Raw genomic sequence first — 230,686 nt, 5'->3', positions numbered from 1 at the left:
TTTAAAAACATCACTTTTTAAGACTGTAATAGGAAAATCAAATTCGCTAGCGGTTTTTTTAATAAATTGAACGCACCCCACGTCTGCATCTACACAAGTACTACTTAAGCATCCTCTCGAAGCAAATTCGTAGCTAATATTTCCTGTGCCTGCAAATAAATCTAAAAGCGTTAGACTTGAAAAATTAAAATAATTATTCAGTATATTAAACAAGGCTTCCTTGCTCATATCAGTTGTGGGTCGAACAGGCAATTTTGTTGGGGGATTAATCCGTCTCCCTTTGTATGTTCCCGAAATAATTCTCATGCGTGCAGTAATATAAAATGACGTCTTTTTTCAGTTTCTGAAAGGGGATGGTTTTGTGTCGAAACGTCATATAAAGTAACATGACGAACATAGGTATACACCCTATTGTAAATTGGGTCGCCTTCCGAAATACTTCCTAATAATTCTAGTGCAAAATGCTCAGGGTTCAACTGTAGTTGTTCTGCTGTGAATAGAATGTAATAAATAAAATCTTCAGGAGTTTTATATTCGAAAGAATTAAAAAAAACAAGGTTTTGGTTTTGAACTACAACAATTTCAAAATGATTTTCACACACATGAACAAACATTTTTCGATCATCTTTGTTCTTGGATTTTTCCAATAATTTTGACACTAAAATGGTATTGGCATGTTTGTAATCAAAACTGCCATAAATGTCAATAAAAAAATTGTTCATATTTACATAAGGGATGTACACATGATTCATCTGATGTATATCCAAAGCGTCAAAAGCAAAAAAATCGGTTTCAAATACCTTAGTGTTGTATTGCAAATAACTGCCCATAAAGGCTTCATCAAAAAGCGGTTCTGGAACAAATGTAGACAAATTGTTGTTGTGCAAAATAAGCACTTCGTCATATTTTCTTGTCAACTCGGGATTCGCCTGATATACTTCAGCAAATAAATCTTCAATATTTGAACTTCTATTAAAACTATCAAAATGAAAGTTTTTTAACAGTACAGCTGTCCCCGTTAAGGTATCAAAGACACAAAAAGACAAACCACCTAATGATACTTGAATCACCAGTTTTTGATAGTTTTTTTCTGTAATATTTGTTGACATAGCTCTCTTATGGAAGGCAAACTTACAAATTTTCATCCATAATAGGATTTCCTATCCAATTAAAATTTGCAGAACTCACTCGATGACCGAAAAAAACAATCCTTATAGTATTGAATAAAAAAAACTACTCGGACTATAAAAACTAATCTCTAATGTTTACTTTTGCACCACAATTTTAAAAAAGAAAACGATGCTCACAGTATCCAATTTATCAGTTCAATTTGGAAAAAGAATCCTATTTGATGAAGTTAATACCACTTTTACACAAGGAAATTGTTATGGTATCATCGGGGCAAATGGTGCCGGAAAGTCTACGTTTCTTAAAATTCTGGCTGGAGATATTGAGCCTACATCTGGAAGAGTTATTTTAGAACCAGGCAAAAGAATGTCTGTCTTAAATCAAAATCATAATATGTTTGACGAACATACGGTTTTGGAAACGGTGATGATGGGAAATAAAGTGCTTTACGCTGTAAAAACCGAAATGGATGCTTTATATGCTGATTATGATGACAAACACGCTGATCGCATAGGAGAATTGCAAGTCCAATTTGAAGAAATGAACGGCTGGAATGCAGATTCAGATGCTGCGGCTATGTTGTCTAATCTTGGTATTTCAGCCGATATGCATTATACTTTGATGAGTGAGATGGAAGGAAAACTTAAGGTAAGAGTCCTGCTGGCTCAAGCGCTTTTTGGTAATCCCGACGTTTTGGTGATGGATGAGCCAACCAACGACTTGGATTTTGAAACGATTTCATGGTTGGAAAATTTTCTAGCGAATTATGATAATACGGTTATTGTCGTATCGCACGATCGTCACTTTTTAGATGCTGTTTGTACGCATATTTCTGATATTGATTTTGGTAAGATTAATCATTATTCAGGAAATTATACTTTCTGGTACGAATCGAGTCAATTGGCTGCCAAACAACGAGCACAACAAAACAAAAAAGCAGAAGAGAAAAAAGCCGAATTGGAAGAGTTTATTAGAAGATTTAGTGCGAATGTGGCAAAATCTAAGCAGGCAACTTCTCGTAAAAAGATGATTGATAAATTGAATTTAGATGAAATCAAACCCTCAAGCAGAAGATATCCAGCTATAATTTTTGATACCGAACGAGAGGCAGGCGATCAAATTTTGCATGTTCAAAATCTTGCTGCGTCTATTGATGGGGAAATTTTGTTTAAGAATGTTGATTTGAATATGGCAAAAGGGGATAAGGTAGTTGTTTTTTCAAAAGATTCCCGAGCTACAACAGCTTTTTACGAAATTTTAAATAACAATTTAAAACCAGATGTAGGTACTTTTGATTGGGGTATTACAACCACACAATCGTACTTACCAAATGATAATCACGAGTTTTTTCAGGATGGTTCATTAAACTTGGTAGATTGGTTGCGTCAATGGGCTAAAACGGAGGAAGAACGTGATGAAGTTTACATTCGTGGATTTTTGGGTAAAATGATTTTTTCAGGGGAAGAAGCTCTAAAAAAATGTACCGTATTATCGGGGGGTGAAAAAGTACGTTGTATGATTTCACGCATGATGATGATTCGTGCGAATGTATTGATGTTGGACGAGCCCACGAATCACCTAGACTTGGAGTCGATTACAGCCTTTAATAATACATTGAAAAACTTCAAAGGGTCGGTGTTGTTTACCACACACGATCATGAGTTTGCTCAAACTGTTGCCAATCGTGTTTTAGAAATTACTCCTAATGGCGTTATTGATCGCTATATGACATTTGATGAATATCTTGAGGATGACAAAATTCAAGAGATGAGAAAGAAAATGTATGCTTAAAAAATAAAAGCAAAGCACGAAGTAAAAAATATTTCGTGCTTTTTTTGTATTAAAGGCTACTTTTTTTTATGCTTCCAACGTTTGTGAGTCCATAAATAATACTCGGGTGCTTCATAAATTTGTTCTTCTACTTTTTTCATAAAAGTTTCCGAAATTTCAAAATCTGGAACTGACGTTGCATTCTCAGATAAAACTTCAAATGAAGCACTATAATAGCCACGTTTTATTTTAGTTACTTTCAAAAAAATTACATTCATATTGTATCTTTTAGCGAGCATTTCTGCTCCGAAATGGATTGGGGTTTCAATACCCATAAAATGAAACCAATGTAAGTTATCCGATCGTCTTGGCGTTTGATCACTAGCAAAACCATAAACACCAAAAACACCCTCTTTAGCATTTTTTTCAATACACGATTTAGTTTCTTTAGTGGTGATTAAATAAGCATCAAATCGAGAGCGAATTTTTCGTACCAATTGATCAAAATAGGGGTTTGCAATTCTTTTGTAAATAGCAAATCCTTTGAAAGTAGTTTTTGTATTCATAGAAATTACCCATTCATAGCTAGCATAATGGGCACACATTAGCGCAATACTTTTACCTTTTTTTTCCAAATCTAAGTACGTATCAAGATTGGAGTACGTGAACCGTTTGTTAATTTCTTTTTCAGAAATGGTCATGGTTTTAATCATTTCCAAGAACATATCGCACAAATGGTGAAATGATTTTTTTTCAATTTCTAAGCGCTCTTGATCTGAAAGATGAGGTAATGCCATCGCTAAATTTTCTCTTACCGTTCTTTTTCTATAGCCAATAATGTAATATAAAATTACATAGATACCATCAGATAACCAATATAAAACGGGAAAGGGAAGAATCGAAATCAACCACAATATTGGGTAAATAATTAGGTATACGAGCAGTTGCATTTTTATAAAATTTTTGCAAATATACAGTTTATGTCAATTTTATTTGTGCAGATCAAGAAAACCTCACAAACAATTCTTACTTTTACAATAAAAAAATATGGATTCTAGTGGTATTCTTTTAATTTTAATTGTACTCAATGTATTAGTGAGTATTAAAGGGTTTAATGACTATTCCTTTTTTAGGAAATACCAATTTCACATGGGAAGTATTCAATCGGGAGAACAATATCGAATGCTAACCTCTGGGTTTTTACATGCTGATATGGCGCATTTAGCTTTTAATATGTTGGCGTTATATTCTTTTGCAGATGTGGTTTTGCAATTAATGGGAACTTTTTCCTTCGTGCTCATTTATTTTGCTAGCTTACTTTTCGGAAATATGCTCACTGTTTTTTTTCATAAAAACAATTATAATTATACAGCAGTAGGAGCCTCTGGCGCAGTAACAGGAATTATATTTTCTGCTATTTTGTTGTTTCCAAACATGCCAATCAATATTCTTTTTATTCCGATTGATATACCAGGATATATTTTTGGAGTAATATATTTATTGTATTCCATATATGGAATGAAAGCTAATACTGACAATATAGGGCATACAGCTCATATAGGAGGTGCTATTGGTGGGTATATTTTTACACTTTTGAAAGCACATTATGTGTTGACAGATAATCTTTTTGTTGTGGTAATTTTGGCGATTCCCATAATAATCATGTTTGTTATGGCTAAACAAGGAAAATTATAAATTTTAGGGTAATGAAGCACTTATTATTAACACTTATTTGTTGTTTTAGTTTTCTTGTATCGGCACAAGATTCGAAAGGAAATCCTCAAATCACAGTTTCAGGTGAAGGTACCATTTTAGTAAATCCAGATTATGCGGTGCTCAATTTTGCTATTAATACTGTAGGAAAAGAAGCCGTTGAGGTAAAAAATGCCAATGATGAAGCTTCCGATAAAGTACTAAAATGGATAAAAAAAATGGCGCTTCCCAATTCAGACTATAAAACGACTGCTTTGAGTTTGAATCGAAATTACGATTATGAAAAGAAAGCGTATTTTTATCAAGCGAATCAAAATTTTAGTATCACCATCAAGGATTTATCAAAATATGAAGCACTCATGATGGGATTGATAGCCAATGGAATTAATGAAATTTCTTCTATTGAATTTAAATCAAGTAAAAGAGAAGAATTACAATCAGAGGCACGAAAATTAGCCATCAAAAATGCAAAACATAAGGCAGAAGATTTTGCTTCAACCCTAAATCAAAAAGTAGGAAAGGCCATCATGATTTCAGATACCTCACAAGCGTATTATCCTCAAGTCATGGACAAAACAAGTACTCTGGCTTTTTCTGCAACAACACCCACAAAAGAAACGATGGCTTTAGGACAAATTGAAATAACGGCTTCCGTTTCTGTAAGTTTTGTTTTAGAATAATTATTTTTGATACTTCTTGTTTTTTAATAAATAGGAAGCCGATTGATAATAAGCAATGGTTTCACGGATTAAATCAGTTCGTTCTTTAGTGACGGGTTTTTCCTCATATAATATTTGAAAATTTGGTGAAATCCCCTTAGTATTGATACCGACTAAGTCGAATTGCTTTACTTTTTTAACAGGTGATATTATGGTAAGGACTTGGTCTTTAATTAAGCCTAAATCTTGATAGGTCGCTATAAAAGCTCTCGGCTGGTAGTCCGATTTGAATACATCTTGACCGTAAAACTTACTTTTGTATTGAAAATGAAGCATTCCCATTAAGGTTGGCATCAAATCTATTTGAGACATAAGTTTAGTACATTCTCCAGGAGTAATGAATCCTGGTGCATAAATCATTGCTGGGATTCTGTATTTGTCAAGGGGTAACTCAGTTTTTCCAGAGCTCGAAGCACAATGATCAGCAACCACTACAAAAACTGTATTTTTAAACCAAGGTTGTTGAGCGGCCATGGAGAAAAATTTTCTCAGCGCATAATCGGTATATTTTACGCCACCTTCTCTTGATTTTGAATGTGCATCAATGTCGATTTTTCCATCAGGATAGGTAAAGGGTCTATGGTTGCTCACGGTCATCCAATGATTGAAAAATGGTTTTCCTGTTTGATATTCTGCATTCATGGTTGCAATTGCTTTGTGCGCCATATCTTCATCGCAAACGCCCCAAATATTTGAAAATGTAATTTCATTGGGTTTAAAAGATTTTTTATCTACTAAATCGTAGCCATTTCCTCCAAAGAAATCTCCCATATTGTCAAAATACGCATCGCCTCCATATAGAAATTTGACTGCATATCCTCTTTTTTTGAAAAGGGCTCCAGTAGAAAATTTATTTTTATTGTCCACCCTTTTGATGATGCTTTCACCAGCGGTAGGAGGAAAGCACAACGTTACAGCTTCTAAGCCTCGAACAGTTCGATTTCCTACCGCATACAGATTCGTAAATTGGAGACTTTTTTGTGCAAGTTCGTCGATAAATGGGGTTATATTTTGTTGATTACCATATGCTTTAAGAAAATCGGCACTGTAACTTTCTATCGTTATGAGTACAACATTTTTATGAATTTCAGGTAAGGAATCATTAACGGTTCTCGTGGCATCTTTTGAAGAAAGCCCTACAAGTTGTTTCTTCACAATTGAATAAGCTTCGGTTTCGGGAATGGTTTTATAAAACTTGTAAAAATCCAACTCACTATTCATAAACGCAGTATAGAACTTGTATATTCCGTTAGCTTGTAGTTCGTTTGTGAAAACATTATTTGAATTTTGAAGTTTCGAAAGACTTGGGATTGCCCATAGAGATAGCAAGAAAAGAAAGGAATAGGCGATCAAATTTTTAATCTTTTCAGAAAAAGAGGGCAATTTATCCAAAAAAGATTTTGTTTTTTTTACTACGAAAAAGGTTACAAGAATAGCAAATATTCCCACGCTAGTGAATAAAGGAACTACAGGATAGGATTCCATGATATTCCCAATCACAGTATTGGTATAAACCAAATAGTCTACGGCTATAAAATTGTATCGAACACCAAACTCATTCCAAAAGAAAAACTCACTAATAGCATTTTGTATAATGACAAGTACAAAAATAAAAATGCAAAGGCTATATAATATTTTACGAATGTTTTTTCTGTACGCAGGAAGAAACAAGAGCAAACCAAATAAAAAAGTTTTTAAGCCTACAAAGGCTAATCCTATTTCGGGTAACGAACCTCCATATTCATGTAGAATGGATTTTCCAGAGATGATGTATAGTAGTATAGAAAGATGAAGGCCAAAAATAACATACCCCCAAGGCTTGTCATACTTTTTGTTGGATAAAAAAAGCAAATACAACCACAAGAAAACACTCGCTACGAAATACACAAATAAATCAGATACAGCACCTAGAAATATAATTTTGATACCATCAATGATAGAAAAATGAGATTGCGTAATAGGATGAAAAAAAAGAACTATTCGAATAATGAAATTCACAAGAAGGTAAAAAATACCTAGTTGGTATATTGGTGATTTCTTTTGAAAAAAATACATATCAATTTATTTAGGATACAAATTTATAAAAATCTCATGGCTTAAGGAAATTCTGACTTACATCATACAATAGTTAATATAATTTTTACGTTTCGCTACTTTTGAATCCATTTTTTAGTTACTTTTGAATGGCTATGAAATTTAAAATTTTTTAAGAATAATGAGAATATTGATCATTGAAGACGAACTAGGGATATTAAATTTCCTTACTCAAGGATTACAAGAGGAAGGATTTGTGGTAGATCATGCCACTGAAGGAGCAAAGGGGCTTGAAAAAGCAACTACAAAATCTTTTGATTTGATTTTGTTAGATTGGATGTTGCCACAAATTTCAGGTCTTGAGATTTGTACAAAAATTCGAGAAACTAACAAGACTATTCCAATTATTTTTTTAACGGCAAAAGATACGATTCAAGAAACTATTGAAGGACTCAAAGCAGGAGCTAATGATTATATCAAAAAGCCATTTAGTTTTGATGAATTGCTAGAACGTATTAAAGTACATTTTAGAGCGGAAAAATCAAGCGATATTTTGGAAGTCGGGACTATAAAAATTGATGTTCTAAAACACAAAGTATATGTTGAAGAAAAAGAGGTTGTACTTACGCAACGAGAATATGAATTGCTAGTTTATTTGATCAAAAACAAAGGAAGAGTTTGTTCAAGAACAGAAATCATTGAACGCGTTTGGAATATTTACTTTGAGTATGATACTGGCGTAATTGATGTTTTTATGAATTCGATTAGAAAAAAGCTAAATATCGACAAAAATAACGATTGGATTAAAACAGTCAGGGGTGTTGGGTTTATAGTTCAAGAATAAAAAATCTATGAATAAATTTTCTTTAAAAAACAGAATTGCCTTTTTGTATATCATTTCAGCAGCAATTTTGATTTTTGTTGTCTTTTTTTCAATTTACAGTATTGTGCTCATTACAATTAATAAGAAAATTAATGAAAATATTAATTTGGAAGTGAATGAATACATTGAGAATATTAAAATATCACCAAATAAAATCAATTTTATTAATCCTGAAGCTTGGATACAAAGAGAACATAACGAAGTATCAGTAGATCCTGTTTTTTTACAACTTACCGATAGTATAGGAACAATTATAAAAAAGTCTGAAAATCTAAAAGACCAAGAATTAGAATTTACCTATAAATTACAAAAACAAAAAGCTTCTGATACCAAAATATCTGGAAAATTGGTAAGGCAAATTCAAGTACCTCTTTTCAATGAAAAAAAGATTGTGGGGTATCTTATTGTGGCGGTTTCATTACAAGAAGCAATATCTATTCAAGAAAATTTAAAATATATCTTAAGTGTAATTTTTCCAATAGTATTGCTTGTGCTCTTTTTTATGGCACAATTTATCGCTGGTAGAAGTATAAAACCAATAAACACCATAATTGAGACATCCAATACGATTACTAATGATAACCTAAAAGCTAGAATTCCATTACCCAAAAATAAAGATGAATTATATGTCTTGTCTCATACGATAAATAGTCTGCTCAATAGGATTGAGGACACGCTTGAACGTGAAAAACAATTTACTTCTGATGCTTCTCACGAATTACGAACTCCTTTAGCAGTAATTAAAGGAACGCTTCAAGTTTTGATTAGAAAACCCAGAACTCTAGAAGAATATAATCAAAAAATTAATTTATGTATTGAAGAAGTTGATCATATTAATGATTTGGTCGATCAGTTATTGTTATTAGCGCGTTTTGAAAATCAAAAGCAGTCTATCAGCAAAGAAAATATTAACGTAAATGAGTGTTTAGCGGAAGCAATTTCTCGTTACAAGGTTAAAGAAAAAAATAAAAAAATAGAAGTTCAAGAAATTTTTGATGATGTATACTATGTGTCAACGGATGGTTATTTATTGTCGATTATTCTTCATAATATTATATCTAATGCATTCAAATATACTCCAGATCGAGGTATAATCAAGACAGTAATTGAACGTGTCGAAGATAAAATAATACTAAAAATTATTGATAACGGAATTGGAATTTCCCAAGATGAATTAGATAAAGTGTTTAATTCATTTTATAGAGCATCCAATGTTACAGAAGCAGAACACACCAAAGGAATTGGTCTTGGATTATCAATTGTAAGACGATTGTGCTCGATGCTTTCCATACAGGTTTCTATTGTTAGTGAACAAAATAAAGGATGTACAGTGCTTTTAACATTCAATAGTCATTAATGTTTTAAAGAAATCGTTTGATTGCTTTAGGTGTCTGTTTCTAATTTTTGTATTTTTGAACTCAAGTATTAAACAAATGAAAATAAATAATATTCTAACCATTTCTTTGGCTTTGGCACTAACATATTCTTGTGCTAAAAATCCATTTACAGGTAAAAATACTTTGGCTTTGGTGCCCAATACAGAAATTTTGCCATCAGCCTTTCAACAATACAGTCAGTTTTTGTCCGAAAACAAAGTCATACAAGGAACAGCAGAAGCTAAAAAAGTGGAGCTTGTTGGTAAGAAAATTAAAGAAGCCGCTGAAAAATGGCTTAATGCTCATGGACAATCTGGGTATTTATCAGACTACCAATGGGAGTATAAATTAGTAGAAAGTAAAGAAGTGAATGCTTGGTGTATGCCAGGAGGGAAAATAGTAGTGTATTCGGGTATTTTACCGATTACAAAAGATGAGGCTGGTTTAGCTACAGTATTGGGACATGAAGTGTCTCATGCTTTGGCTAATCATGGACAACAACGTATGAGTGCGGGTCTTCTTCAGCAATTGGGTGCAACCGGTGTTGCTGTAGCTGTGGGTTCTAAAAGTAAGATGACTCAAGATATTGCCTTGACAGCTTATGGAGTAACCACTCAATATGGAGGCATGTTGCCGTTCAGCAGAAGTCATGAGAGTGAAGCTGATAAAATAGGGCTAACACTCATGGCTATTGCAGGGTATAATCCATCGGAAGCAATTACCTTTTGGGAACGTATGTCGGCCAATTCGGGAGGAAAAGCACCTATGGAATTCTTAAGCACGCATCCTTCTGATGAAACCAGAATTGCTCAATTGAAAGCATTATTACCCGAAGCTAAAGCTGAAGCTGCAAAATTTGGCGTTTTCTTTAAGTAATTAAAAAAAAGACTATATTTGAATCCCGATGAGTATCGGGATTTTTTATTTTTAACTCTATTTTATGGCAAATTTACCTAAAGGACACCCTAAATTATTAAACGCATGGGCATTTTATGATTGGGCCAACTCGGTTTACAGTCTTGTGATTGCTTCGGCTGTTTTTCCTATTTACTATGACATGATTTTTAAAGAAAGTGGGCGCAATTATGTGATGTTATTGGGGTATCAATGTAAAGATACCGCAATGATTAGTTTCGTGACTGCTTTTGCTTTTTTAATTGTGGCATTGTGTTCTCCTATATTATCAGGAATTTCAGATTACCTAGGAAATAAAAAAGCTTTTATGCGTTTCTTTTGTTATTTGGGTGGGCTTTCTTGTGTAGGACTTTATTGGTTCGATATAGATAATTTGTTTTTGAGTTATACGTCATATTTTTTTGGGTTGATTGGATTTTGGTCTAGTCTGGTATTCTACAATTCCTATTTACCCGATATTGCCTTTCCAGAGCAACAAGATCGTGTTAGTGCAAGAGGGTTTTCTATGGGATATATTGGAAGTACTATTCTTTTGGTGATAAACTTATTGATGGTGATGTATCCACATTCGTTTGGCATTGATACTTCAAAAGAAGCTATGAAAATCTCGTTTGTTATGGTAGGGGTTTGGTGGATTGGATTCAGCCATATTACATATTATTATTTACCCAGAGGAAATAAAAATAATATACCTCTGACTAAAGATTTTGTATTTAAAGGATTTCACGAACTAACATTGGTTTGGAAGCAATTGCAATCAAACCTTCGCTTAAAAAGCTATTTGTACAGTTATTTTGTTTTTATCATGGCGGTCCAAACGGTGATGCTTGTAGCAACTTATTTTGGTGCTACTGAAATAGATTGGGGAAGTGATGATAAAACCATGGGCTTGATAATTAGTATTTTATTAATTCAATTAGTGGCCGTTGTAGGAGCAGTTCTCACGTCTCGAGCTTCAGAGAAATTTGGAAATATAAATACCCTGATTTTCCTCAACGGAGTATGGGCTATTCTTTGTGCTTTTGCTTTTTTTGTTCATACACCAATTCAATTTTATGCCACAGCCGGTTTCGTTGGATTAGTAATGGGAGGAATTCAATCGATTGCTCGTTCTACCTATTCTAAATTTTTACCAGAAACCGATGATACAGCCTCTTTTTTTAGTTTCTATGATGTCACAGAAAAAGTGGGTATTGTTATTGGAATGACTATTTACGGAACAATAGATTTAGTAACAGGCTCTATGCGTAATGCTATCGTTTTTTTAGGGGCATTTTTTGTATTAGGATTACTGTTATTACTCAGAGTTCCAAAAAATAACGAATAATAAATAAAAATAATTATATTTGAAAAAAATTAATGTCATGAAGAAAACTAAACTATTGTCTAAAATTATATTTGTATTTGCTCTATTAATTCTGGTATCTTGTGATAACGAACCGGTTGATGCAACCTTAGCAAGTCAGCTTAACAATCCAACAAATACTGGTGGTGGAAACAATAATGGAGGAGGAACTGGTGGAGCGGCAGTGTTTAAAGCAGACTTTGGTGGACAAACATGGGTAGCCACATCGGCGACAGCCAATATTTATAATGGTCAAATTGAGTTAGTTGGATTGAAAGGCGCAGAAGGTTTTGGTTTTTCGCTAACAGGAACTACTGCAGGAACATACAATGCATTAAATAATACTTTTGCTTATGCACCCAATGCAAATGACTCTTATCTAGGAATTAATCCAACAAGCCCAACGGTCTCAGCAGGATCATTAACCATAACCACAATTGATACCGTAAATCATACGATTTCAGGAACGTTTGCTTTTACAGGGTATTGGTCCGATTTTTCGGTAACTAATATTTCTCCTATTGTATTTACTAATGGTGTATTTACAAATATTCCATATACTTCTCAAAATACTGTAACGGATAGTTTTTATGCTCAAGTAGATGGAAATGAATTTGTTGAAGATCATATTGATGTATCGGACATAATTTCTACTGGTTTTCCAGATTCCTATAGTATAGCCGCTTCAAAAACCAATGGCGATACTATTGGTATAAGAATATCTCAAGCCTTGCCTGTTGGAACGTACCAATTTACAGGCCCTTTAGCATTAGATTTGTCAGCTTCCTATTTATTAGGAGGCGTGTTGTACAACAGTGAATCGGGCTCTTTAACGATTACCTCTAAAACTGCAACACACATGGAAGGTACTTTTTCGATTATTGTAAAAAACTATACGACAAACGATACCAAAACCATATCCAATGGGGCTTTTAGTGTAGATTTACCTTAGAAGTGTATGTTGAAATACGTTTGGAAAGTGATTTTTTTTGGGCATAGCAAATAGTTTCAAGACTTTATGTCCTGCAAGCACATTCATTATGTTGAGTAATATAAGCGATAGTAGCTTTACACACAAGTTCCAAAGTTGAAAGTTGGATATCACTAAGTTTTTTTACATAAATACACGCTTTTGCTAATTTGTATTTTCCTAATTCATCCAGAAGAAGTGTGTTTTCGTCAGATGGGGAATAAACATAAAGTGAAAAAGCTGCTTTTCTAGGAGAAAACGCAAGTATAGGAGCCGTTCCTTCATGACCACTAGCATATTTGTAGGAATAGCTCCCAAATCCAATGATAGAAGGACCCCACATTTTGGCAGGGAATCCCGTCCATTTTTCCATTAAGTGGATAAGTTCAAAACTATCTATTTTCTTTTGGTCATCCGCTACATATGAGTTGATGAAATCCATGACGCTATTTTCGGTCACTATGGTTTTGTTTTTGGCCATGATAGTTGGTTAATAGATTCTTGAAGTGTAAATATTATTTTTTATTCCTAATCATTCAATTAGAATTTGAAATTAACTTACTTCTTTCTACTAAACTTCAAGTTTTGTAGCATTTTTTAAATTGGCTTCCAGGTCGATATATAATTGAGGCACTGCTTATATTTTTTGTACTGACTTTTTCGGGACAATCACTTGCGGTTCCTTTTACGCTTTTTTGAAAAGTACCCAAGTGCCCAAATCTAACAATACTTCCTTGTTTTAACTCTTTGATAAGGCATTTAGTAAACTATAAATTACTGCTTGGCAATCGGTTTCAGTGAGCGTAGTACTATTTGAAATTTGCTCAGATAAGGTGTCCAAATCAATAATACGCGAATGTATCGCTCTAGGATAATATGTCATTGGCGCTATGGTTGGGTTGGATGTTTCTTTCCAACAACAGTAAAAAAAACAGGCATAAGGAGGATTTTTTGTGTTAATCAAGTCAAAGATATAAAATGTTCCTGACCATTACAAAAAATGACCGCAGTCAATTTAATAAACGACCGCGGTCGTTTTTATATTTAGACTTGACTACACAACTAATTTATCCTAAGAACGTCTTTAACTCATCATAACTGCTAATTTTTACACTCATTTTATCCTTTACCAAAACGGATTCTATTTGACTTGGAATAGGGAGTTTTAGTTTCAAAACGGGTTCTACAAAATCTAAAAACTTAATAGGATGAGCGGTTTCTAGAAAGACACCAACGCTTTCTGGATGATTTTGAAGTTCTCTTTTCAGTCCCAAATACCCTACGGCACCATGTGGTTCGGCAATATAGCCAGTAGTAGTATAGAGGGTTTTCATAGCAAGTTCAGTTTCCTCATCGGAAAAGGTATAGGAAGAAAAGTCTTTCTTGAATTCATTGATATCATTATGATACATTTCTTGTATACGCACAAAATTGCTCGGATTCCCCACGTCCATAGCATTAGAAATAGTCGCTACGGAGGGCTTTGCTATATAAGTGCCACTTTCCATAAACAACGGAACGGTATCATTCGCATTAGTAGCCGCAACAAAATGGACGATAGGCAAGCCTAAACGTTTGGCTAAAATACCAGCACAAATATTTCCAAAATTGCCACTCGGACAAGATATAATAAGGGGTTTATTGTGTTGCTTCAAGTGTTGGTAGGCAAAAAAGAAATAAAACATTTGAGGCAACCAACGCGCAATGTTTATCGAGTTAGCAGAAGTAAGATTTTTGTGTTTCAAACTTTCATCCAAAAAAGCACTTTTAACCATATCTTGACAATCGTCAAAAACTCCTGCGACTTCTAGTGCGGTGATGTTCTGTCCCAAGGTTGTCAATTGCCGTTCTTGAATGTCGCTGACTTTTCCAGAAGGGTAGAGGATAACCACTTCAACACCTGTAACGCCCAAAAAACCACTTGCTACAGCTCCACCCGTATCGCCAGAAGTGGCCACTAAAACAGTCACGTTTTTGTTGGAATGACGGTTAAAATACCCTAAGCATCGCGACATGAATCGGGCGCCCACGTCTTTAAATGCCATGGTGGGACCATGATACAACTCTAAGGAATATACGTTTTCTTCAACAGGAACGCAAGGAAAATCAAAGCATAAGGTTTCTGCAATGATGTGCTTTAATGCCGCTTCAGGAATTTCGTTTCCAACAAATTGTTGAATGACTTGAAACGCAATGTCTTCTTTTGATAAGGATTCGATGTCATCGAAAAAAGACTGCGGTAATGGGGTTATGGATTCAGGAAAGTACAATCCCTTGTCGGGAGCCAAACCTTGTATAACGGCTTCTTGAAAAGAAACGCTTTGTTTTTTATTATTTAGACTGTAGTAGTTCATTTTTATTTTTTTTGGAACACTGATTAAAAAAATTATTAAAATTATCGAGAGTTATTGAATTGGTGTGGTTAATTTATTTTCACGCCTTCCGGATTTATTTTTGAAAGATGCATATCAAATGGAATTCCTATAATTTGATAACTTTCACTCATAGCAAAAGCTACTTTTTCAGCCGTTTTATGTCCCTTGCACAAAGCAAATATAGAAGGCCCTGCGCCAGAAATCCCTGCGCCTAGTGCTCCATTTTGCATTGCGTCAAATTTAGTTTCGTCAAATCCAGGAATGAGCTTTTTTCGCAACGGTTCGACAATCACATCTTCTAGAGAACGTCCTATTAATTCGTAGTCTTGAGTGTAGAGTCCCGCGATCAATCCGCCTACATTTCCCCATTGGGTGATAGCATTCTTTAAAGGAATCATAGGGTTTAATACTGCACGCGCATCGGCTGTTTTCACTTCTATATGGGGATGAAGGACTACGGCAAATAGTTCGTTAGGACTATCAATACGAATTACATCAAGCGGATTGTACCCTCGTACTAAAGTAACACCCCCCAACAAGCAAGGCGCAACATTATCGGCATGTTCGCTCCCACTGGCGACTACTTCTCCTTTCATGGCAAAAGTAACCAATTCCTTACGAGTAAAAGGGCATCCCAACAATTCATTGATTCCAAATACCGCCCCAGCCGCACTGGCAGACGAGCTTCCAATACCACTACCTGTTTTGATGTTTTTATAGATTTCAATCTCAAAGCCATAATCGAAGGCTTCTCGAGATGATGCTTCTTGATAAAAAGCCAAGGCGGCAACTCCAGCCACATTTTTTTCGGTCTCCATTGGTAAATCGGCTCCTATAATTTTGGTAATTCGAATGCCTTTTTCAGAAGATTTACGAATAATCATTTCATCACCAATGGTTTCTAGGCAGAGTCCTAACACATCAAACCCACAAGATAAATTGGCAATAGTGGCAGGACAGAATAGTTTTATTTCGTTCATTTTTTTAGTTATGAGGTTATAAGGTTCTAAGATGCTGAGGTTTTTAGTTTAGTATTGCCTCAGAACCTTAGGCACTTCGAAGCTTAATGTCTTATTTTACACGTTTCCAATTCGAATCACATCCGCAAAAATTCCAGAGGCCGTTACTGCCGCACCTGCGCCCGCCCCTTTGATGATTAGGGGTTGGTCAACGTATCTATCGGTGTAAAATTCGACAATGTTATCTTTTCCTTCAAGATTATAAAACGGACTCTCCTTTGCGATGAATTGTAAGCCTACACTCGCTTTTCCATTATCAAATGAAGCGACAAATTTTAATCGGCTGTCTTTAGCTCTAGCTTCTGCTAAAAGAGCATTAAAATGATTGGCATGTTTGAGAAGTGACGCAAAGAAATCCTCATTATTTGTCGTATCCATACATTCTTTGGGTAAGAACGAACGGTTTTCAATATCTTCCATTTCCATAGTATAACCGCTTTCTCGGATGAGAATTAAAATTTTTCGAGCCACATCAACACCACTTAAATCAATTTTTGGGTCGGGTTCTGTAAATCCTTGTACGCCAGCTTCTTTTACCACATCATGAAAACTGTATGAGTCGCTAAAATTGTTAAAAATAAAATTCAAGCTCCCCGATAAAACGGCATTGATTCGGTTTACTTTATCCCCCGAAGCAATCAAATGTTTTAAGGTATCTATGATAGGTAATCCAGCTCCAACATTGGTTTCAAATAAGAAAGGAGCATTGTATTTTCTAGATAACGATTTTAAGTTTTTATAGTTTTCGTATTGTGACGAACAAGCAATTTTGTTACAAGTCACTACTGCAATACTTTGTTTGAGGAATTGGTCGTAAATCGCTGCAACATCATAATTAGCGGTGATATCTACAAAGATACTGTTGCGTAAATTAAGGTCTTTAGTTTTTGAAATAAAAGCATTTACATTTGCCGTTTCTCCTTGTTCTAAAAGGACTTTCCAATCTTTCAAGCTGATGCCTTCTTCGTCAAATACCATTTTTCTAGAATTAGACAAAGCAATCACCTGAACGTTTATTTTTAGATTTTCCTTTAAGAATTTCTTTTGTTGGTGAATTTGGTCAATGAATTTTTCGCCCACATTGCCCACACCCATAACAAATAGATTGAGTTGTTTGGTATTGTCTTCAAAAAAACGTTCGTGCAAGGTATTCAGTGCTTTTTTAACATCTTTTTCATTGATAACCACCGAAATATTTCTTTCGGAAGCACCTTGAGCAATAGCACGAATGTTTACGTTGTTTTTCCCCAAAGTACTAAACATCTTACCGCTCAAGCCCTGATGGTTTTTCATGTTTTCTCCAACTAGTGCCACAATACATAAATCCTTTTCAACGATGCAAGGATCAATCTTATTTTGAGCAATTTCTAATTCAAAAGTTTTGTCAATAGCTTCTTTGGCTTTGTCAGCATCAGCATTCAGAATTCCAATACAAATAGAATGTTCCGATGACGCTTGGGTAATAAAAATAACATTAATAGCGTGTTGTGATAGCACTTCAAAAAGGCGTTTAGAGGAGCCTGCCACACCTACCATTCCAGACCCTTCAAGTGTGAGTAATGCAATATTATCTATATGTGAAATTCCTTTAATTGGGTTAATGTTAGTTTCTGATTGATTGGAAATTAGCGTTCCAAAAGCTTCTGGTTCAAAAGTGTTTTTAATCCAGATAGGAATGTTTGCCTTGAGTACGGGTTGAATGGTAGGAGGATACAGCACTTTTGCACCAAAATGCGATAATTCCATCGCTTCTTGATAGGAAATAGTTTCTATAGGTTGGGCTTGTTTTACGATTCGAGGATTGGCTGTAAACATTCCATTTACATCGGTCCAAATTTCTAAGGAAGAAGCATTACACCCATTTGCAATGATGGCAGCGGTATAATCAGAGCCTCCACGACCTAGAGTAGTTGTATTTCCATTTTCAGACGAGGCAATGAAACCTGGCAAAACCACCACTTGTGATTTAATTCCTGAAAAATAATCGCCTATACGTTTGTTTGTTGTATTAAAATCCACAGAGGCTTTTCCGAAGTTTGCATTGGTTTTAATTAATTCACGACTGTCTTTAAAAGTACTATTGGGAAGGCTTTGTTGTAAAGCACTTGCAATAATTTGAGAGGACAATAATTCGCCAAAACCAGCTATGGCATCGGCTGTTCTAGGGGATAATTCGCCTAAAAGAAAGCAACCATCAAGTAACGTTTGCAATTGGTTGATTTGACTGTTTATTCGAATTAACAGTTGGTTCTGATGAGAGGGGTCAATCAATTCGGCAATAGCATCAAAATGTTTTTGCTTAATTTCTTCAAGATTGTTTTGGTAGCTTTCGTCTTTTGTTGCCGCTTTTTTAGAGGCATTAATTAGCATATCCGTGACACCACTGAGTGCAGAAACGACAACCGCGAGTGGGTGGTTTGTTGCTTTTTGGTTAATGATTGCGATAACTTTTTGAATGTTTTGTGCGTTGGCTACAGAAGTGCCGCCAAATTTTAATACGATCATGAGTCTTTTTTATGAGTTGTACATTTAAATTTTAAAAGTATGATGCTATGAGACATTTCCTTTCATTTTTGAAAGTCCTTAAAGAGGATTATATGTGAAAATTATACCCCGAATGGGGTAGTAGTGGTTGTTGAAGAGGTACCTACAAAACAAGTATGTCCTACAAGGGTAGCACGAGAATAAGAGACTATGTTTTGATGAATTTGCATAGATTCAAATGTAAGTTAAAGCATTCATATAAAAAAGGAATAAGTTTATTTTTATGAATATCATAATATTACAACGTTGTAGAAAATGATTAATTCTATTTAAACAAAATAAAAACTTTAATTTTATTGAATTAACAAAAAAACCAAGTTAAAATAATTGTATTTTTACCTGCGATTTTAGACCCTAACCTTCAAAATAATTAGAAAATGGATCATATTCATTATATTAGTTCAGAAATACTCACCTTAGAAGCATTACAAGAGATTCTTTCACAACACAAAACGATTACTCTGTCGGAAGAAGCCAAATTAAAAATTCAAAAATGTAGAGCTTATTTAGATCAAAAAATGAGTGCTAATGAAGCGCCTATTTATGGAATTAATACTGGATTTGGCTCTTTGTGTAATGTAAAAATAGATAAAGATCACTTGTCTAAGCTACAAGAAAATCTTGTGAAGTCGCACGCCTGTGGCACGGGTGATTTGGTTCCAGAAGCTGTGATAAAAATTATGCTTTTACTCAAAATACAGTCGTTGAGTTATGGGAATTCAGGAGTGCAATTGCTAACAGTGGAGCGTTTGGTAGATTTTTACAATCATGACATATTGCCTGTAATTTACACGCAAGGTTCTCTTGGAGCAAGTGGTGATTTAGCGCCTCTTGCGCATTTATCGTTACCCTTGTTAGGAGAGGGCGAAGTCTATTATGACGGCTTTCGTCAACCAGTTCGAAAAGTTTTGGAAAAAATGGGGTGGCAACCTATTGTATTGCAATCAAAAGAAGGTTTGGCGCTCTTAAACGGAACGCAATTTATGAGTGCTTATGGGTGTTATGTGTTGCTCAAAGCTATGAAATATTCGTATTTGGCTGATGTCATTGCAGCCATTTCTTTGGAAGGATTTGACGGACGAATCGAGCCTTTTAACGAATTGATACATTATGTACGTCCGCACAAAGGGCAAATCGAGACGGCTCAGCGTATGACCGAACTCTTGGAAGACAGTGAGATTATTGCGCAACCTAAACAACATGTGCAGGATCCGTATTCTTTTCGTTGTGTTCCGCAAGTCCACGGGGCGTCAAAAGATGCCATAGACTATGTGAAAAAAGTATTCAAAACCGAAATCAACTCGGTAACCGATAATCCAAATATTTTTGTGGGTGAGGATTTGATAGTGTCGGGTGGGAATTTCCACGGACAGCCCTTGGCATTAGCTCTAGATTTCTTAGCTATTGCTTTGTCAGAATTAGGAAATATTTCTGAACGTAGAACCTATCAATTGATTTCTGGATTGCGAAATTTACCGCCATTTTTGGTAAACAATCCCGGACTCAATTCAGGATTTATGATTCCTCAATATACTGCAGCAAGTATTGCCAGTCAAAACAAACAATTGGCAACGCCTGCCAGTGTTGATAGTATTGTGTCGTCCAACGGACAAGAAGATCATGTGTCTATGGGAGCCAATGCTGCTACCAAGTGTTTCAAAGTAATGGAAAATGTAGAACGCATTTTAGCCATTGAACTGATGAATGCTTCACAAGCCATTGAATTTAGAAGACCTCTACAATCAAGTGCGTTTATCGAAATGTTCTTAAAGTCCTATAGAGAAGAAGTGTCTATTGTAGAAGAAGATCGAATCTTACATTACGATATTGAAAAGTCTATAGCGTTTCTAAATTCTTTCGCGATTGATTTAGACGAATAAAAATCAAATAGTTACATCATGTTAGACTCCTTTTATACGTATTGCATATTAAGGAGTCTTTTTTTATGATACATTTTTTATATATTTGAATGTTGAGAATAACGCACATTTCAAGTGTATGATTAAAAAAAGGATATAATTGTAGAAGTGTTTTGTACTTCATAAGGAATTGGTATAAAATGGAAAGTGAAAAAAAATATAGATACATCGACCGAGAGAAAAGTTGGTTGGCCTTCAATGCACGTGTCCTTCAAGAAGCAGGCGATGAAACCGTACCTTTATTAGAACGGTTGCGTTTTTTAGGAATATTTTCTAATAATCTTGATGAGTTTTTCCGAGTGCGTTTTGCCGCCATTCGAAGGCTGAGTTTAACAGGAAAAAAAGGGGAAAAATTATTAGGGGGTATTACGGCCCAACAGCTCGTTAAAGATATTACAGCTATTGTTATCAAACAGCAATCAGAAAGTTTACGCATTCTAAGTGTTATCGAAAAACAGTTAGAAAAGGAAAATATTATTATTGTTAATGAAAATGAACTCTGTCAAGAGCATCAAAACTTTGTACACGACTTCTTTATTCAAAAGGTGAGTCCCGAATTGGTGACGATAATCCTTAATGATTTGGCAGAATTCCCTTTGCTTAAAGACACTTCAGGATATTTAGCCATTAAGTTGGTTATGAAAAACCAAGAGTCGCGATTGTTAAATGTATTACAAGGCAAAAAAGAGATACGGTATGCGTTGATTGAGATTCCAAAAAACATCAATAGGGTTGTGGTGCTGCCTTCTATTGGCGAAAAGCAATACATCATGCTACTAGACGATGTGATTCGCTATAATCTAAGCAGCATTTTTAATATTTTTGAGTACGAGAGTATCTCGGCACACATGATTAAAATTACTAGAGATGCCCAACTCGATATTGATAGTGATATGAGTAAGAGCATGCTCCAAAAAATCGCTACTTCTGTAAAAGAACGTCGTGTGGGAGAACCCGTTCGTTTTGTTTATGATAAAACGATGGAAAAAGATACTCTTTCGTTCTTTTTAAATCGCATGAAAATTGATTCTTCTGATAGTATTATTCCTGGTGGAAGATACCATAATCGAAGGGATTATATGAATTTCCCAAATCTTGGGCGTCATGATTTATTGTATACAAAAAAAGCGCCTCTTTTAGTAGAGGGTTTATCGCTTGAAGGAAGTATTTTGAGTAGTATTGCCCAAAAAGATTATTTGGTTTATGCACCCTATCAATCCTATTCCTATTTGATTAAGTTTTTGAGAGAAGCCGCTTTAGATCCAAAGGTAACAACCATACAAATAACGTTGTATCGATTGGCTAAAAATTCGCAAATCATCAGTTCACTTATCAACGCTGCCAAAAATGGAAAACGTGTAGTGGTACAAATTGAGCTTCAAGCCCGCTTTGACGAAGCCAGTAACATTTCCTATGCAGAACAAATGCAACAAGAGGGTATCGAATTGATTTTTGGAATAAAAGGACTTAAAGTGCACAGTAAAATCTGTGTCATCGAGCGATTGGAAGAAGGAAAAACAAAACGCTATGGCTTTATTTCAACAGGAAATTTTAATGAAGTTACGGCAAAAGTTTATACAGATGTGACGTTATTTACCAGTCATCAGCAAATTCTTAAAGATGTTTCCAAAATCTTTGAGTTTTTCGATATCAATTACCGTCTACAACGGTATAAGCATTTGATTGTGTCTCCCCATTACTCTCGTTCGCGGTTTTACAAACTCATCGATCGTGAAATCAACCATGCTTTAGCCGGAAAATCCGCTTACATTAATTTGAAAATGAATAGTCTTTCGGATTTTGAAATGATTGATAAATTGTATGAAGCCAGTAATGCAGGGGTAAAAATGAGACTTCAAATTAGAGGGATTTGTTCACTAATTCCGGGTGTAAAAGGCATGAGTGAAAACATTGAGGCGATTAGTATTGTAGACAATTATTTGGAGCATGCTCGCGTGTTTATTTTTTGTAATGATAATAACCCCGAAGTCTTTATATCTTCAGCCGATTTTATGACAAGAAATCTCGATGGTAGGGTAGAGGTAACCTGCCCAATTTATCAAGAAGATATCAAGAAACAACTCATAGATACTTTTGAAGTTGGGTGGAAAGGAAATGTAAAAGCACGTTTTCATTCGGAAAACCTCGATAACAAATACCGAATTCGAAAGGAAAATGAATCGGTATTTCGAGCACAATATGAAACGTATAATTATTTTAAAAATTTACACGATGAACAAGGAAATGTGTCCTAGTTTTATAGTAATATACTCATGATAAATATAAAAAAATACGCAGCGATTGATATTGGTTCGAATGCCATGCGATTGCTTATTACTAATATTGTAGAACAAGAAGGAAAAGAACCTCAGTTCAATAAGTCTTCCTTGATTAGGGTGCCTATTCGTTTAGGGCAAGATGCTTTTACCGTGGGAACTATAACCGAGGAAAATATTAATCGGATGGTCGATGCCATGTCGGCCTTCAAATTGTTGATGCAGGTTTATAAAATTGAACTCTATAAAGCTTGTGCAACATCGGCTATGCGTGAAGCCTACAATGGGAAAGAAGTGGTAGAAATTATCAGAAATCAAGCGGGAATTGATATTGAAATCATAGATGGAAAAGTAGAAGCGGCTATTATTGCGTCATCTGATTTACATAATTTAATTGCCACAGAAAAAACATATCTTTTTGTTGATGTAGGAGGAGGAAGTACCGAATTTTCATTGTATTCGGAAGGAAAGCTTGTTACGTCAAAATCGTTTAAAAACGGAACGGTTCGTTTGCTAAATAATATGGTCCATGATATTGTGTGGGAGGAAATTGAAAAGTGGATTAAAGCCAGTTGTGAACCGTTTGAACATGTTATTCTTATAGGTTCTGGTGGAAATATAAATAAATTATTCAAACTCTCAGGGAAGCAACAAGATAAACCGCTTTCTTATTTGTATTTGAATGCTCAATACCAATATTTGAGTGCTTTAACCTACGATCAGAGAATTGCCGAATTAGGGTTGAACACCGACCGTGCTGATGTAATTATTCCAGCCACAAAAATTTATTTAAATGCCATGAAATGGAGTGGTGCTCGTCAAATTTATGTTCCTAAAATAGGACTTTCCGATGGTATTGTAAAAGCGATGTATTATAACAAAATATAATCAAAATCATGAAAAAAACAGTCTTAATTCTTTTTCTTTTAATGCTGATTTCTTGTAAAAAACAAGAAAAAGAATCAATTTATTTTCAAACAAATTCGGTAGGAATACAAGTAGGAGGTGTCCAAAAAGTAGCCATTAAGACTCCAAAAGGAACATTTCAGGTTTGGACAAAACGTATAGGAAACAACCCAAAAGTTAAACTTCTTCTTCTTAATGGTGGACCAGGGATGTCTCACGAATACTTTGAGTGTATGGAGAATTTCTTGCCAAAAGAAGGCATTGAGTTTATTTATTATGATCAGTTGGGGACAGGTTTTTCAGATAACCCAAAAGATACTACATTGTGGGATTTACCAAGATATGTAGAAGAATTGGAACAAGTTCGAGTTGCATTGCATCTTGACAAAAATAATTTTTATGTGTTAGGTCATTCTTGGGGTGGAATTTTAGCTATGCAATATGCTTTGAAGTATCAAAATCATTTGAAAGGCATGATTGTTTCCAACATGATGGCTAGTTGTCCTAAATATGGGGACTATTCAAAAGTATTACAAAAGCAGTTAACCCCTACGGTTTTACAATCAATTCAAGATCTAGAGGCTAAAAAAGAGTATTCCAATCCAAAGTATATGGAGCTATTGATGGCGCATTATTACAACCAACATATTTTAAGATTACCCGTTAACGATTGGCCCGAACCCGTAACAAGATCTATGGGAAGATTAAATCAATCGCTTTATATAACCATGCAAGGTCCAAGTGAAATGGGACTTTCGGGAAAATTAACGAATTGGGATGTCTCCAAAGAATTAAAAAACATCACGATACCTACCTTAGTGATAGGTGCCCAATATGATACGATGGACCCAAAGTATATGGAGTGGATGTCAACACAATTTCCCAAAGGAATGTATTTATATTGTTCGAAAGGAAGTCACATGAGTATGTATGACGACCAACAAATGTATATGAATGGCTTACTAAAATTCTTGAAAAAAGGAAACGATTAAAAGAAAAACAATTCACAAGGATTTATAAATCCAAATCGAATGTTCTTCGTAATAAGTCCAAATGGGGATTAATTTCTTTCAATCGGTTGTATCGATCCTGAGGAGTATAGGCATTTTTGGTGCGTACTTTTTCATTTACAGTAACTTCAATTGTGATGTTGTGGTTGTGTAAATGGCCGCGTAAATAGCCTAACAATTCAGGTTTTGCGCGTTCAAAATCAATTTTAGAACCTTCATTTGGGAGTTCGTAATGAATGATTGTGCCCTCTAATTTAGGATCGCTAATACGCAATAACGATTCCATAATCATTTGTCCTTTATCATTCAATCGTTGCGCATATTTAAACCAAAATTCTAACATCTGTGTTTCTGTAAAGGCTTCTGTTGGAAGTTCTTCAGTAGGTTTTACAGTGCTTTTCTGAACTTCGAGTAATTCTTTTTTAGCTCGAATACTAGACAAAGATAAGGCTGATATTTTGGTTTCCAGACCAACTGTTGTGACCGAATGTGTTGATTGAGTCGGAGTAACCACAGGTGTTGGTATGGGGGTTTCTATTGAAGTTTCAATACTAGGAGGTGCTGAGGGAGTAGGTTCTTCTTTAGGAATTACTAATTCGGTAATCGAATAGGTATTATTCTTGAAATAAGTAGGCGGAATTATAAAGTTAGCTTTTTTTTTTCTCCATCAAAATTGATAGAGCACAATTGCATTAACGTCAATTCGACCAATAAGCGTTGATTTTGAGACGTCTTGTATTTTAAATCACAGTCATTTGCGATTTCGATAGCTTTCAAAAGCAAATCTGAAGGACATTTGTGTGCTTGGGCATGGTACAATTGTTGCGCTTGTTCGCCAACTTCCAACAATGATACAGTTGCTGGATTTTTACACACTAACAAATCTCTAAAATGACTCGCTAAGCCTGCAATGAAATGGTGTCCGTCAAATCCTTTAGCTAGAATGTCATTATACTGTAATAGGATTTGAGGAATATTATTTTCAAGAACGAGATCGGTTATTTTAATATAGGTTTCATAATCCAATACGTTCAGGTTTTCGGTTACCGCTTGACGAGTTAAGGTAGTCCCACAATAGGACACCACTCTGTCGAAGATTGACAATGCATCGCGCATGGCTCCATCGGCTTTTTGTGCAATGATATGCAGTGCATCATCTTCAAAAGCAACACCTTGACTTTTAGCAACTTCTGCCAAGTGTTCTTTTGCATCTTTCACTGTGATTCGTTTGAAATCAAAAATCTGACAACGTGACAAGATGGTCGGTAAGATTTTGTGTTTTTCAGTAGTAGCTAGGATGAAAATGGCATGCTTTGGCGGTTCTTCTAATGTTTTTAGAAAGGCATTAAAAGCCGAAGTTGAAAGCATGTGTACCTCGTCAATAATATAAACTTTATATTGACCCGTTTGAGGAGGGATCCGCACTTGGTCTATGAGGTTTCTAATATCATCTACCGAATTGTTTGAGGCTGCATCCAATTCAAATACATTGAATGCAAAATCTTCAGTAGGATCATCATAACCAGGTTGATTAATTTTTCGAGCTAAGATTCTTGCACAAGTTGTTTTTCCAACACCTCTTGGTCCAGTAAACAATAAGGCTGAGGCTAAATGATTGGTTTCTATAGCGTTTAATAACGTATTTGTAATAGCTTGTTGGCCAACAACATCTTTAAACGTTTGTGGGCGGTATTTACGAGCAGAGACTACAAATTGTTCCATAGATTGAATTTGGTTTACAAATGTAGGTAAAAGTTTAAAAGTTTAAAAATTTAGAACTTTAAAAGTTTGCGAAAGTATTTCCAATACGCATCAATTCATTATCTTTGACCCGCAGACCGCCTTATCGCTTTATGTAGAATAAAGAGGAAAGTCCGGACACCAAAGAGTAGCATAGCGGATAACATCCGTCGGCCCGTTTTGAAGCAATTCAAACCGAGCAAGGACAAGTGCAACAGAAAGGATGTACAGGTAATGCTGTAGTGAAATCAGGTAAACTCTATGCGGTGAAATTTCAAGTATATCGGCTCTTAAGGGTTACTCGCTCGTTGCCGAAGGGTAGAAAGATGGACCTCGAGAGTAATTTCGAGGCTAGATAAATGATAAGGTATTTTTGAAGGGTTTAGGCCTTTTAAGAAGAACAGAATCCGGCTTACAGGTCTGCTTTTTTATTTGAAATTAAGTATATTTGGCTTTTAAAATTAAACAACAAAAATAAACATCATGAAATTACTTGAAGGAAAAGTAGCAATAATTACAGGTGCGAGTAGAGGAATTGGAAGTGGCATTGCCAAAGTATTTGCGCAACATGGCGCCCAAGTGGCTTTTACATACAGCTCATCGGCCGAATCAGCCCTAGTTCTTGAAAACGAATTGAAAGCCATGGGGGTACAAGCAAAAGGATATCAATCGAATGCCGCTGTTTTTAATGAAGCACAAGAATTGGTTGATGCTGTAGTTGCCGACTTTGGAACAGTAGATATTCTTATCAACAACGCTGGAATCACAAAAGATAATTTATTGATGCGCATGAGTGAAGAAGATTTTGATAAGGTAATTGAGGTCAATTTAAAATCAGTCTTTAACATGACTAAAGCGGTTCAAAAAATCATGCTTAAAAACAGAAAAGGTTCTATCGTTAATATGAGTAGTGTAGTAGGGGTAAAGGGAAATGCAGGACAAGCAAACTATGCTGCTTCAAAAGCAGGAATGATAGGTTTTACAAAATCTATCGCACTTGAATTAGGTTCGAGAAACATTCGTTGCAATGCTATTGCGCCTGGGTTTATTGAAACAGAAATGACTGCAAAATTGAGTCCAGAAGTAGTTCAAGGTTGGAGGGATTCTATTCCGCTAAAAAGAGGAGGAACCCCTGAAGATGTAGCCAATACTTGTTTGTATTTTGCTTCCGACATGAGTGCGTATGTTTCTGGACAAGTACTTAACGTTTGTGGAGGGATGCTTACCTAATAAAACCGTGTTGACGAAACGATAGATATGAACCCATCGACCATTTTATTTTTAGTAATATCAGTACTTGTTGCTGGTGGAATATCCTATTTTCAATATTATTATAAAGCTAAGAGCCTGCTTAAAGTTACTAAGCTCTTGGCTTTTTTACGCTTTTTAATTGTCTTCGGAATTTTATTGCTGTTGATTAATCCGATGATTCGTTCGCATACGTATGAAGTTCAAAAGACACCCTTGGCGGTTTTGGTCGATAATTCGAGTTCTATTTTTCATCTTAATGCAAAAAAAACACAACAAGACATCTGTCAAAAATTGCTTTCCAATTCGGAGTTGAAGCGAAAGTTTGACGTTCAAGCATTTGCATTTGATGCCGATTGTAAGCCTTTGAATAAAACAGAAGACATTACGCTCAAAGGAACCCAAACGAATCTTGAAGCCGCTGCAAAAAATGTAAAAAGCATTTACAAAAATACTAAGTACGTTACTGCCTTACTTTCGGATGGGAATCAAACCACAGGAGCGGATTATGTTTTTGGTTTTGATCAAGAAAACAAAGTATATCCTATTGTTTTGGGAGATACAACGACCTATTTAGACTTAAAAATTAGTCGGATTAACGTCAATAAATACGCTTTTCACAAAAACAAATTTCCAGTAGAAGTATTTCTTCAATATGCAGGTACTAAAAACGTGCAGGCTCAATTTTCTATTGCAATAGGCAACGAAAAATTATATACAGAAAAAGTGTTGTTTACACCAGAAAAAAAATCGGTGGTTTTAAACGCTTTGCTTCCAGCTAATGGAACAGGAGTTCAAGTGTATACCGCTTCTATTGTTTCGCTAGAAAAAGAAAAAAACACCTACAACAACAGTAAAAAGTTTGCTGTAGAAATTATAGAACAAAAGACAGAAGTAGCGCTGATTGCAGCGATCAATCACCCCGATTTAGGTGCCTTAAAACGAAGTATTGAATCTAATGCACAACGTAAAGTAACAATACTTAAACCCAATTCTATTAGTGATTTACAGAAATACAATGTGCTGATATTCTACCAACCTAATGCGTCTTTTAAAAGCGTAATGGATAGTAATGCGAAATTAAAAATTAACTCTTGGATTATAACAGGAAATGATACCGATTTCAATTTTTTAAATCAGCAGCAACAGGCAGTCGATTTTAAAATGGCATCGCAAAAAGAAGATTATTTGGCGGTATACAATACTGATTTTAATCTTTTTGCTCTTGATGATTTTGGGTTTGAAGGATTTCCTCCCCTAGAGAATTTATTTGGCAACATCACAGTAAAAAATAATCTCATTCCATTGCTTTCATCCCGTATTCGCAATGTAGATACTGGAGCCCCTTTATTTGCTTTTGAGGAAAATTTAGGAAAACGCAATGCCTTTTTATTTGGTGAAAACCTATGGAAATGGCGTGCTAAAAGTTATGTAGATACTAAGTCGTATGAAAAGTTTGATACGTTTTTGTCAAAAGTAATTCAGTTTTTGGCTTCTAATGATGCTAGAAAGTCCCTTATTGTTAACCATGAACGCTTCTACAATTATGGAGATGCCTTGGAGATTACGGCTCAATATTTTAATAAAAACTATGAATTTGACGACAAAGCCAAGCTGACAATTTCTTTGACGAATAAAAAAACGAAACAAGTAAAAAATTATGACTTACTTAAATCAACCAATTGTTTTAAAGTAAATTTAGACGGACTCACTCCAGGTAGTTATAGTTTTGTGGTGAAAGAATTACAATCCAATACAAGCTATTCAGGCAATTTTGAAATTATCGATTTTGATATTGAAAAGCAATTTGTTAACCCCGATTTAACTAAGTTAAAACAGTTGGCGGTACAAACGAAAGGAGCTATTGTTCTTCCCAATCAAGTAGATGCTTTCATTAAACAATTAATCGATAATACAGAGTATAAAACTATTGAAAAAGAAGTTGTAAAAAATACCCCATTGTTGGATTGGTATTGGATATTGATTGGACTTGTAGTTTTGCTTGGTTTGGAATGGTTTGTTAGGAAGTACAACGGATTGTTGTAGTTTTTTCAATTCGTAAAGAAAATATTATATGTGTTATAACAGTAGATTAGATGTCTTTTAAAGTTTGTACTAAACTCTATTTTTAACTTTTATTACATACGTACAAATAGAATTAAGACCTACATTGAGATGCACATCATAGGTACCTTGATGGGAAAAAAGAAAGGTTATTTTTATTTGATTATTAAGTAAGTGTTCGATTTGAGGTTTAAGAAATTCACTACTACTTCCACAATTAATTTGAATAAAAAGACTACTCAAATCAATCTTTTTTTCATCATATAAAATAAATTGAATTGATTTATTTCGTTCAACTTCCAAATGCATCACTGAAGGTTCTGTATGAAAAATACCATAACGATAAGCAGAGTTATAAATCAAAGGCGCTTTTAAAAACTCGGGCAATGTAATCTTTTTATTTGTCAAAAGCCATGAAGTGTTGATAGGGTAGTGGTCTTTGGCAAACCATTCGGGAGCCGCTAGAAAATACCCATCATTATAATCAAAATCAAATTTAAAGGTGTTCAAATTATAAGCACCACTCGACCAAGTGGCATCACACAAATACCATTTATTATTGAGTTTTACCGCATTCCAAGAATGATTCGGAAACCGTAATTCAGAAGTTTCCATGCTTTCATTCCGACCATAACCATCCACAATTTCACAATCAATAGCTGCCAAATTGGCTAAGCTTTTCACTAGATAGGCATAACCCGTGCAAATTGTTTTTTTCTCTTTCAATAGTTTTTTAAACACTTGACCGCTAAAAGCAGTATTCCATCGGTGTTGTTCCAAACTATCTTTTTGATGTTTTCTTCTTTTAGATAAATTTTTAAGGCAACCGCTATAATCACTTTCAATGTTGGTGCTTACCCATGTATAGATGGCTCTAAATTTTTCTACATCGGTGGGCAGTGTATGAGTAAGTTGATAAGCCAACTCGGGCAGATTTGATAAATCATCACCCTTATGAGCATAGGCAACAGCATCGGCATTTTTAAAATTCACATTTTTAAAATCCGAAACTTGTGCCTCAATACGATAAGTGCTTATAAGGGTAATGACTAAAAAAATCCACTTATTCATTCGTAAACAATGATTTTATTCTTTGAAAGAAAGTTCGTTTAGAATGATACACTTTATTTGTTGCCACTTCTCCCATCATCACGATTTCTGAATTTTCTAACGTTACATGGCTAATCATTGTTAACGAATGATTTTCAGAAATCACTTTTATTTCTTTGTTTTTATACCCCATGTAGGATACCAATAATACATCACCAGCTTCCAATTTTTTCGGAAAGATAAATTTCCCATCTGCATCCGTTTGCGTACCGATGTTTTGGTTTTTCAAATAGATGTTAGCCTTAGCCAAAGGTCCCAACTTGTCTGAGACAGTACCAGTAACAGTAATTTTATCAGTAGTGGTAGCCGAAGCATTGTCTTTTTTAGACACAACACTTTCTTTTGTAATTGGGGTATTGGTTTTCTCTTGAGCATAGGAATGGGTCAAAGACAATAACGATACAAGAGAAAGTCCAAACAGACTGGATACCCAACTGGTTCTTCTGCTTTTTGAAGAAAGTTCAGAAGGAGAATAGCTTTTCAATTGTGATTCAAGAAATAAACCACAAGTTTTACTTTTTTCAGTGCTAAAGTAGTTTAGAATTTCATCGTCACTCATTGCTGTAAAATCTACAACATTTTTTTGGCAGGAATTACAGTAACCTCCATTTACTGTTTTTGTAAAGGTTTTAAAATCCTCAGCACAAGGTTTGTCGATTTGAATGTTAAATTTTTCCATCTTTTTTACTATTAAGGTTTCTTATATAGAGACCTCATTTTGTAAAAGGTTGGGAGGAGGGTTAAAAAAAACCGCTTTGCTTTCACAAAACGGATTTTAAGTTATTCAGAAACTACTTATTTCTTTTTAGATTCTTCTTTGGTGTCGCTTTTCGCGTCCATCATTTCCATCAACTTCATTCCTAATAAACCACTGATACCACCTTCAGAACCATTAGTTCCAGAAATTAATACATCTGGAATTACTTTGATGTTTCCTTTAGCAATCTCTTCTGTGATTTTATATTTCGTAAAGTTATCACCACCCATAGCTGACACTTGCAATTGATACGCTTCCGCAGTCGATTTACCAATCGCCATGATCTTTTCAGCTTCTGCCAAACCAGTTTTAGAGATTTTCTCTGCCTCAGCACTAGCATTTAATTTGGTAGCTTCGGCTTGTGCTCCAGCTCTTGCTTTGGTCGCTTCAGCTTCGGCTTGTGCTCTCATTTTGGTCGCTTCAGCTTCTGCATTTACATTCAATTTCAAACTGGTAGCATCTCCTTCCGCTTTTTTAACGGTAGCATCAGCTGTTCTTTGAGCAATTTCCACACTTTGAGAAGCACGTACGATTTCTTTTTGCATATCCGCAATCGCCGTTTCTTTCTCCATCCCTTGACGTTGCTCTTGCGCCATTTTTTGGGTTTGATACGTTTTTTGCTCTTCTTCTGCAATCTTTCTATCAGTCAATGTTTTCATTAATGAATCCGGTGGAACGATGTCACCAATCAAGGTATCAACTGCATTCACATTGTATTCGTCTAACACCACTTTGATATGGTTTTTAGCCGATTCTTGACGTTCTTTACGAGTACTCAAGAACGAAATTACATCGCTTTCTTGCGCCGAGTTTCTAAAATAGTTACCAATGGTTGGCTCTAATACTTGTGAAACCAAGTTGGTCATGCTTCCAAAACGCGCAATTACTTTAGGTGCCTCATTGGCTGGCACATGGATAATTTGTGAAACGTCTAGGTTGAATGGGAAACCATCTTTAGAACGTACCGTAATCGTTGATAAATTATGGTCCAAATTGTGTGATTCACTTCGAGCATCTGCCCAGTTCAATACTAGGTTGGTAGTTGGAACAGGCTCTAGCTTGGTTGTGTATTTATTCAAAGCATACTTACCAGGTCCTAGTGGCTCCATCCACACCCCACGTTGTCCTTTAGAAACAATGTTACCGTGTTTGAAATGTTCTCCAGTCAAATCTTGTCCGTCTTCACCAATGTATGAAATGACAACACCTACATACCCAATAGGCACATCCGTCATGGGAATTTGCTCAATTTGAACTGCCCATGAGTTGATGTAATACGAACCTGCCAACATCACTTGAGGTTGCAAACCACGATTACCTCCTTGACCTAAAAAGGCATCAAAGTCTTGGAAGTTATTGTGTCCGTCCACAAATTTACCAGCAATTTGACCAATCGGAATAGGTTCTCCATCTAAAGCTGTAGCAATACCCACCATGTTCTCAAATATCTTGATTTGATCGACAATGACAATTTCGAATAAGAACGTATTGATACGATACGAACCGGTGGTGATAAAAGCCGTCTGACGTCCTTTTTGCCCCCCATTATTCAAGAAAGCTGTAGCGTCTTGAAAGTTGTCACTATCTACTTTACGCGCTAAGATTCTACCTGTTGGAATTTCCTTTCCGTCTTTACTCAAGACCAACCCAATTTTACCTTCAGGAATGATGGTAAATGGTGTCATGTCTATCGAATATTGCCAAATCCATTTCATCCAATAAAGTCCTGGAGCTAATGTTTGTGCTTGAAAACCGGCTTCGCCTTTAGTAGCAATGATACGTCCGTCGGGTAGGGATTTATCAGCACCAAACAACACGAATTTTTTGGTTACCAACCCAATTTTATCCTCTGGAACAATTACCATTCCGAAGAAGACTCTTAAAACAAACTTGTAAAATAAGATGGATAAAACAAGCAAAAATACCCAGCAATACGCAAAAACTGATGTCATAATTATAGTTATTAAAATTGAATAGTGTTAATGATTTTTAAAAATAAGTTATAGAAAAATAGTGTAAGTTCACTTTACTAATGGGAATTCAAAATACTAGATGAATTATTTTTTGAAGTTACAACACATTTGGTGTCATTTTAGAATAGCATTACCTTTTAAAAATCTGTTATTATACGAAAGCCCCCTTCAAATGTTACAAATTTTTAATACAATTATTTTTACAAAAGAGAAAAGTGGTTGATTATAAATAAAATAAAAAATCCGTTCTGCTTTCACAAACGGATTTCTATTTTAATATAAGATTCTTGTTAGGCTTCTACCATGGTGTGGTAAACATTCATAACATCATCATCTTCTTCTATTTTCTCTAATAATTTCTCCACATCAGCTACTTGCTCTGGAGTAAGCTCTTTAGTGATTTGTGGAATTCTTTCAAATCCTGAAGATAAGATTTCAATATTTCGGTTTTCCAATTCTCTTTGAATCGCACCAAAACTTTCGAATGGAGCATACATCAAGATACCATCTTCATCAGCAAAGATTTCTTCTACCCCAAAATCAATCATCTCTAATTCTAACTCTTCCACATCTTGCCCTTCAGCTGGAATACGGAAATTACAGGTGTGGTCAAACATGAATTCTACCGAACCTTGTGTTCCCATAGTACCATTACACTTGTTAAAATAACTTCGGATGTTGGCAACCGTTCGGTTGTTGTTATCGGTAGCCGTTTCAATCAAAATGGCAATTCCGTGAGGGGCATATCCTTCAAATAACACTTCTTTATAGTTGGCAGTGTCTTTGTCAGAGGCTTTTTTGATCGCGCGTTCTACGTTATCTTTAGGCATATTTGCCGATTTAGCATTCTGAATAACCGCTCTTAAACGCGAATTGGTTTCTGGATTTGGACCGCCTTCTTTCACGGCCATTACAATATCTTTTCCAATACGAGTAAACGTTTTTGCCATTGCTGACCAACGTTTCATTTTACGTGCTTTTCTAAATTCAAACGCTCTTCCCATTTCTAAGAATATATTTTAGTTTAATTTTAATCGATGCAAAAGTACTTCTTTCGTTACAATATCAAAAGAAACTTACCCTTTTTTATAAAATGGCATTTTTACCACTTTAGCCGCAATTTTTTTATCTCTAATCACAATATAAATCTCGGAGTCTACAGCAGAGAAAGCGGTTTTTACATACCCCATACCAATAGCTTTACCTAAACTTGGCGCTTGCGTTCCAGAAGTTACAATACCAATATTGTTGCCCTCTGCATCCACAATTTCGTAGTCATGACGAGGAATACCTCGGTCAATCAATTCAAAGCCTACCAATTTTCTTGAAACCCCTGCTTCTTTTTGTGCTTTTAAGTTGGCCGAATTGGTAAACTCTTTGTCAAATTTAGTAATCCAACCCAAACCTGCTTCTAATGGAGAAGTAGTATCGTTGATGTCGTTTCCATACAAACAGAATCCCATTTCTAAACGTAACGTATCACGTGCCGCTAAACCAATAGGTTTGATTCCATAAGTCGCTCCAGCTTCGAATACTTTGTTCCAAATGGTCTCGGCATCTTCATTTTTGAAATAAATCTCAAAACCTCCAGAACCCGTATATCCTGTGGCAGAAACGGTAATATTTTGTAATCCAGCAAAATCCTCAATCTGGAATGAATAGTAGGGCATGTTAGCTAAATCAATAGACGTTAGTGATTGCATAGCTTCCGCTGCTTTTGGACCTTGAATGGCTAGTAACGAATACGTATCAGAAGCATTAATCATTTCTACACCCAAATCATTGTGAGACGAAATCCAATTCCAATCTTTTTCAATGTTCGAAGCATTTACTACCAACATATAGTGGTTGTCGGCAATTTTATAAACAATCAAATCATCCACAATACCGCCTTCATTATTAGGTAAGCAAGAATATTGCGCTTTACCATCCACTAATTTTGAAGCGTCATTAGAAGTTACTTTTTGAATTAAAGCCAACGCATTTTCACCTTTAAGGAAGAATTCACCCATGTGAGAGACATCAAAAACACCTACACCATTTCTAACGGTTTCATGTTCGATGTTTACACCTTCATACGAAACGGGCATGTTGTATCCTGCAAAAGGAACCATTTTGGCACCAAGTTTTTCATGGATGTGTGTTAATGCAGTATTTTTCATTTTTATAAAAATCTTTTTAAATTATTTTTTTGATGACACGCAATCGATGTGTGTGTCTATTTTGTTCTGTGTTAAAGATGCCTAAATGATCTAATCGGTCAATTCTAACTTTTCCACTAGCGTGAATAATGTAGTTGTTTTCTAGAATAATTCCCACATGAATGATAGTTCCTTCTTCATTATCAAAAAAAGCTAAATCTCCTGGCTCACTCTCTTCAATAAAACTTAATACTTCTCCTTGTGTAGCTTGTTGCGAAGCATCGCGCAATAATTTATAACCATTTAGTTTATAAACCATTTGTGTAAATCCAGAACAATCGATTCCAAAAGGTGTTTTTCCACCCCATAAATAAGGCGCATTTAGGTATAAATAAGCGGTTTCTACTAGCTTTGTTTTTGAGGTAATTCCACATGTTTTTAAGCCCTCAAAAATATATTTGTTTACATTGATGTCTTCGTGATGTAAAAAAGATAGAGAAGCACCAAGGGTGATGGGAATTAGTTCATTTTTTGTCCCAAAAATATACTCTACAAGGTCAGCATTCAAAAGAATGGTATCTTGATTTAATCGGTCATACTGTTCTTTAGAGATGATTTGATATTGTTTGGAATCCACCCAACCCTCATAATTATCGTAATGCAATCTAATTTTCGACCATTGTTTATCTTGTTCTAAAATCTCAAAATGCTCTCCAAACAAGACTTGTGACACTATTTCACTGCGGTCACTAGGTTCAAATCGAAGAGGAATGGAAGATAAATTACAAAGCGCAAACATGGTCTGTATTTAGATTCAAATTAAGCTTTTTCAATAACAATAGCAGAGGCTCCACCGCCACCATTACAAATTGCAGCAGCTCCTATTTTGGCATTATTTTGTTCTAAGACATTAATTAATGTTACGACTATTCGTGCACCAGAACAACCCAGAGGATGTCCTAGAGATACCGCTCCACCATTCACATTAACTTTGTCATTTGGCAATCCTAACAGTTTTACATTTGCTAAGCCTACCACCGAAAACGCTTCATTAAATTCGAAGAAGTCAACGTCATTGATAGAGAGTCCAGCTTTATCCAATGCTTTTGGTAACGCTTTGGCAGGGGCAGTGGTAAACCATTTAGGTTCTTGTGCAGCATCAGCATACGATTTGACATACGCTAAAGGTTTTAAACCAAGTGCTTGTGCTTTTTCTTCGCTCATAAGAATAAGAGCAGCTGCTCCATCGTTTATGGTAGATGCGTTAGCCGCCGTAACAGTACCTTCTTTAGTAAAGACAGGGTTTAATGATGGAATTTTATCTAGTTTTACGTTTGTAAATTCTTCATCTTTAGTAAATAAGATAGGATCTCCTTTGCGCTGTGGGATAGCAACAGGAACAACTTCGTTATCAAATTTGCCCGCTTCCCAAGCTTTTGCTGAACGCTCATAAGATTGAATAGCAAAGGCATCTTGTGCTTCACGAGAAATACCATGTTCAGAGGCACATAAATCTGCAGAAACTCCCATGGCATTGTTATCGTATGCATCAGTTAATCCGTCTTTTTGCATGCCGTCAAGCATTGAAGTCGGACCAAATTTTACGCCATTTCGCATTTGAACATAGTGAGGAATCAAACTCATGTTTTCCATCCCTCCTGCAATAACGATTTCAGCATCCCCTGTTTGTATGGCTTGAGAGGCTAACATAATAGCTTTCATTCCAGAGGCACAAACTTTATTTACTGTGGTACACACAACCTCGTTGGTAAGTCCAGCAAAAAGAGCGGCTTGTCTGGCTGGTGCTTGTCCTACACCTGCTTGAACAACATTACCCATATATACTTCGTCGACCAATTTTGGGTCTAAATTTATTTTACTTAGCGCTCCTTTAATAGCTGCAGCTCCCAGATGTGGAGCTGAAACACTTGATAAAGAACCCATAAAGCTTCCAATAGGAGTTCGAACTGCCGAAACGATTACTACTTTTTTATTCATAATATTATTTGTTGTTTGTTTGTTATGCAAAGCTACTCTTTTTTGCTGATAATCCGATTTTGTAATTGAAATAATATAAAGATAATTTTTTTCTTAATTTTTGAAGGTTTCTATTTAATTGATTATTAAGTTGTTCTTGAAAAAATGATTTTTTTTATAAAAAAACACAGGAAAATGTTGTAAATATTATAGAGTTACTATACATTTGCAACCGCTTAAAAGGAATATTTCTTTTGAGTAGAAAAAATAGGAGAGGTGCCGGAGTGGTAACGGAGCAGATTGCTAATCTGTCGACGGGTAACCGTCGCCAGGGTTCGAGTCCCTGTCTCTCCGCTTTTTTTTCGGGGTGTAGCGTAGCCCGGTTATCGCGCCTGCTTTGGGAGCAGGAGGTCGCAGGTTCGAATCCTGCCACCCCGACATATTCATTTAATGGTCTCATAGCTCAGCTGGATAGAGCAACTGCCTTCTAAGCAGTAGGTCGAAGGTTCGAATCCTTCTGAGATCACTTGTACCAATGACCCCTAAATTTAGTTTTAGGGGTTATTTTTTACAAAATATTTGATGTGAAAAACATTAAAAAATCGGTTACTTCTTTGGAAAACAAGTCTATAGAGTTCACTTCTACCAATAGCCCCTAAATTTAGTTTTAGGGGTTATTTTTTTCACTATCCTGAAAATGTAAAAATATTAAAATTCTATATATTTTTTTCAAAATAAGTATTGTAGATTTGCACATGAAGTCTCTTTTTTAGTATTTTACATATATGTTTCTAGCTTAATACTCTAGAGTTAAGGCTCCTAAAACTTCTTCTCTCAAGAAAGGGCCACCTGGATATTTTGCAGTATAGTCAAGATTTAACCAAATCTTTCCTCTTTCGTCTATATGATAATACAATACTTTTCCTTTACTTTCATTAGGGAAAAGTTCCTTTTTTATAAGAAAAGTAACCATTTCCATATCTGATTTACTACCAATCAACAGCTCCGGATAAATGTGTCCTTGTGTGTGAATTAATCTCGGAACCCCACCGATAGCTCTTATACTTGCTGCCATTAAGATGGAATGATCATCACAATCGCCTGACAAATATTGTATAGATTCGCTGGCGCTTGCAAAATATTCTTCTCCTTTTGGATCTCTTACATAATTCCAATGACTGTTGATTTCTTTGAATACAGCCAAACATTGAATCAGTGTTAGATAATTGCTATGGCCTTTTATATTTTTAAAATATTTGTTGACCGACATCAAAGCAAAGTTTCTCACCTTTGGATTTTCGTAGTCAATCGCATGGATTATTTTAGACTTGTTAGGAAAAGGTAATAATTTATCTATAATGATATCTTGCGGATATTGATTTTCAGACATATTATACAGCAGGGATTGATAGTCTTCAAACACACGTTCAAAACCATAACCTCCTTTTAAAGTGCCATATAAAAGAATTACTACATAAGCAAAAACACTAAGTAACGTGATGCGTCTCATGGCTTGCAGAATACACTGAAAAATAAGAAGAATAAGAATAAATATTAAAATTCTATCGGCTTTATAATACCAATTAAAAGCAATTATATTGTGATGTACAATAATAAAAACGGGAATTGTAAAGAGTACATTTAAGATAAATATAATGACGTAATCCCAAGGTTTTTTTACCGTGAGTTTATTTTTAAGTTTTAAATAATAAAGCGAAATTTTTTCAAACATTTCTTCTGAAATGTAACGGTTTAAAGCGAGTATATTAAATTTGAAACAGGTATTTTATGCTCTATGATTTTCATGTTAAACAATTGATTTTGAATTTTTTCAACTACATCATTAGTAAGACTATCTTGACCCCAATGTGTCAAAGAAAGCCATGCACGAATATCGTCTTGTTTTTGCTGAAAGGTATTAGATAAAATCTCTTCAATAAACGGAATTTCTTTAAAGTTTGATGTTACTGAATTGATAATCGACAAAACTATTTCTAACGAATTTTTTTCCTCTTGTATAAATTCCTCACGCACTGAAATGACAAAACTAGGCCAAGGCGTAGGACAATCGGAAATCCATCTAAAAACACCTTGATCTACAAGGGGTTTAGTCATGAATTTTTCCCACATAAAATAATCAGTTTTCCCTTGCTCTAAAGCTTCAACGGCACCTTCAACAGTATGTACCACTTCAAATTGTAACTGATCTGTATTCCACCCTTGTTGCAGAGCATTTACAATAGCCATAAGATGAGACCCCGAACCATAGCGAGAAATGGCAACTTTTTTATCTTGTAGGTCTTCAAGGGAGAAATAGTTGGATGATGCATGTACATGAATTCCCCAAAGTAGGGGACTATTTACATAACTTTGGACAATTCTACTTGGATTTCCATTGACAATATCTTTTATGATGCCTTCTGTCAAAATTACGGCAATATCGACAACTCCCTCGCGCAACATTTGACACATTTTTCCTGTGCCTTCAGGAACATCTGTCCAAGTAACAGCTAATCCTGCATCTTGAAATTTATGTTCCGCAAGTGCCATTTTCCAGGGATGATTAAAGTGTTCTGGTACTCCAGCGATTCGTATAGTTTTCATGAGTTCGTAAAGTAGTTAAAGCATTTGCTTTTGGGTTTCGTATTTTGTTTTTTCTAATTGCCACCATTTCCAAGTAACTCCATCTTTATCAGGATAATCTTCAACGAAGTCAAACCCCACCTTTTGTAATACGTGGTTAGAGGCTCCATTGAGAGTATGGGTATAGGCATTCATTTCTGTAATCCCCATTTTGTTAAAACCATAAGCTAACCATGCAATAGAGGCTTCGGTAGCATAACCTTTATTCCAAAATTTTTCATCTAAACGATACCCATAATCATAAAAATTGGTTTTTCCATTTTCTACATGATCCGTAATGTATTTGATTCCAGTCCAACCAATAAATTCTCCTGTTTCTTTTAAAATTGTAGCAAATCGTCCAATCTTGTTTTCATCATATTGTTTGTGGATGTATTCGATTATTTTTATGGTTTCTGTAAGTTCTTGTGTTGGATTTTGCCACAAATAGCGATGCACCCTAGGATTACAATCCATGGCAAACATGGCTTCAGCATCTGAAAATGAGAGCGGTCTTAGGAGTAAACGTTTGGTTTCTAGTATTAAATCCATTATAAATCAAGTTTTTTTTTCTTTAATTTATTTCCACACCAAGGACAATATTTTATTTTGAGATAAGAACTTCCGCCATCATGAATAATTAGACCAAACTTTTTCTTTTTTTTGAACTATAAATCACAGCATCAGGACAATCAAAAGGATTTTTATGGATATCACATTTGTAATTTATGTGATATTTCATTGTTTCACAACATGCTTCTTTTTCCATAAATTATAATGACTTTTTTACTACTTCAAAATTAAAATTTGTAATTCTTCAATCCTTAATCTATTCTGCCAATTTATCTAAAGCATACTCAATCAAAGCATCAACAGCTTTATAAGGGTCTTCACTGAATGTACCCGTAGCTCTATTGGCAATAATTGCATTTAAAGAAAGGCATTCATGGCCTAATAATTTACCCAACCCATAGATAGCGCCAGTTTCCATTTCCAGATTGGTCATTTTTATCCCATTATATTCAAAGGAGTCCATTTTACTATTTAGTTCAGGATCTTGGATACCCAATCTTAGCACCCTGCCTTGTGGTCCATAAAAACCGCCTGCTGTTCCTGTAAAACCTTTGAAAATTTGATCACTTTCTGTTCTTTTTTCTAAAATTTCACTTCCTTTAATCACATATGGACGCCCTTTTTTAATATCCCATTGGGTTTGAGTAATAAAAGCTTCTTCAATGTCGTTTTCAGATATGTCATCAATCAAATAGGAGCGAAGCATGTTGTCCAACCCAAGACCGTATTGACTCATCACAAAACTATCACATGGAATAGTGGCTTGCAAGGAACCCGAAGTACCAATACGCACGATGTTTAAAGAGGTTAAATTTTCTTTCACAGTACGTGTGGCTAAATCAATATTAACTAAAGCATCTAGTTCATTCATAACAATGTCAATGTTATCTGGACCAATTCCTGTAGACAACACAGTTATTCGTTTTCCTTTATAAATTCCCGTTTGCGTTTTAAATTCTCTTTTTTGTTGCGTAAATTCAATAGAAGAAAAATGCTTTGTTATTTTTTCTACCCTATTTTGATCCCCTACAAAGATGATGTCTTTAGCAATATGTTCCGGTTTTAGGTTTAAGTGATATACACTTCCATCCGGATTTAAAATTAATTCTGATGATGCAATCATGTTTTTTTATTATTTGTGTTAACGTCTCACGTCGTATTTTAACTTCGTATTTCTAAATTATCCTCCCACTCGTTTGGTTTTAAAACCTTTGTCTTGTAATACTTTCATTATTTTATCGCGATAATCCCCCTGTATAATGATTTCTCCGTCTTTAAAACTGCCACCGACGGCAAACGTACTTTTTATTTCTTTAGCTAATAATTTGAAATCTTCGTCGGTTCCTTCATAGCCAGAAATAATCGTAGTTGGTTTACCTTTTCGTTTTTCATATTTACAAATCATAGGTTCTTTTTGAACAAATAATTCATGTGTTTCAGCTACAATTTCTTCTGACTCATGTGAAGGTTCATGGTCGGGAAATAGTTTTTTTAATTGTTCTTGTAAATCCATTTGTATAATTTTTAAGGAAAAACAGATTTAAGAAATCAGAGAAATTTCAATAAATTTATAAATTTCTTAAATCGGAGTTTCAAATAAAAAACCAAAAAAGACATCAAGTAAAAACTCAATGCCTTTTTTATTGAATTTTATTTTTTTTACTTCTTAATCAATCCTAATTCCACCAAACGCTCATTCAGATATTCTCCAGCGGTGATGTCTTCGAATTGTTTAGGATGATGCTCATCAATGCAGTCTGGCAAACAATTCAGTTTCATATCGCTTACTGGATGCATGAAAAAAGGAATAGAATATCTTGAGGTATTCCATAATTCACGTGGCGGATTTACCACTTGGTGAATGGTAGACTTTAATTTGTTGTTGGTATGTCTTGATAACATATCGCCTACATTAATCATTAATTCATCAGATTGTGCCATTGCATCAATCCATTCACCATTATGATTTTGTACTTGTAATCCTTTTCCTTGAGCTCCCATTAATAAAGTAATAAGATTAATGTCACCATGGGCAGCAGCACGTACCGCTCCATCTTTAGGTTCATCAGTAATGGGTGGATAGTGAATTGGACGTAAAATGCTATTTCCATCTTTAATGTAAGGATCAAAATAGAATTCATCCAAACCAATATGTAATGCCAAGGCTCTCAATACATAAATTCCAGTTTTTTCAAGCATTTGATAGGCTTTTTTTCCAACTAAATTGAAATTTGGTAGTTCAGAAACTTCGACATTTTTTGGATACTCATCGGCATATTTTGAGCCCTCGCTCACATATTGTCCGAAATGCCAAAACTCTTTTAAATCTCCTGCAGAACGACCTTTTGCATGTTCTTTTCCGAAAGAAATATACCCTCGTTGTCCTCCAATTTCTGGAATTTCATACTTAGATTTTGTCTCCAAGGGCAATGCAAAGAAGTTTCGAACTTCCGCATATAGGTTTTCCACTAATTGGTCATCTAAAAAATGACCTTTTAACGCTACAAAGCCAATATCTTCGTAGGCTTTTCCGATTTCATTTACAAATTTTTGTTTACGTGCCGGATCATCCGACAGGAAATCACGTAAGTCAACACTAGGAATTTGTTGCATACTAAAAATTATTAATTAATTCAATTAGAAAATTCTAATCATAATGACAAAAGTAGGTAAAAAAATGACACGGATAAACGATAAAGACTTGATTTTTTTATACTTTTAAAGCTTTGTTAATTGCATCAAAGGATAGCAAATATTATTCTTTTTTGATTTACATTTGCAACTCTTATAACAAAACCCGTCATGCAAAAAAATATAGGTTCTATTTTTTATTCTACACGTTTAATGGCCGTCTTGTTCTTATTGTTTGCAACAGCTATGGGAATAGGTACTTTTATTGAGAGCTATTACAATACGGATACCGCTCGATTATGGATTTATAATTCGAAATGGTTTGAAGTAATTATGGTGTTTTTTGTGATTAATTTTGCAGGTAATATTAAAAGATACCAACTGTATCGTAAAGAAAAATGGGCCACTTTATTACTTCATCTTTCTTTTATATTCATTATTGTAGGGGCGGGAATTACACGATACATTAGCTATGAAGGAATGCTTCACATTAGAGAAGGGGAGTCTTCCAACGAAGTCGTTTCGGATAAAAACTTTCTTACAATATTTGTGGATGGTCAATACCATGGCGAATTGAAAAGAAGAGTTTTAGAACAACCCTTACTATTATCTGAAGCCACGTATTGGCCTTTTGCTTCGAATTCATTTTCTATAGAGGAACGCTTTGATAAAACTCCTTTTACTATAGAATACAAGGATTTTGCAATGGATGTAAAAGAACAAATCGAACCATCCAATTCGGGGCAATTTTATCTTAAATTAGTTGAAGCTGGCAGCGGATCAAGACAAGAACATTACCTTAAAGCTGGTGAAGTTCAAAACATTCACAATTTGTTATTTGCTTTAAACAAACCTACTCCAGGAGCCATCAACATCACAACTGATGGTACAACCACTACAGTTTCTGCGCCTTTTGAAGGCAATTTTATGCGTATGATTGATAAATTTCAAGGAAAACTTCTAAAAGACATCAATCAGCCGCTACAATTTCGTTCCTTGTATAATGTAGGTAATGCACAATTTGTGTTTCCCGAACAGCCTATGAAAGGAGTGAAAAAAATGGTGTCTAGTGGAAATTACAAAGCCAAAAAAGGGGATGATGCGCTTACAGTTTTAGTCTCGGCTGAAGGACACAGTAAAGAAGTCACTCTAATAGGATCTAAAGGTAAAATAGGGCAACCAGTCACTTTAAAATTAGGTAACCTAGAATTTACGTTGTCGTTTGGAAGTAAAGTATATTCCTTACCTTTTGCTATCCAGTTGAATGATTTTATTGCAGATAAGTATCCAGGAACAGATAAAAGTTACTCTTCTTACAAAAGTAAAGTTACTGTAAATGATGGGAAAGATCGTTTTAATGCGGATATTTTTATGAATCACATTCTTGATTACAAAGGGTATCGTTTCTTTCAATCGTCTTTTGACCCAGATGAAAGGGGAACCATCCTTTCTGTGAATCATGATTATTGGGGTACTTTGATTACATATATAGGGTATTTTTTATTGTTTTTTGCTATGTTAGCTATCCTTTTTGTAAAACATACACGTTTTGCTGATTTGAAACGAAAACTGGAAGATATCAAACAAAAAAAGACACAATTACTAACTATTTTATTTTTAATTACAGCTTTAAATAATTACGCACAAACACTTAATAGTCATAATTCTAAAATTAATTATTTAGATTCTATTTTAAAATACAAAGTACCTGAACAACAAGCTGAAAAATTTGGCCGTTTGGTGATTCAAGATGTAAATGGTAGAATGTATCCTATCAATACTTTTTCTTCTGAATTGTTGCGAAAAGTGAGTAAAAGTGATACCTACAACGGTATGAATTCTGATCAAGTTTTGCTTTCAATGACCCAGTTTCCAACCGCTTGGTTTGAACTTCCGTTAATATATTTGAAAAAAGGAAACGACAGTATTCGAAAAATTATAGGTGTCAAAGAAGAAGATAAATACATCACATTCAGGAGTTTCTTTGATAAAAAAGGAAATTATAAATTAGGCCCTTACCTCGACGAGGCTTATAAAACAACCAATCCCGATCAATTCCAAAAAGATTTTATCGAAGCTGATAAGAAAATCAATTTATTGAATTCGGCTCTAAGTGGTACGATTTTGAGAATTTTTCCAATTCCAAAAGATAAAAACAATAAGTGGGTCTCATTTTTAGAGATTGGTGAAAAAACAGGCACTGATTTGGATCAAATTAAAAATGCACTTCCTTTCTATTTAGATGCGTTGGCGAAAGCCTCTACCTCCAAAAATTATACTATGGCGAATACCATGATTTTAGGATTGGAAAATTTTCAGAAGAAGTATGGTCTAGCAGTCAGACCTACTGAAAAACAAATTACCTCTGAAATCATGTTGAATAAATACGATGTGTTTCGAAATTTATTTTGGCTTTATATGCTTGCGGGAAGTATCATGTTGATTCTAGCGATACTCGGTATCTTTTTTAATACAAAACCAATTCGAGTTGCTATTACCAGTTTTCATATTTTTATAGGATTTTTGTTTGCTTTACATACATTAGGACTCATCGCTAGATGGTATGTTTCTGGACATGCACCATGGAGTAATGCTTATGAAAGTATGATTTATGTAGCTTGGGCAACCATGTTTTTTACTTTGGCTTTTGACAGAAAATCTAAATTAACAATCGCTTCAGGAACCTTTGTGGCTTCTATGATTTTGATGGTAGCCCATTTAAGTTGGATGGATCCTGATATAGCTAATTTACAACCTGTTCTTAACTCATATTGGTTAATGATTCATGTGGCAGTAATTGTGGCCAGTTATGGTCCGTTTACTTTGGGAATGATATTAGGACTTGTTTCTTTAATTTTAATGCTTTTTGTGAGAGAAAAGAACAAGAATCTTATGAGTTTGCACATTAAAGAAATTACTTATATCAATGAAATGGCTTTGACTATTGGTTTGGTTATGCTCACTATAGGAAACTTTTTAGGTGGGCAATGGGCCAATGAAAGTTGGGGACGCTATTGGGGTTGGGATCCCAAAGAGACATGGGCATTGATTAGTATTATGGTCTATGCTTTTGTAATTCATGCGCGTTTTGTACCCTCCTTACGTGGATTGTTTGCGTTTAATTTTATGAGTGTTTTAGCCTATGCATCGATATTGATGACCTACTTTGGAGTTAATTTTCATTTGACAGGAATGCATTCTTATGCCACGGGCGAAAAACAAAATGTGACCATATACATGTATATTTTGGTGACATTCTTAACGTTTTCATCTATAGTATATTGGCATTATAAAAAACATTTTAAAAAATAAAGTGATGAAAAAACTATTATCTTACTTATCAGTGCTAACGATTTTGATTTTTAGTAACTGTCAAGGGCAGCAAAACGTTACAACTGCTGTGAAAACATCAAAAACGGAATCTATGAAACAAAACATTTACCAATTCAAAGTACAAGATTTATCGGGAAATTCATTTGATTTTGTCTCCCTGAAAGGCAAAAAAATACTCGTCGTAAACACAGCATCTAAATGTGGCTTAACACCCCAATACAAAGACTTAGAAGCACTTTATAAAAAATATAAAGATAAAAATTTCTGCATTGTAGGATTTCCTGCCAATAATTTTGCTGCTCAAGAACCAGGTACCAATGAAGAAATCAGTACTTTTTGTCAGAAGAATTACGGTGTTACTTTCCCAATGATGGCAAAGGTTTCAGTAAAAGGTAGTGATATGTGTGAAGTCTATAAATTTTTAACTGAAAAATCAAAAAACGGATTGCAAGACAGTGAAGTAGAGTGGAATTTTCAAAAATACCTTATCAATGAAAAAGGGGAATTAGAACACGTGATTGCTCCGAGAGTACTTCCTACAGATGCCTCAATTACAACTTGGATTGAGAAGTAATTCAAAAATTAACGAATGATAAAAATCCCTTTACAATCTTGTAGAGGGATTTTTTGTTTTAACATCCAAATAAATTGTATATATTTACACACCAAACAGCACACTTCATCATGAGTCAAAAATTATTACTCACCGCAAAAGAAGTTTCTATCATTCTTCATCGTTTGGCATGTCAATTGGTCGAAAACCATCTTGATTTTTCAGATACAATTTTAATAGGATTGCAACCCAGAGGTCGATTTTTAGCTCAGCGTATCAAACATATTTTAACACATACATATCACATTCCAAATGTTCAATTGGGATTTTTGGATAGTACTTTCTTTAGAGATGATTTTAGAAGAGGAGAAAAAACTTTAGAAGCCAATAAGACCCAAATTGACTTTTTAGTTGAAAATAAAAAAGTAGTTTTTATTGACGACGTTTTGTTTACTGGTAGAAGCATTAATGCGGCTCTAACGGCTATTCAATCGTTTGGGCGTCCTACAGAAATTGAATTGTTAACCCTCATTGATAGAAGATTCAGTCGTCATTTGCCCATTCAACCCGATTATTGCGGAAGACAAGTAGATGCCATTAATAATGAAAAAGTAATAGTACATTGGGCTGAAAATGGAATGGAGGATGGTGTTTATTTAATTTCAAATAACGACTCACAAAGCAAGGTATCATGAAAACACTAAGCGTTTCCCATTTATTAGGAATTAAATATCTATCCAAAGACGATATAGACTTAATTTTTGAGACAGCTGAACATTTTAAAGAAGTCATCAATCGTCCCATAAAAAAAGTTCCCTCGTTGCGGGATGTTACTATTGCCAACATATTTTTTGAGAACAGCACTCGAACAAGAATCTCATTTGAACTTGCGCAAAAAAGATTGTCCGCAGATGTAATTAGTTTTTCGGCAGCACAATCCTCCGTAAAAAAAGGGGAGACTTTGCTAGATACTGTAAATAATATACTAGCTATGAAAGTAGATATGGTTGTGATGCGACATTCTAGTCCAGGAGCGGCACATTTTTTAGCCAAAAATGTTAAGGCTTGCATTATTAATGCTGGTGATGGAGCACACGAACATCCTACACAAGCTTTGTTGGATAGTTTTACCATCCGGGAGAAATTGGGCGATGTCCATGGGAAAAAAATTGTTATAGTTGGTGATATTCTACATTCAAGAGTAGCCTTGTCTAATATTTATGCGCTTACCATGCAAGGCGCTATTGTAAAAGTGTGTGGACCCAAAACGTTGATACCAAAATATATTGAATCTTTAGGAGTTACGGTAGAGCCCAATTTGACAAAAGCCCTTAACTGGTGTGATGTAGCTAATGTTTTACGAGTACAAAACGAGAGAATGGAAGTGAATTATTTTCCGTCCACACGTGAATATGTGCAACAATTTGGATTGAACCAAACACTATTGGATTCCTTAGATAAAGAGATTGTTATTTTACATCCAGGACCAATAAATAGGGGAGTGGAGCTCACAACAGAAGTGGCAGACTCTCCTCATTCCTTAATTTTAGATCAAGTTGAAAATGGCGTAGCCATTCGAATGGCAATAATTTATCTATTGGCTTCAAAAATTAAATAAAATTGGTTACTTTTAGCAAAATAAATTTAAGATGAAAGTTGAAGAAAAAGGGCATACCATAACGATTAGGGATACACAAGGCAATCTTGATTCATTTATTGAAAAAGTTAAAAATGAGCATGGTACTTTCAAAAATCACAATTTGATATTGGATATATCGCACCATAAAGACCTAACGAATGATTCAATACGAAGGTTTGAAGAAGTGTCTAATAAACATGGTAAAGGAAAAAAATCCTTTGTAGTTGTTGCTGATGGCATTGACTTTAACGCAGTTCCCAACCGTTTAACTGTGGTTCCTTCTTTACAAGAAGCGCATGATATCATTGAAATGGAAGAAATTGAACGTGATTTAGGTTTTTAAGTATGAAAATAAATAACAAAACTATAATTTACAGCTATGCCTTGGGTTTATTTGTTTTAACTTATTTGTTTGTAAGTAAGTTGATTAGCGGATTTAAAAACAAGGACTATGATTATTTAAGATTAGCAATAAACTTAGGATTAATCATCTATATTATCATTAAAGTAATAAAATTGGGGCGCTTAGAAAATGATAAGAAAGAGTAGCTTTTAGGAGGAGCACTTTATATATTTATTAAGGATTAGTTTGAATCTCATTCATCTAAAATCATGTCAAGGTCAAAAATATTTAGTGAATCACCCATAATTCATTAGGGTTATGATGAAGTTAACCATTTTAGGGTGCTATGCAGCAACACCCAGAACCCTTTCAAATCCCACATCTCAATTGTTAGAAATCAAAAATCATACATTTCTTATTGATTGTGCAGAGGGAACTCAAGTCCAATTGCGAAAACAAAAAATTAAATTCACTAAAATTAATCATGTCTTTATTTCGCATTTACATGGGGATCATTTTTACGGATTGATTGGATTGATTTCTACGTTTATGTTATTCAATAGAGTCAACGATTTACATGTATACGGACCAAAAGGAATTAAAGAAATCATTTTGCTACAATTAAGGGCATCAGGTTCTTTTACAGGGTATTCGCTTTGTTTTCACGAATTAGAAACCACACAATCCCAAATCATTTTTGAAGACGAACATGTGGAAGTTCATACCATTCCATTAAAACATCGAGTGTATACAAATGGGTTTTTATTTGTTGAAAAAAACAACGAACGAAGACTGAATTTAGATGCCATTCAAAATCACAATATTGATAAAGTTTATTACAATAAAATTAAATATGGCGGTACTATAACCTTAGATAATGGTACTGTAATTCCTAATAGAGAACTTACGTTTGACCCACCTAAAGGATTGCGATACGCTTATTGCAGCGACACTATGTATGAGGAATCAATTATTCCATTAATACAAGAAGTCGATTGTTTGTATCATGAAAGTACTTTTTTGGAATCTGAAGCCCATTTGTTGGAACGAACTATGCATGCTACAGCCAAGCAAGCTGCTACTATTGCATCAAAAGCGCAAGTCAAGCAATTAGTTCTGGGACATTACTCGACTCGATATCCTTCTATTGAGTTGTTCAAACAAGAAGCTCAAACCGTATTTGAAGAGGTTATACTCGCTGATGATGGCAAGATAATCGAAATTAATTAAGCATATTTTCAAAAGTAAACGACTATGGAAGATTTAGGAAATTACAGAAAATCGTATGAAAAAAGTGCCTTGATGGAAACTCATATTCCTGAAGATCCAATCAACTTATTTCATAAGTGGTTTTATGAAACTGAAGAGTTTGGAGGTGTTGATGAAGTAAACGCGATGATGGTTTCGACTATTGGGCTTGATGGGTTCCCAAAATCAAGGGTTGTACTACTTAAAAAATTCAATGAAGAAGGCTTTATATTTTTTACAAACTATAACTCAGAAAAAGGAAAAGCTTTGACACAAAATCCAAAAGTATGTCTATCCTTCTTTTGGCCAATTATGGAGCGACAAGTTATTATTAAAGGAATTGCTGAAAAGACCTCAGACCTCATTTCTGATAATTATTTTGATTCAAGACCTTTAGGAAGTAAGCTTGGAGCTATTGTTTCGCCACAAAGCGAAGTGATTCCAAACAGAGATTTTTTAGAAGAAAATTTAAAAAAGTTAGAAACAGAATATCAACATAAAGAAATACAAAGACCTAAACATTGGGGAGGATATTTAGTCAGACCCATTGAGGTTGAGTTTTGGCAAGGACGCCCCAATCGTTTACATGATCGCATACGATATCAATTACAAGAAGATTTTTGCTGGAAAATCGAACGATTATCCTCTTAAAAAAAAGAGGTGATATCTTTTCGAAAGCGTTTAACTACAAATAAAATTTCTAATTGTAAAAAAATAATTTAAAAGAATAATTGTAATTAAAAGAGAATGAAACATTTAGTTTTTTAATAGGAAAATATTCAAGATTTTCTTTCAAAACTATTTGGAAAACAAAAAAAGGTTGCTATATTTGCACCGCAATACAGCAGTTTTGCTCGTTTATTGGAGAAATGGCAGAGTGGTCGATTGCGGCAGTCTTGAAAACTGTTGACTGTAACAGGTCCGGGGGTTCGAATCCCTCTTTCTCCGCTGAATTAAAACCCTAACGATTGATTATCAATTAGTTAGGGTTTTTTTATTTGCTAAATATCCCCACATAATCCCCACAATCATTATATTTTGAACATAAAAAAACCACCCTTTTACAGGTGGTTCTTGGAATAAGTATCTATTAATTTTATGAAGCCGTACCAGAGCCGATATAGATACTATTTGATAATTGTGTTTCTTCTGCGTTCATAAACGAAATAAACATCTGTAATTCATCTCCAGCATAACTATTAGGTATATTTACCGTTTGAGATAAATCTGCCCTTGTAGCTCCTTCTGTTAAGTAAACACTTTCTCCTTTTAAAGGATTGTAAGCAACTACCATAACTTTGTCTGTTGCCAAAGCATTTCCATCTGTTGAATTATCATCCCAACTAAACTGAACTTGTCCAGGTGTTGTTAAATCAAATACTGGGTTTAATGCTCCTGCAAGATTTCCTCTTGACAACAACGCTAAAGAATAATCAATTTCAAAATCAGGAGAAACTCCGATAATTGCATTATTCAGAATGAACGACATCGCACTATTAAACTGCGACTTCTTAACAGCATAATTTTTATAACCAATCTTAACGAAATTTAAGTTAGGTTGTAAAAACCTCAACACTAAAGCAAATTTTGTTCTTTGATTTACTTGCAATAGCGTTCTCGGATTGGCTACACTTTGAGGTTTAGCTCTAATGTAATCAATTCCTTTCCATCTTGAACCAACAACGTTGGCTACCTTACCCGATACTCCTCCAAGAATACCTCTACCAATTTTACCCATTTTTATATGATTTTAAGATTAAAAATTCAATTTTGTGGACTTGGTACGGCTTTGGTATTGATTTTAACTACAACAAATTTATTATTTAAGTATGATTTAGTTTTTAATTGAAACTATATTGTTAAATTTTGTTTCTAATTAGCACTTATTGTTTGTTATTGAATTTCATTTTTAAAATAATCGTTTGTTTATCAGAAAAAAAATCCAAGTATGCCTAAACTTTCCATTCAAAAACCAACATTCGGATAAGACTTCAATTTGAGCTGTTTTTTTTGAAAGAATGCTTATCGGAAATGTTCTTTTGAAGTCGGGTTTTGTGGCATTCTTTCAAAAAAAATTGCATCCATAGGGGTTTGGGGAAATGGAAGATTTCCCCAACTGAACTTACCGAGTGCGTTGGCAGTAGCGAAACAAGGGTATCGTTTTTTATTTGCTCATCGGGATTTTTCTGATTGCTTTTATTGTTGGCTTGATACTTCATAATTTGTTTTGGAAAAAAGGTTTTTTATTTAATTGATTTCGTTCTTGGAAGGATTTAGCATCAAGACAGCTTAAAAGCAATTTACTACTATCGTTCTGGCAAATAAAAAACGATACTCTTGTGGGCAATTTGATTTTTGAGGATGCCTAACTGTTCTTTTGAAATGAAGAGTTTCTATTTACTGGAAAACGTTGTTCAGATACGATATGGCATCTTCAAAAAACAATGAAAACTCTGTTCCTATTTCGGGTGGGTGCGTTGGCTGTGGCGGCTATTTTACATAATAAGCTTATAGTTTCTGTGTGGCTGGGGTTCAGCCATACTGAACTATAATGGCTTATTATGTAACATAGCTTGGGAGTGGTTTTGGCTTTCGAGCGTTGGGAAACAGCTCTTTACTTTTTTTATTAAACAAAAAAAACAATAATAAAATCTAATAAAAAAAGTAATGTGCTGTTATTGCGTTGGGAAAAGCCAAAACCACAGGAGCGTTGGCAGAGCGTTGGCTTGGGCGGGTGCAAAAAGGTCAGCGATAGCGTTCCTATTTTTTTATTATTGTCATTAACGAAATGAAGCAAACAAAGATGTGAGTTTAGGAATACTTGGACTAAACGAGGATTTTGTGCAGATGAATGAGGTAATGGCTATAATTTCGATTTATAGTTTTTCGATTTCAACAATCTTTATTGGAAAAGTCAACATATTCATTTCTCTAACACATTGAATTAATGAGTATTTTGCAATGTTTGACTGAACTTTATTAACATTATTTTTTATTTGTGGCACTTTTTTTAATTCTGATTTAAATGCCATAACGAATTGAATGTTTTTTCCACCTGTTTTAAATTTAGCTTTAAAACTATCTTTGTCGATAAGCTTATCTAAATTTACATCTTTACTGTTGTAAGCATCAATTATTGAAACAATAAAATCTTCACTACCAGAGTTTCTTTCATTCATAAATCTACTTGCTGATATTTGAATTTGGTTACTTAAATCCCTAATCTTTGCATCAAATCCATTTTTAACGTGAATAAAATATATTGTATTCTCATCTTCATACATAATATCACATAATTCAATATTCTGACCTATTGCCTTGTCTAAAACCCAATAGTTATTTTGCAAATGATATTTTCTGTTATAGGCATCTTCATCTTCAGTATCATCCCACTTTTCTGTTATTATTCCAGAATTTAAATAATTATTATCAATCATTCTTGAACATATTTCATTTATTGTATTTGTGAAATTATTCTCGACTTTAAACCATTTTGCATCAATTTGAAAGATTGGTCTATTTTCAACATTAATTTCACAAACAATATGATCTAAAAACATTGCGTGAGTTATATCGTCTTTTTTTCGCATTCCGTATAAATGCAAACCAGAAATTACTTTTTTAAATTCGATTAAATTTAAGTTTTCTAAACTTTCATAAACTAATTTCAATCCATCATAATATAAACTTTTCCTGTTTTGAAAATGATGACCTTTACGTGTTCCTTTAAATTTAAATATATAAAATTCAGCTTCATAAAACTCTTGTATTTTTGAAGGATGTACGAATTCAATATCTAATTTTTTAGGTGCTTGACCTCTTGCCGGAGAGTATAAATCCATCATATTTTCGTACAACTGCAATAAAAGTTCTTCTCTGTAAATACTTGAAATAACGCCTTTATCCTTAACCTCAACAAAAGATGTTAGAGATTTTTTAGTTTCCGATTTAGAAATTTCATTTATTTTTTTAAAAAGTAGATGTAAAGATTTAAAAGGTATTCTATGTTTTATGTTAAAATATGAACCAATTTCGATAGTAGTAATTCTATTTTCAAATTCAATAAAGTCAAAAACACTATCTTTTATTTCTTGCTTTAATACAATGTTTATTTTTGAGGGAATATTTGTAAAATTTAAAATATCAACCAGTTTTAAACCATCTTTAAAAATATCTTTCCTTTTCGTTAGTTTACCCGAAATTCCTCTTGTTTCAATTGAAATTACATCTTCATTCAAATCTGTGATAAATTCAAAAAAATCTAATCCAAATCTATGATTTTGAAAACGAATAATAACTCTACTACCGCCACCACCAACTATTGCATAAATATTATCTTCTATACTTGCAAACATTGCAAATGAAAGTTGCTGAACTTTAAATACTAAATTATTTGATAAACTTTCTGGTATAAATTTTTTCCAAAACGCATCCTTTTCCTCCTCATTATAGACATAAGTAAAATAATCTACCTCATCTATTAGTACTGGAACAATCTTCTTATTATAATTCTCAATATCCTTTACTTTTATTCGATGCTCATTGACGATATAATTAATGATTTGCTCATTGTTTTTTAGGTTATGCTTTTTAAATTCATAAAATGATTTATCTATTTGAAATATCTTGATTTCATATTCAGCATTTTCAGAGTTATTAATTACTTCCATAAAATCTCATTATTTATATCATTCGTTAAATATATAAAATATATAATCATTTACTGATTGAACAAAACAAATATGCTAATTATAGTATGTAGTTTATAAACTATTGATTATTTAGATTTGTGCATACTAAAATTAGCAAAATGAATAAATCAGATATTTTAGAAAAGTTTGGAGAGAAAATAAAAGAGTATAGAAAACAAAAAGGTTTTTCTCAAGAACAATTAGCAGAAAAAGCAAATCTACATAGAACTTATATTGGTATGATTGAACGTGCAGAAAAAAACATCACTTTACTAAATATAGAGAAAATTGCAAATGCTTTAGATGTAAAAATAACTGATTTAATTAATCAACAATAACCAAACGAATATTTTATGAGAAAAGAAATACTAATCACAAACTATTATCCTGAAAAGTTAAAAGAAGCCAGAGAATTGTCAGGATTATCAATAGAGGATGTTGAAAACGAAGGTTTAGTTGATGCAGAACAGTTAAGTTTATTTGAAACTGACAACCCAATAACACCTATTGATATTTTTCTTTTAGGACTTTTATTAAATCTTTATGAAGATAAAGCAATTGAAAATGGAAAGGACAAACTTGATATTAGTTTAACTTCTGACATTATGTATCCTCATCCAAATGGATTGCAATACCAAAAAGATATTGTAAATAGTAATAATTTTAAAGGATTCCCTTATACAACTAATGCTCAAGGAAATATTAATTGGATGACAACTATAAAAACACCTCAAGGAAAAGCACGAATGGAATTTTGGCAAGAAAAATTAATTTCATTTAATTTAGAAGCAACAAACGTTATGGAGGCAGGTTTTCGTCAAAAAGTGGCATTTCTAAATCATCCTACTAAACAGCACGTTTGCCTTTTCACGGGACAAACTTTATTTATAGATTACCGTTATCCTGCACCCAGCAGAATAGATTTAATAAATAAAAGCTACGATGAGGCCTTTAAATATTATGATTTAGATATTTTACAGTTAGCTTCGGTTCTATATGAAATAGATGAATGTAAGTTATTCTGTGAAGTTTTTAATATTTCAATTGATTTTAAAGAATTACCTGAATTGATTGATTATCTGCAAGAAGAGTATATTAATAAAGAAAAAAGAGGATATGTTTCACCAGGAGTTATGAGTAACTCTCCTGACCGTTTAGATGGATTTCATTCCTACAATTCTGATGTAAGAGATGTTTGTGATACAGGCAGAAGAAAGGAAAATCTTAGAAGATATACTCAAGATAGAAGAGTTTATGAAAAATGGTCTGATGGAGATTGGAAAATGGCAGATAGATTATATGCTGAGTTTGTTAAAAATGGAGTTAGCCCCGATCATATTGGTCCAATGTCATTAGGTTTTGCTCATAGACCTAAGTTTCATCCAATGACATCAAAGGAAAATAGCTCTAAAGGTAATAGAATGACATTGAATGATGTCAAAGTATTAATTGCTGACGAAGATAAAGGAGAAACCGTAGTTTCTTGGCATTCAAAATTCATTTGGGATAAATTAAAAAACAAGGTCAAAGTTGATGAAGATGCATTACTACTTAGTTCTTTAATGAGAAAAAATTTGCATCACGTATTAATACTTTTATCAATCATATATGAGAAAGGGCATCAAAAGTTCCTTGAAGGTTATTTAAATCCAGAGTATTCATTTTATGATTATAAATTTGAAGGATTTAACCCAATGACAGGTGAGTATAAAAATGTAATTAGAAAAGAGGTAACAGGGAAAAATCAACAAAACAATGTAGAAAGATATTTCCGGATTGCTTTTGATACTTTAGTAGAATATATGACTAAAGAAAATCGTAAGGGAAAAATATGGAATAGTGAGGAAATTGATAAGGAAATTGAATTGATTTTAGAGCCTTTAGCTTCAAAAAAATATGATGAAGCTAAAGACCAACTAAATAAAATATTAAGTTTATTGGCAGATTTAGCAGCAAGTAACTGGTAGCATCAATTTACAATTTTCATAAAATGTTTTAAAGTCAATTTCATTCATCATTAGTTTTTCATAATCGGAAGTTGCTTCATAATCAATATTCGTTTCAAAATCACCACTATCAGTTTTTAATTCAGGTAATCCAGCGATTGCCTGTTTTACTGTTATTGGGTTTGGTAAATTATCATCAGTACTCGAAAATAATATTTTAGGAGATTTTATTTCTTGTTTTACCAAAGAACCAACAATTATAACTCTTTTACGTTTTTGAGGCACTCCAAATTCTTCTGCATTTAATTTGAAAGGTTTGTTTACGTGGTAACCAATCTCTTCAAAAGATGCAATGATTTCTTTAATTGCTTCTCCATTTCTCATACTCAAAATACCTGTAACATTTTCCATTACAAATATTTCAGGTTTTATTTTATCTACTAATTCTACAAATTCTTTAAATAGTTGATTACGCTTATCTTCTGGATTTCTCCAACCAGCACTTGAAAAACCTTGACAAGGAGGACCACCAATTACAACGCCTACTTTATCATATCCATTTGTTGAAGCAATTATCTTTTCTTTTATTTCTGGTGATGTTACATCTCCCAAAATTAAATTATTACCATTATCAAAATGAGAATGATTTTGTTTATAGGTTTCAAAATAATTTTTCTCAATCTCATTAGCTGAAATTAGTTCAAAATCTTCCATAAGAAAACCCTCTGACATACCACCTGCTCCTGAAAACAAATCAACAAAGGTTTTATTTTGAAGAAATGGTTTAATTGTTTCTGCTATTGCTCTTGCTAATAATGGAGGAACTGCATTTCCAATCTGTTTATATTGAGCTGATTTACTGCTATGAAAAACATAACTATCTTTAAACGATTGTAATCTTGCACCTTCTCTTATTGATATTATTCGATCTTGTGACGGATGTAAATTGCAACCATTACCTAATCGATTAAAATAGGTTGTAATAGTATAACTTGGTTTATTGTTGTCCAATCTGCCATAGTATGTTGTTCTTCCTCCTGAACGTCTAATTTGCTCTAACCTTTGGGAAGGAATATGTACAGGAATACTTTGCCAATTGCCTCCCTCTGGAATATGTTTAGCCATTTCCCATTCTAAATCACTCAATCTTGGTGCAATATGATTATATAATTTCTTGCTCATATACTGGCTTTAATTTCTTTGTTATTTTAGTTCCTGTTAAATATTCAGTTTCGATTTTTGTAAGTCCGTAAAGTTGACAAATGTAATTGTCTATTTCTGATTGATTTGATACTAAATCTTCAATATCAAAATTATCTAAATCAACAATTGGTAATTCATCTAATTCATAATTATTAATATGGTTATTGCTACTTGTAATTTTAAAACGCCAATTTAATAAACTACTATTTAGAATATAGTTTAATTTTTGAAGGTCATTCTCATTTCTTGTTGAAACAATGTAATTACAAGAATTTCCAAGAATATCTGTTTTTTCACTTAAAACAAATTTTAATCTTTTATGACTATCAACATTAGAAATCTGCTGACATATTAACCTTTCTTTATTAAAGTCATTATTCTTGTACTCAATTGATTTTTTTGCTAAAAAGCTATCAATTTCAACATACTCACCATTTTTATCTACAACTCCATTTTCTGAAATCATATTTCCTCTAACTAAACGCCAACCAGTATTATCTTTTGTGATGCTTGATTTAAAAAGGGTTAAATCTAATTCTCCTCTACGGTTTCTTATAAATGGAATTTCATTAATCTTTTTATGTTTTGAAATTTTAGACAAAATTGACCAACCTACTTTGTCAATCAATGGAATTTCAAGATTTGTTGGAAAAATATTTCTTATGGTTTCAATATTAATATCAAATTTAGAATTGTCAATTTCAATATTAATATTGTTCGTTACTCCAGATTTTTGAATATAAAATATTACTGTTGATTGAGATACGTTTTCGAATAGTTTTGCTGCTTCTGGATAATAACGAATAAAATGCAATTTGTGGTTTGTTACTATGTGCTTACGAAGTTTAGCAGAGGTCAAATCTCCAAAAATAGATGACGGACAAATAATTCCTATTTGACCTTTAACTTTAGTAATTCTAATAATCATTTCTATTGAAAGTTGATAGTAATTCAACATTCCTTCAATTGAGTAACTATAAAAACCTGATGTCCTAAAAAATGTTATTTCATTTTGAATTCTATTCTGAAGATTTAAAAAATATCCATTTAGTTTCTTTTCATCCTCCTTTTTATTAGCCTTTAGCAAACAGTATGGTGGATTAGAGAAAACCACATCAAAACCTCCTTTAGATAATGCTTTTTCAAAATCAGTAGAAAGATTAAAGTTATTATTATCATCCTGTAACAAATTAACTTTAGGTACTAATGCGTTTCTATTTAGAATATTAATTTTTAACGCATTTATAATTCTTGGATTTAATTTTTTGAAATATGAGATTACCTTTATTCTTAAAACAGCCAATGCCATTTCATCAATATCAATAGCAAATAAATTATCACAAATTATTTTTTCGAATGTTAAGTAGTACTTTTTGTTAAGTGTTTCTAAAGCTTCAAAATAAAACCTACCCGTACCACTTGCAAAATCTAAACAAGTAATCTTTTGAGGTTTTACATTTTCATTAATTGCATTAGAGATACAATTATCTACTATTTCACTTGTAATTTGTTTAAGTGTATATACAGCTCCTGTTTCTCGTAAATGATGTTTAGATTTTTTTCGATTGAGTTTACCGTTATTAATTGAAAACTCTGAATTCAAAAAAGCAATGTGTAATTCTTCAACAATTTCAGGAACTAAATCAATATAACGATGAGTAAACTCATTAATTTCCTCAATTATATCAAAATCAAAAACATCATTAAGTGCAGTGTAATGATCTAAATGTTTTTCATTTATATAAATTGTAATTAGAGAATTTATAAGTCGCTTATGAATTTTATAAGCTACATTTATTTCATTAGTTAATAATAGATTTGCATTAACCAAATGTATTTCTGCTTGAGATGTTGCGTTTAATTCCTCACTTTTTGAGAAAAAATCATTTTGAATTTGCAACGTAATAAGTTGCTCTTCCTTTGTTAGCAAGTAATTTAAAACGTTCGCAATCATTTTTTCTTATTTGTTATAGTTCTTTGATATTGGATTTTAGCTTCTGCAACTTGCAATATTTTTGAAAATGAATTCTCGTCTTGAATTTCATAAAAAACTATATCACTATAAAACGAAATAAGTAATTCGTCTTTGTCAACATTAAAGATTTTTGAAACTTCTTCAATCATCTTGATATTCGGTTTCCTTTCATCTCTTTCAATTTTACTCAAAGTTGATTGGTCAACATCAAGTAAAGCCGCCAATTTTCTCAATGGCATATCAGCTCCTTCACGCAAGTTTCTGATTTTAACTCCAATACTTTCCAAATTTTGCATAGATAAAATATTTCTTGACAAATTATGTCCAAATATACAATTGTTTTTTAAATTCACAATTATATTTGAAATAAATATTCTTTGCTAAAAATTAATTTGCATTTAAGTGGAGAGAAAAAAGATAATTTAAAACAAAACTCCATACTGTGCAGTTTCCAAGTTTATAGTAGTTGGAATATGCACACATTTTAATAATTGAGCTTTCCGTTCTATTTGTTTTTTGATGATGGTATGCAAGTTTTCATTACCTAATTTTTTATAATACAGTTTCTTTTGATTGTTGAATTTGTTACGGTTGCCGTTTTTTAGAATATCTTCCCAGAAGTTCGTATTGAAAAATTTATCATCAATTGTTTTTGATTTATCAAATAGTAAAACATTATCCCATTCGATTAATAATGAATTTATTAGTGTATTATAATACTTTCTATCCGTTAGGTTTTGAAGTGTAAATACTCCTAAACTATTGATGAATTTTGCTTGTTTTGTCTTTACTTCAAAACGAAATGTATTATCACATTGGTTTGGAAATTGCATACTTTTATCGTATGCTTTTATCTGTTTGTATGCTTCGTTTCCTGCTATTTTGTAGTCAAAGTTTTTAGGTCTGTTAAATGGTCTTTTCTCGTGATAGATTAAATTTAGAATTAAATCCGATACTAAAATGTTTGGATTGATATTTACTGCATATTCTAAATTAATTAGATAACATTTATTCAAATCAAGATTAAAAATAGTTTTGATTTCAATAATTGTATCAATACAATCTGAAATGTAAAAATCATTAGCATTATGAGGTTCATCATTGAAATAACAGTGAATGCTTCCTTTTATTTCCAGTCTGTTTTGATACTTTGTAAAATATAAGTTCTTGTAACTCTTGGTTACTAATTCCTTAATTTCATCATCAAATCGCTTTTCAGATTTACCCTCATACACTAAAATATTGTTATTCCAAACTTCATTTATTAGTGCTTCATCAGTGATTTTAAACTTGATAAAGTCTATCATTACCTAAAAAATTACTTTTTAAATGGTCGATAGTTATCGTCAAGCATTTTATTTATATCCTCAATTTTATAGACAATTTTATTGTTTATCTGACTGTATGCAATCAATCCTTTTTCTCTCCAATTGGAAGCAGTACCTGGACTAATTTTGAACAGTCTTTGAAACTCATCATTGTCAATAATTACTTTATCGAATACTTTTTCTTGCTTTTTGGTCACCAATTTGGTTAGTTCTTCTAAGCGTTTTTCGATGTTGTTTAAGCTGTCTTGAAATGGATGGCTCATCGTTATGCTTTTTTAGGATTGATACTAATTAAAGCTTGTTCTATTTCGGAACGCTTATACCTGATGAGGTTTCCAAGCCGATAAGGATTGAGTATTTTCTTTTTATTCCAATCGGAAAGTGTAACCAAAGATACTTTTAGTATCTCGGCTGTTTCTTGTCGAGTAAGGTACTCTTGCGGTGTGATTGGTTGGAAATTTTGAGCTAACGTTTTAAGCTCTGTTCTAACATCTGTCAAGATGCTTTCTTTAAATTCTTCTGGAGAAACTCCGAACACTTGTGTCATTTTACTTTGTTCCATCTTGATATAAATTTTATCGTTTGTGATGGTACAAAGCTATTGTGAGGTTTGCTGTTTCTTATTGTTGGAGTAACTCCAAAAGGTACTCCAGAGGTTACTCCAAGTTGTTTAAAATACGTTCTATTTTATCAATATCTCTTTGATAACCAGCTCCCAATTCTGATTTCTTTAATTCGAGTTTTTCAATAGCTGTTTTTACATTCTTCTCATTTTTACCCAATAATTGGCTTATAAGTTTAGCCTTTTTAGTGTTTGGTTTGTTTTCAAAAGTATCGGCACTAAATACTCCTAACTTATCTAAAAGAATAATTGATTGATTAACTGTTAATTGGTTTGTGTTTTCTGTTTCAGTAGTATTATCTATTGAATTTGAAGTTGCATTTATTTTTTTACTTTCTAAAAAGTCAATCATTTTGTTCGCTTCAATCATTGCAGCATAACAGTAGAAATCTATTTGAATATCAAGTATAAAATTTAAATCGTTTGGTGTTTCAGAATAACCATTGTAATATCTATTAAGCCAATGTTTTAACTCTTCATTACTAAAATTTGGAAACTCATTAATTGAAACATTATACTTCTTTAGCCATTTATCAATATTGAATTTTTCCTTGTCAACAAAAGGTGTTTTCTTTATTTTATCAATTGCAAAGTTCAAATAATCGTCTCTTTTATCATTACCTAAAAGCAACAAATTTTCAATTATTTCAGTTTCAAGATATGGTACATAATGCACTATGCCCTCATATACTAAATCAAAGCAACATTCTTTTACCGCTCTTTCATCACTTATCTCTTTACAAAATATAATTAGATATTCATCTTTAAAAGGTTTCATCGGCAAAGGCTGTTTTGTTGAAATACTGGTTTCTTTGTTTTCTTTTTTTGAATTGAAATAAGCAATCAACTCATCTGCATAATGTTTGCAGAAATAATAATAAAAATCTGTTTGAACTTGCAAGGCTTTATCTTTTTCTGCGGTAAAATTGTCCATATCATTGTAATGCCTCGCAATAACAGCTTCAATATCGCTATTATTGTAATTTCTACTAAATATATCCTCAATGCTTATTTTATATTCATTAAGCCATTTTTGGATAAAAGATATGTCAGCATTTTTAATGTATTCTAATTTTTCAATTTCATTTATTTTGAAATCTAAATGATCGTTTCTATTAATCCCTTTCTCTTGAAGTTCCAACAGGGTTTCAGATTTAATTCTTTTAATACAATCTTCTAAATCAACCATTACACCAATTGCTGTACTCTTTTTTAATATTGTATAATCATCAATCAATTCACAAAATTTATCAAAATAGGTGTCTTTCTTATTCATTGTGTTTACTGATTGTGATTGTTCTACTTTTAATTTTGCCTTTTTAAGTTTACTAACAGGACTTAACTCTTTAATTTTTTCTAATTCAAATACAAAACGGTGTCCTATGTGAAATAATTTAAAAGGCAAAAAACTTAAAAGTTTAAATCTTTGAATATGAAATTCTAAAAAATAATCGCTTGTGTTAAATGGTAATAAATTTTTGGGGTTATCATCCGAATTTAACTTTTGAATTATACTTTTTATTTCAATATTAGTAGTCGTGCTTGAATAATCTCTTTTTGAAAAAAAGGTTTCTAAAGTTTGTGTGTCGGCATCATCATATAAAATTGCACAATATCTGGACTTGTCATTTTCGACATAAAAATCATTTTTAAGAATATTCAATTTAACTTTAGCTGCTTGAATATTAAAATTTAAATACTTTTCAATTTCTTCATTTTTCCTTTTTGAAACCTCTAAATAAATATCAGAAATAGACTTTTGAAAAAGAGATTTCGCATCATTGATAATTTCATTTTGCCTTACTTGAATGTATTCGTGAGTTTGCTCGTAATACTTTTTATCTTGATAATGAACTAACACAAAATGTTTTTCATAATCTACTTCTTCAGCATAAGGTTGTATGATGAAATCTAAATAATAGTTTTCACCCAATAGATTAATAAAGTTCGTTACATTCTGCATAAAGGATTTTGAAGGCTTAAATATATTAAACTTTATCTTACTTTACTATTTTCATCTTTTTCTCTTCAATTGCCTGTTCTTCGTTTTGCTTATTCCAATAGTCTTTTAATTTTTCGGCTTTTTCGGTATTGGTTATTTTAATGTATTTCAAAAATTGGGTTTCTGTTTGATGCCCTGTAACTCCCATAATAGTTAGATTATCTAACTTACCATACAAATTAGTGGCAAATGAACGACGGCAAATGTGTGATGATACTAATTCCCATTTTTCGAAAATTCCTTCTTCTTTTCGCTTAGTATCTTTGTTTATTTTAGAACCTTGAGTTAGTTCTGTGAATTTTGCTACTCTGCACAATTCTTTAACGTGTTCATTGAATTTTTGGTCTGAAATAGCTCTTGGAAAACCGTTTCTTTTTTCTAAAATTGCTTTTACTTGCTTGTGAAGTGGAATTGTTACGGTTTGACCTGTTTTCTGGGTTTCAATTTCAATATAGCCGTTTTTGATGTTGGCATCTTTCAATCTTAAAAAATCTGAAATTCTTAATCCTGTTCTCAAGCCAATAATGAATAAATCTCTTGTGTTTTCTAATCTCTCAACCCCTTTAAAATCGTGATTAAAAATTGTGTTGATTTCTTCATCTTTTAAATAGATGCTATCGGCAGTAACTTTAGGAACAAAAAAGTGAGGATGTTCAATGTGAGGATGTACCGGCAAACCTTTTAATTTGGCATCTCTGGCAATTGTTTTAACTGTTCCGATATAATTACCGATTGTACCTAAATTTATCTTCTGTTCTTGGGATAAAAAATTGATAAATCTATCATAGAAAGTCAAATCTAAATCGGTAAATTTCAGCTTCGTTTTAAAGCGTTCTTCGTACTCTTTTAGCTTGTTGAGTGTTGTATTGTATTTTGTGATAGTTCCTTTGGCTATCGCCTTGTTTTTACCTTTAATTATGCGAGTAGGAGCATTTTTAATAAACGTATCAATGAAAGGAATAAAAAATATTTGGTCAACGGCAGTTTCGTCAATTGGTCGATTAAAGAAATTTGCAATCTTTTTTCTTAACCAGTGCTTGTCGATAAACTCACCTTTACTATTATCGGAATTGAATTCATCAAATATAAATTTTTCAAGCTCTGCAAGTTTTTGATTAACTTCGTCTTTTGTAGTATCATCAGCAGTAAGCTTGACTTTTTGTTTTGCAGCACTCCATTTTTTAGGCTCTACCTTTAGATCTGTTGTTGCTGTTAAATCGCATTTTCTGCCATTTTTGAAACGCAAAAGTATATTTGTTACGTTTTTTTCTCCTTTAATTAGGTAGTTAATAGTTGCCATTGGTACGGAATTATTAGGTTTTTCAATAATTTAAAGATACAAAATTATCCCCACATAATCCCCACATTGACTATATTTATATATAATTTACTTAATTTTACTTAACTATCATATATTAAAAAAACCCTTATTTTATAAGGGTTAACGATTGTTTCAGTAAGATTTGATATGTATAGAAAAAGTAGGTGTTTGTTCCTCTTTCTCCGCGAAAGTGATGTTTCAAAAGAAACACAAAATTATAAAAACCCTTTAAACATCAGTGTTTGAAGGGTTTTTTAGTTTTTGACAATGTGTCAAAATACATATAAAAACGCATAATTTAGTTACCCTATAGGTTACCCTATTGGTTTTTTACCCAAAATAGGGTAACTAAATTAAAAACTTCTCCTGGAGATCTCCAATAACCAAAAGGGTTTACGAGTTTTTTTAATCAATTTGTACCGTTAATTTTTTAATCTAAAAACTATGGTAAAAACAATGATTTACATCAAAAAAGACAAAGTAAAAAACAGCGGAGAATGCCCTATTTACTTTAAAATTCTTTTTAAGCAGCAATCTATCACTATTAGTACCGGTAAATACATATCGGAAGAGCGCTGGGTGGAGACTGATAATTTAAGACGTAAGCTTAGAGTTGAAAAGGAAAAAGTACTTAAAGAGTACTTGGATTTGTATGTTTTGAAAATTGAAAAAATATACAATCAAATTGTAAAATATCAAGAAGATATAAATATTTCTGAGTTCAAGCTAATGATTTTAGGCAAGCATAAAGATGATGCCATGCCTACTCTATTAGATATTATTGATAAGCACAATCAGTATTTTGCAAAATTAGTTGATGTTAGTGAACGCTCAAAAGCTTCCTTACAAAAGTACAAGCGAGTAAGAGACTTAATTGAAACTTTCAATTCAAAAAAGTATGGATTCAAAGATATCCAGATTGAAAAAGTCAACAGCGGCTATATTTATAACTTGGAATCTTTTTTAAAGTTCGAGAGTGAATATAAAGGCAAATTAGGGATTAAAAATAATTCAACAGTAAAGTATTTCAAAAATCTTAAAACAATATGTAATTATGCCTTAAAAATGGAATTAATAGAAAAAAATCCATTCAACTTATACAGCGGTAAGATAAAAGAAGTAGAAACATGCTTTTTGACAGAAGAAGAATTGGAGCGAATTGAAAATAAAGATTTTAAAATTGACCGATTAGAAAGAGTAAAAGATATCTTTTTATTTAGTTGTTACACTGGATATGCTCCGGTTGATGCTTTAAAACTTACTCGAAAAAATATTATTCAAGATGCCAATAAAAACTTATGGATAAAAACCAATCGTCAAAAGACCGATTCAAGATCAAATGTACCTTTACTACCACAAGTAATTCGAATAATAAATAAATATCAATTTGAATCCGAGTCCCTATTGCCTAAAATTTCTAATCAAAAGATGAATGCTTATTTAAAAGAAATTGCTGAAATAGTTGGATTAGATAAAAACCTTACCTGGTATGTTTCAAGACATACTTTTGCAACAACTGTTACCTTAGGTAATGGAATTAAAATTGAAAACGTATCAGCGATGCTTGGACATAAGACCATAAGGCAAACCCAACATTATGCTAAAATTCTTGATTCGAGTGTTTCAGAGGATATGCAAAAATTAATGGAGAAATTTCGTGACAAGTAGAATAAATTAATAAATTTGACATAACCAAATGATGAACAACATGTTACTACCTTTAGAATATAAAGAAAAATTTATAAAATTTTCTAAAATTCATATAGAATTTCATGAAAAACATAAAAAATTTAGGATAAACTATTCATGGTTAGATGAGTTAAATCAAGATGTTTTTCACGACCAAATTGATGAATTTGTTGAAGGCCTTAAAACAATATTAATAAGTAACAATAATAATTTATTGATTGTTGACGAATTACTTGTTATAATACAAGATAGAATTACTTATTATACCATTAATAAAATCCAAGAGTTTTCTTCATTCTCAAATTTTGGAACATTAATTAGTAAAGTTAATTACGATATCGAATATGATGTGTTAGAACCTTACACTATTGACAAGGTATTAAATTATAATTTTAATGCAGAAGCCCAAGATGACATTTTGTTATATTGCTTTTTTACCCATAAAGACCGTACTAATAATTATAACAAACCTCTTGATTTTGAAAAAGTGAAATTATTTTTCTTCTTAAATCAATTTTACAAATCCTTAGTCTACTTTGAAGAAAAAATAAACATTATAAAAAATGCTATTCAGGTTTATGGAGTAACAGATTTAAGTCATTACTTTTCGGATAAAAAAGCCCCTGAGAATAAATGTAATATTAAGCTAGATAAAAATTCTTCTGCATTCTTATTTAAACTTTTAATAGAAGCAAAATTAATTTACATGGATGAGAATGAAGCAAAAAGTGAAAGTAATATAAAAAAGTTTGCAGAAACCCATTTTAACTATACGGATTCAAATAACCTATGTAAGCCGTTAACAGATTTCTCAAAAGAATATTCTAAATTAAAGGGTTCGAGTAAAAAAAACAATCAATTAAAAGTATTAAAAATTTTATCTAGTTATATAAGTAAAAAGATTGATTATTTAAACAAATAGTATTTCAAACATCTCCTGGAGTTCTCCTTAAATTAGTTCTTTATTTTATTTATTAGTTTGAAATTGCGCTGTAATATTAAACTAAATTTATTTATTATGAACTTAACTGAATTAAAGATACCTTCGGTTCGTAGTATACAAATGCTACTGGAGCCGATTTATGAAAGACTGACAAACATAGAAAACAGCCTAAAAAACCAACCTCTAAAAAGTACTCCTAAAAAATATTATAGGAATGCAGACTTGAAAAGTCTCTTCGGACTTTCAAGTAACACTATTATTAAATACCGGGAAACAGGCATATTACCATACACAAGATTAGGTGATGTGTATCTGTATGAAGTCAATTTGGTGGAACAGATACTAAAAAAAAATAATGTTTGTTTAAATTGCTAGTTATGAAAGAAATTACTAGAAGAACAGACCCACAAACAGGCGAACTGTTTTTTCCAAAAAGAGCCAACCAAAAGTTTGCAAGACCAGAGAACAGAATTAAATTCAATAACGATGCGGCAAATGAATTGCGAAAGGAACGGGAATGCATTAATAAGGCTATTCATACTGCACATATCAAACTCAGAAAATTAATGACAGGTTTAAATAAAGCTGAATTTTCATTTGATTACATGGATGGTGCTGAGATAGAATTTAATGCTTTCACGCATTTTGAATTATATGATAAAATCTTAAGGCCTGCAATTTATGAGTTTGTTTTAATTACTGACAAACAAAATAAAAAAATAACAATAATTAGATATGGTAGATTATAGATATATTACAGCTGTACCAAGCAATTTTAATTATGAAGAGGTTTTGGCTAAAAACCACTCTTATAAAACTGAAAATAAGAACTTGAAAATTATACTTTTTGTTATAGGCGTATGTGTTCTTGGAGCAACTATTTACTTTGTTAATGAGGAGTTGAATAAAAAGAAAGATTCTATTTAAAATTTTTTTTTTTATTTTATCTCAAAATTAGTTAAAACTATTGACTTTAGAGCATTTCGATTTTAGCTTCTAAAAATATTTACCGCAGATTCACAAATTATTTAGGTTCTAATTTTAAGGTTTTTAATTAGCAAATTTGCTGTTCAAGTTTTTTTAATGTTTTCACTTTGCAGACTTTCAGACCGCTACCAAATTTATGGACTTGAAGTATATAGTAGTTTAGTTCAAATGTTATTTTTTACAAGGTTGCAAAGAATTCTTTTTGAAATTACTTGAAACTAATTTTGTCCTGTAATTTTAAAAATCTTTATTATGAAAAACAAAAAAACACTTTACCATTTTGTCTTAGACCGAAGTGGTTCTATGTCGGATTGCATTGAAGCTACTGTTACTGGTTTCAATACTCAAGTGGCTACTATAAAAAAGTTACAGGAAGATTTTCCAGAGCAAGAATTTGAAGTTTCTCTAACCATTTTTGATAATATTATCGATCATGTTCAATCGCATGTTAGTATTAATGAATTCGAACTTTTGAATGCTACGAGATATTCTCCGAGAGGTGCTACAGCGTTGTTGGATGCCGTTGGGATGTCTATCAATCAAGTTCGAATAACGAATGAGACTAAAATACTTAATAATGAAATGAGTGTTGTTATGGTAATTTTAACTGATGGTATGGAAAATGCTAGTAGAGAATTTACGTACCATCAAATTGCACGTACTATTTCTGAACTTGAAGCTACTGAAAAATGGACGTTTACTTTTTTAGGTGCTGACATTGATGCTATACACACTAGTAAAATGCTCAATATAAGATCTGAAAATGTAGTTTCTTTTGATAAAGTTGATATGAATTATATGATGAACAATGTTAGTGAAGGGATGCGTCAATATTCTTGTATGAAGTCTATTGGAATTAATAAGAGTGATTTTTTTGATTTTATAGATAATAAAGATCAGAGAAAGAAATAGTTTGTATTGAAAGAGTATACTTTTAATAAAGAGGAAGGTCGATGGTATATTGACCTTCCTAATTGGAGTGGGACAAAAGCAGCGTTACAAATGGTAGCTGGGGCAGATATTTTGTTGGACCGTTTATCTAATAATGGCGTTTGTGTTACTGTATCACTTTCAACGGATACCACTTGTCCCAATGGTTTTGAAACCCTTAAAAGAATTGTACCAACACCGCCTAATGGTTGTATTTATCATTTAGGGTTTCCGCCTGTATGGTTGTGTGATGTGACCAAGTTTGTTTTTGAAGGGATATTTCCAAAAAGGATTCACTTTTGTGTGGTCTAGTATTATTATAGAAAGAATTATAAAAATTCTTTAAAAAAAACTATTATTTTTGATTTTTTATATTATTATAATTATGCTATGAATGTGCATCTAATTCGATCTGTAGAGCTTGACAAAGGAACTTTTAATAATGTATTGAACTTGTTACAACAATTTCCTGGACCTTTTAAGTTTTTGGCAAATCAAGAGGATTTGCTTGACTATAGTAAAGAAGAAACTATAAAAAAGTGGGAAGATAAAAAGGGATTTGAGACTCAAGTTCAATACAATGCAGTGTTTGAACCTCAACCAAAATTTTCATATATTGAGTTTCCTTTTTTTGAAAAAACCAAAACATGGGAACAATTATTTTCTGAATGTAGGCAGTATAGAAAAACACAAAAGGTTTCTGAAAATGATATTGTGGTTTTACTAACGGATATTGGGAATGATAAAAATTGGTTTGGTGGAGTAGCTCCATCCATGAAAGATTATTTTGTTCAAACGAGTAATTGGCAGCACTTTTTTGGTCATTCGATTGATGTTCGTTTCCCGATTGCTTATGAAGTGATTATTTGGATAATGCGGTTTTATATGTTTTCTGATCGTGAAGATATTATGAATGGTATTCATAAAAAACCGATTGGATGCATCATGGATTTTTGTCAAGATAAGTCACAAATTATTCTGAAAATGAGAACGGCAGATGTTTGTGAAAGTTGTATGGAAAAATTTATTGAACGTGATATTCCAACCTTACACTCGAGACAGTTCTTTGCTATTTTAGATGGTATTCGTAACAGTATGACATTTAGAGGTCGTGCGACTTTATTGCAACAACCCAGCCGAATGGAAATTAGAGGAGTAATGAAGAAGATTTTCTTTAAGGATTTGGGTGGCTTGGAGTTGCCTTTGAATCCAAAAGAGAAAGCGGTATATTTATTTTTTTTACGTCATGTTGAAGGAATTAGTATTTCGCATTTATCGGATTATAAGGAAGAATTATCTCAATTGTATCGCCAATTTAGTAATCAGTCGGATAGTAATGCTATTGCAAGAAGTGTTGAGGTGTTGGTCAATCCATTAGAGAATAACATCAACGAGGTGATTTCAAGAATTAATAGGAAAATAAGCGCTGCTGTTGGAGACTCGCTCTATGATTTTTATTGTATTACAGGGGCACGTGGGAATGATAAAAAAATAAAACTTGATAGAGAGTTGATTGTTTATTTGTGATTTATTTTATTACACTATTGGTATAGGGTGTGTATGCCTTTGATATACCATTGATATACCTTTGACTAAAAGTTAATAAGTATGCACTTGTTTTGCATCAAAACTATTTATTTTTGCTAAAATTAAAAGTATTTATGGTTTAGAACAAAATGCAGATTGTGTGGTTTTAAATTAAGTATTGAATAAAAAGATGAGTTGAAATATACAATTATATTATAAAGATTATTACAATTAACGTAATAAGATAAAGAATTTTAATTAAAAAAGCATCAAATAGTTATGAGGGTTATTACTTTGTTACGTGAATTAAATATTTCTCTAGAAAGATTACAAAGTTATGAAACCTCACTTGCTACAGACTTTAAATTTAAAGTAGTTAATCAATTTGTTCCAGATGATATTTATCAACAAATCATACTAATACATCAAAATCAACCAATTTCCCAACCTAAAAAGAGAGAGATTCTAGTTTTTACAAGCGATGATAATTATAGGTTTAATGCCAAAATTAAATGGTATTATAACAAACAAACTGATGGTGAATATGGTTTTATTGAAAAAAGTGGCCTTCCTGACATTTATTTTTCGGGTGAACATTTCTTATATAGCGATCCTAAAAATCTAAAACCAAATGATGAAGTTGTAGTTACAATCGCAAAACAAGATATTGATGATAGAAAAGATGCAATTAAAGCAATTTCTGTTAACTCATTATGGGAAGAAAAAGACATACAATTTTTATTATTTCATTTTTTTACTAACCTTGAGCAATGGAGCAATAATCTCTTAGAAATAATTTTAAAACAAATTTCGGAAGTTTCAGAACAAATAAATGAAGACATCCTCAAGGCAGTTGAAACATACGTTTTTGAAAAAATAGACTACACTAAGTTACAATCGAGTCACTATAAAAGTCTAGGAGAACTATTAAAAATATTTGGAATTGATGTTAATGCTGCTTTTTTAAAGTATTCTTTAAATTCTGATACCGTTTTTAAATATTGGAATAATTGTACTGAATTAATATTAGATTTTACCTTAATTAAAACTTCTTTATTAAATCATTTAAAGGATTCGTTTTTTAACATACATATCTATATTTCGAGAATAGAAACTAGCGCAAAAAAAGATTTTTTAGATGCTATTTTAATGCAAACTTGTTCTGGAGATGTAGAAATTGATTTTACTAAAATAGTTTCATTATTGTCTCTTTATGGTGATAATGGTATTTCTCCCAATTTAGATAAACTTCCTGAAACACTACAATTGAAATTATGGGAAAATCAGAAAATAGATAGTATGCCGTTTGATGCTGTTTTTAATAAATTATTGCATTTCAAAACTGAATATTATGAGAATGAATTGAATAGAAAAGAGCAACCCCATTTGTATAGAAAATATTTTGATAAAATAGGAAGTGCTGATTTAAAAAATTTATTAGGACGATTATATTTTGATAAAGATAGTATTAATGATAAAGAAACATTTGAAACTATTACGTTTTTTATAAAACATATTCCTACCTATGAATTTCTTGAGAATTTTATAGAAACAATTTATATAAAATCGGCTCCTTATTTTAAATTATTGTTATTTATTGAAGACTATACCGATACAATAGATTATCATGATTTAGTTATTTATACCGGTTTACTTTCGAACAAAAATCAAAAATTATTTTTTAAAAAAATCCTAAAACTAGTAGCTGAATGTAAGCTGGTATTAACCCTTGATGATTTGAATTTAATTACTACGATTGATTATCAAACTAGCGAGTATGCAAAAGAAATAGATGGAGTTGGTTTGGATTTTACTTTGAGTGTTATCTTAAAACTAATAAACGATTTAAAAAACAATATTATAACAAGACAATCAACTCTTTTTGATTTAATCGCAAATCAAATCAAGAATCCTAAAGATTTATTAGTTATTGATGGATTTTTTGAAAAGTGTTCTGGCAAAACAGTAATTGAAGAAAATAAATATGTGAGTAAATCGGAAGATGATAAAAAGATATATAATTTAGTAAAAAAAGAGCATTTTTTACCTCGATTTTCTACTTTTTGTGATGGTAGAAAAGCTTCGGTTGTTTGTAAAAAATCTGGATTTGAATTTTGGTGGTGTGAAAATAGTCAGTGTTATGCTGTTTGTAGAACACTCCACAATCCCTCTGATTGGAGAGACTATACTCTTGAAGATGTTTTAACTATTCTGGAAATTCCTTATAATGTTAATCAATATGAAATATTATTAAATGTAATAAATAGAGTAAATCGATTTTTAACCCATTTAACCTGTAGGTCGTGTAAAACAATATTAAAGCCAAAAGGAAAATCAAACTATTCTTTTTATGGTGTTACGCTATTTTCTTGCGCGAATCAAGAATGTGAGCACCATTCAAAAGACATCTATCTTTCTCATTGTTTAAATGGTCAATGCGAAGATATTATAGACAGTAGAGATAGTGTTAAATGTAAAACACATGATGTTAAAGAAGAATGTGGATGGTACATTTGTAAAAATTGCAATGCTTGTTGTAGTTCGGAAAAATTAGTTGCTCGAAAAAGCAATTTAGAAAGACTTGGACAAGAGTATAAATGTCACACTACAGGACATTTAGATAGAGGAATAATCTGTTGTAGTGGTTGTGGCAATGAAATGATTGATGCTGCAATTTCAAAAGATTTATATCAAAAACAGTTGAATTGGCTTATAGCAAACAAGAGCAATCATCAAAATATAATTAGAGCTGGTCAAAGACCAAAGGATCAAAAATGGTGGTTCATTTGGGGGCGAGGAACGATGGACTATCAAACATATAGAAATCAACTTCAAAGTTTTTTTAAAAGTGGTTTTAATATTCCTGATTTTAATAATAAAGAAAAAGACACGCAACTGATTGCTGAGCCTTTTGAAGAAAAGAAAGTAAGCAAAGAAAGGATTTTTGTTTGTCCTAATTGTGATCTTTACTTTGATTTAAATAATAAAGAAGATTTTGATTTTCAAAGAAAAAGAGCGGTTCAAAAATTTCATGTGAAAATTTTTCCGCAAACGGATAAATGAACGTAATTTATTTTATTTTTATTTAAATACAATGTCTATTTTTAACCCTAACTATTAAACACTTCAAAACTCAATGCAAACACAAGCCTATTTTAAAAATATTAGGTCACACATTACTAAAGAACTCCTAAGTGCAAATACTTCAATATATGCAGCTGTAGCTTGGTTTACAGATTCCAAATTATTTAAAATATTATGTGACAAAGCAAGTCAAGGGCTAGATGTTCAATTAATAGTTGTGGATGATTTTATTACAAGGGGGTGCAATATAAATTATAAAGAATTAGAAAAAGCTGGTGGAAAAGTGTATCTGATTAATGAAAATCAGGGTTCTTTAATGCACAATAAATTTTGTATTGTGGATGAAAAAAACACAATTACAGGTTCGTATAATTGGAGTATGAAAGCAGCATCAAATCACGAAAACATAACAATATCTAGTGATAATTTTGATTTAGCTTCATCTTTTATTGATGAGTTCAAAAGGATAAAAGTACTATACCATGGAAAAGACCCATTAATTAAATTTGATGCTGAAATAATTACAAAACGTCTTATCATTATTGATAATTTAATACAATTAGATGAATATGAACAAATAAAGATTCATCAAAGTAAAATTTTAGAATATGAAATTACAAAAGAAATTGAAACTATTTTATCATACTTAGAAAATTCAAATTATGCAGATGCATCTACCCAAATTAAGGATTATTTGAAAAGAATTAAATCTGTAACTGAATTTATTGATTTTGATGTAGAAAGAATAAAATGGGAAATTAAATATCTTGAAGTTGAAATTGTTGCCCTTGAAAATGAAAAGGTAAGCATTGAAAAATTGATTTCAGATTTTGTACATAGCTATAATATTAAATTCGGGGATTTATTAATCGAAATATTACGCTTAAAAAAATGGAGATTAGAACAGCTTGGGCATGATAAGAAAGCAGAAGAATATGCAAAAGCGGAGAAGAATTATAATGAGTATAAACAAGATTATGAGCGAGCTAAAGAAGAAGTTAAGTTTGAATTATCAGATGACGAAAAAAAGGAATTAAAGCAAAAATACAGAAAGGCTGCCATGCTATGCCATGAAGATATAATTACAAATAAATTTCCTGACAATCCTGAAATATGGGAAAAAGCAAAAAAAATAATGCAAGAATTAAATGAAGCTTATTCTCAAAATGATTTAAAAAGAGTTTCAGAAATACTTTCAAATCTTGAAAATGGCATTTTTGATAGTGAAGAAAATTCTAGTTATGGCTCTAAAGAAAAGTTGATGGAACGATTAGAATATTTAAAACAAAAAAGAAATGAATTACAAGTTCAATTAGAACAAATAAGTAATGATAAAACATATAGAGATATAATATCAATAAAAGATTTAGACAAATTTTATCAGGAAGAACAAGAGCGTTTAGAAAATGAATTAAATACTATAAAAAATGAGCAATACTAATTTACCATCTAATACAGGGAATAATTCCGTCAATCCTATAAAATCAGCAGGAAATATAATGTCTGCTAGGAATTCAGCATTATCTTCAAAATTATATAGTGCAAGAGTAACAAGAAAAAATCCATGTGCTATTGTGATACTAATTGATCAATCACTATCAATGCAAGAGGAATTCAAAAATGGAATAACTCGTGCACAAGCTGTTTCTGATATAGTTAATGATTTATTTGACAGTTTAATTATGAAATGTCAAAAAGAAGGTGGAATAAGAGATTATTTTCAAATAATGGTTGTGGGATATGGTGAAAAAGTTTCTATAATATGGGAAGGAAAATTAGAGAACAATGATTGGGTTAGTGTTACCGACTTAAAAGATAATATTTTAAAAATTGAAACAACTGAAAAACCAAAATTAACACATTGGGGGGAAACAATAATGGAAAAAGTTAATAAAAAGACATGGGTTAATCCGTGTAGTTCTGGTCTAACTCCTATGTATGAGGCATTAAAAATGTGTAAGGACAAATTAGAAGATTTTGTGTATGATAACCAAGAAAGCTTTCCGCCGATGATTTTCAATATTACTGATGGATATCCAACAGATGTAAAAGACTTATCATTAATTACTGAAATTTGTTCTGAAATTAAATCCATAAAAACTAATGATGGAAATGCTTTAATTTTTAATTGTTTAATAACAAATGGAGATGAAATGTTATTACCTAGTGTTAAATCGGAAAAATGTTTTGAAGAAAATGAATACCATGAAATTTTATTTCAAGCTTCAAGTAATTTACCATTTGAAATGAAAAATATAGCAAATCAAGTTTTTCAGAATGAAAGATTTATAAATGATGAAATAAAAGGAGTGATTATTAACTCTACAATAAATAGCTTAATAAATTTACTAAATATTGGTACAAATACAGCACTTTCAAATGCAGCAGAATAAAGACTATTTTTCAATCTATAATTTCATTGATAAAGTTTCTGAAGAGGAAAATGAGGATGCTGTTTTATATAAAGAAAGTAAAGAGGGTTTCAAACTAGCTGTTTCTGATGGTGCTGGTGGAGCCGGAATTTATTGTAAAACATGGGCTGATTTCTTAGTTAATTGTCAGCCAGAAATTCCTTTTGAAAATGAATCGATAATACAAGATTGGTTTTTGCAAAACAGTAAAAAATTTTATAAAACGAATATTGATTTAATTAATAATTCTGACCCTTTTATAATAGAAAAATTTATAAAGGATGGCTCTTATGCAACATTACTTTATGTTTGGTGGAACAGTAAGACAAAACTTTTATCTTACACAGGAATTGGAGATACAACTATGTTTATTTTTAGAAAGAAAAATAATGATTATATCCCAATACTGATTACCCCTATAGACAAACAAAAAACATTGGATGATTTCCCAAAACTTTTGAATTGGAATAAAAAATTAAATTATGATTTATCCCGTTCAGAAATTGAATTAAAGTCTGACGACATTCTAATTATATCCACGGATAGTATAGCAAGATGGATTATTTATCATTTAATCATTTTAGCACCAGATCATATGCTTGTTTTACTAAACGAAAACATAATAAAAAATAAAGACATTAATAAGACAGAAAATTTTAATCTCAATAATAAGTATAAAAGTATATCCGATTTAATTCAAAAAATTGAAGTAACAATGAATACTGATTTACTAAACATTAAGTGTATGTTAGAGAAACAAATTAATTTAGAATTATTAGAGAAAGATGATTTTACAATGTTTTTTAAACGATTTTAATGTATCCAACTAGCCCACAATATAGAAATTCAATAATAAACAAAATATATCCTCCATCTAATGGAGGGTATAAGTTTACTGCTATTTATGAAAATGATGAGCCGAAATACGAATCCGGTAATAATGCTATTGTGTTTAAAGTTACAGATGATAAAACTGAAAAAACAAAGGCGATAAAATTATTCTTAATTGATAATAAGGAACGTTTTTTTCAATATCTTGAAATAAGTAAATTTTTAAATAAATTTAATACTCAATTTTTTGTTAGTTTCAATTTTATAGAAAAGTTTATTTATGTTGAAGTAAATCAAAACCCAGAAGAAAACTATTTTCCAGGACTAATAATGGAATGGGCTGAAGGCAAAACTTTAGGATCTAAAATTCAAGAATTATGTAGTACAAAAAATAAAAGTTATTTAAAGAAAATAGCAGAATCATTTAAAGATCTTACTTTATTTTTATTAGATAATAATATTGGTCATGGAGATTTAAAACACGATAATATTATTGTAGATGAAGAAAACAATATGAAATTAATTGATTATGATGGAATATATGTTCCTGCTTTTAATAATCAAATTTCTAAAGAATTAGGAACCGATTCTTTTCAACACCCCTTAAGAAAAAGCACTGATTTTAATGCTAATATTGACCATTTTTCAATTCTAACAATTTATACTTCTTTAATTGCATTATCAATTGATCCTGATTTATTTGTGAAATTTAATGACCAACAAAATTTAATTTTCACAAAAGAAGACTTTTTTAATCCAGACGATTCAGAATTATTTAGAACACTATCAAAAATTAAAGAAATTAATAAATTAGTGTATTGCATTAAACAATCATTAAAAAGTGATTCAATCTATATTGATAATATTAAAGATATTTTAAATGGAGTTTTTCCAAAACCAAAAATAGTAATCAATCATAGCCCTGAAATTCTATTGGAAGGTAATGAAGTTACAATAAACTGGACAACAGAGAATACAGAATCTGTCAAAATTGATGGAAAAGATTATCCAACTTCTGGGAAAATAACTGAAAAATATTATTCTTCAAAAAAAATAATTTTTCAATTAGAAAACCCATTTGATAAAGCAAAAGTTGAATATGAATTAAAAGTACTTAACAAACCAAAAATAAATCATTTTAAAACAAACAATCAAAAAATAGAGTATAATAAGAGTACATTTTTAAATTGGAATGTAAGTAATGCTTCAAAAGTGTTTCTAATTTATGACGGTAAAAAAGAACAAGTTGAATCAATTATTAATTTTGAAATTAGCCCTTTAAAAGATACAAGTTATGAATTAAAAGTTATTGGTTTAGATAATATTGAAACCATTTCGGAAAAAATTAATATTCAAGTTTTTAAAAGAGTAGAAATAATTGAATTCAAATCAAATCTTGATTTTGTGGTAGAAAGTATTCCTATAAAATTATCTTGGAAAATAGAAAATGATTCAAAAGTTACACTATCATCTTCTTATGATGCGGATATTGATGTAACAGGCAAAAACAGTATTGAGTTAAAGCCAAAAAAAGATTGTTCATTTATATTACTTGCTAAAAATGACTTGTTTCAGGCAACTCAAAAAATTCAAATAAGTGTGCAAAATTTGCATAAAGTTCCGCCTTTAGATTTAGCAATGCCAAAAATGCCAACATTAAATATCTCAATACCCAATTTATCTCATGAAGTATTTGATGAACAAAAAAACATATTTAATAATTTTTTAGAAAAAAAGGAAAAATTTAGTATTTCTAAAACTTTAAAAACTTTGCTATCAAAATGATCCCTAAATCAAAATTCAAAACAATTTTATGGGAATTGGCTAGTTACAATCCCTTTTTTGTAAATTATTGTAAAACTTCTTATAATAATTTTTCAAGTATTGGATTATTGTTTTTCATACAAATTTTAATTGCATTTTTTTCAGGCTATGTATCAATGTCACTTTTTTTTGATAATATATTTATTAGCTTATTAGTAGGGATATTCTATAGTACATTATTTTATTTTTATATCAAAAAAACAACTTTTTTTATTTCTGTTAATCCTGAAAAAATAAGAATCCAAATTGTTTTTTTATTGTCAATTCTAGTTTCAGCAGTCTTTACTTTACCATTTCTAATTAAACTGTTTATTATACAAATTGAATATTCATTTTTAATAAAGAATGGATTATTAAATTTAACAATTTATAACAAAATATGGAAATTGCCATATGGTTTATTTCAGGCATGGTTAAATAAAGATAATGGTTCATTAATATTAATTATTAGTATTTCTTTCTATTTTTTTATGCTTTTTATTTTACAATATCCATTTACATTAATATTTAAAAATTTTAATTCGATTTACTACAAACTATCAAATTTATATGAAGAAGAATTCTCAAAATAATTTTAATCCTATTAAACCAAAATATTCCAAAATCCAATATTTCTTCTGGTTATTGTCTGGTTGCGAAATTAACATATTAAAAGATTGTCCTACCGACTACAATAGGCAGGCTGGTATTGGTTTTACCATTTTTATGACCACTGTACTTGCTTTTTTCTCAGGAAGTTATGCTGGGTGGTACTTTGGCGAAAGCTATGTAACAGCTATAATTTTTGGACTTTTATGGAGTGCATTAATATTTAGTATTGATCGAAGTATGGTGGTTACACTAAAAAAAGATCCAACTTTAAAAGAGCAGAAATTTTGGGCACCATTAATTTCAAGGGGGATCATGGCATTATTAATTGCTTTTATTATTTCAATACCCTTGGAGTTATTAATATTTCAAGAGAATATTGAACTTCATATGGATAAATATAAGTTAGATCAAACATATGAAGTTCAACAAGCATCTATGCGAAATGAAGCAGTTACTGATAAAGAAAGAATTTTAAAGAGAGATAGTATTAATGCTGTACAATTAAAAAACGAATTAGCTTTTGGGGAACCTCAAGGAGATCCTATTTATACTAAACTTAAAGATGATTTTAACAAAATAAACAATCAATATCAAACGTTACTTACAGCATTGAATAAAGCAACTAAAGAAGCTAATATAGCTTATAATAATGTTCCATTAAAATTCAATTCGAACAATAAAGATGATAATTCAAATGAATGGCAAAAATATCAAAACAAGTTAATTAAAAAAAATATTGAAAAAAGGAAATTAAATAGTTTCGATAAGGCAGCACTAAATAAAGCTAAAAGTGAAAAAGATAATTACTTGTCTAATTGGATAACTAAAAAAAATAATGACAAAAATAATTTAGATAATAGTGTTAGAATTCAATCTAATGACATAGCAAATAGTATTCGAAAATCAGATACCATTAAAAACGGATTCGAGAATAAAATTAAAGTTAAAAAAGGATTTGTTTTAAGATTTATGATATTGGAAGATTTAGCATCTTCAACTAAAAAAAATTATACCAAAGATGCTAAAGGGAAAACAATTGAAAAAACTATTCATAATGAAGAAGGTGCTACAATTGTATTTCTTTTATGGTTAATTAGAATTTTATTTTTCACAATTGAAATTTTACCTACAATTGCTAAGATATCAACACCACTTGGCGCATACGATTTTGCTATATATGAAAAAGAAAAAGAAATTGAAGAGGATTTAGAACGAAGAAAAGAAGATTATTTATTACATCAAAAAGCAATAAGAGAATTAGAAAATAGTGCACACCAAGAACAAATAATTGAAAAAAATAAGATTGAAAATGAATTACATTCTAATATGTTAAAAGAAATTGCATCTGCTCAAAATGATGTAGCTAAAAAGCAAATTGAAGAATTTAGAGACAAACATTTAAAATAGTTTTAATAATTAAAGATATTGAAATTTTGAATAATGAATTTATTTCTAGTTTCTTTTATAAAATATTAAAAGGGCTACAAATTGTAACATCCTTATATTTTAATTAATCAAATTTGTTTAATTAAGTGAAGATTATTGGTTTGTAATTTTCGATTGTATGAGAAAGGATTTTAACAATTTTATCTTTTAAATATTTTGGTTTCAATAATATAACACTATCCCCATAACTTAAAATCAAGCGTGCCAATTCGTAGTTTGGGATTACTTTGATTTTGACTTCTAGGGTTTCGTTATTAATCCATTTGTGTTTTTGGGTTTCGTGCAAGGGTTTGTTTTCCATGTATTTTCCTGTCAATTGATTGAAGTGTAATACAATTTCTTCTATTTTACCCTCTATAGGTTTACTAACTCCTATCATATCTGAAAAATAGTCGGTCCAGTTTATTGTAGTATTAGGGATGAATTTTGCATTACTTGTTTCAATGGATACGATGCGGTCAATGGCTACATTCCAATCGGGTTTCATGGTTTCTTCATGCAATCCAAAAATAAACCAACGGTTGTTGTATTGTTTTAGATAGTAGGGATGAAATATAAAAGTGTAGGGTTGTTCGGCTTTAAAATCTTGATAGGTAATTTGTAAAGGAATTTGCTTTTGGGCTGCGTTATACAAAAGGCTAAAATATTCCATTCCTTTTAAATCTTGATTGGTGTCAAAACCTATAAAGGGTTGTTGGTTAGTCTCGGATTTTAAATCGTATTTTAATTTGGCTATAATTTCCTGAATTCCTTCAAATTGTGGCATGCCTTCAAACTGAGAGAGTACTTGAATGGCTGATTGGAATTCGTTAAGTTCTATTTCGTTTAAAGGTGCATTATTGATGGAAAAGTTGAGGTCTTCGTATCGAAAGATTCTTTTTTTACTCTCAAATTCTTCAGCTAATTCAATGTTCCATCCCTCAGCACTTTTCATGAAAGCGATGTCATCTTGCATTTGACGAAGTTTTATACAATGTGATTCATCATCAAACAGTTCGATAAGTTTGTTGTTTATGGTTTCTAATAGAAGTTCTTTAGTGAACTTCTTGTAAGGATTTCTAAAACAGGAATCTAAAATTTTATAGCGAATAAGAGGGTTTTTTGTTACGGCCATTGTAGATTTTTTTATATTTACAAATGAAAAAACAAAGATAAAATAAATATGCAGTTAATGTGCATAGTGATACAATAGATTTGCAGAGTCAAACAACAAGTTCTTTGAAAACCGTAGTTACCATATTGAATTGTCTATCGAAAGATAGACTTGCTTGCTGGAAATAGTTTCTTATTATTTCATATCGGCTGGTGGTTTTGGAGCAATCTGAAACTGAATGTTAGTGGTGTCATTTTAGAGTTAAATTCTCTTGGCAAAACCCTTACTAATATGTTGTATTTATTTATATATGATTTAATTGTTTATTTATTGAATTATTGAATACATAGAGAAGAATATTCACTACGGTTTTTTAAAGTCCTATTTTTATAGAACATAATCATGATCATTACTTTCGAGTTTAGGAAACAAATTCAAACAGCATTTAAAACAATGCAGACAAAGTCTGATTTTTTATCGTTATTGAATTTAGCTAAACTAGAAATTTACGGTGAAAAGACCATTCCATTTTCTGAAAAACAATTCAACTATTATTTGACAAAAGATAGTAGCACTTTCAAATCTAAAATAGATTTTCAAATTGACCTATCGGGTGATTCAGTTGTTATCAATGAAAATGTGATTGTTGAAAAGAAAAATCAACAAAGAAAAAGTTGTTACACTAGCTTTGCTATTAAAAAGAAATCAGGAAAAGACCGAACGATTCATGCTCCAATAAAAGGATTAAAAGAATTTCAGAAAGCATTGTGTCTTGTTTTGCAATGCTTGTATGAGCCGCATAGTGCCGCTACGGGTTTTGTATTAGGAAAATCAATTGTTGATAATGCTAAGAAGCATGTTGGTCAAACCTATGTGTATAATATTGATTTGAAAGATTTTTTTCCTAGTATTGATAAATCTCGAGTATGGGGTAGGTTATTGGTAGCTCCATTTAATTTGGGAAATTCTAATGAAAGGCGAACCCTTGCTAATTTTATAGCAACGATTTGTTGTACGCCTATGGAAGTGGAGCGTTTTCAGGAAGGAAAATGGATTACTGTTACAACTTCAGTTTTGCCGCAAGGCGCTCCAACGTCTCCAGCTATTACCAATATTATTTGCGAAAAATTGGATAGACGATTAACTGGTGTAGCCAAACGATTTGGGCTAAACTATACCCGTTATGCTGATGATATTACGTTTAGTAGTAAACACAATACCTATGAGGTAAGTGACTCAAAAGTGGAAAAGATTTTTGTTGCTGGTAGTTCTTTTGATTGCGAAGTACGAAAAATTATTAGTGAGCAAAATTTTCATATTAAAGAAAGTAAAGTTCGTTTACAAAAAAGAGGATACCGCCAGGAAGTTACAGGTTTGGTAGTTAATGATAAAATTAACGTAACTCGACGTTATGTGAAACAGTTACGTCAATGGTTGTATTTTTGGGAGCGTTATGGATATGATAAAGCTTATGCTTTTTTTCTAAATTATTATTTATCTGATAAGGGGCACATAAAATTTGAGAAGCCTAATATGGCAATGGTTGTTGAGGGTAAATTATTATATTTGAAAATGGTAAAAGGAGCTAATGATGGGACTTATTTGAAATTGAAGGAACGATTTGATTTGTTAGTTGGTACTGCATCTAAAAATAATAATGAGAAAGCTACTATTGTAGATTTGATATTTGATGTTGGACTAGATGAAGCAATGACGCATTATAAAAAATAGTATGGCTAAGTATAGTAAAGAGAGTTTAGAAAAGTTGCTTCTCTTGATTGATGAAATATGCAGTCAGGAGGAGAATTTGTGGTTTAGGGAAAGATTAGAAAATAAATTTATTCAACATAATAACTTGAATAACCCAGATATTGTAGATAAGCTAAATGCTATTCAAAAATATTTAATGATTGATGGTGTAGAAGTAATTGATTATTCTGACATAAAGAATGAAAACGTAAGAAATCAACTGTTTAGAGATTGTATAGAGATGTCTAAGTACAGATTGGGTAAAATTAATAATACAATCAATTTTGATGAGTATTGCAGGTATGCTCATATGCAAGCTGAAGAATTATTGAATTTTTTTTATATTACTAAACATGTAGACCTTAGTAAAGTTGTTGAAATTTTGAAAATTAATGCTGATTACACACCATCCTCATTACCTAAAAATATCCATTCAATTCCATATAGTTATAAACTCAATGCTTTTATAAAACTCAATGGATTGGATTATAAATTAAAATATTATTTAGACTTTATAAGTAAATTAAGAAATGAAATAAGCCATAGAAATAGCTTACAAATAAATAATGAGGATTCTATATTAGCAACTGCCAGCTTAAAAAAATTTAATTTAGAAGGTTATCAAGAATTAAATGAATTTGAAAAACATGAGCAGAATATATATTTTAAAGCTAAATTTATACATGAAAGAAGAAAACAAGATTTCAAATCTATTATGATATATTTAGATTATTTGAAACAAGCAATTATAATATTAATAAAATAAAATTGTAATATGGAATTTGAGAAAAAAATACCCTTTAAAATATTTCCTAGTATTGGTTTTAAAAATAGTTCATTCCAATTACATGCATTTCAAAATAACATCACTTTAGAGTTGTTCAAAGAGAATGAAAAAATTAACACTTTTTATCCTAAAACTAATAACCCAATAATAATTACAGAACTGAAAGAACCAGGAGATTATATTGCTAAATGTTTTATTAATGGTGAAATTTTTAGTCAAACCTTAAAAGTTGAAGACTTATTAAGATGGGGTTCTAGTACGTTCAAAAAAGCTTTTGTTTTTGATAATATTGATTATTCCTTCTACTTAATGAAAGACAGAATGATTATCTATGACGAAATAAAAAAGACTTTCTATTTAGAAAATAAATTAAGCCCTTCTGAAATTTGTAAAATTGATAACAAACATCTTTTATTTATAACACATAAGGGAATAGGAGAAAGCAAAAGATCAAATTTTGCTGTATTTTCATTAGAGAATTTTAGTATTATTTCAGAACTCGTTGATAATTTTATAGAAATATACTATGACGTAAAGAGTAATTTTTTATTAGTGTTTGAGAAAAAAAGTAATTCTATTAAGTGCTTCGATTTTAATAAAAATTTAAAATTAATTCCAATATTGACTTATGAAAATATTCTTTCTTATGTGAAAAATGATTCGAAAAATTATCTACTTATTAAACAACTTGAAAATGTTGTTTTTGTTAATTGTAATACAAATAAATCATTTTTTTATCCTTTAAATGATAATACACTTATTGATAATAATGGAAATTTATTAGAAAAAAATGACTCAAATTTTTATTTATCCAATCCAATCCAAGGAAAGGACAAAAAGAAAGTAGATATTACTTTAAATTTAAATATTGAAGAAAATTTAAATTATCTTTTTCATATAGGAAATAGTTTTAAATCTAATGATGAAGATAATGATTTTGAAGAAAGAGTACAAAGAATAGTTAATAATCACAATGAATGCATTTCTAGCAATATAAGCTATCAAAAATTTTATTTAAATAATAGTGATGATAAAATTAGTATTGAGAATACTAAACACGAAATTATTTTTATGAGAAATAAAATTATGATTTTTGAAATTCATTCCATTAAAAAATTACTACATATAAAATATAATATTGTAAATGGCGATATTTCTAAAAAACCAGATTTCACAATTATAAATACATATAAATTAATAGATTTACTTAATCCCAATAATAATTTCATTAGAAATAACTATTGCACAGGAATAGAATTATTAAATGAAGATTTCTTGATAATAAGATACTTCGGTAAGTGTGAAATATTTTGTGATGGAGATTTACTAGAAATACCCAATAATGTTATTAAAACAAAAGTCGTAGATTTACCTATATTAAACAAATCGTATTTATTAATTAATAAAGACAAAGAATTTCAATTATTTAGTTCTAATGATTCTTCAAAATACTTAATACAAGGGAAATCAATATACAATACACCATATATTTCAAAACATAAAACTATATGGTATTCAAATTCAGAAAATGATAAAATAAACGGATTTTCATTATTAAATGAAAAAAACGTATCATTTAATGGTGATCATTTTAGCATATATAATTTTCATGAGTATTACTTCATAAACTCAATCAAGCAAATTTTCGATCCCTCTACAGGGACATTAAAAAATACATTAATTGGCAATTTAGTTTCATTTTCGAATAGTTTTGAAAAAATAATTTCACGAAGAAATGAGGATTTATATCTTACAATAATAAATCCATCAAATAATTTAGTAAGCACACAAGAAATTAAGATAGAAGAAGATCTATACAAAGAAAGTTATCTCTCCCCTGATGGTAAATTTATGATTTTTAGAAGAAAGGATAATTCATATGTAATTTATGATGTGCAGAAAGAAACAGAACAAGTCTTTATTTGTGACAATTTCATACGCTTTAATTCTAATAATCAAATAGAAGTGGCTAATAGTGAACCTAGAAATATTAAAATAATTGACCCAGAAACATTTGAAACAATAAGTTATGGTCAATCTGATTTATATGAATTTCAAAGTCCAGATGGGAAGTTATTTGTTGAATCAAGAACTCCTAAAAAACTATATATAAATTTGTTAGATAATTTAGAGATTGACCAAATTACTTTTTTAAAATTAGAAAAACTTATCAACGAGAATAACGAAAGTTTTTTTAATCAAAACAAAGATAAATTACTGCAAATTGGTGTTGAAAATAATTCCTCAATTTTTAAAAATAGGCATAAAATAATATCATATAGACAATTTATTAAAATTGGAATTGTTGGAACTGATGTGAAATTAGATATTGAAATTCCAAATAATACTTGGTTTTATAATTATGCTGCATTTAGTTTCGACAATAAATATCTTTCCATTGTTGGAAATACAACTTCTTCATCCTCTAATGGTATGATTCTAATAATAAAAATAAATTTTGACAATACCAAAAACTTAATAAGTGAAGAAGATAGATTTTTAAGTTATTTGCCAAAAAATGCAACATGGACCTGTGCATTTTCTAGGAAAGGAGTTTTCGCAACATATGATAGCAATCCAGATACATACATAATTAATTGTAATGATAATTTATTCAACAAAGCATCTCAATTACACTCAATGAAAGATTATGATTTAAGAAATCTGTTGATTAATTTTTATAAAATTGAAAACGTAGCACTTATTAGAGGTAAAAACTTTTTAACATTTAGTCCTTCCGGAAATTATATGGCCCTTTCAGAGCAAGGATATGATCCATTATCATTTGGAGGTTTTGGTCATCAAGAATCCGAAACAGTTCATATTTTAAATGTAAAAAATAATAAAATTATTGACTCTTTTTATTTTCATGGTGAAGTAGTTGATAGTAATAATAGGAAAAAGGTAAAATTTGTAAGTTTTTCGGAAGACGAAACAAAATTATTGTCACTTGGAAATGATGGAGTGATTTATTTTAGGAATTTAAAATTACATTTGTAATGGACCAAAAATTCATATTTGTTTATTTTTCATCCTATTATTCCATTTTTGTGACATCTAAACCTAATTTTTTTAATCTCAACTTTTAAAACGATTAGAAGAGCAAAATAAAATCAACCCATAAAAACTATAAAAATGAACATTTCCTCTAATAAAGTAATAGATTGTCTTCTTGGTGTAGCGGTAGGGGATGCCCTTGGTGTTCCGTATGAGTTTAAAAGCACCTCTGAGATGCTTGCGCATCGTGCTACTGGGATGACGGAATATGGCACTCATTATCAGCCTATAGGGACGTGGTCTGATGATAGTTCGTTAACTTTTTGTTTGGCTGCATCTCTTGCAAAAGAGTATGATTTGCTTGATATTGCTAGACATTTTATCCGATGGAAAAATGAGTCTTATTGGACGGCTACAGGATATGTTTTTGATATTGGTATCACGACCCAACATGCTATACAACAATTAGAAGAAATCATTTCATGTAATGACCTTGAATCCTTAAAAAACCTTAAAAATTACGCTAGTGAATATGATAATGGAAACGGTTCTCTGATGCGTATTCTTCCTTTGTTGTTTTATATAAAAGATAAAAGTTTGGAAGAGCAATTTGGATTCATTTGGGATGTTTCCTCATTAACCCACAAACACATTAGAGCCGCTATGAGTTGTTTTATTTATTTGAAATTAGCAGAGCATGTGCTTAATGGAGCTGCTAAGGAAGCGGCCTATGAACACATGAGAGCTGATGTGATTGAATTGTGGGAAAAAATTAATTTTGAGCAATCGGAACGACACCATTTTAGAAGAATCATCTCTAATCCTATTTTGGAGACGAAACGAGAAGATTTAAAATCTGGAGGGTATGTTATTGAGGCACTTGAAGCCAGTTTGTGGTGCTTTATGCATGAAAGTGATTATGCAAGTGTTGTTTTATCGGTCGTAAATTTAGGTCACGATACCGATACTACAGGCGCTATAGCAGGAGGATTAGCGGGTCTTTATTATGGGGCGAATAGTATCCCTGAGGATTGGGTTAAAGTCATTAAAAGATTGGATGCTATTGTTGCGTTAGGAACCCAATTGGGGGATAAATTGATTTCTTAAATAAATGAAATTACTGAATTCTAAAATAGTGATTTATTCGTAACCGGCCCCAATCTGTTGTTGATTATTAGTGTGTGAAATTTAGAAGATGTTACTTTTGATAAACTTTAAAACTATGATCTTTTTCTTTACAATACTATTTATTGTATATAGTATTTTCGTACTACGATTATTTTACAAAACTAAAAAGTTAGAGAAAAAGTTAAAAAAAGTATTGGTTCATTTGAATGAGGCAGAGCAATCTATTGATGCTTTTAAGAATACTATCAATGCATTTGAAGCATTAAAAGGGAAAATAACTCCTATATCAACTGATGCTTCCCAAAAAAATGATATGGAACAGCAAGACCTTATAGAGGAAAAGAGTTCTTTTTCGGAAAAAATACCCTCAAAGAATAGTTTTTTGTATGAGAATGAATGTTTAGGAACGATGGAGCACGGAGTTGTACCTGATATGGTCTCTTATGAACAAAAAAAAGAGGACGATTTTGACCCTACTTCACCATAGGAGCGTAGTCTTTTAATTCAATATAATTAATTTCTTTTTTTTAATACTAAAAACTAATTTTTACGTTATAGTTTTATACATTTAGCAAAAATCAACACCTTCACTATGAACACCTCAAAAACCCAATCCATCAGTATCCTTTCTAAGGAAATAGTCCAAGATATTGAAAATAAGAATCGGAATAAAAACTTAATCCCTACTGGGTTTCAGTATTTAGATGACGAATTTAGTGGATTGTCTCTAGGCGAATTAGTGGTGGTTGGAGGCAGACCAGCTATGGGTAAAAGTCAGTTTGTGATTAATTTAGTCGCTCATGTGAGTCAAACCGAACCCGTTTTGTTTTTTTCCTTTGATTTGACCTCGTATACTTTTTCTGCTCGTTTGTTGTCTAACAAAACAGGCATCCCTGTTCAAAATATTATAAATAAAGCATTGCATGATTCTGAAAAAGAGTCTATTAAAAAAGCAGCCCAAGAACTAGAACAAAGTAACTTGTATGTTTCTGAAAATGGATTGGCCAACATTGAAGAAACTCTCACTATTATAAGAGAACATGTCGCTGTGCATGATACTAAAATAGTGGTGATTGATTACCTGCAATTGTTGAGTATTGGAAAGTACAATAATGGGAGGGAGGCTGAAGTAAGTCATATTTGTAGGTTATTAAAAATGTGTGCTAAAGAATTGAATATTTGTCTTATTTTATTGAGTCAATTGAGTCGTGCGGTTGAAGTAAGAGGAAGCAGTAAAAGGCCTCAATTATCGGATTTGCGAGATAGTGGTTCTATTGAACAAATTGCGGATAAAGTTTGGTTGTTGTATCGTCCTGAATATTATATGATAGAGGAATTGGACGACGAAGAATTTACCCCTTCCGATTGTATCTTAATGGTTATTGTTGCTAAGAACAAAAATGGAAAAATGGGAACCAGTTATTTTAAAAGAGATGTCCCTTTTACTAGATTTCAATCTATTCAAAAGCCAGGTGAGGCGTTTACCTTTAATGTTAAGCGTTTGATTGAATTGGAAGACCCAAATAAAAAGGATGAAGATGATGCTACTGTACCTTTTTAAAAATATAAAGCCGTTGGAAAAAATTATGAAGTCAAACTAAAAATAAAATGACTTAGAGGTTGTGTTCCTGCAATCCTATTACTATTGGAATATGGTAATAAATATTAGTAATTGACCAAAGGTCAATTACTAAACCTTCAAAGATAATCCACCAACGGCTTTTTTTACATTATGAATAATCCACTTAAAACGATAGACAAAATCCATACTCGATTGGAAGAGTACAATGCCTATTATTATGGGTATCAAGGCGATGTTGTCTTTAAATTTAACCAGACTTTTTTTGTACAACAGTTGTTGTCTGTTGTGAAGCTATCTGATTTGAAGGTTTTATTAAAGTTAAATTTTAGTTGGTTAGGCCCTTTAATCAACGCACCTCATTATGATTCATTTTCTATTCCTAAAAAAAGTGGTGGGATGCGAAAGATAGAAGCTCCGGAAGTTTTGTTGAGAGCCACTCAGGCAAGGTTTAATTTTTATTTGCAACACTATTATCATTTGGTTCGTCCAGAGGGTGTTTTTGGTTTTGTAATTAATCCCAATAAAAAAGAATCCTTTTGCAATATTGTAGAAAATGCAAAACTACATGTGCACAAAAAGTATGTTTTAAATCTTGACCTTGAGGATTTTTTTTCCTCAATAAAGGCTTATCGAGTGAAAGCGCTTTTTCAATCGGAGTATTTTAGGTACACAGAAGAGGTTGCCAATGCATTGGCCTTATTAGTTACCTATAATGGAACACTTCCTACAGGAGCGCCTACTTCACCAGTCATTTCTAATTTTATTTGTTTGCAATTGGATGCTATGTTATTGGCCTATTGTAATGAGAATGCGCTTCACTATTCTCGCTATGCTGATGATTTGACCTTTTCATCGGATCGTGAAATTACAACATTGCATTTGGAGGAATTGAGTAAAATTATCCATTCCAACCATTTTACTATTAATTCTAAGAAGACTCGCTTGCGATTACATCACAGAAAACAAACGGTTACAGGACTTATCGTAAATGAGAAAGTTAATGTTGATAGAAAGACTATTAAAATGGTACGCGCGATGCTTTATGATGCCCTCCAAAATGGTGTTAGTAAAGCTGCAAAGAAACATTTTAGTATCACAAAAGAAACGAGTCAAATGAGTGATACCTATTTTTTAAATCGTTTGGAAGGGTATATTAATTTTATAGCACAAGTTCGAGGTAAAGAAGATGCTATGGTTCAAAAATTCAAAGAGGAGTTTAAAATGGTGCATCTCTTATCCTGATTTTTTTTAATGATATATGCACTAAATCAACATACTTGATAGGTTAATTTGTATAAAAATAACTTTATTATGAATATAAAAGCAAAACTAGCACACCTTCTTCCTTTGCAAACGGGTATTGGAAAAAATGGTCAGTGGAGAAAACAAGACATTGTAGTGGAAACCGAGGGACAGTATCCTAGAAAAATATGCATTAGTATCTGGGGTGATAAAATCAATGAAAATCAGTTGGTAGTAGGAAATCAATTGAGTATTGATTTTGAATTGGAAAGTCGTGAGTTTAATGGGAAATGGTATACCGATGTAAAAGCCTGGAAAATTGACCTTGTAGATAATATTCTTTTGAAGGCGTCTATGCAATCTGATTTATCAGGACAAGAAGAAGAAGATGTTGCGGATGACGGACTCCCTTTTTGATTATATTTGAATCAAAAATAGAATTGAATGGAAAAAAGCATCATGTATCGGCTGTATTTAGTCAGTATTCTGATTTTAATATTTGCCTTAGCAATTGTCTATAAACTCACTACTATTCAGTGGAAAGAAGGAGAACATTACAGAAAACTTGCTAAAATAAGAACCGTTAAAACATTTGTAGTTCCAGCTAACAGAGGAAATATTTATTCTTCTGATGGAAGTTTATTAGCAACTTCAGTTTCTATTTATGATGTCCGATTTGATGCATTGGCTCCAAATGAAAAAATATTTAATGAAAATATAGGGCCATTATCAGATTCCTTAGCTAAACTATTAGGGCATCCTTCTGGATACTATGAAACTAAATTAGTAAATGCTCGAAAAAATAAAAATAGATTTTTACTCCTTGCTAAGGACTTAAGTTTTACACAATATAAAAAACTAAAATCGTACCCTATTTTAAAATTAGGAATTTACAAAGGTGGGAGGATTGATAGTGTTAGAGAAATAAGAAAACATCCTATTGGTGAGATTGCACAACGAACGGTTGGTTATTTAGGATTCGATAAAAATGGTATGCCAAATATTGTGGGACTTGAAGGCGCGTATAACCATTATCTGTCTGGTAAAAATGGAAAAATTTTAAAACAAAAAATAGCGAAAGGACAATACAAACCGATACGAGATGATAACGAAATAGACCCAATTGATGGTTCTGATATTATATCAACTATAGACGTTTACATTCAGGATATAGCACACCACTCTTTATTGGAATCATTACAAAAAAATAAGGCCGAACATGGTTGTGTAATTGTAATGGAAACCCAAACAGGATATATAAAAGCCATTTCTAATCTTGGCAGAACTGAAAAAGACTCCGTTTATAAAGAACGACTTAATTATGCTATAAGGGAAAAAGGAGAGCCAGGTTCGACCTTTAAGCTAATAGACATGATTGCTTTATTGGAAGATCATAAAGTAGATACTACAAAAATTTACAACCGAAAGGGTGGAAGAATAACATTGTTTGGTAGAGATGTTGTGGATTCTCATAGTGAAGGCCCACAATTAATTACCTTAGCCAATGGGTTTGAAATCTCTTCCAATACCGTAATGGTTCAGGCGGTTTATGAAAATTACAAAAATAATCCTATGCAATTTGTTGACCGAATTAACAAAATGGGTCTTAATAAACCGTTAGGATTATCTATTAAAGGTGAAGCCAATCCCTTTATTCCGCAACCAGGCACTCCAAGATGGAACGGTATGTCTTTGCCCTGGATGGCTTTTGGTTATGGTATTGAAGTAACCCCGATGCAAACGTTGACTTTATATAATGCTATAGCTAATAATGGAGAGATGGTCAAGCCACAATTTGTTTCAGAAATTAAAGAATGGAATACTACTATAAAGAAATTTGATAAGCAAGTAATACATCCTAAAATTTGCTCGAAGGAAACTATAAAAAAGTTAAAAGCCATTATGCAAAATGTAGTGAAGCTGGGTACTGCCAAAAAAATATATTCTAAAGATTTTTCTATGGCTGGTAAAACTGGAACTGCTCAAGGGAATTATGGTATAAACAATGGCGATAATAAACATTACATTTCTTCATTTGTTGGTTTTTTTCCAGTAGACAAACCTAAGTACACTTGTATTGTTGTCATTCATAAACCCAATACAGCTAGCGGAAGTTTTTATGGAGCAGATGTTGCTGCCCCAGTTTTTAAAAGAATTGCCCAGAAAATATTTACAGATTCTCCTACGACTAATGAGATTCAAAATTTGAATCAAAAAGTAAATAAGCAAGAGTATAGTTATAATCGCTATTTTACTGTTGCACAAAGTGAGAAGTATGAAGTTCCGAATGTTAAAGGAATGCCTGCAATGGATGCAGTACCTTTACTTGAAAATTTAGGAATGAAAGTGAGGTTAAGAGGAAATGGAGTAGGTAAAGTTAAACATCAATCGATAGTCTCCGGTACTCCACTTAAAAAAGGAACTATAATTGAACTACAAATTAATTAATTTTCTTTATACACCTTCAAATCTGCTTGGTTTTCGTAATCTACTACAAAAACATTAATATCGGCTTGGTTTTCATATTCTACAGAATATACTTTTTGGGCTTGTGATTTTATTGTGCATAAAAATACTGCAACAATTGGTAAGATATATCTTTTCATGATGTTTATGGGATTAAGTCATTTTTACTATTTTCAAGCAATTCCTTTACAGTTTCAAATCTGTGGTTGGTATTGTAATAGAAAACCTGGTGTGGTACCTTGTTTTCATCGAGATACTCCAGCATAGTGTCAAAAGTTAATAATTCGTCAGCGTTGGCTAAATGCAATGTGTAGTTATTTCCTTTGTAATGTTTTAATTCTACTTTACATGCTTTTTCAAAATGGGCTAAATAGTTTAAATAAGTTTCTGTAAACTTCCAATTTTCCTTGGTTTTTAAATTAATTTGTTCTTGGTTTACTTCTCTTTTTAAAAAAATACTTGGAGACCAACTTGGGTTTATGGCATGTACTTTAATTTGGTCCGTTTGATTCATAGCTCGAACATAGTTAGCATAAAACCCACCTAGAGAAGTTCCCATTACAATGATGTTTCCATAATGTTCTTGAATGATGCTGCCTATTTGTTTTATGGCTTCGTTGGGATTGTAATTGAGTTGTGGAGCTATCAAAGTAATGTGGTCTGATACATTATTATCTAGTAGCCATTGATTAATTATAGCTTGTTTGTTTTCGGGTGCGCTATTGAAACCATGCAATAATAAGATTGTGGTTTTAAACTCATAATTAGGAATAATATATTCGTAAGGAATAGCAATAGTTTGGTCGTTGTATGTTGTAACAATCCCTCTAATAGGATGAATTAAATTAGTAGTGTCTGGAATTTGTTGGAGTCTAGTACCAACAGGAATGTCATAATTGGACCAAAGGTTTTGTTTGGCAGTAATTGGTTTTATGGTTTTGAATTGTTTTTGTATCAATTTCATTTTATTATACAAAAATAAGAAATTTATAATTAGAGTAATTCCTTGCAATATTTAACAAATATTTTTTTAGTATTTTTGATTTTTGGAAAAACTTTTATTTGTAAATGATACTAGGAGCAATAATACTTGGAGCACTGATTTACTTTATCTACATACCCTACAAGGCATGGAGACTAAGTAAAAATCCTGAATGGATTGAAAATCAAAAGAAAATCAAAAAATTGGAAGCTGAATATGAAGAATCTAAATTAGAAGCTGAAAGAAATTGGACTGAAGAAGATGAAGAGAATTCAAAAAAAACTGAAGAGCTTGCAAAAAAATCATGGTCTGAATATACTGAAATGCAAGTAGAAAAGGCTTTTAATAAAAATTTTAAATCAACTAGTAAATCTAAGTAGAGATAATTCTAATTAATTATAATATGGTACCTGTAAAAAATGTGATATTAAATTCAAAGGAACTAATTGCCGAAAATGTAGGAGAATTTTAATGAAACAATGAAAAGAAAAAGGAATTAAAATATGGATACTAAAATCCAAAAATTATACAAATTTTTAAAAGAAAACAGGCAATACAACAAACAAGTTCAAGAAGGATTTATAAAGTCGTGTATTGCTATAAAAGATTTATCTCCAGAACAAAAAGTATTGAATCTTTTATATGGAGTTGTTAATACACAATCACAACCAAAAATTGATAAGATAGGTCCATTTTTTAAAAAAATGTATCAAAAAGATTCTGATTTAACTTCATACAAAGGTTTTATAAAAACTTTAAAAAAAGAACCAAAATCTTCGGATTCATTATTTGAATTAATGAAATCTCAAAATGGTTGGGGTGCAAAAACATCCGCTTTATTTGTCAAATATATTTATTTAATTCATACAGATGACTCGCTTAGAGATTTTAAAATTTGGGATGATTTTAGTCTTAATGAATATGAGTTAAAACTTCCTGTCGATGCCGTAATTACACATATTTTTAAAAATAATCTTCTTAATCAAGGATGCAGATTAGATTTTGATGGTATAAATGAATTTATTGGTAAATATTATTCTAAAAATAATGATTTTATTATTTGGGATGAATTATGGTTTTGGGGATTTATTACTCAAAAGATTGAAAATAATAAAAGAGTTTCAAATGAGTTCAATGAAAATAAATTTTGGTGTCTGCAATATTTAGAAAAAGATATTGTAAAAATTAAACCACTAGCTGAAAAATTTTTACAAATATTGAAAAATTTAAACATTGAGCTAATAGATAGATTGTTGTAATATTTTTGACTAATAATCTGTATCGATTATTAAATACTTTTTACTACGTATTTTATATTTTAAAATTAACCTAAAACCACTGTTTTGAAACCAATAATAGATAATCCATTTCAGTAGTTATTTTGTACTCGTGAAGAATATATTTTTTGTTTTGGATATGATATATTTAATCAATTAAAAATTAATTTTTTTTGTAAAATAAAAATTATTTTCCAAACCCAACTGCTTTTTTAAGCACGGGTGTGTAATGGTTCTCTTTTTCAAAATTAAAAATATCCGCAACAGGAAGCGACTGATTCACGGTTTCTGTTATGCCTAATGTGTTTAATAGTTTGTTGGTTCTCTCAATAGAAAGCGGTTTAAATTCATAAATTTGAGACAGTCTGCCTTTTCGCAAAAGTGCTTTGTCAATGTTTTTGACATCCGTATTGAATGTAGCGATGATTTGTATGCCAAGGCTTTCCCCCAACAATCCATCAGTTAAATTTAAAAGCATTGATAGATTTGAATTTCTAACTTCTTCTCTTGATGTAATGAGTTCCTCGGCATCTTCTATCACAAAAACTGTGTTTTTGTTGTTCAATAGAAAAGGCGTCATGTTTAAATTATCTAATTCTCCAGCCATCTTTGGAGATATAAAGATTACTTTTTTCTTTAGTTGGTGTATTAGGAATTTGATGTAAGTGCTTTTGCCAGTACCAGGTTGCCCATGAAATAGGTAAAGACCGTTGGTGTCTTTTTTATTTAATTGTTTTACAATTTCTTTATGGATGAGATGGAAATCCTCATTGTAGTGAATATTAAAATCGATTTTCGGTTTTTTGATTTCAACAGGTTGTGTGTTTAATTCTCCATTTTGATTGTAGATTAAGCAAATATCGGTTGTTTTCTTGGTGCTGTATAAGAATTTTTTAGCTTCCTCAAAGAGTTCGTTTACTAATTCTTTTTGTTCTTCTGTGTGAAAAAAATAAACAGAAGAATACTCAATGCTTACAAGTAATCCGTTTTTTAAAAGATAGTTGTGATATGAATTATCTAATACCTTTTTAGTGTTATTGAAATCGTGGGAGTAATGTTGCTTTATGATTTCATTTTGATATTTTTTCTCGAACCATTTTTGAAAAGGCTCCATTTTTAAGTCGTCAATGGTAATAATATTTGGTATTCTTTTAGTGTAGGCAAAAAATATTCTGTAAGGACTTATGTAGTTATTGGAGCTATTAAATAACATTAAATCTTCTATAAGTAATGGAAAGTTCGATGCTTGAGTTTCGTTTGTTTCAGGTTTCATAAGTAATTCTAATTTGATGGTGTAAAATTAAAATCGTGCTTGGCAAAATTTGTCAAAGTTCTCTATCTTTGTTTTTTAAAACTAATCCGATGGAAGACTTCAGTAAAAAAAGGTTGTACAAAAAAATCATTGTGAAACTCCTTCGAGAAAAGAAACTCTCGGTGGAAGAACTCATGACTTCCTTAAACGATATTTTAAAAAACGACTATGGTTTTGAACCCATATCCAGACGCACTTTTGATAGAGCCAAAGAAAGTTTGTTAGAGAATGACTATCAAATCAACTCCCGAAAGTTCAACGGAAAGAATTACTTTGTTTTGGAAGGCTTTCCAGAGAATTTAACCCTTACCGAGGAGGAGAAACTAACCTTTCCGTTGTTACTTGGATTGTTGGATACCGAAAAGACCATGAGTTCTGTAACGTGGCTTAAAGACGCTTTGATGGATGAATTTGAATATAGTGAGAATGATTTAAAAGTCTATCCCTATTTTGTGAATGCACAACCTGCCTTGAACCAACAAGACCAATTGCTGCTGCTTTCAGGACAAATTATAGATTACATCAAAAAAAGGCAAGCCATACGATTTCTGTATGAAAAGAAAGGTGTGGTTGCAATGCGCCAAGTGGCTCCTTTGCAGATACGCTATTATGACAACCGTTATTATTTATTGGGCAGTGCTATTGATGACGAAACCTACGAGCCTACCAATTTGTTACAGACCTATACTATAGACAGGTTTGTGGAGAAAAAAGTATATCCTGCCATAAAAGAAACAGAAGAACTACAAGACGAAGACACACCTATTTTCTTTGATTATGATGCTTTGTATAAAGCCACTCGACTAGAAGAATTACTGAAGCACTGCCTTGGAATTTGGTATGATTGGAAAAACAACAAACTCAAAACTTACCGATTGAAATTTACCGATTGGGCGATGGGCATTATAGAAAACAAAAAAATCCATCCCTCCCAAGTGTTGAAAGAAAAAAACAGTGACTTCCTAATTGTAGAAATCACTGTTTGGGAAAACCATGAAATGGATTATTTTTTGGGAAGGTTTGGTGATAAATGTGAAAGGTTGAATTAGAATTATCAAGATTTTAAATTAATAAATTCTTTAATTGGTTTTTATAAACTATTTCAAGAATACAATTTATTAACTTTAAAAAATCTTATAATTCAATTATTTCAAAGCCCAAGTTCATTAAATATTCGTTTGCCATATGTGCTTGGAAATTATTAGGATTAGGGTCTAATTCTTCTCCATTAGCATATATATTACCCCAAGAAATTAAGAGTTTGCAGGGAAAAATTTCATTATCATACCTAAGTGCCCAATTTCTGGGATTACGACGATTAGGTACTCCCTCTCTTTTAATTTTAAGCATTGCTTGAAAAATGTGCTCTCTGTTAATATTATCTGGTATTGGCATATTGTTATTAAATATTTACTTAAAAATTATATTTGGAATCAGAAAAATGCAAAAACACTACAAAAATATATTTTTATTAATAGAAAATAATTTATTAACATAGAAACAATTCAATTTATAAGATGAATTGTATTATTTAAAACCATTTGATAAATCTCTCTTCTGTATTGTTTTGTATATGGTGCATTAAATATATTTGGAAATCTGGTTAAATATAGATTAATATTAGCCCCAACTGCAATCGGTGCTGTAAAATTTATTGCTGCTTTGTAGTTAATCCATTTTCTAAAGAATAAACTATTAATCATTTGTTGAGCAGCCATCGGGGCAGGGCTAGGTAAATTAATAATCCTTATTTTTTTCGCTCCAGATTTTAGCCACCAAACTATTCCATTATTTTGTTGAATTAATGCACTTTGAATCCCTAAAGTATTAATTGGAAAATACTGTCCATTTCCAGATATGTCACCACTTATTTGAAATTTAGTTAATCCGTTAAAACAATCTTCTAATATCCACCTAAAACCAGTTAAAGTAGATGTTGTATTGCTTAAAAAAGAATTTAAGTTTCCACTTGTAAATAATATTGTATTGACCTTAGATTCTGAATTAAAAACTTCTTTTAATTTACAATTAAGAACTATATTTCTATATTCATTGTCAAAAGCACTAATCATTTTTTTTCTTTGCACATAAGAAAAGACATCCGAAATAGATATTCTATTTGCATTTAAAGATGCTTGAAAATTTGGAATTGTTAATCCTACTCCATTTAGTCCGAATAAGTAATACCACAAGTCATTCATGTTACCATAGAAATAGTTAGTTGGATTATTATTTTGCAGATTAGGATTTGGTAAATTAACCAAAGGTAAATTATTAAAATAAGATGAAGGTGGAAACGTACCCAATAAAAGCGTTTCCCTCTGAAAATCGCAGTCAGCTTGATATAAATCAATATAGGGATGCTTTTCAATTGGTCCTGGTGAATTAGGTGCTTGAATGTTTAGTAAATATGAATCATAATGTTGATATACATTTGCCAAATTAAGTCCCCAAGTTCTAATAGATTGGTCATTTAATTGCGGAGTGTTTAAAATTCCATTAACAATTAAAAAATTGTATATGTTTCTATCTTGTTTTCTCATAAAAATGATTTAAAAATTATTTCTTAGGTAATCAAATAACTTTTTAGCTTCTATATGAGTGGTTAAATGTTTCCCTTTATAATTATATATCCAATCTATATCTAAATTTAATAAACCAAGCGCAATAAAATCTAATCTATCTAGGACTTTCCCTTTTTTTATCTCTATTCCGTTTTCAATCAAGAAAACACTTACGCTTTCATTTGTGTTACGTTTTAACTTATAAACAAGAAATTTACCAATTGAAAATTCAATACTATAATTTGTTGCTAAAGTATTTCCAATATTAATTATTTTAACAAAACTATCTTCATCAGGTTCATTAGTATTATTATTTGTTTCGTTAAAAATAGTTAGTTTGTAACATATAAATTTTTTATCATCAGAAACTAATCTGAATCCTCTTTCGTCTACCAAATAAATATAAACTTCTTGCTCTTTAGTTTGTTCATTGTAATTTGGAAAATTTTCTTTAGCCCATACTAAAGTTTCAGAAGTTTGTGCTTTGTCATTTTCAAAAGTTACAATAAAATGTTTTTTTGACATAATTATTTTTTTATTAAATCTCTTAAATATCCAGCTCTGTTTTGAAAAAACTTTTTGTATTCAATTCCATGAAATACATCACTTTTATCATTATTACAAAAGTAACAACATAAGACAGCATTGTCTCTAGAGTAATTTTCTTTAGGATGAATTCTATCCACTTCCAACCAAATTCCTCTGCTTCTTCCTTGCATGATTTTTCCGTTTAGGGGAAATCTATTTGAAGTCAGAAGGCCTTGAACCACAATTTGTTGAACAGTATGTTCTTCTATACCACAATAATAGCATTTTTTATCTTGATTCACAAACCAGTCATAAAAATCTTCAAAATCAATAAACCCATTTAAACCTTTACCTTTTCTTTCATTAAAGTTTGATTTTAATTTTTGTTTTGGTTTTTCAACATAACTGAATTCAAATTTTTCATTTTTCATAGTATAAGATTTAAGATTATTTGGCAAAATTACTTTTGTACTTTGCCACTTTTTGTCTTTGCCTGATTGCAAGTATAATTTATTTAGTGTTGTTATTTTTAATCTAATCAGTAATCTTTTTCTAAGATCTACAAATAGAATGTAGTATCTGATTTTGCTAATTTTTAATAAAATAAAAATAAAAAGTAAAAAATTATCATAAAAATAAAAATTAATTTTACATTTGCCTCTGAAAGAAAAATAGTATTCTGTGGTTATTTTTTCTACAAGCTCAATATAATAACTTTAAAAAAAATTTTATGGATAATATTAAATGTCCCAAATGTTCTTGGAAACCAACAGGAGAAGCCCTATGGGTTTGTGAATCAAAATGTAATCATGTATGGGATACATTTTCTACCTATGGGGTCTGTCCTAAGTGTTCCAAGCGCTGGAAAGAAACGGCTTGTCCTGCTTGTCATTCTTGGTCTTTGCATGAGGATTGGTATGATCTAGGACCTTTTTTAGAAAAGGAATTGAAGAAAGTAGAAAAAGAGTTTACTTTGAAAGGAAATCTAAATGACCATTAGAGCTAAAAATTTTGTAGCTCATTGTATTGCTGAGAATGATGAGTTAATGATTAATGTATTGTTGTACTATTTTTCAATTAGACCCGCAGAGGAATTGATGTGCGATACTATTGCTGCTACTCTAAAGTTTGATTTATATCTTAAGAGTACCAAAAAATATTTTGAAATTTTGCCACCAATTTCGCAATCTAATGCAGATATGGCTTATGCCTTAGTCTCTTTTATTGAAACCCTTTTTACTCCGGAACAAATAAATTCTACCACCAATAATGAAGCTATTATATTATTAAAAAACAAGTTATGAAAAATCAATTGGAAACCTTAAATGAAGTGATTAGTAAATTTACTGAAGCGGAAAAAAAACTAATGAATGAAAATCGTTTTCCTTATATCTTCTCAAAAGCATGGGTTTATTTAAAAATGGGGCCTGAAAAATACAGAAAACAAGATGCTTTTTCTCAGCCTCCACTGGATTTTGATGATGAGGATTTAGAAATTTTAGCCCATGGTTGTAGGCAAGTGCTTCAAGGCGTTGGTTTAACTAAAGAAAATCCTTTTTCGGAATTGGACGTATTGGGGTTTAGTGCCTTATTTAGATTGTTTCATTTTCAAAAATTTGATAGAAAAACTGAACATAATGTCGTATTTAAAAATAAAAAAGGAGCAATAGACATTATCACGTTTGAACATGCTGTAGATGGAGGTCAAGTAGTTTATTATAATTTTTGCGAATACCTAACTATCGATTAATTTTATACTATGAGAAAATATTTAACTTTTTTATTTTTTGTATTGTTTGGAAATTTTGTTTTTGCAGATTCACCTCTGACTTCAACAGATTTTGGAAATGCTTATTTGGATATTCCAATTGTCAAAGAAGCTTTCAAATCAGAGGGAAAAATCACCAACGAAATGATGGACTACATTGACGATGATGCCAATCCCTTAGATGTAAAATTAGCTATTATCAACGCTATTGGCTGGGACCATAAAGGATTGATAAATAGCAAAATTTTCTTTATGTATGTAATGAAGAAAAAAAACTACCAAACCGATTTTCATAATGATTACATAGCGTTTAAATGGTATGCCACTCGAGATGAATTAATTTGCTATAGTTATATGCTTAGTTTGGATAATTATTTTGATGTAGTAGATGCGTTTGAAATCGCGGGAGAAGCATTAAGAAAATCTCCCGATAGTTTTGCTGTGAATATGATTTACAATCTTATCAAATGTCAGGGATTAACTGCGTTTGGAGAGTATTGTTATGCAAGTAAATTGTTTTTAACCTTGAAAGATAATCCAAAATTGAAGATGGATATGCGAAAAGAATCTATGAGTTATGTGTTTGAATATATGACTTCTGTTGGGGAGAATTGTAAAAAAGAGTAAGTATGAAGAAATTATTTACATTATTAATTGTCCTCTCATTTTTGGGATGTAAAGACAAAAAACAATCAACTATAACTCCTAAATTAGAAAAAGATTTATGTGAGAGTTTGTATAATGATTCTAAAAAAATAGAGGGTTATACTCTTAAAACGTATGCTGATTCTACCATTCAAAATATCTCCAAAACCTCTTTATTAGAGTCTTTAAAAGAGTCTGAGGCGGATAATGGTTTTGTTCTTGTAATGGAAACTAGTACCGGAAAAATTAAGGCTATGATAGGTCTTGAAAAGGATAGTCAATCAAAATATGTCCTTTCAAAGAATATTGCCATAAACACACCAATTGAACCGGGAAGTTTAATGAAAACATTTGATGTTATGTCTTTATTGGAAGATAAAAAATCAGATACATCATCTGTATATGATGCCAAAGGTGGTAAAATATCTATGTATGGAAAGAGCATTATTGATAATCACTTAGGATTTAATGAATTGTCTTTAAGAAAAGCTTTTTTAAATTCTTCAAATACCATTTTCGCAAAAGCTATTGATAGTTCATATAAAAACACCCCCAATCAATACATTAACAACTTTAATAAGTTTGGTCTAAGTTCTTCTTTTTCACAAATCAGTTGTAATTCTGTTATTCCATCACCAAATACCAATTCTTGGTCTAAAATAACACTGCCCTTTATGGGTATTGGTTATGGAATAGAATTAACCCCCATTCAACTATTAACCTATTTTAATTCTATCGCAAACAATGGAGTTATGGTTGCACCTTTACTTGTTTCTAATATTCAAAATAATATCGGAGATTCAAAGGAATTTTCTAAACCAGTTAGCAGAAATACTGAATGTTCTAAGACAACAATTACTATTTTAAAAGATTTATTGAGACAATCTGTTTCAAAAGGTTCTTGTCAGTTTGTTAATTCCCAAAAAATAGCTATTTCAGGGTATTCAGCTACCACTCAAATCAACTATTCTTCTGAAAATCAAAAGAAAGAATATGCTTCATCATTTGTAGGATATTTTCCAAGTGAAAAACCCAAATTTACTATTTTAGCTTATATAAAAAATCCAAATTCTGAAAAAGGGTACTATGGTTCTATTTTAGCGGGTTCTGTTGTAAAAAATATTGCAGCGCAAATTTATTAATATATAGTTTAAGATGGCTTTTTAAAGCTATTCAATTTTTGAAAACAAAATAATGATGTACGATAAACTATAAATAAATTAGTTTATTAATAATGAATAATATAGATTCGTATAATTAATTAGAAAACAATAAAATGGCAACACCTGTATTTAAATTTCAGCATCCCGACTTACCTGGTGAGGATTTATATTTTATACACAATACCTTTTTTGAATTACCCGAAACCATTCCGATGGATTTAACCACATTCATTTGGTATCATCAACAAATAAATAGAACTTTAGAAGGTTTTTTTGCCGCTTGGGATAACTTGAATCAGTTTCAAACTTCTTTGGAGGGACATTCATTTGAGGAACATTTTAATGAAAATGAGAAACAACAACTTTATGACGATGCATTATTTGGTTTGTCATTAAATGAAGCCAAACATAATCAAAAAGAATCATTAAAACTTAAAGAATTTATAGATTCGGAAAAGTATAAAACGGATGACATTTTCGAATATGTCAATCCAAATATTAAATTGGATTATATAAGTGGAAATATTAAGCTATCTTTTTTTTATTCACGTCATTACTTTATGCAATATCTCTGGGATAACTTTAATGATAAACTTGACGAATCAGATTCTTATAAGCATGATAAATCAATTATATTAGCATTAAATAAGATTAATGGATTAGGACTTTCTTTTGCTTCTGAAAATTTAAAAAAAGATAGCGAAGTGCTTCTTCAGGGAATTAAAAATGATTTCAGAGCTTTTTATTTTGTTGATAATTCTTTAAAAGAAAATAAACCTTTTATTATAGAAGCACTAAAAAAAAACGTTTCTATCTTTCAAATTTTAGAAAATAGAATACAAAATGATGAAGATATTTGTTTAGAAAAAACTAAACAAGAATGTCTAATCTTTTTTGAAAAAGAAATAAGAGATTTATTATATAAAAATTATGAACTATTTGAGAATTCAAATGAAGTTCATGAGGAGGATTGCAGTCAGGAAACTATTAATTATTATAATATTCTTTCAAACGAAATAGATTGTGGATTAATGTATTTGGAGGAATATGCTAAAGATGGTCCTTTTTTTTGTACTTATGAATCTTTCTTTCCTTATGAGCTATTGAAAAATGATGAAGATTATATATTGAATTTATTTGAGATTTGGCCACATACCTTAGTTGATTATAATGTGTTTTATAGTGTAGCCTCTTCTCGATTATTAAAATCTAAAAACTTTATTATAGAGCTTTTAAAATTACAATCATCGATTGATAGTTTAAGAAAATCAGTAAAATGGAATTGGACAGATTTTCCAATTTCTTATTGGAGTGACGATGAATTTGTAAAAGCAGCTATAAAGGTTAATGGAAATGCACTTCAATATGCTAATGATAGCTATAAGAAAGATAAAGAATTAGTTATTCAAGCATTGAAGTCAAGCAAAAGCGCCATTCAATTTGTAGATGAATCTTTAAAAAATGATGAGGATGTTTTGGCTCTGCTTTCTATTAAACCTATCGAAATTAAAGACTCTGAAGAAGATGAAGACTTACCTTTTTAAAAAAATAAAAAAATGAACGAAAACTATTTTGAAAATATCACTACTATGGAAGAATTAATTCGAGCTGAGCGAAACGGTTTTAATGTAGAGTTTAAAACAAATCGACCTGAAATGCCTGGCGCAACTTTGATTCACGAGTCAGCTCGTAGATGTAATGTGATTTTGTTGGCTTATTTAATAAGTAAACGAAATATGGATGTTAATCAATTAGATGAAGACGATTGTACTCATTAGGATATGTTTTGAATGATGATTTGTGGTATGAAATAAAAAGTGGAGAAATCACTACGGTTAATGATGGCTGCAACGATGCTTCTCTAATTTTACAAACCATAGAACTCTTAAAATCTTATGGAGCAAAATGTATCTACAATGGAGAATCTTATGATGAAAAATGGACAGATTCATACATTTTAGAATTAAAAAAACAGTTATGAAAAAAATTGCAGTTTTTACTGGTTCAGGAATATCAGCAGAAAGTGGTATTCAAACCTTTAGGGATACAGTAAATGGGCTATGGTATAACTATAAAGTAGAAGAAGTAGCACATAAAAGCGCTTGGACTAAAAAGAATCAATCAAAAGTCCTTGAATTTTACAATGAAAGACGAAGACAATTAGCTAATGTAGAGCCCAACCAAGCGCATCTTGATTTAGCAAAACTTGAACAACATTTTGAAGTTACTATAATAACTCAAAATGTTGATGACTTGCATGAAAGAGCTGGGTCAAAAAATGTAATTCATCTGCATGGAGAACTAACAAAAGTAAGATCTACATATAACCCACAGTTTGTGTACGATTGGGGATACAAACCACTTCATATAGGTGATAAATGTATTAAGGGGTCACAATTGAGACCTGATGTAGTTTGGTTTGGAGAAGAATTGGATGAAGAATTAGTAGCATTGGCTACTGAAAAAATTTATGAAGCTGATTATATTATAATTGTTGGAACTTCTTTAGAGGTTTATCCGGCAAATAAAATTCCTTTTTATAATAATAATGATGATGTACCCATATATATAATTGATAAAGAGGAATTAAAAAATTTAGATGATTTTATAAAAGCTAAAAATCGAATTCATCTGCTAAAAAATACTGCTACAATTGGCGTATCGAGTTTAGTTCAAGAACTTTTAATTAAAAAATAAACATTTAGTTTAAAATTATCAAAATAATTATATCTTTGTAAAAAAAAAACTAAATAATGAAAACCATTCAAATCACCCTTCAAGAGCGTTGGGCAGCCTCTCGCGCTACTATTTTTAAGAATAAAAAAAAGTATAGTAGAAAAACAAAATACAAAAAAAGCCACTTAGCTTAACTTTTTGGTTATAACTAATTTTAAAAAGATATATTATGATTTTAAATTTATTTTTTATGTTTTCAAACGCAGCAACAAATAAATATTTGATAAAAGATTTGTTTGATGTGCGACAAGGTAAGCTTGCTTTATTGCAAGATAAAGTAGTACCTAATGATACCAATGATGCGCTTGATAATGAAAAAGTTCAAGAAACCAAAACAATAGATGTGTTAACGCTCAATAGTATTAATTGGGAATTGGCAACCATAAGAAAAGAGCTTTTATTTAAGATTACAGAACCCAAAACCATTCCCCAACCACTAACGGCTAATGATTTTATTATTAATAGGGTAGGGCAAACCAAAGGTTGTTCTTTATTAGAATCCAATTTTGATTTTGAAAATCATAAGGTAATTCCTTCCCATCATTTTTTAGTTTTAACGCCACGAACTATAATCCAGCCAAACCAACTGCCTTTTTTTCATGCCGTTGTTGATGTTTTTTTAACCGATTTAGTGAAAGCTCAAAAAAATGACCAAGATAAATCAGAATCTAATATAGAAAAGAAGCAAAAGAGTATTTATGTTACCGTTAAGGAAATTGAAAATATTGAAATTGAACTTCCAAGTGAGAACTTTGACTTATTGATATCGCAATACAATCAGTACTATACCATGTATGCCGCCTCGTATAAGAATTTTATGGCATCTAAAAACAACTTGGAAAATCATAAACTGGAATTGTCAAAATTTTTCAAGAAAGAATTTGATTGGAACAAATAAATGATTTTAATGTTTTAAAAGTAAAACATGTGTGGATTATATAACTTACTGGATGAAGCTATGTCTCAGGAACTAGGGGTGGACGTAAAAACTTATATAGAAGTAATTGATAAGAAATGTACAGAAGAAGAAGCAACATTTATCATTAATACTATCATGGACGAAGATGCAGCTACTATAGAAAATGCAAAAGCACTTTTTCATAGTAAGTTATAAAATATGTCCGCACATGAAATATGGAATAATAGGTTCGCGAAACTTTACAGATAAAGAGTTTTTTATTTATAAAGTAAATGAAGTAATTGCTCTAGAAGGGATGCCTACTGTAGTAATTTCAGGCGGTGCTATTGGAGCGGATGCATTTGCAGAAGAATTGGCAATAGAAAATAAAATTGAATTTCAAGTTTTTAAACCCCAACATAAAGACTTCCCGAAAAGTATAAGGAGACTTGCTGCTCCGCATGCTCGAAACACATTAATTGCAGAGCATTCCGATGTTATTATAGCCTTTTGGGATGGTCAATCTACAGGCACAAAAGACACTATTGATAAAGCTCTTGCATTGTTGAAAAAAGTGTATATCTTTGAAATTAATACAATTAACCTATAAAAAATGAATCTAAATATATACAGCTAGCTTTGCTTAACTAAATGGCAAAAAACTGTTCATATAAACAAGATAGGCATCATATAAATAAACACACAATCATGATAAAATCGATAAATGGGATTGAATGCACCTTCGTAAATTTTGATATTAACCATGCTAATTACATCATGGGAGGAAATTTAGAGAGTCCTTGTAAAATAATGGTTGGCAGCTACACTTTAAATTTTAAAAGTCTCTATTTATTTGTAGATAATGAGAGAATATATGGTGGAGAATTAAATGAAGAACACACCTTGAGCATTGGGAAAATTGAATTTCCAGTTACTGAGGTCTATTTTTATTATGATAGTGATGATGTTGATAGCATAACTCTAGCAGTAGATGTTGAAGTAACAATAGGAGACTTTACACTCATTCTTACAACCAAGCTTGGTTATGATGTAACTTTCCATCCCAATGGAGACATAATGAGTTGTTTCTTAAAAGAATCAACATGTCTCGAAATATATGGATATACTATTCATTGCCAATCAATTGGGTTTGGCGAAGGTGCAAAAGTTTCAGGTGTAGTTCCTTTTTATGATGCGGAACTAAATGTAAATGGTAATTCATACATTTTTGAAGGTGGACATGGTGACCCAACCAATTGTATTTACACTATAAGTTTTAACCAAAATGGACAAATAGATAAAGGTACATTAACTGACGGAAGATATATCAGTTTTTAGAGACATGTGTATGCCTAACAGCTTGTAAGCAACATTGACTTGCCGCAGCCGTAACACAAGGCAACATCGCCTAAAAGCTAAACGTTTTTAGGCAAGTTAAGCAGACACTCTGATCAATTTAAGCTGACCACCTAAAGTGATGGATAAAAAAGTTGAGGAAGATAACAACTCTAAAAACCAAGAGTAATCCGAAATGCTTTAAGGGTAGGAATTATAAGATATAAATAAGAAAATTATGGGAGGTTGGAAAGATTTCAAAGGGTTGTCAGAATTACCTGAAGTTAAAGAAATTATTGAAGCACTAATAGATAGAAAATATATTTTAGCTGGGTGTGATGATTCGGGTTTAAAAATGCAAAAATGGCTTACAGAGGTCTATTTAATTCCTGAGACAGATAGATTACGTGTAATAATTACCGATGATGGTGCCGGGGATTCAGAAACATATGAAACATTAAAAATAGCCGAAAAAATATTTTTAAAATATGGATATATAAATGGTGAAGATATTCTTGATGGAAAGGGTGGTTATATAGAATCGAATGATGAAATGTATGAATATTTTTGAATTAATTTATAACAAACTTAAAAGAAGAGTTTATTTTTAAAAATCATTCATCAATTAATAATTAACATATAATTGTTTTAAAAATCGATATGGAAATCTTTTTAAGTCATAACGATTATGATAATCATCAAAAAGAGCAATTAAAATCCTTCATAGAATCTTTAAATGATAATTCTATTGTAAAAGATAGAAATTTCTTTCAAAACAAATGAAAATAACAGATCGAATACTACAATATATTGATAAGTCATTGCTTGATGATTCTGATATACTAAAGTATGTTAAATAAAATAAAACTAAAATAGTTTGTAAGAATAAAAATAAGTTGTATCTTTGTCAAAGAAAATAAGTGAGGTTTTATACTTAAACACTATAAAAAATAAGTATTCGGGAATGTTTCGATATTCTTGTCTTAGTTGAAAATCTCTTGTTACGGCATGAGATACGTCGAAAGATGGTGACTTTGAGTTCACGGTATACAGCTTAACCGAGTTGTTCTAACCAATGATAGATATGCAGTTAGAATTAAAAATGGGGCGATGCTCCATTTTTATTACTTATTAAAAATATAAAAAAAAACTAAAATAATTTTGTATTATTAAAAATAAATGTATTTTTGTACCAGATTTATGTTTTTATGAAAACTTGTTACCTAGATTTTGATCGCACCATACTAGAATCAGTCTTTCCAAATACGGATATTCATTTTCTAAACGAAAACTGTATTGAGTTTGTAAAAAGGGTAAAAGAGTTAGGATATAAGCTAGTGCTTAATACTTATCGTGCCGATTTAAAGAATGGCTCGTTAGAACAGGCGCTTCATTCTGTCGAATCTTATATAGAGTTTGATGGAATTTTAGCAAATAAAATTCCTCCACAACCATTTGATTTGAATACTGATACCCTTTATATAGATGATGAGAGCAAAGGGATTCCTTTAAAATTATCAAATAAAGTTCTAGGTCTTAAAGTCGTTGACTTTTCAAGAATTATAGCCTTATTGGATCTTAAACATTCTGAAATTAATATAGGTGGTCAAATTTGGACTAACAAAAATTGGAACACGAGAATATTTAATAATTCAGAATCAATCCTCATTGCAAAATCAAGAGGGGATTGGTATGATGCAATAATAAAGCAACAACCTGCTATTTGTATATCTCCAGATTATCCCGATGAAGTATTGTACAACTGGTATGCTATTAACGACGAAAGAGGTATAGTTCCAGAAGGATATAGAATACCTAATTTTTCAGATGTGCATAAACTGATTGACTATTTAGGTGGACCAAAATATGCAGGAGTACAATTAAAAGCAACTGATTGGGAAGAATGTTCGTATATAGAAATTGACCAACTGGAAAGAATAAAAAAAATCGGCAATTTTACTGGTTTTAGTGCTGTGCCAATTGGGTTGAGAAGACGCGATGGCTGGTATCAAGGTAGGATGTTTGGCTCATTTTTTTGGGTTATTAATGACGATAGTCCTGCAAAACCTACTGTCTTTAAATTAATTGAAGGCATCGAGGCAGCAATTCTTGAAAATACCGAACAGTTTGAAAGCCATAGAGATTTTCCAATTACACAATATGCTTTTTCAATAAGACTAATTAAAAACACTTAACAATATGGAAAAAATACGACTAATTCACAAAGTTATCCTCAGATTTGATATATTACAATCACAATTTATTGAGCAATTTCCTAATAAAATATTTTATTATTATCCAAATAAAGAAGATTTGCCCAGATTTGCTTTAAAAAACAAATTCAATGAAAGAATTGTGATAGAAAAAGATTTAGGCTCAAATGTGTTATGGATGGACAAACTTTTTTTTGAAAAGATTAAGGGTTATTTTAATTCACTTGGTTTAGGGCTTTATTTTGAGGATAATGAGTCTTTTCTAAACTTTTTTCAAAACTACTTCTTACAATTTAATGAAAGTATTGGAAAAGAAGGATTTAATCCTTCTTCGTTTGGTGCTGGGATGCAACTAAAAATTGCGGATGAGAATACGCGTTTGTTTTGGGATAGTCTTATGGAGTAGTAATATTTATAAAATGAAAAATTTAGTAATCCATCCTCATGATGAATCCACCCATTTTTTACGACCAATTTATAACTCATTACCCAATACAACAATAGTAAGGGATTGTATTTCAAAAAAAGCGTTAATTGAAATGTTGAAGTCTCATGATAGTATATTTTTATTAGGCCATGGGTCATCAAACGGGTTGTTTAAGCCCAATACCTTATAATTTTTAGTAGATGCTACATTTTCAAAAGTTCTTAAGGATAAAGTTGGGTTTTATATTTTTTGCCATGCAGACCAATACGTAAAAAAAAATCATCTGAATAATTGTTTTTACAGCGGTATGTTTATCTCTGATATATGGGAACTACCTGAATACGATGAGGCTATTCCTCCAGAAGACTATGATGGTTACACACAAATGATTGAGGAATCCAATAATAAATTTGCTTTCCAATTGGGAAAATTGATAATCGAAAAAGAATTTAATCTTGAGTCTATTTATAAAGGAATAAAAGACCAATATGGTAACTATGCTAAAAAGAATAATATTGCAGCCTTTAACTGTGATAGGCTTTTTTACAATCCAAAAATATAAATTATGAGCTATAGAAAATTATACCACAATATCATTAACAGATTAACTTCAGTAGAAACAGATTTCATAGATGCTGTTTTTAGAGAAGAACTAAAAGCGATTCGAAAACGAGATATTGACGGTGCTGAAAATCGTCCTTATTTCTATGTAAATAGAAATTTTTTAAACTTACATACTCCTCAATTAGATTCTTTAAATTGGATTGAAGACGAGTTTGCGTTGCAAAGCCCATTAAACTGTTTAAACTATATCATAGATCATATTAGTCCTTTAAACCAAGATAAAAAAATAGCGTTAGGTTTTATAAGTAGTTGTTTTCATCCTAGTTGTTCTGAAGCTGCATTAATTTCAAGAAAGATCGATAAAATACTAAGGTCAAATCCTCAAATGTATGAAGCAAAGATTCTAGGATTAATGATTGAAACTAACTTTGGCGGGCAAACTACTAGAGGGTTAAAGTATTTTGAAAAGTACGATACTAATTTTATAAAAGAATTAAAAAGATTGTTTCGAGATTATTTCAATAGAGTACTTTCAACTGAAGAGCTTGTTATAATCAATAAAGCGCTTCTTCGAGCAATACAGTCTAAAATAAAAAGTGTACAGAGAATTAATTCAATTGAAGCCCAAGAATATATAGCTGCATTGGAAGACTTAAAACAAGAAATCAATCAAACATTAAATTAAACAACCGAAAATGGAAGAATTTTTAAATCAATTTGCAAATGCAATACAGCAATTAAACGCAGAAGTTTCAGGATATGAATCCACAACTGGAAATAATTATCTACCAGGAATTGGTCCATATACCGAAGATGGAATTGTAGACTTGACGATAGAACATATGGCTACTAATGCTAATTTGGAAGATTATCATACTAGACCAAATATGCAAAAGAAAAGAGAGTTAGGACTTGAAAATTATTTGGGTTTGAATGGAAATAAGGCCACCCCAGATTTAGTTTGTCAGAATAATATTATAGAATTTAAAATATGTCGTCCATTAAGAGATAATGGAGAAAGAGAAGATACCTGGTTTAAAAAGGTATTCGAACCCAACCCAGCTTCTTATTCAACCTTTTTAGATGTATATAAATTATGTCGTTTCAGAGATGAATATGATTTAGATAACAATTGGAATGGATGGGTTATAGTTATTGGTTTTGAAAGACAAAATGAAACGGAATATCAACTTGATGCTTTTTTTCCAAATCTATTTAAGTATATATCAGAAACTATGGTGAGTCAACCCTATCAAGAGTTTATTTCTCTAACTAGAGATTTAGGAAATCGTCACCCTTTCCATCAAATTTTAAAACTTTATGCCTTTCGATATTAACTGAACCTAAAAAAAACTAATAGCACCATGACAAAACACACACCTATTACAAACAATTTTGTAGAGTTTATACAATTCTACGGGACCTATTATAAAAAGAAAATTAATGAATTTGAAACTACCATTGAAGAAGTAATGGGCTTCGTTGAGTATAAAAAAGATCCATTATTTGAAGACGAAGAAGATGACTTTGATGATTATGAGTTTATACCTATTGAAGCTTCTATAAAAATACATCAAAAAAATAACTTGCTTAACGAAATGACTATTCGAGATAAATATGATGAATGTGAAACAGGTCTTTTAGCAAGGATGAAATTTGATTTAAGTAAATTACTACCGTTAGTGACTGATAAAGAATCTCGATTTAAAGTAAATCAATTATTTGACCAAGCGTTTTGGAAGGAGTCCAATTCTATAATGGAATTGTTTTCTTTGGATGAACTTTATTTGAGTTCTGAATCATCCTATACTCCAAAGTCGCTAAAATATTTAGATGTTTTTTACCATTTTCGATTTAGTGAAGAAAACAACACTTCTTATAATAGTTTTTATTTAGATTTTCCTGTTCAACCCGAAGAAAAAAAACTTACTATTTATGAATGGATAAATAAAAAAGGGTTGTTGTTATCTCCTATCTTATCTAAAATTATTGATACCGTAATTTCAGAGTCAAAATAAGATTAAGTTTTTTTATTCAATATTAGACTATGATTACCACATTTCAAATAATACTAAGTATTTCAATATTTTGGAACTATTGGTTACTCTATATGATTTCATTAGGACTCTTATATGTTATTGGATTAGTGATTGAAGATAATAAAAAAAATTACCAGAGTGTAAAGAATTATAGAACAAAGAAGAATCAAAAATTAAATGTGAACAAATCTAAATTTGTTAACCTAGTAATTGATTGGTGTAAACAAAATTTGGAGCATCCTAGGTACCATAAATATTATCCAATAGTAGAAGTGAAATATTATAAAACAAAAAAAGTATCAGGAGATTATTCCTCGTCCAAAAAGATTATAAGAATTTTTGTAAATAACCATCAAACTATTAGTGAATTGGTAGATACATGTATTCATGAGTACATCCACTATCTACAGATGCCATTTCAAAGTAATCAGGTCGAATATGATAAATTAAATAAAACTAATGCATATTATAACAATCCCTATGAAGTTGAAGCGAGGGAAAAAGCAGCTTTCCATACTCCTCAATGTATAAAAGAACTTAAACGATTGGGGTATATTTCGTGAGTAATATAAACGAAATTTCTTCCTTTTTTTCAATAATCTTATTGCAGGTATAACTAATTATCACTTTGCCACTTTTTGACAACACAACAACATAGTATTGCAATTGATTTACAATACTATGATTATAAAACCAATAATAGAAGAAAGAATAAATTTAGCAGACACAAGTCATCTTTGTGCTTCTATTATAGCTGAATACAAAAAAGCACAACAAATAGAAACTGACGATTTTGAATGGGTTCATTTGATATATGGGATACAAGGTAATAAGCCAGTACTATTTTATATCCGATTTATAAACGGTAGCACAGCGTTACCTAATTATGACCTTTCAAGTTATCAAGCACAAATCAATAAGAGTTCTTTCAATCAGTTATTGTATTTGTTAAGTTATTATGGTTTCTTTAAAGAGGATGAAGATAACTTGTCTCTTTTAAAAGTTCACAATACTTCAAATAAATTAGGATACTATTTCGAAAATACCTTCGGCAAACTATTGTACCATTATCAGTTGGAACAGTTGTATTGTTCGTCAACCCAATGCAATATTGAAGAAGCAGTTAATTTTAGAAAAGCCATCAACCTCAAAAGTCATAGGGCTCTTGAAAAAGCCAAAACGATTGTATTACCAACAGGTGAGAGTTTGTTTGAAGTTATCACCCAATACCGACATCGAGATTTTACCTTATACCCAAAAATAAAAGAAGCGATAGCATTGTATAATTATTTAAACCCATAACTATGATAACTATTGAAGAAGCTAGAACCGAACATGTTCAACCCATTGTAAAACTCTGGAAAGCGTTGATGGACATCCATAAAGAAATGGATGCGGAATTTTTTAAAGACACTGATTTTTGGGTTGAAGAATATGAAACCACTATTTCTGAAACCATTGAATTAGCTTTTTCAGATAGGAAGGTTTTTGTCGCGTTAGAAAACGAAGTTGTAGTTGGGTATGCAACAATTTATATAGAAAGATTTGCTATGGTATTGTATAATTCTGACCCCTTGTTTGTTATTGGCGATATGATGATTGAAGAACAGTTTAGAAAACAAGGTATTGGTGAATTATTTATAGCGGAAGCCAAAAAAATGGCAAAGGAATTTAGTGTAAAAAAGCTTATGCTTCATGTATTTGCTAAAAACCAAATTGCCTATCAGTATTTTAAACAACATGGGTTTGAGGATATGATGTGTCAGATGATGATGCAAGTAGAATAAAAATCTTATATTTACAGAATTAAATAAAAAATAATTTATGGAAATACCAAATATTAATTTCAACTATTGGTCAAACAGATGGCATGAAAATATAGGAAATTCTAGAGCGCTGAATGTTAATTATACAGATTTTACAGGCACTCTGAATGAATTAGTAGCAGAAATACTTAGAATAGTAAATCTAGAAATATTAACAGACGAAGACATCTTAAATGCAATAGATTTAATTAATCAATGGGGTGGGAGTGAATCTCGATGGTTTTATATTGCCAAAACAAGAACATTAAGAAATGGAAATATAGAAATTAGAATTCCGAGAGAATTAATTGAGCTTCCAGAAAATCTAGCTATTTATAGAGATGGTATTAATTTGGCTTCACAAAACAATTCAAATTCAGTAAATTATTTTTTACAAATATTTGGAATTGGACCTTCATATATTGGAAAGCATGCATATTTTTGGAGTAATTGCAATTTACCAATAGTTGATGCTAAAATTGCTGGTTGTTTTGGATATAGAGATGCCAAAATACTTCTTTATAACCATAATTATGATATCGTCTTGAATCACATGAATTTTATTAAAAATAATAATAATTTAATAGACGTTGTCACTGTAGAAAAAGCATTATTTGCTTTTCATAAAAATTATTTTGAAAATAGCAACAAAAAGTTTGTAAGTAATATTGAAGATTTTACAGATTGCAAGTATGCAATTCATATTGCAAAATTATTAGGAATACAAATACCTGAAAATGTTCTAAATAAATGTTTAAAAAGTTAAAATATAATAACTTATTCTTTAAACCCACCAACCCTATCCACCAAATAAACCTCTAGTTCTCTATTGTTTAGCATCCAGTTTTGAATGGATTCATTCATCAGTGTAGCACTTTTATCATCGTCTTCTTTAGTATTAACCCTATCAGGATTTTCAGTGGCTGGAATAAGTATATAAGCAATAGAATTTATGTGGTATGAGTTTAATCTATCCAAACTTCTAGTAATGCAATCTTTAATAGTATCAAATCCTAAATAGGCTTTTTGGTCTGTGGGATTGCTAAAAATGTATAAGTATTTTAGCTTTTCATATACGGCATCTTTAATTTCAAAAACAGTATCGTGTGTCAATAACCATGGTTTTTCGGGTAGTTCACTTAAACTATCCAAAGAGATTAGATTTTCTTTTTTGTTTGGTATTTCTAACCAAACATCATGTCTTGAGTTGAATCCTGTTCTCATAAATACGGCTATTGCCTCTGCATGTTGTGGCGCAAAATCCATCAGCATTCCTTTAATGTTTTGAATGGGCATAGTAAGTTGTTTTAAAATTTCAGCAAATATTATAAAATCACTTTGCCATTTATTGGCGAGCTGTAATTCTAAGTTTGCCACTTCTTATTCACACCAACTTAAATCCAACTTCTTATGCAAACTACCACCTTCAATCCGACTCAAAACATCACTTGCTTTGACCTTGAAAACACCACTTGGGAAAATTTATTTCATCACGCTCTTCACACTGGCCTTTGTTCAATGCAAATCGAATTATTGAAAGACCAATTTGAAAATTCTCAAATGAAAAAGAATGCACTTGAAGAAGTTTTCATAAAAAGAGTTTATGCTGATGGGGATTGCATTTTTTTGGGAACAACAATAAACCATCCTTCAGAAGTTGCTCCTTTTATCGATTTTCATTTAGACATGATTCAGCCTATAAACTATCCTCCAACATTTGAAAAAGACATCCTAGAAACCATTACCATTCAATCGAGTTTCAATTTCAATGAAGCTACTTTTAATGCTTTAGAAAAGGAAAACAAAAATTGCAACCCTAGATTGTTCTTTGACTTTCAACAAGATTTCATCAATCTTGACCTCTCACAGTTATCGATCTCTCTTTTTGACATGGAACACAAAATGAATATAGCCTTGTCTTTTTGTGATGAATTAAAACCTACCATTATTAATTCATTAGAACTGCATCAGCTTTACTTTAAAAACAGAGTCCCTGTAGCTTTTGGGTTTAAACAAAACAAATCTTCTAAGCTTTATATCGCTTGGTCTACAGTGTTTATACAATCTATATTAGACATTCCGCCCATTAATGCCAATTGTATTGACAAAGAAGCAACCTTGAATATCATTTTAGATAAAATTAACACCAATGGCATAGCGCATTTAACCGATGTTCAAAAGGAATTTTTGAATGCTTTATAGTTGTTTGCCTCAATCTCATATTATTTAACTTTTCTAATCTATTTATGAAAAAAATAATTTCATTCCTATTGCTGTGTACCACTTTCCTGTTTGCTCAGTCTAAGTCTATTTTTAACGAGCATTATTATGATCATTGGGAAACCCTTAATCCAAAACAATCACTTATGGAAATTATAATCTATAAAAATAAGCAAACCACACGAGTGGTTGAACTAGATTTTAATACAAAATGTGATGCTTTGAGTACCGCCATTTTGTTTCCTACTGTTTATATTCATAAAATGAAAAATGGAACAATGGCTGTAGAAACTATCAATACCACTACCATGGAACTTCAAGATAGCAACTATGTTTTAACAAAAGACGACCATTTACTTCGAGTACTAAAAAACGATACCCTAGTTTTTAAGAGGCGGTATTAGGAAATAAAGTATTTTGCCATTTTTTGGCTAACTCCAAATTGTACATTTGCCACATAATCTTTAAATCAATTAGTATGGTTTCTACTTATTCTTCTGCTGTTTCTTCGGTTATTTGTATTGATTTATTAAATCTTTCACCAATTGAATTTAAAAATTTATGCATTACTTCTAGTGTTGTTAATCGATTTGAGCCTTATCTAAGTGTTTTGTATAAAAAATTACATGATGATGTAAATGACGAAGAAAATTCACATTTAATCTATATTGATAATGATTTTTTAATTGGTTCTAAAAGACACCAGCAATCCCATGAAAAATTTCAATTAGGAGGATTTGAAAATTTACAAGAAAATTATACTCCAATTATTGATAATTCTCTCTTTGCTGTTATTGAAAAGGAGCTTTACAAAAATAAGTCACTCAAATTGGATGCTGATTTATTTGATTTGAATCATCAAGCTATATTAAATAAAGAAAACAAAAGGTTGTTTTCTTTTTCGCTTGTTAATGCTTTCTTGAAAGTCACAGGACCATTGGCAATATCACCAACTACTATTGCTAATCGTTATCATACTCCTATTTACTTTTTTGATACCCTAGAAAATAAAGATACTTTAGTTTTGCAAACCATCTATTATAAAGATTTATTACCCATCGTTTTTGTTTTTATTAATGATGATGGTCAAGAATTTTTAGGATGGAACGAACGCTATCTTGTTTTTTTAGATAGGGTGAAACCAATCAATGAACGCTTGATAGATGCCGAAGATATACTCAACTCTATTCTGGACAAAATCTATTTGAAAGGTTTAGAAACATTGAAACAGGAGGAACTTTCTTTTTTAGACCAATATTCTAAACTATAGTTTTAATTTTTAATTCCAAAATTATGTATCTCGTTATTTTAATCTTAGTGCTGTTAAACTTTTTTTCTACACTAGGTTGGTTGAGTTTATTAACTAATTTAGTCCATCACAAAATTAATTTTGAACGCTATTTTGTTTTTAAAAGTGTTATAATGGATTTTGTTTTTTTGTTAGTTCCCATGTATTATCCCTCAATAATGGGAGGTTGGATTTTATTTACATTATTTTATCTTGTTGTAGGGTTTTTAATTACCGCCCATGAAGGTAAAAAAGTAAAAAAGGATTTGAATATCAAATGATTTTAAAGTGTTTATGATTTTAGTACAACCTTTACCTTTCAATTGATTTAATTGTATTCTCATCGATTAACTTTTTTGCCACACGAACCAATACCGAAAAAGGCAACGCGAGTAAGAGCGCAAAAGCGATGATGTTTGCTACCGTAGCATAGTAATAGGGTTCGTTAAAAACAAAAATATATAATTCAATAAAAATGAGTAGGAGTAGTCCAACAATAAAACCAATCCCATAGTAAGTTAATGCTTTGAGTAGTACTTTTACATATATGTTTTGCGTTTTTGGCAACTTAGTGATGGTGTTTCCTATCCATAATAGCGTTCCAAAGGGCAAACCTGCAGTCAAGGGTGTCTTTATAAGGAGTTCTAAAGCTGGATAGGCATAAAAGGTATCAAACAGGAGCCCATAAATATGAATAAACCCCATTACAATGAGCGCACCTACGACACCCAATAGATAGTATTCTAGTATTGTTTTTAAATGGTTCATTTTTTTAATTGAATTATTACTCAAGCGGTAGGGTTAAGTCTATTTGTATCTTTCCTTTTAGTCGGTGCTTGATAGTGGAGCTAAATTCAAACGTCACATTAGAAACCAGAAAATCTCCTACTTTAGTAAAACTGATACTTTTATTATCCCCTTCAAAATACACCGCTACGCCCACCACAACATCATGAAATAGATGGTCGGTTATGGTGATTTCTTGATTAATTAAATCACTTGGTTTTAGGTCAATTCTTTGTAAATCTTCTTCAGGATATTCTGGTATGATAATGGTTCTTGATTCATAAAGTCTGTTGGAATTTAAGACATAAAGCGCCAATTCGTTGGAATCGTCTTGTTCTCTGTAAACCACAAAATAGGCTTCTTTTTCCTCTTGGTGTCGTTTGTAGGTTTTGAATCGTACAATTTGTCCTAGTTTAAAAGGTGCTATCATTTTTAATTCTCGTTTATAATTCTAATTAATGTTGGTGCATTATGTTGCAATGCTACTCTGAAAAAATTAAAGAATGTGCCTTCTGCCAATTTTTCAATGATATCAATTTGCTTTACGTTCTTTGGTAAGGCTGGAAAAATCAAAGAGAAATGATGTACCTGACCTTTACTTTTGAAGTAATATTTTGCAGGAGCTATTGGAATATTGATGGTGCTAACCATTTTATAACGCACTTCTGAACCTATAGGTCTAATAAAGCAACCCGCATCAATTTGAATCCAACCACCATTGATGTATTGCTTTGGTGCTATGTATACAAAGTCAATTCTGGTGAAGTCATCCTCTAAACTAATTTTTTCAATACCCAAATGTTCGTTTGGAGTGTATTGTGAAATAGGGTTTTCGAATACATACGATTCGGGTTTTGTTAACACTTCTTCGAGTGTTTCGTTTTTAAAATTTGTTTTCATTATTTTCTATTTTACTTTTATGAGACAAAATTAGTAGGGCACTCCGTACTATAAATAAGGAGTGAAAAAAAATAAAAAAAATGCCTCAAATTCATGAGGCACTGATTTTGAAAAGTTTAATCTTGAAGATGAAGTACTTCTTTTACTTCTTCATAATTATTCCAATTGGTGTTTGGGTGTGCCCTTTTGTTAGAGGGAGAAATGACAACATATCTTAAAGTAATTGCTCCTGGATTTGCAATTGCTGTTGCATTAGTACTCTGCATTAAAAAAGATATAGTTCCAACACCATAACTGAAAGAAAGGTTTTGATTTATATTTGTATCTGGTAAAGGAGACCATTGAGTTGCTCCATTCACCGTATACATTCTGAATACTGATACAATCCCTTTGTCTACAATATTCTGAGTTATAGAAGTAGCCCCAGTTAAGTTGGCAGTCCAAAAAACACCTCCACCTCCTGATGTCCAGTTACTTGATGTTGTTGTAAACGAATTTGTTCCAATTACATTAGCATTACCATTGGTTCCGTTAGTCCCATTAGCTCCAGCAGGTCCAGCAGGTCCCGTAGCCCCATCTTTGGAGCAACTCATCGTGATTAATGCAATAAGCATTACAATACTTGTTTTAAACAATGTTTTTTTCATAATATATAATCATTTAATTTTCCTACTCTTCTGGCTTTTCGGTTCGGCCTCGTTGATTATAGTGGTTTCTGAACTCCACTTTTTATTTTGAATTACTTAATTTAAATTCCCAGTCATCATAATAGATGTATGATTGTATTTGGTAATCATACTTAATAGGGGCATTCATTTCTTTTTTCATAAAAGAAATATAGTTGTACACACTTCTTTCGGTAATACCCAATTTGGAAGCCAATTGTTTAGGGCTTCCTGTCATCTCATTGATTATGAGGTGGTCTAATCTTATTATTATTCGTACATCCATTTTTGCAATTATATAACTTGAAACTGAAACTGAATTTCAGTAGTATAGGTTTACTTTGTTGTTAATTTTTGGTGCTCTTTTTCGGTTGATGTAATTCGTTAATTTTTAGAAAACATGAACGTATTGTTTTAAAATTATGAGGCAAAGATTTATAGTCAAACCGCAACTGTTGTACGGAGTGATTTTTTTATGTATTTTTATAAAAAATTTAACTATGGATGTCTCAAAATCAGCCTATAGCAGGTATCGGGTAATTGATAAAATGCTCAAAAACACTTTCAGACCTTATCCCACATTATTGGATATTCAAGAAGCTTGCGAACGAAGTCTAGACAAAACACCTTCACTAGATACTTTAGAAAAAGATATTAGAAACATGAAACAATCGGAGGTTTTTGAAGCTCCGATTGTCTATTGTAGAAAAAATCTAGGTTATTATTATTCCAATCCCAATTATTCCATCAATTCTATACCTTTGACGGATAATGACATTTCAAGTATCAAAGAAGCACTCGATTTGGTTAAAAATCTTGGGGGTGGTAATAGAATTAATGAGCGTTTTAGTGATGCCATTCAAAAGATTTTGGCGACCTACAAAGAAGAGTTTCCTGATAGTGATACCAAACGAAAAATAATTCAGACTGATTATGTTGAGGGAGCCAAAGGATATGAAAACTTTAATATACTATTTAATGCGTGCAAAAATCAAAATCCGATTTCATTTGTGCATTATTCTTATACTAAAAGAGAATTTAAATCTGTTATTGTGCATCCCATTCGTTTGAAAGAATTTGAAAATCGCTGGTATCTTATTGGGTATTCCGAGCATCACCATTCGATTAGAACCTTTGGATTGGATCGAATGTATGAAGTGGTCCGATTGAGAAAAAAATATATAGAATCTGATTCTGATGAGATAGAACGTTATTGCACTGCTATTTATGGTGTTTATCCCATAGAAAATCAAGCGCAACAAATCATCACCTTTTTAACTTCTATTTCTATAACAAACTATTTTGAAGCTTATCCTATTCATCCAAGTCAAACTGCTGAAAAAAATGAATCGGGTTCGTGCTATTTTACCATTAATGTAGTGCCTAGTATGGAACTTGTCCGTATGTTTCGATCCTATGGTAGTAATCTTAAAGTTGTTTATCCATTATGGTTAAAAGAACAAATTAAATCGCTCTAAAAATGATAAAAAACAGCAAAAAGTTAGTGTTTCATCTTAATGTGTTTGGTCATGGAGATTCTAATCCCGTATTATTACGCATTCATTTATTCCCAGAATTTACTAAAATAGATTTTGGATACATCACGACGAACATGTACATCAACGGAGGTTGGATTAAAATTGCAGCCGATACTTTCATCGAAAATGTAGCGACCAAAGAACGGTACACCCTGATTAAAGCCGAGGGCATTACTATTGCGCCTGCCAAGCATAATTTTAAATCGAAAAAAGATTGGCAATACTTTTCGCTTTATTTTCCTCCCGTCAAGCAAAAGGACATGACCTTAAATATTATTGAAAAAGTGAAAGGGAATAAACACGATTTTAACTACTACAATATTGAATTAAAAATCACTGATGGAATAGAGGTAATTTAAAATCAATTAAATCTCAAAACTATGATAACGAGTGATATTACTATCGGTTTTTAATTTTTTCAATACTTTACCATTATATTTAAAACTATCTTGGAGTAGCAGTGTATTGTTGTTTTTAAAAAAGTTAAATTCTAGTAGTTCTTTTTTAAAATCGTTTATTAGTATTTCGCAAGAAGCAATTTTACCAAATTCGTAAGTTTCAATGTAAATGCCTTTGGAAAGAGTCGTTTCTTGTTCTGAAAATTTTACATCATAGATAGGGAAGAGGGTACTGTTTTTTAAATTAGCCACCCATATTTTTTCTTTTTTTCCGTTGTACCAAATTTCAATTTGATTCGAAGAATTTTCAGTAATACCGGATATTATTTCACCTTTTAAATCCAAAAAAGAAGTCATCTTCTCTAATCGCAGTTTTGGATAAAAGAAAGGATTTAACAACGCTTCATGAAGCGGTTGATTTATTCTAGAGGCAATGCTCTCATAATACTCAAACTCAATAGGCGTAAGTGCAACTTTCTTTAAAGTCCATAACTGGCCGAAGATATTGAGTTTTAGTTGCTGCATTTAATGAGTCCCTCTTATTTCTTGTACTAATAATAATCTAATATTTAGCGATGTTTTATTTCTAGGGGCTAATTGTAATGCAAAATTAATATCTTTTATTCCTAAATCATATTTTCCTATGGCATAATAAATACTAGCCCTTTCTTGGTAAGCGGCTAAAAAGTTAGGTTGTAATTTTATAGCTTTGCTATAATCCTCAATAGCTTTGTTCGGTTTTATAAGATAAGCATAACAAATCCCTCGATGATAATAAGAGTCCGCATAGCTGGAATCTAAAGCAATAGCGGTATTAAAATAACCAATAGCTTGCTTATACTGTAAGTTCTTTTCTGCCTCAAAAGCTTTTTGGAGCAAATCATTGGGTGTTTGCTTGTGGCAACTGAGGAGAAGTAGGGAAAATAGTAGAATGGGTTTCATAGTATATAAAATCTTTCCCCAAATCCGTTAAGGATTTGGGGAAAGATTTTTTTTATAATAAAGCGTTTGTTATAAATAAAGCATGAGGAACAGTTCCAGCACCACTGTAGCCACAACATATGTAACGTGGCACCTTAATTGTATGAATGCCATCAGCTCTTAATGGTAATGGCACCCCCCCCAAACTAGTGCCTGCAGGTATTAAATGATAAAAATAATTGTGAGGAAGTTCAAGAATAATATGAGGAGGCATAAGTCTCAAACTATTTTCTCTAATAGTAAAAATTAATGGAGCAGTAACTAGAGGAATGATATTTATTTGATGTGCTAGATGATATGATATCTTCGTTGGAGCTATTAGTACGCTATTTGTCCCATTCATAAAATCTACACATGTTAAACCTTCCTCAATAATTTCCGTTACTCTATTTGTAACTGAGTATAAATTGGCGGCATCATTAAAAAATGAATTTGTAATACCTGTATTGATTAATACCTCTCTAAGAGGCAGCATAAATCCTAAATGATGAACATTAGTGTTATAATCTATTGCAAATGGGAAAATATCAACTAACAAAACACCTCTTAAAGCTAAATCTAGAAGTTTGTTTATTTTGTCTGTAGGATGATGAAGTGGTGCCCAAGGAATAACTGGACCTAAACCATTATATGTAGCATCATATGCTGCTTTTAAGTATCCTTGTCCTTGTATCATGGTTATATCATAAAAATAATTTACACCAAATGATGGACAAGCTTCACCAATTAAAATATACTTTATGCATGGTATATTAACTAATATAGATGTCCCATCAGCATTAAAAAAAGGATGTGGATAATACCAACCACCAACGGGAATAAATGGTCTTATATTACGTGTATTAATTCCTCTAAATATATCAAGGTAATCCTCGAGCATATTTTCGCGAATAACATAGTCAGCGTAAGGAGGAGCTACTGCTATTTCAGTTATTGTAGAAAAAGAGCCCGCTCCAAGAGGATTGAGAGTCCATAAAGCGTTGTAATCAGCAAGATTAAGCATAATTTAATTTTTTATTAGTTATTTATTATTTGTATTTTTCTATCAATTTTTCTTCATTTACCTCGCAAAACTCTCTAAATCTTCCTAAGAGAAAGGCTAATTCTGGAGAGCGTTCTCTAGCGGTTTTTCTGCTTTCTGAATAAGTAAATAATTTTATTTTTATTTCTAAAATTAATTCGTTTTTCTCTTTGTTAATTTCAGAGATGACCTGTGTGCTATGAATAGGAGCTGCTTGGACATATGTTGCAGCCCAACCCAAAAACTTTATCTCAACAGTTTCAACAGTTTCAAAACTTTTATGGCACCATACACCTATCGTATTTTGAAAATACTTTTTTAAGTTTAGACTTTTTACAAATTCTTCTGTAAAATATATCGTTTCATTTGAGTTAGTTAATTTAGAAACTTTTAATTTAACAAATTGGTCGAGTCTATAATTTCTTATTTCTTCTGTTTTTTTATTAAAGCCGATCAAGTAATATAAGTTTTCATATAGTCTAATCTCGAGAGGTATAACTTCTTGCTTTGAATATTGAATCAAAGTTTCATCTAATTTATGGACACTAATGTAGTTAAATTCTATGCATTCATTTCTGCTGATGTGACCTAAGATAGATATTGACAATGCTATTATATCATTTTCTTTTCTTAATGGTGGTTTTGGAATAACAATAGCTTTTACACTTTTTTGTTCTTCTTTACTAATGTAAAAAGTATCTTCTAAACCGAGTAATACTTTTTTTACTGCAGGTATATTTTTATATGGATTTAGAATACCAATTAAAAATGGTAACGTCATCCTTTCTCCTTCATCTAACATATTAAATTCAGGAATTTCAGAGTCTTCAGAAAAAATATAAATGTTTGATGCTCTTTGATATTTTACTTTGAATACATGAGAATTATTATCAAAACTGATATCTTTATTTATATATTCAAAATTACCTTCTCGAATTGATTGTATGTCTAGTTGAATAGTTCTTTTATCAAATGATTCTTTTTCAAAGCCCCTCTTTGAAAAAGTACTATTCACATGACTAATTAATTGATCTAAACTAGCACCTACAATTAATTTTTTACATATTAATTGTATTCTTAATTGTCTATAACTTGCTTCTTTTATCATAGTGCAAATATAATTATTTTGTGCGCAATGGATTACGTACAACTCTATTATTTTTGCATCGAAATCAAAACACAATTGCCATGCTAAACATACAATCTACAACTTTACCATTCAATCAATCAAAGTTAAAGATCGAAACAAAAGTATTGAATTATTATAATTATGAATACTTCGGATCTGCGTTTTTAACCGATGATGATTCTAGTGAAGACGAGTTTGATGGAACCCCTTCAGTTTTGACTGACATCATTAATGATATGTCATTAGACTATTTCAACCTCGCAGTAATCCATGAAGAAAGCAAGCTAATAAGCTTAGTATTTGAAGATGAGAAAAGTGTTTACAGAGTATGCTTTCCCTCAGGATATCCAAACCTCCCTCCATTAATTTTTGCGAGTAATGACGTGGGTGTTTGTTGTCCTGTTGAGGCTGTTTTAGAATGGAGAAGGGATGGGTCGTTAGCAACGAGAACTGTTCAATACATTAATGGTATAATTAAAATCTTAAATGAACAAATGTGTGCCTAGGATATAAGATACTTTTATAACATTATCCTAAACTTAATAATCAAATTAAAGTAAGTAGCCAACAAATATTTTTAAACAAAAAATTCAATACCAATGATCAACATTCAATCCAAGCTTCTCATCTACGAATCAGAATTAAATTTTCTCGCTCAATGCATTTTGGACTTCCCTGAAATGGAAACGGGTTGCGACCTTTTTGGATTCTGGACGCACACAGGGCATGCCATAGTTCAATATATAATAGGTCCTGGAGAACGATGCAAACGTACTGAAACTACTTTTCATCAAGATGAAGAGTATCTAAAGGTTATAGGCGATGAGCTGCGTACTAAACATGGTTTACAGCATTTGGGGAATTTTCATTCGCACCACACCTTTACATTGAAAAAGCCCTCTCAACAAGATTCTACTACCGTTGTAAAAGCTATGAATACTTATCAACTGGATCGTTTTTTATTGATGATTGGTAACGTAGTGAACGACGATAGTACTACTATTAATGCATATCAATACAACAGAGGAAAAGAACATCTTTACGATCATTCAGGATTTGTTGTGTTGCCGGGTGCGTCGCCTATTCGAACCGCTTTTGATGCTACTTGTACTTCGTATTTGTATCAGCCGAAAACAGAACATGCTCGTGTCGTTAATTTGTTAGAAACTACGCTTGAAGACCAAGTCTATTCCAAACCTAATTATCCTGAAAACTACTGGTTACGAATCAAAGAAAATCGTAAGGTTTTAAATGGCATTATGCACAAATTAAACCAAGAATTTGGTTACCTCATAGCAAAACAAGAAGATAAGACAGACATAGTTTATTTATTGTTTGGTTCTAAAGAATTAGGTCCGTTTAAAGTTACTTTTCCTGTTGGCTTTCCTACAAGTGCTCCTTTAGTATACAAATTTGATTTTAATGCTATTAGATTTTGGATACTATTGGAATCCAACGAATGGAAATCTGATGGCTCCTTGGTTTTAAATACCTTTAACTATGTCCTTGAAATGGTAACTAAAGTGGTTGAATCTAATGAAGAATGTCATGAATGAGTCACGCCTTATTTTTGAAACCGCCATCTTGAAGCGGTATTTTGCTAATCGATTTCTTTTTTCAGAAGTTGATGGTGAAGAGGTGTTGTTGGTAGGAGTCAAATCGCAATCTGGTAAAATTTATCAAATCAAGATCGAACTCTCAGAAATGTATCCCATTGAGATGCCCAATGCTTTTATCGTCTACCCAAAAGGGTTGAAAAATTTTAAAGGAAAGCGATTGCCTGAGTTCTCTCACCAAATGCACATTCTGGAAAACAATTCAAAAGGGGTACAGATATGTCATTTTCTTCCCGGAAATTGGAACCCTAATCAAAGCTTATATAAGGTAATTCTAAAGATTAAGGTTTGGATAGAAGCATACGAAGGGCATTTAAAAAACGGCAAACCAATTAATGATTATTTACAATGTTAGGATTCTTAATTTTAATTATATACTATCTCTTTATGAACAAAAATGCTATTATTCCTGCTAGCAATACTGAAGTATTGCAATACTTAGACCAACTTAACAAAGGCAATCGTAAGCCTGCAACTCAATTGGTCTTTGACCCTTCCACTGGAGAATTTGTCGTAGCAAAAACTAGTGATAATTTGCCCCCAGATGCTACTACAATCAATTCTATTGCTCAAGATGGCTTTGCAAATAAAACGAAGTGATGAAAAATAAAGTATTTTTATACGAAGAACAATTATTGGAAGTACTAGCTTCTAATGTGGAACAAACTACTGGAGTTGCTTATGAATGGAGAGGGGAAAAGGTTTATCATGTTTATACCAAGGCTCCACAAGTGGCACCAGCGGGTTATCCTGCAGTGGCTTATATTAGAGTATTCGAAGATAAAAAAGCTTTTGAGGAAAGTAGAGAAGCCTTTTACAATTACTTGTTTGACCATTTTCCAAAAGATGGCACACATTTGTTGCTGATTTGCTTGTATCAAGGAACTGAAAAATTAGAACATAAGGCGCATCTATTTGATATTGACACCGTAGTAGATTGTGATATTCATTTTATTCCTAAGAAGAGTGAGCTATATTCAAGAAGCAAAGGCTTGTTAGAAACAGAATACATGGAACAGTGCAAGGTGTTAATTATTGGTCTAGGAAGCTTCGGTAGTACCATTGCTGTTGAATTAGCAAAGTCTGGTGTTGGTGAGTTTATACTGATGGATATGGATTTTATGGAGTTGCACAACATAGCCAGACACCAATGCGGAGTCAATGATTTAGGTAGGTATAAGACAAAAGCCGTTAGGGATTTGATTCTTCAAAAAAATCCTTTTGCAAAAATTGAAACCCATGAAGTTTCTGTGGTTAAGAAGTATCAATTACTTCATACGCTTATGGCTAAATCGGATTTGGTTATCTGTGCTACCGATAATAACACCAGTCGTTTTGCTGTAAATCAAGCAGCCATCAAGTTACAAAAAAAAGTGATTTTTGGAAGAGCCATAACTAGGGCAGAGGGTGGCGATGTTTTTGTATTGAGACCCGATGCTAAAACGTGTTATGCTTGTTTGATTAACGATGATGGTACCAATAAATACAGCCAAGAAGAAGAAATATCAACCACTAAACAATTAGAAGGTTTGGTGCCAGCGTATGTTTCACCAGAAGATAAGGACGTCTTAGTGCAAGTTGGACTTTCTTCTGATATTATGCCTATCTGCAATATGATCGTAAAACTATTTTTGATTGAATTGAACCGTTATACTCCAACGGCTATGCCTTATTTAGCAAAAGAGTTCACCTATAACTATTATTTCTGGGCTAATAGAAGAAGTAGGTACTATACTAATTATAGACCATTTAATGACGCGCAAGGTCTTCCTACTATTTTGAAGTGGTACGGAACCGACATACCTGCAAACGAAAACTGTACTTGTTGCAATTAATAACTTAAGAAAAATGAAAAACAACCTATATCAAAACGAATTAATTAGCAGTTTGTGTGCTGTTTATGAATATAAAGGAAAATACTTATTTGAAGATTTTGAATTGCAACTTGAGCTAAAAGAGGACATAGACCGCATCCGATTCTTTTTTGATGTGGATAGTACTACAGCGACTGTTATGGCAGTATTGTTGTGTGAACAAATTGCAGGAAATAAGTTTAATGTCAATCAAACGATGAAGTATCTTGGTTACAAAACGATCAATTATTTAGAGGTAAGTGCCCAACTAAATGAGCTTAAAAAGAAAGGTTGGCTAGTTCCTAATAAGAGCCAGTATGAAGTAGAATCCATGGACGATTATTATTTCTCTAAAGAAATAATGAATGCGATTTTATTGAATGATAAAAAGTTGTTAGAAACTATTGTTCCTGATAACATTATTAAAGCCATGTTTAGTATTATGAAATTTTTTAAAAATGCGATGGCAGATGCTGATAATGAATACTTGGTAGAAATAGTCTTGGACTATGTGACGCATTTTAGATGTTTTACCGTTATTGATTCTGTTTTTAAAAATGAGTTAATTACCAATCCTGAAAAAGCAGTTTTATTCTTTATTATGGCATATACAACTGCTGGAGTTGATGAGTTTGACTTGAATTATGACTTGGACAAATTTTGTGCAGACCCTTCCTTTTCGTATGTTTTTAAAAACAGAGTGCGTTCAGAAAAAAGTATTCTCTTCAAAGAAGAATTTTTAGTTTTTAACGAACCTTTTTTAGCTGATTTTTCGAAAGTGAGTTTAGGTGATCGATTGAGAGATGAACTTGAAATTATGGACTCGGAGGTTAAACCATTTAAGCCTAAATTGTCACAAGTTATTTTGCCAGATGTTATTATTGAGAAGAAGTTATTCTTCAACGAAGAAAATCAAAAGCAAATTGATGAAGTGTTTCAACTGACATCCGATGCGTATGATGCCGTAATGGCTCGATTTGAAGAACATGGTTTGCAGACAGGATTGACGCTATTGTTTCATGGAGCAGCTGGAACAGGTAAAACCGAATTGGTAAAGCAATTGGCTAAACAAAACAATAGGGTAATTTTAATAGTAGATATGAGTCAATTACACAATATGTTCGTGGGTCAATCACAACGAAACATCAAACAATTATTCACTGAGTATAAAAATGCAATGAAATATTACGAACGAACGCCAATACTATTGTTTAATGAAGCAGATGCTATTATTAGCAAAAGAGGCGTTGTAGAAAAATCTGTTGACCAGATGTATAATTCTGTTTTAAACCAGTTGCTGCAAGAACTCGAAGATTTTAAAGGTATCTTTATTGCTACCACTAATATGTTGATTAATATTGATACGGCCTTTGACAGAAGAATGTTATATAAACTTCATTTTGAGAAACCTAATAAGGAAACAAGATTAGCTATCTTAAAACAGAGTTTTATCGATGATGTTGATGAAGGTCTTCTAGTTAAAGCTAGTACAGACTATTCCTTAACCGGTGGACAAATTGACAATATTAAGAAACGATGTTTAACAGAAAAATTGTTGTTTGGAACCGCAACATCTGAACCAAGTAAATTTATTTCGTATATTGAGCAAGAAATAAATTTCAGAAAAAACAAAAGTGATAAAATTGGATTTGCATAAAACCAAACATTATGAATACAAATAGGGACTTATTAGACTTACTAAAAACAGATTTGCAAAAGCGTTACCGAATAACAAACCTAGCAAAACAGTCGAATATATTTGCTTGTGTGGAGCAACTTAAATTTTTTAAAAAAGAGCTGAAATACGATACCATTGTGATTATGAATTCAAGTTCTGAAAATGAAAACTTTTTTCAACACTATTCAAATACTAATAAGCTATTGGATGATGAAAATACTATAGCGCATATTAAGGTTTTGTCTAAACAAACACAATCTTTAAGAGAATCAAAATTGTTTGATTCTCTTAAAGAAAATGAAATGGAACAGTTTTTAACTACTCATTCCTATTATTCCATTGAATTGAATGATCCTTTTATTATCAGATATGAAATTGAATACAGCGGAAAGATAAAAAACGTCTATGTAATACACTATAATGCCCCAATTGTCTTTTTATTGTTGCAAGGGATTTTAGGATAGTTAAAATCACTGAACGCATCTCAACAATTCCTTCCAAAGAATTACCATTCCTTCGGTGTCTCTTTCGCAATAGACTAAAAGATTTTTTTTGAGTTCTGGAGTAAATTCGATAGTACCTTCTATCAAAGATAAAAAAGTGCCGCTAGCTAGTTCACCATCTGAAATTTCTAAATCTTTATAACTGAATTCGGGAGCAATGGCAGGTAAAACAGACTTAATAGAAGCTGATGCTTTCATTTCGGGTTTATAATACCAGCCATTTTTGAATACCACTAATAAATCCACAAAACGATGTATCAAATCATTTAGAAACGCTGCCTCTTCTGGATATGCTAGAGCTAATTTTTTTAAAACATTAATTTCAAATGTTGCATTGTAAGCCACAATACTTCCTGTAGTTCCAATGTCTGATTTTAATTGTTCAATTAGTTTCTTTCTTGGATCTTTTGTTATGTCACTTGTTATAAAATAGGAGGGCTCGGCTAAAAATTCTTTGTGTAATAAAAGAGCATTTTCCTCTTCTAAAATATGTAAGGAATATTGAAAAGGGATTTGTTGAAATGGACTTGAATTGTCAACTATTGGGATGGCTGGAAAGATGGTTTCGAAATCAAAGAAATAGAGTGGGTAGGTGCACCCCTCAATAAATGATGTAATTGAAGTACGATCTATATAAGAGCTACCATTTTTCAATCCTTCCACTTGAAGGTGTTGACGATGGGATAATTCAACGTTATCAGGAATATTTATTAATTCAAGTATTCCTTTATTATGTAATTCCCAATTTTTTCTTCTGGCACTTCCCAATTCAAAAACAGAATTCTGAGGAATATGTTGCCAACAATGTGCTTTGTAGTCACAATTAAAAGGTGAGGCGCATTGTTTTCCAATAGCAACTATAGGCTCTGTTTCTTTTGATAGTGCTTTAAATCTAGAAAGATTGTTTTCAACCCTTTCTTGATTTTCAATTACTTGGTGGGTGATATCGACTAAAGTAAACAGTTGTTCTACTTCAATGGCACCATTTTTAACATAACCATTATTAATATGCATCAAAAAAAATCGATCGGGTCTAAATCCTGATTGGGTCATAACCCAGTATTGCAAAGAAGCATCAAGAATATGATAGTCTTTTACCGAAGTACTACTTTTAACTTCAATAGCCCATCGCTCATTATCTTGATGATGCAAAATATCGAGAGCTGCCAACACTTCATCATGAAAAAAAGCAGCTTCATAAATGGTAGCTACACCTTCATTAATCCATGCTCTTGTTTGTTCAATCGATTTTGAGAAGTCATAATAACTTTTAGGACTTGCATCTTTTCCATTTGGAAAAACTTTTTGAGCTAGTTCGCCTACTAGATTTCCGGATTCAAAAAGTGCTTTTTGTTGTTCCGTGAGTGTTGGTTTTAAATCGCCTCTGAACATGTCAAAGTATAATTTTTTCTCACATTGCATTCCTGAAACAAAACGAGATTTAGATATTTTATGTTTGTATGTTGGCATTAGTAGTTTTTTATATTTGATTAATTAAGTTTACAATATCCTGTTTTTTACCAATAGCATTGTTAATCTCACTGACAATATATTCAATTAAGTCGCGTATTGTCTTGTTTTTATATTCACTAATAGATTTAGTTAAATATATAAAATGGCCTTTATCATATTCGCAAAAAGTAGTCGTTTCGTTAATTTGTAATTCAGTTTTATTTCTACCGTTTCCAGAAAGTAATGTGATAGGGTTTGCAAAATTATCATAAAACCATAATTTTTTTTCTACCAACTGCTTACAAATTGCAATATTTTTTTTAGATAAATTATCACTTTTATCACAACATAAAAAATATTTTAGAGTATTACCTTGTATTTGTAATCCCATTTTAAATTCATTCGTTAGTGTAATAAACACATCAGAAATACCTGTTGAACGAGTGAAGTCGGATGAAACAATAATGTTTTCTTTAGTTAGTCTATTTTTTAATATCATTGAAATTCTTTCATGAACATTTTTTAATAGCATATCATGAAGTCTTATTTCTCTAATTTTATCAAATTCTTGCGAATAAAAGTTATAAGGTTTATTTTCGAAATCATCTCCTAAATAGAACTCAAAAATAGAAATAATATTGATTAAAAAATCATGATATTTACTAATAATCCAATACAATTCCTTATTGTTTTTATTATTAGAATTTAATCTTTGTTGTAATTCAACTAAAATATTAATTATGTGTTTTTTATAAGTTATTACCTCCCAATTAACATTAATAAAAATTTCGCTAGGAATCAATAACTTTTTATAAGGTATTTGGTGATGAACAATAGTTTTGTTTTTTATTTTGTTGTTTAAAATATATCCATCAATTTTTTTGTCATATTCCTCTAATTGTTCTGGTTTAGGTATGCTTTTCATTTTGTTTTCAATGAAAATATAATTTCTAACCCCAGCTATATCATATTCAATAATTAAATCTATATTTAGTTCTTCTCGTTTCACTACTATTTTTTCAATAGGACCGATTATTTTTTGATTAGTAATTGACTCAATAAAGATTTTAGCAATTAATAAATCATGATCAATTTTTTGTTCCATAAGCCAAGCCAGCATATTGCTATGAAACAATTCCTTGGAAGAAAGTGACATTTGGAACAAAAAATTGGTTTTTAAATTAGTTATAATTTGATTCATTTTAGATATTCATTAAATAAGTAAAAATAGTATTTATTATAAAATATTCAGATTACCTTATTTTGTTAATAATAAAAAACATGTATCATAGATTTAGTATTCTCATGATACATGTTTAAAAATTTAATTCTTTAAATATTTTTTATTTCAATATTTCATATTGCGTATTAGATAAGGCAACTTGTCCCATGCTTGATATAAAACCTTGTTCTAAAAGTACTTTTTTAACATCATCCACATGAGGATATCCATGTGAATCTGGATATGGAACCGTAATTTGGTGACCTGCAGGCGCACTACCTACCTTTACTTTTAATTTTACAATTTTTGCTTTCATTTTTTTATTTTAAACATTATCAACTAAATCTTCAAATTGACTCTTTGTCCATTCGCCTTCTTCGTTATCTTCTATTCCTTTAACCTCATTAACAATTTTGCCAGTAATGGTTCCTACGTCTTTAAAGACTTTATAAGTTGCTGTTACAGTATTGTTTTTACCTTCTGTAAAAGTTATTTTTCAATTGCCTCTAGAGTAGGTATACTCGTAATTGAATTTTATCATTAAATTATCTTTTAAAAATTTACATATCAAATATATCTCTGTCTAAAAGCTCTTCACTTATTTTGATATAATCGTGAACATAATCATTAAATGTTTCTAAATCATCATTTTCTTCAGTATTAAATTCTTCTTTATCCATTCTTAAAATATATTTAATAATGTTGTCAACAGCTTCCATACCAAAATTTCCATCTCCTTTAAAAATTTCAATTTCATGTGCAGAGTCGCAGAAAACAGACCATAAGCAATTTGCTACATCTTCACTTTCAGGAGTAGGTCTTTGCATTGTGTAAGATTGAAGTGATATCCACAGACAAGTTGTTGCAGTATTCTTTAGTAAAGAGTAATTTAAAGCAGTATCTTCATAGTTTTCAATATTGATTTTTAAAAGATCTAATATTATTTCTACAAAGTTTTTTTTATCTTCATTACCAAAAGACCATTTATAGTCAGCTGCAGAATCCCAATAGCTGTCACTATTTTCATCTTTTTCAGGGTAAAAATTTAAATTAAATTTTTCTTTAGGGTTAAAATTAAAGTCTTTTTCTAAAAGCTGAAATCCTGAATACCAATCGCATAAATCATCATTTCCACTTTCATAATAACATTCTTCAGCTTTGTAATAAATAAGGTAAGAAAGCCAATAAAAAGAAGGGTTATTGTTTATAAAATCTGTAGCATTTTTAACAAATGAATCTCTTAATTTTTCATCTTGAAGTTGAAATAATCTTTCTACCTCTTCTTCAATTGTATCTTCAAAATCCCATCTTGATGATTGATTGATGTTAAAAACAAAATCGTTTGATTCTGTATTGTTTTTTTCTGTAAACCATCTACCTCTCATAGTGCCTGGTTCCAAACCATTTTTCCATTTGGCATCAAAACCATCTTCTGAAAAAGTGAAATGAATTAAACCTACTCTGTTCATTGAAACGCTATGAAAAGTAGCTTCTAATTCATTATCATGAAGTTTGCCAGTAATGGTTCCTTCGTCATTAAAGACTTTATAAGTTGCTGTTACAGTATTGTTTTTACCTTCTGTGAAAGTTATTTTTCCATTGCCTCTTGAGTAGGTATACTCGTAATTGAATTTTATCATTGATTAACATTTTTAAAAAGCTAATTAAATGATAAAAAATACATTAAAGTGGTTCAACTTAGTTCAACTTTTGGTAGGTCTATGAAACAACAATCCATTAGATTCAAAATAATGAAGTGTTTTTTTGAGTGGTTTTTCAAAAACACTATTGGGAATAGTTTCGAATTCTTTTTTAAAAATTGTTTTTAATTCAACGTGGTATTTTGAGATGATAGTAGTATAGCAAAAAACTTCACCAATAGTTTGAAAAACAATTTTTCTTGAAATTTCATCCAAATCAATATAGATAGTTCTACAATACTCTAAGAGTTCCTCAATATAATTTTTTATTTCCATTCTTGATTTGTTTATCAGGATGAGGTACCATAATTTGTATGCACGATATCTAATATTTGGAAATATAAAAATGTCATCTAAATCATCTGAAAGTACTGGTTTTTGAATGAATATTTTCTTGCCAATTTCTAAAGCTTCTTTATTATTGTTGGAAAGCACGTAATGCCTAAATAAAACAGATTGTGAAAAAACATAATCTTGTAGGTTTTCTTTCGAATTGTCAAAAGTATTATTACAATATAATTTAAAAGCCCAATCATAATTTTTGATTCTAAAACCGGGATCGAAAGCATCTTCTAAAACAAATTGTTTTACAAATTTGTTTTTGCTAAAATTAGAAAAAAATAACTCAGGTTTTTTAGTGAGTAATAAACTATCATAAACCTCTAAGGCTACTTTTGCTTTAAAAGAATAATCCATTTCTTCAATACTTTCAAAATAAGAAGTTAATGGCTTTGTAGCTTCATATTGTATGCAATGAAATAATAAGTTGTTAGTTATTTCTATTTTCTCTGGAGAAGGACGGTTAGGACTTTTCTTTTCAACTGTATCCACAAAGTTAGCCCAACAAGAATATTCTAAATACTGCGACAATACATCTAATGTATTTTGATAGGGTATAATCCCTTTATAATTGACAAATAATCGATATAAGGTAGAAACCGAAATACTACCATAATTTTTTTTCTGCAGCAGCGTGCTTAACTTTAAACAATCTGTTTTTCCTACAATAGGAAAGCCTAATTTTATGCTTATCTGACTTTTTAATTCAGATAGAGTAAAAGCGTTTAAAGTGTTTCTAGATTTGGTCATAAATAGATATAGTGCTTCAAATTTAATAAAATAGGTTTAATTACAATTGATATTGAATTACTTTTTACTTTTAGGCAATAAGTTAAGGTTCTTTTGTTTTAAAATTTAATTATCAGTATGGTGTTTTTATTTCATCCTGATAACTTTTTAAATTCATCAGTATAACTTTTATAAAAGATGTACGACACTTGAATAAATGATATACGACAATTACTTAAAAGATGTACGGTATTTGTATAAAAGTCGTACATCTTTTATTATATTTGTCCTTATCAAACGATTTTATGAACCTTAACAAGCCATTTTTATGTCAGTACGATTTAAAATGATCCCCAAGCAGAACAATTTAGTATCGCCACCTGAGGTAAAATATTACCCTTGTGCAGTAAGTAAAGGAGAGGTGCAATTGGATGATTTGGCCAGAATTATTGCAGGTCGATCTTCTATGAGTAGAGCCGATTGTTACGGTGTGATTATGGCTTTAAGCGATGTAATAGGAGAGGCGTTATCGAATGGGAATATAGTAAAAATTGATAGTTTGGGAACTTTCCAACTTATTTTGCAAGGAACTGCTGCCGATACTGAAGAAGCTTTGGGAAAATCGAATATTAAAGGAGCAAAAATTAGTTACAAACCTTCTAAAGATTTGAAAAGCAAAATCAATAGAATAACTTATAAAAGAATGCGATAAGCTTTGAAAAACGTATTACAAAAAAAACAGAATAAACTTGGAACTAATTTGTTTTATTCCAAAAATGAATCTTGGTGGCTTATTGGTTTTTCCATGCTATTGGCAAGCGGAATCATGATAGAACCCCAATTAATTTGTGCCTCTTTATTAAAAGGTCAACTTTCCGATATGTGGTTGTATTGGAGTGCCGCTATTGGGGCGGCTTTTAGTGTATCTTTTTTTGCTCATTTATGGAGAAAAGTTCCTGTAAAAACCGAAAATGAATTTTTATTTTTTAGATACTCAGGAAGAGGAGCCAAGATACTTCATAATTTTAGGAGTTTGTATTTAGGCTTGTTGGTCGTTCCATTTATTATCAGTTTTAGCCTGTTGGCTTTCAGTAAAATTTTCTGTTTTATTGTTGGAATAGAAATCAATTTGGCAATAGGACTATTGACATTTCTTATCATACTTCTAACATTCTTTAATAGTTTGAGGCAGCGTTTAAAATTAGATTTTGTTTTATTTATAGTTTTTATAGTCTTGTTTCTAATCATTATGATTAGTTTATTTCTTAACACTGGTGGATTATCCCATTTAGCAACTACAGTACAATCTTCTAAATCCAATTTCAATATCATTCCGTCTATAGGTTCTAAAACTTTTAATGCTTTTATTGTTTTTGTGTTGGTACAATGGTGGTCGGCTTCGATATTAGATTATCCCGATATGAATGGACAAAAATTGATGGCAGCCAATACCAGTAAAGACTTGCTGAAAAGCGTTTTTATTCCCTCTTTATCAATAGTACTTTTTAGGGTATTCTTGTTTACCTTACCTTTTATGGCTGTTTGTTATGGTTATGCTAGTGGTTCGGCAGATAGCGAATTGGCTTTTACTTCCTTATTTGTAAAAGTATTGCCTTCTTGGATGTTAGTTTTGGTCGTTGTAGTCTTTCTGATTCCTTTTCTATCGATGGTTCAAAACACACAAAATTGGGGTGGCTCCTTATTAGTTGAAAACTTTTATAAACACGCTATTAATCCAAATCTGAGTGCTGCTAAAGCAAAGAAGTTCGGAATAATAGCCATGATTTATATTATTATAATATCTGGAGGTATAGCCATCTATGCCGATTCGTTAGTAGGAATCACGAAGTATTTGTTTGCTATAACAGCAGGAGTAGGGCCAGTGTTTATGTTACGATGGTATTGGTGGCGCATCAATGCTTGGTCGCAGTTATCGGCTATGCTAGCGGCTTTAATTTATCCACCAGTTTTAGATTGGTTTTATGATAACAATAAAACATTGCATCAATTACTTATTAGTTTAGAACACAATTTTAACATCGATTATTATCCTATTAAACTTATCATTTTAACTATTGCGGTTTGCATTACATGGTTGTCGGTTACTTTTTTTACAGCTCCTACAGAAGCTAAAATTTTACAAACCTTTGCCACAACCATCAAACCGGGTGGTTTTTGGAAGCCATTTAGCAATAGCGGAAAAACTTTTTCTAAACTAAGACTTTTGGCTTGGTTACTTCAAACGGGTAATGGTTTTCTATTGTATTTTATCTTTTGGAATTTCTTAATCGGAAGCTATGTTCTATTTATTGTATTGCTACTGTTGTTTGTTTTGGGTTTCTTTGTTTCTTATAAGCTTATTCAGAAAGCGAATGCTAATTATGATTTGGAGTCGGAAAAATAGAAATAAAAATAAAGCTTACAGAGACATAAATGATTTAATTTTAATAATCGATTTAAAGAGTACGCGCATTATTTTTCCAAATTAATTTTATGCCAACACTTTTATATCTAGCAAAGAAATCATTAAATAATTCATGATTAGAATCGAAATATTCAGAGGGCATATCTTGTTTAATAAGTAATTTATCTTCTTCTTTAGTTATCGTTGCATATTTTACGTTTTCTGTTAAAATAGTTTCAATTTCTTTAATTGAAGGATTTGTTGGCAACTCGAGTAATTTTTTTGTTATTCTATTTAAAGGCATAATATGTTCTTTATCAACAATTAACCTGTTTTTACCTTTCATGTTTAACAAGTCTTCTTCAGTATATTTTTCTAATAATTTTAAAACCCCTTCGCTAACATATTCTTTGAAAATTATCTTGCCCCAGGCTGCTCTATTTCCTTTTGTAATATATCCATATTTGTAACAGAACCATTGGTCAACAAAATGTCGAAGATGATTGATTGAATTAACATTATTTTTTCTTCTGTGTATAAGCTCTAACCTAATATGTTCTAATTCTATCTTATAACTTTCCATTTTTATTTTTTTTTGATTGTACAGTTTTTATGATATAACTCTTTTAAAATTAATGTCAAACCAAGTTATGTATAACAATAACTCAGTTTGACATTAATATTTAAATTCTAAAAAAGTATGTAATTTTTTAAATTATTGATTCATTTTGTAAAAAAAAGTACTTATATCGAAATAATTATTATTACTACTTTAAACAAGTATTGTTTAATAGTAACTTACATATGAAACTTTTTTATTAGTCACCCTTAATGTAAGTTTTTTAGATCTGTCAAGTTTTGAATAACAATCCCATCCATATCCATTTTGAAAATTTGTACGTCTTGTTATTTGCCAGACATTCATTGTCATAACTAATAAATCTTCAGGCATTCCAACCACCATCTGACCCTCTAAAGCAAGATCAACATATTTTTTACCATATTTAGAATATAAAATCTCTTTATTTTTATTATCGATTGATTTTTGTTTATTATTAGTCTGAAGATAGTCGTAATATTCTTTTAAAGTTTGTGAACAATACTTAGCATTAAAGTCTATTATATTAGTAACATCTTTTTGATAGTGATAATCTTGACGATCATAATCAACATTCATTAACAATAATGGATCAACAAAAACGAATTTAAAATCCAACGCATCTAGCCTTGTATCAAATTCTTTAGTTATTGATTTAGGTATAAAATTGTAATCATCATATGAATAACCATAATTACCCATTTTTTGTGGCATATATTTAAATATAATTTTCGTTTCATTTGTTTCTATACTTAATTTTGCACCGTGATTTATATTGTAATCCCTATCCTGAATATATTGATTAAATTCAAATCCAATAACACTACCTATTTCATTTTCTTTTTTAATTTTTAGGATGTAAGGTTTTTTCTCAATGTTTCCTAAATAAGATAAATCTTTAAATTTATTAGTAAAATAAGTCGTATTGAATTTAGTAAAATTACTTAAATCTTGCTTCATTAATTTTACTTCATTATTAATTCTAATATCTTGATCCTCTTGATCCCAATAGCGAAATGCAGAATTTTGTAGATTTTTAATTCCTGTTATCGAATCAATAATAATAGGATTTGATAGTAATTTATAAATATTTATGGATGATTTATATTTGAATTCAATTGGCTTATGCTTTTCAGTGGAATAAAAATCCTCAATGTTTAATTTGTTTTCTTTAGTATTTGATATTGCAGTAGTAACGAATTTTGCTTTTTGCTCGCTTCCTACAATATTAATATCATAAACAACATCATATAAATATATTTCGTTATCAGGAAATATATTAGAAAAATAACCCTTTAAATATTTTTTAGCATCCGTTTTAATATCTTCTAAATTGAGACTTTCATTGCCATTTATAACAAAGTCATAGTTTTTTTGCTTATTAGTAGCATTAAGGTCTGATTCGGTAAAAATTCCATACTCAATAAATGTTTCTCTTTTGGGCCTCCCGTCTGAATCTCTGAAATCACGAGTAATATTTAATTTACAAATGTAAAATACTTCATTGGACTTTTCGGTCACATATTTTGCAACAATTAAATCTGAAAACCTATATTCTTGGTAATAAAATTTATTATCGATTGATGTTTCTGAGTTTATAAATACTAAAAAAGGGGCATCTGTAAAATCAAACTGTAAATCAGTATAAACTGTTTCACTTTTGATAACTTGTTTAATCTCTTTGCCCGGTTTTGTTTTGGTATCAACCATTAAATATTTTGGGAAAGTAACTTTTAATTTCTCAATTTCAGAAACATTGAATTTTCTATATTCTTTAAATATAAGTTTTTCTTTTTCCGCAATAAATTCCTGATTTACAATTAAATAATTTTCTTTTTTTACAAAATAATCAGCAATAGCCTGATTTTCTTTTGATAAATTAGATTGCGAAAATATATTTTGATGTGATAATATAAATACTCCAATCAAAAAGATTTTAAATAATTTCATAATATTCATTTTTATTTAGTTTTAAAATAGGATTTTAATACTTTGTTTTTTTATTACTACTACTAATCTCTTTTAAACAAGATTTTTTTATCTTTAAAATCTATTTGTAATTCTTTTTTATCTTCTGATAATTCAGCTTTATACTTTTTGCCGTTTAATGTCAGCTCATTATTGTTGTATGTAAATGTTCCATCTTCATTAAATTTTTCAGCTTCAGCGATTGCTATATCTTTTAATGAATCATTTTCTTTCCAATTTTTAGCATATCTTTTCTTAAATAATGTAGAATTAAAATTAGTGTTTGCTTCTAACTCAAAAGTGCTATCACCTCCATCTAATTCCAATTTATAATCACTACTTTTCCAACTTCCTAGTATAAGATCGGAAGGTTTAGCTTCTTTATATGAGATAATTTTGTTGTCTACAATTAATGTCAAAAGATCATTTGTTAATTCTTTAATTTCTATTTTGATAGTTGTATTTCCTCTCTGAGCATTAATAAAATTATCTTCAATTTTATAAGTAATACTTTTGTTTTTTGTCAAGTTATCCATAATACCATTTTTAAAAAATAGAATTTCAGGACTATATTCATTTTGTTCAATCCAATATTTGTTTTCAATCTTAGATGCATTTGAACAAGAAAATAATGTAACTAATACGATAAAATAAGTATAAATTTTTTTCATTTTTTTTTAAGTTTAAGTTGTTGATTAAAATATTTAGCTCGACAATATTATTCAAAATAAACCTTAAAAAATGCTCATATCGTGTTCACTTAAATACATTTGTATTTTCAATCTAAAAGATATTTATAATTTTGAGTTTCATTTATTTTTATGGATATTTTTCAAGAACATTTAAGGATCGATATAGAAAAAAAAGTAGGTTTTAAAATAAACACTACAACTGATGTGAAAGCACTTCTTGCTATATTACAAGAGCACACTAGTGACCCTATTAGCTTGAGTACTCTAAGACGTTTTTGGAATTTATTACCAATGCGGAAATCCAACAATTCGACTTTGGATGTTTTGGCTAAGTTTTTAGAGTATGCTTCCTACCAAGATTATGTAAAGAAAAAAAACGAATATGAAAAATGGTTACTTGATGCTAAGGTTCAAAAGCTAAAATTAAAAGAAACACTTGATAAGGAAGATTTTGAATTTTTAAGTGCTGTTATAGAAAAATCAGAGTCTAACACTATTTTTATTTCACTATTTGAATATGCTTTTTATAATGAAAAATTGGACTATTGTACTGCATTATTCGATGAAAATAATATTAGTTGTTTTAAAAATAAGCTTCCAATAAATCATTTTCAAACGAATATTGCCTATATCCTTTTTATATTTTTATATGGAATTTCCAAAGAAAGTTTTGTAAACAACATAGGGAAATTGGTAGCTAACAAAAACTTCAGAGAAAACGTAATCTATATTTATATAGATATAATGGGATTGAATAAAAGGTACGGTATCATTCTTGAAAAAATAGAACAAGAATCCTTAAGCTATGAAGAACAATTGTTTTTGAAACTTTTAAGTGGATTGAAACAGTATCTTAATAAGAGTAAAGATTTACCTGTAATAAACAACCTTACAAGAAACGAATTGCAATTGTTGCCTGAGGTACTTGTTGGAAGATTTTATGGTTACCAAATGCTATGTGCAGCACAAAATCAAAACAAAGAGAAAGAAGAAATAGTTTGGAACGATTTTTTATTTTTTATTAAAAAAGAGATGCATATTCGTCAATATTTTCATGAATTTGTTCATGCACTATTACTCTTAAAGAAAATACAAAAATTAAACTACTTACTAGAAAATTATTTTGAAGAAATTATAGATAAATTGCACATGCATTCCTATTTGGACTTGTTTATATACAATCTCATTGACGTTATGGTTAGTTTTAAAAATAAGGATTTAAAACGAGCCCATCATATCTTTAAAAATTTAGATACTACGATTTCTAAATATGGAGCAGCTTACAATGATTATTATCTTATTTTTTATACAATTACTGGGTATCACTTAGCCACAAATTATAAGGAAAAGCAATTGTTTAAGGAAGAATATCAAAAACACGTTGGTTTAGCTCAATTTAAAGTCTTTGATGAAGTTTATTTAGAAACTTATTTTGGATAATTTTATTCAAAAATCGAATACTAATTATGATTTGGTAAAGATTAATCTATTAGTTTCAATACCCAATGAACATTCTTTTTTTCACAAAAACTTTTTAAATTATCATTAATAATATTCTTATTTTCCCCAGAAGCAAATAGTGATGCAACTGCAAATTCAATGGCTGTTTTTTCATTACTTTCGTTTTGAAAAAGGATGTTATGAATACGAAATGGCTTATAAATGGTTTTGCTGTTGAGGTACATTGATTTGCTAATCCAATACAATTGTAATACATACAAAGCGATGCTATGCAGTTTTTTAGTTTGATTTTTGATAAGATCATCTACCACCTCATTAAACTCATGACAGTTAAATAACTCTTCTTTAAAACCAAAAAGAACCAATGCCTTTAATGACCTTGAAAGTAACCAAGCTTTTTCATTAAGGCTCAAACCAATTGATAATGCAATTAATTCGTTTGCATGATGCTTCCATGTATTTTGAAGCACTTTATTAAAACCATCTATAAGAATTAAACACTCTATCCATCTGGAAAGTTCGTGAAAATGACACTTGCTTTTATCTAATTGAGGTATCAAATCCAAAAAAGAACTACTATAACTTGAAAGCTGGTTTTCTTTATGAGCAGTTTGACTTATGACAAAAGAATAGACATACAATCTTCTGTAATCGTTAGTTATATTGGGTAAATAGTACTGCAATAAAGCCTCAGAAAAGTACTTATTTTCATTGTCTTCGTCTACATAACATTCGTAGAAAAAAAGATGTCCAATAATACTACTATTGGCTAATAACTGCAATAATTCTTGTTGCTTTTTACTTTTACGAACATAAGCCCCTATTAGTTCGGCTGCGGTAAACAGAATGGCTTCGTTTTTATTTTCTTTTGCTTTCTCTAATACAAGTTGCAATGCCTTAAAATCTTCATTGGCTAATGCTAATTGTAATACGGCCAACGAAAATCCATCAGAAGACTCTGTAAGAAAATAGTTTGGGTCAAAAGGAATATTGGTTTGATTGTTACAGTAATCTTCCCAATCAGTATAATTCAAATAACGTACAATAATATTCAGAGTATCCTTATAAGGCGTTCTAAATGGTTTTACTACGCCATACATCCTTGCTATGGTATGTGGTGAAATGTATAGCTTTTCTAATGCCAATACCTCCGAACATTTTTGAGCATTTGCAATGTTTTTTATCTTAAAACCCAACTGGGTTTCTAATTGATTACATAGTGCAAATAAATACGGATTCGGTTGGTTCATGTTTCAGTTTATGGGAGCACAAATATAAAGGTATTCCTTTTTGATTGTGAAGTTGCAATAAGTTGCAATTTATTTTGGTTTGGGAATGATGTAGATTTGAACTTTATCAAAAAAAATAATTTTATGAGCAATAATCAAACATACAAGGTAAAAGTGTTTTTTAAACGACCAGGAAATTTTGGTGATTTATTAGAAACCCACATGATGAGTCTTTCACGTTATGATGTTAATGACATTCGCGTATGGTTAGCTAATTATTATAAAGTAGGTCACTATGATATTAAGGTTTACAAACATGAAATAGTAAAATAACATTAAAAAGAGGTTTAAATGAATCTAGTAATTATAAAAAACGGAAGAGCTGAACTAGTTAGAGAAAATGGATCATTTGTAAATAATATTACTACAAATGCATTATCTGGACAGCTTAATACAAAAGGAGATTTAATTGTTATCACTAAAGTAGATGGCAGAGTTGATTTACATAGAGCGAATGGTAGTTTAATCAGAAACATAGCAACTAACGCAAGAGATGCTAGGTTTAATGGAAATGACATAGCTGTTACTAGAAATGACGGTAAAACTGATATTAGAAGAGAAAACGGTAGTTTAATAAGAACAATTTAAATTATGAAATTACAGATACGCACTAAAGATAACCTTGAAGATTTATTACGCCATAGAAATTCTCCTTCATGGGTAATTTCAGAATCAAGAGTAAATCAAATTGAAGAAGTTGAAATTTACCAATTTGATGGTAAAAAAGTTATTAAAGGAACTTTTGATATGGACAATTCTTTAAGAACAGAATCGGGTAGATTAATTGTAGCATTTAAAAATGCTCATATTGAAGATTGTGACCATAAATGGATAGGACAAAACCCTATTAAATATGATAATACTAAGTATATTAATACAGAAAATAAGATGGATATTTTATTAGGGAAAATAGGATTTTATGCAGGAAAGGTAAACGAGGATGATAATATTGAAGAATGTTGCAGTGCTGGAGACCAACCTGATTTTATAATTTTAGGTGGTTTTCAAAATAAAGATGGTAAAAAAGAATTCGTTGGAAGAGTGATAACAAATTGGTGTGACAAATATCCAACCGATACTTTAGTTTATGGAGATAAAATAGTTATAGACCAAGGAGGTATTGCCGAAGATGAAGATGGTAATGATTTATGGATAAGTACTTCAAATGAATTTCCTAACTTATTAGATGAAATTAATTCGCTCTATGAATTTTTAGAAATAGATTCAGACGACGAACATTATAATTTATGCACTGAAATTCCTGATGAAATTAGATTGTTTAATCTGTATGAAGGATATTACATGGATATTCAAGATGTTGAAAAAGGAAATGGTGAAAAATTAGGAATTGAGTTTTATTTGTAACTATTATGAAAAGTTTTAAAAATAATATTCAATCAAATTTTAATGAATGGAAAGAACAAGGAAAATGTTCTCAGGCAATAGCGCTAAATAAAAAAATTGGTAGTGAATACTTTTGTGAATCTAACCCTCATTTTTTCACAGGAGATTTGAATGCTGATTTAGTTTTGGTTCATTTAAATCCAAAAAGAAATAAAAACAATACCACTAAAAAGTTTGATGTTGAGAAACCAAAATTCAATTCATTTGAAGAATATTTTGACTATTTCAGATACTTTGGGAGACATAATTATGGTAAAAATTCAGAGAGAAACCATAAATCACCATTTGATAAAAAACAAATACGCTTTTTAAAACCACTAAATATTTTACCATTTACTGGAACGGATACATACAAAGATCTAGAGATTGTCATAGACAATAAACTTCAAATAGAACTAATTCCATTTGGATCTGAGAATTTTAATTTCAATGAAGTTGGTGTTAAAAATATTGAACCATTTTTAGATACTATTTTATCTCTTATAGCAGCAAAAGAAAGAAAATATGTCATTTTTTGTGGTAGAGTTTTTGACAATATTCTTAATGAATATATTTCAAAAAAGAGAGTACATGAATTTAAACTTCAAAAAACAGATGGTACTTTTACAAAAGGAGATTATCATTTTATAGAAGTTGAATTAAAATATAATGACAAAATAATAAAAGCTATTATTGCACCTCAATATGCTATGCAAGGAATGCCTATTGAACAGTATGGTATTAAATTAAATGAATTGCTGAATGGTAAAAAAATAAATAAGAATTAAGATATTTTATTAAATATAAAACTAACAATGAAATTAACAATATTATTAAGTTTTATAGGAAACCTTGAAGCAATTGGAGTTGCTATAATAGCTTTAATAGGCTTTATAATAGGTTGGAAATTTTCCAATTTTTTTATCCCACCAAGAGATTATTGGACCAAAAGTGGCTTGGCTATGTTTAGTGCAAAGTTAGGTATTGCTGTAACAGGCGCTTGTGTTGCTGTATGGGGTGTTGCGGCGTTAATAACTGCTATTTTTAGTTAAAGGTTGTTTTCCATATCTTAGCCAAAATAAAAAATATGCTTTTCCAAAAACAAAACATTGCTCTTTTAGTATTTCTTTTTCTAACGCTACTTTCCAACGCACAAGTATCAGTTTGCAGTTGGAATTTAATGAACTTTGGTAAATCAAAGTCTGATAATGCGCTTGAATTCATAGCCAATACTTTAAATTCGTATGATATAGTAGCCATACAAGAAGTTGTAGCTGGACCAGGAGGTGCCCAAAAGGTTGCAGATTTGGTAAATATCTTGAATCGTAAAGGCTTCCATTGGGATTATGAAGTCAGTGCAATTACTACAAGCGATAATCCTTCCAGTAGAGAGCGCTATGCTTTTCTTTGGAAATCTTCACAAGTGAAGAAAATAGGGAAGGGGTGGTTGGAACAAACTTTTCAAAAAGAAATAGACCGTGAACCTTTTATGAGTACTTTTGAATATAAAGGGAAGCAATTTACCATAGCTTCTTTTCATGCGGTTCCTAAAAAGAAACACCCTGAGAGCGAAATAAAATACTTTAAACAAATTCCGTGTCATTACCCAAAATTACATTTGTTATTTACAGGGGATTTTAATTGTCCACAATCACATTCTGTTTTTACTCCTTTGAAAAATTTAGGCTATTCTAATACTTTGACTAATCAAAAAACAAGTTTAAGACAAAAGTGTATTAATGATGATTGTTTGGCATCAGAGTATGATAATATGTTTTATGATAACAGAAGTATGAAACTCATAAAATCAGAAGTTGTTTTATTTTATAAATCATTTTCCACATTAAAGCAAGCTCATAAAATTTCGGATCATATTCCTAATTGGAGTTCTTTTGATGTTAAATAAAGACTTAATTTATTTGCCGTTACTTTATTTTAATATAAGTTTAAATGAGACTTACTTTAACAATTGGTTAATACTTTTATTTAAAGTAAAATTTATATCAACTTAACTTTTGTTTAGCTCTTTTTCTAAATTTTTATAAATAGTATCTGTAATAGGAGAAAAATTAAAATCATAATTTGTATTTGATATACTTTTAAAAAGATCTTTAGCTTTTTCTAATTGATTAGTTTTAAGTAGACTATCTGTTTGTAATATTTTAAAATGATTCCAATTCTGTTCACCCCACTGGGTAAATAGCAAGTTATAAGTAGGAATATATTTTTGGGCTAAATGAGTAATAATTTCATATTCTTTGCATTGATGTAGGTACAAGCATATAATTAGCAATGAAGTTATCCTATCACTAATATCAGTATATTCTAAATCGAACTTAATAGATTTTATATCATTAATTAGTTGTTCTATTAACACTGGTTGATATTTTTTAGCATAAAGTAAAGAAACACCTTTTTTACGCATTAAAAGGATATTCGCATCAATTTCAGAGAAATTTATTTTTTGAATGTCTTTATAATGACTGTCAAAGGATTTCCAATCATTAATATTAGCGTAATAGCTAGCTAAAATTAAATGATAGAAGGCATGAGTACTGAGATTGTCTTTTTTTAGTTTATAGTATTGATTCAATAATGTCCTATAAAATTCAAATTGCGGAGTTACTACCCATTCTACAAAAAAATCGTTTTCAAATGCATAAGTTTTATCTAAATTATAATAGTATTTACAAGCAATTTTTTGAATCCATTCGTTTTTTATACATAGTGTTGTTAAAAGTTGTAAAATAAAATAAACAGAATATCTATTGTTTTCTATATCTACAAATAGCGTTTCGAATTCAAAAAAGTTTTGAAAGAAAGTTTCGTCTTTTTGTAATGCCTTAATCAAAATAATTTGGATGAAAAGATCATAAACTTCTTTATTAACCTTAAGGCTTTCAATTTTTTTTATAATCAAACTAGTCTCTAAATCACTTTCTAAACTTTTTAAAAGCAAGTATTTAAATTCATCAATTGCAACTTGATTGTAGTATTCAATAAATTTACCCCAATCGGAATGTCCGCAAAATTCAGCACAATAATTTAGCGAATTGATAGAAAGTGTGGTGTCGTTTTTAACAACATTGAATAATCGTCTTAAAGTATCAGAACTTACTTTGTTATTCATTTTGTTACTTAACCAATCACAGTCGATAGTATTTATAATACTATATCCATGTTTTTTTATTAGTTCCTTTTTTAAAAATTGTAGATGTTCTGGTTTTGGTTTAATTGATATTCTCGCCATATACTTAAAAATGCTAAAATACGAAAAACTATAGTGAAATTCTATTTGCTATTATTTGCAAACTCTCAAATTTGACAAGTGGATTTTAATTGTTTATTTTTGATAAAAAAGTTTAAATAAAACTCTGAATCATGAATGCTTTTGAAGAAAAAGAGGTTATAAAATCTAAGTTTAAAGATGCCTCTGATGAAGAGTTGTTAACCAATATTAGAATTTCAAAATTATTTTATATTCTTTTTTCGAGGAATTTTTACAGAATATTGGTGTTTTCTTTTTCAATGTTGATTAATTTATATTTCTATCATAAAATAGGTAATGAAATACGATTGATAAATAATTCTGTAATAGCGTTGGTGATATCAATTTTTATTACTAACTATTTAAACTCAGATAAAGAAGCTGAGACAGAAAAACAGACTATTAAAATTTTAAGAAAAATGAGAGAAGAACTTAAAGAGAAAAGAAAGTATGAGTAAATTAATTATAGATTATAATCAGAAAAAAGAACCCGATTTTATTGGAGATATTCACGGTTACTATGATGAGTTAATTCAATTGTTTGAAAAAATGGGATATGCTAATGAAAATGGTATTTATAAGCATCCAGATCGTTTTCCTGTTTTTATTGGAGATTATATTGACCGTGGTCCAAAGATTTTTGAAACCATAGCGTTAGTAAAAAGAATGCAAGAAACAGGAAATGCAATTGCTTTAATGGGAAATCATGAATTGAATTATTTAGAATTGCATTACAAGAATGTTGATGGAAACACATTTAGATCTCAATCAAAAAGAAATCAAGTCGCAGCAACGGATGAAGCTTTTGCAGGAAAAGATAAAGAAGTGTATTTGGATTGGATGTCAAAATTACCAATTGCTATTGAATCGGGACATTTCAGAGCGGTACATGCGCAATGGGAGGAAGAGGCTATTAAAATTTTAAAAGAATCAAAAATTGAAAAATTAGATGAAAATGGTTTGAGAACTGCTCACGATGATTCTAAGTTATATAAATCAATTGAAGTCTTATTGAAAGGAAAAGAATTAAAATTACCTGAAACCTTGCACTATAATGATCATGGTTCAGAACCAAGAACTGAAGCCAGAATAAAATGGTGGCAACCCCGAAAAAGAACTCTTTTCGGTGAAGATTTTGCCTCACTTCCAGTGCACATGATTGATAAAGACATTTCCGATTTTGGTCACGATTATGTTTTTTATTATGATAATACTCAGAAACCAGTATTTTTTGGGCATTATTGGATGGATGCGAAAAAAGTAAAATTAATGAGTTCCAATGCGTGTTGTGTAGATTATAGCATTGCAAAAGAAGGAATTTTAGTAGCTTATAGACATTCCCAAAGAGAAGCATTGTCTAATGATTATTTTATTACCCATCAATAAATTTCTTTTTATTTAATTAACATTTATAAATGACACTAGCAAGTATAGGATTATGGGTTACGGTAATTTATTTGATAAATTTTGTAAGCTTAAATTTTTTGAAGCAAATGAATGCTAGTGAGGAGCATAGAGATGCCTATTCTCCATTTGTTTTAAAAGTAGCTAAGTTCCCATCTTGTGGGTTTACAATAGTATTGTTCTTGGTACTATTTGGATTCTTATTACAGTTAATAGAATTTATTCTTAATAAGAACTTATGATGCTAAAAAATCACCTAGGAGAAACTTTTGAGTTGAAGGTTATAAAATACCACTTCAATCTCAATGAAATAAAAATCAAACAATTTAATAGTGATTGGTTAGATGTTAAAATAGAAATTAGAAAAGATATAGGCACCATTTCAAAGTCAATTGAGTGTTTTTTAACTGAAGATTTAGATCGAATCATGGATTGGATCAATGGATTTGAAAACAACACAAGTAAAAAGAGACTTTACTTTCTTGATACTAATTTAGTTTTCATGAGAATTAAAAGAAGTTTTATTACGTTTGTTAAAGTGGTTTACTTTATAAATGATAAAGATTTTATATCTTGGGATTTTGAAATTAATAAAGAGAATGTATTTGAATTTAAAAACAAAATACAACAGTACATAAAACTATTTCCATGCCGCTGTGGAATGCTGCATAATTATAGTAAAGGTAATTACTAATTTAAAAATAATTAAATGACAATTCAATTTCAGCATCCTAGTAATGGTTTTATTAATTTTAATCCGTCTGATGTTAATCATTATTCAAATCTTAATTTACCAGGTGTTTATATTTACGGTTTAAGACTAGAATTTATTATTAATAGAAAACTGGAGAGGAAGTTTGTTCCTATGGCAGTTGGGGAAACAGACAACTTAAAAAGAAGATTGTTTTTTGAACATTATTCTTTATTAAGTACAAACGGAAACTCTTCTAAAGAAATTTTCAATTGGGCTTCTATTCGGTCTCTAAATGACTTAATGGAAGTTTATACCGATATGTCAAATTATAAACAGTCCAAAACAGCACATAACTCAACTTTGAAAAATTTAATATGGTATAATGATTCAGTTTTTTTTGATAATAAATTAAATTTAAGTCTATATAAAAGTAAATACATTTCAGGGACAGGTGTTCTTAAAAGTATTGGACAAAATGGAGATTTAGATTCTATTTTTTTAAATAATATTAGACTTTACGAAGCTTTAAAAATGAAAACAGATATCATTCTAACTAAAGAAATTTTTGTTAATAATTTTTATTTTATCTATGCTACTGATGGTAATATTATTAAAAGAGATAATTTTTCATTTAATGTAAGTAGTAATCGTCTTAGTGTTGAGAAAACATCTAAACAATTACTTACAAATATTAATATATTTACAACAGCTGATTCAAGAAGAGGGAGTATTATTCCTTTATCTCTCGATTTATCATGCATTCAAAACGATTTAATTAACTTGACCGGGAAACCATTTATTAATCCTTTAATATTATAAATTATGAATAATCAATTAGAAAAATTAGTTAAAACTTTAAAAACATTAGGAACTATTGATAATGTCGATTTTTCTTATCAATCTGAAAAATACCATGATCATTATTATTTGAATATAAAAATGGTCAGAAAACATTCAAATAATGAAGCTATGATGATTTTTGAAGAAGATATAGCAAATATGAGATTAAAAATAATAATTGACAATCACAAGTTATATGAAGCGTATAAACTTCTAGATGAGGAAAATAAAATACCTAAACAATTTAACATAATAAATCCATGTGTTGAAGAGGGTTATATGAATAGTTTAGTCGAATTATATTATTTAGAAATCATTAATAATCTAAAAGTCTTTAATGGCGTAAGTGATAATTATGATGCCATTGCGAAACTTGCAGGAAAGTGTTATGGATATCATTTTGGAAAAATAGTAGGTATTTAACAACCACTTTAAAACAATCTAAATGTCAGAAAAAAGAAATTACATAGAACAATTAAACGAAAGTCCCGAATTATTAAAAACACTTCATAAGGAATATTTGAAAGATAAAAATATCATCAAGGCAGCATTAGTCCGAACTATGCCATATTACATTTCTGATGATGTCTTTTTCTCTATGTTTGACAGTTTAGAGCTGTTTGAATTAATTGATGATTCTTTAAAGAGTGATGTTGAATTTGTAAAAGAATTGATGGATAGTTGTTCGGGGTATCTATTTCAATACTTACCTGATGTTTTGAGAAACAATAAAGAAGTGTATCAATTTGCTGTAAAACGAACAGGTTTTGAATATGTATTCAGACGATTACTAAAAGAAGCTATTGGAGAAGATAATGTAGATATAGATCGATTAAAGAATCTGGAGGAGACAATCCGAGATTTTTTATCTACCATTAGTATTACAGAGTATGCTGGTTCAGAAATTTTAAAGGATAAGGAGTCCATATTGATAGCTTTAGAAAGAGACCCATTGACCTTCCAGTTTTTGAATGATGAGATGAAATCGGATCATGATATTATTCAAAATGCTTTGTCTTTTGGTTCCCTAAACATGAGACATATTAACAAAAAAGAAATTAAGAAATCAAAATTTGAACTTCTCAAAGAGCAATACTTTGAAATTCTCAAAAAAGACCCTTATCAATTAGAACATGCACCCAAAGAATTATTATCGGACAAGGATACTATTAGAACAGCGGTAGTCAAAAAATGGTATGAGTATTTTCAAGAATGGGGAGAGCATTCAGAACTATTTGATGTGTTGAGTGTATTTCAATATGCAGATGAATCAATCAGAAATGATAGGGAATTTGTTAAAGAATTACTAGACAGCTGTGGAGGATATTTGTTTGAATTTTTGCCTGAGAGTTTAAGAAATGATGAAGAAATTTATCTAATGGCATTGCATCGAAGTGGATGGGACTATGTTAATGAACGGTTGTATAAAGAAACCCAATCGTGCAGCGAAGATGATTATGAAGATTGTTATTATGAATACCAAAGTGACAGAAAGTTTGATTTTAAAATTCATTTCACCAACTCAAAAGGAATAACAAGACATGCAGGACAAAATATTCTAGAGAATAAAAAATTAATGTTATCGGCATTAAAATATGAGCCTGATGAGTTTCATTATATGCACGAAACGCTTAAAGATGATAAAGAGCTAGCATTAGCAGCAGTATATGAAAATACCTTAAATTATTCAGATGTTAGTGAACGTTTACGAGATGATCTTGATGTAGCCCTAGCGGCAATTCAAGGAAATGGGTATTGGTTTGATTATTTAAGAGGAGAGGAATCTATTTGGGGTCAAATTGATAGTTATGTTTTCGAATACATGAGTGGAAGAATTAGAAATAATAGGGAAGTCTACATTAAAATAATTGAAGACTGTTATGAAGGTGAACAAGTAATTGAATTTTTGCCAGAACAACTCAAAAATGACAAAGAAATTATAATGATGGCTTTACGAAAAGACTACAAATTAATTGAATATGTTAGCGAAAAATTACAAAACGATAAAGATATCATTGCATTAGAAAATTAGAGTTTTCACAAAAAAAATATTCATTTTAATAAATTAAAAATATTTGACTCATATCAATTTAAATCATCAAACCTATTCCAAAAAAGATTGTTGTTGGTTTCTAAAAGTAGATACCGAATGGGGAGGTTTGTCTAATATGAAAGGGATTATCTATCCGTTATTGGTGAATAAAAGAAAAATTTTAACTTCAGAAGCCTTATATCAAGCTTGTCGTTTTCCTGATTTCTCAGAAATACAAGAAGATATAATAAAACAAACGAGTCCCATGGCGGCTAAAATGAAGTCAAAGCCTCATAGACTAAAATGTACGAGAGCCGATTTTGAAGAAGAAAAAATAGCCATTATGTATTGGTGCTTGAGGGTTAAGTTGGCTTGTAATCCTAATGGTTTTGGTCATCTATTAAAGAAGACAGGTAACAAACCCATTGTTGAGGTGAGTCATAAAGATTTATTCTGGGGCACAAAAGAAGATAAAAATAATCCTAATATTGTAGTAGGAGCCAATGTATTAGGACAATTGTTAATGGAATTAAGAAGCTTTTATCTGGACAATCAAGAATCAAAAGCCTATTTAACAGTTGCACCTTTAGGTATTCCTAATTTTAAATTATTTGGAGAACCAATCCAAGCAGTTGTTCATCCAATTTTGTTAAGTCAATAAATCATTTTTTACTTATTAAATTCAATCGAAGCACTATGAAACATAACTAACTTAAATTTTTATTAACTTTAATTATTATGTATTATGAAAATTATTAAAAGCTTTTTGATTGTTTGTATTTTTATAAATGGATTATTTGGTATTAGTCAAACAAAACCAATTCAAATTTATTCCTCTGAAGAGGTTTCAATAGATTTTTTAAAAGATAAATTTCGCTTTCATTTTAATCCTAAGAGTTCCAGTAAAATTGAATTGGTCTTTAGAAGTACTGTGAAAGAAGAATTAGGAAGAATTCCATTGCCATATACAGAGGAACAATTTGATGTATATGCAGAAAAATATTTTAAACCCTATTATTCAAAATGGTTCATATATGATCATGTTTTTCTTTTTGATGAAATGAATGGTGTATTTTATACTTATGAAGGAAATTTAGCGTTAGAAAAATTAAAAAATAATGCAATCCAATATTCACATAATATTACAATTGAAAAAGGAGCGAAAAGGCCAGATAAAAAAATATCTTTTCTAGAAGAGAACTCATTTGTTTTCATTTATGTTGATAACGAATTATTGGATGTATTATTACTTAACACAAAAAAAGATCAATTAGTTAGTTATAAAAAGATGACTGATATAATGGAATTAAAGCATTGGTATTTACAACCATTTATCCCCAAAGTTTATTACTCTATTGCATATGAAAATGGGGGATTTGTTGTGTCAGAAGCGGATTCAATTACAAGAGACCCTGATAAAATTTATTTTGATACTCCTGATACTAATAATTCTGAAGATAAATATTGTATTGAAATACAAGGTGGAAAATATTATTTAGGGGAGGAAACCAGGGAGTCTTTTTCTTTAAATAAAGAGGCTATATTAAACAAATATGAATCCAAAATTAGTAATACAAGGCAAACTAAAGATTCCTCTCAATTGTATTATGAGTATTCTGAGTCATATTGGACAAACTTTGTTAAATTTTATTATTACTTGAATTATACGATTGGTTCTTTACCTGGAAATAATTCTTCTCATTTTTCATATTTTTATGGTAATTCTGGAGCATTGAAAGACGGTGTTTATAATGTAGAAGTACATAATAAAATAAATTCTTGCCAGTCTTTTAGCATTGTTTTAAAAAACAATACACTTTCAAGGTTTGATTTACAAAGTGATTTTAGCAATCAAAAGTATTAATATAAAGCCATTAAAGTCAAAGATAAATATGGACAATCTCTCTATTTTTTAGATGGAAATACAGTACAGGTTAAAGACAAATATGGAACTGCTTTATACTATTTTGATGGACAAACCATTAGACAAAAAGACAAGTATGGACAAGCACTCTATTTTGTAGATGGTCAATATCTGAAAATAAAAGATAGGTATGGGGTGTCTATTTATTATTTTGAGGGTATTCCCGAGAAATGGGCTATTGTTTGTTTGATTTTATAATACAAAATATAATACTAATAATTTTTTGAGTTTTATAATATCAGTTTATAATCACACTTTTATGAAAAGTAAAAAAAATGAACATTCATTTTTTGGAGATTTGAAACTTAAACCAGTAAAAGTTGAACCTTTTATTTGGCATCTATCTCCAAAGCGAAATAGAGAAGGTATTTTAAACAGAGGACTTTTAATTGATGAAGATAAAAAGTTAATTTATGCAAATAATTTTAACTGTGATTTACATAGTATGTGGCCTATTCCAATTGAATCTATGAACATTTCTTTTGGTCTAGGTTTTAAAAGTGATGAATCAATAAAATCCTCACTTATTGCTGCTGTAGCACCTTATTTTGATTTTTGGAGAATCGATACAAAAAAATTAGCTACTGAATGGTTTGTTGATCCCTTTTTAAGAAAGGAAATTAGAGTCTATTCACATTGTAAAAATAATCCTAAATCATATGTATGTACATTTTCACCTATTTCAAATAGATATTTACAATTATTTGAATATGATCCAAATTTAAAAGAAGAAGTGTTAATTATTGAAAAAGAGGGGGTTATAAACACTTTAGGTATGAAATTACCATTGAAAAAAGTACTTATAAATGAGCATTATTAAGCAAGCCAGAAAATTAAATATAAATATTGACTTTAAGATTCTAGTTAAAAAAGAAAGTAGATCGGTTAAAAATTATAGTATCAAAGAAATTTTTTAATATAAACTCTTTAAAATTTAATACCAACAAGCTTTGACTTTTTTTTAAATGAATATTTTTTAATAATAAATAAAATTAAGGATTATGACAGACAATGAAAAAAATATCCATAATAAATGGATTCAAGAAACCGAAAATTGCACGATTCCAGAATATGAATTTTACATCTATTTACAAAGATTTTTATATTTGATACATACAAAAATCTTTATTTTTATAACAACTTTTGGAATACAATTTTTTTTGAGTATTATGTATTATGTTTATTTTAATCATAATCCAAAGATTTTTATTTTTAGTTTTTGTATTCAAATGCTTGTATACAAAATATTAATTAGTGACGAGGAATTGATTGACAATAAAAATAATCTGAAAAATGATATTACAAGATTAATTAATTTAAAAAACAAATTGAAAAATAATGAATAATAATAACCCAAAAAAAATATATTACTTTGAAATTATTCAAAACTCAATTCAAAAAGAGTTAGAAAAAGAATATATGTTACTTTATCCTGAGTTTATGGCACATAATTCTGTTTTTTTAGAGTCGGATTCATTAACAGATAAGTTTTATTTAATTAATAGTTTGTCATTTATAAACACTTTTATCAAAAAACTTGAAGAATTAAGTATCGTTTTTAACTTTAATGATAAAACGGATAAATTTATAAATAATGATGATATTTTAAGTTCTTATGAAACTCAAAGAATAATGAAAATATTTTTAAATAATTCTTAACCTTCTAATTTATTTTATGTTAAATAGTCAATTAGTAACTAGATAGCTTCAAAAACATATGTCCAATTACCCAAACATTGTTCGCTTAACAACAATAAAATATTTCTTATCTAGAACCTATAAAACTAAAAAAGAAATTTTAGATTTTTTAGAGGAAAAAGGGGAGTATGTTTCCGCGAGAACTTTAGAAAGAGACTTAAAACAGTTAAAGGAAAATTTAGGTTTTGAATTAATTTATAAAAAGAATAAAGGATATTTTATAGATATTTCTAAGAGTTCCGATATTGAATTATTAGAACGATTTGATGAAGTAGTCAAACTTCTAAATTTAACAAGTGAAAATTCCGAAGCAGTGAAGTATATCTTAAATACTTCACCAGTCATGACTGGTATAGAACAATTGCCTATTTTATTTGAAGCCTTCAAAGAAAAGAGAATACTCTCCTTTAAGTACCATAAGTTTAATGAAACTATTGAATCGGATAAAATAAGAACCGTAATACCTCTTTGGATTAAAGAGCATAATGGGCGTTGGTATTTAATGGCCCTACCTATTGATGGAAATGAAATTAGGGTTTTTGGTATTGATAGAATATATAATATCAATAAATTAGAGTTTTATAACGAATTGTTAATCACCGAAAACATTCAAAAACAAATTGATAACTACAAATTCATGATTGGTATTAACAAACCAATTTTTAAAGATTTAACACTTCATAAAATCGAATTAGCCATTTCTGATAAATATTTAGATTATTGTAAAACAAAACCACTACATCATACACAAAAAATAACAGATAAAAGAATTGATAATTATACTATAGTAGAGTACATTTTGATACCCAATATTGATTTGTTTAAGTTGATTATTTCTGAGTTGGGAGATATTAAATTGATAGGTTCTGAAAAAGTAAAAAAGTACATGAAAAAGGAATATAACCAACTAATGAAACAGATTTTAAAGTAATGATTTTTAAATTTTAACTTCGTCATTATTTGACAACTTACACTATTACTTTTGCGCAAAATTACTTTAAGATGATTCCTCCACAATTAAATAATGCCTTCACTGTTTTTAAAGAAGACATTGCCCCAATATATCGTAAACATGAAGAAACTTTTGACTTAGAAAGCCATCATGGCAGATTTCATATCCTAAGATGTTTGCTTTTAGCAGATAGTTTATATTGTTATTATGAATCTAATGCAATTACCCTTTATATTGAAAAATCCTATTATGCTATCATGTACCATGATGCCATGCGTGGAGATAATGGAATTGATGAGTGGGAACTAGATAGTGCTTATTGTTGTTATAAATATTTGATAAATAAAGGATTTGAGCATCATTTTTCATCAACGGTGTCTAACATTATTTTGAAAGCAGATGAGACTAATCTTGAAGAACAGATTTTATATGATGTGGATGTATTAGATTACAATCGTTTTTTCTACATACCAGAAGAAAGACATTTGTTTAAAGATTATAAATTAAAATTTGCTGGACCTAATGATATAACGGGTTGTAACGACTTAGAGGCAAGAAATAAAATGATTCAATTAGCACAAGACCTTGTGGAGTTTAGTGAAACATTAGCCATTGAAACAGAAACGGAACAATTGATAAAAACGCTTTCAGAATATTATTTAAAAATAAAACCTTGGTAGGTTAAAAAAAGATTAAAATATGAGTATTAAAATTTTGCATACCGCCGATTGGCATTTAGGAAAGAAACTAGATCATTTCTCACGTACAGAAGAGCAAAGATTAGTTCTAAGTGAAATTTGTGAAATTGCAGATAATCAAGAGGCTGATGTAATTGTAATAGCAGGAGATTTATTTGATACATTTAATCCTCCTGTGGAGGCTGTCGATTTATTTTATAAAACTTTAAAAAAACTAGCAAAAAATGGACAACGTCCTGTTATAGCAATTGCTGGTAACCATGATAGTCCAGATAGAATTGATGCTCCATATCCATTAGCAAGAGAATGTGGAATTATTTTTATTGGAAATCTTGATGTAAAAGTTCCTACAATGAATATTGAGAATGGCTTTGAAATAACAAAATCGGATGTTGGTTTTTTTGAAATTAAATTACCAAAATACGATTATCCAATACGAATAATTGCTACTCCTTATGCAAATGAAATTCGTTTAAAAACATATTTAGGAAATGAGGATAAAGAGTTGCAATTGAATCAATTGTTAATGGATTCTTGGAAAAAACTTGCAGATACTTATTGTGACACTAAAGGGGTTAATGTTTTAACAACTCACTTATATATGTTGCAGCGTGAGGGTGAAATTTTAGAAGAACCGGAGGGCGAAAAACCATTAAAAATTGGTAATGCTGACATTGTTTATACCGATTGTATTCCTGAACAAATTCAATATACCGCTTTAGGTCATTTGCATCGTTTTCAAAATGTGGGCGGTCATAATAGTCCTGTCATTTATTCTAGTAGTCCTTTGTCTTATAGCTTTTCAGAAACAGGACAGGATAAAAAGGTTATACTTATTGAAGCCGAACCCAATAAACCAGTTTTATATAAAGAGTTACAATTGTTATCAGGGCGCCAATTACATCGCAAAAGATTTGAGTCTATTGATGAATCCGTTGAGTGGTTATTGGCCAATCCGTATAGCTTAGTGGAATTAACTTTGGTAAGTGATACTTTTATTTCTAATCAAGATTTAAAAAGAATTCATGAAAGTCATGATGGTATCATCTATATTATTCCAGTGATTTCAAAATCTGCTACAGACGATGAAAACACAGCTGTAAGAGTAAATCTTGAACAAGACATTCAAGGCCTTTTCAAAGATTTCTTTATATCAAAATACAAGCAAGAACCCAATGATGATATTTTAGATTTATTTAAAGAAGTACAAGGACTTACCAATAAAAATTTATAAACGAACCATTTATGTTACCATTAAAATTAAGTATCGAAGGATTGTACTCCTATCAGAAGAAACAGATTATTGATTTTACAGCATTAACAGAAGCGGGTTTATTTGGCATTTTTGGTGCAGTAGGTTCAGGGAAATCTTCTGTTTTAGAAGCTATTGGTTTTGTTTTGTATGGTGAAACAGAACGATTAAATAAAACAGATAAGCGCTCCTATAATATGTTGAATTTAAAATCCAATCAAGCTTCTATTGATTTTGAATTCTTGAATTATGAAGACAGAAAATTCAAATTTGTGGCAAATTGGAATCGCAAAAAAAAATTTGATGAAACCACTCCTTTATCTCGTGCGGCTTATGAAATGATTGGTCAGGATTGGATTCCGTTAGATTCAACAGATGCAACACCAATTATTGGACTTTCTTATGATAATTTTAGAAGAACGATTATTATTCCTCAAGGGAAGTTTAAAGAGTTTTTGGAATTAAAAGGAAAAGATCGTTCAGATATGATGAAAGAAATATTTCATCTTCATAAATACGATTTAAGTGCAAAAGTAGGAATACTTCAATCAGCAACGAAATCCAGTTTGGATCAGTTAAAAGGTCAGCTTTCGGGTTATGAAACTATATCTAATGAAACCATACAATTAAAAGTAGAGGAATACCAAAAAGCCTCTGAAATATTAGAAAAAAATAAAGAAATTCATAAAGAAGTAGAAGCAGAATTTACAGTTTTAACTACTTTAAAGTCCAATTTTGAAGAATTTGAAAAAAGAAAAGCATTTTTGTCAGAATTGACTTTGAAGAAGTCTGAAATGGATACTTTGCAAGCAGAAGTAACGCAATTTGAAACAGTAGAAAAAGCGTTTAGAACTAATCTTACTAATTTAAGCCAATCCAATATTGCGCTTGTAAACGCTAAAGCTGATTATGCTTCAACAGAAAATCATTTTAAAACGATTCAAGAAACTATTGGGACTAACGAAAAATTATTACTTGAATTGCAACCTCAATTTAATAATTTGGAATTGTCAAAACAAATGGTTTTGGATTTAGAATCAATAGCTAAAGTTTTAAAATTGAAATCAGAAAGTAAGGATTTTGAAGATAATATTAAAACAGAAAATGATTTAATAGAAGCCTTTTCTATAAAGGAGAAGGCTGAGAAAAATAAATTAACAGCCATTCAAAAAGAGATTGCTGATTTGAAGTTAAAAAAAACAGACACTTCAATATTGTTAGCCGTAGGAGATTGGTTTACACAACATTTTTTTCTTCAAAAAAGTCTAACGGATAGTATTGAGAATATTAAAAATGAAATTGAAAAGATAACTAATTTTAAGACATCTTTCGAAACGTTAGGACTCTCTCCTGAGAATTGGCAAGAGGATTTAAAATCACAAAACAATGTTTTAGAAGCTAAAAAGACAGACCTTGGGACAGCTAAAAATAAATTATTAGTAGCTCAAGAACTTGCTAAATTTTCGCATAGTTTACATCAGGGCGAAAGTTGTCCTTTGTGTGGCGCTTTGGAACATCCAAATCCTATGCAGGTTACAGATGTTTCCCATGAAATTTCAGAAATTGAGACCTCATTTATTGAGTTAGCAAAACAAGAACTTTTTCTTAAAGGAATTTGGGATAAGGCTCAAAAAATGCAAATCGAATGGTCGCATTCTAAAAGCCAATTGGAATTGTTTAAAAAAACCAAAATCGATATTGAACAAAAACAGGAAAATCATCTGGAACAATTTGTATGGACTGCTTTCAGTCCAACAGATTTTGCCTCTTTTGAAGTGCAAAAAAACACACAAGAACAGCTAGAAGTTAATATTAATAGCCTTGAAGCTAATGAAAAAACTTTAAGAGCTTCTTTAGATAAAATAATTGAGGAGATAAAAGGTCATACTATAAATCAGAATAAAATAAAATCCGATTTATCGGCACTATTTGGAGCGATTAAAAATGAATTATCTCAAGTAAAGGTGCTAATTTTTAATGATTATGAGAACAAAGAAGTAGCAGTTATTGAATCTGAAAAAAATGCGTTAGTGGCAAATAATACTCTAGTTGCATCAGAATATAAATTAATTTCAGATACAATAGAGGAAGACAAGAAAAAGGCAGCAGTATTTAAAGGTCGTTTAGATTCTCAAAAAGAATTAATTGAAGTTATCACTAAACAGTTAAAACAAACAAATGATTTAATAAATGGTTTATTAGAAACACATCAATTTGATTCCATAGAGAGTGTTGAGCTTATTTTAAAAAAGAATATTGATGTCAGAACTGAAATGGATAAGATAAATCAATATATAATTCAGCTAGGAGCCGCAAAAACATTAGTTGAAGAATTAGAAAAAATATTATCGGGTCAAGTTTTCGACAAACATAGTTATGAAATCAAAGAACAAGCTACAAAAGAGGCTAATGAAGCTCTAAATGTTCAAATAGGGATAGTTGCTACTTTAGAAAGCGAATTGACAAAAATGAAAAAAGAATTGGATAAGAAAGCCGATTTAATCACTCAATATGTAGCATTAGAATCCCGTGCAACGAATCTTTCAACATTGTCAAATATGTTTAGCGGTGCAGGGTTTGTGAATTATGTGTCTGGTATTTATTTGCAAAACTTAGCCGATGTAGCCAATGTGCGTTTTCATCGTATGACTAAAAATCAATTAAGTTTACAAATCAATACTTCAAATGAGTTTGAAGTTATTGATTATTTAAACAATGGTGCCTCTAGAAGTGTGAAAACACTTTCTGGTGGTCAAGGATTTCAGGCATCTTTATGTTTGGCATTAGCCCTTGCTGAAAGTGTACAATCCCTAAATAAGACCAATAAAAATTTCTTTTTTATTGATGAAGGATTTGGAACTCAAGATCCAGAAAGTGTAGCTGTAGTATTCGAAACGCTACAATCTTTATTTAAAGAAAATAGGATTGTAGGTATTATTTCTCATGTTACAGAACTACAGGAGCGAATACCACGTTCTATTAATGTCATCAAAGACGAGGATAAAGGAAGTGAGATTTATGAAAATTGGAACTAACCATAAATACATTCATTGATATGAAAAACCTATTTATAATCCCTCAAAAAACTCAAAGCATCGTTGCAACTATAGAAAAAGAACAAATAATAAACCTAGGTTCAATTGATATACCTTATGGTTCCAAGACTGTTTATTGTCAAAAGCATGGAATATTTGTGTCTATCAATTTTAAAGAAAAAGCGTTAAAAATGTATAGAGAAAATGGAGAATACATAGGGTTTAACAATCAATTTAATTTTAGTTCCATTGCCATAAAAGACGATGTGGTATATCTTGGTGGAGCCTATAAAAAGAAAAAAAATGGTTTAGGAGAACTTTGTTCTTTATTAGACTTAAGTCAAGTTGACTTTAAATTCAAACAAATCAATTTACCTATCGTTGCCGTAAAAAACAAAGCAATAGATGACATAGTTATTGTAGGTAACAAGTTGATTCTGTTAGACAATATAGTATTTCCTAAATATATTTTTGAATTTGACATTTCCAATCCTAGAGTTCCAATTCATACTAATACTATTAATCTTCCTGATAATGGTACTTACGAGCATATTGTAAAAGGAGATGGAAATGAAAAATGGTTAGGAATCAAATCGTCTACAGTTGGAGATTTTGGTCAAGCACAACATTTGAATGTTTTAGGTGAAAAAAAAGTTCAGTTTGATTATGTTCTTAATCGGGATCAAAATTATAATGAAGAAATAGAAGGTCCTTTTGTAAATAAAGAGGATAGCTCAGAGGAAGATTTTCTTAAAGAGCAAATAACGGAATACAATTCAAAAACCCCAGAAGAAAAACAAGAATTGTTAAAAGGAGAAAATGGAGCAATGTATGAATACATTCAAGAAATGGAGGATTGGAAAAATAAAATTACTTTTTCAAACCCTATTGTTGACTTTTCCATCATAAATGATAATGCATTTATTTTAAACAGAAATGCACTTTATTGTTATGATTTAACAACATATCCAAGTAAGAATATAATAAAACTTCAAACGAAATTAAAAGATATGGTTAAACTTATAAAAACAAGCGACAACAGAATTGTTGTAATGAGCGCTGATGGTTATGAGTTAATAAAGTAAAATGCAAAAAATATATTAGCGATAAATTACAATAATTTGAGAGTTGGCAATACAAAATAAAAATTAAACATATGAAAAAAGTAAATAATACTATAATATTCTCCCCATCTGATTTAGCCAATCACATTAGTTGCAAACATTTAACTAATTTGAATAAAAAAGCTGCTTTAGGAGAATTAAAAAAACCAATTTACAGCAATAGGGTATTAGACATGTTGCGCGAAAGAGGTTTAAATTTTGAGCAAGAATTTCTAAGTCAATTAAGAGCACAAGGTAAATCGATTGTAGAAATTAATCAAGAGAATAGTAATGCAGAACAAGACACCATTTCCGCTATGGAAAATGGAATTGATGTTATATATCAAGCACGGCTTGTAGAAAATGGAATATGGGGTGGTTGGGCCGATTTTATTTTAAAAGTAGATACACCAAGCAAGTTAGGAAATTGGTCATACGAAGTTTTAGATACAAAACTAGCTACTGAAACTCGCGCTGGTACAATTTTACAAATTGCACTCTATTCAGAAAAAATAGGATCTATTCAAGGTCAAATGCCCGAAAAAATGTGGGTACAAAATCCTGAGGGCAAAATAGAATATAGAGTTGATGATTATATTTCATTTGTAAGATTAGCAAAAAAACGTTTATTAGAAGCAATTAAAAATGAAATTACAACCTATCCAGAACCAATAACACATTGTGATATTTGTAATTGGTGGGAAGAATGTAATAAAAAAAGAAGACAAGATGATCATCTTGGTTTTGTTGCAGGTATGGGTACTGCTCAAATTAAAGAAATTAAAAACCAACAAATACATACGTTAAAAGAATTTGCAAATTGGGATATTCCAAATGACTTTGTTCCAATGAAAGGAGCTGTTGATACCTATCAAAAACTAAAAGAACAAGCTAGAGTACAATATAAAGGGAGGGAGGAATCCAGAAACATCTATGAAACATTAAATATAGAACCTAATAAAGGGTTTAATAAACTTCCTGAACCGACAAAACAAGATATTTATTTGGATTTAGAAGGAGATCCAATGATAGAACCAGGCGGTTTAGAATATCTATTTGGATGGTACTGTGAGGGTAAATATTATCCCATTTGGGCAAAAAATGAAGAGGAAGAAAAGTCTGCCTTTGAAAAATTTGTATCGTTTACAATTAATAAATTGGTTGAAGAACCTAATTTACATATTTATCATTATGCTCCCTATGAAACAACCGCTTTTAAACGATTGATGAGTAAATACGCAACCTGTGAGACAGAAATAGATTCCTTTTTAAGAGCGGGTAAATTTATTGATTTGTATGGTATAGTAAGACAATCTGTTAGAGCAAGTGTAGAGAAATATTCAATTAAAGATTTAGAGAAATTTTTTGGATATACCAGAGAAATGGAATTAAGAACTTTATCTAAACTTAAAGCTGAATATGAATTTTTATTAGAAACACAAAATCTTCACGATGCAACAAAAGATATGATAGAAGGAATTCAATTATACAATCAAGATGATTGTGTAAGTACCTACCATTTACATGTATGGTTGGAAGAATTAAGAGCTAGTTTAATTGCGAATGGCACAGAAATTACCAGGCCTGAGATAGTTGATGGAGAAGCAAGTGAAGGCATTAATGCACATATGGAAAGAATTAAACCTATTTTCGATGCATTAATGGATGGTGTATCTGAAAATAGTTCGGAGAGAATTACGAGTATTGATAAAGCAAAATTTATTTTGGCACACATGCTCAATTGGTACCGTCGTGAGAAAAAATCATTTTGGTGGGAATATTTCAGGTTATTATCCATGCCTGCTGATGAACTAATAGAAGAAAGAGCTGCTCTTAGTTATTTGCAATTTACAGGCCAATCCGAAAAAGTGAAAAGTAGTTTGGTTGAAACATATACTTTCCCAAATCAAGAATCCGATATTAAAAAGAATGCTAAAATAAAGAATCAAGATGGAGAAAGTGCAGGGATAGTGGATAGTATTGATTTAATACGTCGGGAAGTTAAAATTAAAAAAGGAATAGCCAAAGCAGGACAGCATCCTATAGCTATTTTTCCTTTTGAAGATTTTCCAACAACTGATAAAGAAAATGCTATCATAGAAATGGCTGAGTGGATTGTAGAAAATGGTTTTGAATCGGATTTACCTAATTATAGAGCTGCTAGAGATTTGCTATTAAGGAATATACCTAGAACAAACGGTGTGGTAAATAACTCAGGTAACACATTGGAGCTTGCGACGGATTGGTCTTTAAAATTAGATAACTCAATATTATCTATACAAGGACCTCCTGGAACAGGCAAAAGTTATACAGCAAGTAATATGATTATAAAGCTAATCCAAGAAAATAAAAAAATAGGAGTAACAGCTTTATCACATAAAGTAATTACAGGTTTGTTAGAAAAAATTCAATCTGAGGCAGACAAAATTGGACTTAGAATAAATATGATTCAAAAAGTTTCTTCGGGTGTTGAAGAAGATAATCCTTGGCAAACTTTTTCAGATAATACTAAAATGCTTTCTCAACTAGATACAGCTAATGTAGTCGCGGGAACTAGTTTTATGTGGAGTACTGCAAATTACAATGATACTGTAGATTATTTATTTGTGGATGAAGCAGGTCAATTGGCTTTAATTGATACCCTTGCTATTTCAAAATCAACTAAAAACATTATTTTACTAGGAGACCCACAACAATTACAACAGCCGCAACAAGGTGTGCATCCTGAGGGAACAGAAGTTTCTGCTTTAGAGCATATAATTAATGGTCGTCAAACAATAGCTCCAGAGCAAGGTGTTTTTTTAGAAGAAACATGGAGGATGCATCCTACTATTTGTGACTTTGATTCCGAAATATTTTATGAAAATAAATTACATGCACGAGATCAACTTCGCAATCAGTCAATTATAGGAAATACCAAATTTGCAGGTTCTGGCTTATTTCATGTAAGTGTAAATGTAAATCATAAAGGTAATACAAACTCATCGCAGGAAGAAGTTGATACAATAATTAAAATTGTAAATGAACTTACTAAAGGAGATATAAAATGGAATAACAGTGAAAATAGACAAACAGTACTAACAAAAAAAGATATTAAAGTTATATCACCATATAATGCACAGGTGCAGAGAATAGTAGAACAAGTTGAAGGCATATCAGTCGGTACTGTAGATAAGTTTCAGGGGCAAGAAGCTCCAGTAATTATCTATTCAGTAGCTACTTCTTCACCAGAAGACGCTCCAAGAGGAATGGACTTTCTATATTCTCCTAATAGATTTAATGTTGCAGTATCAAGGGCTAAAGCTATTTTTATTATGGTGGCTAATGATTCAATTTTTGAACCAGATTGTAAATCACCAAAACAAATAAAATTAGCAAATCCATTTTGCAGATTTAAGGAACTTGCTCAATGTATTTTTTAACTTTAAAACATATGACAAACCAATTGTTAACCAGTTTTTTAGAAATCTATACTTTAAGCAATAATATAGGTAAATGGTCAAAGGATAATTTCACCAATAATCCACCGCGTTTGTATCGATTACAAGCAATAGAGGCTTTGATGAAGGCATTACAAATAAACTGTTCCTATCAAGAATTTCAGTATGGAGAATTTCTATTGGGACAGAACCAATTAGTGCAATCCGAATTGATAACCAAAATAAAAAAGAGCTACCCCATACTTTTTCAAACAATCAATACTGAAGAAAAAAAACAAATTGATGGTCAATTTATGTTTGAAATATTGTTCAGTTATAGAATGCAATTGCAAAAACTAACAAGTGTAAAGGATAGCGTATTGGAATATTCAGAGAACAATAGATATCCAATACTAATCATTGATACCATTAATAACAAACTTCAATCCGATATCAAAGCCATAGACAATATACTAGAATACCTAATCAATCCTAATCAAATCAATATTACAAAGCAAGAATTGATAGAAAAATACAACTACCCAGTGGGAGACCTTGATGAAATAGATTCTGACTGGATATAATAAATAATAAAACTATGGAAAAGCAATTACTAGACACCTTTTTAGATTTATACACCTATGATACCAAAATACAAGAATGGTCCTTTGAAAAATATGAAAACAATCCTTCTCGATATTACCGTTTGCAAATGATAACGGCTTTAATGAAAGCTTTAGATATCAATTGTAGTTATTATGATTTTAAAGAGGGTCGTTTTATTTCAAAAGTTCAGTATAACAAATGGAAAGATTTTAAAGAAACAATTATGGACCAACTCGATGCCAAAGCATATGCGCGTTCCCTTAAAGAGAAACTACATCCATTTGATATACAAAGCATTTTTAGAACGTTTATGGAATACCGCTTATTTTCCGAAAAAGTATTAGGTATTTTTGATGGTATCTACCTTGCAAAAGACGAGTTTAGAGCCTTTGCAAGCATACTAAACAAGTCCAATAGTCATTTAAAAGAAGAGTTAAAAAACATAGAGCAGGTATTGCATTTTTGCATCAATCCAAATGGGCTTAACTATATGCAAGAAGAATTAATCAAACAATTTGGTTATCCTGAAGTAGATTTAGGAGCGATTGATATAGACAATTTTTAAATAAAAAAAATATAAAATGGAAAAAAATAAATTAAAAACCAAAACACCAAATGAACTATTCGACTGGGTATTAACTCATAAAACGATGAATAAAAGAGTTAGAGCTATCTGGAAAAGATTTGTTTTGAATTATTTAAAAAACGAAAATTATAACGTAAACCAAATTTTTGATATTATAAACAATAATAATTTAGGAGAAACTTTAACAAGTAAAATTTTGTTTGATTTGGAAGTGTTTTTTCAAGATTAAGAAGACTTTTAAATTAAATGACCCAATCCTTTTTTAACTTTCTTTTTTTGGTTAAATGAAACCAATTATTTTTTTAATGGGTTTTGATTTGTTTTAGTGTAATTGTAAAATATTAACAAATATTTTTCGTTATCTAGAAATAAAATATTTAAATTATGAAAAAAACGATTGTATTATTTTTTTTACTGTTAAATTTTATTGGATTTTCACAATCAAATTTTTTAAGGGTTCAAACAATCAAGGTGATTAATAATCAGCAGGAGCCAATGGCTAATATACCGGTTACAATAATTGAAACCTTATCAAAACAAAGAGTCTCTAAAAACACCAATACAAAAGGTGAAGTAGTTTTTAACATAACAACTGGGAATGAATGGGCAGTAAATATTCTTGAAATGAAAAATTGTTGCTATATTTATGGTATAGATAAAGGTTATTCAACAGGTAAAAATCTAATAACATATGATATTGAACATTATAAAAGAACACATAGAGCCAAAATAGATAGAAAACAATTTAATTTGATTCAAATAGATCAGACAAAACTAATTGATCCACAACATGAGTCAACAACTGCTATTGTAAAGCTAAAAGTAGTTAAAGATGATGATAATCCACTTAAAAATTTTTATGTTAACCTAACAAGCTATAAACTACAAAAAATATTTTTAGGTAAAACAAACGAACAAGGAATAGCAAACTTTGTAGTTCCAATAAACACTGAATTTGAAGTTGATATTGATGGGATAGAAAGTTTTGATTATGTAGACACAAAAAAATCAGGAATATATGAATTGCAATTTACATACCAGCCAACAGATTTAAAAGAAATTGTAATTAATGATACAATTAGTCAAATACTTCCTAAAGAATTAAAAGGGACTTCTTCTCGAGTTGCTGTAAAAATTAAAGTAAATAAGTTAAGTGGAAACGATATTAGCAAGGAATTGATTTATCTTCAAATGCTGGGAACCAATAAGATTTATAAGGGGAAAATGGATAAAGATGGTCGAGTTTCTTTTTTATTACCAAACAAAAATAAATATTTAATTAATTTTAAATACCAAAAGGAAGTTGATGTTTTGAATTTTTCTCATCTAAGAGGAATTTCAAATTCAGAATCAACCATTATTTACAATCCAGATCCTAAATTAGAATTTCCCGAGCGATTTGTTCCTACCCCTGACCAACTTTTTTTAAAAGATTTTAGAGAGTTCATATCCAAACAATATCCCGAACCGACTGACCCTATAGAATTAAAATTAAAATGGGCAAACGACTCCATAAATGCACTTTCAAAAGAAGCTGTATTAGAATTACGGTTTAAAATTCGTACAGCGAACATAGATTTAAAAGGAGATCCAATAAATATTTCATTAGTGGTTGATAAAAGCGGCTCAATGGAAGGAGATGATAGAATAGGAGCTCTTAAAAAATCATTATTACAATTTATTAGTAAATTAAGATCCAAAGATATAGTATCATTAATAGCGTATGATCACGAAGCAACCCTTTTAGTGCCTTCACAGCCGGTAGGTGATGGTAAATACTTAAAAGATATGATTGAAGACATTGAAGCAGGGGGTGGTACCAATATTTATAATGGAATGGTTATGGGTTATAATCAAATTTTAAAAAAACAAATACCAAAAGGAACGAATCGATTGGTATTGTTGACAGATGGTTATGGTGCCGACGACCCACTTGTAACTATAAAAAAATCGAAAGAGTACAATGATAAAGGTATAGAATTATCTGCTATAGGAGTAGGGCAATTTTATAACCAAGCGTTACTATCCCAACTAGCAACAACAGGTGGAGGATTATTAAATTTTATAGGCTCTTCCAAAAATATTGCATCTGTTTTTCAAAAAGAATTAACCAGCTTATTAAGCCCTTGCGTTAGCGATGTAAAGATTGAAGTAGAATACAATGATAAAATTATTTTTAAACAATTGTATGGGTATCCTTTTAAGAAAGTAAATAACAATACGATTCAATTAGAATTAAATGCAATTTATCCTGGTTTACAAGGTATCGGTTTATTGAAGTTTGATTTAAATAACCCGGATAAAACAATAGAAAAAGCTCCTCTTATAATAAAAATGACGTATTTTGATCCTAATCAATCAAAATACATTGAGAAAAAAGAAAAAGCATTTTTAAAATGGTTGCCTAAAGAAGGGAAAATAGAGCTCATCCTGGAAGCAGAGCAAAAAAAAGCATATGCCATTGCAGTTTTAAATCAAGGATTAAAAGTAATGTCTGAAAATTTTGTAGCGAATAATTATTCTGGAGCAATTGAACATATTGAAAAAGTGCAAAATAATATTAAAGAAATTTATCCAAATGCTTCCGACCTTGATGTGAAAAAACTTATGGATGAAATGAGCCAATATGCTATTTATTTAAAAAGAAAAATAAATAATACATTACAAAATTAAATTTGATAATTTTGTAAAACTATTTAAGATAATATATTTGTAAAAACTACAATAAAATGAATTTTTGCAACCACTGCGGAGCAGACCTCAGACAACACGTACGCACACGATTTTGTCATAATTGTGGCAATCATCTTGAGGGATTAGAAAATTTTACTCATCACCAAGAATCCAAAGATAATTCTTCTGAAGTGCTTCGTGCTTTGAAAGGTGGAATATTAAATTTATTGATAGAAAGAATAGATCAAATAAAGAATACTCTACGATCAGCTTTTAAAACCAGATATTCAGACTCTTGGGCTAAAGAAGAGGATGAATTGAAAAAAGTAGTAAATTTACTTATTTCAGAGCTTAAGAATGGTAATAATTCAGATGTTCTATATGCCATAGGAGCATTCAAGACTTTTTTAAAAGTTGATGCTTATGGTAATTTTGAAAAGATTTCGGACACAAATTTAAACTCTTTTTTAAATTCATCCAACGGTAGAGCTTATGGTCATTGTTATACTGAATTAATAAGGTTATTTAACACGTTAGAAAATAAGTTAAGCGATTCATCAAGTAATCAAATTGAAAGTTATAACTATGAAAATGAGTCAAATAATAATAATGACCAGTCTAATTTTGAAATTTTAAGAAATCAATCTTTTAATAATGGCTATAACTCTTATGGAATCATCTATACTAACTTAAATGCACTAGCCAAGAGGCTAAATTGCGGAGAAGAAGAAGTGGAATCGACTATTTTAAACTACATCTCACAGGTAGAGGAATACGGACATCAATATATTCTGCTTGATGCTGGCAATAATTCCTACAGCAATATAGACGCTGATGATGGCTGGAAAAGCTATGTAGAATTGCTGAAAGATTTTCAAAATGATAATTCTCAAGCGGAATATCTTTTTATTGTAGGAGGACATGATGTGGTTCCCATGGCGATTATTGATAATGAGCCAAGATGCTACCAAGATGACCTTGAAATTGATACAGATATGCCATATTCTTATCTTAAAACTGATAATTTTGAGTTATTATTATGGAATGGAAATATCTTCAAAGAAAGTTTACTGCTTAATGTAGGAAGAATTCCTTTTGCAACAGATAGCGATATTTATGATTTAAAAAATTATTTAGATAGATCAAGTAATAGTTTTTTAACAAATGTTCAGATCAATAATTGTTTTGGGATGACGGCATTAAGTTGGAAAAGTGCTTCTGAAAAAATAATACAAAATGCAAATGCTCAAAAAATACTTCATACCTCACCGCAAATTGATATAAACTCAGTGGATAATGTATACGATGAATCGGCTGAGCTCTATTATTACAATCTTCATGGTAGTAATGCTCCTAATGCTTCTCAATTTTATGGGGATAATGGTGGGGCTGTAGCACCAAAACATATAGCAAAAGCAGTTAATCCCAATTTTTTTATTACTGAAGCTTGCTATGGTGCTAAATTTATAGACTATAATAAACAATCTTCAATGTTAAATAGTGCATTAAATAATAATACACTTGCCTTTGTAGGTTCTAGCAGAGTGGCTTTTGGTTCTTGTTCATCAAACATTAGTAGTGCAGACATTGTAGCAAAATCATTTATAGATGCTCTTTTTGATAACATAAATTGCGGCATGGCTTTGTCTAAAGCTAGGATAGATGTATTTGATGCTTGTCCAGACGAACAATATAATTATGGAGTAACTTCAGCTGTAGAGTTTAATTTATTTGGAGATCCTATTCTAAAGGCATCAGATTCTAGTAAATCAATGTTTAGAAAAAGTAGTAATAATACATTAAAAAATAATAGTATAAAATCAAAATCATATACTAAATCAAAACCTGAAATTAAAGAAATTGATTTTAAAAATTTAGAAAAAGGAATTCTAAATGATGTAAGAAATTTAGTTAATAATGAGGTTTTAAAGATTAGAAAAACTGTTGATTCATATTTATATCAAAATTTTAATGTAGACAAACGGGGTCTTCAAAGGGTGTTCCTGATAAAATCAAAATTTGGTGAGGAAACTTTTAATTATATGTATCAAAATCAAAATGGAAATATACAAACCACATATTCTGTTTTTACAGATAAACGCGGTAAAATAAAATCAATACTAACATCAAAATAAATAATATGAATTGTCCAAGTTGTAAAAGTATATATAGTGCTACAGATGTTTTTTGTGGTGAGTGTGGATTTAATTTACAATCGTCTGTTAAAAAAAATATTTCAACACTCTCATGTACAAAATGTAATAATCCAATTAAAGAAAGTGATCTTTTTTGTGGAGAATGTGGAACTTCTAACCAAGTTATAAGCAATAATATAAATAATCAAAAAAATAAAGAAAATGTAGAAAATTCTTCGATGTCTGTAATAAAAGACCGAATTTTTTGGAACATTCAAGACGGGGAAATAGCGCATCGATTTGATGAAAAAGATTTAATACAATACGAATCGGCTAAGGGAATCATTATTAATGAAGGAAGCACTGCTTATATAAAAGCTAATGGAGAAGTTGTTGGAGAGTTGAGTGGCGGTACTTATGATTTTGTTGAGCCAGAGCAGTTACAACAAATCCTAGAAACTCGTGAAGGAGGAATAGCTGGTGGTTTAAGAAATGGATTTCGTTTTATTTCTAATTTAGTAATGGGTACTCGAGTTAAAGATAAAATAGATAGTAATAATGCTTCAAATGCAAATCAGCAAACTACGTTGTCGAGTGTAATTGAAAACATGAAAAAAAATCAAGTTTTTGCAGTTACACTAAAATTAGATAAAAGTTTTCAAATTCCTTTTGGTAGAAATGAAGATTCCGATGGAAATAAAATGGAGTCTTTAATTATCAAAACCAAATTGTTAGATATGGAATTTGTGGTTGATGCCTATTTTAAAATTGATGATTTTAAAAAATTTGCACAGCACTACTTAGGTGGAAATACAAGTGTTACTAAAAAAATGATACATAATGAGCTGTTTTCCTTAATAAAAGCAGCTATTCAAGATGTAATGCAAGATGTTGAAGTAACTGAAAATAGACTTTCTGCAGAATTAATTCAAAAGATATCAAATAAAATAAATGCAACAGCGGAGGATCTTTTTTACGGATTAAAACTAGAAAAAATTATATCAATATCTTCTAGTAATGAAGATTTAGAGCGATTTAGAGCTCTAAGTAGAGAATTGTATTTGTCTGAAAGAGAATTAGAAAATCTAATTCATTTGAATGAATTTAATAATCGTTTGTCATTGCAACAAAATGCACAACGCCTTCTCGAAGCAAGAAACGATTTTGAATTTCACAAGGAGCTCCAAGCGATAAATAATAATAGATCTCTACATGATGAGAGAACGGAGTTAGATTTTGATAAAGAAAGTCAATCTATATTTCAAGAACGTTTGTTATCTGAAGATGATCTAGAAAAATTTTATATGGTGCTTTCTAGAGAAAAACGCATTAGAGAAGCAACAAATGAAAATGAAATTCAAACGGCATTAATTGAGATTGAAAAAACAGGTTTACTTAGAGATGAAGATTTAGAAAACCTAAAGCGCTCAATTCGAGAGCGAAATGAAGATCATGATATAGTGCGTTTTCATGCTATTGATATTATTCAATTGAATCAGACATTAGAGATTGACCGTAAAAATCTAGAATGGGAATATGAAATTGGTGACAAGCGCATAGAACTAGAGTTAGATCGTAAAAGAAAGGCATTACAAGCTGAAATAGGATTTACTGAATTAGAAATTGAACAATGGAAAAAAGAAGATGATTATAAAGATTCTCGTTTTTATACAGACCTTCAAAAATCCAAAGCTGGTTTACTACAAGATATAGAAATAGATAAAACCAGAGCTAAAAATCAACTAGAGATAGAACGTGAGAGATTAGCAATAGAACAAGAAGATGAAAGACTAAGGTTTGAAAGAGCTCAGCAAGTTTTTAAAAGGGATCAAGAGCATGTTTTAAAAACAAAAGAGCAAGAATTATTACATATACAAGAACTAGAAGAAAAGCGCCTTAAAGAAGTCGCTATTAAATATCAAGGAGCTAAAGATTTGACTGCAGAACAATTAATGGCAATTGCAGCAAACGAAAAGCTTGATCCAATAGCAGCACAAAAATTTGCTGAATCCTTTTCCGCTAAGCACAATAATGAACTGCAAAAGGAACACATGGAGCAGTTCAACAAACTTAATGAGCAAAGAATTGAGGATATCAGACAGAGTAATGCTCAAAAGGATGCAATGGCGGAAAATGACAAAGATAGATTGGAAAGGATGTTTGGGAAATTAGCCGATACAACATCATCAATGACAGGTCATTTAGTTGGAAGTAAAGACCAACAAAAAGAAGAGTATAAGGAGCGACTAGTAAGACAAGAGGATAGAATGGACAATACTCAAGACAAAGCACTAGACTACACCACTCGAAATAATAGTTATGGAGTAGTAAATCAATCTGCTAACACAAATATCCCACCACCTCCAAATGATTATTTTGTAAATATACCAGGACAACAAGCAATTCCAAGACAAATTGATGTTTTAAAAAACATGATACGCAGTGGAGAAATTGTGGCAGCTACCTCTATATTTTCACCTTTGTCTAACAGTTGGATTCCGGCAAGTACAATTCCTGAGTTAACTATATTATTTTCAGATCAAACCGCTCAAACCTCTAAGTTAGCTAGCTGTAAAAATTGTGGTAGTGATTTAATAGAAAATACTAAGTTTTGTAAAAATTGCGGAAGTGAATCTTAATATAAAGGAAATGGAAAAGTACAAAGGAGTCATAATAATAAAAGGTACGTTCGGCGGTAGTAAATCTGATGGTTATAAAGCCTATTTAGTTACAGACGATTTTAAAAATTATCAACTCTATAGAAAAGATACATTAGATATAAATGATGAATATTTCTATACTTTTAATAAGAAAAGTGTAGAAGTAATTGGAGAAATCCAAAGGGATAAATGGATATTAGTAGATTCTGTAATTGAGATTAAAGATGAAATTCTAGAAAATGATAACCCTAGTTTTAAACCTATTAAGTTTGCAAACCCAGAAGAAGGTTTTCCTCAATTAATTAATTCAGAAGGTTCTATATTGGAGTTAGTAGAGAGCAAAGACCCCGAAAATGATTTAACTAAAGAAAGACTTTATTTAAAAGCTTTTATTGAGCCAGGAAAATCTATATATGCGAAAGTTAACGAAACAACACTCTTACTTTTTTTTCAAGGCAGATTATCTGTGAAAGAACTTTTTTTATTAAGAAATGATGAAATTTATATTATAGAAGAAAGCCTAAATAACAAAAAGAAACAAACGCCTTTTTATTTTAGTGAAAATTTTTTACAGGATACTATAAATAAAATTCAATGCGGTAATGAACATTATTACTCTTTACCCAAAGATATGCGGATAGAATACCCCTTTGAAGAAGTAATGAAAAAATTAGAATTATATTGGAGTAATGCTCATTCGGCTTTAAACGGATTATAAAGAGTTAATTAATGAAAAACTGCTTAAAGTGCAATCAATCTGAAGAGGATGACGCATCAAAATTTTGCAAAAAATGTGGAACTTCACTACCCGAGCCTAAATTAAATTTTCATAAAACTGGAGAATTTAACGCAACTATTGGGGATAAAAATATAATTTCTGGAAATGTAATCGGTAAAAATGAAGAAATAAAAGTTTCTGGAAATGCTACTATCAATAAAATAGAAGATGACACAAAAAAAACTGTCATTTGTTCTATTTCAGGTAGACGATTGCTAATGATAAATAGCATTGTTTGCCCATGTTGTAATAAAGACGTTGCCCAAGAATATTATAGTCCGAAATCGAACAGGTGTTTAAATTGTGATAATTTAGCTTTAGCTTCCTATAGAAAACAAGTGCAAATAGTTTTATCGGATGGAATATTAGATTCAAATGAAAGAATTACTCTAGATAGCTTGGCTATGTCTTTACATATTGATGAAGATAAAAAAAATGAAATAGAGGTAGAGGAAAAGCAAAATAGTAAACAAATCACAAGTGGTGAATTTTTGAGTGGATTCCATAAAATTGAATTTAATCGTGCTTTAAAGTATGTTTTTGAGGAAGATAATATAGAACAAGGTTTTAAATTGTTAAACAATGTATTTTTAAAAAACTCTTTCAATGATGAAGTTGCTAATTTATATTATTTACTAGAGGCAATTTTATTGCCTGAAACTGCTATAGCAAATTACCATTCGAGAAATATAGATAGATTTTGGCAGCATTATTGGGCTTTTTTACCGCATTTAAAGAAAGTGGAAGTAAGTGAAGCATATGAAATTATTGAAAATAATAAAAATCTTTTTGCTGATAAAAATAATGATGTTTTAATAAGTGAAGTAACCTTTTATCTTATTTGTTATTTTTCTCAGGGAGAAAACAGCTATTTAGAGGAAGCAAAATCGATATATGCTGAATTTAGTAAAAATGTAAAAGGACCTTTGCTCCCATTAGTAAAGGTAGTCGATTTATTAATTCTTCATTCGGGAAGTGATTATTTTGATTTAATTCAAAATACTGATAAAGAAGAAATGTTTATTTTAGGACACATTTTCGGATTGCATAAAGTGCCCAAAAATATTGAAATAAAAGAGAATGTTCTTGAGGAGGAATTGCAAATCGAATATCATAAAAAATTTGAGAATCACGCAGTAAATAATATAATAGAAAATAAAGAATTTAAGTTAAAAACCGATATTAGTCCTTCTAAAGTTGAAATAGATATTTTATTAACTACAATTAATGGAATTTTAAAAAGTTACCGTGGTGATAAAAAAAAGTGGGCTATGCAATTTAAAGGGCATGAATTGTTTTTTATAGCTTCAGGAGTTATCAATGGAAAAATAAAAAACAATGAAATAAGAGGTAAAATTTCAAAATATTTGTTAAAAAAAAATAGTGTAATTTAAATAACCAACGAATTACTTAATGAAAATGTAAAAACTAAAAAATATTGCATGAAATCGATTAATGCTTATATTAGTAATTCTTTGGTTCTGGAAATTCAATTTTAGTAATAGTGTTATCTTTTAGAAAAGAGCAACCACAAGCTTTAATTGAGAAGCTAATAAAAAAGGAATCTAAAGAAATAAAAAAAGCAACAAAATTTCTATCTGAATTTTATTTAAAAAAACAAAAATATGAATTATAAAATTTCAAATCAAACCTTGTTCATTTGCGATACTTATGGCAATACAGGAAGAAGAATTGCAGACAATGTGAGTTTTGGTACCTATGATGATGCTCAAAAGATATTTTTAGTTACATCTATAAATGGAAAAGTCGAAACAAGAGATATCAATGGGAACCAAATTAGAACGATAACCGAAAATGCAATTGAAGCTAGATTTTCAGGTACCGATTTAATTATTAGAAAAACTGATGGTAGAACAGAAGTTAGGGATAGAATGGGGAATTTAAAGCGTTATCTATAGTATTCATCTAATTATGAAAAACTGCATTCAATGTAATCTTCTAATAGAAGATAATAAAAAATTCTGTGGAGATTGCGGAACAAAACAACCAGAAATTAGATCCAACAATAATAACGATGGTAAATATAATGCAACTATTGGGGATAAAAATATAATTTCTGGAAATATTATTGGTAAAAATGAAGAAATAAAAGTTGCTGGAAATGCTACTTTTAATAAAATTGAAGATGATACCAAAAAAATTATTATTTGTACGTTTAGCGGAAAACATTTACTTAGGGGAAGAGACTTAATAGTAAATTGTCCTAATTGCAAATCAGATGTTTCTCAGGAGTATTTTAATACAATAGCAAGTAGATGTTTTAATTGTGATAAACAAGCATACACTAAATTTAGCAAACAATTAGATGTTATTTTACAAGACGGTATTATTGATGCCTCAGAAAGAATTCAATTAGATTCCTTTGCTAATAGTTTGTTGATTGATGACTTAAATAAACAAAAGTTAGAGTTTGACGCCAGAGAAAGAAATATAAATTTTAATACAAATGGTTTAAAATCGAATGAATTAATTGGCTATTATAAAATTAAGTTCAAGAAAGCGGTAGTTTTACTTTTTGAAAATAGAGATTTGGTTAGTGCAATTAATATTCTTTCATCAATTCATCAAGAAAATATTCTACATGACGAAACCGCATCATTATTTTTTTTACTAAAAGCAATCCAAACACCATCAGGTTATGTAAATGACTATGAAAATAAAAATGAAAGAAATATAGATTTGTATTGGGAGCATTTTTGGGTATTTATCTCCTATTTTAAATTAGATAGACATGATCAAGGCTTCAAAATAATTAATCAAAACAAAGCACGTTTTTTAGAAAATAAGAATGATATTTTATTAAGCGAGGTCATTTCTTATTTGTTTCTTTTTATATCTAATAACGAAATGGAATACCTGATAGAAGCAAAATCTGCTTATTCAAAATTAGAAGAAAATATTAAACAGCCTTTATATGTAGTTCATCAACTTATAAAAAAAATGTTAAATTATAATACTTTAGAGTGGGATAATTTATTTAAAGATTTTAACGAATATGAAAAATTTTACTTAGAGTTTGTATTTGGATATAGAACAGTTACTGGAAAATTTATACAATTTGAAAACGCAATCCCATCAAGCACAAATAAAAAAATAGACTCAATAGAATTTCTACAAGCAGATATTGTTGATAAAAAAAACACTCAATCAAGTGAAATAATACCCGACACTGAATTGGGTATAAAATCAAAAGATTATAAAAGTATTGAGGTAGAATGGGCAGTTAATAACCTCAATACAAACTGTTTTAGTACTAATAATACTAAAGATACTAATTTATTGGATATATCTAATGATTTAGGAAATAGTTTAAAGAATTTATTTAAATCTATTATTGATAGTAAGCGTAATTTTAATATTGACAGTGTTCAAAAAAATTTAAGAAGAATTGAACAAGTAAGAAATAAAATAAGGAATATAAAGGATACTGATGATATTATATTTAATCAAAAAATTCAAATATTTAAGCAAAACCCAATAATATTAACAGATTTTAGCCATATAATTGATTTTTCATCAAAAGATCAATTTAATATGAATTTAGTTGATTATTTCAATGAAATTTTTAATTCAGCATTTAGCGGCTCTATCAATCTCAATATGGAACCATTTGATTTGGCCAAACTACAAAAAGATGCAAACAATAGAAAAAAATTTAAAAGACATTTAATTTTATTTTTAAAAGATGCAAATGGTCTTTTTCAGTATATGGTCAGTAAAAAAATTAAATCAGAATCAAAAATAAAATACCCAAAGCAAAATAATCAGAAACAGATTTCTAAATTAAAAGTATTTTCCAACCCAGAAAAAAAAGTACAATCGAAAATTTTAGAATTTTCGGAAACTACTCAAAAACAAAATAATGATATAAATTTTGTTCTAAGTGAAATAAAGAAAAATTATCATAGTCTAAAATTTTGGGATTTAATAAAAACATCTAAAAAATATGTTGCTTTATTTCCAAATCACCACCTTTTTCATTTCTACGTAGGGATGAGCTACTACTATTTAAAAATGTACAAAGAGGCTTTGTTTCACCTAAAAATTTCTGAAGAATTAAGTTCTATAGATCAAGAGACACTTGGAATAGTAAAAAACCAAATTAAATATTTGCCGGGTCATATAGATAGACAAAAATATGAATTAGATATATATTATCATACCATTGGAAAACAAATTTGGTCCACTAACTTATTTACAAAATATTTCAAAAATGGAGATTTAATAAAATATGCTGAAACAGATAATGAATGGCATGAAGCTGCAATAAACCAAATCCCTGCTTGGTGTTATGTAGATAAGGAATATTGGTGCTACGGAGATAAAATATATGAAACAAATAGAGATCATATGGTTTTATATAATTATTTTGCTATAATTGATAATAGAGGTTTGGCACCAGATGGTTGGCGTATAGCCAATGCAAAAGATTGGGATACATTAATAAACTCTCAACAATCTCTGTTTAATAAAAAAGTAGCTTCAAAATTAAAATCTAGAAGTAGTTGGATAAATCCTAAAGAGAGTATGCATGGCACTGATAAAAGTTATTTTGATGCTTATCCAGCAGGTTATAGAACTCCTCACGGTCAATTTAAATCTTTTGGTAAAGAAGCTCAATTTTGGCTAAATAGCAGTGATTTACATTCTAACAAAATTATGATTTGGGGTGATTCAATAGGTATTTCAGATAATGCAGATAACCCCGTGAGTTACCCGTTTGTAAAATTTGAAAAAGGTTGTGGATTAAGCATAAGATTGATTAAAATCTAATTTTATTGAATTTAACAACAAAGATTAAAACAATTTAGTATAAAAACTTGAAATCTGAATTTGAACTAAACCTTTTAAAAATATTAGTAGCCTGCACTCCTAATGAACTGTTATTGCACTATGGCGCCATAGGGTATTTTTTGTTAGAATACAAAACAGTTACCAAAGAAGAAATTCTTAAAGTACTTAATGCTTATGTGCCTAATGAAAGAAAATATTTTAATAACATTAGAGAAACTATAAGTCTAATGCCAATTGATGAACAAGAACTGCTCTATAAATCGGCTGAAAGTTTAATAGCAATCAGTAGTAGGCATTATGAAACGCCAGGAGAACGAAACTTAGTAAAATTTAAACTTGCTAAAATTTTTAATAAAGAAATATAAAATAGTATGATAAATTCCATTATCCCTTACGAAAGATCCTATTGGGTTTTGCCCAATAAATTACTTGCAGGTGAGATTCCAAGTTCCAAAACGGAAAGCAGAAAAATTGAAAAAATCAATAATTTATTAGATTACAATATTGATGTTATCATTAATTTAATGGAAGAAGTTGAAAAAAACTTTAGCAATGAAATTTTAGAAGATTATTCAATAACATTATACAAAGAGGCTGCCAAAAAGAATAAAAAAATAGAAGTATTTAGGTATGCCATAAAAGATTTGAATGTTCCTACAGAAAACTTCATGACTGAAATCCTTAATAAAATCGATGAACAAATCGCTCTAGGAAAAAGAGTGTATGTGCATTGTTGGGGTGGAGTAGGGAGAACAGGAACGGTTATAGGATGTTATTTACTACGTCATGAATTTGCTGAATCTCAGAATGTGATTGATACTATAAATTATCTCAAGAGAACCACAAATATTGCTCACAGAAGTTCTCCAGAAACTGAAGAACAAAGGCAATTTGTTTTAAATTGGTCAAGTAATAAATAGAGTTTCAAAATCAAGTTACATGGAAAACAAAAAAAATCTTCTCTATCTTGCCTCAGGAGGATATAAGCCAGAATATGAAAACTTACCTTTTGACCATCTTTATTTTGTAGATGGGAATGCTAATTTTAAAAAATCATATCCTGAAAATCATCCAAAAATTACATTTTTAGGAATGGATGCTTTATTTGCTGTAGATTATTTAAAATCAAAACAAGTTAAAATTGATTGTTTAGTCATAATCAATGAAGGCTTGTACGAAGGAGGAGGCTCCTATCCCTTATTTTCTGATTTTCTTATAGGGTATTTAAGTCCAATTTTAAAAGAGGAATACCTATTAATTTGTGATTTAAGGTATTATGATTCAAATTTAAATGCGGTTACAAAAATGGATTGGGGGCATAAAATCCTAAAAAAAATCACATCTAAAGATTATGAGTACATCAACCCAAAACTCTTTACTTCTCACCGAGAATTTTCGCCAGATAAAGCATTTGGTAATGTTTTTCTAATGAAAAAAGATCATAAAGTCACTACAATAAAATCTTTAAATCCATCTATTAAAATTGAAATAGTGCATTGAAGTATATAGGAAGAGGAAGATAACTTAGATTTTATAGGTTTAAATTTAAAATCAAACCACCAGTTGGTTGGTAGAACAAACGGTAGGCAAAATGTAGTTGATTTTTTTGAGAGTAAACCAAAGGTTCATAATATCAAGGAAAAGCATTTTTCAGAAATTATGGATACCTGTATTAAGTGTAATGTCAAACGAATAGGTTTGGTCGCTTGGAATAATGGAAATTACGAAAAAATAGTAAACTTAATTAATACTTTGCCATCAAACAATATAGAATCGATACGATTTTATCATTTAAACAAAAGAGATTTTAAACATATTTATGCATCTCAAGATAGTAATAACATGGAGAAATAACCTATTTTTTCCTCAATTTTGTATTAATAAAATAAAGTTGAAATCTGGTAAATAAAGAAATTATCCAAGCATATAAAGACTTATATATTCTTAATCTAATTCGTGAGCAAAAGTATTGACGGGATAATTTATAGTTAGGTTTTATTCCCAAAAATTAGGCAAATTTTTATTCGTTAAAATAATTTTATTTCCTTCAAATCGAATCAACAATCCCATTGACTTCATTGTTGCGATGTCTTTATAAAATAATTTTCTTTTGGTAACAATACCTCTAGTTGTAAGAAAGAAGAAAAGTTGTTTTATCGTGAGGCCATTGGGATTATTAATCAGATGATGGGCTAAAGCAATAATTCTAATATTAGTTTTCATAGAGCCTTGTATTTTATAAAATAAATTTTAGTGAATATAATGATGTACTATTAAATTTAAAAATTAAATTTGAAAAAGTTTATAAATTCAATTTATGTTGAAATGTGTTCTATATATTACATTTTTTTTTAATTTAATACCTTGTGTTGGAAATAGGGGTACAATATATCATAGATGCCTTTTTCAAAAAGACATTACATTTAAACCAAATCAAAATAAAAACACACCTACTTCAAAAAATAAACCACTTCTTTTTTTATGGCGAGAAGACCGATATAATAAAGAATATAAAACTACGTTTTCAGAAATTTGTATTAATAAATCTTATTGTAAAAGAATTACAGAACCTGAAAGAGCAATTATTGGGTATATAGCAACATTTATTGGTAGTGAGTGTGATTGGGATGGTGAATGTAATTCAGATAGAAGTAATTTAAAGTGTAAACTATTATCGGCTTTAAAATTAGGTTATCAGTGTTCAGATACTCATTTAGGTTTTCTTAAAAAATGGTTCAAAGAGGATTACAAGGCTTTAAAAAGACTAGAAGATTGTTCAACGACACCCTACACAGCAACTATTCAAAACACGTTTGAGAAAATGGAACTAACGCATAAAAATAACAATTTCTATGTCACTGTATACGCCTCTGGTATAAATTCAAGAGAGAATAGATCTTGGTACTGGAAAGAAATCAATCATTTTATTTTAATAAATAAAAATCAAGTAAAATTGTTGAGTAATAAAACAATCTATTTAAAAAAAAAGTAAGCTTTAAAAGCAGTCTTTTGAGTTAATATAAAATATAATTAAAAAATAAATAAAATAATTTAATGGAAGATATATCTAAATTAAATTTTGTTTGTGGAGTTAATAAAAATTGTCCAGCAAACTATGAAAAAACAGGAATAGTGTTTGATTATTTCGATACATTTGCTATTCCCGATAAGAAAAATGAAACTTGTTGTCGTTATTGTAATTCAGTCTTGTTTGAGGAAAAAACGTATCAAAATATAATTCAAGTAAAGAAGAGAAAACATCAGCAAAAAGTAGCATTATTAATAATTTCTATTTTAGGGATAGTTACTTTTTTTGTTTTATATTTTCTTAAAATTGTTTAGCTCAAAAGTTACTTGAATCTTATAATCTAAAACAGATGGAAATTAAAATTATAGACAATTCAGGTGTGAGAATGAATTTTGAATTTGAGTATAGAAATACCACACCAAAATTAGATTTTAACCTAATCATAGCTGAAATAAAAAAATCATTTAAAACCCAATTCCAAAAAGTAGTTGCATTATTTCCTTCAGAGGAAGTTTTTTTTCATGTAAACCTAGAACTCACATCAAGCCATGGTGATCATGTTTTAGGTTTATTTGATGCTGAGCATAGTAGTCCTAATAATTTTTATTTCAGAATTTACGAGGAAACCATAAAACAATTAATTGAAAAAAAATCCATGCAAGTGATGATTTTTATGAATATGAAGATACAATTCTACATGAAATAATTCATGCATCTGATTATCAATCTATCAGTAAAACAGATGTTGTGGAAGACTCAAACAGAAAAATTAAAAAAAACTATACTACTGATTCTGTTTTTAAATTAAATAAGCAATCAAACAATACCCCTTTTAATTGGACTGTTGTTCATGTAATTGAACGATTTAGAAATGAAGGCATAGCCGTATTAGGAGAAAAGTTACTAGGAAATAACCCCGATAATTTGTTGAATTCAGATTTAGAAGAAATCACTAATCAATTTAAAAAAGTAGTAGAATTCTGTATTATAACTTCTGAATCTATAGATTTAATACAATCATTTTCTAAAAAAAACGAATTATATGAAATTCTAGACAAAGGAACCAGTGAAGCCTATGTGTACGGACATATTATTTTGTTGCTAGTAGTAGCATTACAAAATGAGGACCAAAAAGAAAATATCCTAGACACAATTGCTTATTTACTAGGTAATGTGGATAAAAAACCTTCTCATGAAAACAGTATATCAATTCTAAAAATGGCTATCAGTACAGATGTATCAGACTACATAAATGGACTATTAATAGAACCCTTTCATCACTGTAAATCAAGTCTTATTGATAAAAAAATAATTCTTAATTTTTGCGCACACATACAAGGTGAGGCTAACAATCAGGCTATACATATTCTAAACGAAAATTCATACTCTAACGCTTATGATAAGTTTATAGAACTGATGAAAATAACAGTAGGCTATAAAATGACTATTGATGAATTAATAGAATTTTCGAATAATTTTAAAGTGGATAATACTTCAGACGAAATTAAAAAATGTATCAAAAATCAGATGGATTATTTAGTGCCATTAGCAGTAAATCAAAAAAATGATATAGCAATATGGGCACTAACGTATCTATTTGATGAAGAAGAACTGATTTTTGATGCGATTCCTTTCTTTGGCTACCAAGACGATTGGCTCGTATTGAATGCTGCTATTAGATTATTAAAAACACTTAACCAAAATTCTTATGAGCTTCTACAAAATTAACTATGGCAATGATGATGAAAATTATCAAATGTTTTTATACAATAACGCGGCAATAAACCTTGATTTTTTTTGCAACCAAGTAAATAATATATTGCAAGACAATATTAAATCGCTACTAGATAGTAATAGTTTAAATTCGATAGCAACTTTCGAATGGGTAGAATCGTGTAAAGAAAAACTATACAATATTGGATATGAGTCACTAAACCAGGAATGTTTTATTATTGATTATGAAGTTGATGAAGAAGACAATATCCAACTCATAAAAGAATCATTAAAAAAGACTTCAGGTATAGAAAACAATAAGAATAAAACACTATGTAAAGTAGGTATTTATTCTGAATTCAATCCTAAAGTTTCTGTTTATTCTTATTTTTATGTGGATAGTAATAAAATAAAAGATTTTGTAAAGATTCTCAATGATTTTTTAAAGCAACACTCAGAATTAAAAACCAACAAAATAGAAACTTACATTGAAAGTTTAGATTACTTAATGAAACAAAATGATTTTGAGTTAATTAATACAAATAACTATACTATTTATTGTGACCACAAGGAGAAGTTATCAAATAGTTGGACGTCTATTTTAGGAAAAGAATTAATGGAGAGAATTAATAATTATAACTTCCCACAGCGAAATATAGAAAACAATTTAAATCTCGATTTAGAACTTCCTTTTTAAAATACATCATTTAGATAATGCAAAAATCAAAATTAATAGAGCTTGAACATAATATAAAATATTGTAAAATATTTTATAAAAATTGTATTGACGCTCAAAAAGGATATTATAATGAAATACGTGGATTTCTGGAAGAATTTAAAAAAAGTATAGAAGAGCTTACAGAAAAAGAAGTATTATTTATAAACAAGAATCTTTTTGATGATGATTTAAAATTTTATAACATCCAAAAGGAACAGAAAGAATTTTTGCTACCAATAATTTACACCTATGATAACCATCTTCAAAACGAAAATTTAGTATGCCTTTCCAAATATGGAGAAGACCAACAGTATGATTTAATAGATGCTAATGGTCAAATATTATTCAGTGGTGCTAGAGATATTTCATCATTTGATAACAATATTATATTCATCCAAGACCATGATTTAAGCCAAAAGCTATACCATTATATGGCATCTTCTTCAAAGCTTGTTCTCATAACAGAATTAGAAAAAAATAAAATATACGGTGAATTTAAATTTTCAGAAAATAGATTGTTTGTAGAAAAAGGATATTACAACGAAAAGCTAGAGCCTGCATCGCCTTTTTGTTTTGATAATGGTAAAGAGTTTAGCGAAGGTTTAGCAGCAGTAGTGTTAAACGGAAAATGGGGTTACATCAATAGTAAAGGTGAAATCGCAATTGATTTTCAATTTGGTTATGCTTCTTCATTCAAAAAGGGTCAAGCAGAAGTCTTAATTCTCAATTCAAATTATAAAAATGCCAAAGGTGTTTGGATAGAAAAAGAGTGTAAAGAGAGTGAATTAATGTGTTCCAACTTTATTAATAAAAAATTCACACCTCTCGCTATCCTAAGAAAAAAATACCTTTCAACATCCGAATTTAAAGAGCAATATCATGATTTTAGATTAGAGACACACAAAGAAAATGCCCTATCAAATTATGGAACCTATGCTACAATTAACACCAATGGACAGATAATCAATCAAGAAGCATTCAATCATACAACAGAGTCAAATACAACAGAGTCAAATACAACAGAGTCAAATACAACAGAGTCAAATACAACAGAGTCAAATACAACAGAGTCAAATACAACAGAGTCAAATACAACAGAGTCAAATACAACAGAGTCAAATACAACAGAGTCAAATACAACAGAAAATCATGATGTAAACTATTGGTTGAAAAAAATTACTTTAAATGGAGACAATGTTACTTTCATACCTGATGAATTATATTGCAACAAACAATTTATAAAACAGGCAATCCAATTAAATCCTGAGTCATTTTACTATTTAAGTCAATTTTATTCAGATGACGATGAAGTTGGTAGCTTTGCTTTTAAAACAGACCCAAAGAGCTCTTATTCGTATCTTTCAGAAAGATTAAAAGCCAGTTATAAAAACCAATTTGAAATGCATCAATCAGATGAAATAGATTTTGACAACATGAATAGTCCATTAAGTCAACAAGAAGGTGACCCAGATTTACCATTTTAACTATAAAAAAACAGATTATGAAAAAACAATTAGAACTTTTAGATGAAGTAATAGATAATTTTACTGAAGAAGAGAAACAAATAATGGAGGACAATCGATTTCCATATATTTTTTCTAAGGCTTGGATGTATCTAAAAAAAGGCCCTGAGATTTACAGAAAACACGATGCATTTCAACAACCTCCGTCAGATTTTGATGATGAAGAATTGCAAATTTTGACAGACGGCTGCAATCAAATCCTAAGAGGGGTTGGTATGACAGAGAACAATCCATTTACAAACTTAGATGTATTCGGATTTTATAATTTATTTAGGCTTTTTCATTTTGACTACATTGATAGAAAAACAAACCACTATTTTACACTTAATGGTAAACAAGGGATTTTAGATTGTATTACTTTCCAACATTATGTCGATGATAGTCAAGTTGTCTATTATAATTTTTGCGAGTATTCTGAAAAAAAAGAAATAAAAATACACAAAATCTAATTTGTAGTCCTAATAATAATAAAGATTGAAAATGGTAAATACCATTGAAAAACATAGAATGTTACGTTTAGATTTACTCGAACAGGTAACAATAAATAACGACTCTAGTAAAGGGTATTATTTTTATTCCTATCCTCAGGATTGGCCTAATGGATTTATGTTTGCAGATTTTAAAACACAATTTATTTTGCTTAAAGACGATAATCAAAAAATAATTTATTTGTATGACGATTTCTACCAAAGAGTAAAATTAATGTATAGTTGTTTAGAACTAAATACAGAGGATTGTTATATAATGAATGATTTAGAGTCTTTTTTTAAAACAAATAAATCAATTAAATTGATCTCAACCGACTCACCATTCAATCCGTATCTTTTTGCTCAGCAGTATCAATTTCAAGTGATTGAAAAACCTTTTGAGATAAGTGTAATTGAAGCTAGTATTCTCAATATGTATAGGGTTGAAAAAGGAAAAAATAATGACAATTAGCAATCACTAATTGATTAATTTAGCTTGTTTTTTATAAAATATAAATTGGATTAAGACAAATGCAAAAACCTAAAATAGTTTTCCTTACCGGGGCCGGAATATCAGCCGAAAGTGGTCTGCAAACCTTCAGAGATTCTCATGACGGTCTGTGGGCAAATTACAAAATTGAAGACGTTTGCACCCCAGAGGCTTGGAAAAAGAATCCAGCCTTGGTGTTAGATTTCTACAACCAAAGACGCAAACAATGCCATGAAGCCAAACCCAATCTGGCACACGAACTCATAGCCAAATTAGAAGAGTTTTACGAGGTAGTGGTCATTACTCAAAATGTAGACAACCTCCACGAACGTGCAGGCTCAACCAAAGTAATTCATTTGCACGGCGAACTAATGAAATCGCGCTCAACAGCCAATCCTAAATTACTTTACGATAGGGAAGGAGACGTACTCCTGGGCGACCTTTGCGAAGAAAATGCGCAACTCCGACCGCACATTGTGTTCTTCGGTGAAGGCTTAGACGAAACCATTCATAATGCTGCTCTTAAGGAAGTAGTAAGTTGCTCCGTATTTGTAGTGGTTGGAACTTCTCTAATGGTTAGCCCTGCCAATGCCTTACCACACTATGTGCCTTTCGCTAGCCAAATGGTAGTCATCGACCCATTAGCCCACGAAATGGATATTGATGAAGAACGTTCCATCTACTACCTATCCGCAAAAGCAACAGATGGGATGAAACAATTGTACGAAACATTAAGTAAACTATAAATCACAATAATGGAAATCAGACAAAAATATATAGATTTCATCCTTGAAAATATAATACAGTCACAAATAAAAATACAACTCCCTATACCCGGAAAGGATGGAAGAAATTATTGCGTACAAGAAGGAACAATTTTATACATGGATATAAATATTCAAGTTGTCGCAAGATATACTCGAGCTGTTAAACTCAAACTCAATTTTGATACCTACGAAAAAGAACAAATCTTTTTCATTCCAATTGCTGAATCTCCTGAACTCATCGAGAGAAAACTCCACTACACGTTAAAAAAAATAGTAATGGAAACTTTCGAAAATGACGGAAGACGCCAAGAAATTAAGCAGTGGTACGACGATGCCAAAAAAAACAAATATTCTTAACTTGTTAGTTGTAATTTTCAAAAAAGTCAGTTTTTTGATGATTATTATTTTGCAATGAATATAATTTTCTATCTAAAATCAATCATACTGACAAAAAACATGAGTATTATTTTTTTCTCCAAAGGATTTAAATCCTTTTTTTCACTCTTAAATATTTAGTTTTTGTAGTGTAAATAAATTGTATGCGGTGATAAAATTAATTAATTACCGCATTTTTGCGGTGATAAAGTAAAAAGTAGGCTTGCTAATACCATTCAAACGCTAACTTTTGAAACTTAAACGGGAGCTATAACATATTAAGCAAAACACAATCCAAAATTTGTTTATTTAAAAAATAAATAGTTATTTTAAATTTATAATTAAATTTTATGAATAAAATAGAACAGATTAAAGAATTAAAATCTCTTTTTGACTCTGGAGTTTTAGATAGTATTCAATACACTAAACTACTTAATGAAATTATTGACCAAACTGAAAATAAAACTAGTTTTGAAACTAATTCTAGCATAGAAGATAGAAATTATCAAAGTCAATCAGTAGAAAAAATTGAAGATTATAAGTCTGTAAAAATTGGAAACCAAGAATGGATGACTGAAAATCTAAATAGTAAGACATTTAGAAATGGAGATGTTATTCAGGAAGCATCTGACTCTCTCGATTGGATTGAGGCTATTAAGTCAAAAACACCAGCTTGGTGCTATTATGAAGATGACCCAATACATGCTGAAAAAAAAGGATTACTATATAATTTTTATGCAGTTCATGACCCAAGAGGACTTGCGCCTTCAGGATGGCAGGTTCCAACTGTTGAAGACTTTAACTATTTATTACAAAATACCGACTATAGATCTTTAAAAAGCCGAGAAGATTGGTATTTTAATGAAGAAGTTCTTATTGAAGGAGATAGCAATGAAGAAGTTGATATTATTAAAAAAATCGGTCTTTTACATTATCATTATAAAATTAATATAAATCCTGGAGAAAATGGCACTAATAAAAGTGGTTTTAATTTAAAACCTAGTGGATATTTTGATATCAGAGAAAATAATGGCTCTTTTCATGATGTTGATATTGCTAGTGTGTTGTGGATTTATAATAATAAAAATAAATTTATTTGTGCTCATAATTTGTATCCTTTTAGAGCTCCCTATATTGATGACAAGTTTATGTTAATTAAAAATTATTCATGGAAAGAATTTTCTCTTAACAATGAATCCGGTTTTGCTGTGAGATGTATAAAAAAAGATGAAAATTTAAATTTATTAGATTACTCAAATATTCAAATTAATAGAGATATTTTATTCAATCAAGCTTCAGAAATTATTATTGATGCAAAGTATGCATCAGCTTCACTATTACAGAGAAAATTGAAAATTGGTTATGACCGAGCAAAAATATTGATGAATCAACTAGAGTCAGCTGGTATTGTTGAACCTGAGAGTGAATCTAAATCTCGCAAAGTATTGATTGATAATGTATCTAAACTATTTGAAGTTGACAATGGTAGCTTAGCTTCAACAAGTGTAAATAATTCTAATAAAGGTAGTTATATATCAGAAAATGCAATAGAAGTTAAACTTACAGACAATGGGTTGAAAATTACGAATTGGTTAAAAAGCGAAGGACAGCAAATAACTTTTTTAGATAGTCTGTTTAATTATGAAATTAGTCAAATGTATACAGAAGAGAGTAGTGAATTATGCATGTGTGATATTTTATCAATTTCAGAAATGGATGATTTTACGATGTTTAAAGGAACGTTGACCAATATCTATGTAAAAGAGGGTGAAGATTACATACCTAATAGTATAATTTGTGTGATTGAACCAGATGTAACTGCTCTTGAAGAATACAAACTTTTAAAAAAGTAATATTAAAAAGATGCTAAAAAAGAAAGGAGTTAAAATCCTTTCTTTTTTAGCATTAAAACAAACAATCATTAATTTGGTGTTGTTGACATTTGTTTAGCCCAAGACTGAATTTGCCCTGCATATTGTGCCTCGATAGCTTTAGTTGCAGCAGAATTAGTAGAGGCTTCAACACTAACATTTATAGGATGACCTCCCGATTTTAATCTAATTTTTCCGTAATATTTAGCCATTTTATTTCTATTTATATAATTACTATTAATCAAAATTAGTTTATGTAGAGACCCAACATGTTTTTTATTTAAATTGGTTTATGTCTTTTCACAACTTGATATAACAAATTTAATAATTTTTTTGTTATTATTTAAAAAATGGAATGGTACAAATCTATACTTATTAATGTTATTAAAGAAACGGAAACCTGCACTATATTCTATCTTTTCTAAATGGTACTCCTTGCCAAAATATGTTAGCTCACTATGGTATTGAGTAAGTTAATTTTTTTATAATTTTAATTTTTCATCTATCAATTCCCTAATTTCACTCGAAGTAACCCCATACAAGCCAAGTATATCGCTTACATACTGAATATTTTTGTTCAATTCCCTTTTTGCTGCATACACCTCAAATTCTAGATTATTAAATCGTAATTCTTCAATAGTAAATCCTTTACGTTCTAATTGTAGTAAATGATAATGAGTATAGTTTACAGGCAATTGTATACTTCTTAATATGCGATCATTTTCAAAAAAAAGTGGTTTTCACAGCAATGGCTGTGGTACCTATTCTTAATTCGTTATCAAAAATAGTACACTCTATTTCAGGGTTATTTGAGGTTTCAATTAAATCTTTAAAATAATAAAAACGTAGTGTTGCCTTTGCAGAACTAAAAGTGAAGCATTCAATGGTTTCTTTTATACCGGGCAAAACAATCGTCAATAAATTATCCGTTATTGTCAATTCAGCGACTATATTTTTAGTTTGTTTAGATTTTCTTCCAATAACTTTTGCAATAAGGTTTAATTCTTTTAATAGCTTGGATTTGTTTATGGTGAAACTAGAATGATTCATAGGTTAAATTTTAAAATCTAAAAATATAAATTATATTAAACATAATCTATACTTTTAGATTTTAAGTATTTAAATAATTGATATTCATTATTTTAAAATATTTTTTTGTTTGTTGATAAAATACTTAAAAATATGTTTCTATTTAATTGGAGAACTTCATCCATTTTTATAATTTGCATCATCAAATATAAATAATGAGTAATTTAAAATTTTCCGGACACGATACGTTTCATTGTAGACAACAGTGGTTATTGAAAGGTGTTGAGTTTATTGATAGTCAAAGATATAGTGGATTTCAAAATCTTGAAGAAGCTATTTTAAATCTTGGAGTTGGTAAAAATATGGTTCAGTCAATTCAGTATTGGCTTAGAGCTTTTGGCTTAATTAATGAAGAAAGAAAACTTACCGATATAGCAAAAATAATATTTTCAGCTAATGGAGGTTTTGATAGATATTTAGAGGATGAGGGTACTTTGTGGTTATTGCAGTATTTGGTTTGTACTGTAGACATTGCAAGTATTTATAAACTAATTTTTTCTGACTTTACTAATGAAAGAATAAGTAATGAATTTGACGAAAGACAGATAATTAATTTCATTAAAGTAAAAATAGCTGAATCTTCTTCTAGAGAGACTAGTGAAAATACCTTAAGTTCCGATTTTAAAGTTTTTATTCAAAGTTATTTTTCAGGAGTTAGGACTCTAAAATCTATAGAGGATGACTTTAATTCCCCTTTAATTGAATTAAATCTTATTTCTTCAATTAGTAGAGAAAATGGAGTAATCACTTATAAATTAAATAAGGAAAATCGTTCTGACTTTCCATTAGAAATTTTCGGCTACTGTTTATTTGATTTATATGAGAATAATTCTGCTATCCAGTTTAAAGATATTAGAAAAACTCTTGGATCATATTTTGTAATTTCAAATGAAGGTTTAGAAATAATTATAGAGAATTTATGCCGTGAATATTCAGAATTTATATTTAATGACGATGCTGGTATTAGACAAATACAAATAAAAGCAGATAGCGAAGAATTTAAAATAAACCTTTTACAAAAATATTACCGCCGTGGATTATAATATATCAACTAACATTATTCGTGATGCATCTAAGGATTTAAATTATATTGTCACGCCAAATGCTACAAAAATATTTGAACGAATTTTTGGAAGTGAAAAAAGTTCTACAAAATCATTTACAATAATTGGTAATTATGGTACAGGTAAGTCCTCTTTTCTTTGGGCTTTAGAAAAAAATTTACTTAAAAAGAAAATTTATTTTAGTTCTGTTACAAACGACAAGTGTAAATCCTATCAATTTCTTAAAATACTTGGTGATTCAACGAGTTTAACTTTTGCTTTTCAAAAATCTCTTGGGCTAGATACAGATTCAAGTTCAAGAGATATTATTGATGAGCTAGAAGAAAGAAGGCAAGCTGCGGAAAAAAAGAAAAATGGATTTGTTATTTTAATAGATGAATTTGGAAAGTTTCTTGAATATATCAATAAAAATAAAGGAAGTAACGACTTATATTTATTACAACTAGTTTCAGAATGGGTAAATGATGCAGAAAAGCAGACTTATTTTGTTATTACATTGCATCAAAACTTTATTTCGTATTCTTCATCTCTTGAAATAATTGAAAAACAGGAATGGGAAAAAATTAAAGGAAGATTTGTAGAATTATTATTTAATGAACCTGTTGAGCAGTTATTGTTTTTTGCGAGTAAGCAATTAGAAAATATTGATATTCCTAAATCAAAAATAATCGAATTTGAAAAATTAAACAATGAGATTATCCAATCTAATTTAGTTAATTATAGTCGATCAAATGCCTCTTCGTTGTTTAACAAACTTTATCCATTAGACTGGCTATCAGCTAATATATTGGTTCAATCATTACAGCGATATGGCCAAAATGAAAGGTCTTTATTTACATTTCTAAATGATTTTTCAAAATCCTATGATAATTCGGAAGATTTAAGTTTTTTTAATGTTAATGCTGTTTACGATTATTTAATTCAAACTCTATCGAGTGATATTCAAAATTATAATAATCCACACCGACCTCAATGGTTATCATCAATGAGAGCTCTTGAAAGAGCCGAATTAAATTTTTCTGAAGATTATTATTTAGCTTCAGAAATAATAAAAACAGTTTGTCTGGTTAATATTTTTTGTAAAACCGGTGGTAAATTCGATAAAGAATTTGCAGTAAATTACCTAAATCTTACTACAAAATTTGATATTATTTTATTAAACAAAGCAATTGAAAAATTAGAAAAATCTGGCATTATAAGATTTTATAAACACAGTAATAAATTAAACTTTTTAGAAGGAACCGATATAGATATTGAGCAGGAGTTGACTAATGTTTCTAAAGAAATTGAGGTTAATTTCTCAATTGCAGATGAATTGATAAAATTGATATCCTTTCCAGTTGAAAATGCAAAGAAACATTCTTACGAAACAGGTACTCCGAGATACTTTGAATATAAAATATTAAATGAAATTAATGATATTAAACGAGCTGAAGGATCTGTTGATGGTTATATTAACTTGATTTTTAATTCAAAAATTAAGATTAAAGATATTGAATTAATTTCCGAAAATAATAAAAGTGACTTATATGTTGTTTATAAAAATTCGGATGAGATCTATAATGAGATTTTTACCGTTAACAAGTATAAAATTTTACTAAAAAAGTTTAGTTCAGACATAAATGCATGTAAACTATTAAATGAAGAATTGCAACATCATACAAATAGATTAAACAGGTTAGTCTTGCAAAATTTATATACAAATTCAAATTCAAATTTATGGTATCGTTCAGGTAAGAAAGTAAATGTGAAATCTAAAAAAGACTTAAATGGCATTTTGTCTGATATTTGTGATAAAGAATTCTATAAAGCTCCAAAAATTAAAAATGAATTGTTCAATAGAGAATTTTTGAGTCCTCAAATTAATTTGGCACGAAGATTACTGATGAGAAAAGTTTTAGAGTTTATGGATAAGCCAAATTTAGGATTTGAAGATTCTAAATTTCCCCCAGAGAAATCTATTTATTTAAGTCTTATAAAAAATACTGGGATACATAATAATTCAAACGAATTTTATACTTATAATATACCAACTGCTACTTCATTCAAATACCTTTGGGATGAATGTAACAAATTCATCATTGAGGCAAGTAATTCTAGAAGAAATTTAGGTGAATTATACGACATTTTAAAGTCTAAACCATTTAAATTAAAAAGTGGTTTTATTGAGTTTTGGATACCTCTTTTTTTAATTATAAAAAAAGAAGATTATGCATTATTTCATGAAGTGAGTGGTTTTGTTCCCTATCTATCAGATGATATATTAGACTTAATTCATAAAGCACCTCGAAATTATTCTATTAAATCATTTAATGATAAAAATATTAATATCAGTTTAATTGAAAAATATAAAAAAATAACTAATACTGAATTTGAAGGAAGAAATAGTTTGCTATTAGCTATTTTTGGAAACTATTTAAAATTTTACAGAGCATTGAATGCTTATGCTGTCAATACAAATAACCTATCTCTTAATACTATAAGACTTAGAGATGCAATTAAAAACGCAAAAGATCCTGAAGATGCTTTATTGGTACAATTTCCAAATGCTTTAGGTTTTCATATGCTTACTTTTAACGATGATAGTAGTATAGTAGATAATTTTTTTATCGAAATTGATAATTCAATTGACGAGTTAAAAGGTTGTTTTAATGAATTAATTTATAGAATTGAAAAAATAATTTTGCAATCATTTGATTGTGATAAAAATGATTTTATTGAATATAAAACCCATATTGTTGAAAGTTTAAAAAATGTCAAGCCTGATTTATTGAGTTCTAATCAAAATGTATTCTTCAGAAGAATAACTTCATTGTTAGAGGATAGAAATTCATGGATAAAATCTATTGCAGATGCAGTATTAGGCAGATCTATTGAAAGCATTCAAGATGAAGAAGAATTTCAATTAATTAAGAATATTAAAGAATCTATTAAAGGATTGAAATTAGCTTCTATTATTCATGATGAAAACAATAAAAAATCTCAAAAATTAGTATTATTTGATTTTATAGATGAAACGGGTAATTATAAACAAAAAAACATTCTCGTAAATTCAAAAATTAGTAAAGCCTATTTGAAGAGTAAACAAGAAATAAGTAATAATATTGCCAATTTAGATGATGATTTAAGAAAACAAATTCTATATGAATTGCTTGCATCTGAATTTAAAAAATAAAAATTATGAGCGAAATTAAACATGTTTTAGGAATTTCGGGTGGTAAAGATAGTGCTGCTTTAGCAATATATATGAGTCAAAAGCATCCAGATATTAATGTAGAGTATTATACTTGCGACACTGGAAAAGAATTAACGGAAACCTATGACCTAATCAATAAATTGAACTCAGTATTAGGTAAAAATATTCGTTTATATAAATCAATAGATGAGGTAAATTCTCCAGAAGGAAATCCGTTTGATCACTTCTTAGCCATGTACGGAGGATATTTACCTTCTGCTACCTCAAGATGGTGTACGGGTAAAATGAAGTTGGAACCCTTTGAAAAAGAGATTGGTGATAATCCCACCATTTCCTATGTTGGAATTAGAGGTGATGAAAATAGAGAAGGTTATATTTCTAAAAAAGAAAATATTCAATCCATTTTTCCATTTAGAAAAAATATTTGGAGTGAAGATGTAATTAAAAAATTCTTATCCAATACCAATATTGATTTTGTGAAATCAGAATATGAAAAACATACCAATTCGGGTAATATTGAATTGATTTTACAATATGTGAATCAACCAATTTCTACCACTTATACGCAAAAGCAGAAATTAAATGCATTACTTGATACTAATGTTAAATTATTTAATAAAGTAGTTTTTCAATGGCTTAAAACAACTGATTATCCTGTTGGTAAACTGGATAGTTTCTCATTAATTGATAATGATGAAGTATTAGGTATAGATGCTATTTTTAAAATATTAGATGATTCTGGAGTTGGTATTCCAGCCTATTACAAACCAATAGAATATGAAGTTGAAATTGATGGAGAAGTAAAACACGGAACTTACTCAAGAAGCCGCTCGGGATGTTTCTTTTGTTTTTACCAACAGAAAATAGAGTGGGTGTGGCTATTAGAGCAGCATCCCGACTTATATGAAGCTGCAATGGTTTATGAAAAAGAAGGTTATAGCTGGATGGAAGAATCATTGGAAGTACTAAAAAAACCAGAAAGAGTTTCTGCAATAAAAAAAGAACATTATATTCGCATGAACAGAAACAAGTTAAAAGCAAAAACAGCTACCTCTTGGCAAGATGAAATATTAGAATCGGAAGGGGAAGGTTGTGCAAGTTGTTTTATATAATTTTTAGTCCATGAATAATAATCTTAGCGAAATATTTGATTTAATAAAAAAAAATGAAATAATTCTTCCCAGTTTCCAACGTGAATTTGTTTGGGATGTATTAGCTCAAAAAAGCTTAATTGCAAGTGTAATCTCAAATATACCATGTACAAGTTCATTACTTGTAAATTATAAAGATCCAGGTAGTATAAATTTTTTATGTAAAGAAATTGGAAATAATTTAAAACAACCATATATAACTCCAAGTTCAAAAAATTATAGTTATTTATTAGATGGTCAACAAAGATATAGTACACTTTTTTATGCATTTAATAATATTTATGAAAATTTAAACTTAGCTCAAAGAGAAATAAAGCTAGATTCTATATTTGAGCAGCTTAAATACAGGTGGTTTTTAGATTTAAAATTAATTAATAATGATCTTTTTGGATATAATTCTTTAAAGTTTGATAAATTAGTTGCGGATAAATATTTACCCGAAGAAATTATTAAAATTATTTCTTCAAAGAAATTAAACAAAACTGGAAAGGAGTTTTATTCAATTAATAAAAATAGGTCTGATTTAATTTCTGGTTGCATTGAACATTCATACGTACCTTTATTTTGGATAATTGATTTCAATTATGATGTTTTAAAAATTTTGAAATCAATTCAAAAAAATAATTTAAATGCTTTATATGACAATAAAGAATTTGAAAAATTAAAAATAGTAATTTGTGATTTTACTTTCAATGAATCGGAATTTTCAAAGCATATTTTAATTATTAATGATAAAAAGTCAACCGATAAACAAAAGAAATCTTCAAACGATATAATATTAGAACAAATAGAAAAAATTTCTAATGAATGGTCAGAAAAATTCTCAGATTTTATTAAAGATCGAATAAAAAACTACAATTTAAATCCAATTTATTTAGAAGATATTGAAAAAGCAATTGTTACTTATTCACATATTAACACTGGAGGCACTTCATTAACTACTTTAGATTTAATTTGCGCAACTTCAAAAAGCACTGATCTTAGAAAAAAAATTAGTGAAAATTTATTTAATAAATTTAATTTTATTAATAAAGAATTTATAATTTCTGAGGTTGAATTAAATGAAAGATTTGATGTGTTTACTAATAACAATGGTATTCAAAATAATTTTGCTGATTTTTTTATTCAAGTATTAAATATTATTTATTTTAAAAATGATAAAAATCCAAGAACAGGTAAAGAATATGCAATAAATGAATTGCCAACAAATTTTTCTAAACAAAAGTACTCTCTTGAAAAACTTAATGATGATTTCATTAAAAATAATTTGAATTATGCAATTGAAATTGTTAGAAAAATATGTTATTTTTTGAATATTCATTGTGGACAAAGAAAATTTAAGAACATAACTAATAAACTACTATTATTACCTATAGCAATAGCGTTTATTTATATTGATAATCATGATGAAAAGTTTATAAAAAAATTAATTTCTTTTTATTGGATAAAATTATTCTCTGGTAGTTATGATAGTCATCAAAATGAACAATCATATAAAGATTGTATTGATATTATAAATTGGTTATTAGATCAAGATCCAAAAGTTAAAGAAAGTTTAATACACCAACTTGATAATGAAGTTTTAAGCAAAGTAGAATTTAGTGATTATTTGTCGACTTGTACAAACAAGCCTAATAAATCACTTGAAAATAATCTTATGAGCTATCTATTATCAATTAATAATGAAATTCATGATTTTGTTAGCTCGCAGTCAATTATAGATTTAAATGAAACAATTCATCATCACCATTTGATACCTCTTGCAACTGCATCAAAGATTGGTTACGGCACAAAAGAAATAAGAAATAAAAAGCATGTATTAAATGTATTAATGAATATTACTCCAATTTCAGAAAAAGCAAATATTGAGATTGGAAGATTTACTTTGAAAGAGTATGGTGATAGATTAAGTGTTTCTAATATTGATGATCATCATATTACACAAGATTGGGTAAACTTCAAATATGACGATAAAGATTCACATTCATTAAATAAATTAAATGAATTATTTAAAAAACGTCATGACGATATTGCAAAAAATATAAGATTTATTCTTAAAAATTATTTGAAATAGACACTATCATAAAAGTGTGTAAATTAAAAATAAAGGGGTTTGACTTTTTACTAAAGTTGAACCCTTTTTTCAAACATAGTTAAGTAAAGATTGATGATTAAAATCCAGTTTTTTAGGATTAGTGAGATATAACTTATTCAATATGATAAAAATAACTTCTAACATTTTTCTTAAACAAAATTCTTCCTTCTAAACGTAAGTGCATCAATTTACAATCACTTATTTTTAAGATTGCTTTTGCTTCATTTGATGTGTACCATTTATTTGTTTCCATTATAAAAAATTACTTGTGAATGATTTGGTGTATCCCATGAATATTTCTCATCAAATTCGCAAATCCATGTATAAAGATTATTAACTATTTGATCTTGTTTTAAATCCCAACTTCTAGGTGTGGGAACCGTAGTTGTATTTATCTTTATCCAATCTATTACTCTACCATAACTTAATGATTTTGTTAATTGAGATTTTATGTGTTCTTTTAAAGCAATAATAAAAGGATGTGCGTTGAATTTCTCCTTCAATTCTATTTTAAATAAAGAATAATCTTGAAATACGTCAATACCAAATAATGCTACATCATGTGCTGCAAAACCCTGTTCTTTAGTATCAAAATCTTCACTATGAATAACTACTTCATATAAATCATCTGGGGATTTGCTCATGGGTAATTGAGAAAGTAAAAAGTAATCAATTTCTTTTTTTACTGTAGGAATTTCTGGAAAAGTAATTATTGGTAAAATAGTGTTTATTACAATCTCATTAATTTGATTATATAAATCGGAAGAAACATATTCGCTAGATGAAATAACTTGATTAAAATAGATAATATCAGTAATATCTATAGATTCTTTAATGCCATTTAATTCATAGTTGTAATTGTTTTTCTCTCCCAAACCCTTTCCAGTAATATTTGCTGAGCCAAAAAGAACAGTATCTTGATTGTTCCAAATAGCTTTCATGTGCAATCTAGTGTTTCTATACAATGCGATACCATTGTCTAAGCAATAGTGATACAATTCAATATCAGATACTCCTTTACACAAATCTTCTATTTCCCAACGAACAATAATTTGTTTGATGTTATTTTTGATATTAATTTGCTTCAATTCCTCAAGTTTAATATAAGCCGAAAAAAGAGTAATGGTTTCATTATTGCTAATGAAATCAATTGCTCCTTTTTCTAAATTATATCCGCTTTTGTGTAGCATGTTTTTTACATTAAGTTATATTATCTTCTTCAAATAATACATTTTCATCTTCTATGTCATCATCTAAATTTTGACCAACAGTACTCTGCTGATTGAGAAGATTTTTTAAATCTTTAGAAGTTAATTCAAAAAGTTCTTTAATATCTTCTTTTTTTCTGTCAAAATAATTATTTTCACCTGCTCTACTTAATGATGAAATTAATAACTCTACGCTAACCAGAATATCGTTATCATTTTTTTCTTTTAAAGGTTCTATTATTTTTGAATAAAATAGATGTTTTGTATTAATTAGTGTAATATTTATGCCTTGATATTTATCTGTTTGAAATAAATCTCTTTCATCTAATTCACAGTATATAATTAAATTTTGAAGTCCTATTTCACTATATTTTCTTACAGCACTTTCGATCATGCTTTTTTCAATAAAAGGAAGATATTTTTTTAATTTTGTTGTAAGTATTTCAACATCTTGTTCTGATAATAAAGCCCCTTTTCCTAATGCCTCAAGGAGAACTTTATAAGTTGTTGGGGTTCCTCCTGGAAGTATTCCTCCACCTCCTGATGTTGTACCTTTAATTAAATCTTCTTTTGCTTTCCATTCTCTTGCTTGTTGACTTAAAATTTTATTAGCCTTTTGAATTGCATCGTTAAGAGCATTTGTAATTCGAGCAATCAATTCTTGTCTTTTATTATTTTCATTAGCAGTTTCAGATTCATCGATCGGATGCTCTGTATCTGGAGTATATTTTAAACTTTGTTTGGAATTTGAAAGACCTAATAATTTATCTAGTACATTATCATTTGTTTTTGATGTATCATAGTTTAGTTCAATACTCCAAAACCTTTGATTTTCTTGTGTAACATTGAATAATGAATAATTTCCACAAGTTATTTCTCTATCGTTTCTAACCCAAGAAATATTCCCAGAAGGATAATTACTATTACCTCGTACTTTTGCTCCTAATTCTTTACCAAAAAGAGTTTTTCCACCTTCTCTTGTTCCAGGCTTTTGTACATCTTTATATGCAACCGCAAGTTTTAAATTTATTGTATATGTCTTTCCATTCCATTTTATAGAAATAGTTTGCTGTGCTTCTTCTGGGCAATAAAAAAGTGGATGAACTTTTTCAATATCTGATGTAATGTATTTGGAAAAATAATGGTCTAACGAAAACTCAGGATTTTCACTATTTTTAACTTTTGCTAAAATATTAATTTTTGAAGCAATTTGTGATTTCCCTTTTGTTAAATAAAGGGGATCATTTTCAATAAAAATGTGATCTATATCTGGTTTTTTATTTCCATCAGAATAATTTAAAAAATTAATTGTATGACCATTATTAATTTTGTATCTATGAATCCTACCTATTAATCTTTCACAACGATCCATTAAAGTTTGAGGTCTTACTGTATCAATTTTATCTAGATTAGTCCAGTGAATTATTGTTTTAGGTTTTTCAATTTTAGATTTCTCTAAAATATTGTTAATTTCTCTAATATCAGCCTTATATATTGGATTTAGATCTAATGTATTTGATGCAATCATTTGTTTTATATCAACACTGTTTTGCATCCAAGTGCCATTAATATTTGAACTAACAGAAAATTTAGTACATTGAGATAAAGAAGAATTTGGAAGTCCCATTCCAAAAAAACCTGTATTTTTTATGCCTGGAGGATTATTTGATTCAGAAAATATCACACAATTTTGAAGAATACTTTCATTCATTCCATTACCATTATCTACAAAATAAATATCTCTTATAGATCCGTCTTTAGTTATTGTTATAACATCAATATTTTTTGCCTCTGCATCTATTGAATTGTCAATAATTTCAGCAAGTGCATATACTGTGTTTTTATAGTCAGAACTTCTTAATTTTTCTAGAATACGTGGTCCAATTATACTTTTCATTTATTTATTATTTAAAATTTATTTTAATTTACTTATGAGTGTTGTTAAATCCAAATTTTAAGTGTGCATGTTATTAATAAGATTGTATAAATCATTTGGATTATTAATTATAACTTTGTTATTAATAACACTTATAATTTTGTTTTTTTTATTTCCACCATTTAATTCACCACGAAGTGCTCTACCTAAAACTTGCATTGCAGTAGTGACTTGACCAAATTTCCGTAATATAAATAACTCATCAACTTTAGGTAAATCTATTCCTGTTGCCAAAATATCATAATTAATTAAAACATTAATTTTTTTATCTTGAAATTCTTTAAAATAAATCTGTCTCTCTTGTGATAATGTTTCACCAATTATACAATTACATTTAACTTTTTCATGTTTTAACAATATATCTAATGCTATTGCATGATTCTTTGACATTGCAAATATTATTATTTGTTTCTTTTCCTCTAAACTTTGTTTGATTCTATTAATTATTTTAGTATTAAATTCAGAGGAAGTTGGTTTTATTTCATCAGAAGGAATAGATAGATATTCTACATCAATAGAAGCCAAATAATTTTTTTCTTGAAGATATTCTAAAGGATTTTTTATAATTATGTCATCTTCATCTTTAAATTCTATTATTCTATTATCAAAATAATTTTTTAAACTAAACATTTCATTGTCATCAGGTCTTAATGGTGTTGCTGTCAATCCTATTGTAATTAATTCTTTAGAATTATTTTTTATAGAAGATAGAATCTCGTCATATTTTGTTGCTAAAGAATAATGAGCTTCATCAATTAACAGTAAATTAGTATTTAGTTTAAGACCGTTAAATAGATTTGATGTTTTTTCTTTTTCACTTCTTAGCTTATCAAAAGCACAAAATATAATATTAATTTTTTTTTCAAAATTAATTGTTGGATTAAATTTATTAAAACATCTATGTATTGTCAATTCTCTGTCTCCTCTTAATAACCAAAGCGATTTAAAAGTTTGTAAAGCTTGCTCTGCCAGTTCTGGACTATCAACAACCCAAATTATATTTGCTTTTTTCTTCTCTCTTATGAAATCTATCATATATTCTACAGCAGTTCTAGTTTTTCCTGAACCTGTTGGCATAACAACTAATGAAGAAAATTTACCAGAACTATTATTTATTTTTTCAATTAGTTCAAGTTTAACAAAATTCTGATATGAATGAGGAAATCCTAGACTTGTTAGACTTTGATTATATTCTAATTTTATTGTTTCTGTCGTTTCTCTTAAATCTTTTTTTCCAATCATTAAAAAATAATCAGGTAGATTATAGTTTTTCAAAAAGATACTTAAATTTCTTTTTGAGTCCAATTTACATAAAATATCGTCCCAAATAGTTTTAGAATCAGTATTTAATCCAAGTGATATTGCAAGCGAAATTAAATCTTCCCGCTCACTTCCATTGATAATTGTCTCAAAAACACCATATTTTTTATTAAATAAATCTGATCCGTATTTGCTAAGTAAAGATGTTGCTAATTGATCTGCACTAATTCTTCCAAAATAACTGTTAATTATACGTTCAATTTCTTCACCTAATAGTTTTTTTCTTGTTTGATCATTAAGTTTTTCAAACATAATAGACAAACTAGCAATTATTTCATCGTGGTTATAAATCATAATCATTTGTATAAAATTCTTCTAAATTTTCAAAAAATAAATCTACTTCAAAGTTTCTATTTAAATTTCTTTGTTTCGAAATATTTAAAAGAAATTCTTTAAATAAATTTTCAAAATTTAAATTATTAATATTTTTAAATGTTAGTTTTTTTTCTTTAAAGTTGATTTGGATGTTTTTTTTTATGTTACAATCAGATATTATTATCCATTCATTTTTAATAACTAACTCTTTTGAGTTTTGTTTTTTGTTTATTAGTAGATTAATTCTGTCAATATTTATCTGAAGATTTTTTTTAATTTCAATTAATTCATCATATACATTTTCTATAACTATTGAAGATTTATTAATTTCTGAAACTTTAGTTTCATAAATGTCTTCACTAATTTCTTCATTATTTGATGAACTAACTGATATTGTTTCCTCATCAGTAATTAAATCATTATTACCTCCACTTAAATCTTTAGTTCCTATATTTTCAAAAAAAGTATCAGTATTATTTGTTTTATCTTCTTTCGTTATTGATTGTAAATACTCTTTATAAAAAAATAATTCATTAGAAACATCATCAATGAAATCATTAAGAATTCTTTTATCAGTTACTTTAAAATAAATAGATTCTCTTTGAACGGCAAATCCAATATGGTTTGTTATTAAATTGAATACATCAAAGTCAGCAATATTAATGTTTTTGCTTAAAATGTAATTATTTAAATTATTGCGTGTTATGTCGAATTCCGAATTTTTAAAATACTCTAAAACTATTAATAAATTCTCTAAAAAAACAATATAAATCGAACAAAGTTTTTTTAAATAATTATTATCATTGTTAGTAGATATTGAAGATATGTATACTATAGCTATAGATTTATCTAATATTTTCGATATGACAGAGCTTTCTATCAAATTAAAATTATTAGATTGTTTTTTTAACGTTTCTATTTCATGAATGAGGACTTCATTGTATGAATTGAATGGTGGGTTATTAATCTCTTCATTTTCATATGTTTTATCTCCCTCTAAAGTTGAATTTTCACTGTTGTCATTTTCTTGACTAAAGTCAATATTTTTATTTGAATTTACTGAAAATGTTTTTTCAGATCTATTATAAAATACTTTCCCATTTTTACATACTTTATCAAACATTAAAGTTAATAGGGTACTATGCGGTAATATTTTTCCATAATCATTACTTAGAAAGTGTTCAATATCTTTAATTGTTAAAGGAATTGATAGTTTTTTTAATATATAAATGATTTTATCTTCATAATTGATGTCTTTTTCTATCTTATTTCTATACGAATTTATGTCATTTTTAGTATGTCTTATACTATATCTTTTATATATAGTTTTTATAATTTCATCATTTGAAATATTAGAAAGTATCATATCATTTATATCACTTTTATGCCCCATTTTTAAATTGATATTCTGAATGTTTGATTATTTAAATTATTTATCGATTCAATTACATGTGAAATTCTAACTAATCCTGAATTACATGCACTTCCCGTAGACGCTACGAATTGTTTTAAATTGTCTATTAGGTAATCTTCTGCATCATAATTATTTAGAGTTATACACAATATATGTGGTGCTGTTTTAACCTCTTTAAAATTAATAATCCCAATATTATTTTGTTCATAATATTTTTCAATTTCATTTCTTTTTTCGAGTAATTTCAAAATATTAGAATCCCATTCTTCATAAATTATCTCACATGCTTTCCCAAGACCCACAATTAAAGGGGTGTTGTAGGTTCCCGCCCTTAATCCATATTCTTGGCCACCGCCGTGTAAAAGGGGGGTTAGCGCAATATGTTTTTTTTTGTATAATACACCAATTCCTTTTGGACCATTTAATTTGTGTCCACTAAAACAAAGCATATCAATATTATCAGCAACTACATCAACTTTTACTTTACCAACTGCTTGTGTTGCATCACAAAAAAAGCAAATATTTTGTTCTTGAGCAATTTTTCCAATATCAGCTATAGGTTGTATTATCCCAATTTCATTATTAACATACATAATTGCAATTAATATAGTAGTTTCTTTAATCGCAGCTTTTAAACTATCTAATGAAATTAAACCATTTTCATTTACATCTAAATAGGTGACCTCAAACCCCTTAGTTTCTAAATATTCGCAGGTAGCTAGAACTGCTTTATGTTCTGTTTTAACTGTGATAATATGATTTCCTTTTTCGTAATTTGATTCAACAAAACCTTTTATTGCAAAATTTATAGATTCTGTTGCACCTGAGGTGAAAATAATTTCTTTTTCATCTGCATTAATTAATTTAGCAACTTGGCTTCTTGCAATATCAATAGCCTTTTTTGCATTTAACCCATAAACATGATTGCTTGATGCATTCCCAAATATTTCTGAAAAATAGGGGAGCATATTATCCAACACCCTTTTGTCTACGGGTGTTGTAGATGCTGCATCTAAATATATAGGTAATTTGTTCAAAATTATATTATATCAAGTGGTTTGTCAATAAGGTTAGCATCAAATTCATACTTTAAAATTTTCATGAAATCATCTAGAGTATTTTTAAATAATTGGTCAACGGTTTCATTATGTTCTTCAGAATCTGAAAGTAATAAGTTGCAATCTAAATTTTTATAATTATTTAAATTTAATGTTTTTTTAATTTTATAAGGATCAAGTTCAAAAAGCGAAAAAGGTATGTTAAATAATTGCAAATCAAAGCTATAATCTTTAATGTCATTGATTTTTATAATAAATTTATAAGCAGAATACCAATCCCATGTACCTGCTTTTCGGCTAAATTCCCATGCATCTTCAATATCTTCTTTTATCGGTGGTAATCCTAGGGCAAAACTACCTTCAATTCCAAGTTCACCAAAATACATTGAAACAAATACATTAACTCGATTTTTATCATCTTTTATATTTTTCCAATCGTTTGTGATTTCTGGGCAAAAAAGGGTACAATCTACATTTATGTAGAAATCAATATATTTTATTGGAACTTCTATAATATTAAATTTTGTCATAGTTTTTTTTAAATATAAATAACATTTGTTTAGCTCTACTAGCCTGGGTATAAAAACTATTTTTGTTTTCAATATTTTGAGCATCCAAAATGAAAACAATATCTGCCTCTAAACCTTTAAATACATTTATTGTGGTTTGAGCTATACAATTAGTATCTCTGCCATATTCTCTGTCATAGGTGCTAATTAATTTTTTACCCCCAAGATTATGAACCCCTTTTAAACTAGAAATTCCTTCCAAATTATTAGTCAAGATAATAATTTGATTTGGCCGAATACCACTTTCAATTAATAATTTAACTTGTCTGTCAAGTTCATTGACTTGCGATTCGTTAGAGTCAAAAGCAATTGTTTTAATAGGTTGTCCATCAGGTGTTCCCTCCATGGGTACCATTTTAACATCTGGAAGTGTTTCCTTTAGTTTCTCAATAATTAATTTAGTATTTCTGCAATTCTCTTCTAAATGGCATTTAGTAATATTTCTATGATGAGGAACACCTTTAAAAGTTTCAAAGATATCTTGATTTTCATCCATAAAGAACAAAAAACGACCTTCTTTTTTTAAAATTTTGTTTAACAATTCTAACCAATTTTCTCTAAAATCCTGTCCTTCATCAATAATAACAGCATCATAAAAAGGTTCATTAATTACTTCTTTTGCTTTGTTAGGGATATAAGTATTAAAAAATTCGGAATCTGCTTTTTCTTTTTTGTATGTTGGGTTTTGTTCAGCAATACGGAGCGCCCAAAAATGAAAATTAGTAAATTCAATTTCAAATTCTCTCGGCAAGTTTAAATTTCTGTACCTATGTCTTAATTCAGTTGCTAAAGTCTTATTAAAACAAACATACATGACTTTCATTCCTCGCTCTCCAAATTCAATTGCTTTGTTGTAAGCAATAAAAGTTTTACCAGAACCAGCCGGTCCTTGTACGCAAATGTTAGGGTTTATATCGATGTATTTAAATATTTTTCCTTGATTTTCAGTCAATTTTTTAAACGTGTTTTCATTTTCTTCAAATTCCTTGTGAAGTGGTTTAAAAAAACCAACACTACGAAGTAAAATATCTTTAAGTTTCAAAAAGTCTGTTACTGGGGCTCCTTCGTTTGGATTTTTTTCAATAATTTCATTAAATAGAAAGGGTAGGGCATCGGAACAATATGAAACTGAGTTAGAATCTAACAGTCTATCTCTTGAAACAGCCGTTGGTAACCATTCATCAGGTCTAACTTGTATATCAGGAAACCACAATACCCAATGAAAAGGGATATTTAAAGATAAAAATCGAAAACGACTCACTAAATTATTCATAGCTGAAGAAGCTTGCTTATTTGGAGCCTTATTCATTTCTTTCCCATTTTGAGACCATTTTTGAGTAGCACCATTAAAGGTGATATTACCTCCCTTAACTTCAATAACTAAAATGGCATTTAATCTATTATTTCTATGATCTACTACTATGAAATCAATTTCATATTCATTTTTTTCTCTGGGATTAATTGAAGTAAACTCCTGACTATAGAATGTCGTAAAATCTGAATCAGGCAACTTAGACAAAGCATTGAATACTTTTTCTTCCGCAGGTTCTTCAGGTTTATTGAATTTAGTAGGATAAATCATATTGTAGTTAATAGTAAAAAATCGTAAATTTAATTAAATTTTTAAATTGTTATATAAAATTTATACACCAAATTTAGGTTTGAAACAAAATTCTAAAATAACATAGACAAATCCTGTCGATACAAAAAAAAAGCTGGCAATTGCCAGCTGTCTCTTCAAACATCTTAAAAACTTAGAAGTAGCAATCAATGGCATCAAAAAAGATATGGGCTCCAAAAGCTACCAAAACCTTGTCTTTTGCCAAACCTCTTCTTCCTTTTTTTTGACTTCATTATTTACTATTTTTCTTCTAAGAATTAAAATTCCAAATATCAGGAAAAATTAGCCATATAATCCATATTAAAATCAATTTATTTAGTTTGAATTGTAATGTGATCTATTATTTTTTCTTGTTTTCTAATGCTTTAATATGTTTATCAAAATCAGAGTTTATTTTTTGTGTTTTGTTGAACAGGTCGTATTCTTTAGCTGCTTTATTGATTGCATGTTGATGCGATACTTTTCCGAGACCTTCTAGTATTTTGTATTCATTGAAGCTTAAAAACTTGTTTACACTTTCGGCTAAGCCTTCCATGGTAAAGGTGTTTTGGCGTTCAATAAGGTTTTCAATGTAATCAAAGTAACCAGAAACAGTACGTTCTAATTGTTTAATTTCTTTTTCTTCCAGATAGTTTTTTGCAATTTCAATATCTGATTTCAATAGTCTACCATCAGGAGCATTTTTGAAAGTGGTTAAACCCATTTGAGGTTTTGAACTATCGGCTTTTAAATAGATGATTTCAGCTGCAGTTTTACCTGTAATGGCAAAATGGAATTTGTTTTGCACCAAGGCATAGAAATTTTTGGTGATTTCGGCTTTTGGGTCGTAATCAATACTACACTCGGCAAAAATATCGGTGATTTGTTGGTAGATTCGTCTTTCGCTTGCACGAATAGAGCGTACTCTTTCGAGTAATTCTTTAAAATAATCTTTTCCGAACGCTGTAGTGCCTTGTTTTAATCGGTCGTCATCCATTACAAAGCCTTTTACAATGAATTCTTTTAATACGTTAGTAGCCCAAATTCTAAATTGCGTAGCTTTAGTAGAATTAACACGGTAACCTACTGAAATGATAGCATCTAAATTGTAGTATTCTAAATTTCGAGCTACTTCACGTTCGCCTTCTATTTGAACTGTTCGGAAATTCCGAACAGTTGCCTGTTTTTCTAATTCGCCACTTCCATAAATATTGCTAAGATGTTCACTAATAGTTGATTTAGCTACACCAAAAACGTATGCCATTTTTTGTTGAGTAAGCCAAATCGTTTCGTCTTGTAGGTAGGCTTCAATTTTTACATTACCGTTTGGAGCTGTATATAAAAGGAAGGTATTGTGGTTTGGTACTAAATCACTCATAGTGTTTCAATTTTAATGTAATTTCTTTTTCAACTACGTGCAATATTTCAGCTGGATTCTCAATTCTTTTATTATTTCATAGACTTGGTCAGCAAGCCAAATGGTGAATAATTCATTTTTTACTTTTTTATATAATTTTCTAAATTAAGATTTAGTAATTATTGTTGTTTTCTGCAATTGATTCAATGGTGAATCCGTTTCATAAAGCACTTTACCAGAAGGCACCACTAAAGAAGCCGATTCTAAATGCGTGTCTTGGTCATCAAAGAAAATATGGGCTCCAAAAGCTTCCAAAACCTTGTCTTTTGCCAAACCTCCTAAAAAATATACTTCATCAACATAAACACCCCATTTTCTAAGGGTTTTAATAACTCTTTTGTGAGAAGGAGCACTACGTGCTGTAACTATAGCCAATCGCAAAGGGGAGTACTCTATGGGGGTCGGTAAATGTTCTTGTATTTTAGAAAGTTTCATTAACAACTTAGCAAAAGGGCCTTCGTTCAAGGCATCATTTTCATGTGCTTTTTCATAGTCTTGAAAAGCATCCAATCCTTCAGTTTTATAGCGATATTCCGATTCCTCAGAAAATAAAACCGCATCAGCATCAAATGCTATTTTTACTCGAGTATCTTTTGAATTAAAATCAGTAGGAGGAGCATACAAATAAGCCGCAGCACATTTTTTAGAGTCAATCACACGTTGCACTTCGGCACTGTCTTTAGATAAAAACAAATCGATGTCATACGCCTCAATATAAGGAGATAACGGTTCACCTCCTGTAAAGGCCACTCGGGTAATATCCAGTTGGTGTTGTTCTATAGAGTTTAAAACCCTAAAACCTGTTTCAGCACTATTACGCGACATCACCACCACTTCAACAATTTTCTTGTTAGCAATTGTATTCAATTCCAACAAACTTTTAACCAAATAAAAAGCAGTGCCGGGCGCCAACAATTCTTCTTCTTTCTCTAATTGATAAGCCCTAAAAGCAGCAATACCCTGACTTTGAAAAAGATCATTTTCAACTTCAAGGTCAAACAACGCTCTGGTAGAAACGCCAATAACTAATAGTTCAGAAAGGTCAACGGCCATAAAATAGAGTTGGTCTCAAATATAGTAAATTGATACTATTAAAAAAAGAATCAATTAAAAATCAAAATTAAGCTATAACATAGACAAATCCTGTCGATACAAAAAAAAACAGCTGGCAAAAACCAGCTGTCTCTTCAATTCCATAAAAAAAAACTAAGAAGCAGCAATCAAATTCAAAACATTAAACTGCTTGTTTTTCAACGGATAGTCAACCCCATTAATCTCTTGATAAAATTCAATCAAAAGAAAGAAACACAACAACCCACCACTAGAAGGGATAGAAGGCAAGGTCAACGTAAACGTAGCAGGAGCATACAATTCTACGTGCATCAACTCTTGAGGGCTTTCCACAAATTCATAAGTCTGCCCAGAAAAGTCAATACTAGAAGCACCAAGTCGAAAGCCAATTTTAGAAACGCCTGCAGGCAAAAGCATCTGCTTTCCGTTAATAAAATCACTCAGAGTCAACTTCCCATCGGTCGTGTTCAGTGCAAAACTCTTCTTCAAAACACTACTTAAAGTAGAGTGCTTGTTAAAATCAAACCCCACCAAATACTGGAGCGCCAAGGGGTCACTCAGCCCATTTTTCACCGTACGCTCACCACGAACATTCACCGTATCCCTATTCTTGATACGACCCATAATCTGGTTCAGGCGACTGCTCGTTCTGCTATCCTTAGCGTTGTCAACCAGAGTCGATACCGAATGGCGTAACAATTGCGCCATCTTAGCCGAATGCGAAAACTCCGCACCATTTTCTCTTGTTCGCACAAAAGCAGGATCATTCATGATACGCTTTTTGCTAATACCACCTTTCGCACGTATGCGAATACCTTCACTCGTCTTGTAAAAGGTCATACCCTTCAGGGTACCTTCAATGTCAAAAATACCATCAAATTTTGCCATAATAATTAGTTTTAAAAATGAAACACTCCTTTTCGGTTCTTCCTAGAACCCGCTGTCTAGTCTCGCAGACTTTTTCAATTAAAGTATACATAGTAACTTTTTTTAATGATTAGTAAATGATTTTTAAAATAATAGTCCGATGCATCTTGTTCAATTATTTGCATCAAAAGTAGATGCAACCTATTGATTACCAAAAATACAGGTGCGATAGCCGCAACATAATGCAGTATTCAACAGCACAATACAGTAGAATGCAGTAAGAAGAGAGAAGAAAACCCTACACTTCGAGAACTTTTTAAATGACAACGTTCAAGCAACTAAAAATCCAAAAATCGAATCATCCAACCCTCCAATCTACACTATGTAACCTATCCCAAGCGAAGCGCCTCAAAATAAAACCTAAAAATCTATGATTCTATGTGGTTAAAAAATAAGACAAAACCTTTAGCTACTTTTAGTATGATACTATTCAAACATTTCTACCCATCTAATAATCTAATAATCTAATCATCAACCCTCCAATCTACACTATGTAACCTATCCCAAGCGAAGCGCCTCAAACAAAACCTAAAAAAAATCTATGATTCTATGTGGTTTAAAAAAAGAGAAATGAGGTTGCAGTGAATAAGTTAATAATCAAGTAAAACACGAGTTAGAAAATAAGAAGTTTGATAACCATATCACCAAATCCCCAAGAGATAATTACCAACCATTTGTTAATAACTAAAATTGAAATTCCTACTGATATGCAGTAATTTAGCAACAAATAAATTAGTAACACATGAATACTAAAAACAACATACAACAAAACACTCTAGATCGTATAGATGCAACTACTCTTACGGAAAGAATAAAAGAATTAAGTGAAATTTTTGCAAATTCATTTGAATTAGAAGCGATGAATACCCTGCAAAAACAATTAGCAGAAGCAGGCAAACCAATGCTATCGTTTCAAGAAGAACTTCAAAAAGGAAACTTGCACAAGCAAATCAAAAGAATGGCGCGTGCCTTGAAGAAATGTACCCAAAACACGCCAACTACCTCAGCAAAATTTACAGATACAATTAATATAAGATTAGATGACTTCTTATTTGTAGTGCAAGAAGTAGAGGAGTACCCTATTGAAAAAATTTCAGTTTCATTAGAACAAATCCTTCAAACTCAAAATATAGAAGCCCATTCAGTAAAATCATTCTTGAAAAAATTCAAAAAAGCATTGATAAAACTTATGATTCATCACTACATGTATCATGAAGAAACAGCCTTCGAATTACTACTCGAACACGAATTAAAAACGTTGAAAGTAGATTATCTTATAGAAAATAAAGCCTTACAAATTTTAGAACCCCACAAATACAATCAGTACATAAATTCCCTAAACAGAGGCTTTAATGCACTTTATCACGATATGAAAGCCTACACAGACTTTTCAAATCCATTTTTTGAAGCTGCAGATAAATTATTCCAAAACATAATGGCAAAACTAAACCAAGCAGCAGGAATAGATAATCCAGAAATAGAAGCACCAAAAACCACTATTACAGAAACGGAATCCAAAAACTATCCAACACACATTTTCAGAACACATAGAGATTTCCAACTCTTTGATGTACTCATGCAACACAACCCCAAAGCAGACGAAATAGGATACATATTCCGAACCATGAGTGAAATAGAAAATCCATCAGCTATAGTAGTAAAAGAAACAGCCTTCAGAAATTGGTTCAACCAAGAATCAGGCTACAAAATGGAACTCAACAATCCCATAAAAACCCTGCCCAGAATAAAAGACCTTTCAGGTAAGCAGATAAAATACAAATTACAAAAGCAACTATTAAGGGCAAGTTAAACTTTAAAACAAAAGTTTAAATAAAGCGGTTATTACAATAACTTTTCGAGTGTTTTTATTTCGTCTCGATGACTACCGGGACGAAATAAAAAATATATCAAGAACTTTTTTCATTTAGAAATCACATAAAAAAAACGACTTTCAATATCCAATCGTCAGTTCGAGTGTTTTTTGTGTAGCGCAACGAAGCAAAAAATGTATCGAGAACTTTTTTCATTTGGAAATCACATAAAAAAACGACTTTAAATAACCAAACGACATTTAGAGTGTTTTTTGTGAAATACAATTGAAACAAAAAATGTATCGAGAAACCTTAATTGAATTTATATATAGCAATAAAATAACCTCCCCAGGCTAAAAAAGATTATCGATTTAAAAAAGCAAGCGTTCTATCATCAATACCTCCATTAAAATAACAATCCAATACTTGTTTAAAAACACCATCTAAACATTCATCTACAAGCGAGAATAAAGTCATACAAGATTTAAGTTTTAAATGATCGGGACTGCCAAAAATGGTGTAGGCATCTTTTTCATTTAGCAACAAAAGTGCATTGGTAATAGCAACTAGCCTTGGGCCCAAAAGCGGATGTGCAAGATATGCTTTGGCCTCCTCCAAATCTTGAATCCCATAAAAAAAAGAAGTGTCACTCAAGCCCAATCCCCTCAGTTGAGGAAAAACATACCACATCCAATGACTTTCTTTCTTACCAAGTTTAATCTCAGCAAGAGCTATTTCATAATTATGTTCTTGTGCCGTTAAAAACCGATTTAAATCATTTTCCATAACTACAATTTCAACAAATTTACTTTTTTGTAGTATAAATTAATTACCCCACCACCAATAAATTCCTAATTCTTAATTCTTAATTCGTAATTCACAATTATATCAAAGGCATATCAAAGCTATATCAAAGGCTTACAAAAGGTAGAGCAACAAGTATCTTTAAAAAGTATTAAAATCAACAACCTTCAATTCAAATAAATCCCAGAAGCACTACCAAGAAGTATTGTAAACACTACTTATGAATAGAGCAAAAGCTACAATCCAATCTACTAAAAAGCACTCCTGATTCAATAATTTTACACCATCATTAAAACAACGCACAACATGAGACAAGCAATCAATGTAAACGACATTATGGTATTCTTTGATAAAAAAGAACGTCAATCCTATAAAATGATGGCTGCCATTAAAAGGCACTATAACAAACAGTCATACCAACCCATTACCATCAAAGAATTTGCCGAATATTACAACATCCAACAAGATACCATTTTAGTAGTTATGCAAGCAAATGACCAGCTTAAAACCCAACAAAAAGAAGCCCAAAACCTAAAATTAGAACAAGCAAAAGAATCCAAGACTAAGACAGAGGAGACTAAAAAGCAACAACAATTAGAAAAACTAGAAGCAAGAGAGAAGGAGAAACCTCGTTTCACCTCCAAAAACTACTAAAATAAATTCTTAAAGCGCTTAACCAAAAAGTTTTTTTTCAAACAACAAATACCTGTCTATTGTATGGCTTAATATTTAGAATAACTACTCAAAAAACGTAAAAAACCCTCAGCATCCTCAACGGGATTGCCTTCAAATTCCTCAAGCAATTCGGTGCAAAACTCAGAGTTGGCTTCAAACAAATCCGTTACTTTACCAAAAAATACAATTTTATAATCCGTCAATACAGCATTCAAATCAGCAGTAAAATCCTTTGGCAATGCCTCATAAATCCCTGCATTAAAGTAATCCAAATACACCTTTTTAAGCGACTCAAATACAGGAACCGGAATAGAAGCAGGGTCTTGGTTAACATAATCCAATACAACTAAAGCAGGTAACAATCGTTTCCATGCTTCTTCAGTACTGATAAAATAAAAACCACCACAACCCATAGTGTCTTCCATAAACAATGCAAGACCATCTCTAGTTGGATTTATTTCTGAAGCATCTATTAAAACAGATTCATAATCCTCAAATCCAGAGAAACAAAAATCAAAAGCCTCTTGATCCAATACACCAGAATCCAACGCTTTTCCATACCCCATATCAATACCTATAAAAACACTACTCGATACAGGACCACATGCATATCCAGCATCACATAGTTCAAACAAAACAGAATTAGAATAATCCTTTAATTTGACATGAACTAAAATATCAAAGGCTTTTCCTTCATTCGAATAATCATATTTAAATTCATAACCATCATACAAACCTTCTTTAATTTCCTTCAAAGCTTCATTGTACAGTACTTCAATTTCAGGTTGAGCTGCAACTAATACACCTCCTTCAAGATCAATATAATGAAATAGAGTAGCAGGAGAGGAATGATAATCCTCTTCAAATAATAATTGTTCACCAGTAACAGGACAATAAAAAGGAAAAGCAGGAATGGATAACTTTAGTTGTTGCATAAGTATCAGTTTGAATTACATAGTTTTCAATAATAATGCAAATATAAATGGGAAGATTGCCAAATCATGTCTAGTTAAAGATATTTTTTGTATTGTAGTAAATTTAGCATGAGTTGGTTTCCATTACTACAAAGTCTATTTGCAATTATAACTAAAATTAAGGCTCACATCATCGAATGATTCGTTTTAGGCTTAATTCAAAATCAACCCTCACGCCATCAGGCATTTTGTTAACATTATAATCATAAAGCCAATATGAAAGCTCGTTTAAATAATGTCTGATAACATTTCTTTTTAGATAGTCGGGAGAATTCAAATAATCTAAATTACAAGAGGGTGTAGAATCGCTATAATAACAGTTCATATAAGTATCAAGACAGATTTGACTGACATAATTTTGTAATTCTTTAATGGTTTTACCTTTCGGATTTATTCCCAAAGACATTATTTCTTTTACCATGATTTCATAAGGTGAATAAACACTAATTTTCATTCCTTCTGAAGTAATGTAATGCAGTTTAGTGATGTCAGTTACTTTTCGTTGGTATTTTTTCTTAGGAGGAACTTCCATATTATTTTACATTATTCAGCCAATAGAATTAACTCAGCTAGACCATTAATCTCTCCATATACAATAGCATTTTGTTCGTATTTTTTACCTAAATAAATAGCCGCTTCTTTTGTAATCCCACCCACAAAAAAACTAATCTCTGGAGGCCAATCTCCAAGGGTATCTTTTCCTTCACCAGCAAATACCGTATAATTCGTTAGGTCTTGTTCTAAAAGCGAATTCAATCTTTGGTTATCTTCTAAAGACAATGCATTTGAAAAAGGATTCCAAGCAGTAATAAAACACCAACTGTTGAAATGATGTTCTTTTAAAAATGAGTGTAAGGCTTCATTATCTTTAGTAAGATAAATGTCAATTTTAGGGTTCAAAATGCTGTAGCAAGTCGATTGGTAACCTAATAATAATTCTTTTGAGATCATATTTTTACAGATTTTATAATAAAACTAGTAGCCAATTATTTTCTTATGGAGTTAAATAAGATAATTGAAATAGGCAAGTTTTAAATTAAACAATTTTTTTAAGCAGTTCTAAATATTCTTGTACAATTAGTTTAGTAGTATCAAATTCACTAGATTTTTTATTTGTGGGTTCCTCGAGATATAATTTTCTATTGACTTCTAACATTATAGAATACACCTTGTTGTTTTTCCGAAAGTGCTCCATAGGAACAATAGTGCCACTATAAGGCCAATCAATTCCTAAAGAATAACCTCTTTCTTTAAAATAGGTAATTGAAGCCTCTACTAATTCTTTTGGAGTATGAAAAGCATCAATACCAATATTAAAATCAGGTCTATCCATGGTTTGGTCTAAACCTCTAATTAAAGGGATTGATGGAAACGAATGGCAATCTATTATTAGACAAGTTTCATGCTTTATGAGTTCGTTGTTTACTAGATTAGTAAAATGAGTATGATGTTTCCAATAATAGTGTTTTATAATATTTTCTCGCAAAGTTGGCGTAACAGTTCTAAGTAAATCGCCATCATCAAAACGCTCATACAAAACGCCCATTCCAAATTTAGCCATAACTTCCTCCGCATCATTTTCAAAACGTTCTACATCACAGAATAGTCTTGAAAAAGGTGCCACAATCATAGCGTCGGTATCAGAATAAAACAGTTCGTCAGTATACCAATCGGTCAGTTTAACTAATTCCTCCTGAATCTTATCTTTAGTGCCAACATAACCATCTAATAAAGGAATATTTATTGAAGAGTGGGGGATATGTAAAATCAGTTTTCTCATTTAATATCTGTTTAGAGTTGAATTCTTGGGTCAATTGAGTCAGATACTTCCAACATAAGGGTTTCATCAGTAAAAAGAACCACAACTCTATTTTGTTCCAAATCTATCATTAGTAATTTTAGTAACGCTACAAAGGCTATTTTAAGATTTTCTTCTGTTTGAGGAAATTTAGGATATTGAATGATTTGTAGATCTATTGAAGGTTCTTCTTGTCCCAAAAATAAGATTTCAGAATGGAGTAACTTTACGCTCAATCCAATACCATATTGCTTATAGATTTCTTGTTGCGCTTTAAGTAAAGCGGCTTTAAATTCAGCATTAGTAATACTGATTTTAGAATAACCACGAATTAATCCTATAGTTGCAGTTCCTGTGAATGTGTTATTTTTTATAATGTTCATTTTTTAAATGAATGATTTTATAGTGTACCTATTTGATAGACTATTGCTGTATAATTGTCATTAGAAAAGACTTTACAATTTTGATGAAGCATTTCAATGAAGTAGGAGGCAGGCTTTACTTCAGAAAACAAAGCTTCTAAGTCAGCATCAATCCACGATTCCATAATACCATCTGAACAAATCATAATATAGTCATTATCATTAACATCGGTTAGTAAATCTTGTTCTATTGCACTAGGTTGTGAACTTCCTTTTACACTTCGTGTTAATCTATTGCGCTCAGGGTGAAAGAGCCCTTCCAAAGCGGTAATGCTACCTTTCTTTACGGCATCACTAACCCAAGTATGGTCGGTCGTTTTATATATAATTTTACCCTTTCTAAATTGATAAACTCTGCTGTCACCAACCCATCCAATTTCTATGGAAGAAGTAGTGATTTTCGTCAAGGCAAGAGTACTAGCCATTAGAGAAGTATTTTGATTTTTTCTTTTATAATCCTCTAAAGCTTGTTCAGCCTCTTTTAAAGCATCAGAAAGAACTAAATTCTCAGTATAAGTAAAAGAATTTGTTATAGAGGCAACAAGCAATTGGGAAGCTAATAATCCATTCCCATTTCCTCCAACACCATCGCACACGACATAAAATTTACCCGACTGACATTTCAGGGTATCTTCATTAATTTCACTTTTACCTTTATCAGTAATAAAGGCTTCCGATTTAATTACAATCATGCTTTTTGGTTTTAAAAAATTAAAAATGGGAACTGGACTACTAATCGCGTTATTTGAATATTGTTTAACCTTAATTCTTTGTTCTACATAGGCATTTGTTTTAGTTAATAATTATAAATAGTGTTTTACATTCATTCCAATTACTTTATAATCCTGTGTGATTAAGTTGCCACCGCTCGGAATACTCGTACTAAATTCTATAGTATCTCCTTCAAAATAATATGAAATATCAGGTCCTTCAACCAAACACATTTTTATAGTTCTGTTTCTGTCAGTTTCAATTTTATTTTTCATCCATTGGCAGTGTTCAATAATTTTTTCGTGCAAAGAGCATAATTTATCATGATTATAAGTAGATAAATCTATCTCAGAAATACCATTAACATGAGTACCAGGATAATTTACAAAATCACCATCCTTATTAAAATGTATGGGTATTTGCATATATAATGCACAACCCACTTTTAAAATTACATAAGGGAATTTGCCATAGCCATTAATAAAATGGTTGTGTTCCCACCAATTTGATTGTTCTATATTTTTCATCGTTCTATACTAATTTGTTTTGAGTTAACTATTTTTTACTTTTCCACATATGCAAACTCTAGCTATTTTGCAAGCCTCAATTTTATCTTGAAAAGTGGTTCTCATAATTTTTATCTTCTTTTGAATGAATGATTCCGATTATTAGTTTAATTTTCTAGATATCTCCAATCATTTTCAAACAATTCAATCTTATCTGTTAAACGAATTAAAATATTGTCTTCAATTTTTATTGGAGATTTACTAAAATGTGTTTTAAATGCAACATTCAATGCTATAAGTCTTTGCGCTTGTGCGCGAGAGCCAATAATTCCAATTTCTACTGCTCTGTTGTAATCTTTAATCAATTCTTCTTTGGAATATTTTTTAAAATCACTTATTAAATCCAATATAATAGATTTATCATTCGGCTTATGTATAAAGAGATATTCCATGACTACGACTCTAAAACTAAAGATGATACTTCTTCCAATCTAAAAGAAATTGGATAATGAAGTAATAAAATTTTCTTATACTGCGTACTAATAGCAAATGGTTTATCCAAACTATTCAGGTTAAATGCAGCTCCTTTGAATAGAATAATTCCATCTTTAACATCAAAATACAACAAAACATAGGGGTATACGTTTGTGAGTTCCAAAATTGTGTTCAATTGTTGGTGTTCAATTTCAAGAAATAGAGAAGTGTCCCCTTCTTGAAGTTCTTTCACTTTTAATAAAGTGTCCTTCGTTTTTTTGACCACACCCACTATTTGAAGAGAAGTGTGGTCATTAAAAAAAACGTGCAATACATTTTTCATACAAATAATGATTAAGTTAAACTATCGTTACTTGTATTTCGAAAATATGGTGTGTCTGGGTAAACAGGCGTTTATTTTGACCGGACAGGCCCGTATTGTTTTACCACCGTGGTGTCTACACTCGGTTGGTACCCATAATGGGTTCGAAATACTTTGCAGAGATATAAATAAAATTTGAATTTGCAAAATATTTGACACTTTTTTTTAATTCGAATAGTATAAAAGGCTATATTTGACTTCATATTATATTTGCAAAAATGCCTATCAATACTAATATACCAAGTACTTTCCGTGTTAAAACAAAGAAAATATTATCACTGATTATATTATGTGTTTTGATGTTTAGTACATCATCCTTAATACAAAGTACTAGCAAAGACCATATTATTTACATTCAACCCTTAGGGAGTGTAGATTCAGAAAGTTTAATGTATTTAAAAAAATCAGTAGAAGATTTTTATGGTTATGAATGTAGTATCAAAACAAAACTCGAATTGACAAATGACATACTTTCAAAAAGCAAGACGAGATACGACGCTAATAAAATACTGTCAAAATACAATTCGAATATTAATTTACTTTTAATTACAGAAAAAGATATTGCATACAAAAAGAGTAATCAATTTCCTGAATGGGGTATTTTTGGTTTAGGCTTAAGACCAGGGAAAACCTGCGTGGTCTCAACTTTTAGATTGAAAAGAAAAGTGACAAAGCAACAAATGTTAATTCGTTTAAAAAAAGTAGCACTACACGAAATTGGACATAATCTAGGACTTTCACATTGTAAAAACAATAAAGAGTGTATGATGAATGATGCCGATGGAACCATAAAACAAGTGGACAGAGAAAAAATTTGGTTTTGCGAAAAATGTTGGGGACAAATAAAAAAGTTAAACTAAGACTGTAATTATTCATTTTTTTTTTAATTGATATGTTAATATAATCAGAAGTTATAGAAATCGACATGAAACTAAACAGATTGTTTTAGAAAATGCCTTGATTTTAATAATGTAGTAATATCATTGGAAATACATTTTCTAAACTAGAAATTAATAAATATTAACACAAACAACAAGTAATATAATATTATAACGAATTCACAAAGAATATTTTTAATTTATTGAATTTAATGTAGTTAGCTAAATATGATATAAAGAAAAACTGTAATAAAATCTCATTTTCAAAACAACTTAAATCCATTTCTATCCAAATTAAAGCATATTAATACGGATAGAATACGCATAAATTTGTCACTTTAAAAACAAAAAAAAGTTTATAACTTGTCTTTTTTTTAGCTTAAAAACAAAAACCTAAACACACAAAAAATTATCATTTAAAATATTTTATATTTTTTATAATAATTTTATATATTTTTACTATAAACTACTAAAAAAAACTACTTATGGGGAAATTTGGATTTTCATTTTCATTAAACAGATTTTTAGGTATCACTCAAGCAAAACAAAGATTTGCTAGAACAACCGGTATACCAACCACAAAAGGTGGAATTGAAAGAAAAATTGGTAGAAGCATTTTGAATTTGTTTTTTAAGAAGTAAGATGTTTATTCTTATCAAAAATTGTTAATATATAAATTCATTTTTTTTATTAAAAATGTAAAAAAATAATGATTATTTAGGATAATTTTTATATGTTTGTTTGATGCAAACTTGACCTAAAAAAAGTAGTTACCCTATAGGTTACCCTGTAGTGATTCACAAATTGGGAAGTACTGAAAACACTGATTAAAATAAAAGGGTTACGGAACCTCTTTCTCCGCTGAAAGCACCTCGTAGAGGTGCTTTTTATATTTATGTACTTTCCTGTTTTTTATACAACCCTATATTTTACGGCACCTAAGCATTAATTTGAATAAAGTAGTTCAAAAATGAGTAATCTCTTTTATACTTTAAATCTCATTCGACATGTACCCTCTTTGGTACCCTACATATTTGACAATTATATTAGAGTACCAAAAGTTGGCATATGCCAACTCTGGCTTGAGCTTGGGAACTTTCAAAAGTAATTTTGCATAAAAGACTATAACATGAAAAAAATCAAAGTAAATTATTAGCTAATGGGTGATAAAAAATCAAAATGACAAAATGGATTTCAAAATCATTGTTAAAATGAATTTTGTAGATACAAAACAACTATATTTTTCTTTTTTGTTATATAGACTCATGTTAAATAAAAAACGATTCCTTTTTCGAAGACAAAGTTTTAAATAAAACTATTTGAAATGAGTTTTTGGGAAAAATATTTACTTATTTCTAAGGATTTTATTAGTAATTTATTTTTTTTATGTAATTTTATACAAACTTTTATATCGATGATATCGAGATATAGAACAAGTAGAAAAGAAAAAAGAATGACTCGCATAGCGATACTTGTATTAGTAGTCTTTTTTATATTGGTTTTTTGGATTTTATATTTGTTATTATTTGATGAAAATATGCAAACGAATATGTATTAGTCTAGATTCAAATAGTTTTTATTTGATTCGTTTTCATTTTTACTACTTTTTCATCTAAAAAAAGTGTATGAGAACTTTATTGTCTAGTCTTATTGTGATTTTTTTGCCATTTTCTTTTCTTTCCTGTACGAAAAAAGATGTAAAAAAACCTGAGGCAGGCGTTGTAATTACTTTTGATGACGCCTATGTTGACGAGTGGTTTCATGCGGATCAAGTATTAAAAAAATACTACTGGAAAGCGACGTTTAATGTATGTCGAATAGATTCCATTGGTGTTCCTGAGCAAGGTTTTTTGCATCAAATGGAAGCAGAGGGACATGAAATTGCTGGACATGGCTACCATCATTATAATGCAGTTAAATTTGTGTCTCAAAATGGGATTCAAGAGTATCTTAAAAAAGAGATACATCCTATGTTAGTTTCTATGAAACGTCGAGGATTTCATGTAACGTCTTTTGCATATCCTTATGGAGAACGCAGTCCTCTCCTGGATTCGAAATTAAAAAAGCAATTTAAAATAATTAGAGGACGTGCTTTTTGTGGGGACCAACCCGAAAAAGAAGGCTATTATTTTCATGGTTCAAAATATGTGTATGCTTTTGATATTGATAATAGCCATTTGCATTTTAGTTATCATTATCTTTTGGAATTACTCGATTATGCTAAAAAAAATAATAAAATCTTATTGTTGTGCAGTCATCGTCCAGTAGAAGAAGTTACTGCAAATTATCAAACTAAGATTGAGACTCTCGAATTTGTATGTAATTATGTTCGATTGAATCACATGAAATACTATCGTTTAAAAGATCTTTCAGATTGGGTAAAAAAAGAATAGAATATGTCAAGAGTAAGGAAGTATATATTTATTGGTGCCTTAGTATGGAGTTTTCAATTCTTTGCACAAGTTACTGTTTGCAGTTGGAATTTAATGAATTTTGGTAAGTCAAAATCGGAAAATACACTTGAATTTATATCCAATACATTAAATCCGTATGATATTGTAACGATACAAGAAGTTGTTACTGGACCTGGAGGCGCTCAAAAAGTTGCCGAGTTGGTTGCCATTTTAAATAGGAAAGGTTTTCAATGGGATTATGAAGTCAGTCCAATAACCACAAGTGATAATTCTTCAAGTAGAGAACGTTATGCTTTCATTTGGAAAGCTTCTCAGGTTAAGAAAATAGGCAAGGGATGGTTGGACCAAACTTTTGAAAAAGAATTAGACCGTGAACCTTTTATGAGTACTTTTGAATATAAAGGAAAGCCATTTACAATAGCCTCTTTTCATGCAGTTCCCAAAAAGAAACATCCAGAAAGTGAAATTAAGACACTATCCCAAAAAGTGTGTAAGTTGAAAAGTCAAGGCTTCGTTTTTATAATCGGAGTCTTTTGTCAAAAATAAGGATAAATTGGTTTAAAAC

The 230,686-nt window shown here is 30.3% G+C and carries 233 protein-coding genes, 4 tRNA genes, 1 other RNA gene, 2 pseudogenes and 1 riboswitch (1 of these 241 cut by a window edge); of the genes and pseudogenes, 153 read left to right on the top strand and 87 right to left on the bottom strand.

Going from position 1 to position 230,686, the window contains the following annotated elements; all coding sequences use genetic code 11:
* Both rsmD and CLV55_RS05340 read right to left on the bottom strand, forming a co-directional pair.
* Positions 1-306, bottom strand: partial view of a 16S rRNA (guanine(966)-N(2))-methyltransferase RsmD gene (gene rsmD / locus CLV55_RS05345; protein ID WP_112112718.1) — the 5' portion only. It extends 234 nt beyond the left edge of the window; the window shows 306 of its 540 coding nt (coding positions 1-306); the start codon lies at positions 304-306; the stop codon falls past the left edge of the window.
* Positions 303-1,109, bottom strand: a complete 807-nt coding sequence (locus CLV55_RS05340; RefSeq protein ID WP_112112717.1) for a DUF3822 family protein — start codon at positions 1,107-1,109, stop codon at positions 303-305. Before CLV55_RS05340 ends, rsmD begins: the two co-directional genes overlap by 4 nt.
* Positions 1,110-1,299: 190 nt before the next feature.
* Here CLV55_RS05340 and CLV55_RS05335 point away from each other — a divergent pair, with 190 nt between their 5' ends.
* Positions 1,300-2,919, top strand: coding sequence for an ABC-F family ATP-binding cassette domain-containing protein (locus CLV55_RS05335; RefSeq protein WP_112112716.1), 1,620 nt, complete (start codon positions 1,300-1,302; stop codon positions 2,917-2,919).
* Between the two features lie 56 nt (positions 2,920-2,975).
* On the opposite strand, the gene CLV55_RS05330 is transcribed toward CLV55_RS05335, so the two are convergent.
* Entirely contained in the window at positions 2,976-3,848 is an 873-nt protein-coding gene (locus CLV55_RS05330) for a lysophospholipid acyltransferase family protein (RefSeq protein ID WP_112112715.1), read from the bottom strand.
* Between the two features lie 97 nt (positions 3,849-3,945).
* Between CLV55_RS05330 and CLV55_RS05325 the strand changes: the two genes are divergently transcribed.
* Together CLV55_RS05325 and CLV55_RS05320 are read left to right on the top strand one after the other, a co-directional pair.
* Entirely contained in the window at positions 3,946-4,593 is a 648-nt protein-coding gene (locus CLV55_RS05325; protein ID WP_112112714.1) for a rhomboid family intramembrane serine protease, read from the top strand.
* A gap of 11 nt (positions 4,594-4,604) precedes the next feature.
* Positions 4,605-5,291, top strand: a complete 687-nt coding sequence (locus CLV55_RS05320; protein ID WP_112112713.1) for an SIMPL domain-containing protein — start codon at positions 4,605-4,607, stop codon at positions 5,289-5,291.
* Here CLV55_RS05320 and CLV55_RS05315 read toward each other — a convergent pair whose 3' ends face one another.
* Positions 5,292-7,385, bottom strand: a complete 2,094-nt coding sequence (locus CLV55_RS05315) for an LTA synthase family protein (protein WP_112112712.1) — start codon at positions 7,383-7,385, stop codon at positions 5,292-5,294. It abuts the gene before it with no gap.
* A 160-nt stretch (positions 7,386-7,545) separates the two neighbouring features.
* Here CLV55_RS05315 and CLV55_RS05310 point away from each other — a divergent pair, with 160 nt between their 5' ends.
* From CLV55_RS05310 to CLV55_RS05290, 5 genes are all read left to right on the top strand, one after another.
* Positions 7,546-8,208: a response regulator transcription factor gene (locus CLV55_RS05310; protein WP_112112711.1), complete on the top strand. Its 663-nt coding sequence runs from the start codon at positions 7,546-7,548 to the stop codon at positions 8,206-8,208.
* Between the two features lie 7 nt (positions 8,209-8,215).
* Complete coding sequence (locus CLV55_RS05305) at positions 8,216-9,604, top strand: sensor histidine kinase (protein ID WP_112112710.1); 1,389 nt, start codon at positions 8,216-8,218, stop codon at positions 9,602-9,604.
* Positions 9,605-9,680: 76 nt separating this feature from the next.
* Entirely contained in the window at positions 9,681-10,499 is an 819-nt protein-coding gene (locus CLV55_RS05300) for a M48 family metallopeptidase (RefSeq protein WP_112112709.1), read from the top strand.
* A gap of 64 nt (positions 10,500-10,563) precedes the next feature.
* Positions 10,564-11,865: an MFS transporter gene (locus CLV55_RS05295; protein ID WP_112112708.1), complete on the top strand. Its 1,302-nt coding sequence runs from the start codon at positions 10,564-10,566 to the stop codon at positions 11,863-11,865.
* A 37-nt stretch (positions 11,866-11,902) separates the two neighbouring features.
* Entirely contained in the window at positions 11,903-12,835 is a 933-nt protein-coding gene (locus CLV55_RS05290; protein ID WP_112112707.1) for a DUF6252 family protein, read from the top strand.
* Between the two features lie 64 nt (positions 12,836-12,899).
* Here CLV55_RS05290 and CLV55_RS05285 read toward each other — a convergent pair whose 3' ends face one another.
* The 5 genes and pseudogenes from CLV55_RS05285 to thrA all read right to left on the bottom strand — a co-directional run bounded on the left by CLV55_RS05285 (position 12,900) and on the right by thrA (position 18,752).
* Entirely contained in the window at positions 12,900-13,334 is a 435-nt protein-coding gene (locus tag CLV55_RS05285; RefSeq protein ID WP_112112706.1) for a DUF1801 domain-containing protein, read from the bottom strand.
* A 97-nt stretch (positions 13,335-13,431) separates the two neighbouring features.
* Positions 13,432-13,736: pseudogene (locus CLV55_RS13090) on the bottom strand (HU family DNA-binding protein).
* A 184-nt stretch (positions 13,737-13,920) separates the two neighbouring features.
* The gene (gene thrC, locus CLV55_RS05280) at positions 13,921-15,207 is read right to left on the bottom strand and encodes a threonine synthase (protein WP_112112705.1); all 1,287 of its coding nucleotides are present in this window, start codon (positions 15,205-15,207) and stop codon (positions 13,921-13,923) included.
* A gap of 68 nt (positions 15,208-15,275) precedes the next feature.
* Positions 15,276-16,208, bottom strand: a complete 933-nt coding sequence (locus CLV55_RS05275; protein WP_112112704.1) for a homoserine kinase — start codon at positions 16,206-16,208, stop codon at positions 15,276-15,278.
* 96 nt (positions 16,209-16,304) lie between these two features.
* The gene (gene thrA / locus CLV55_RS05270; protein WP_112112703.1) at positions 16,305-18,752 is read right to left on the bottom strand and encodes a bifunctional aspartate kinase/homoserine dehydrogenase I; all 2,448 of its coding nucleotides are present in this window, start codon (positions 18,750-18,752) and stop codon (positions 16,305-16,307) included.
* A gap of 416 nt (positions 18,753-19,168) precedes the next feature.
* Between thrA and hutH the strand changes: the two genes are divergently transcribed.
* From hutH to CLV55_RS05250, 4 genes are all read left to right on the top strand, one after another.
* Positions 19,169-20,671 (top strand): histidine ammonia-lyase, encoded by a 1,503-nt coding sequence (hutH, locus tag CLV55_RS05265; protein ID WP_112112702.1) that lies wholly within the window; start codon positions 19,169-19,171, stop codon positions 20,669-20,671.
* A gap of 179 nt (positions 20,672-20,850) precedes the next feature.
* The gene (gene ppk1, locus CLV55_RS05260; protein ID WP_112112701.1) at positions 20,851-22,965 is read left to right on the top strand and encodes a polyphosphate kinase 1; all 2,115 of its coding nucleotides are present in this window, start codon (positions 20,851-20,853) and stop codon (positions 22,963-22,965) included.
* Between the two features lie 18 nt (positions 22,966-22,983).
* Positions 22,984-23,874: a Ppx/GppA phosphatase family protein gene (locus CLV55_RS05255; protein ID WP_112112700.1), complete on the top strand. Its 891-nt coding sequence runs from the start codon at positions 22,984-22,986 to the stop codon at positions 23,872-23,874.
* 8 nt (positions 23,875-23,882) lie between these two features.
* Positions 23,883-24,884 carry a proline iminopeptidase-family hydrolase gene (locus tag CLV55_RS05250; RefSeq protein ID WP_112112699.1) on the top strand — a complete coding sequence of 334 codons (1,002 nt, stop codon included), beginning with the start codon at positions 23,883-23,885 and terminating at the stop codon, positions 24,882-24,884.
* A 22-nt stretch (positions 24,885-24,906) separates the two neighbouring features.
* Here the strand turns inward: CLV55_RS05250 and CLV55_RS05245 are convergent, their stop codons facing one another.
* On the bottom strand, positions 24,907-25,416 hold the full coding sequence (locus tag CLV55_RS05245) for a DNA polymerase III subunit gamma/tau (RefSeq protein WP_245902680.1): 510 nt from the start codon (positions 25,414-25,416) through the stop codon (positions 24,907-24,909).
* Between the two features lie 125 nt (positions 25,417-25,541).
* Positions 25,542-26,624 carry a DNA polymerase III subunit gamma/tau gene (dnaX, locus tag CLV55_RS05240; protein ID WP_112112698.1) on the bottom strand — a complete coding sequence of 361 codons (1,083 nt, stop codon included), beginning with the start codon at positions 26,622-26,624 and terminating at the stop codon, positions 25,542-25,544.
* 108 nt (positions 26,625-26,732) lie between these two features.
* Between dnaX and rnpB the strand changes: the two genes are divergently transcribed.
* The 3 genes from rnpB to CLV55_RS05225 all read left to right on the top strand — a co-directional run bounded on the left by rnpB (position 26,733) and on the right by CLV55_RS05225 (position 29,936).
* Positions 26,733-27,073, top strand: an RNA gene (gene rnpB / locus CLV55_RS05235) — RNase P RNA component class A.
* Between the two features lie 52 nt (positions 27,074-27,125).
* Positions 27,126-27,872 (top strand): 3-oxoacyl-[acyl-carrier-protein] reductase, encoded by a 747-nt coding sequence (gene fabG, locus CLV55_RS05230; RefSeq protein WP_112112697.1) that lies wholly within the window; start codon positions 27,126-27,128, stop codon positions 27,870-27,872.
* 27 nt (positions 27,873-27,899) lie between these two features.
* Positions 27,900-29,936 (top strand): hypothetical protein, encoded by a 2,037-nt coding sequence (locus CLV55_RS05225; RefSeq protein ID WP_112112696.1) that lies wholly within the window; start codon positions 27,900-27,902, stop codon positions 29,934-29,936.
* A 69-nt stretch (positions 29,937-30,005) separates the two neighbouring features.
* Here the strand turns inward: CLV55_RS05225 and CLV55_RS05220 are convergent, their stop codons facing one another.
* From CLV55_RS05220 to CLV55_RS05190, 7 genes are all read right to left on the bottom strand, one after another.
* Positions 30,006-31,025 (bottom strand): transglutaminase domain-containing protein, encoded by a 1,020-nt coding sequence (locus CLV55_RS05220; RefSeq protein WP_112112695.1) that lies wholly within the window; start codon positions 31,023-31,025, stop codon positions 30,006-30,008.
* Positions 31,018-31,743, bottom strand: a complete 726-nt coding sequence (locus tag CLV55_RS05215; RefSeq protein ID WP_112112694.1) for a carboxypeptidase-like regulatory domain-containing protein — start codon at positions 31,741-31,743, stop codon at positions 31,018-31,020. The genes CLV55_RS05220 and CLV55_RS05215 overlap by 8 nt, the downstream gene beginning before the upstream one ends.
* Before the next feature lie 116 nt (positions 31,744-31,859).
* Positions 31,860-33,773 (bottom strand): SPFH domain-containing protein, encoded by a 1,914-nt coding sequence (locus CLV55_RS05210; RefSeq protein WP_112112693.1) that lies wholly within the window; start codon positions 33,771-33,773, stop codon positions 31,860-31,862.
* Positions 33,774-34,084: 311 nt separating this feature from the next.
* The gene (locus CLV55_RS05205; protein ID WP_112112692.1) at positions 34,085-34,798 is read right to left on the bottom strand and encodes a YebC/PmpR family DNA-binding transcriptional regulator; all 714 of its coding nucleotides are present in this window, start codon (positions 34,796-34,798) and stop codon (positions 34,085-34,087) included.
* A 72-nt stretch (positions 34,799-34,870) separates the two neighbouring features.
* Entirely contained in the window at positions 34,871-35,956 is a 1,086-nt protein-coding gene (gene gcvT / locus CLV55_RS05200; RefSeq protein WP_112112691.1) for a glycine cleavage system aminomethyltransferase GcvT, read from the bottom strand.
* Between the two features lie 16 nt (positions 35,957-35,972).
* The gene (locus tag CLV55_RS05195) at positions 35,973-36,734 is read right to left on the bottom strand and encodes a C40 family peptidase (RefSeq protein ID WP_112112690.1); all 762 of its coding nucleotides are present in this window, start codon (positions 36,732-36,734) and stop codon (positions 35,973-35,975) included.
* Between the two features lie 20 nt (positions 36,735-36,754).
* Positions 36,755-37,933: an acetyl-CoA C-acyltransferase gene (locus CLV55_RS05190; protein WP_112112689.1), complete on the bottom strand. Its 1,179-nt coding sequence runs from the start codon at positions 37,931-37,933 to the stop codon at positions 36,755-36,757.
* Positions 37,934-38,182: 249 nt separating this feature from the next.
* Between CLV55_RS05190 and CLV55_RS05185 the strand changes: the two genes are divergently transcribed.
* From CLV55_RS05185 to CLV55_RS05175, 3 genes are all read left to right on the top strand, one after another.
* A tRNA-Ser gene (locus tag CLV55_RS05185) sits at positions 38,183-38,266 on the top strand.
* A 9-nt stretch (positions 38,267-38,275) separates the two neighbouring features.
* Positions 38,276-38,350: transfer RNA gene (locus tag CLV55_RS05180), tRNA-Pro, on the top strand.
* A 14-nt stretch (positions 38,351-38,364) separates the two neighbouring features.
* A tRNA-Arg gene (locus CLV55_RS05175) sits at positions 38,365-38,438 on the top strand.
* Positions 38,439-38,708: 270 nt separating this feature from the next.
* On the opposite strand, the gene CLV55_RS05170 is transcribed toward CLV55_RS05175, so the two are convergent.
* The 7 genes and pseudogenes from CLV55_RS05170 to CLV55_RS05140 all read right to left on the bottom strand — a co-directional run bounded on the left by CLV55_RS05170 (position 38,709) and on the right by CLV55_RS05140 (position 43,720).
* The gene (locus tag CLV55_RS05170) at positions 38,709-39,644 is read right to left on the bottom strand and encodes a transglutaminase (protein WP_112112688.1); all 936 of its coding nucleotides are present in this window, start codon (positions 39,642-39,644) and stop codon (positions 38,709-38,711) included.
* Between the two features lie 20 nt (positions 39,645-39,664).
* Positions 39,665-40,516, bottom strand: coding sequence for a substrate-binding domain-containing protein (locus tag CLV55_RS05165; protein WP_112112687.1), 852 nt, complete (start codon positions 40,514-40,516; stop codon positions 39,665-39,667).
* A 15-nt stretch (positions 40,517-40,531) separates the two neighbouring features.
* Positions 40,532-41,086, bottom strand: a complete 555-nt coding sequence (locus CLV55_RS05160; RefSeq protein WP_112112686.1) for a GNAT family N-acetyltransferase — start codon at positions 41,084-41,086, stop codon at positions 40,532-40,534.
* Positions 41,086-41,303: pseudogene (locus tag CLV55_RS13085) on the bottom strand (DUF6980 family protein). The gene CLV55_RS05160 and the pseudogene CLV55_RS13085 overlap by 1 nt, the downstream one beginning before the upstream one ends.
* A gap of 60 nt (positions 41,304-41,363) precedes the next feature.
* Positions 41,364-42,230 carry a nucleoside phosphorylase gene (locus CLV55_RS05150; protein ID WP_112112685.1) on the bottom strand — a complete coding sequence of 289 codons (867 nt, stop codon included), beginning with the start codon at positions 42,228-42,230 and terminating at the stop codon, positions 41,364-41,366.
* A 57-nt stretch (positions 42,231-42,287) separates the two neighbouring features.
* On the bottom strand, positions 42,288-42,620 hold the full coding sequence (locus CLV55_RS05145) for a translation initiation factor (RefSeq protein WP_112112684.1): 333 nt from the start codon (positions 42,618-42,620) through the stop codon (positions 42,288-42,290).
* Between the two features lie 146 nt (positions 42,621-42,766).
* The gene (locus CLV55_RS05140; protein ID WP_112112683.1) at positions 42,767-43,720 is read right to left on the bottom strand and encodes an isopenicillin N synthase family dioxygenase; all 954 of its coding nucleotides are present in this window, start codon (positions 43,718-43,720) and stop codon (positions 42,767-42,769) included.
* Between the two features lie 189 nt (positions 43,721-43,909).
* On the opposite strand from CLV55_RS05140, the gene ccsA reads away from it, so the two are divergent.
* The 8 genes from ccsA (at position 43,910) to CLV55_RS05095 (ending at position 51,802) form a co-directional block, all read left to right on the top strand.
* A complete protein-coding gene (gene ccsA / locus CLV55_RS05135) occupies positions 43,910-47,050 on the top strand; it encodes a cytochrome c biogenesis protein CcsA (protein ID WP_170122241.1) in 3,141 nt (1,046 codons plus the stop codon).
* 4 nt (positions 47,051-47,054) lie between these two features.
* The gene (locus CLV55_RS05130; RefSeq protein WP_112112682.1) at positions 47,055-47,645 is read left to right on the top strand and encodes a glutathione peroxidase; all 591 of its coding nucleotides are present in this window, start codon (positions 47,055-47,057) and stop codon (positions 47,643-47,645) included.
* 110 nt (positions 47,646-47,755) lie between these two features.
* Positions 47,756-48,319, top strand: a complete 564-nt coding sequence (gene pyrR / locus CLV55_RS05125) for a bifunctional pyr operon transcriptional regulator/uracil phosphoribosyltransferase PyrR (RefSeq protein ID WP_112112681.1) — start codon at positions 47,756-47,758, stop codon at positions 48,317-48,319.
* A complete protein-coding gene (locus CLV55_RS05120; protein ID WP_112112680.1) occupies positions 48,316-49,242 on the top strand; it encodes an aspartate carbamoyltransferase catalytic subunit in 927 nt (308 codons plus the stop codon). Before pyrR ends, CLV55_RS05120 begins: the two co-directional genes overlap by 4 nt.
* 31 nt (positions 49,243-49,273) lie before the next feature.
* Positions 49,274-49,606 carry a ribonuclease Z gene (locus tag CLV55_RS05115; RefSeq protein ID WP_112112679.1) on the top strand — a complete coding sequence of 111 codons (333 nt, stop codon included), beginning with the start codon at positions 49,274-49,276 and terminating at the stop codon, positions 49,604-49,606.
* 321 nt (positions 49,607-49,927) lie between these two features.
* Positions 49,928-50,836, top strand: coding sequence for a ribonuclease Z (locus CLV55_RS05105; protein WP_112112737.1), 909 nt, complete (start codon positions 49,928-49,930; stop codon positions 50,834-50,836).
* Between the two features lie 24 nt (positions 50,837-50,860).
* Entirely contained in the window at positions 50,861-51,505 is a 645-nt protein-coding gene (pdxH, locus tag CLV55_RS05100) for a pyridoxamine 5'-phosphate oxidase (protein WP_112112677.1), read from the top strand.
* 212 nt (positions 51,506-51,717) lie between these two features.
* A tRNA-Ser gene (locus tag CLV55_RS05095) sits at positions 51,718-51,802 on the top strand.
* 148 nt (positions 51,803-51,950) lie between these two features.
* Here the strand turns inward: CLV55_RS05095 and CLV55_RS05090 are convergent.
* A complete protein-coding gene (locus tag CLV55_RS05090; RefSeq protein WP_112112676.1) occupies positions 51,951-52,592 on the bottom strand; it encodes a DUF6266 family protein in 642 nt (213 codons plus the stop codon).
* 1,138 nt (positions 52,593-53,730) lie between these two features.
* Positions 53,731-55,524 carry a DUF6119 family protein gene (locus tag CLV55_RS05080; protein ID WP_112112674.1) on the bottom strand — a complete coding sequence of 598 codons (1,794 nt, stop codon included), beginning with the start codon at positions 55,522-55,524 and terminating at the stop codon, positions 53,731-53,733.
* 140 nt (positions 55,525-55,664) lie between these two features.
* On the opposite strand from CLV55_RS05080, the gene CLV55_RS05075 reads away from it, so the two are divergent.
* Positions 55,665-55,883 (top strand): helix-turn-helix domain-containing protein, encoded by a 219-nt coding sequence (locus CLV55_RS05075; protein ID WP_112112673.1) that lies wholly within the window; start codon positions 55,665-55,667, stop codon positions 55,881-55,883.
* 15 nt (positions 55,884-55,898) lie between these two features.
* Positions 55,899-57,512 (top strand): hypothetical protein, encoded by a 1,614-nt coding sequence (locus tag CLV55_RS05070; RefSeq protein WP_112112672.1) that lies wholly within the window; start codon positions 55,899-55,901, stop codon positions 57,510-57,512.
* On the opposite strand, the gene dcm is transcribed toward CLV55_RS05070, so the two are convergent.
* From dcm to CLV55_RS05030, 8 genes are all read right to left on the bottom strand, one after another.
* Positions 57,492-58,673 (bottom strand): DNA (cytosine-5-)-methyltransferase, encoded by a 1,182-nt coding sequence (dcm, locus tag CLV55_RS05065; RefSeq protein ID WP_112112671.1) that lies wholly within the window; start codon positions 58,671-58,673, stop codon positions 57,492-57,494. The genes CLV55_RS05070 and dcm overlap by 21 nt on opposite strands.
* A complete protein-coding gene (locus tag CLV55_RS05060; protein ID WP_112112670.1) occupies positions 58,654-60,648 on the bottom strand; it encodes an Eco57I restriction-modification methylase domain-containing protein in 1,995 nt (664 codons plus the stop codon). The genes dcm and CLV55_RS05060 overlap by 20 nt, the downstream gene beginning before the upstream one ends.
* Positions 60,645-60,965 carry a helix-turn-helix domain-containing protein gene (locus tag CLV55_RS05055; RefSeq protein ID WP_112112669.1) on the bottom strand — a complete coding sequence of 107 codons (321 nt, stop codon included), beginning with the start codon at positions 60,963-60,965 and terminating at the stop codon, positions 60,645-60,647. Before CLV55_RS05055 ends, CLV55_RS05060 begins: the two co-directional genes overlap by 4 nt.
* A 126-nt stretch (positions 60,966-61,091) precedes the next feature.
* Positions 61,092-61,976 (bottom strand): hypothetical protein, encoded by an 885-nt coding sequence (locus tag CLV55_RS05050; protein WP_112112668.1) that lies wholly within the window; start codon positions 61,974-61,976, stop codon positions 61,092-61,094.
* A gap of 11 nt (positions 61,977-61,987) precedes the next feature.
* Positions 61,988-62,260 carry a helix-turn-helix domain-containing protein gene (locus CLV55_RS05045; protein ID WP_112112667.1) on the bottom strand — a complete coding sequence of 91 codons (273 nt, stop codon included), beginning with the start codon at positions 62,258-62,260 and terminating at the stop codon, positions 61,988-61,990.
* A gap of 2 nt (positions 62,261-62,262) precedes the next feature.
* Positions 62,263-62,559 carry a helix-turn-helix domain-containing protein gene (locus tag CLV55_RS05040; RefSeq protein ID WP_112112666.1) on the bottom strand — a complete coding sequence of 99 codons (297 nt, stop codon included), beginning with the start codon at positions 62,557-62,559 and terminating at the stop codon, positions 62,263-62,265.
* 94 nt (positions 62,560-62,653) lie between these two features.
* A complete protein-coding gene (locus CLV55_RS05035) occupies positions 62,654-64,582 on the bottom strand; it encodes a hypothetical protein (RefSeq protein WP_112112665.1) in 1,929 nt (642 codons plus the stop codon).
* Positions 64,583-64,619: 37 nt separating this feature from the next.
* The gene (locus tag CLV55_RS05030; protein ID WP_112112664.1) at positions 64,620-65,921 is read right to left on the bottom strand and encodes a site-specific integrase; all 1,302 of its coding nucleotides are present in this window, start codon (positions 65,919-65,921) and stop codon (positions 64,620-64,622) included.
* Between the two features lie 477 nt (positions 65,922-66,398).
* Between CLV55_RS05030 and CLV55_RS05025 the strand changes: the two genes are divergently transcribed.
* The 14 genes from CLV55_RS05025 (at position 66,399) to CLV55_RS04955 (ending at position 82,166) form a co-directional block, all read left to right on the top strand.
* Positions 66,399-67,610 (top strand): site-specific integrase, encoded by a 1,212-nt coding sequence (locus CLV55_RS05025; RefSeq protein WP_245902679.1) that lies wholly within the window; start codon positions 66,399-66,401, stop codon positions 67,608-67,610.
* A 40-nt stretch (positions 67,611-67,650) separates the two neighbouring features.
* Entirely contained in the window at positions 67,651-68,553 is a 903-nt protein-coding gene (locus CLV55_RS05020; RefSeq protein WP_146739540.1) for a hypothetical protein, read from the top strand.
* A 398-nt stretch (positions 68,554-68,951) separates the two neighbouring features.
* Positions 68,952-69,323 carry a hypothetical protein gene (locus CLV55_RS05010; protein ID WP_112112660.1) on the top strand — a complete coding sequence of 124 codons (372 nt, stop codon included), beginning with the start codon at positions 68,952-68,954 and terminating at the stop codon, positions 69,321-69,323.
* The gene (locus CLV55_RS12935; protein WP_112112659.1) at positions 69,310-69,501 is read left to right on the top strand and encodes a hypothetical protein; all 192 of its coding nucleotides are present in this window, start codon (positions 69,310-69,312) and stop codon (positions 69,499-69,501) included. Before CLV55_RS05010 ends, CLV55_RS12935 begins: the two co-directional genes overlap by 14 nt.
* A gap of 312 nt (positions 69,502-69,813) precedes the next feature.
* Positions 69,814-70,473, top strand: coding sequence for a VWA domain-containing protein (locus CLV55_RS05000; protein ID WP_112112658.1), 660 nt, complete (start codon positions 69,814-69,816; stop codon positions 70,471-70,473).
* A 6-nt stretch (positions 70,474-70,479) separates the two neighbouring features.
* Positions 70,480-70,803 (top strand): DUF6717 family protein, encoded by a 324-nt coding sequence (locus CLV55_RS04995; RefSeq protein ID WP_112112657.1) that lies wholly within the window; start codon positions 70,480-70,482, stop codon positions 70,801-70,803.
* 78 nt (positions 70,804-70,881) lie between these two features.
* Entirely contained in the window at positions 70,882-72,018 is a 1,137-nt protein-coding gene (locus tag CLV55_RS04990; protein WP_112112656.1) for a hypothetical protein, read from the top strand.
* 279 nt (positions 72,019-72,297) lie between these two features.
* The gene (locus tag CLV55_RS04985) at positions 72,298-75,081 is read left to right on the top strand and encodes a hypothetical protein (protein ID WP_112112655.1); all 2,784 of its coding nucleotides are present in this window, start codon (positions 72,298-72,300) and stop codon (positions 75,079-75,081) included.
* Between the two features lie 73 nt (positions 75,082-75,154).
* A complete protein-coding gene (locus tag CLV55_RS04980; protein ID WP_112112654.1) occupies positions 75,155-76,543 on the top strand; it encodes a phospholipase D-like domain-containing protein in 1,389 nt (462 codons plus the stop codon).
* Positions 76,530-77,495 (top strand): vWA domain-containing protein, encoded by a 966-nt coding sequence (locus tag CLV55_RS04975; protein ID WP_112112653.1) that lies wholly within the window; start codon positions 76,530-76,532, stop codon positions 77,493-77,495. Before CLV55_RS04980 ends, CLV55_RS04975 begins: the two co-directional genes overlap by 14 nt.
* Positions 77,482-78,330: a hypothetical protein gene (locus CLV55_RS04970; protein ID WP_112112652.1), complete on the top strand. Its 849-nt coding sequence runs from the start codon at positions 77,482-77,484 to the stop codon at positions 78,328-78,330. Before CLV55_RS04975 ends, CLV55_RS04970 begins: the two co-directional genes overlap by 14 nt.
* The gene (locus tag CLV55_RS04965) at positions 78,330-80,129 is read left to right on the top strand and encodes a protein kinase domain-containing protein (protein WP_112112651.1); all 1,800 of its coding nucleotides are present in this window, start codon (positions 78,330-78,332) and stop codon (positions 80,127-80,129) included. Before CLV55_RS04970 ends, CLV55_RS04965 begins: the two co-directional genes overlap by 1 nt.
* Positions 80,126-80,740, top strand: a complete 615-nt coding sequence (locus tag CLV55_RS04960; RefSeq protein ID WP_112112650.1) for a hypothetical protein — start codon at positions 80,126-80,128, stop codon at positions 80,738-80,740. Before CLV55_RS04965 ends, CLV55_RS04960 begins: the two co-directional genes overlap by 4 nt.
* Complete coding sequence (locus CLV55_RS04955; RefSeq protein ID WP_112112649.1) at positions 80,718-82,166, top strand: DUF4407 domain-containing protein; 1,449 nt, start codon at positions 80,718-80,720, stop codon at positions 82,164-82,166. Before CLV55_RS04960 ends, CLV55_RS04955 begins: the two co-directional genes overlap by 23 nt.
* Before the next feature lie 121 nt (positions 82,167-82,287).
* Here the strand turns inward: CLV55_RS04955 and CLV55_RS04950 are convergent, their stop codons facing one another.
* The gene (locus tag CLV55_RS04950; protein ID WP_112112648.1) at positions 82,288-83,319 is read right to left on the bottom strand and encodes a helix-turn-helix transcriptional regulator; all 1,032 of its coding nucleotides are present in this window, start codon (positions 83,317-83,319) and stop codon (positions 82,288-82,290) included.
* 432 nt (positions 83,320-83,751) lie between these two features.
* Between CLV55_RS04950 and CLV55_RS04945 the strand changes: the two genes are divergently transcribed.
* The 9 genes from CLV55_RS04945 to CLV55_RS04905 all read left to right on the top strand — a co-directional run bounded on the left by CLV55_RS04945 (position 83,752) and on the right by CLV55_RS04905 (position 95,231).
* Positions 83,752-85,029, top strand: coding sequence for a reverse transcriptase family protein (locus CLV55_RS04945; RefSeq protein ID WP_158527021.1), 1,278 nt, complete (start codon positions 83,752-83,754; stop codon positions 85,027-85,029).
* A gap of 1 nt (position 85,030) precedes the next feature.
* Positions 85,031-85,813, top strand: a complete 783-nt coding sequence (locus CLV55_RS04940; protein ID WP_112112646.1) for a hypothetical protein — start codon at positions 85,031-85,033, stop codon at positions 85,811-85,813.
* 9 nt (positions 85,814-85,822) lie between these two features.
* Positions 85,823-88,834, top strand: a complete 3,012-nt coding sequence (locus CLV55_RS04935) for a hypothetical protein (protein ID WP_112112645.1) — start codon at positions 85,823-85,825, stop codon at positions 88,832-88,834.
* A gap of 135 nt (positions 88,835-88,969) precedes the next feature.
* Complete coding sequence (locus tag CLV55_RS04930) at positions 88,970-89,938, top strand: ADP-ribosylglycohydrolase family protein (RefSeq protein WP_211306484.1); 969 nt, start codon at positions 88,970-88,972, stop codon at positions 89,936-89,938.
* Between the two features lie 115 nt (positions 89,939-90,053).
* Positions 90,054-90,446 carry a hypothetical protein gene (locus CLV55_RS04925; protein WP_112112644.1) on the top strand — a complete coding sequence of 131 codons (393 nt, stop codon included), beginning with the start codon at positions 90,054-90,056 and terminating at the stop codon, positions 90,444-90,446.
* A 105-nt stretch (positions 90,447-90,551) separates the two neighbouring features.
* Positions 90,552-91,520: a DnaB-like helicase C-terminal domain-containing protein gene (locus tag CLV55_RS04920; RefSeq protein ID WP_112112643.1), complete on the top strand. Its 969-nt coding sequence runs from the start codon at positions 90,552-90,554 to the stop codon at positions 91,518-91,520.
* 171 nt (positions 91,521-91,691) lie between these two features.
* Positions 91,692-92,783 carry a reverse transcriptase family protein gene (locus CLV55_RS04915; RefSeq protein WP_112112642.1) on the top strand — a complete coding sequence of 364 codons (1,092 nt, stop codon included), beginning with the start codon at positions 91,692-91,694 and terminating at the stop codon, positions 92,781-92,783.
* Between the two features lie 69 nt (positions 92,784-92,852).
* Positions 92,853-93,200, top strand: coding sequence for a DUF3127 domain-containing protein (locus tag CLV55_RS04910; protein ID WP_112112641.1), 348 nt, complete (start codon positions 92,853-92,855; stop codon positions 93,198-93,200).
* 27 nt (positions 93,201-93,227) lie between these two features.
* Positions 93,228-95,231, top strand: a complete 2,004-nt coding sequence (locus tag CLV55_RS04905; RefSeq protein ID WP_112112640.1) for a penicillin-binding protein — start codon at positions 93,228-93,230, stop codon at positions 95,229-95,231.
* Here CLV55_RS04905 and CLV55_RS12825 read toward each other — a convergent pair.
* Positions 95,228-95,389, bottom strand: coding sequence for a hypothetical protein (locus CLV55_RS12825; protein ID WP_158527020.1), 162 nt, complete (start codon positions 95,387-95,389; stop codon positions 95,228-95,230). The two genes, CLV55_RS04905 and CLV55_RS12825, sit on opposite strands and share 4 nt — an antisense overlap.
* A 5-nt stretch (positions 95,390-95,394) precedes the next feature.
* Positions 95,395-96,213 carry a YqiA/YcfP family alpha/beta fold hydrolase gene (locus tag CLV55_RS04900; protein ID WP_112112639.1) on the bottom strand — a complete coding sequence of 273 codons (819 nt, stop codon included), beginning with the start codon at positions 96,211-96,213 and terminating at the stop codon, positions 95,395-95,397.
* 104 nt (positions 96,214-96,317) lie between these two features.
* Between CLV55_RS04900 and CLV55_RS04895 the strand changes: the two genes are divergently transcribed.
* Together CLV55_RS04895 and CLV55_RS04890 are read left to right on the top strand one after the other, a co-directional pair.
* Positions 96,318-96,611 (top strand): hypothetical protein, encoded by a 294-nt coding sequence (locus CLV55_RS04895; RefSeq protein WP_112112638.1) that lies wholly within the window; start codon positions 96,318-96,320, stop codon positions 96,609-96,611.
* A 123-nt stretch (positions 96,612-96,734) separates the two neighbouring features.
* Positions 96,735-97,490, top strand: coding sequence for a hypothetical protein (locus tag CLV55_RS04890; protein WP_112112637.1), 756 nt, complete (start codon positions 96,735-96,737; stop codon positions 97,488-97,490).
* A gap of 205 nt (positions 97,491-97,695) precedes the next feature.
* Here CLV55_RS04890 and CLV55_RS04885 read toward each other — a convergent pair whose 3' ends face one another.
* On the bottom strand, positions 97,696-98,781 hold the full coding sequence (locus CLV55_RS04885) for an AAA family ATPase (protein WP_112112636.1): 1,086 nt from the start codon (positions 98,779-98,781) through the stop codon (positions 97,696-97,698).
* Positions 98,782-98,870: 89 nt separating this feature from the next.
* Between CLV55_RS04885 and CLV55_RS04880 the strand changes: the two genes are divergently transcribed.
* Positions 98,871-99,869, top strand: a complete 999-nt coding sequence (locus tag CLV55_RS04880) for a helix-turn-helix transcriptional regulator (protein WP_112112635.1) — start codon at positions 98,871-98,873, stop codon at positions 99,867-99,869.
* 85 nt (positions 99,870-99,954) lie between these two features.
* Here the strand turns inward: CLV55_RS04880 and CLV55_RS04875 are convergent, their stop codons facing one another.
* From CLV55_RS04875 to CLV55_RS04860, 4 genes are all read right to left on the bottom strand, one after another.
* A complete protein-coding gene (locus tag CLV55_RS04875; RefSeq protein ID WP_112112634.1) occupies positions 99,955-100,215 on the bottom strand; it encodes a hypothetical protein in 261 nt (86 codons plus the stop codon).
* 110 nt (positions 100,216-100,325) lie between these two features.
* Positions 100,326-101,363: a uracil-DNA glycosylase family protein gene (locus tag CLV55_RS04870; protein WP_112112633.1), complete on the bottom strand. Its 1,038-nt coding sequence runs from the start codon at positions 101,361-101,363 to the stop codon at positions 100,326-100,328.
* A gap of 9 nt (positions 101,364-101,372) precedes the next feature.
* Positions 101,373-101,909 carry a hypothetical protein gene (locus CLV55_RS04865; protein WP_112112632.1) on the bottom strand — a complete coding sequence of 179 codons (537 nt, stop codon included), beginning with the start codon at positions 101,907-101,909 and terminating at the stop codon, positions 101,373-101,375.
* A gap of 2 nt (positions 101,910-101,911) precedes the next feature.
* Positions 101,912-102,343, bottom strand: coding sequence for a hypothetical protein (locus CLV55_RS04860; RefSeq protein ID WP_112112631.1), 432 nt, complete (start codon positions 102,341-102,343; stop codon positions 101,912-101,914).
* Positions 102,344-102,642: 299 nt separating this feature from the next.
* On the opposite strand from CLV55_RS04860, the gene CLV55_RS04855 reads away from it, so the two are divergent.
* From CLV55_RS04855 to CLV55_RS04740, 25 genes are all read left to right on the top strand, one after another.
* Positions 102,643-102,912, top strand: a complete 270-nt coding sequence (locus CLV55_RS04855; protein WP_112112630.1) for a hypothetical protein — start codon at positions 102,643-102,645, stop codon at positions 102,910-102,912.
* On the top strand, positions 102,902-103,216 hold the full coding sequence (locus CLV55_RS04850) for a hypothetical protein (RefSeq protein WP_112112629.1): 315 nt from the start codon (positions 102,902-102,904) through the stop codon (positions 103,214-103,216). The genes CLV55_RS04855 and CLV55_RS04850 overlap by 11 nt, the downstream gene beginning before the upstream one ends.
* Entirely contained in the window at positions 103,213-103,662 is a 450-nt protein-coding gene (locus tag CLV55_RS04845) for a hypothetical protein (RefSeq protein ID WP_112112628.1), read from the top strand. Before CLV55_RS04850 ends, CLV55_RS04845 begins: the two co-directional genes overlap by 4 nt.
* Before the next feature lie 9 nt (positions 103,663-103,671).
* Positions 103,672-104,307: a hypothetical protein gene (locus CLV55_RS04840; RefSeq protein WP_112112627.1), complete on the top strand. Its 636-nt coding sequence runs from the start codon at positions 103,672-103,674 to the stop codon at positions 104,305-104,307.
* 2 nt (positions 104,308-104,309) lie between these two features.
* Positions 104,310-105,467 (top strand): penicillin-binding transpeptidase domain-containing protein, encoded by a 1,158-nt coding sequence (locus CLV55_RS04835; RefSeq protein ID WP_112112626.1) that lies wholly within the window; start codon positions 104,310-104,312, stop codon positions 105,465-105,467.
* 134 nt (positions 105,468-105,601) lie between these two features.
* Complete coding sequence (locus tag CLV55_RS04830) at positions 105,602-107,032, top strand: DUF4116 domain-containing protein (RefSeq protein WP_112112625.1); 1,431 nt, start codon at positions 105,602-105,604, stop codon at positions 107,030-107,032.
* Between the two features lie 12 nt (positions 107,033-107,044).
* The gene (locus CLV55_RS04825) at positions 107,045-107,266 is read left to right on the top strand and encodes a hypothetical protein (RefSeq protein WP_112112624.1); all 222 of its coding nucleotides are present in this window, start codon (positions 107,045-107,047) and stop codon (positions 107,264-107,266) included.
* The gene (locus tag CLV55_RS04820; RefSeq protein ID WP_146739539.1) at positions 107,254-107,469 is read left to right on the top strand and encodes a hypothetical protein; all 216 of its coding nucleotides are present in this window, start codon (positions 107,254-107,256) and stop codon (positions 107,467-107,469) included. The genes CLV55_RS04825 and CLV55_RS04820 overlap by 13 nt, the downstream gene beginning before the upstream one ends.
* On the top strand, positions 107,466-108,185 hold the full coding sequence (locus CLV55_RS04815; RefSeq protein WP_112112622.1) for an SIR2 family NAD-dependent protein deacylase: 720 nt from the start codon (positions 107,466-107,468) through the stop codon (positions 108,183-108,185). Before CLV55_RS04820 ends, CLV55_RS04815 begins: the two co-directional genes overlap by 4 nt.
* 229 nt (positions 108,186-108,414) lie before the next feature.
* Positions 108,415-109,122 carry a hypothetical protein gene (locus CLV55_RS04810; protein WP_146739538.1) on the top strand — a complete coding sequence of 236 codons (708 nt, stop codon included), beginning with the start codon at positions 108,415-108,417 and terminating at the stop codon, positions 109,120-109,122.
* 60 nt (positions 109,123-109,182) lie between these two features.
* Positions 109,183-109,338 (top strand): hypothetical protein, encoded by a 156-nt coding sequence (locus CLV55_RS12820; RefSeq protein ID WP_158527019.1) that lies wholly within the window; start codon positions 109,183-109,185, stop codon positions 109,336-109,338.
* Positions 109,339-109,351: 13 nt separating this feature from the next.
* A complete protein-coding gene (locus tag CLV55_RS04800; RefSeq protein WP_158527018.1) occupies positions 109,352-109,732 on the top strand; it encodes a DUF2493 domain-containing protein in 381 nt (126 codons plus the stop codon).
* Positions 109,733-109,830: 98 nt separating this feature from the next.
* Positions 109,831-110,460: a hypothetical protein gene (locus CLV55_RS04795; RefSeq protein WP_146739537.1), complete on the top strand. Its 630-nt coding sequence runs from the start codon at positions 109,831-109,833 to the stop codon at positions 110,458-110,460.
* 235 nt (positions 110,461-110,695) lie between these two features.
* On the top strand, positions 110,696-111,028 hold the full coding sequence (locus tag CLV55_RS04790; RefSeq protein ID WP_112112617.1) for a hypothetical protein: 333 nt from the start codon (positions 110,696-110,698) through the stop codon (positions 111,026-111,028).
* A 637-nt stretch (positions 111,029-111,665) separates the two neighbouring features.
* Positions 111,666-112,652, top strand: coding sequence for a fibrobacter succinogenes major paralogous domain-containing protein (locus tag CLV55_RS04785; RefSeq protein ID WP_112112616.1), 987 nt, complete (start codon positions 111,666-111,668; stop codon positions 112,650-112,652).
* 4 nt (positions 112,653-112,656) lie between these two features.
* Positions 112,657-113,076, top strand: coding sequence for a hypothetical protein (locus tag CLV55_RS04780; protein WP_112112615.1), 420 nt, complete (start codon positions 112,657-112,659; stop codon positions 113,074-113,076).
* A gap of 13 nt (positions 113,077-113,089) precedes the next feature.
* On the top strand, positions 113,090-113,287 hold the full coding sequence (locus CLV55_RS12790) for a hypothetical protein (RefSeq protein WP_146739536.1): 198 nt from the start codon (positions 113,090-113,092) through the stop codon (positions 113,285-113,287).
* 117 nt (positions 113,288-113,404) lie between these two features.
* On the top strand, positions 113,405-113,659 hold the full coding sequence (locus tag CLV55_RS04775; protein WP_112112614.1) for a hypothetical protein: 255 nt from the start codon (positions 113,405-113,407) through the stop codon (positions 113,657-113,659).
* A gap of 3 nt (positions 113,660-113,662) precedes the next feature.
* The gene (locus CLV55_RS04770; protein ID WP_112112613.1) at positions 113,663-114,346 is read left to right on the top strand and encodes a hypothetical protein; all 684 of its coding nucleotides are present in this window, start codon (positions 113,663-113,665) and stop codon (positions 114,344-114,346) included.
* A gap of 10 nt (positions 114,347-114,356) precedes the next feature.
* Positions 114,357-114,998 (top strand): hypothetical protein, encoded by a 642-nt coding sequence (locus tag CLV55_RS04765; RefSeq protein ID WP_112112612.1) that lies wholly within the window; start codon positions 114,357-114,359, stop codon positions 114,996-114,998.
* A 27-nt stretch (positions 114,999-115,025) separates the two neighbouring features.
* Positions 115,026-115,679 (top strand): hypothetical protein, encoded by a 654-nt coding sequence (locus CLV55_RS04760; RefSeq protein ID WP_112112611.1) that lies wholly within the window; start codon positions 115,026-115,028, stop codon positions 115,677-115,679.
* 29 nt (positions 115,680-115,708) lie between these two features.
* Complete coding sequence (locus CLV55_RS04755; RefSeq protein WP_112112610.1) at positions 115,709-116,263, top strand: hypothetical protein; 555 nt, start codon at positions 115,709-115,711, stop codon at positions 116,261-116,263.
* Positions 116,264-116,381: 118 nt separating this feature from the next.
* Entirely contained in the window at positions 116,382-117,002 is a 621-nt protein-coding gene (locus tag CLV55_RS04750) for a hypothetical protein (RefSeq protein ID WP_112112609.1), read from the top strand.
* A gap of 2 nt (positions 117,003-117,004) precedes the next feature.
* Entirely contained in the window at positions 117,005-117,487 is a 483-nt protein-coding gene (locus tag CLV55_RS04745) for a GNAT family N-acetyltransferase (protein WP_112112608.1), read from the top strand.
* A 37-nt stretch (positions 117,488-117,524) separates the two neighbouring features.
* Positions 117,525-118,271: a hypothetical protein gene (locus tag CLV55_RS04740; RefSeq protein ID WP_112112607.1), complete on the top strand. Its 747-nt coding sequence runs from the start codon at positions 117,525-117,527 to the stop codon at positions 118,269-118,271.
* An 11-nt stretch (positions 118,272-118,282) separates the two neighbouring features.
* Here CLV55_RS04740 and CLV55_RS04735 read toward each other — a convergent pair whose 3' ends face one another.
* Complete coding sequence (locus tag CLV55_RS04735; protein ID WP_146739535.1) at positions 118,283-118,801, bottom strand: hypothetical protein; 519 nt, start codon at positions 118,799-118,801, stop codon at positions 118,283-118,285.
* 114 nt (positions 118,802-118,915) lie between these two features.
* Between CLV55_RS04735 and CLV55_RS04730 the strand changes: the two genes are divergently transcribed.
* The 4 genes from CLV55_RS04730 (at position 118,916) to CLV55_RS12930 (ending at position 121,294) form a co-directional block, all read left to right on the top strand.
* Positions 118,916-119,707 (top strand): hypothetical protein, encoded by a 792-nt coding sequence (locus CLV55_RS04730; protein WP_112112605.1) that lies wholly within the window; start codon positions 118,916-118,918, stop codon positions 119,705-119,707.
* Between the two features lie 164 nt (positions 119,708-119,871).
* On the top strand, positions 119,872-120,129 hold the full coding sequence (locus tag CLV55_RS04725) for a hypothetical protein (RefSeq protein ID WP_146739534.1): 258 nt from the start codon (positions 119,872-119,874) through the stop codon (positions 120,127-120,129).
* 74 nt (positions 120,130-120,203) lie between these two features.
* Complete coding sequence (locus CLV55_RS04720; protein WP_112112603.1) at positions 120,204-120,995, top strand: hypothetical protein; 792 nt, start codon at positions 120,204-120,206, stop codon at positions 120,993-120,995.
* Between the two features lie 152 nt (positions 120,996-121,147).
* Positions 121,148-121,294: a hypothetical protein gene (locus tag CLV55_RS12930; RefSeq protein ID WP_211306483.1), complete on the top strand. Its 147-nt coding sequence runs from the start codon at positions 121,148-121,150 to the stop codon at positions 121,292-121,294.
* A 31-nt stretch (positions 121,295-121,325) separates the two neighbouring features.
* Here the strand turns inward: CLV55_RS12930 and CLV55_RS04710 are convergent, their stop codons facing one another.
* The 5 genes from CLV55_RS04710 to CLV55_RS04690 all read right to left on the bottom strand — a co-directional run bounded on the left by CLV55_RS04710 (position 121,326) and on the right by CLV55_RS04690 (position 123,650).
* Positions 121,326-121,781 (bottom strand): hypothetical protein, encoded by a 456-nt coding sequence (locus tag CLV55_RS04710; RefSeq protein ID WP_112112601.1) that lies wholly within the window; start codon positions 121,779-121,781, stop codon positions 121,326-121,328.
* Between the two features lie 16 nt (positions 121,782-121,797).
* Positions 121,798-122,229 (bottom strand): hypothetical protein, encoded by a 432-nt coding sequence (locus tag CLV55_RS04705; RefSeq protein ID WP_112112600.1) that lies wholly within the window; start codon positions 122,227-122,229, stop codon positions 121,798-121,800.
* A gap of 2 nt (positions 122,230-122,231) precedes the next feature.
* Positions 122,232-122,699, bottom strand: a complete 468-nt coding sequence (locus CLV55_RS04700; protein WP_112112599.1) for a hypothetical protein — start codon at positions 122,697-122,699, stop codon at positions 122,232-122,234.
* A gap of 116 nt (positions 122,700-122,815) precedes the next feature.
* Positions 122,816-123,346 (bottom strand): hypothetical protein, encoded by a 531-nt coding sequence (locus tag CLV55_RS04695; RefSeq protein WP_112112598.1) that lies wholly within the window; start codon positions 123,344-123,346, stop codon positions 122,816-122,818.
* Positions 123,347-123,428: 82 nt separating this feature from the next.
* Complete coding sequence (locus CLV55_RS04690; RefSeq protein WP_112112597.1) at positions 123,429-123,650, bottom strand: helix-turn-helix domain-containing protein; 222 nt, start codon at positions 123,648-123,650, stop codon at positions 123,429-123,431.
* A 214-nt stretch (positions 123,651-123,864) separates the two neighbouring features.
* Between CLV55_RS04690 and CLV55_RS04685 the strand changes: the two genes are divergently transcribed.
* Together CLV55_RS04685 and CLV55_RS04680 are read left to right on the top strand one after the other, a co-directional pair.
* On the top strand, positions 123,865-124,842 hold the full coding sequence (locus tag CLV55_RS04685; protein ID WP_158527017.1) for a helix-turn-helix transcriptional regulator: 978 nt from the start codon (positions 123,865-123,867) through the stop codon (positions 124,840-124,842).
* A gap of 2 nt (positions 124,843-124,844) precedes the next feature.
* A complete protein-coding gene (locus CLV55_RS04680; RefSeq protein ID WP_112112595.1) occupies positions 124,845-125,261 on the top strand; it encodes a hypothetical protein in 417 nt (138 codons plus the stop codon).
* 6 nt (positions 125,262-125,267) lie between these two features.
* Here the strand turns inward: CLV55_RS04680 and CLV55_RS04675 are convergent, their stop codons facing one another.
* Genes CLV55_RS04675 through CLV55_RS04660 form a run of 4 tightly spaced genes read right to left on the bottom strand, consistent with a single transcriptional unit; the run spans position 125,268 to position 128,410 of the window.
* Positions 125,268-125,825: a hypothetical protein gene (locus CLV55_RS04675; RefSeq protein ID WP_112112594.1), complete on the bottom strand. Its 558-nt coding sequence runs from the start codon at positions 125,823-125,825 to the stop codon at positions 125,268-125,270.
* Positions 125,826-126,242, bottom strand: a complete 417-nt coding sequence (locus CLV55_RS04670; protein WP_112112593.1) for a tetratricopeptide repeat protein — start codon at positions 126,240-126,242, stop codon at positions 125,826-125,828. It lies immediately after the preceding gene.
* 52 nt (positions 126,243-126,294) lie between these two features.
* The gene (locus tag CLV55_RS04665; RefSeq protein WP_112112592.1) at positions 126,295-127,284 is read right to left on the bottom strand and encodes a hypothetical protein; all 990 of its coding nucleotides are present in this window, start codon (positions 127,282-127,284) and stop codon (positions 126,295-126,297) included.
* A gap of 25 nt (positions 127,285-127,309) precedes the next feature.
* On the bottom strand, positions 127,310-128,410 hold the full coding sequence (locus CLV55_RS04660; protein WP_112112591.1) for a WYL domain-containing protein: 1,101 nt from the start codon (positions 128,408-128,410) through the stop codon (positions 127,310-127,312).
* A gap of 80 nt (positions 128,411-128,490) precedes the next feature.
* Between CLV55_RS04660 and CLV55_RS04655 the strand changes: the two genes are divergently transcribed.
* From CLV55_RS04655 to CLV55_RS04625, 7 genes are all read left to right on the top strand, one after another.
* On the top strand, positions 128,491-128,937 hold the full coding sequence (locus CLV55_RS04655) for a hypothetical protein (RefSeq protein ID WP_112112590.1): 447 nt from the start codon (positions 128,491-128,493) through the stop codon (positions 128,935-128,937).
* Positions 128,938-129,030: 93 nt separating this feature from the next.
* Positions 129,031-129,987 (top strand): hypothetical protein, encoded by a 957-nt coding sequence (locus CLV55_RS04650; protein WP_112112589.1) that lies wholly within the window; start codon positions 129,031-129,033, stop codon positions 129,985-129,987.
* A complete protein-coding gene (locus CLV55_RS04645) occupies positions 129,980-130,402 on the top strand; it encodes a hypothetical protein (RefSeq protein WP_112112588.1) in 423 nt (140 codons plus the stop codon). Before CLV55_RS04650 ends, CLV55_RS04645 begins: the two co-directional genes overlap by 8 nt.
* Before the next feature lie 32 nt (positions 130,403-130,434).
* Positions 130,435-130,647: a hypothetical protein gene (locus CLV55_RS04640; RefSeq protein ID WP_112112587.1), complete on the top strand. Its 213-nt coding sequence runs from the start codon at positions 130,435-130,437 to the stop codon at positions 130,645-130,647.
* Positions 130,647-131,882, top strand: coding sequence for a HesA/MoeB/ThiF family protein (locus CLV55_RS04635; protein ID WP_112112586.1), 1,236 nt, complete (start codon positions 130,647-130,649; stop codon positions 131,880-131,882). The genes CLV55_RS04640 and CLV55_RS04635 overlap by 1 nt, the downstream gene beginning before the upstream one ends.
* A 13-nt stretch (positions 131,883-131,895) precedes the next feature.
* Entirely contained in the window at positions 131,896-133,557 is a 1,662-nt protein-coding gene (locus CLV55_RS04630; RefSeq protein ID WP_112112585.1) for an ATP-binding protein, read from the top strand.
* Positions 133,558-133,568: 11 nt separating this feature from the next.
* Positions 133,569-134,042, top strand: coding sequence for a hypothetical protein (locus CLV55_RS04625; RefSeq protein ID WP_112112584.1), 474 nt, complete (start codon positions 133,569-133,571; stop codon positions 134,040-134,042).
* A 6-nt stretch (positions 134,043-134,048) separates the two neighbouring features.
* Here CLV55_RS04625 and CLV55_RS04620 read toward each other — a convergent pair whose 3' ends face one another.
* The 5 genes from CLV55_RS04620 to CLV55_RS04600 all read right to left on the bottom strand — a co-directional run bounded on the left by CLV55_RS04620 (position 134,049) and on the right by CLV55_RS04600 (position 139,544).
* Positions 134,049-135,551: a DUF2779 domain-containing protein gene (locus CLV55_RS04620; RefSeq protein WP_112112583.1), complete on the bottom strand. Its 1,503-nt coding sequence runs from the start codon at positions 135,549-135,551 to the stop codon at positions 134,049-134,051.
* Between the two features lie 10 nt (positions 135,552-135,561).
* Positions 135,562-136,734, bottom strand: coding sequence for a PD-(D/E)XK nuclease family protein (locus CLV55_RS04615; protein WP_112112582.1), 1,173 nt, complete (start codon positions 136,732-136,734; stop codon positions 135,562-135,564).
* A gap of 142 nt (positions 136,735-136,876) precedes the next feature.
* Positions 136,877-137,071, bottom strand: a complete 195-nt coding sequence (locus CLV55_RS04610) for a hypothetical protein (RefSeq protein ID WP_112112581.1) — start codon at positions 137,069-137,071, stop codon at positions 136,877-136,879.
* A 244-nt stretch (positions 137,072-137,315) separates the two neighbouring features.
* The gene (locus CLV55_RS04605) at positions 137,316-138,395 is read right to left on the bottom strand and encodes a hypothetical protein (protein ID WP_112112580.1); all 1,080 of its coding nucleotides are present in this window, start codon (positions 138,393-138,395) and stop codon (positions 137,316-137,318) included.
* 63 nt (positions 138,396-138,458) lie between these two features.
* A complete protein-coding gene (locus tag CLV55_RS04600; protein ID WP_112112579.1) occupies positions 138,459-139,544 on the bottom strand; it encodes a hypothetical protein in 1,086 nt (361 codons plus the stop codon).
* A 307-nt stretch (positions 139,545-139,851) separates the two neighbouring features.
* On the opposite strand from CLV55_RS04600, the gene CLV55_RS04595 reads away from it, so the two are divergent.
* Positions 139,852-140,235 carry an HU family DNA-binding protein gene (locus tag CLV55_RS04595; protein ID WP_112112578.1) on the top strand — a complete coding sequence of 128 codons (384 nt, stop codon included), beginning with the start codon at positions 139,852-139,854 and terminating at the stop codon, positions 140,233-140,235.
* A gap of 3 nt (positions 140,236-140,238) precedes the next feature.
* Positions 140,239-141,927: a sodium:solute symporter family transporter gene (locus CLV55_RS04590; RefSeq protein ID WP_112112577.1), complete on the top strand. Its 1,689-nt coding sequence runs from the start codon at positions 140,239-140,241 to the stop codon at positions 141,925-141,927.
* A 52-nt stretch (positions 141,928-141,979) separates the two neighbouring features.
* Here the strand turns inward: CLV55_RS04590 and CLV55_RS04585 are convergent, their stop codons facing one another.
* The 3 genes from CLV55_RS04585 to CLV55_RS04575 form a co-directional block, all read right to left on the bottom strand.
* Entirely contained in the window at positions 141,980-142,510 is a 531-nt protein-coding gene (locus CLV55_RS04585) for a hypothetical protein (RefSeq protein WP_112112576.1), read from the bottom strand.
* 204 nt (positions 142,511-142,714) lie between these two features.
* Entirely contained in the window at positions 142,715-144,475 is a 1,761-nt protein-coding gene (locus CLV55_RS04580; RefSeq protein WP_112112575.1) for a hypothetical protein, read from the bottom strand.
* 62 nt (positions 144,476-144,537) lie between these two features.
* A complete protein-coding gene (locus tag CLV55_RS04575; protein WP_112112574.1) occupies positions 144,538-145,164 on the bottom strand; it encodes a hypothetical protein in 627 nt (208 codons plus the stop codon).
* Between the two features lie 150 nt (positions 145,165-145,314).
* Between CLV55_RS04575 and CLV55_RS04570 the strand changes: the two genes are divergently transcribed.
* Positions 145,315-146,625 (top strand): hypothetical protein, encoded by a 1,311-nt coding sequence (locus CLV55_RS04570; protein WP_112112573.1) that lies wholly within the window; start codon positions 145,315-145,317, stop codon positions 146,623-146,625.
* Between the two features lie 41 nt (positions 146,626-146,666).
* On the opposite strand, the gene CLV55_RS04565 is transcribed toward CLV55_RS04570, so the two are convergent.
* Complete coding sequence (locus CLV55_RS04565) at positions 146,667-147,896, bottom strand: hypothetical protein (protein WP_112112572.1); 1,230 nt, start codon at positions 147,894-147,896, stop codon at positions 146,667-146,669.
* A 123-nt stretch (positions 147,897-148,019) separates the two neighbouring features.
* Between CLV55_RS04565 and CLV55_RS04560 the strand changes: the two genes are divergently transcribed.
* The 6 genes from CLV55_RS04560 to CLV55_RS04535 are packed head-to-tail and all read left to right on the top strand — an operon-like array spanning position 148,020 to position 151,224.
* Positions 148,020-148,208, top strand: a complete 189-nt coding sequence (locus CLV55_RS04560; RefSeq protein WP_112112571.1) for a hypothetical protein — start codon at positions 148,020-148,022, stop codon at positions 148,206-148,208.
* Positions 148,209-148,226: 18 nt separating this feature from the next.
* Positions 148,227-148,523: a hypothetical protein gene (locus CLV55_RS04555; protein WP_112112570.1), complete on the top strand. Its 297-nt coding sequence runs from the start codon at positions 148,227-148,229 to the stop codon at positions 148,521-148,523.
* A gap of 3 nt (positions 148,524-148,526) precedes the next feature.
* Complete coding sequence (locus tag CLV55_RS04550; protein WP_112112569.1) at positions 148,527-149,300, top strand: hypothetical protein; 774 nt, start codon at positions 148,527-148,529, stop codon at positions 149,298-149,300.
* Positions 149,301-149,305: 5 nt separating this feature from the next.
* The gene (locus CLV55_RS04545; RefSeq protein WP_112112568.1) at positions 149,306-150,106 is read left to right on the top strand and encodes a hypothetical protein; all 801 of its coding nucleotides are present in this window, start codon (positions 149,306-149,308) and stop codon (positions 150,104-150,106) included.
* Between the two features lie 27 nt (positions 150,107-150,133).
* Positions 150,134-150,370 (top strand): hypothetical protein, encoded by a 237-nt coding sequence (locus CLV55_RS04540; RefSeq protein WP_112112567.1) that lies wholly within the window; start codon positions 150,134-150,136, stop codon positions 150,368-150,370.
* 35 nt (positions 150,371-150,405) lie between these two features.
* Positions 150,406-151,224 carry an endonuclease/exonuclease/phosphatase family protein gene (locus CLV55_RS04535; protein WP_112112566.1) on the top strand — a complete coding sequence of 273 codons (819 nt, stop codon included), beginning with the start codon at positions 150,406-150,408 and terminating at the stop codon, positions 151,222-151,224.
* Between the two features lie 102 nt (positions 151,225-151,326).
* On the opposite strand, the gene CLV55_RS04530 is transcribed toward CLV55_RS04535, so the two are convergent.
* Positions 151,327-152,448, bottom strand: coding sequence for a hypothetical protein (locus CLV55_RS04530; RefSeq protein ID WP_158527016.1), 1,122 nt, complete (start codon positions 152,446-152,448; stop codon positions 151,327-151,329).
* A gap of 251 nt (positions 152,449-152,699) precedes the next feature.
* Between CLV55_RS04530 and CLV55_RS04525 the strand changes: the two genes are divergently transcribed.
* The 31 genes from CLV55_RS04525 to CLV55_RS04370 all read left to right on the top strand — a co-directional run bounded on the left by CLV55_RS04525 (position 152,700) and on the right by CLV55_RS04370 (position 187,744).
* On the top strand, positions 152,700-153,044 hold the full coding sequence (locus tag CLV55_RS04525) for a hypothetical protein (RefSeq protein WP_112112564.1): 345 nt from the start codon (positions 152,700-152,702) through the stop codon (positions 153,042-153,044).
* Entirely contained in the window at positions 153,037-153,972 is a 936-nt protein-coding gene (locus CLV55_RS04520) for a metallophosphoesterase (protein ID WP_112112563.1), read from the top strand. Before CLV55_RS04525 ends, CLV55_RS04520 begins: the two co-directional genes overlap by 8 nt.
* A gap of 29 nt (positions 153,973-154,001) precedes the next feature.
* On the top strand, positions 154,002-154,232 hold the full coding sequence (locus tag CLV55_RS04515) for a hypothetical protein (protein WP_112112562.1): 231 nt from the start codon (positions 154,002-154,004) through the stop codon (positions 154,230-154,232).
* The gene (locus CLV55_RS04510; protein ID WP_112112561.1) at positions 154,229-154,684 is read left to right on the top strand and encodes a WapI family immunity protein; all 456 of its coding nucleotides are present in this window, start codon (positions 154,229-154,231) and stop codon (positions 154,682-154,684) included. The genes CLV55_RS04515 and CLV55_RS04510 overlap by 4 nt, the downstream gene beginning before the upstream one ends.
* A 15-nt stretch (positions 154,685-154,699) precedes the next feature.
* A complete protein-coding gene (locus CLV55_RS04505; RefSeq protein ID WP_146739533.1) occupies positions 154,700-155,503 on the top strand; it encodes a hypothetical protein in 804 nt (267 codons plus the stop codon).
* A gap of 3 nt (positions 155,504-155,506) precedes the next feature.
* Positions 155,507-155,947 (top strand): hypothetical protein, encoded by a 441-nt coding sequence (locus tag CLV55_RS04500; RefSeq protein ID WP_112112559.1) that lies wholly within the window; start codon positions 155,507-155,509, stop codon positions 155,945-155,947.
* Positions 155,948-155,969: 22 nt separating this feature from the next.
* The gene (locus tag CLV55_RS04495; RefSeq protein ID WP_112112558.1) at positions 155,970-157,556 is read left to right on the top strand and encodes a DUF4116 domain-containing protein; all 1,587 of its coding nucleotides are present in this window, start codon (positions 155,970-155,972) and stop codon (positions 157,554-157,556) included.
* Positions 157,557-157,599: 43 nt separating this feature from the next.
* A complete protein-coding gene (locus CLV55_RS04490; protein WP_211306482.1) occupies positions 157,600-158,217 on the top strand; it encodes an NADAR family protein in 618 nt (205 codons plus the stop codon).
* Between the two features lie 84 nt (positions 158,218-158,301).
* Complete coding sequence (locus tag CLV55_RS04485; RefSeq protein ID WP_112112557.1) at positions 158,302-159,420, top strand: hypothetical protein; 1,119 nt, start codon at positions 158,302-158,304, stop codon at positions 159,418-159,420.
* Between the two features lie 319 nt (positions 159,421-159,739).
* Entirely contained in the window at positions 159,740-160,300 is a 561-nt protein-coding gene (locus CLV55_RS04480) for a hypothetical protein (RefSeq protein WP_112112556.1), read from the top strand.
* 518 nt (positions 160,301-160,818) lie between these two features.
* On the top strand, positions 160,819-161,139 hold the full coding sequence (locus tag CLV55_RS04470) for a hypothetical protein (protein WP_112112554.1): 321 nt from the start codon (positions 160,819-160,821) through the stop codon (positions 161,137-161,139).
* Between the two features lie 58 nt (positions 161,140-161,197).
* Positions 161,198-162,109, top strand: coding sequence for a helix-turn-helix transcriptional regulator (locus tag CLV55_RS04465; protein WP_112112553.1), 912 nt, complete (start codon positions 161,198-161,200; stop codon positions 162,107-162,109).
* A 71-nt stretch (positions 162,110-162,180) separates the two neighbouring features.
* Positions 162,181-162,810: a hypothetical protein gene (locus tag CLV55_RS04460; RefSeq protein WP_112112552.1), complete on the top strand. Its 630-nt coding sequence runs from the start codon at positions 162,181-162,183 to the stop codon at positions 162,808-162,810.
* Positions 162,811-162,829: 19 nt separating this feature from the next.
* A complete protein-coding gene (locus CLV55_RS04455) occupies positions 162,830-164,062 on the top strand; it encodes a metallophosphoesterase family protein (protein ID WP_112112551.1) in 1,233 nt (410 codons plus the stop codon).
* A gap of 11 nt (positions 164,063-164,073) precedes the next feature.
* Complete coding sequence (locus CLV55_RS04450; RefSeq protein ID WP_112112550.1) at positions 164,074-167,115, top strand: AAA family ATPase; 3,042 nt, start codon at positions 164,074-164,076, stop codon at positions 167,113-167,115.
* A gap of 20 nt (positions 167,116-167,135) precedes the next feature.
* A complete protein-coding gene (locus CLV55_RS04445) occupies positions 167,136-168,200 on the top strand; it encodes a hypothetical protein (protein WP_112112549.1) in 1,065 nt (354 codons plus the stop codon).
* Positions 168,201-168,271: 71 nt separating this feature from the next.
* Positions 168,272-171,640 (top strand): TM0106 family RecB-like putative nuclease, encoded by a 3,369-nt coding sequence (locus tag CLV55_RS04440; protein WP_112112548.1) that lies wholly within the window; start codon positions 168,272-168,274, stop codon positions 171,638-171,640.
* 11 nt (positions 171,641-171,651) lie between these two features.
* The gene (locus CLV55_RS04435) at positions 171,652-172,221 is read left to right on the top strand and encodes a hypothetical protein (RefSeq protein ID WP_146739531.1); all 570 of its coding nucleotides are present in this window, start codon (positions 171,652-171,654) and stop codon (positions 172,219-172,221) included.
* A gap of 14 nt (positions 172,222-172,235) precedes the next feature.
* On the top strand, positions 172,236-172,808 hold the full coding sequence (locus CLV55_RS04430) for a hypothetical protein (protein ID WP_112112546.1): 573 nt from the start codon (positions 172,236-172,238) through the stop codon (positions 172,806-172,808).
* A gap of 16 nt (positions 172,809-172,824) precedes the next feature.
* The gene (locus tag CLV55_RS04425; RefSeq protein WP_112112545.1) at positions 172,825-173,058 is read left to right on the top strand and encodes a hypothetical protein; all 234 of its coding nucleotides are present in this window, start codon (positions 172,825-172,827) and stop codon (positions 173,056-173,058) included.
* Positions 173,059-173,213: 155 nt separating this feature from the next.
* Positions 173,214-175,502, top strand: a complete 2,289-nt coding sequence (locus CLV55_RS04420; RefSeq protein ID WP_112112544.1) for a vWA domain-containing protein — start codon at positions 173,214-173,216, stop codon at positions 175,500-175,502.
* Between the two features lie 56 nt (positions 175,503-175,558).
* Entirely contained in the window at positions 175,559-177,637 is a 2,079-nt protein-coding gene (locus CLV55_RS04415) for a hypothetical protein (RefSeq protein ID WP_112112543.1), read from the top strand.
* A gap of 5 nt (positions 177,638-177,642) precedes the next feature.
* Positions 177,643-180,276 (top strand): GYF domain-containing protein, encoded by a 2,634-nt coding sequence (locus tag CLV55_RS04410; RefSeq protein ID WP_112112542.1) that lies wholly within the window; start codon positions 177,643-177,645, stop codon positions 180,274-180,276.
* Positions 180,277-180,286: 10 nt separating this feature from the next.
* Entirely contained in the window at positions 180,287-181,015 is a 729-nt protein-coding gene (locus CLV55_RS04405; RefSeq protein WP_112112541.1) for a hypothetical protein, read from the top strand.
* 11 nt (positions 181,016-181,026) lie between these two features.
* The gene (locus tag CLV55_RS04400) at positions 181,027-182,469 is read left to right on the top strand and encodes a hypothetical protein (protein ID WP_112112540.1); all 1,443 of its coding nucleotides are present in this window, start codon (positions 181,027-181,029) and stop codon (positions 182,467-182,469) included.
* Positions 182,470-182,700: 231 nt separating this feature from the next.
* Positions 182,701-182,994 (top strand): hypothetical protein, encoded by a 294-nt coding sequence (locus CLV55_RS04395; RefSeq protein ID WP_112112539.1) that lies wholly within the window; start codon positions 182,701-182,703, stop codon positions 182,992-182,994.
* A gap of 13 nt (positions 182,995-183,007) precedes the next feature.
* Positions 183,008-185,869 carry an FISUMP domain-containing protein gene (locus tag CLV55_RS04390; protein WP_112112538.1) on the top strand — a complete coding sequence of 954 codons (2,862 nt, stop codon included), beginning with the start codon at positions 183,008-183,010 and terminating at the stop codon, positions 185,867-185,869.
* Between the two features lie 47 nt (positions 185,870-185,916).
* Complete coding sequence (locus CLV55_RS04385; protein WP_112112537.1) at positions 185,917-186,255, top strand: hypothetical protein; 339 nt, start codon at positions 185,917-185,919, stop codon at positions 186,253-186,255.
* 6 nt (positions 186,256-186,261) lie between these two features.
* Positions 186,262-186,810 (top strand): protein-tyrosine phosphatase family protein, encoded by a 549-nt coding sequence (locus CLV55_RS04380; RefSeq protein WP_112112536.1) that lies wholly within the window; start codon positions 186,262-186,264, stop codon positions 186,808-186,810.
* Between the two features lie 19 nt (positions 186,811-186,829).
* Entirely contained in the window at positions 186,830-187,390 is a 561-nt protein-coding gene (locus tag CLV55_RS04375) for a hypothetical protein (protein ID WP_112112535.1), read from the top strand.
* 159 nt (positions 187,391-187,549) lie between these two features.
* On the top strand, positions 187,550-187,744 hold the full coding sequence (locus CLV55_RS04370; protein ID WP_146739530.1) for a hypothetical protein: 195 nt from the start codon (positions 187,550-187,552) through the stop codon (positions 187,742-187,744).
* 141 nt (positions 187,745-187,885) lie between these two features.
* On the opposite strand, the gene CLV55_RS04365 is transcribed toward CLV55_RS04370, so the two are convergent.
* Entirely contained in the window at positions 187,886-188,113 is a 228-nt protein-coding gene (locus CLV55_RS04365; protein WP_112112533.1) for a hypothetical protein, read from the bottom strand.
* 94 nt (positions 188,114-188,207) lie between these two features.
* Between CLV55_RS04365 and CLV55_RS04360 the strand changes: the two genes are divergently transcribed.
* The 11 genes from CLV55_RS04360 (at position 188,208) to CLV55_RS04310 (ending at position 196,824) form a co-directional block, all read left to right on the top strand.
* Complete coding sequence (locus CLV55_RS04360; RefSeq protein WP_112112532.1) at positions 188,208-188,882, top strand: hypothetical protein; 675 nt, start codon at positions 188,208-188,210, stop codon at positions 188,880-188,882.
* A 62-nt stretch (positions 188,883-188,944) separates the two neighbouring features.
* Positions 188,945-189,232 (top strand): hypothetical protein, encoded by a 288-nt coding sequence (locus CLV55_RS04355; RefSeq protein WP_112112531.1) that lies wholly within the window; start codon positions 188,945-188,947, stop codon positions 189,230-189,232.
* A 35-nt stretch (positions 189,233-189,267) separates the two neighbouring features.
* Positions 189,268-189,624, top strand: a complete 357-nt coding sequence (locus CLV55_RS04350) for a hypothetical protein (RefSeq protein ID WP_112112530.1) — start codon at positions 189,268-189,270, stop codon at positions 189,622-189,624.
* A 41-nt stretch (positions 189,625-189,665) separates the two neighbouring features.
* Positions 189,666-190,646, top strand: a complete 981-nt coding sequence (locus tag CLV55_RS04345) for a YkvA family protein (RefSeq protein WP_112112529.1) — start codon at positions 189,666-189,668, stop codon at positions 190,644-190,646.
* On the top strand, positions 190,627-191,328 hold the full coding sequence (locus CLV55_RS04340; protein WP_112112528.1) for a hypothetical protein: 702 nt from the start codon (positions 190,627-190,629) through the stop codon (positions 191,326-191,328). Before CLV55_RS04345 ends, CLV55_RS04340 begins: the two co-directional genes overlap by 20 nt.
* Before the next feature lie 17 nt (positions 191,329-191,345).
* Positions 191,346-192,833 (top strand): WG repeat-containing protein, encoded by a 1,488-nt coding sequence (locus CLV55_RS04335; protein WP_112112527.1) that lies wholly within the window; start codon positions 191,346-191,348, stop codon positions 192,831-192,833.
* Between the two features lie 17 nt (positions 192,834-192,850).
* A complete protein-coding gene (locus tag CLV55_RS04330; RefSeq protein WP_112112526.1) occupies positions 192,851-193,321 on the top strand; it encodes a hypothetical protein in 471 nt (156 codons plus the stop codon).
* Between the two features lie 31 nt (positions 193,322-193,352).
* Positions 193,353-193,811 carry a hypothetical protein gene (locus CLV55_RS04325; RefSeq protein ID WP_112112525.1) on the top strand — a complete coding sequence of 153 codons (459 nt, stop codon included), beginning with the start codon at positions 193,353-193,355 and terminating at the stop codon, positions 193,809-193,811.
* A 59-nt stretch (positions 193,812-193,870) separates the two neighbouring features.
* Complete coding sequence (locus CLV55_RS04320; RefSeq protein ID WP_112112524.1) at positions 193,871-194,575, top strand: SIR2 family NAD-dependent protein deacylase; 705 nt, start codon at positions 193,871-193,873, stop codon at positions 194,573-194,575.
* Between the two features lie 9 nt (positions 194,576-194,584).
* Entirely contained in the window at positions 194,585-194,953 is a 369-nt protein-coding gene (locus tag CLV55_RS04315) for a hypothetical protein (RefSeq protein ID WP_112112523.1), read from the top strand.
* 368 nt (positions 194,954-195,321) lie between these two features.
* Complete coding sequence (locus CLV55_RS04310) at positions 195,322-196,824, top strand: FISUMP domain-containing protein (protein WP_112112522.1); 1,503 nt, start codon at positions 195,322-195,324, stop codon at positions 196,822-196,824.
* Between the two features lie 68 nt (positions 196,825-196,892).
* Here the strand turns inward: CLV55_RS04310 and CLV55_RS12815 are convergent, their stop codons facing one another.
* The 3 genes from CLV55_RS12815 to CLV55_RS04300 form a co-directional block, all read right to left on the bottom strand.
* Positions 196,893-197,054 (bottom strand): hypothetical protein, encoded by a 162-nt coding sequence (locus CLV55_RS12815; protein ID WP_158527015.1) that lies wholly within the window; start codon positions 197,052-197,054, stop codon positions 196,893-196,895.
* Positions 197,055-197,324: 270 nt separating this feature from the next.
* On the bottom strand, positions 197,325-197,537 hold the full coding sequence (locus CLV55_RS04305; RefSeq protein ID WP_112112521.1) for a hypothetical protein: 213 nt from the start codon (positions 197,535-197,537) through the stop codon (positions 197,325-197,327).
* A 28-nt stretch (positions 197,538-197,565) separates the two neighbouring features.
* Positions 197,566-197,892 carry a hypothetical protein gene (locus tag CLV55_RS04300; RefSeq protein ID WP_112112520.1) on the bottom strand — a complete coding sequence of 109 codons (327 nt, stop codon included), beginning with the start codon at positions 197,890-197,892 and terminating at the stop codon, positions 197,566-197,568.
* Positions 197,893-198,086: 194 nt separating this feature from the next.
* Between CLV55_RS04300 and CLV55_RS04295 the strand changes: the two genes are divergently transcribed.
* From CLV55_RS04295 to CLV55_RS04280, 4 genes are read left to right on the top strand one after another with little or no spacing between them, the layout of a single operon-like run.
* On the top strand, positions 198,087-198,974 hold the full coding sequence (locus tag CLV55_RS04295; RefSeq protein WP_112112519.1) for a DUF4007 family protein: 888 nt from the start codon (positions 198,087-198,089) through the stop codon (positions 198,972-198,974).
* The gene (locus tag CLV55_RS04290) at positions 198,964-202,170 is read left to right on the top strand and encodes an ATP-binding protein (RefSeq protein ID WP_112112518.1); all 3,207 of its coding nucleotides are present in this window, start codon (positions 198,964-198,966) and stop codon (positions 202,168-202,170) included. The genes CLV55_RS04295 and CLV55_RS04290 overlap by 11 nt, the downstream gene beginning before the upstream one ends.
* A gap of 5 nt (positions 202,171-202,175) precedes the next feature.
* Positions 202,176-203,303, top strand: a complete 1,128-nt coding sequence (locus tag CLV55_RS04285; RefSeq protein ID WP_112112517.1) for a phosphoadenosine phosphosulfate reductase family protein — start codon at positions 202,176-202,178, stop codon at positions 203,301-203,303.
* Positions 203,304-203,313: 10 nt separating this feature from the next.
* Complete coding sequence (locus tag CLV55_RS04280) at positions 203,314-205,416, top strand: DUF262 domain-containing protein (RefSeq protein WP_112112516.1); 2,103 nt, start codon at positions 203,314-203,316, stop codon at positions 205,414-205,416.
* A 260-nt stretch (positions 205,417-205,676) separates the two neighbouring features.
* Here CLV55_RS04280 and CLV55_RS04275 read toward each other — a convergent pair whose 3' ends face one another.
* From CLV55_RS04275 to CLV55_RS04230, 10 genes are all read right to left on the bottom strand, one after another.
* Positions 205,677-206,627, bottom strand: a complete 951-nt coding sequence (locus CLV55_RS04275; protein ID WP_112112515.1) for a phospholipase D-like domain-containing protein — start codon at positions 206,625-206,627, stop codon at positions 205,677-205,679.
* A gap of 10 nt (positions 206,628-206,637) precedes the next feature.
* Positions 206,638-208,542 carry an ATP-binding protein gene (locus tag CLV55_RS04270; protein ID WP_112112514.1) on the bottom strand — a complete coding sequence of 635 codons (1,905 nt, stop codon included), beginning with the start codon at positions 208,540-208,542 and terminating at the stop codon, positions 206,638-206,640.
* A 57-nt stretch (positions 208,543-208,599) separates the two neighbouring features.
* Complete coding sequence (locus tag CLV55_RS04265; RefSeq protein ID WP_211306481.1) at positions 208,600-210,195, bottom strand: DEAD/DEAH box helicase; 1,596 nt, start codon at positions 210,193-210,195, stop codon at positions 208,600-208,602.
* Positions 210,185-211,609, bottom strand: a complete 1,425-nt coding sequence (locus tag CLV55_RS04260) for a hypothetical protein (RefSeq protein ID WP_112112512.1) — start codon at positions 211,607-211,609, stop codon at positions 210,185-210,187. Before CLV55_RS04260 ends, CLV55_RS04265 begins: the two co-directional genes overlap by 11 nt.
* Positions 211,610-211,611: 2 nt before the next feature.
* The gene (locus CLV55_RS04255; RefSeq protein WP_245902678.1) at positions 211,612-212,667 is read right to left on the bottom strand and encodes a cysteine desulfurase family protein; all 1,056 of its coding nucleotides are present in this window, start codon (positions 212,665-212,667) and stop codon (positions 211,612-211,614) included.
* Positions 212,668-212,669: 2 nt separating this feature from the next.
* Positions 212,670-213,218 carry a hypothetical protein gene (locus CLV55_RS04250; RefSeq protein WP_112112510.1) on the bottom strand — a complete coding sequence of 183 codons (549 nt, stop codon included), beginning with the start codon at positions 213,216-213,218 and terminating at the stop codon, positions 212,670-212,672.
* Positions 213,205-214,839 carry a nuclease-related domain-containing DEAD/DEAH box helicase gene (locus CLV55_RS04245; RefSeq protein ID WP_112112509.1) on the bottom strand — a complete coding sequence of 545 codons (1,635 nt, stop codon included), beginning with the start codon at positions 214,837-214,839 and terminating at the stop codon, positions 213,205-213,207. Before CLV55_RS04245 ends, CLV55_RS04250 begins: the two co-directional genes overlap by 14 nt.
* Before the next feature lie 379 nt (positions 214,840-215,218).
* On the bottom strand, positions 215,219-216,235 hold the full coding sequence (locus CLV55_RS04240; protein ID WP_112112508.1) for a virulence RhuM family protein: 1,017 nt from the start codon (positions 216,233-216,235) through the stop codon (positions 215,219-215,221).
* Between the two features lie 144 nt (positions 216,236-216,379).
* Entirely contained in the window at positions 216,380-217,327 is a 948-nt protein-coding gene (locus CLV55_RS04235) for a 5'-nucleotidase (RefSeq protein ID WP_112112507.1), read from the bottom strand.
* A gap of 153 nt (positions 217,328-217,480) precedes the next feature.
* Complete coding sequence (locus CLV55_RS04230; protein ID WP_112112506.1) at positions 217,481-218,233, bottom strand: hypothetical protein; 753 nt, start codon at positions 218,231-218,233, stop codon at positions 217,481-217,483.
* Between the two features lie 781 nt (positions 218,234-219,014).
* On the opposite strand from CLV55_RS04230, the gene CLV55_RS04225 reads away from it, so the two are divergent.
* Positions 219,015-220,082, top strand: a complete 1,068-nt coding sequence (locus CLV55_RS04225; RefSeq protein WP_112112505.1) for a hypothetical protein — start codon at positions 219,015-219,017, stop codon at positions 220,080-220,082.
* Between the two features lie 364 nt (positions 220,083-220,446).
* On the opposite strand, the gene CLV55_RS04220 is transcribed toward CLV55_RS04225, so the two are convergent.
* Entirely contained in the window at positions 220,447-220,869 is a 423-nt protein-coding gene (locus CLV55_RS04220) for a DUF1810 domain-containing protein (RefSeq protein ID WP_112112504.1), read from the bottom strand.
* A 324-nt stretch (positions 220,870-221,193) separates the two neighbouring features.
* Here CLV55_RS04220 and CLV55_RS04215 point away from each other — a divergent pair, with 324 nt between their 5' ends.
* A complete protein-coding gene (locus tag CLV55_RS04215; protein WP_112112503.1) occupies positions 221,194-221,541 on the top strand; it encodes a hypothetical protein in 348 nt (115 codons plus the stop codon).
* A 68-nt stretch (positions 221,542-221,609) separates the two neighbouring features.
* Here the strand turns inward: CLV55_RS04215 and CLV55_RS04210 are convergent, their stop codons facing one another.
* The 9 genes from CLV55_RS04210 to CLV55_RS04170 all read right to left on the bottom strand — a co-directional run bounded on the left by CLV55_RS04210 (position 221,610) and on the right by CLV55_RS04170 (position 226,790).
* The gene (locus tag CLV55_RS04210; protein ID WP_112112502.1) at positions 221,610-222,497 is read right to left on the bottom strand and encodes a hypothetical protein; all 888 of its coding nucleotides are present in this window, start codon (positions 222,495-222,497) and stop codon (positions 221,610-221,612) included.
* Between the two features lie 169 nt (positions 222,498-222,666).
* Positions 222,667-223,068, bottom strand: coding sequence for a hypothetical protein (locus CLV55_RS04205; protein WP_112112501.1), 402 nt, complete (start codon positions 223,066-223,068; stop codon positions 222,667-222,669).
* An 11-nt stretch (positions 223,069-223,079) separates the two neighbouring features.
* Positions 223,080-223,487: a DUF3293 domain-containing protein gene (locus CLV55_RS04200; protein WP_112112500.1), complete on the bottom strand. Its 408-nt coding sequence runs from the start codon at positions 223,485-223,487 to the stop codon at positions 223,080-223,082.
* 85 nt (positions 223,488-223,572) lie between these two features.
* Positions 223,573-224,316: an N-formylglutamate amidohydrolase gene (locus CLV55_RS04195; RefSeq protein ID WP_112112499.1), complete on the bottom strand. Its 744-nt coding sequence runs from the start codon at positions 224,314-224,316 to the stop codon at positions 223,573-223,575.
* An 11-nt stretch (positions 224,317-224,327) separates the two neighbouring features.
* Positions 224,328-224,717, bottom strand: coding sequence for a hypothetical protein (locus CLV55_RS04190; RefSeq protein ID WP_112112498.1), 390 nt, complete (start codon positions 224,715-224,717; stop codon positions 224,328-224,330).
* A gap of 17 nt (positions 224,718-224,734) precedes the next feature.
* On the bottom strand, positions 224,735-225,448 hold the full coding sequence (locus tag CLV55_RS04185; protein ID WP_112112497.1) for a PP2C family protein-serine/threonine phosphatase: 714 nt from the start codon (positions 225,446-225,448) through the stop codon (positions 224,735-224,737).
* A 111-nt stretch (positions 225,449-225,559) separates the two neighbouring features.
* Complete coding sequence (locus CLV55_RS04180; RefSeq protein WP_112112496.1) at positions 225,560-225,994, bottom strand: hypothetical protein; 435 nt, start codon at positions 225,992-225,994, stop codon at positions 225,560-225,562.
* A 146-nt stretch (positions 225,995-226,140) separates the two neighbouring features.
* The gene (locus CLV55_RS04175) at positions 226,141-226,380 is read right to left on the bottom strand and encodes a hypothetical protein (protein WP_146739529.1); all 240 of its coding nucleotides are present in this window, start codon (positions 226,378-226,380) and stop codon (positions 226,141-226,143) included.
* A gap of 47 nt (positions 226,381-226,427) precedes the next feature.
* Positions 226,428-226,790, bottom strand: coding sequence for a hypothetical protein (locus CLV55_RS04170; protein ID WP_112112494.1), 363 nt, complete (start codon positions 226,788-226,790; stop codon positions 226,428-226,430).
* Between the two features lie 62 nt (positions 226,791-226,852).
* Positions 226,853-226,947, bottom strand: a riboswitch (SAM-I-IV-variant riboswitch).
* 100 nt (positions 226,948-227,047) lie between these two features.
* On the opposite strand from CLV55_RS04170, the gene CLV55_RS04165 reads away from it, so the two are divergent.
* The 4 genes from CLV55_RS04165 (at position 227,048) to CLV55_RS04150 (ending at position 230,667) form a co-directional block, all read left to right on the top strand.
* Positions 227,048-227,689 (top strand): matrixin family metalloprotease, encoded by a 642-nt coding sequence (locus CLV55_RS04165; protein WP_112112493.1) that lies wholly within the window; start codon positions 227,048-227,050, stop codon positions 227,687-227,689.
* A gap of 503 nt (positions 227,690-228,192) precedes the next feature.
* Positions 228,193-228,348 (top strand): hypothetical protein, encoded by a 156-nt coding sequence (locus tag CLV55_RS12880; protein WP_170122240.1) that lies wholly within the window; start codon positions 228,193-228,195, stop codon positions 228,346-228,348.
* Between the two features lie 984 nt (positions 228,349-229,332).
* Positions 229,333-230,100, top strand: a complete 768-nt coding sequence (locus CLV55_RS04155) for a polysaccharide deacetylase family protein (protein WP_112112491.1) — start codon at positions 229,333-229,335, stop codon at positions 230,098-230,100.
* Between the two features lie 3 nt (positions 230,101-230,103).
* Positions 230,104-230,667, top strand: a complete 564-nt coding sequence (locus CLV55_RS04150) for an exonuclease/endonuclease/phosphatase family protein (protein ID WP_146739528.1) — start codon at positions 230,104-230,106, stop codon at positions 230,665-230,667.
* The last annotated feature ends 19 nt before the right edge of the window (positions 230,668-230,686 follow it).

The sequence above is a fragment of the Flavobacterium aciduliphilum genome, assembly GCF_003268855.1.
Taxonomy (GTDB): Bacteria; Bacteroidota; Bacteroidia; order Flavobacteriales; family Flavobacteriaceae; genus Flavobacterium; species Flavobacterium aciduliphilum.
This window is presented reverse-complemented; position numbering and strand designations above follow the sequence as displayed.

Coding starts and splice junctions, on each gene's coding strand:
- CLV55_RS05340 (WP_112112717.1), bottom strand. CDS start 1,109: ATGTCAACAAATATTACAGAAAAAAACTATCAAAAACTGGTGATTCAA.
- CLV55_RS05335 (WP_112112716.1), top strand. CDS start 1,300: ATGCTCACAGTATCCAATTTATCAGTTCAATTTGGAAAAAGAATCCTA.
- CLV55_RS05330 (WP_112112715.1), bottom strand. CDS start 3,848: ATGCAACTGCTCGTATACCTAATTATTTACCCAATATTGTGGTTGATT.
- CLV55_RS05325 (WP_112112714.1), top strand. CDS start 3,946: ATGGATTCTAGTGGTATTCTTTTAATTTTAATTGTACTCAATGTATTA.
- CLV55_RS05320 (WP_112112713.1), top strand. CDS start 4,605: ATGAAGCACTTATTATTAACACTTATTTGTTGTTTTAGTTTTCTTGTA.
- CLV55_RS05315 (WP_112112712.1), bottom strand. CDS start 7,385: ATGTATTTTTTTCAAAAGAAATCACCAATATACCAACTAGGTATTTTT.
- CLV55_RS05310 (WP_112112711.1), top strand. CDS start 7,546: ATGAGAATATTGATCATTGAAGACGAACTAGGGATATTAAATTTCCTT.
- CLV55_RS05305 (WP_112112710.1), top strand. CDS start 8,216: ATGAATAAATTTTCTTTAAAAAACAGAATTGCCTTTTTGTATATCATT.
- CLV55_RS05300 (WP_112112709.1), top strand. CDS start 9,681: ATGAAAATAAATAATATTCTAACCATTTCTTTGGCTTTGGCACTAACA.
- CLV55_RS05295 (WP_112112708.1), top strand. CDS start 10,564: ATGGCAAATTTACCTAAAGGACACCCTAAATTATTAAACGCATGGGCA.
- CLV55_RS05290 (WP_112112707.1), top strand. CDS start 11,903: ATGAAGAAAACTAAACTATTGTCTAAAATTATATTTGTATTTGCTCTA.
- CLV55_RS05285 (WP_112112706.1), bottom strand. CDS start 13,334: ATGGCCAAAAACAAAACCATAGTGACCGAAAATAGCGTCATGGATTTC.
- thrC (WP_112112705.1), bottom strand. CDS start 15,207: ATGAACTACTACAGTCTAAATAATAAAAAACAAAGCGTTTCTTTTCAA.
- CLV55_RS05275 (WP_112112704.1), bottom strand. CDS start 16,208: ATGAACGAAATAAAACTATTCTGTCCTGCCACTATTGCCAATTTATCT.
- thrA (WP_112112703.1), bottom strand. CDS start 18,752: ATGATCGTATTAAAATTTGGCGGCACTTCTGTAGCCAACGCACAAAAC.
- hutH (WP_112112702.1), top strand. CDS start 19,169: ATGGATCATATTCATTATATTAGTTCAGAAATACTCACCTTAGAAGCA.
- ppk1 (WP_112112701.1), top strand. CDS start 20,851: ATGGAAAGTGAAAAAAAATATAGATACATCGACCGAGAGAAAAGTTGG.
- CLV55_RS05255 (WP_112112700.1), top strand. CDS start 22,984: ATGATAAATATAAAAAAATACGCAGCGATTGATATTGGTTCGAATGCC.
- CLV55_RS05250 (WP_112112699.1), top strand. CDS start 23,883: ATGAAAAAAACAGTCTTAATTCTTTTTCTTTTAATGCTGATTTCTTGT.
- dnaX (WP_112112698.1), bottom strand. CDS start 26,624: ATGGAACAATTTGTAGTCTCTGCTCGTAAATACCGCCCACAAACGTTT.
- fabG (WP_112112697.1), top strand. CDS start 27,126: ATGAAATTACTTGAAGGAAAAGTAGCAATAATTACAGGTGCGAGTAGA.
- CLV55_RS05225 (WP_112112696.1), top strand. CDS start 27,900: ATGAACCCATCGACCATTTTATTTTTAGTAATATCAGTACTTGTTGCT.
- CLV55_RS05220 (WP_112112695.1), bottom strand. CDS start 31,025: ATGAATAAGTGGATTTTTTTAGTCATTACCCTTATAAGCACTTATCGT.
- CLV55_RS05215 (WP_112112694.1), bottom strand. CDS start 31,743: ATGGAAAAATTTAACATTCAAATCGACAAACCTTGTGCTGAGGATTTT.
- CLV55_RS05210 (WP_112112693.1), bottom strand. CDS start 33,773: ATGACATCAGTTTTTGCGTATTGCTGGGTATTTTTGCTTGTTTTATCC.
- CLV55_RS05205 (WP_112112692.1), bottom strand. CDS start 34,798: ATGGGAAGAGCGTTTGAATTTAGAAAAGCACGTAAAATGAAACGTTGG.
- gcvT (WP_112112691.1), bottom strand. CDS start 35,956: ATGAAAAATACTGCATTAACACACATCCATGAAAAACTTGGTGCCAAA.
- CLV55_RS05195 (WP_112112690.1), bottom strand. CDS start 36,734: ATGTTTGCGCTTTGTAATTTATCTTCCATTCCTCTTCGATTTGAACCT.
- CLV55_RS05190 (WP_112112689.1), bottom strand. CDS start 37,933: ATGAATAAAAAAGTAGTAATCGTTTCGGCAGTTCGAACTCCTATTGGA.
- CLV55_RS05170 (WP_112112688.1), bottom strand. CDS start 39,644: ATGTTTGAAAAAATTTCGCTTTATTATTTAAAACTTAAAAATAAACTC.
- CLV55_RS05165 (WP_112112687.1), bottom strand. CDS start 40,516: ATGAAAACTATACGAATCGCTGGAGTACCAGAACACTTTAATCATCCC.
- CLV55_RS05160 (WP_112112686.1), bottom strand. CDS start 41,086: ATGGATTTAATACTAGAAACCAAACGTTTACTCCTAAGACCGCTCTCA.
- CLV55_RS05150 (WP_112112685.1), bottom strand. CDS start 42,230: ATGATTGCATCATCAGAATTAATTTTAAATCCGGATGGAAGTGTATAT.
- CLV55_RS05145 (WP_112112684.1), bottom strand. CDS start 42,620: ATGGATTTACAAGAACAATTAAAAAAACTATTTCCCGACCATGAACCT.
- CLV55_RS05140 (WP_112112683.1), bottom strand. CDS start 43,720: ATGCAACAAATTCCTAGTGTTGACTTACGTGATTTCCTGTCGGATGAT.
- ccsA (WP_170122241.1), top strand. CDS start 43,910: ATGCAAAAAAATATAGGTTCTATTTTTTATTCTACACGTTTAATGGCC.
- CLV55_RS05130 (WP_112112682.1), top strand. CDS start 47,055: ATGAAAAAACTATTATCTTACTTATCAGTGCTAACGATTTTGATTTTT.
- pyrR (WP_112112681.1), top strand. CDS start 47,756: ATGAGTCAAAAATTATTACTCACCGCAAAAGAAGTTTCTATCATTCTT.
- CLV55_RS05120 (WP_112112680.1), top strand. CDS start 48,316: ATGAAAACACTAAGCGTTTCCCATTTATTAGGAATTAAATATCTATCC.
- CLV55_RS05115 (WP_112112679.1), top strand. CDS start 49,274: ATGAAAGTTGAAGAAAAAGGGCATACCATAACGATTAGGGATACACAA.
- CLV55_RS05105 (WP_112112737.1), top strand. CDS start 49,928: ATGAAGTTAACCATTTTAGGGTGCTATGCAGCAACACCCAGAACCCTT.
- pdxH (WP_112112677.1), top strand. CDS start 50,861: ATGGAAGATTTAGGAAATTACAGAAAATCGTATGAAAAAAGTGCCTTG.
- CLV55_RS05090 (WP_112112676.1), bottom strand. CDS start 52,592: ATGGGTAAAATTGGTAGAGGTATTCTTGGAGGAGTATCGGGTAAGGTA.
- CLV55_RS05080 (WP_112112674.1), bottom strand. CDS start 55,524: ATGGAAGTAATTAATAACTCTGAAAATGCTGAATATGAAATCAAGATA.
- CLV55_RS05075 (WP_112112673.1), top strand. CDS start 55,665: ATGAATAAATCAGATATTTTAGAAAAGTTTGGAGAGAAAATAAAAGAG.
- CLV55_RS05070 (WP_112112672.1), top strand. CDS start 55,899: ATGAGAAAAGAAATACTAATCACAAACTATTATCCTGAAAAGTTAAAA.
- dcm (WP_112112671.1), bottom strand. CDS start 58,673: ATGAGCAAGAAATTATATAATCATATTGCACCAAGATTGAGTGATTTA.
- CLV55_RS05060 (WP_112112670.1), bottom strand. CDS start 60,648: ATGATTGCGAACGTTTTAAATTACTTGCTAACAAAGGAAGAGCAACTT.
- CLV55_RS05055 (WP_112112669.1), bottom strand. CDS start 60,965: ATGCAAAATTTGGAAAGTATTGGAGTTAAAATCAGAAACTTGCGTGAA.
- CLV55_RS05050 (WP_112112668.1), bottom strand. CDS start 61,976: ATGATAGACTTTATCAAGTTTAAAATCACTGATGAAGCACTAATAAAT.
- CLV55_RS05045 (WP_112112667.1), bottom strand. CDS start 62,260: ATGAGCCATCCATTTCAAGACAGCTTAAACAACATCGAAAAACGCTTA.
- CLV55_RS05040 (WP_112112666.1), bottom strand. CDS start 62,559: ATGGAACAAAGTAAAATGACACAAGTGTTCGGAGTTTCTCCAGAAGAA.
- CLV55_RS05035 (WP_112112665.1), bottom strand. CDS start 64,582: ATGCAGAATGTAACGAACTTTATTAATCTATTGGGTGAAAACTATTAT.
- CLV55_RS05030 (WP_112112664.1), bottom strand. CDS start 65,921: ATGGCAACTATTAACTACCTAATTAAAGGAGAAAAAAACGTAACAAAT.
- CLV55_RS05025 (WP_245902679.1), top strand. CDS start 66,399: ATGATTTACATCAAAAAAGACAAAGTAAAAAACAGCGGAGAATGCCCT.
- CLV55_RS05020 (WP_146739540.1), top strand. CDS start 67,651: ATGTTACTACCTTTAGAATATAAAGAAAAATTTATAAAATTTTCTAAA.
- CLV55_RS05010 (WP_112112660.1), top strand. CDS start 68,952: ATGAAAGAAATTACTAGAAGAACAGACCCACAAACAGGCGAACTGTTT.
- CLV55_RS12935 (WP_112112659.1), top strand. CDS start 69,310: ATGGTAGATTATAGATATATTACAGCTGTACCAAGCAATTTTAATTAT.
- CLV55_RS05000 (WP_112112658.1), top strand. CDS start 69,814: ATGAAAAACAAAAAAACACTTTACCATTTTGTCTTAGACCGAAGTGGT.
- CLV55_RS04990 (WP_112112656.1), top strand. CDS start 70,882: ATGAATGTGCATCTAATTCGATCTGTAGAGCTTGACAAAGGAACTTTT.
- CLV55_RS04985 (WP_112112655.1), top strand. CDS start 72,298: ATGAGGGTTATTACTTTGTTACGTGAATTAAATATTTCTCTAGAAAGA.
- CLV55_RS04980 (WP_112112654.1), top strand. CDS start 75,155: ATGCAAACACAAGCCTATTTTAAAAATATTAGGTCACACATTACTAAA.
- CLV55_RS04975 (WP_112112653.1), top strand. CDS start 76,530: ATGAGCAATACTAATTTACCATCTAATACAGGGAATAATTCCGTCAAT.
- CLV55_RS04970 (WP_112112652.1), top strand. CDS start 77,482: ATGCAGCAGAATAAAGACTATTTTTCAATCTATAATTTCATTGATAAA.
- CLV55_RS04965 (WP_112112651.1), top strand. CDS start 78,330: ATGTATCCAACTAGCCCACAATATAGAAATTCAATAATAAACAAAATA.
- CLV55_RS04960 (WP_112112650.1), top strand. CDS start 80,126: ATGATCCCTAAATCAAAATTCAAAACAATTTTATGGGAATTGGCTAGT.
- CLV55_RS04955 (WP_112112649.1), top strand. CDS start 80,718: ATGAAGAAGAATTCTCAAAATAATTTTAATCCTATTAAACCAAAATAT.
- CLV55_RS04950 (WP_112112648.1), bottom strand. CDS start 83,319: ATGGCCGTAACAAAAAACCCTCTTATTCGCTATAAAATTTTAGATTCC.
- CLV55_RS04945 (WP_158527021.1), top strand. CDS start 83,752: ATGCAGACAAAGTCTGATTTTTTATCGTTATTGAATTTAGCTAAACTA.
- CLV55_RS04940 (WP_112112646.1), top strand. CDS start 85,031: ATGGCTAAGTATAGTAAAGAGAGTTTAGAAAAGTTGCTTCTCTTGATT.
- CLV55_RS04935 (WP_112112645.1), top strand. CDS start 85,823: ATGGAATTTGAGAAAAAAATACCCTTTAAAATATTTCCTAGTATTGGT.
- CLV55_RS04930 (WP_211306484.1), top strand. CDS start 88,970: ATGAACATTTCCTCTAATAAAGTAATAGATTGTCTTCTTGGTGTAGCG.
- CLV55_RS04925 (WP_112112644.1), top strand. CDS start 90,054: ATGATCTTTTTCTTTACAATACTATTTATTGTATATAGTATTTTCGTA.
- CLV55_RS04920 (WP_112112643.1), top strand. CDS start 90,552: ATGAACACCTCAAAAACCCAATCCATCAGTATCCTTTCTAAGGAAATA.
- CLV55_RS04915 (WP_112112642.1), top strand. CDS start 91,692: ATGAATAATCCACTTAAAACGATAGACAAAATCCATACTCGATTGGAA.
- CLV55_RS04910 (WP_112112641.1), top strand. CDS start 92,853: ATGAATATAAAAGCAAAACTAGCACACCTTCTTCCTTTGCAAACGGGT.
- CLV55_RS04905 (WP_112112640.1), top strand. CDS start 93,228: ATGGAAAAAAGCATCATGTATCGGCTGTATTTAGTCAGTATTCTGATT.
- CLV55_RS12825 (WP_158527020.1), bottom strand. CDS start 95,389: ATGAAAAGATATATCTTACCAATTGTTGCAGTATTTTTATGCACAATA.
- CLV55_RS04900 (WP_112112639.1), bottom strand. CDS start 96,213: ATGAAATTGATACAAAAACAATTCAAAACCATAAAACCAATTACTGCC.
- CLV55_RS04895 (WP_112112638.1), top strand. CDS start 96,318: ATGATACTAGGAGCAATAATACTTGGAGCACTGATTTACTTTATCTAC.
- CLV55_RS04890 (WP_112112637.1), top strand. CDS start 96,735: ATGGATACTAAAATCCAAAAATTATACAAATTTTTAAAAGAAAACAGG.
- CLV55_RS04885 (WP_112112636.1), bottom strand. CDS start 98,781: ATGAAACCTGAAACAAACGAAACTCAAGCATCGAACTTTCCATTACTT.
- CLV55_RS04880 (WP_112112635.1), top strand. CDS start 98,871: ATGGAAGACTTCAGTAAAAAAAGGTTGTACAAAAAAATCATTGTGAAA.
- CLV55_RS04875 (WP_112112634.1), bottom strand. CDS start 100,215: ATGCCAATACCAGATAATATTAACAGAGAGCACATTTTTCAAGCAATG.
- CLV55_RS04870 (WP_112112633.1), bottom strand. CDS start 101,363: ATGAGAAAACAAGATAGAAACATATACAATTTTTTAATTGTTAATGGA.
- CLV55_RS04865 (WP_112112632.1), bottom strand. CDS start 101,909: ATGTCAAAAAAACATTTTATTGTAACTTTTGAAAATGACAAAGCACAA.
- CLV55_RS04860 (WP_112112631.1), bottom strand. CDS start 102,343: ATGAAAAATGAAAAATTTGAATTCAGTTATGTTGAAAAACCAAAACAA.
- CLV55_RS04855 (WP_112112630.1), top strand. CDS start 102,643: ATGGATAATATTAAATGTCCCAAATGTTCTTGGAAACCAACAGGAGAA.
- CLV55_RS04850 (WP_112112629.1), top strand. CDS start 102,902: ATGACCATTAGAGCTAAAAATTTTGTAGCTCATTGTATTGCTGAGAAT.
- CLV55_RS04845 (WP_112112628.1), top strand. CDS start 103,213: ATGAAAAATCAATTGGAAACCTTAAATGAAGTGATTAGTAAATTTACT.
- CLV55_RS04840 (WP_112112627.1), top strand. CDS start 103,672: ATGAGAAAATATTTAACTTTTTTATTTTTTGTATTGTTTGGAAATTTT.
- CLV55_RS04835 (WP_112112626.1), top strand. CDS start 104,310: ATGAAGAAATTATTTACATTATTAATTGTCCTCTCATTTTTGGGATGT.
- CLV55_RS04830 (WP_112112625.1), top strand. CDS start 105,602: ATGGCAACACCTGTATTTAAATTTCAGCATCCCGACTTACCTGGTGAG.
- CLV55_RS04825 (WP_112112624.1), top strand. CDS start 107,045: ATGAACGAAAACTATTTTGAAAATATCACTACTATGGAAGAATTAATT.
- CLV55_RS04815 (WP_112112622.1), top strand. CDS start 107,466: ATGAAAAAAATTGCAGTTTTTACTGGTTCAGGAATATCAGCAGAAAGT.
- CLV55_RS04810 (WP_146739538.1), top strand. CDS start 108,415: ATGTTTTCAAACGCAGCAACAAATAAATATTTGATAAAAGATTTGTTT.
- CLV55_RS12820 (WP_158527019.1), top strand. CDS start 109,183: ATGTCTCAGGAACTAGGGGTGGACGTAAAAACTTATATAGAAGTAATT.
- CLV55_RS04800 (WP_158527018.1), top strand. CDS start 109,352: ATGAAATATGGAATAATAGGTTCGCGAAACTTTACAGATAAAGAGTTT.
- CLV55_RS04795 (WP_146739537.1), top strand. CDS start 109,831: ATGATAAAATCGATAAATGGGATTGAATGCACCTTCGTAAATTTTGAT.
- CLV55_RS04790 (WP_112112617.1), top strand. CDS start 110,696: ATGGGAGGTTGGAAAGATTTCAAAGGGTTGTCAGAATTACCTGAAGTT.
- CLV55_RS04785 (WP_112112616.1), top strand. CDS start 111,666: ATGAAAACTTGTTACCTAGATTTTGATCGCACCATACTAGAATCAGTC.
- CLV55_RS04780 (WP_112112615.1), top strand. CDS start 112,657: ATGGAAAAAATACGACTAATTCACAAAGTTATCCTCAGATTTGATATA.
- CLV55_RS12790 (WP_146739536.1), top strand. CDS start 113,090: ATGAAAAATTTAGTAATCCATCCTCATGATGAATCCACCCATTTTTTA.
- CLV55_RS04775 (WP_112112614.1), top strand. CDS start 113,405: ATGTTTATCTCTGATATATGGGAACTACCTGAATACGATGAGGCTATT.
- CLV55_RS04770 (WP_112112613.1), top strand. CDS start 113,663: ATGAGCTATAGAAAATTATACCACAATATCATTAACAGATTAACTTCA.
- CLV55_RS04765 (WP_112112612.1), top strand. CDS start 114,357: ATGGAAGAATTTTTAAATCAATTTGCAAATGCAATACAGCAATTAAAC.
- CLV55_RS04760 (WP_112112611.1), top strand. CDS start 115,026: ATGACAAAACACACACCTATTACAAACAATTTTGTAGAGTTTATACAA.
- CLV55_RS04755 (WP_112112610.1), top strand. CDS start 115,709: ATGATTACCACATTTCAAATAATACTAAGTATTTCAATATTTTGGAAC.
- CLV55_RS04750 (WP_112112609.1), top strand. CDS start 116,382: ATGATTATAAAACCAATAATAGAAGAAAGAATAAATTTAGCAGACACA.
- CLV55_RS04745 (WP_112112608.1), top strand. CDS start 117,005: ATGATAACTATTGAAGAAGCTAGAACCGAACATGTTCAACCCATTGTA.
- CLV55_RS04740 (WP_112112607.1), top strand. CDS start 117,525: ATGGAAATACCAAATATTAATTTCAACTATTGGTCAAACAGATGGCAT.
- CLV55_RS04735 (WP_146739535.1), bottom strand. CDS start 118,801: ATGCCCATTCAAAACATTAAAGGAATGCTGATGGATTTTGCGCCACAA.
- CLV55_RS04730 (WP_112112605.1), top strand. CDS start 118,916: ATGCAAACTACCACCTTCAATCCGACTCAAAACATCACTTGCTTTGAC.
- CLV55_RS04725 (WP_146739534.1), top strand. CDS start 119,872: ATGGAAATTATAATCTATAAAAATAAGCAAACCACACGAGTGGTTGAA.
- CLV55_RS04720 (WP_112112603.1), top strand. CDS start 120,204: ATGGTTTCTACTTATTCTTCTGCTGTTTCTTCGGTTATTTGTATTGAT.
- CLV55_RS12930 (WP_211306483.1), top strand. CDS start 121,148: ATGGATTTTGTTTTTTTGTTAGTTCCCATGTATTATCCCTCAATAATG.
- CLV55_RS04710 (WP_112112601.1), bottom strand. CDS start 121,781: ATGAACCATTTAAAAACAATACTAGAATACTATCTATTGGGTGTCGTA.
- CLV55_RS04705 (WP_112112600.1), bottom strand. CDS start 122,229: ATGATAGCACCTTTTAAACTAGGACAAATTGTACGATTCAAAACCTAC.
- CLV55_RS04700 (WP_112112599.1), bottom strand. CDS start 122,699: ATGAAAACAAATTTTAAAAACGAAACACTCGAAGAAGTGTTAACAAAA.
- CLV55_RS04695 (WP_112112598.1), bottom strand. CDS start 123,346: ATGAAAAAAACATTGTTTAAAACAAGTATTGTAATGCTTATTGCATTA.
- CLV55_RS04690 (WP_112112597.1), bottom strand. CDS start 123,650: ATGGATGTACGAATAATAATAAGATTAGACCACCTCATAATCAATGAG.
- CLV55_RS04685 (WP_158527017.1), top strand. CDS start 123,865: ATGGATGTCTCAAAATCAGCCTATAGCAGGTATCGGGTAATTGATAAA.
- CLV55_RS04680 (WP_112112595.1), top strand. CDS start 124,845: ATGATAAAAAACAGCAAAAAGTTAGTGTTTCATCTTAATGTGTTTGGT.
- CLV55_RS04675 (WP_112112594.1), bottom strand. CDS start 125,825: ATGCAGCAACTAAAACTCAATATCTTCGGCCAGTTATGGACTTTAAAG.
- CLV55_RS04670 (WP_112112593.1), bottom strand. CDS start 126,242: ATGAAACCCATTCTACTATTTTCCCTACTTCTCCTCAGTTGCCACAAG.
- CLV55_RS04665 (WP_112112592.1), bottom strand. CDS start 127,284: ATGCTTAATCTTGCTGATTACAACGCTTTATGGACTCTCAATCCTCTT.
- CLV55_RS04660 (WP_112112591.1), bottom strand. CDS start 128,410: ATGATAAAAGAAGCAAGTTATAGACAATTAAGAATACAATTAATATGT.
- CLV55_RS04655 (WP_112112590.1), top strand. CDS start 128,491: ATGCTAAACATACAATCTACAACTTTACCATTCAATCAATCAAAGTTA.
- CLV55_RS04650 (WP_112112589.1), top strand. CDS start 129,031: ATGATCAACATTCAATCCAAGCTTCTCATCTACGAATCAGAATTAAAT.
- CLV55_RS04645 (WP_112112588.1), top strand. CDS start 129,980: ATGAATGAGTCACGCCTTATTTTTGAAACCGCCATCTTGAAGCGGTAT.
- CLV55_RS04640 (WP_112112587.1), top strand. CDS start 130,435: ATGAACAAAAATGCTATTATTCCTGCTAGCAATACTGAAGTATTGCAA.
- CLV55_RS04635 (WP_112112586.1), top strand. CDS start 130,647: ATGAAAAATAAAGTATTTTTATACGAAGAACAATTATTGGAAGTACTA.
- CLV55_RS04630 (WP_112112585.1), top strand. CDS start 131,896: ATGAAAAACAACCTATATCAAAACGAATTAATTAGCAGTTTGTGTGCT.
- CLV55_RS04625 (WP_112112584.1), top strand. CDS start 133,569: ATGAATACAAATAGGGACTTATTAGACTTACTAAAAACAGATTTGCAA.
- CLV55_RS04620 (WP_112112583.1), bottom strand. CDS start 135,551: ATGCCAACATACAAACATAAAATATCTAAATCTCGTTTTGTTTCAGGA.
- CLV55_RS04615 (WP_112112582.1), bottom strand. CDS start 136,734: ATGAATCAAATTATAACTAATTTAAAAACCAATTTTTTGTTCCAAATG.
- CLV55_RS04610 (WP_112112581.1), bottom strand. CDS start 137,071: ATGAAAGCAAAAATTGTAAAATTAAAAGTAAAGGTAGGTAGTGCGCCT.
- CLV55_RS04605 (WP_112112580.1), bottom strand. CDS start 138,395: ATGATAAAATTCAATTACGAGTATACCTACTCAAGAGGCAATGGAAAA.
- CLV55_RS04600 (WP_112112579.1), bottom strand. CDS start 139,544: ATGACCAAATCTAGAAACACTTTAAACGCTTTTACTCTATCTGAATTA.
- CLV55_RS04595 (WP_112112578.1), top strand. CDS start 139,852: ATGTCAGTACGATTTAAAATGATCCCCAAGCAGAACAATTTAGTATCG.
- CLV55_RS04585 (WP_112112576.1), bottom strand. CDS start 142,510: ATGGAAAGTTATAAGATAGAATTAGAACATATTAGGTTAGAGCTTATA.
- CLV55_RS04580 (WP_112112575.1), bottom strand. CDS start 144,475: ATGAAATTATTTAAAATCTTTTTGATTGGAGTATTTATATTATCACAT.
- CLV55_RS04575 (WP_112112574.1), bottom strand. CDS start 145,164: ATGAAAAAAATTTATACTTATTTTATCGTATTAGTTACATTATTTTCT.
- CLV55_RS04570 (WP_112112573.1), top strand. CDS start 145,315: ATGGATATTTTTCAAGAACATTTAAGGATCGATATAGAAAAAAAAGTA.
- CLV55_RS04565 (WP_112112572.1), bottom strand. CDS start 147,896: ATGAACCAACCGAATCCGTATTTATTTGCACTATGTAATCAATTAGAA.
- CLV55_RS04560 (WP_112112571.1), top strand. CDS start 148,020: ATGAGCAATAATCAAACATACAAGGTAAAAGTGTTTTTTAAACGACCA.
- CLV55_RS04555 (WP_112112570.1), top strand. CDS start 148,227: ATGAATCTAGTAATTATAAAAAACGGAAGAGCTGAACTAGTTAGAGAA.
- CLV55_RS04550 (WP_112112569.1), top strand. CDS start 148,527: ATGAAATTACAGATACGCACTAAAGATAACCTTGAAGATTTATTACGC.
- CLV55_RS04545 (WP_112112568.1), top strand. CDS start 149,306: ATGAAAAGTTTTAAAAATAATATTCAATCAAATTTTAATGAATGGAAA.
- CLV55_RS04540 (WP_112112567.1), top strand. CDS start 150,134: ATGAAATTAACAATATTATTAAGTTTTATAGGAAACCTTGAAGCAATT.
- CLV55_RS04535 (WP_112112566.1), top strand. CDS start 150,406: ATGCTTTTCCAAAAACAAAACATTGCTCTTTTAGTATTTCTTTTTCTA.
- CLV55_RS04530 (WP_158527016.1), bottom strand. CDS start 152,448: ATGAATAACAAAGTAAGTTCTGATACTTTAAGACGATTATTCAATGTT.
- CLV55_RS04525 (WP_112112564.1), top strand. CDS start 152,700: ATGAATGCTTTTGAAGAAAAAGAGGTTATAAAATCTAAGTTTAAAGAT.
- CLV55_RS04520 (WP_112112563.1), top strand. CDS start 153,037: ATGAGTAAATTAATTATAGATTATAATCAGAAAAAAGAACCCGATTTT.
- CLV55_RS04515 (WP_112112562.1), top strand. CDS start 154,002: ATGACACTAGCAAGTATAGGATTATGGGTTACGGTAATTTATTTGATA.
- CLV55_RS04510 (WP_112112561.1), top strand. CDS start 154,229: ATGATGCTAAAAAATCACCTAGGAGAAACTTTTGAGTTGAAGGTTATA.
- CLV55_RS04505 (WP_146739533.1), top strand. CDS start 154,700: ATGACAATTCAATTTCAGCATCCTAGTAATGGTTTTATTAATTTTAAT.
- CLV55_RS04500 (WP_112112559.1), top strand. CDS start 155,507: ATGAATAATCAATTAGAAAAATTAGTTAAAACTTTAAAAACATTAGGA.
- CLV55_RS04495 (WP_112112558.1), top strand. CDS start 155,970: ATGTCAGAAAAAAGAAATTACATAGAACAATTAAACGAAAGTCCCGAA.
- CLV55_RS04485 (WP_112112557.1), top strand. CDS start 158,302: ATGAAAATTATTAAAAGCTTTTTGATTGTTTGTATTTTTATAAATGGA.
- CLV55_RS04480 (WP_112112556.1), top strand. CDS start 159,740: ATGAAAAGTAAAAAAAATGAACATTCATTTTTTGGAGATTTGAAACTT.
- CLV55_RS04470 (WP_112112554.1), top strand. CDS start 160,819: ATGAATAATAATAACCCAAAAAAAATATATTACTTTGAAATTATTCAA.
- CLV55_RS04465 (WP_112112553.1), top strand. CDS start 161,198: ATGTCCAATTACCCAAACATTGTTCGCTTAACAACAATAAAATATTTC.
- CLV55_RS04460 (WP_112112552.1), top strand. CDS start 162,181: ATGATTCCTCCACAATTAAATAATGCCTTCACTGTTTTTAAAGAAGAC.
- CLV55_RS04455 (WP_112112551.1), top strand. CDS start 162,830: ATGAGTATTAAAATTTTGCATACCGCCGATTGGCATTTAGGAAAGAAA.
- CLV55_RS04450 (WP_112112550.1), top strand. CDS start 164,074: ATGTTACCATTAAAATTAAGTATCGAAGGATTGTACTCCTATCAGAAG.
- CLV55_RS04445 (WP_112112549.1), top strand. CDS start 167,136: ATGAAAAACCTATTTATAATCCCTCAAAAAACTCAAAGCATCGTTGCA.
- CLV55_RS04440 (WP_112112548.1), top strand. CDS start 168,272: ATGAAAAAAGTAAATAATACTATAATATTCTCCCCATCTGATTTAGCC.
- CLV55_RS04435 (WP_146739531.1), top strand. CDS start 171,652: ATGACAAACCAATTGTTAACCAGTTTTTTAGAAATCTATACTTTAAGC.
- CLV55_RS04430 (WP_112112546.1), top strand. CDS start 172,236: ATGGAAAAGCAATTACTAGACACCTTTTTAGATTTATACACCTATGAT.
- CLV55_RS04425 (WP_112112545.1), top strand. CDS start 172,825: ATGGAAAAAAATAAATTAAAAACCAAAACACCAAATGAACTATTCGAC.
- CLV55_RS04420 (WP_112112544.1), top strand. CDS start 173,214: ATGAAAAAAACGATTGTATTATTTTTTTTACTGTTAAATTTTATTGGA.
- CLV55_RS04415 (WP_112112543.1), top strand. CDS start 175,559: ATGAATTTTTGCAACCACTGCGGAGCAGACCTCAGACAACACGTACGC.
- CLV55_RS04410 (WP_112112542.1), top strand. CDS start 177,643: ATGAATTGTCCAAGTTGTAAAAGTATATATAGTGCTACAGATGTTTTT.
- CLV55_RS04405 (WP_112112541.1), top strand. CDS start 180,287: ATGGAAAAGTACAAAGGAGTCATAATAATAAAAGGTACGTTCGGCGGT.
- CLV55_RS04400 (WP_112112540.1), top strand. CDS start 181,027: ATGAAAAACTGCTTAAAGTGCAATCAATCTGAAGAGGATGACGCATCA.
- CLV55_RS04395 (WP_112112539.1), top strand. CDS start 182,701: ATGAATTATAAAATTTCAAATCAAACCTTGTTCATTTGCGATACTTAT.
- CLV55_RS04390 (WP_112112538.1), top strand. CDS start 183,008: ATGAAAAACTGCATTCAATGTAATCTTCTAATAGAAGATAATAAAAAA.
- CLV55_RS04380 (WP_112112536.1), top strand. CDS start 186,262: ATGATAAATTCCATTATCCCTTACGAAAGATCCTATTGGGTTTTGCCC.
- CLV55_RS04375 (WP_112112535.1), top strand. CDS start 186,830: ATGGAAAACAAAAAAAATCTTCTCTATCTTGCCTCAGGAGGATATAAG.
- CLV55_RS04370 (WP_146739530.1), top strand. CDS start 187,550: ATGGATACCTGTATTAAGTGTAATGTCAAACGAATAGGTTTGGTCGCT.
- CLV55_RS04365 (WP_112112533.1), bottom strand. CDS start 188,113: ATGAAAACTAATATTAGAATTATTGCTTTAGCCCATCATCTGATTAAT.
- CLV55_RS04360 (WP_112112532.1), top strand. CDS start 188,208: ATGTTGAAATGTGTTCTATATATTACATTTTTTTTTAATTTAATACCT.
- CLV55_RS04355 (WP_112112531.1), top strand. CDS start 188,945: ATGGAAGATATATCTAAATTAAATTTTGTTTGTGGAGTTAATAAAAAT.
- CLV55_RS04350 (WP_112112530.1), top strand. CDS start 189,268: ATGGAAATTAAAATTATAGACAATTCAGGTGTGAGAATGAATTTTGAA.
- CLV55_RS04340 (WP_112112528.1), top strand. CDS start 190,627: ATGAGCTTCTACAAAATTAACTATGGCAATGATGATGAAAATTATCAA.
- CLV55_RS04335 (WP_112112527.1), top strand. CDS start 191,346: ATGCAAAAATCAAAATTAATAGAGCTTGAACATAATATAAAATATTGT.
- CLV55_RS04330 (WP_112112526.1), top strand. CDS start 192,851: ATGAAAAAACAATTAGAACTTTTAGATGAAGTAATAGATAATTTTACT.
- CLV55_RS04325 (WP_112112525.1), top strand. CDS start 193,353: ATGGTAAATACCATTGAAAAACATAGAATGTTACGTTTAGATTTACTC.
- CLV55_RS04320 (WP_112112524.1), top strand. CDS start 193,871: ATGCAAAAACCTAAAATAGTTTTCCTTACCGGGGCCGGAATATCAGCC.
- CLV55_RS04315 (WP_112112523.1), top strand. CDS start 194,585: ATGGAAATCAGACAAAAATATATAGATTTCATCCTTGAAAATATAATA.
- CLV55_RS04310 (WP_112112522.1), top strand. CDS start 195,322: ATGAATAAAATAGAACAGATTAAAGAATTAAAATCTCTTTTTGACTCT.
- CLV55_RS12815 (WP_158527015.1), bottom strand. CDS start 197,054: ATGGCTAAATATTACGGAAAAATTAGATTAAAATCGGGAGGTCATCCT.
- CLV55_RS04300 (WP_112112520.1), bottom strand. CDS start 197,892: ATGAATCATTCTAGTTTCACCATAAACAAATCCAAGCTATTAAAAGAA.
- CLV55_RS04295 (WP_112112519.1), top strand. CDS start 198,087: ATGAGTAATTTAAAATTTTCCGGACACGATACGTTTCATTGTAGACAA.
- CLV55_RS04285 (WP_112112517.1), top strand. CDS start 202,176: ATGAGCGAAATTAAACATGTTTTAGGAATTTCGGGTGGTAAAGATAGT.
- CLV55_RS04280 (WP_112112516.1), top strand. CDS start 203,314: ATGAATAATAATCTTAGCGAAATATTTGATTTAATAAAAAAAAATGAA.
- CLV55_RS04275 (WP_112112515.1), bottom strand. CDS start 206,627: ATGCTACACAAAAGCGGATATAATTTAGAAAAAGGAGCAATTGATTTC.
- CLV55_RS04270 (WP_112112514.1), bottom strand. CDS start 208,542: ATGAAAAGTATAATTGGACCACGTATTCTAGAAAAATTAAGAAGTTCT.
- CLV55_RS04265 (WP_211306481.1), bottom strand. CDS start 210,195: ATGATTTATAACCACGATGAAATAATTGCTAGTTTGTCTATTATGTTT.
- CLV55_RS04260 (WP_112112512.1), bottom strand. CDS start 211,609: ATGGGGCATAAAAGTGATATAAATGATATGATACTTTCTAATATTTCA.
- CLV55_RS04250 (WP_112112510.1), bottom strand. CDS start 213,218: ATGACAAAATTTAATATTATAGAAGTTCCAATAAAATATATTGATTTC.
- CLV55_RS04245 (WP_112112509.1), bottom strand. CDS start 214,839: ATGATTTATCCTACTAAATTCAATAAACCTGAAGAACCTGCGGAAGAA.
- CLV55_RS04240 (WP_112112508.1), bottom strand. CDS start 216,235: ATGAGTGATTTAGTACCAAACCACAATACCTTCCTTTTATATACAGCT.
- CLV55_RS04235 (WP_112112507.1), bottom strand. CDS start 217,327: ATGGCCGTTGACCTTTCTGAACTATTAGTTATTGGCGTTTCTACCAGA.
- CLV55_RS04230 (WP_112112506.1), bottom strand. CDS start 218,233: ATGGCAAAATTTGATGGTATTTTTGACATTGAAGGTACCCTGAAGGGT.
- CLV55_RS04225 (WP_112112505.1), top strand. CDS start 219,015: ATGAATACTAAAAACAACATACAACAAAACACTCTAGATCGTATAGAT.
- CLV55_RS04220 (WP_112112504.1), bottom strand. CDS start 220,869: ATGGAAAATGATTTAAATCGGTTTTTAACGGCACAAGAACATAATTAT.
- CLV55_RS04215 (WP_112112503.1), top strand. CDS start 221,194: ATGAGACAAGCAATCAATGTAAACGACATTATGGTATTCTTTGATAAA.
- CLV55_RS04210 (WP_112112502.1), bottom strand. CDS start 222,497: ATGCAACAACTAAAGTTATCCATTCCTGCTTTTCCTTTTTATTGTCCT.
- CLV55_RS04205 (WP_112112501.1), bottom strand. CDS start 223,068: ATGGAAGTTCCTCCTAAGAAAAAATACCAACGAAAAGTAACTGACATC.
- CLV55_RS04200 (WP_112112500.1), bottom strand. CDS start 223,487: ATGATCTCAAAAGAATTATTATTAGGTTACCAATCGACTTGCTACAGC.
- CLV55_RS04195 (WP_112112499.1), bottom strand. CDS start 224,316: ATGAGAAAACTGATTTTACATATCCCCCACTCTTCAATAAATATTCCT.
- CLV55_RS04190 (WP_112112498.1), bottom strand. CDS start 224,717: ATGAACATTATAAAAAATAACACATTCACAGGAACTGCAACTATAGGA.
- CLV55_RS04185 (WP_112112497.1), bottom strand. CDS start 225,448: ATGATTGTAATTAAATCGGAAGCCTTTATTACTGATAAAGGTAAAAGT.
- CLV55_RS04180 (WP_112112496.1), bottom strand. CDS start 225,994: ATGAAAAATATAGAACAATCAAATTGGTGGGAACACAACCATTTTATT.
- CLV55_RS04170 (WP_112112494.1), bottom strand. CDS start 226,790: ATGAAAAATGTATTGCACGTTTTTTTTAATGACCACACTTCTCTTCAA.
- CLV55_RS04165 (WP_112112493.1), top strand. CDS start 227,048: ATGCCTATCAATACTAATATACCAAGTACTTTCCGTGTTAAAACAAAG.
- CLV55_RS12880 (WP_170122240.1), top strand. CDS start 228,193: ATGGGGAAATTTGGATTTTCATTTTCATTAAACAGATTTTTAGGTATC.
- CLV55_RS04155 (WP_112112491.1), top strand. CDS start 229,333: ATGAGAACTTTATTGTCTAGTCTTATTGTGATTTTTTTGCCATTTTCT.
- CLV55_RS04150 (WP_146739528.1), top strand. CDS start 230,104: ATGTCAAGAGTAAGGAAGTATATATTTATTGGTGCCTTAGTATGGAGT.